This window comes from Pseudofrankia inefficax (genome assembly GCF_000166135.1).
GTDB lineage: Bacteria > Actinomycetota > Actinomycetes > Frankiales > Frankiaceae > Pseudofrankia > Pseudofrankia inefficax.
On record NC_014666.1, the window covers coordinates 2,242,907 to 2,472,811 of the forward strand.

At 72.4% G+C, this 229,905-nt stretch carries 193 protein-coding genes, 4 tRNA genes and 2 pseudogenes (2 of these 199 only partly in view); 115 read left to right on the plus strand and 84 right to left on the minus strand.

Annotated elements, in window-relative coordinates; genetic code table 11:
* The 7 genes from FRAEUI1C_RS09080 to FRAEUI1C_RS09110 all read left to right on the plus strand — a co-directional run.
* Window positions 1-398, plus strand: the 3' end of a protein-coding gene (locus FRAEUI1C_RS09080; protein WP_041259100.1) for an NAD(P)/FAD-dependent oxidoreductase. The gene continues 856 nt to the left of window position 1, outside the view; only the last 398 of its 1,254 coding nucleotides appear in the window; its start codon lies beyond the left edge, outside the window; its stop codon occupies window positions 396-398.
* A 94-nt stretch (window positions 399-492) separates the two neighbouring features.
* Window positions 493-2,025, plus strand: coding sequence for a Gfo/Idh/MocA family protein (locus FRAEUI1C_RS09085; protein ID WP_013423002.1), 1,533 nt, complete (start codon window positions 493-495; stop codon window positions 2,023-2,025).
* Between the two features lie 127 nt (window positions 2,026-2,152).
* Window positions 2,153-2,482: an Rv2175c family DNA-binding protein gene (locus FRAEUI1C_RS09090; protein WP_041259102.1), complete on the plus strand. Its 330-nt coding sequence runs from the start codon at window positions 2,153-2,155 to the stop codon at window positions 2,480-2,482.
* A 173-nt stretch (window positions 2,483-2,655) separates the two neighbouring features.
* On the plus strand, window positions 2,656-2,823 hold the full coding sequence (thiS, locus tag FRAEUI1C_RS09095) for a sulfur carrier protein ThiS (protein ID WP_232425350.1): 168 nt from the start codon (window positions 2,656-2,658) through the stop codon (window positions 2,821-2,823).
* Window positions 2,824-2,935: 112 nt separating this feature from the next.
* A complete protein-coding gene (thiE, locus tag FRAEUI1C_RS09100) occupies window positions 2,936-3,640 on the plus strand; it encodes a thiamine phosphate synthase (RefSeq protein ID WP_049807140.1) in 705 nt (234 codons plus the stop codon).
* A gap of 14 nt (window positions 3,641-3,654) precedes the next feature.
* Complete coding sequence (locus FRAEUI1C_RS09105) at window positions 3,655-4,020, plus strand: lycopene cyclase domain-containing protein (RefSeq protein ID WP_013423006.1); 366 nt, start codon at window positions 3,655-3,657, stop codon at window positions 4,018-4,020.
* The gene (locus tag FRAEUI1C_RS09110; RefSeq protein WP_013423007.1) at window positions 4,017-4,319 is read left to right on the plus strand and encodes a lycopene cyclase domain-containing protein; all 303 of its coding nucleotides are present in this window, start codon (window positions 4,017-4,019) and stop codon (window positions 4,317-4,319) included. Before FRAEUI1C_RS09105 ends, FRAEUI1C_RS09110 begins: the two co-directional genes overlap by 4 nt.
* A gap of 60 nt (window positions 4,320-4,379) precedes the next feature.
* Here the strand turns inward: FRAEUI1C_RS09110 and FRAEUI1C_RS09115 are convergent, their stop codons facing one another.
* Window positions 4,380-5,312: an SDR family oxidoreductase gene (locus FRAEUI1C_RS09115; protein WP_013423008.1), complete on the minus strand. Its 933-nt coding sequence runs from the start codon at window positions 5,310-5,312 to the stop codon at window positions 4,380-4,382.
* Between the two features lie 346 nt (window positions 5,313-5,658).
* Here FRAEUI1C_RS09115 and FRAEUI1C_RS09120 point away from each other — a divergent pair, with 346 nt between their 5' ends.
* Window positions 5,659-6,846, plus strand: a complete 1,188-nt coding sequence (locus tag FRAEUI1C_RS09120) for an acyl-CoA dehydrogenase family protein (RefSeq protein WP_013423009.1) — start codon at window positions 5,659-5,661, stop codon at window positions 6,844-6,846.
* A gap of 85 nt (window positions 6,847-6,931) precedes the next feature.
* On the opposite strand, the gene FRAEUI1C_RS09125 is transcribed toward FRAEUI1C_RS09120, so the two are convergent.
* Together FRAEUI1C_RS09125 and FRAEUI1C_RS09130 are read right to left on the minus strand one after the other, a co-directional pair.
* Complete coding sequence (locus FRAEUI1C_RS09125) at window positions 6,932-7,411, minus strand: MaoC/PaaZ C-terminal domain-containing protein (RefSeq protein WP_013423010.1); 480 nt, start codon at window positions 7,409-7,411, stop codon at window positions 6,932-6,934.
* Complete coding sequence (locus FRAEUI1C_RS09130; protein ID WP_013423011.1) at window positions 7,408-7,860, minus strand: FAS1-like dehydratase domain-containing protein; 453 nt, start codon at window positions 7,858-7,860, stop codon at window positions 7,408-7,410. Before FRAEUI1C_RS09130 ends, FRAEUI1C_RS09125 begins: the two co-directional genes overlap by 4 nt.
* A gap of 386 nt (window positions 7,861-8,246) precedes the next feature.
* Here FRAEUI1C_RS09130 and FRAEUI1C_RS09135 point away from each other — a divergent pair, with 386 nt between their 5' ends.
* The 3 genes from FRAEUI1C_RS09135 to FRAEUI1C_RS09145 all read left to right on the plus strand — a co-directional run bounded on the left by FRAEUI1C_RS09135 (window position 8,247) and on the right by FRAEUI1C_RS09145 (window position 12,081).
* Entirely contained in the window at window positions 8,247-9,452 is a 1,206-nt protein-coding gene (locus FRAEUI1C_RS09135; RefSeq protein WP_013423012.1) for a hypothetical protein, read from the plus strand.
* Window positions 9,453-10,333: 881 nt separating this feature from the next.
* Window positions 10,334-10,915, plus strand: a complete 582-nt coding sequence (locus tag FRAEUI1C_RS09140; RefSeq protein ID WP_013423013.1) for a TerD family protein — start codon at window positions 10,334-10,336, stop codon at window positions 10,913-10,915.
* A 365-nt stretch (window positions 10,916-11,280) separates the two neighbouring features.
* The gene (locus FRAEUI1C_RS09145; RefSeq protein WP_013423014.1) at window positions 11,281-12,081 is read left to right on the plus strand and encodes a DUF6585 family protein; all 801 of its coding nucleotides are present in this window, start codon (window positions 11,281-11,283) and stop codon (window positions 12,079-12,081) included.
* Between the two features lie 141 nt (window positions 12,082-12,222).
* On the opposite strand, the gene FRAEUI1C_RS09150 is transcribed toward FRAEUI1C_RS09145, so the two are convergent.
* From FRAEUI1C_RS09150 to FRAEUI1C_RS40845, 4 genes are all read right to left on the minus strand, one after another.
* On the minus strand, window positions 12,223-12,582 hold the full coding sequence (locus FRAEUI1C_RS09150) for a type II toxin-antitoxin system RelE family toxin (protein ID WP_013423015.1): 360 nt from the start codon (window positions 12,580-12,582) through the stop codon (window positions 12,223-12,225).
* A gap of 190 nt (window positions 12,583-12,772) precedes the next feature.
* A complete protein-coding gene (locus tag FRAEUI1C_RS09155) occupies window positions 12,773-13,495 on the minus strand; it encodes an HAD family hydrolase (protein ID WP_083819453.1) in 723 nt (240 codons plus the stop codon).
* A gap of 70 nt (window positions 13,496-13,565) precedes the next feature.
* On the minus strand, window positions 13,566-14,009 hold the full coding sequence (locus tag FRAEUI1C_RS09160; protein ID WP_013423017.1) for a CoA-binding protein: 444 nt from the start codon (window positions 14,007-14,009) through the stop codon (window positions 13,566-13,568).
* 66 nt (window positions 14,010-14,075) lie between these two features.
* Window positions 14,076-15,986 carry a hypothetical protein gene (locus tag FRAEUI1C_RS40845; protein ID WP_013423018.1) on the minus strand — a complete coding sequence of 637 codons (1,911 nt, stop codon included), beginning with the start codon at window positions 15,984-15,986 and terminating at the stop codon, window positions 14,076-14,078.
* A 595-nt stretch (window positions 15,987-16,581) separates the two neighbouring features.
* Between FRAEUI1C_RS40845 and FRAEUI1C_RS42280 the strand changes: the two genes are divergently transcribed.
* Entirely contained in the window at window positions 16,582-16,938 is a 357-nt protein-coding gene (locus FRAEUI1C_RS42280; RefSeq protein WP_013423019.1) for a DUF5999 family protein, read from the plus strand.
* 58 nt (window positions 16,939-16,996) lie between these two features.
* On the opposite strand, the gene FRAEUI1C_RS09175 is transcribed toward FRAEUI1C_RS42280, so the two are convergent.
* The gene (locus FRAEUI1C_RS09175; protein WP_013423020.1) at window positions 16,997-17,839 is read right to left on the minus strand and encodes a hypothetical protein; all 843 of its coding nucleotides are present in this window, start codon (window positions 17,837-17,839) and stop codon (window positions 16,997-16,999) included.
* Window positions 17,840-18,593: 754 nt separating this feature from the next.
* Window positions 18,594-21,404 carry a pyruvate dehydrogenase (acetyl-transferring), homodimeric type gene (aceE, locus tag FRAEUI1C_RS09180; protein WP_013423021.1) on the minus strand — a complete coding sequence of 937 codons (2,811 nt, stop codon included), beginning with the start codon at window positions 21,402-21,404 and terminating at the stop codon, window positions 18,594-18,596.
* A 361-nt stretch (window positions 21,405-21,765) separates the two neighbouring features.
* Here aceE and FRAEUI1C_RS09185 point away from each other — a divergent pair, with 361 nt between their 5' ends.
* Together FRAEUI1C_RS09185 and FRAEUI1C_RS09190 are read left to right on the plus strand one after the other, a co-directional pair.
* Complete coding sequence (locus tag FRAEUI1C_RS09185) at window positions 21,766-22,170, plus strand: secondary thiamine-phosphate synthase enzyme YjbQ (protein ID WP_041259107.1); 405 nt, start codon at window positions 21,766-21,768, stop codon at window positions 22,168-22,170.
* Window positions 22,171-22,552: 382 nt separating this feature from the next.
* Window positions 22,553-22,990 (plus strand): DUF3052 domain-containing protein, encoded by a 438-nt coding sequence (locus FRAEUI1C_RS09190; RefSeq protein WP_013423023.1) that lies wholly within the window; start codon window positions 22,553-22,555, stop codon window positions 22,988-22,990.
* Window positions 22,991-23,152: 162 nt separating this feature from the next.
* Here the strand turns inward: FRAEUI1C_RS09190 and FRAEUI1C_RS09195 are convergent, their stop codons facing one another.
* Window positions 23,153-23,539: a DUF4234 domain-containing protein gene (locus FRAEUI1C_RS09195; RefSeq protein ID WP_157734878.1), complete on the minus strand. Its 387-nt coding sequence runs from the start codon at window positions 23,537-23,539 to the stop codon at window positions 23,153-23,155.
* A gap of 687 nt (window positions 23,540-24,226) precedes the next feature.
* On the opposite strand from FRAEUI1C_RS09195, the gene FRAEUI1C_RS09200 reads away from it, so the two are divergent.
* The 3 genes from FRAEUI1C_RS09200 (at window position 24,227) to FRAEUI1C_RS09210 (ending at window position 25,528) form a co-directional block, all read left to right on the plus strand.
* The gene (locus FRAEUI1C_RS09200) at window positions 24,227-24,685 is read left to right on the plus strand and encodes a peroxiredoxin (RefSeq protein ID WP_013423025.1); all 459 of its coding nucleotides are present in this window, start codon (window positions 24,227-24,229) and stop codon (window positions 24,683-24,685) included.
* 269 nt (window positions 24,686-24,954) lie between these two features.
* A complete protein-coding gene (locus FRAEUI1C_RS36055; RefSeq protein ID WP_013423026.1) occupies window positions 24,955-25,398 on the plus strand; it encodes a hypothetical protein in 444 nt (147 codons plus the stop codon).
* A gap of 58 nt (window positions 25,399-25,456) precedes the next feature.
* A tRNA-Val gene (locus FRAEUI1C_RS09210) sits at window positions 25,457-25,528 on the plus strand.
* A gap of 40 nt (window positions 25,529-25,568) precedes the next feature.
* On the opposite strand, the gene FRAEUI1C_RS37475 is transcribed toward FRAEUI1C_RS09210, so the two are convergent.
* Window positions 25,569-26,819 (minus strand): ATP-binding protein, encoded by a 1,251-nt coding sequence (locus FRAEUI1C_RS37475; protein ID WP_013423027.1) that lies wholly within the window; start codon window positions 26,817-26,819, stop codon window positions 25,569-25,571.
* Window positions 26,820-27,550: 731 nt separating this feature from the next.
* Between FRAEUI1C_RS37475 and FRAEUI1C_RS09225 the strand changes: the two genes are divergently transcribed.
* Window positions 27,551-27,946, plus strand: a complete 396-nt coding sequence (locus tag FRAEUI1C_RS09225; RefSeq protein ID WP_232425352.1) for a type II toxin-antitoxin system RelE/ParE family toxin — start codon at window positions 27,551-27,553, stop codon at window positions 27,944-27,946.
* Entirely contained in the window at window positions 27,943-28,257 is a 315-nt protein-coding gene (locus FRAEUI1C_RS09230) for a transcriptional regulator (protein WP_013423029.1), read from the plus strand. The genes FRAEUI1C_RS09225 and FRAEUI1C_RS09230 overlap by 4 nt, the downstream gene beginning before the upstream one ends.
* 334 nt (window positions 28,258-28,591) lie before the next feature.
* On the opposite strand, the gene FRAEUI1C_RS42285 is transcribed toward FRAEUI1C_RS09230, so the two are convergent.
* From FRAEUI1C_RS42285 to FRAEUI1C_RS40865, 3 genes and pseudogenes are all read right to left on the minus strand, one after another.
* Window positions 28,592-29,056 (minus strand): hypothetical protein, encoded by a 465-nt coding sequence (locus tag FRAEUI1C_RS42285; RefSeq protein WP_232425353.1) that lies wholly within the window; start codon window positions 29,054-29,056, stop codon window positions 28,592-28,594.
* Window positions 29,053-29,805 (minus strand): DDE-type integrase/transposase/recombinase, encoded by a 753-nt coding sequence (locus FRAEUI1C_RS42290; protein WP_232425354.1) that lies wholly within the window; start codon window positions 29,803-29,805, stop codon window positions 29,053-29,055. Before FRAEUI1C_RS42290 ends, FRAEUI1C_RS42285 begins: the two co-directional genes overlap by 4 nt.
* Window positions 29,806-30,231: 426 nt before the next feature.
* Window positions 30,232-30,785: pseudogene (locus FRAEUI1C_RS40865) on the minus strand (malic enzyme-like NAD(P)-binding protein).
* Between FRAEUI1C_RS40865 and FRAEUI1C_RS39420 the strand changes: the two are divergent.
* Window positions 30,748-30,993 (plus strand): hypothetical protein, encoded by a 246-nt coding sequence (locus FRAEUI1C_RS39420; RefSeq protein WP_157734879.1) that lies wholly within the window; start codon window positions 30,748-30,750, stop codon window positions 30,991-30,993. The pseudogene FRAEUI1C_RS40865 and the gene FRAEUI1C_RS39420 overlap by 38 nt on opposite strands.
* A 131-nt stretch (window positions 30,994-31,124) precedes the next feature.
* On the opposite strand, the gene FRAEUI1C_RS09245 is transcribed toward FRAEUI1C_RS39420, so the two are convergent.
* The gene (locus FRAEUI1C_RS09245) at window positions 31,125-31,778 is read right to left on the minus strand and encodes a TetR/AcrR family transcriptional regulator (RefSeq protein ID WP_041260461.1); all 654 of its coding nucleotides are present in this window, start codon (window positions 31,776-31,778) and stop codon (window positions 31,125-31,127) included.
* A 266-nt stretch (window positions 31,779-32,044) separates the two neighbouring features.
* Between FRAEUI1C_RS09245 and FRAEUI1C_RS09250 the strand changes: the two genes are divergently transcribed.
* The 6 genes from FRAEUI1C_RS09250 (at window position 32,045) to FRAEUI1C_RS09275 (ending at window position 36,488) form a co-directional block, all read left to right on the plus strand.
* Window positions 32,045-32,902, plus strand: a complete 858-nt coding sequence (locus FRAEUI1C_RS09250) for an SDR family NAD(P)-dependent oxidoreductase (RefSeq protein WP_013423031.1) — start codon at window positions 32,045-32,047, stop codon at window positions 32,900-32,902.
* Window positions 32,903-33,143: 241 nt separating this feature from the next.
* Window positions 33,144-33,689 (plus strand): DUF3558 domain-containing protein, encoded by a 546-nt coding sequence (locus FRAEUI1C_RS09255; protein ID WP_232425355.1) that lies wholly within the window; start codon window positions 33,144-33,146, stop codon window positions 33,687-33,689.
* Between the two features lie 646 nt (window positions 33,690-34,335).
* Window positions 34,336-35,025: a hypothetical protein gene (locus FRAEUI1C_RS09260; protein WP_232425356.1), complete on the plus strand. Its 690-nt coding sequence runs from the start codon at window positions 34,336-34,338 to the stop codon at window positions 35,023-35,025.
* Between the two features lie 67 nt (window positions 35,026-35,092).
* On the plus strand, window positions 35,093-35,557 hold the full coding sequence (locus FRAEUI1C_RS09265; RefSeq protein WP_041259114.1) for a VOC family protein: 465 nt from the start codon (window positions 35,093-35,095) through the stop codon (window positions 35,555-35,557).
* Entirely contained in the window at window positions 35,554-35,988 is a 435-nt protein-coding gene (locus FRAEUI1C_RS09270; protein ID WP_013423035.1) for an ArsR/SmtB family transcription factor, read from the plus strand. Before FRAEUI1C_RS09265 ends, FRAEUI1C_RS09270 begins: the two co-directional genes overlap by 4 nt.
* Complete coding sequence (locus FRAEUI1C_RS09275) at window positions 35,985-36,488, plus strand: SRPBCC domain-containing protein (RefSeq protein ID WP_013423036.1); 504 nt, start codon at window positions 35,985-35,987, stop codon at window positions 36,486-36,488. The genes FRAEUI1C_RS09270 and FRAEUI1C_RS09275 overlap by 4 nt, the downstream gene beginning before the upstream one ends.
* 107 nt (window positions 36,489-36,595) lie before the next feature.
* Here FRAEUI1C_RS09275 and FRAEUI1C_RS09280 read toward each other — a convergent pair whose 3' ends face one another.
* Together FRAEUI1C_RS09280 and FRAEUI1C_RS41585 are read right to left on the minus strand one after the other, a co-directional pair.
* Window positions 36,596-37,777, minus strand: a complete 1,182-nt coding sequence (locus tag FRAEUI1C_RS09280; RefSeq protein WP_013423037.1) for a cytochrome P450 — start codon at window positions 37,775-37,777, stop codon at window positions 36,596-36,598.
* Window positions 37,778-37,863: 86 nt separating this feature from the next.
* The gene (locus FRAEUI1C_RS41585) at window positions 37,864-38,286 is read right to left on the minus strand and encodes a winged helix-turn-helix transcriptional regulator (protein WP_013423038.1); all 423 of its coding nucleotides are present in this window, start codon (window positions 38,284-38,286) and stop codon (window positions 37,864-37,866) included.
* 67 nt (window positions 38,287-38,353) lie between these two features.
* On the opposite strand from FRAEUI1C_RS41585, the gene FRAEUI1C_RS09290 reads away from it, so the two are divergent.
* Window positions 38,354-39,283 (plus strand): NADP-dependent oxidoreductase, encoded by a 930-nt coding sequence (locus tag FRAEUI1C_RS09290; RefSeq protein WP_041260467.1) that lies wholly within the window; start codon window positions 38,354-38,356, stop codon window positions 39,281-39,283.
* Window positions 39,284-39,346: 63 nt separating this feature from the next.
* On the opposite strand, the gene FRAEUI1C_RS09295 is transcribed toward FRAEUI1C_RS09290, so the two are convergent.
* The 8 genes from FRAEUI1C_RS09295 to FRAEUI1C_RS09330 form a co-directional block, all read right to left on the minus strand.
* Entirely contained in the window at window positions 39,347-40,579 is a 1,233-nt protein-coding gene (locus FRAEUI1C_RS09295) for a CopD family protein (RefSeq protein ID WP_013423040.1), read from the minus strand.
* A gap of 372 nt (window positions 40,580-40,951) precedes the next feature.
* Window positions 40,952-41,689, minus strand: a complete 738-nt coding sequence (locus FRAEUI1C_RS09300) for a CAP domain-containing protein (protein ID WP_013423041.1) — start codon at window positions 41,687-41,689, stop codon at window positions 40,952-40,954.
* 206 nt (window positions 41,690-41,895) lie between these two features.
* Window positions 41,896-42,471 (minus strand): YdeI/OmpD-associated family protein, encoded by a 576-nt coding sequence (locus FRAEUI1C_RS09305; RefSeq protein WP_013423042.1) that lies wholly within the window; start codon window positions 42,469-42,471, stop codon window positions 41,896-41,898.
* Between the two features lie 40 nt (window positions 42,472-42,511).
* Window positions 42,512-43,726, minus strand: coding sequence for a LuxR C-terminal-related transcriptional regulator (locus tag FRAEUI1C_RS40875; RefSeq protein ID WP_013423043.1), 1,215 nt, complete (start codon window positions 43,724-43,726; stop codon window positions 42,512-42,514).
* Between the two features lie 102 nt (window positions 43,727-43,828).
* A complete protein-coding gene (locus FRAEUI1C_RS09315; protein ID WP_013423044.1) occupies window positions 43,829-45,040 on the minus strand; it encodes a cytochrome P450 in 1,212 nt (403 codons plus the stop codon).
* Window positions 45,041-45,142: 102 nt separating this feature from the next.
* Entirely contained in the window at window positions 45,143-46,348 is a 1,206-nt protein-coding gene (locus FRAEUI1C_RS09320; protein WP_013423045.1) for a PP2C family protein-serine/threonine phosphatase, read from the minus strand.
* 183 nt (window positions 46,349-46,531) lie between these two features.
* Window positions 46,532-47,182, minus strand: a complete 651-nt coding sequence (locus FRAEUI1C_RS09325) for a LuxR C-terminal-related transcriptional regulator (protein WP_013423046.1) — start codon at window positions 47,180-47,182, stop codon at window positions 46,532-46,534.
* A gap of 10 nt (window positions 47,183-47,192) precedes the next feature.
* Window positions 47,193-48,368, minus strand: a complete 1,176-nt coding sequence (locus FRAEUI1C_RS09330) for an ATP-binding protein (protein ID WP_071587936.1) — start codon at window positions 48,366-48,368, stop codon at window positions 47,193-47,195.
* A 125-nt stretch (window positions 48,369-48,493) separates the two neighbouring features.
* Here FRAEUI1C_RS09330 and FRAEUI1C_RS09335 point away from each other — a divergent pair, with 125 nt between their 5' ends.
* Window positions 48,494-49,768, plus strand: a complete 1,275-nt coding sequence (locus FRAEUI1C_RS09335) for a PspC domain-containing protein (protein ID WP_013423048.1) — start codon at window positions 48,494-48,496, stop codon at window positions 49,766-49,768.
* Between the two features lie 51 nt (window positions 49,769-49,819).
* Here FRAEUI1C_RS09335 and ppc read toward each other — a convergent pair whose 3' ends face one another.
* The 5 genes and pseudogenes from ppc to FRAEUI1C_RS09360 form a co-directional block, all read right to left on the minus strand.
* Window positions 49,820-52,726, minus strand: a complete 2,907-nt coding sequence (gene ppc, locus FRAEUI1C_RS09340; protein ID WP_013423049.1) for a phosphoenolpyruvate carboxylase — start codon at window positions 52,724-52,726, stop codon at window positions 49,820-49,822.
* Between the two features lie 63 nt (window positions 52,727-52,789).
* Window positions 52,790-54,628, minus strand: a complete 1,839-nt coding sequence (locus FRAEUI1C_RS09345; protein WP_013423050.1) for a glycoside hydrolase family 2 protein — start codon at window positions 54,626-54,628, stop codon at window positions 52,790-52,792.
* 57 nt (window positions 54,629-54,685) lie between these two features.
* Window positions 54,686-55,138: pseudogene (locus tag FRAEUI1C_RS09350) on the minus strand (tRNA-specific adenosine deaminase); the annotation flags it as partial.
* Window positions 55,139-55,148: 10 nt separating this feature from the next.
* Window positions 55,149-56,969: a serine/threonine-protein kinase gene (locus FRAEUI1C_RS09355; protein WP_013423051.1), complete on the minus strand. Its 1,821-nt coding sequence runs from the start codon at window positions 56,967-56,969 to the stop codon at window positions 55,149-55,151.
* Between the two features lie 128 nt (window positions 56,970-57,097).
* A complete protein-coding gene (locus FRAEUI1C_RS09360; protein WP_013423052.1) occupies window positions 57,098-57,997 on the minus strand; it encodes an oxygenase MpaB family protein in 900 nt (299 codons plus the stop codon).
* A 106-nt stretch (window positions 57,998-58,103) separates the two neighbouring features.
* Between FRAEUI1C_RS09360 and FRAEUI1C_RS09365 the strand changes: the two genes are divergently transcribed.
* Both FRAEUI1C_RS09365 and nicT read left to right on the plus strand, forming a co-directional pair.
* Window positions 58,104-58,661 carry an NUDIX hydrolase gene (locus FRAEUI1C_RS09365; RefSeq protein ID WP_013423053.1) on the plus strand — a complete coding sequence of 186 codons (558 nt, stop codon included), beginning with the start codon at window positions 58,104-58,106 and terminating at the stop codon, window positions 58,659-58,661.
* Between the two features lie 60 nt (window positions 58,662-58,721).
* A complete protein-coding gene (nicT, locus tag FRAEUI1C_RS09370) occupies window positions 58,722-59,906 on the plus strand; it encodes a Nickel transporter NicT (RefSeq protein WP_013423054.1) in 1,185 nt (394 codons plus the stop codon).
* A gap of 24 nt (window positions 59,907-59,930) precedes the next feature.
* On the opposite strand, the gene FRAEUI1C_RS09375 is transcribed toward nicT, so the two are convergent.
* Window positions 59,931-60,995, minus strand: coding sequence for an alcohol dehydrogenase catalytic domain-containing protein (locus tag FRAEUI1C_RS09375; RefSeq protein WP_013423055.1), 1,065 nt, complete (start codon window positions 60,993-60,995; stop codon window positions 59,931-59,933).
* Window positions 60,996-61,155: 160 nt separating this feature from the next.
* Here FRAEUI1C_RS09375 and FRAEUI1C_RS09380 point away from each other — a divergent pair, with 160 nt between their 5' ends.
* Together FRAEUI1C_RS09380 and FRAEUI1C_RS09385 are read left to right on the plus strand one after the other, a co-directional pair.
* Window positions 61,156-62,379, plus strand: coding sequence for an amidohydrolase family protein (locus FRAEUI1C_RS09380; RefSeq protein ID WP_013423056.1), 1,224 nt, complete (start codon window positions 61,156-61,158; stop codon window positions 62,377-62,379).
* Window positions 62,380-62,427: 48 nt separating this feature from the next.
* The gene (locus FRAEUI1C_RS09385; RefSeq protein ID WP_013423057.1) at window positions 62,428-64,044 is read left to right on the plus strand and encodes an AMP-binding protein; all 1,617 of its coding nucleotides are present in this window, start codon (window positions 62,428-62,430) and stop codon (window positions 64,042-64,044) included.
* Window positions 64,045-64,130: 86 nt separating this feature from the next.
* On the opposite strand, the gene FRAEUI1C_RS09390 is transcribed toward FRAEUI1C_RS09385, so the two are convergent.
* Window positions 64,131-65,894 carry a S8 family peptidase gene (locus FRAEUI1C_RS09390; RefSeq protein WP_013423058.1) on the minus strand — a complete coding sequence of 588 codons (1,764 nt, stop codon included), beginning with the start codon at window positions 65,892-65,894 and terminating at the stop codon, window positions 64,131-64,133.
* A gap of 275 nt (window positions 65,895-66,169) precedes the next feature.
* Window positions 66,170-67,627: an aminotransferase-like domain-containing protein gene (locus tag FRAEUI1C_RS09395; RefSeq protein WP_013423059.1), complete on the minus strand. Its 1,458-nt coding sequence runs from the start codon at window positions 67,625-67,627 to the stop codon at window positions 66,170-66,172.
* A gap of 108 nt (window positions 67,628-67,735) precedes the next feature.
* Here FRAEUI1C_RS09395 and FRAEUI1C_RS09400 point away from each other — a divergent pair, with 108 nt between their 5' ends.
* Complete coding sequence (locus tag FRAEUI1C_RS09400) at window positions 67,736-67,888, plus strand: hypothetical protein (RefSeq protein ID WP_013423060.1); 153 nt, start codon at window positions 67,736-67,738, stop codon at window positions 67,886-67,888.
* A 149-nt stretch (window positions 67,889-68,037) separates the two neighbouring features.
* Here the strand turns inward: FRAEUI1C_RS09400 and FRAEUI1C_RS09405 are convergent, their stop codons facing one another.
* The 5 genes from FRAEUI1C_RS09405 to FRAEUI1C_RS09425 form a co-directional block, all read right to left on the minus strand.
* The gene (locus tag FRAEUI1C_RS09405) at window positions 68,038-68,916 is read right to left on the minus strand and encodes an MHYT domain-containing protein (protein ID WP_232425358.1); all 879 of its coding nucleotides are present in this window, start codon (window positions 68,914-68,916) and stop codon (window positions 68,038-68,040) included.
* A gap of 279 nt (window positions 68,917-69,195) precedes the next feature.
* Entirely contained in the window at window positions 69,196-70,122 is a 927-nt protein-coding gene (locus FRAEUI1C_RS09410; RefSeq protein WP_013423062.1) for a cyclase family protein, read from the minus strand.
* A 22-nt stretch (window positions 70,123-70,144) separates the two neighbouring features.
* Complete coding sequence (locus tag FRAEUI1C_RS09415; RefSeq protein ID WP_013423063.1) at window positions 70,145-71,299, minus strand: thiolase family protein; 1,155 nt, start codon at window positions 71,297-71,299, stop codon at window positions 70,145-70,147.
* A complete protein-coding gene (locus FRAEUI1C_RS09420) occupies window positions 71,296-72,465 on the minus strand; it encodes a thiolase family protein (protein WP_013423064.1) in 1,170 nt (389 codons plus the stop codon). Before FRAEUI1C_RS09420 ends, FRAEUI1C_RS09415 begins: the two co-directional genes overlap by 4 nt.
* A 42-nt stretch (window positions 72,466-72,507) precedes the next feature.
* Entirely contained in the window at window positions 72,508-73,539 is a 1,032-nt protein-coding gene (locus tag FRAEUI1C_RS09425; RefSeq protein ID WP_041259117.1) for a Zn-ribbon domain-containing OB-fold protein, read from the minus strand.
* 337 nt (window positions 73,540-73,876) lie between these two features.
* Between FRAEUI1C_RS09425 and FRAEUI1C_RS09430 the strand changes: the two genes are divergently transcribed.
* The 4 genes from FRAEUI1C_RS09430 to FRAEUI1C_RS09445 are packed head-to-tail and all read left to right on the plus strand — an operon-like array spanning window position 73,877 to window position 78,147.
* Window positions 73,877-76,114 carry a branched-chain amino acid ABC transporter permease gene (locus tag FRAEUI1C_RS09430; protein ID WP_013423066.1) on the plus strand — a complete coding sequence of 746 codons (2,238 nt, stop codon included), beginning with the start codon at window positions 73,877-73,879 and terminating at the stop codon, window positions 76,112-76,114.
* Window positions 76,101-76,910 (plus strand): ABC transporter ATP-binding protein, encoded by an 810-nt coding sequence (locus FRAEUI1C_RS09435; RefSeq protein ID WP_049806862.1) that lies wholly within the window; start codon window positions 76,101-76,103, stop codon window positions 76,908-76,910. The genes FRAEUI1C_RS09430 and FRAEUI1C_RS09435 overlap by 14 nt, the downstream gene beginning before the upstream one ends.
* 26 nt (window positions 76,911-76,936) lie before the next feature.
* Window positions 76,937-77,722, plus strand: a complete 786-nt coding sequence (locus FRAEUI1C_RS09440; protein ID WP_049807142.1) for an ABC transporter ATP-binding protein — start codon at window positions 76,937-76,939, stop codon at window positions 77,720-77,722.
* Window positions 77,719-78,147, plus strand: coding sequence for a hypothetical protein (locus tag FRAEUI1C_RS09445; RefSeq protein ID WP_013423069.1), 429 nt, complete (start codon window positions 77,719-77,721; stop codon window positions 78,145-78,147). Before FRAEUI1C_RS09440 ends, FRAEUI1C_RS09445 begins: the two co-directional genes overlap by 4 nt.
* 255 nt (window positions 78,148-78,402) lie before the next feature.
* Here FRAEUI1C_RS09445 and FRAEUI1C_RS39430 read toward each other — a convergent pair whose 3' ends face one another.
* Together FRAEUI1C_RS39430 and FRAEUI1C_RS09455 are read right to left on the minus strand one after the other, a co-directional pair.
* Window positions 78,403-79,581, minus strand: coding sequence for an RNA polymerase sigma factor (locus FRAEUI1C_RS39430; RefSeq protein ID WP_013423070.1), 1,179 nt, complete (start codon window positions 79,579-79,581; stop codon window positions 78,403-78,405).
* Between the two features lie 51 nt (window positions 79,582-79,632).
* Window positions 79,633-81,105, minus strand: a complete 1,473-nt coding sequence (locus tag FRAEUI1C_RS09455) for an NsdA family TPR-like regulatory protein (RefSeq protein ID WP_013423071.1) — start codon at window positions 81,103-81,105, stop codon at window positions 79,633-79,635.
* 211 nt (window positions 81,106-81,316) lie between these two features.
* Between FRAEUI1C_RS09455 and FRAEUI1C_RS09460 the strand changes: the two genes are divergently transcribed.
* A complete protein-coding gene (locus FRAEUI1C_RS09460) occupies window positions 81,317-81,742 on the plus strand; it encodes a PPOX class F420-dependent oxidoreductase (RefSeq protein WP_013423072.1) in 426 nt (141 codons plus the stop codon).
* A 31-nt stretch (window positions 81,743-81,773) separates the two neighbouring features.
* On the opposite strand, the gene FRAEUI1C_RS09465 is transcribed toward FRAEUI1C_RS09460, so the two are convergent.
* The gene (locus tag FRAEUI1C_RS09465) at window positions 81,774-82,925 is read right to left on the minus strand and encodes a M56 family metallopeptidase (protein WP_013423073.1); all 1,152 of its coding nucleotides are present in this window, start codon (window positions 82,923-82,925) and stop codon (window positions 81,774-81,776) included.
* Window positions 82,926-83,567 carry a BlaI/MecI/CopY family transcriptional regulator gene (locus FRAEUI1C_RS36075; RefSeq protein ID WP_232425359.1) on the minus strand — a complete coding sequence of 214 codons (642 nt, stop codon included), beginning with the start codon at window positions 83,565-83,567 and terminating at the stop codon, window positions 82,926-82,928.
* 204 nt (window positions 83,568-83,771) lie between these two features.
* Between FRAEUI1C_RS36075 and FRAEUI1C_RS09475 the strand changes: the two genes are divergently transcribed.
* The 3 genes from FRAEUI1C_RS09475 to FRAEUI1C_RS09485 all read left to right on the plus strand — a co-directional run bounded on the left by FRAEUI1C_RS09475 (window position 83,772) and on the right by FRAEUI1C_RS09485 (window position 86,837).
* Window positions 83,772-84,533: a TetR/AcrR family transcriptional regulator gene (locus tag FRAEUI1C_RS09475; protein WP_013423075.1), complete on the plus strand. Its 762-nt coding sequence runs from the start codon at window positions 83,772-83,774 to the stop codon at window positions 84,531-84,533.
* A gap of 323 nt (window positions 84,534-84,856) precedes the next feature.
* Window positions 84,857-86,020: an acyl-CoA dehydrogenase family protein gene (locus FRAEUI1C_RS09480; protein ID WP_041259120.1), complete on the plus strand. Its 1,164-nt coding sequence runs from the start codon at window positions 84,857-84,859 to the stop codon at window positions 86,018-86,020.
* Window positions 86,013-86,837, plus strand: a complete 825-nt coding sequence (locus FRAEUI1C_RS09485; RefSeq protein ID WP_013423077.1) for an SDR family oxidoreductase — start codon at window positions 86,013-86,015, stop codon at window positions 86,835-86,837. The genes FRAEUI1C_RS09480 and FRAEUI1C_RS09485 overlap by 8 nt, the downstream gene beginning before the upstream one ends.
* 61 nt (window positions 86,838-86,898) lie before the next feature.
* On the opposite strand, the gene FRAEUI1C_RS09490 is transcribed toward FRAEUI1C_RS09485, so the two are convergent.
* The 3 genes from FRAEUI1C_RS09490 to FRAEUI1C_RS09500 form a co-directional block, all read right to left on the minus strand.
* Window positions 86,899-87,321 (minus strand): type II toxin-antitoxin system VapC family toxin, encoded by a 423-nt coding sequence (locus FRAEUI1C_RS09490; protein ID WP_013423078.1) that lies wholly within the window; start codon window positions 87,319-87,321, stop codon window positions 86,899-86,901.
* Entirely contained in the window at window positions 87,318-87,554 is a 237-nt protein-coding gene (locus tag FRAEUI1C_RS09495; protein WP_041259122.1) for a FitA-like ribbon-helix-helix domain-containing protein, read from the minus strand. The genes FRAEUI1C_RS09490 and FRAEUI1C_RS09495 overlap by 4 nt, the downstream gene beginning before the upstream one ends.
* Window positions 87,555-87,803: 249 nt before the next feature.
* The gene (locus tag FRAEUI1C_RS09500; RefSeq protein WP_368411187.1) at window positions 87,804-88,481 is read right to left on the minus strand and encodes a TetR/AcrR family transcriptional regulator; all 678 of its coding nucleotides are present in this window, start codon (window positions 88,479-88,481) and stop codon (window positions 87,804-87,806) included.
* Window positions 88,482-88,598: 117 nt separating this feature from the next.
* Between FRAEUI1C_RS09500 and FRAEUI1C_RS09505 the strand changes: the two genes are divergently transcribed.
* Window positions 88,599-90,095, plus strand: a complete 1,497-nt coding sequence (locus FRAEUI1C_RS09505; protein ID WP_013423081.1) for an NAD(P)/FAD-dependent oxidoreductase — start codon at window positions 88,599-88,601, stop codon at window positions 90,093-90,095.
* A 363-nt stretch (window positions 90,096-90,458) separates the two neighbouring features.
* Window positions 90,459-91,277 carry a hypothetical protein gene (locus FRAEUI1C_RS09510; RefSeq protein WP_198318733.1) on the plus strand — a complete coding sequence of 273 codons (819 nt, stop codon included), beginning with the start codon at window positions 90,459-90,461 and terminating at the stop codon, window positions 91,275-91,277.
* Between the two features lie 63 nt (window positions 91,278-91,340).
* On the opposite strand, the gene FRAEUI1C_RS09515 is transcribed toward FRAEUI1C_RS09510, so the two are convergent.
* The 7 genes from FRAEUI1C_RS09515 to FRAEUI1C_RS09545 all read right to left on the minus strand — a co-directional run bounded on the left by FRAEUI1C_RS09515 (window position 91,341) and on the right by FRAEUI1C_RS09545 (window position 98,009).
* Window positions 91,341-92,567 carry a styrene monooxygenase/indole monooxygenase family protein gene (locus FRAEUI1C_RS09515; protein WP_013423083.1) on the minus strand — a complete coding sequence of 409 codons (1,227 nt, stop codon included), beginning with the start codon at window positions 92,565-92,567 and terminating at the stop codon, window positions 91,341-91,343.
* Window positions 92,560-93,198 (minus strand): GTP-binding protein, encoded by a 639-nt coding sequence (locus FRAEUI1C_RS09520; RefSeq protein WP_013423084.1) that lies wholly within the window; start codon window positions 93,196-93,198, stop codon window positions 92,560-92,562. Before FRAEUI1C_RS09520 ends, FRAEUI1C_RS09515 begins: the two co-directional genes overlap by 8 nt.
* A gap of 140 nt (window positions 93,199-93,338) precedes the next feature.
* Window positions 93,339-93,755, minus strand: a complete 417-nt coding sequence (locus tag FRAEUI1C_RS09525) for a DUF742 domain-containing protein (protein WP_013423085.1) — start codon at window positions 93,753-93,755, stop codon at window positions 93,339-93,341.
* 78 nt (window positions 93,756-93,833) lie between these two features.
* Window positions 93,834-94,277: a roadblock/LC7 domain-containing protein gene (locus tag FRAEUI1C_RS09530; protein ID WP_013423086.1), complete on the minus strand. Its 444-nt coding sequence runs from the start codon at window positions 94,275-94,277 to the stop codon at window positions 93,834-93,836.
* An 8-nt stretch (window positions 94,278-94,285) separates the two neighbouring features.
* Complete coding sequence (locus tag FRAEUI1C_RS09535; protein ID WP_013423087.1) at window positions 94,286-95,572, minus strand: sensor histidine kinase; 1,287 nt, start codon at window positions 95,570-95,572, stop codon at window positions 94,286-94,288.
* Window positions 95,573-96,058: 486 nt separating this feature from the next.
* Window positions 96,059-97,069 (minus strand): LLM class flavin-dependent oxidoreductase, encoded by a 1,011-nt coding sequence (locus tag FRAEUI1C_RS09540; protein ID WP_013423088.1) that lies wholly within the window; start codon window positions 97,067-97,069, stop codon window positions 96,059-96,061.
* Between the two features lie 31 nt (window positions 97,070-97,100).
* Complete coding sequence (locus FRAEUI1C_RS09545; RefSeq protein WP_013423089.1) at window positions 97,101-98,009, minus strand: SDR family oxidoreductase; 909 nt, start codon at window positions 98,007-98,009, stop codon at window positions 97,101-97,103.
* Window positions 98,010-98,290: 281 nt separating this feature from the next.
* Here FRAEUI1C_RS09545 and FRAEUI1C_RS09550 point away from each other — a divergent pair, with 281 nt between their 5' ends.
* The 4 genes from FRAEUI1C_RS09550 to FRAEUI1C_RS09565 are packed head-to-tail and all read left to right on the plus strand — an operon-like array spanning window position 98,291 to window position 101,560.
* The gene (locus FRAEUI1C_RS09550) at window positions 98,291-99,181 is read left to right on the plus strand and encodes a CoA transferase subunit A (protein ID WP_013423090.1); all 891 of its coding nucleotides are present in this window, start codon (window positions 98,291-98,293) and stop codon (window positions 99,179-99,181) included.
* Entirely contained in the window at window positions 99,178-99,996 is an 819-nt protein-coding gene (locus FRAEUI1C_RS09555; protein WP_013423091.1) for a CoA-transferase subunit beta, read from the plus strand. The genes FRAEUI1C_RS09550 and FRAEUI1C_RS09555 overlap by 4 nt, the downstream gene beginning before the upstream one ends.
* Window positions 99,993-101,102, plus strand: a complete 1,110-nt coding sequence (locus FRAEUI1C_RS09560) for an NAD(P)H-dependent flavin oxidoreductase (protein ID WP_013423092.1) — start codon at window positions 99,993-99,995, stop codon at window positions 101,100-101,102. The genes FRAEUI1C_RS09555 and FRAEUI1C_RS09560 overlap by 4 nt, the downstream gene beginning before the upstream one ends.
* Entirely contained in the window at window positions 101,099-101,560 is a 462-nt protein-coding gene (locus FRAEUI1C_RS09565) for a hotdog family protein (protein WP_013423093.1), read from the plus strand. The genes FRAEUI1C_RS09560 and FRAEUI1C_RS09565 overlap by 4 nt, the downstream gene beginning before the upstream one ends.
* Before the next feature lie 25 nt (window positions 101,561-101,585).
* Here the strand turns inward: FRAEUI1C_RS09565 and FRAEUI1C_RS09570 are convergent, their stop codons facing one another.
* Complete coding sequence (locus FRAEUI1C_RS09570; protein ID WP_013423094.1) at window positions 101,586-102,473, minus strand: SAM-dependent methyltransferase; 888 nt, start codon at window positions 102,471-102,473, stop codon at window positions 101,586-101,588.
* 581 nt (window positions 102,474-103,054) lie between these two features.
* On the opposite strand from FRAEUI1C_RS09570, the gene FRAEUI1C_RS09575 reads away from it, so the two are divergent.
* The 3 genes from FRAEUI1C_RS09575 to FRAEUI1C_RS09585 all read left to right on the plus strand — a co-directional run bounded on the left by FRAEUI1C_RS09575 (window position 103,055) and on the right by FRAEUI1C_RS09585 (window position 107,441).
* Window positions 103,055-103,699 carry a TetR family transcriptional regulator gene (locus FRAEUI1C_RS09575; RefSeq protein ID WP_013423095.1) on the plus strand — a complete coding sequence of 215 codons (645 nt, stop codon included), beginning with the start codon at window positions 103,055-103,057 and terminating at the stop codon, window positions 103,697-103,699.
* 431 nt (window positions 103,700-104,130) lie between these two features.
* Window positions 104,131-105,837, plus strand: a complete 1,707-nt coding sequence (locus FRAEUI1C_RS41590; RefSeq protein WP_013423096.1) for a hypothetical protein — start codon at window positions 104,131-104,133, stop codon at window positions 105,835-105,837.
* An 8-nt stretch (window positions 105,838-105,845) separates the two neighbouring features.
* Window positions 105,846-107,441, plus strand: a complete 1,596-nt coding sequence (locus tag FRAEUI1C_RS09585) for a glycoside hydrolase family 57 protein (protein WP_041259125.1) — start codon at window positions 105,846-105,848, stop codon at window positions 107,439-107,441.
* 123 nt (window positions 107,442-107,564) lie between these two features.
* Here the strand turns inward: FRAEUI1C_RS09585 and FRAEUI1C_RS09590 are convergent, their stop codons facing one another.
* Complete coding sequence (locus tag FRAEUI1C_RS09590) at window positions 107,565-108,698, minus strand: LLM class flavin-dependent oxidoreductase (RefSeq protein ID WP_013423098.1); 1,134 nt, start codon at window positions 108,696-108,698, stop codon at window positions 107,565-107,567.
* A 418-nt stretch (window positions 108,699-109,116) separates the two neighbouring features.
* On the opposite strand from FRAEUI1C_RS09590, the gene FRAEUI1C_RS09595 reads away from it, so the two are divergent.
* The 5 genes from FRAEUI1C_RS09595 (at window position 109,117) to FRAEUI1C_RS09610 (ending at window position 115,729) form a co-directional block, all read left to right on the plus strand.
* Window positions 109,117-110,610, plus strand: coding sequence for an aldehyde dehydrogenase family protein (locus tag FRAEUI1C_RS09595; protein WP_232425362.1), 1,494 nt, complete (start codon window positions 109,117-109,119; stop codon window positions 110,608-110,610).
* A gap of 86 nt (window positions 110,611-110,696) precedes the next feature.
* On the plus strand, window positions 110,697-111,779 hold the full coding sequence (locus FRAEUI1C_RS09600) for an alcohol dehydrogenase catalytic domain-containing protein (RefSeq protein WP_013423100.1): 1,083 nt from the start codon (window positions 110,697-110,699) through the stop codon (window positions 111,777-111,779).
* 440 nt (window positions 111,780-112,219) lie between these two features.
* Window positions 112,220-113,101, plus strand: coding sequence for a DUF222 domain-containing protein (locus FRAEUI1C_RS09605; protein ID WP_232425363.1), 882 nt, complete (start codon window positions 112,220-112,222; stop codon window positions 113,099-113,101).
* Between the two features lie 126 nt (window positions 113,102-113,227).
* Window positions 113,228-113,452, plus strand: a complete 225-nt coding sequence (locus FRAEUI1C_RS40885) for an HNH endonuclease (protein ID WP_232425364.1) — start codon at window positions 113,228-113,230, stop codon at window positions 113,450-113,452.
* Window positions 113,453-113,845: 393 nt separating this feature from the next.
* Window positions 113,846-115,729 (plus strand): patatin-like phospholipase domain-containing protein, encoded by a 1,884-nt coding sequence (locus FRAEUI1C_RS09610; protein WP_013423101.1) that lies wholly within the window; start codon window positions 113,846-113,848, stop codon window positions 115,727-115,729.
* Window positions 115,730-115,762: 33 nt separating this feature from the next.
* Here FRAEUI1C_RS09610 and FRAEUI1C_RS09615 read toward each other — a convergent pair whose 3' ends face one another.
* Entirely contained in the window at window positions 115,763-117,517 is a 1,755-nt protein-coding gene (locus FRAEUI1C_RS09615; RefSeq protein ID WP_013423102.1) for an N-acyl-D-amino-acid deacylase family protein, read from the minus strand.
* Window positions 117,518-117,892: 375 nt separating this feature from the next.
* Here FRAEUI1C_RS09615 and FRAEUI1C_RS09620 point away from each other — a divergent pair, with 375 nt between their 5' ends.
* From FRAEUI1C_RS09620 to FRAEUI1C_RS09635, 4 genes are all read left to right on the plus strand, one after another.
* A complete protein-coding gene (locus tag FRAEUI1C_RS09620) occupies window positions 117,893-119,314 on the plus strand; it encodes an ABC transporter substrate-binding protein (RefSeq protein ID WP_013423103.1) in 1,422 nt (473 codons plus the stop codon).
* Window positions 119,311-121,053 (plus strand): AMP-binding protein, encoded by a 1,743-nt coding sequence (locus FRAEUI1C_RS09625; protein WP_013423104.1) that lies wholly within the window; start codon window positions 119,311-119,313, stop codon window positions 121,051-121,053. Before FRAEUI1C_RS09620 ends, FRAEUI1C_RS09625 begins: the two co-directional genes overlap by 4 nt.
* The gene (locus FRAEUI1C_RS09630; protein ID WP_013423105.1) at window positions 121,050-122,672 is read left to right on the plus strand and encodes an AMP-binding protein; all 1,623 of its coding nucleotides are present in this window, start codon (window positions 121,050-121,052) and stop codon (window positions 122,670-122,672) included. The genes FRAEUI1C_RS09625 and FRAEUI1C_RS09630 overlap by 4 nt, the downstream gene beginning before the upstream one ends.
* Before the next feature lie 198 nt (window positions 122,673-122,870).
* Window positions 122,871-123,182 (plus strand): putative quinol monooxygenase, encoded by a 312-nt coding sequence (locus tag FRAEUI1C_RS09635; RefSeq protein WP_013423106.1) that lies wholly within the window; start codon window positions 122,871-122,873, stop codon window positions 123,180-123,182.
* A 31-nt stretch (window positions 123,183-123,213) separates the two neighbouring features.
* On the opposite strand, the gene FRAEUI1C_RS09640 is transcribed toward FRAEUI1C_RS09635, so the two are convergent.
* Window positions 123,214-123,738: a hypothetical protein gene (locus FRAEUI1C_RS09640; RefSeq protein WP_013423107.1), complete on the minus strand. Its 525-nt coding sequence runs from the start codon at window positions 123,736-123,738 to the stop codon at window positions 123,214-123,216.
* Window positions 123,739-123,891: 153 nt separating this feature from the next.
* Here FRAEUI1C_RS09640 and FRAEUI1C_RS09645 point away from each other — a divergent pair, with 153 nt between their 5' ends.
* Window positions 123,892-124,467: a TerD family protein gene (locus tag FRAEUI1C_RS09645; RefSeq protein WP_013423108.1), complete on the plus strand. Its 576-nt coding sequence runs from the start codon at window positions 123,892-123,894 to the stop codon at window positions 124,465-124,467.
* A 73-nt stretch (window positions 124,468-124,540) separates the two neighbouring features.
* On the opposite strand, the gene FRAEUI1C_RS09650 is transcribed toward FRAEUI1C_RS09645, so the two are convergent.
* From FRAEUI1C_RS09650 to FRAEUI1C_RS09660, 3 genes are all read right to left on the minus strand, one after another.
* Window positions 124,541-125,899 carry a VWA domain-containing protein gene (locus FRAEUI1C_RS09650; protein WP_013423109.1) on the minus strand — a complete coding sequence of 453 codons (1,359 nt, stop codon included), beginning with the start codon at window positions 125,897-125,899 and terminating at the stop codon, window positions 124,541-124,543.
* A gap of 69 nt (window positions 125,900-125,968) precedes the next feature.
* Window positions 125,969-126,889: a beta/alpha barrel domain-containing protein gene (locus FRAEUI1C_RS09655; protein ID WP_013423110.1), complete on the minus strand. Its 921-nt coding sequence runs from the start codon at window positions 126,887-126,889 to the stop codon at window positions 125,969-125,971.
* Window positions 126,890-127,052: 163 nt separating this feature from the next.
* Window positions 127,053-127,907 (minus strand): neutral zinc metallopeptidase, encoded by an 855-nt coding sequence (locus FRAEUI1C_RS09660; RefSeq protein WP_071587938.1) that lies wholly within the window; start codon window positions 127,905-127,907, stop codon window positions 127,053-127,055.
* Between the two features lie 200 nt (window positions 127,908-128,107).
* Here FRAEUI1C_RS09660 and FRAEUI1C_RS09665 point away from each other — a divergent pair, with 200 nt between their 5' ends.
* A complete protein-coding gene (locus FRAEUI1C_RS09665; protein WP_013423112.1) occupies window positions 128,108-128,311 on the plus strand; it encodes a hypothetical protein in 204 nt (67 codons plus the stop codon).
* 126 nt (window positions 128,312-128,437) lie between these two features.
* Here FRAEUI1C_RS09665 and FRAEUI1C_RS09670 read toward each other — a convergent pair whose 3' ends face one another.
* From FRAEUI1C_RS09670 to FRAEUI1C_RS09700, 7 genes are all read right to left on the minus strand, one after another.
* Window positions 128,438-129,289 (minus strand): L,D-transpeptidase, encoded by an 852-nt coding sequence (locus FRAEUI1C_RS09670; protein WP_232425366.1) that lies wholly within the window; start codon window positions 129,287-129,289, stop codon window positions 128,438-128,440.
* 315 nt (window positions 129,290-129,604) lie between these two features.
* Complete coding sequence (locus tag FRAEUI1C_RS09675) at window positions 129,605-132,238, minus strand: Tex family protein (RefSeq protein ID WP_013423114.1); 2,634 nt, start codon at window positions 132,236-132,238, stop codon at window positions 129,605-129,607.
* Between the two features lie 206 nt (window positions 132,239-132,444).
* A complete protein-coding gene (locus tag FRAEUI1C_RS09680; RefSeq protein ID WP_013423115.1) occupies window positions 132,445-132,708 on the minus strand; it encodes a metallothionein in 264 nt (87 codons plus the stop codon).
* Between the two features lie 82 nt (window positions 132,709-132,790).
* The gene (locus tag FRAEUI1C_RS09685) at window positions 132,791-134,671 is read right to left on the minus strand and encodes a class I SAM-dependent methyltransferase (RefSeq protein WP_013423116.1); all 1,881 of its coding nucleotides are present in this window, start codon (window positions 134,669-134,671) and stop codon (window positions 132,791-132,793) included.
* Window positions 134,672-134,744: 73 nt separating this feature from the next.
* Entirely contained in the window at window positions 134,745-136,646 is a 1,902-nt protein-coding gene (locus tag FRAEUI1C_RS09690; protein ID WP_013423117.1) for a class I SAM-dependent methyltransferase, read from the minus strand.
* On the minus strand, window positions 136,646-137,482 hold the full coding sequence (locus FRAEUI1C_RS09695; protein ID WP_083819464.1) for a 4'-phosphopantetheinyl transferase family protein: 837 nt from the start codon (window positions 137,480-137,482) through the stop codon (window positions 136,646-136,648). Before FRAEUI1C_RS09695 ends, FRAEUI1C_RS09690 begins: the two co-directional genes overlap by 1 nt.
* Before the next feature lie 215 nt (window positions 137,483-137,697).
* Window positions 137,698-137,771: transfer RNA gene (locus FRAEUI1C_RS09700), tRNA-Gly, on the minus strand.
* Between the two features lie 615 nt (window positions 137,772-138,386).
* Here FRAEUI1C_RS09700 and FRAEUI1C_RS09705 point away from each other — a divergent pair.
* The 5 genes from FRAEUI1C_RS09705 (at window position 138,387) to clpX (ending at window position 143,769) form a co-directional block, all read left to right on the plus strand.
* Window positions 138,387-138,459 (plus strand) — tRNA-Pro (locus FRAEUI1C_RS09705).
* 606 nt (window positions 138,460-139,065) lie between these two features.
* On the plus strand, window positions 139,066-140,484 hold the full coding sequence (tig, locus tag FRAEUI1C_RS09710; protein ID WP_013423119.1) for a trigger factor: 1,419 nt from the start codon (window positions 139,066-139,068) through the stop codon (window positions 140,482-140,484).
* Between the two features lie 355 nt (window positions 140,485-140,839).
* Window positions 140,840-141,487 carry an ATP-dependent Clp protease proteolytic subunit gene (locus FRAEUI1C_RS09715; RefSeq protein WP_013423120.1) on the plus strand — a complete coding sequence of 216 codons (648 nt, stop codon included), beginning with the start codon at window positions 140,840-140,842 and terminating at the stop codon, window positions 141,485-141,487.
* Between the two features lie 61 nt (window positions 141,488-141,548).
* The gene (locus FRAEUI1C_RS09720; protein WP_013423121.1) at window positions 141,549-142,181 is read left to right on the plus strand and encodes an ATP-dependent Clp protease proteolytic subunit; all 633 of its coding nucleotides are present in this window, start codon (window positions 141,549-141,551) and stop codon (window positions 142,179-142,181) included.
* A gap of 295 nt (window positions 142,182-142,476) precedes the next feature.
* Entirely contained in the window at window positions 142,477-143,769 is a 1,293-nt protein-coding gene (clpX, locus tag FRAEUI1C_RS09725) for an ATP-dependent Clp protease ATP-binding subunit ClpX (protein ID WP_013423122.1), read from the plus strand.
* A 403-nt stretch (window positions 143,770-144,172) separates the two neighbouring features.
* Here the strand turns inward: clpX and FRAEUI1C_RS09730 are convergent, their stop codons facing one another.
* Window positions 144,173-144,973 carry a thioesterase family protein gene (locus FRAEUI1C_RS09730; RefSeq protein ID WP_013423123.1) on the minus strand — a complete coding sequence of 267 codons (801 nt, stop codon included), beginning with the start codon at window positions 144,971-144,973 and terminating at the stop codon, window positions 144,173-144,175.
* A 133-nt stretch (window positions 144,974-145,106) separates the two neighbouring features.
* Here FRAEUI1C_RS09730 and FRAEUI1C_RS09735 point away from each other — a divergent pair, with 133 nt between their 5' ends.
* The 10 genes from FRAEUI1C_RS09735 (at window position 145,107) to FRAEUI1C_RS09780 (ending at window position 161,008) form a co-directional block, all read left to right on the plus strand.
* Window positions 145,107-146,534, plus strand: a complete 1,428-nt coding sequence (locus FRAEUI1C_RS09735) for a bifunctional folylpolyglutamate synthase/dihydrofolate synthase (protein ID WP_013423124.1) — start codon at window positions 145,107-145,109, stop codon at window positions 146,532-146,534.
* Between the two features lie 193 nt (window positions 146,535-146,727).
* On the plus strand, window positions 146,728-147,144 hold the full coding sequence (gene ndk, locus FRAEUI1C_RS09740) for a nucleoside-diphosphate kinase (protein WP_013423125.1): 417 nt from the start codon (window positions 146,728-146,730) through the stop codon (window positions 147,142-147,144).
* Window positions 147,145-147,825: 681 nt separating this feature from the next.
* Entirely contained in the window at window positions 147,826-148,857 is a 1,032-nt protein-coding gene (locus FRAEUI1C_RS09745) for a rod shape-determining protein (RefSeq protein WP_013423126.1), read from the plus strand.
* A gap of 338 nt (window positions 148,858-149,195) precedes the next feature.
* On the plus strand, window positions 149,196-150,158 hold the full coding sequence (gene mreC, locus FRAEUI1C_RS09750; protein WP_049806864.1) for a rod shape-determining protein MreC: 963 nt from the start codon (window positions 149,196-149,198) through the stop codon (window positions 150,156-150,158).
* A gap of 4 nt (window positions 150,159-150,162) precedes the next feature.
* Window positions 150,163-150,711: a rod shape-determining protein MreD gene (gene mreD, locus FRAEUI1C_RS09755; RefSeq protein ID WP_013423128.1), complete on the plus strand. Its 549-nt coding sequence runs from the start codon at window positions 150,163-150,165 to the stop codon at window positions 150,709-150,711.
* Entirely contained in the window at window positions 150,708-153,017 is a 2,310-nt protein-coding gene (mrdA, locus tag FRAEUI1C_RS09760) for a penicillin-binding protein 2 (protein WP_013423129.1), read from the plus strand. The genes mreD and mrdA overlap by 4 nt, the downstream gene beginning before the upstream one ends.
* Before the next feature lie 91 nt (window positions 153,018-153,108).
* On the plus strand, window positions 153,109-154,341 hold the full coding sequence (gene rodA / locus FRAEUI1C_RS09765; RefSeq protein ID WP_013423130.1) for a rod shape-determining protein RodA: 1,233 nt from the start codon (window positions 153,109-153,111) through the stop codon (window positions 154,339-154,341).
* 45 nt (window positions 154,342-154,386) lie between these two features.
* A complete protein-coding gene (locus tag FRAEUI1C_RS09770) occupies window positions 154,387-156,357 on the plus strand; it encodes a TIGR03960 family B12-binding radical SAM protein (protein WP_013423131.1) in 1,971 nt (656 codons plus the stop codon).
* On the plus strand, window positions 156,338-157,081 hold the full coding sequence (locus tag FRAEUI1C_RS09775) for a TIGR03936 family radical SAM-associated protein (RefSeq protein WP_013423132.1): 744 nt from the start codon (window positions 156,338-156,340) through the stop codon (window positions 157,079-157,081). The genes FRAEUI1C_RS09770 and FRAEUI1C_RS09775 overlap by 20 nt, the downstream gene beginning before the upstream one ends.
* A 234-nt stretch (window positions 157,082-157,315) precedes the next feature.
* Complete coding sequence (locus FRAEUI1C_RS09780; RefSeq protein WP_013423133.1) at window positions 157,316-161,008, plus strand: ribonuclease E/G; 3,693 nt, start codon at window positions 157,316-157,318, stop codon at window positions 161,006-161,008.
* Between the two features lie 205 nt (window positions 161,009-161,213).
* Here the strand turns inward: FRAEUI1C_RS09780 and FRAEUI1C_RS09785 are convergent, their stop codons facing one another.
* Window positions 161,214-161,729, minus strand: a complete 516-nt coding sequence (locus FRAEUI1C_RS09785) for a hypothetical protein (RefSeq protein WP_013423134.1) — start codon at window positions 161,727-161,729, stop codon at window positions 161,214-161,216.
* Between the two features lie 560 nt (window positions 161,730-162,289).
* On the opposite strand from FRAEUI1C_RS09785, the gene rplU reads away from it, so the two are divergent.
* The 4 genes from rplU to proB all read left to right on the plus strand — a co-directional run bounded on the left by rplU (window position 162,290) and on the right by proB (window position 165,892).
* Entirely contained in the window at window positions 162,290-162,607 is a 318-nt protein-coding gene (gene rplU, locus FRAEUI1C_RS09790) for a 50S ribosomal protein L21 (protein WP_013423135.1), read from the plus strand.
* Between the two features lie 5 nt (window positions 162,608-162,612).
* On the plus strand, window positions 162,613-162,876 hold the full coding sequence (rpmA, locus tag FRAEUI1C_RS09795; protein ID WP_013423136.1) for a 50S ribosomal protein L27: 264 nt from the start codon (window positions 162,613-162,615) through the stop codon (window positions 162,874-162,876).
* 141 nt (window positions 162,877-163,017) lie between these two features.
* Window positions 163,018-164,775, plus strand: coding sequence for a GTPase ObgE (obgE, locus tag FRAEUI1C_RS09800; protein WP_013423137.1), 1,758 nt, complete (start codon window positions 163,018-163,020; stop codon window positions 164,773-164,775).
* 1 nt (window position 164,776) lies between these two features.
* The gene (proB, locus tag FRAEUI1C_RS09805) at window positions 164,777-165,892 is read left to right on the plus strand and encodes a glutamate 5-kinase (RefSeq protein WP_013423138.1); all 1,116 of its coding nucleotides are present in this window, start codon (window positions 164,777-164,779) and stop codon (window positions 165,890-165,892) included.
* Between the two features lie 45 nt (window positions 165,893-165,937).
* On the opposite strand, the gene FRAEUI1C_RS09810 is transcribed toward proB, so the two are convergent.
* Together FRAEUI1C_RS09810 and FRAEUI1C_RS37500 are read right to left on the minus strand one after the other, a co-directional pair.
* Window positions 165,938-169,144, minus strand: a complete 3,207-nt coding sequence (locus tag FRAEUI1C_RS09810) for an AAA family ATPase (RefSeq protein WP_013423139.1) — start codon at window positions 169,142-169,144, stop codon at window positions 165,938-165,940.
* Window positions 169,144-170,583, minus strand: coding sequence for an exonuclease SbcCD subunit D (locus tag FRAEUI1C_RS37500; RefSeq protein WP_013423140.1), 1,440 nt, complete (start codon window positions 170,581-170,583; stop codon window positions 169,144-169,146). The genes FRAEUI1C_RS09810 and FRAEUI1C_RS37500 overlap by 1 nt, the downstream gene beginning before the upstream one ends.
* A gap of 783 nt (window positions 170,584-171,366) precedes the next feature.
* Here FRAEUI1C_RS37500 and FRAEUI1C_RS09820 point away from each other — a divergent pair.
* Complete coding sequence (locus tag FRAEUI1C_RS09820) at window positions 171,367-173,622, plus strand: MMPL family transporter (protein WP_013423141.1); 2,256 nt, start codon at window positions 171,367-171,369, stop codon at window positions 173,620-173,622.
* A gap of 185 nt (window positions 173,623-173,807) precedes the next feature.
* A complete protein-coding gene (locus FRAEUI1C_RS09825; protein ID WP_013423142.1) occupies window positions 173,808-175,064 on the plus strand; it encodes a glutamate-5-semialdehyde dehydrogenase in 1,257 nt (418 codons plus the stop codon).
* A 139-nt stretch (window positions 175,065-175,203) separates the two neighbouring features.
* On the opposite strand, the gene FRAEUI1C_RS36080 is transcribed toward FRAEUI1C_RS09825, so the two are convergent.
* Window positions 175,204-176,184 carry a glycosyltransferase family 2 protein gene (locus FRAEUI1C_RS36080; RefSeq protein WP_013423143.1) on the minus strand — a complete coding sequence of 327 codons (981 nt, stop codon included), beginning with the start codon at window positions 176,182-176,184 and terminating at the stop codon, window positions 175,204-175,206.
* 270 nt (window positions 176,185-176,454) lie between these two features.
* Between FRAEUI1C_RS36080 and aceB the strand changes: the two genes are divergently transcribed.
* From aceB to FRAEUI1C_RS09865, 7 genes are all read left to right on the plus strand, one after another.
* Complete coding sequence (gene aceB / locus FRAEUI1C_RS09835) at window positions 176,455-178,143, plus strand: malate synthase A (protein ID WP_013423144.1); 1,689 nt, start codon at window positions 176,455-176,457, stop codon at window positions 178,141-178,143.
* 247 nt (window positions 178,144-178,390) lie between these two features.
* Complete coding sequence (locus tag FRAEUI1C_RS09840; RefSeq protein ID WP_013423145.1) at window positions 178,391-179,275, plus strand: AAA family ATPase; 885 nt, start codon at window positions 178,391-178,393, stop codon at window positions 179,273-179,275.
* A 46-nt stretch (window positions 179,276-179,321) separates the two neighbouring features.
* Complete coding sequence (locus tag FRAEUI1C_RS09845; RefSeq protein ID WP_013423146.1) at window positions 179,322-180,743, plus strand: vWA domain-containing protein; 1,422 nt, start codon at window positions 179,322-179,324, stop codon at window positions 180,741-180,743.
* A 139-nt stretch (window positions 180,744-180,882) separates the two neighbouring features.
* Window positions 180,883-181,083 (plus strand): hypothetical protein, encoded by a 201-nt coding sequence (locus FRAEUI1C_RS09850; protein ID WP_013423147.1) that lies wholly within the window; start codon window positions 180,883-180,885, stop codon window positions 181,081-181,083.
* Between the two features lie 6 nt (window positions 181,084-181,089).
* Window positions 181,090-182,367, plus strand: a complete 1,278-nt coding sequence (locus FRAEUI1C_RS09855) for an FxsB family cyclophane-forming radical SAM/SPASM peptide maturase (RefSeq protein WP_157734881.1) — start codon at window positions 181,090-181,092, stop codon at window positions 182,365-182,367.
* A gap of 118 nt (window positions 182,368-182,485) precedes the next feature.
* Entirely contained in the window at window positions 182,486-184,210 is a 1,725-nt protein-coding gene (locus tag FRAEUI1C_RS09860; protein ID WP_049806865.1) for a DUF885 domain-containing protein, read from the plus strand.
* A gap of 233 nt (window positions 184,211-184,443) precedes the next feature.
* Window positions 184,444-185,691, plus strand: a complete 1,248-nt coding sequence (locus FRAEUI1C_RS09865; RefSeq protein WP_013423150.1) for a DUF4349 domain-containing protein — start codon at window positions 184,444-184,446, stop codon at window positions 185,689-185,691.
* A gap of 61 nt (window positions 185,692-185,752) precedes the next feature.
* Here the strand turns inward: FRAEUI1C_RS09865 and pgm are convergent, their stop codons facing one another.
* The gene (gene pgm / locus FRAEUI1C_RS09870; RefSeq protein WP_013423151.1) at window positions 185,753-187,429 is read right to left on the minus strand and encodes a phosphoglucomutase (alpha-D-glucose-1,6-bisphosphate-dependent); all 1,677 of its coding nucleotides are present in this window, start codon (window positions 187,427-187,429) and stop codon (window positions 185,753-185,755) included.
* Between the two features lie 782 nt (window positions 187,430-188,211).
* Between pgm and nadD the strand changes: the two genes are divergently transcribed.
* From nadD to FRAEUI1C_RS09890, 4 genes are all read left to right on the plus strand, one after another.
* On the plus strand, window positions 188,212-188,850 hold the full coding sequence (nadD, locus tag FRAEUI1C_RS09875; RefSeq protein WP_013423152.1) for a nicotinate-nucleotide adenylyltransferase: 639 nt from the start codon (window positions 188,212-188,214) through the stop codon (window positions 188,848-188,850).
* Window positions 188,851-189,005: 155 nt separating this feature from the next.
* Window positions 189,006-189,473, plus strand: a complete 468-nt coding sequence (gene rsfS, locus FRAEUI1C_RS09880; RefSeq protein WP_013423153.1) for a ribosome silencing factor — start codon at window positions 189,006-189,008, stop codon at window positions 189,471-189,473.
* Entirely contained in the window at window positions 189,470-190,240 is a 771-nt protein-coding gene (locus FRAEUI1C_RS09885) for a histidine phosphatase family protein (protein WP_013423154.1), read from the plus strand. Before rsfS ends, FRAEUI1C_RS09885 begins: the two co-directional genes overlap by 4 nt.
* Window positions 190,241-190,379: 139 nt before the next feature.
* A tRNA-Ala gene (locus FRAEUI1C_RS09890) sits at window positions 190,380-190,456 on the plus strand.
* A gap of 577 nt (window positions 190,457-191,033) precedes the next feature.
* On the opposite strand, the gene FRAEUI1C_RS09895 is transcribed toward FRAEUI1C_RS09890, so the two are convergent.
* A complete protein-coding gene (locus FRAEUI1C_RS09895; RefSeq protein ID WP_013423155.1) occupies window positions 191,034-192,758 on the minus strand; it encodes an N-acyl-D-amino-acid deacylase family protein in 1,725 nt (574 codons plus the stop codon).
* Between the two features lie 123 nt (window positions 192,759-192,881).
* On the opposite strand from FRAEUI1C_RS09895, the gene FRAEUI1C_RS09900 reads away from it, so the two are divergent.
* Window positions 192,882-193,598, plus strand: coding sequence for a TetR/AcrR family transcriptional regulator (locus tag FRAEUI1C_RS09900; RefSeq protein ID WP_013423156.1), 717 nt, complete (start codon window positions 192,882-192,884; stop codon window positions 193,596-193,598).
* 26 nt (window positions 193,599-193,624) lie between these two features.
* The gene (locus FRAEUI1C_RS09905) at window positions 193,625-194,851 is read left to right on the plus strand and encodes an amidohydrolase family protein (RefSeq protein WP_013423157.1); all 1,227 of its coding nucleotides are present in this window, start codon (window positions 193,625-193,627) and stop codon (window positions 194,849-194,851) included.
* Window positions 194,852-195,076: 225 nt separating this feature from the next.
* Here FRAEUI1C_RS09905 and FRAEUI1C_RS09910 read toward each other — a convergent pair whose 3' ends face one another.
* Entirely contained in the window at window positions 195,077-195,850 is a 774-nt protein-coding gene (locus FRAEUI1C_RS09910) for a class I SAM-dependent methyltransferase (protein WP_013423158.1), read from the minus strand.
* A gap of 342 nt (window positions 195,851-196,192) precedes the next feature.
* On the opposite strand from FRAEUI1C_RS09910, the gene FRAEUI1C_RS09915 reads away from it, so the two are divergent.
* Window positions 196,193-196,606, plus strand: a complete 414-nt coding sequence (locus FRAEUI1C_RS09915) for a nuclear transport factor 2 family protein (RefSeq protein WP_013423159.1) — start codon at window positions 196,193-196,195, stop codon at window positions 196,604-196,606.
* A 193-nt stretch (window positions 196,607-196,799) separates the two neighbouring features.
* The gene (locus FRAEUI1C_RS09920) at window positions 196,800-197,666 is read left to right on the plus strand and encodes an SDR family NAD(P)-dependent oxidoreductase (RefSeq protein WP_013423160.1); all 867 of its coding nucleotides are present in this window, start codon (window positions 196,800-196,802) and stop codon (window positions 197,664-197,666) included.
* A 42-nt stretch (window positions 197,667-197,708) separates the two neighbouring features.
* Here the strand turns inward: FRAEUI1C_RS09920 and FRAEUI1C_RS09925 are convergent, their stop codons facing one another.
* On the minus strand, window positions 197,709-198,371 hold the full coding sequence (locus tag FRAEUI1C_RS09925) for a TetR/AcrR family transcriptional regulator (protein ID WP_013423161.1): 663 nt from the start codon (window positions 198,369-198,371) through the stop codon (window positions 197,709-197,711).
* Between the two features lie 480 nt (window positions 198,372-198,851).
* Between FRAEUI1C_RS09925 and FRAEUI1C_RS09930 the strand changes: the two genes are divergently transcribed.
* The gene (locus tag FRAEUI1C_RS09930; RefSeq protein ID WP_013423162.1) at window positions 198,852-200,780 is read left to right on the plus strand and encodes a PKD domain-containing protein; all 1,929 of its coding nucleotides are present in this window, start codon (window positions 198,852-198,854) and stop codon (window positions 200,778-200,780) included.
* A 60-nt stretch (window positions 200,781-200,840) separates the two neighbouring features.
* Here FRAEUI1C_RS09930 and FRAEUI1C_RS09935 read toward each other — a convergent pair whose 3' ends face one another.
* A complete protein-coding gene (locus tag FRAEUI1C_RS09935) occupies window positions 200,841-201,662 on the minus strand; it encodes a hypothetical protein (protein WP_013423163.1) in 822 nt (273 codons plus the stop codon).
* The gene (locus tag FRAEUI1C_RS09940) at window positions 201,659-203,398 is read right to left on the minus strand and encodes a bifunctional lysylphosphatidylglycerol flippase/synthetase MprF (protein ID WP_041259137.1); all 1,740 of its coding nucleotides are present in this window, start codon (window positions 203,396-203,398) and stop codon (window positions 201,659-201,661) included. Before FRAEUI1C_RS09940 ends, FRAEUI1C_RS09935 begins: the two co-directional genes overlap by 4 nt.
* Before the next feature lie 133 nt (window positions 203,399-203,531).
* Here FRAEUI1C_RS09940 and FRAEUI1C_RS09945 point away from each other — a divergent pair, with 133 nt between their 5' ends.
* Window positions 203,532-204,281 (plus strand): hypothetical protein, encoded by a 750-nt coding sequence (locus tag FRAEUI1C_RS09945; RefSeq protein WP_013423165.1) that lies wholly within the window; start codon window positions 203,532-203,534, stop codon window positions 204,279-204,281.
* 6 nt (window positions 204,282-204,287) lie between these two features.
* Here FRAEUI1C_RS09945 and FRAEUI1C_RS09950 read toward each other — a convergent pair whose 3' ends face one another.
* The 3 genes from FRAEUI1C_RS09950 to FRAEUI1C_RS09960 are packed head-to-tail and all read right to left on the minus strand — an operon-like array spanning window position 204,288 to window position 206,032.
* The gene (locus FRAEUI1C_RS09950; RefSeq protein WP_013423166.1) at window positions 204,288-205,166 is read right to left on the minus strand and encodes a DNA-3-methyladenine glycosylase family protein; all 879 of its coding nucleotides are present in this window, start codon (window positions 205,164-205,166) and stop codon (window positions 204,288-204,290) included.
* Window positions 205,163-205,612 carry a MarR family winged helix-turn-helix transcriptional regulator gene (locus tag FRAEUI1C_RS09955; protein ID WP_013423167.1) on the minus strand — a complete coding sequence of 150 codons (450 nt, stop codon included), beginning with the start codon at window positions 205,610-205,612 and terminating at the stop codon, window positions 205,163-205,165. Before FRAEUI1C_RS09955 ends, FRAEUI1C_RS09950 begins: the two co-directional genes overlap by 4 nt.
* Window positions 205,613-205,615: 3 nt before the next feature.
* Entirely contained in the window at window positions 205,616-206,032 is a 417-nt protein-coding gene (locus tag FRAEUI1C_RS09960) for an SRPBCC family protein (protein WP_013423168.1), read from the minus strand.
* A gap of 175 nt (window positions 206,033-206,207) precedes the next feature.
* Here FRAEUI1C_RS09960 and FRAEUI1C_RS36085 point away from each other — a divergent pair, with 175 nt between their 5' ends.
* The 4 genes from FRAEUI1C_RS36085 (at window position 206,208) to FRAEUI1C_RS09985 (ending at window position 210,670) form a co-directional block, all read left to right on the plus strand.
* Entirely contained in the window at window positions 206,208-207,314 is a 1,107-nt protein-coding gene (locus FRAEUI1C_RS36085) for a SpoIIE family protein phosphatase (RefSeq protein ID WP_013423169.1), read from the plus strand.
* A gap of 460 nt (window positions 207,315-207,774) precedes the next feature.
* Window positions 207,775-209,052 carry a cytochrome P450 gene (locus FRAEUI1C_RS09975; RefSeq protein ID WP_013423171.1) on the plus strand — a complete coding sequence of 426 codons (1,278 nt, stop codon included), beginning with the start codon at window positions 207,775-207,777 and terminating at the stop codon, window positions 209,050-209,052.
* Entirely contained in the window at window positions 209,052-209,273 is a 222-nt protein-coding gene (locus FRAEUI1C_RS09980) for a ferredoxin (RefSeq protein WP_013423172.1), read from the plus strand. Before FRAEUI1C_RS09975 ends, FRAEUI1C_RS09980 begins: the two co-directional genes overlap by 1 nt.
* Window positions 209,274-209,527: 254 nt before the next feature.
* Window positions 209,528-210,670: a lipocalin-like domain-containing protein gene (locus tag FRAEUI1C_RS09985; protein WP_013423173.1), complete on the plus strand. Its 1,143-nt coding sequence runs from the start codon at window positions 209,528-209,530 to the stop codon at window positions 210,668-210,670.
* An 81-nt stretch (window positions 210,671-210,751) separates the two neighbouring features.
* Here the strand turns inward: FRAEUI1C_RS09985 and FRAEUI1C_RS09990 are convergent, their stop codons facing one another.
* Window positions 210,752-212,002, minus strand: coding sequence for a nucleotide disphospho-sugar-binding domain-containing protein (locus FRAEUI1C_RS09990; RefSeq protein WP_013423174.1), 1,251 nt, complete (start codon window positions 212,000-212,002; stop codon window positions 210,752-210,754).
* A 418-nt stretch (window positions 212,003-212,420) separates the two neighbouring features.
* On the opposite strand from FRAEUI1C_RS09990, the gene FRAEUI1C_RS09995 reads away from it, so the two are divergent.
* Window positions 212,421-213,053 (plus strand): TetR/AcrR family transcriptional regulator, encoded by a 633-nt coding sequence (locus tag FRAEUI1C_RS09995; protein ID WP_013423175.1) that lies wholly within the window; start codon window positions 212,421-212,423, stop codon window positions 213,051-213,053.
* Between the two features lie 72 nt (window positions 213,054-213,125).
* Here the strand turns inward: FRAEUI1C_RS09995 and katG are convergent, their stop codons facing one another.
* Window positions 213,126-215,360: a catalase/peroxidase HPI gene (katG, locus tag FRAEUI1C_RS10000; protein ID WP_013423176.1), complete on the minus strand. Its 2,235-nt coding sequence runs from the start codon at window positions 215,358-215,360 to the stop codon at window positions 213,126-213,128.
* A 26-nt stretch (window positions 215,361-215,386) separates the two neighbouring features.
* The gene (locus tag FRAEUI1C_RS10005; protein WP_013423177.1) at window positions 215,387-215,842 is read right to left on the minus strand and encodes a Fur family transcriptional regulator; all 456 of its coding nucleotides are present in this window, start codon (window positions 215,840-215,842) and stop codon (window positions 215,387-215,389) included.
* Window positions 215,843-216,020: 178 nt separating this feature from the next.
* On the opposite strand from FRAEUI1C_RS10005, the gene FRAEUI1C_RS10010 reads away from it, so the two are divergent.
* From FRAEUI1C_RS10010 to FRAEUI1C_RS10020, 3 genes are all read left to right on the plus strand, one after another.
* Window positions 216,021-216,800: an SDR family oxidoreductase gene (locus tag FRAEUI1C_RS10010; protein WP_013423178.1), complete on the plus strand. Its 780-nt coding sequence runs from the start codon at window positions 216,021-216,023 to the stop codon at window positions 216,798-216,800.
* 154 nt (window positions 216,801-216,954) lie between these two features.
* The gene (locus tag FRAEUI1C_RS10015; protein ID WP_013423179.1) at window positions 216,955-217,164 is read left to right on the plus strand and encodes an NfeD C-terminal domain-containing protein; all 210 of its coding nucleotides are present in this window, start codon (window positions 216,955-216,957) and stop codon (window positions 217,162-217,164) included.
* A gap of 292 nt (window positions 217,165-217,456) precedes the next feature.
* The gene (locus FRAEUI1C_RS10020) at window positions 217,457-218,953 is read left to right on the plus strand and encodes an SPFH domain-containing protein (RefSeq protein ID WP_013423180.1); all 1,497 of its coding nucleotides are present in this window, start codon (window positions 217,457-217,459) and stop codon (window positions 218,951-218,953) included.
* A 147-nt stretch (window positions 218,954-219,100) separates the two neighbouring features.
* On the opposite strand, the gene FRAEUI1C_RS10025 is transcribed toward FRAEUI1C_RS10020, so the two are convergent.
* The gene (locus FRAEUI1C_RS10025) at window positions 219,101-219,976 is read right to left on the minus strand and encodes a LysR family transcriptional regulator (RefSeq protein ID WP_013423181.1); all 876 of its coding nucleotides are present in this window, start codon (window positions 219,974-219,976) and stop codon (window positions 219,101-219,103) included.
* 555 nt (window positions 219,977-220,531) lie between these two features.
* On the opposite strand from FRAEUI1C_RS10025, the gene FRAEUI1C_RS10030 reads away from it, so the two are divergent.
* The 8 genes from FRAEUI1C_RS10030 to FRAEUI1C_RS10065 all read left to right on the plus strand — a co-directional run.
* The gene (locus FRAEUI1C_RS10030; protein ID WP_013423182.1) at window positions 220,532-221,296 is read left to right on the plus strand and encodes an alpha/beta hydrolase; all 765 of its coding nucleotides are present in this window, start codon (window positions 220,532-220,534) and stop codon (window positions 221,294-221,296) included.
* Window positions 221,289-223,154, plus strand: coding sequence for a rhodanese-like domain-containing protein (locus FRAEUI1C_RS10035; RefSeq protein WP_013423183.1), 1,866 nt, complete (start codon window positions 221,289-221,291; stop codon window positions 223,152-223,154). The genes FRAEUI1C_RS10030 and FRAEUI1C_RS10035 overlap by 8 nt, the downstream gene beginning before the upstream one ends.
* The gene (locus FRAEUI1C_RS10040; protein ID WP_013423184.1) at window positions 223,151-224,296 is read left to right on the plus strand and encodes an LLM class flavin-dependent oxidoreductase; all 1,146 of its coding nucleotides are present in this window, start codon (window positions 223,151-223,153) and stop codon (window positions 224,294-224,296) included. The genes FRAEUI1C_RS10035 and FRAEUI1C_RS10040 overlap by 4 nt, the downstream gene beginning before the upstream one ends.
* A gap of 73 nt (window positions 224,297-224,369) precedes the next feature.
* The gene (locus FRAEUI1C_RS10045; RefSeq protein WP_013423185.1) at window positions 224,370-225,587 is read left to right on the plus strand and encodes an LLM class flavin-dependent oxidoreductase; all 1,218 of its coding nucleotides are present in this window, start codon (window positions 224,370-224,372) and stop codon (window positions 225,585-225,587) included.
* Window positions 225,584-226,798: an acyl-CoA dehydrogenase family protein gene (locus FRAEUI1C_RS10050; RefSeq protein WP_013423186.1), complete on the plus strand. Its 1,215-nt coding sequence runs from the start codon at window positions 225,584-225,586 to the stop codon at window positions 226,796-226,798. The genes FRAEUI1C_RS10045 and FRAEUI1C_RS10050 overlap by 4 nt, the downstream gene beginning before the upstream one ends.
* 163 nt (window positions 226,799-226,961) lie before the next feature.
* Window positions 226,962-228,680: an ABC transporter substrate-binding protein gene (locus tag FRAEUI1C_RS10055; RefSeq protein WP_013423187.1), complete on the plus strand. Its 1,719-nt coding sequence runs from the start codon at window positions 226,962-226,964 to the stop codon at window positions 228,678-228,680.
* A gap of 102 nt (window positions 228,681-228,782) precedes the next feature.
* Entirely contained in the window at window positions 228,783-229,775 is a 993-nt protein-coding gene (locus FRAEUI1C_RS10060) for an ABC transporter permease (protein ID WP_013423188.1), read from the plus strand.
* Window positions 229,772-229,905, plus strand: partial view of an ABC transporter permease gene (locus FRAEUI1C_RS10065; protein ID WP_013423189.1) — the beginning only. Its footprint extends 859 nt past the window's final position; only the first 134 of its 993 coding nucleotides appear in the window; its start codon is at window positions 229,772-229,774; the stop codon falls past the right edge of the window. The genes FRAEUI1C_RS10060 and FRAEUI1C_RS10065 overlap by 4 nt, the downstream gene beginning before the upstream one ends.

Here is a 229,905-nt window from a genome sequence, read left to right on the forward strand (position 1 = left end):
ACTGGGACGCGGCCCAGTCCGCCCCGGCGGTGGCCGCCAGTACGCTGCTCGGCCTGGCCGCCGGTACGCCCGTCGCCGAGCTGCCGACGTACAACCCGGTGCCCTACTTCTGGTCGGAGCAGTTCGGCCGGATGGTCCAGTTCGCCGGCCTGCCGGCGCAGGGCGACGAGCTGGTGTTCCGCGGTGACCCGACCGCCCAGCGCACCCCGGAGATGAAGAAGGCCCCGGGCTGGTCGGCCGGCTGGTTCGCGGCCGACGGGACGCTTTCGGCGCTGGTGACGGTGGTCCGGCCGATCGACATGGTCGCCGGGCGCCGGCTGCTCGCCTCCGACACCAAGCCCGATCAGGCGCAGTTCGCCGACGTCAGCGTCCCGCTGAAATCCCTGCTGCCGGAGTAATCGGCCACGGACCGGCTACCTGGACGATAGGGTCGAGCCTGCCCATCGGCCCCGTTGGCGGGCGGATTTGAGCTTGTCACTAGAGTCTGGCGCTGTGCCGCGCATTCACCTGGTCTCCAACCTGCCTGGGGTGGGCGCCCTCGGTGACCACCTCCGGGCCGCTGGGCTCGGGCCCACCTCGGCCCGCTCCGCCGACGCCCTGCTGGTCCTCATCGACCGGCCACTGGACTCCGTCGAGCAGGAGCTACTCGACCGCGCGCGGCAGTCGGTCCCCGTACTGCTCGCCGGGCCCACGGTCCGCGCCCTGCCCGTCGACAGCCCGCTGGTGGAGGCCTCCGGCCTGATCCCGGGCCGCGCGGTCCCGCCGCATGTGCTGGCCCTGTCCACGGGGCCGGACGGCGGGCAGGTGGCGGCGCGGATGGGCGAGTTCCGCCCGTACGACAGCTGGGTGCTGCCCGACAAGATCGCCGACGACGTCGAGCGGCTGCTGCTCGTGCGCCACGAGATGGCCGAGTACCCGGTCTGCACCTGGCGGCCGTCCACCGGCCTCGGCATGTTCACGCTCGGGACCACGGCCTCCACGCTCGCGGACCCCGGGTATCACCGGCTGGTCGGCCGCTGGCTGCGGCACGCCCTCGGCGTCAGCGACGCGGGCCCGATCGGCGTCGGCCTGCTCGCCACCCCGACGACGTCCGCCGTTCACCAGGCGGCCCTCGACGCCACCGAGGGCCTGAACCTGGTGGCCGTCAGCGGCAGCCAGCCCGGCCCCGACGGCACCGTCCGCGGTTACGCCGAGGCCGACGACCTGGTCGCCGACCCCGACGTCCGCCTCGTCGTGGTCGGCACCCAGAACAACAGCCGGGCCCAGTGGGCGAGCCGCGCGCTGGAGGCCGGCAAGGACGTCGTCATCGCCGCCCCGTTCGCGCTGTCCACCCAGGAGGCCGACGACCTGGCGCTGCTCGCCGCGGCCCGCTCGTCGGTGGTGGTGATGTATCCGGAGCGGCGCGAGGACCCGGCCTACCAGAGCCTGCGGGCCGCGGTCCGGCGCGGCGCCATCGGCGACGTCTTCTCCGTCGAGGCGACCTACGGCGGGTTCAACCGTCCGGCCGGCGGCTGGCGCGACGACGAGCGCACCAGTGGGGGCCTGATCCACGAGCGCGGCTTCGCGCACCTCGACTGGGTGCTCGACCTGGTCGACGAGCCCGTCGAGACGGTGGTCGCGACCACCCACAAGCGCGTCTGGCACCACGTCACCAACGCCGACCACGCCCGCATCCTGCTGCGCTTCGCGGACGGCGCCGAGGCGCACCTCGTCCTGTCCGACGTGCTGCCGACGCCGACCGCCCGGCTGCGGGTGCTCGGCACCGCCGGCGCGCTGTCGGCCGACGCTCTGTCCCCCGACGGCCGGGCCGGCGCGCTGACGCTGGTCACCCACGACGGCACCACGACCCAGCTGCCGCTTCCCGCCGCGGCCGGGTCACCGTTCTACCGGGATCTCGCGGACGCCCTGCTGTCGGGCTGGCCGCTGAACCCCTACCGGGTGGAGACGGCCCGCAAGGTCGTCGCCGTCGCCGAGGCGGCCACCCGGTCCGCGGCCGCCGGCGGCGTCCAGATCGGCCCCGCCTGACGCGGGCGCCCAGGCCGCGGCCCTTTGGTTGTTGTTGCGGGACGTTGGGGGTCACGGCTGCATGAACGCGTCAATCGGAAGTACGCACGGCCTTGAGGAGACGTCCACGTCCTGTTTAATCTTGACCATGGACAACTGGTTGCCGCTGCCCGATGTCGCCGAGGCGCTGGGCGTCCCGGTCACCCGGGTGCGCCAGCTCGTGCGGGAGGGCGGCCTGCTCGCTCGTCGCCAGGACGACGGCATTCTGCGGATCCCGGCTGGCTTCATCCACGGGGACGCCGTCACGAAGGGCCTCTCCGGCACGTTGACGCTGCTGGCCGACGCCGGTTTCTCGCCGGACGAGGCCATCGACTGGCTGATGCGGGAGGACCCGAGCCTTCCCGGCACCCCGCTGCAGGCGCTGCGGGACAACCGCGGCCGGGAGGTCAAGCGCCGGGCTCAGGCGCTCGCCTTCTAGGGGCATCCCCCTTCTAGGGGCCTCCGTCTTCTAGGGGCCTCCGTCAGCCGGGCGCCCGCGGGCCCGGCGCGCGTAGGGTCCGAAGGGTGGTCGATGCGTCTGTGGCTGGAGCGCCTGGAACGAGTGGCCCTCGCGCGGTTGTCGACGTCGTCGTGAACGGTCGGGAGCGGCAGGTGCCGGACGGGCAGCCGTTGCCCGAGCTGATCGTCGAGCTCGGGCTGCGCGTCGGCTCCGTCGTCGTCGAGTACAACGGCGAGGCGCTCACGACGGCCGAGGGCCGCGCGGTGCTGCTGCGGGCCGGCGACCGGCTGGAGCTGGTCCGGGCGGTGGCCGGTGGCTGACGACCTGACCGACCTGACCGGTCTCGCCGGCGACGCCGAGCTCGACGAGCCGGCGGCGCGACAGACGGGCCCGTCCGCGCTGGACGTGATCGCCGAGCAGGCGATCGTGGACTTGGCGCTGGCCGAGGCGCCCGACGGGGCACCGCTGGCGCGGGCCGAGCGCCTGGCCCGGCTCGCCGACGCGCGGCTCTATCTGTGCACCCCGCGCCAGCCGGCCTTCGACGCGTTCCTCGACGGCGTGCTCGCGCCGGCCGGGGGGCCGGGGGTCGATCTGATCCAGCTGCGCGAGAAGGGGCTGGAATGGCGAGCCGAGGCGGCGGCACTGGGCCGGATGGTCGCCGCCGGCCGCCGTCACGGCGCCCTGGTGAGCGGTAACGACCGGGCCGATCTGGCCTCGGTGGCCGGCGTCGACATCCTGCACGTCGGCCAGGACGACATCCCGCCCGCGACGGCCCGCCGGCTGCTCGGGCCCGACGTGATCATCGGGCTGTCGACGCACGACGAGGACCAGCTCGCCGCGGCGATCGAGGACCCGGACGTCGACTACTTCTGCGTAGGCCCGGTCTGGCCCACGCCCACGAAGGAGGGCCGGCCCGGTGTCGGGCTGGGGCTGGTCGCCACGGCCGTCGCCGCCGCGCCGCCGTTCGCGCCCGGCGCCAAGCCCTGGTTCGCGATCGGCGGCATCGACGCCGAACGTCTCGACGAGGTGCTCGCGACCGGCGCCCGGCGGGCGGTCGTGGTCCGGGCCATCACCGGCGCCGCCGACCCGGCCGCGGCCGCCGCCGCGCTGGCCGGCCGGCTGCGCGCCGCCGGCTAGCCCGCGGCTGCCGCGTGCGGCACCTGACCTACCTCGCGGTGCTGGCCGTCTGCCTGCTGGGCACGGCGCCGCTGGAGATCCTGCTGCGGACCCGGGTCTACGCCCGCTGGCGGCGCCTCGTGGCCACGCTCGTGCCGGTGCTGGTGGTCTTCGCCGGCTGGGACCTCTACGCGGTCGCGCGCCGCCAGTGGACGTTCGACGCCAGGAGCATCACCGGAATCCGGCTGCCCGGCGGCCTGCCGCTGGAGGAGGTCCTGTTCTTCGTCGCCGTGCCGGTGTGCGCGGTGCTCACGCTGGAGGCCGTCCGCGCCCGCCGGCCCGGCTGGCTCGTCGGCGACGAGCCGGCCCAGGGGGACGCGCCCGGGGACGAGGCGCGGTGAGCTACACGGCGCTCGCGGTCGCCGGGGTGGTGCTGGCGGTCGCGGCGGACCTGGGGGTGTTCCGGGTGCGGCTCGTGCGCCGGAAGGCGTTCTGGACCGCCTACGCGATCATCGTCGGCTGCCAGCTGGCCGCGAACGGGGTGCTCACCGGGTTCGGCGTCGTGCGCTACGACCCGGGCACGATCCTCGGCCCGAGGCTGGTCTTCGCGCCCGTCGAGGACCTGCTCTTCGGCTTCGCCCTGGTCCTGTGGACCCTCGACTGGTGGGTCTGGTGGGGCCGGCGCGCGCTCGGGCGCTGACCTCGCGGCGTGGCCGGCGCCGGGCACTGGGCCCGGCGCCGGCCACGAGCCGGCCGCGGCCTACCGGCGGTTGCCCTGCATGTCCGCGTTGGTGGCGGCCTTGGCGACCAGGTCGGGGATGACCTCGCCGAGCTCGCCCGGCTCCCACTTGCCCTGGCGGTCCACCGACGGGCCGTTCACCCAGCCCTCGGCGACGCTGATGAAGCCGCCGGCGACCGAGAACACCCGCCCGGTGACGGCGCTCGACTGCGGCGAGCCGAGCCACACGACCAGCGGCGAGATGTTCTCCGGGCCGAGCGGGTTCCAGGCCTCGTCCTGGCTGGCCTCCCTGGCGTCCTCGTCCTGCTTCTTGACGAAGCCGAGGTCCTCGGTCATCCGGGTCAGCGCGGTCGGCGCGATCGCGTTCACGGTGACCCCGTAGCGGCTCAGCTCCATGGCGGCGATGACGGTGAACGCGGCGATGCCGGCCTTGGCCGCGCCGTAGTTCGTCTGCCCGACGTTGCCGAAGATGCCCGACGGCGACGAGGTGTTGATGATGCGGGCGTCGTTCGCCTCGCCGGCCTTGGACCGGTCCCGCCAGTAGGCGGCGGCGTGGTGCGCCGGGCCGAAGGTGCCCTTCAGGTGCACCTTGATGACCGCGTCCCACTCGGCCTCGGTCATGTTCGTCAGCATCCGGTCGCGCAGGATGCCGGCGTTGTTGACCACCACGTCCAGGCCGCCGAACGTGTCGACCGCGGTCTGGATCAGGGACAGGCTGCCGTCCCAGGTCGAGATGTCCTCGGTGTGCGCGACGGCCTCACCGCCGGCCGCCTTGATCTCCTCGGCGACGGCCTGGGCCGGGCCGGCGGAGGCACCCGTGCCGTCCCGGGAGCCACCCAGGTCGTTGACGACGACCTTCGCGCCCTCGGCGGCGAACGCGAGCGCGTGCTGGCGGCCGATGCCACCGCCCGCCCCGGTGATGACGACGATGCGCCCCTCGCAGATCCCGCTCATGCCCGGACTCCCTCAGTCACGTGTCTTCTGTTCGTCCTCGCCACATACCGATCATGCGCCCGGACGGCTGGCGGCCGAGCGCTGCGCCGGCCCGCGGACCGCTGCGCCGGGCGGTGGGCGGTCGTGTCATCGTGTCGCGCCGTGCGGTCACGGGCCAGCGAAGGGGAAGTGACCTTGGTCGTCCCGGGCCGTCCCGATGTGCGTCTGGGCGTCCGGGTGGGCAGGATGGACCGCGGCGCATCCCGTGGGGTCGCGCGGCCGGTCTGCCGGACGCGGGATCCACCGGCGCACGGGGTTCTCGCCGCGCTCCGCCCAGGCGGGGCCGGCCGAGAGCAGGTGTGCCGTGATGCTGGATCGAGACCAGATTCGGACGGGTGCCGTGCAGGAGAGTGACTTCACCGAGGTTTTGGCCTCGGTACGACGGTTCGTGCAGGAGCGGGTCGTGCCGCTCGAGCCGGAGATCGAGGAGACGGACGCGATGCCCGCCTCGCTGCGGGCCGAGGCGGCCGAGATGGGCCTGTTCGGGTTCGCGATCCCGGAGCTGTACGGCGGGCTCGGCCTGTCGATGAGCGAGGAGGTCCGGCTCGTCTACGAGCTGGGCTACACCACGCCGTCGTTCCGGTCGATGTTCGGGACCAACAACGGGATCGCGGGCCACGTCCTGCTGGAGGGCGCGACCGAGGAGCAGAAGAAGACCTGGCTGCCGAAGGTGGCCTCCGGCGAGTGGACCGCGTCGTTCGCGCTGACCGAGTCCGGCGCCGGGTCCGACCCGTCCGGCCTGACCACGACCGCCGTCCGCGACGGCGACGAGTGGGTGATCAACGGCTCGAAGCGGTTCATCACCAACGCGCCGCTCGCCGACGTCTTCATGGTCTTCGCCCGTACCGACCCGGAGGCCGCGTCCAGCCGCGGCATCAGCACGTTCATGGTCGAGAAGGGCACGCCGGGCCTGTCGGTCGGGCCGCGCGACCACAAGATGGGCCAGGCCGGCGCCTGGACCGCGGACGTGTACTTCGACAACGTGCGGGTGCCGTCGTCGGTGCTGATCGGCGGCGAGGCCGGGGTCGGCCGCGGCTACGCGACGGCGATGCGCTGCCTCGCGCACGGCCGCATCCACATCGCCGCGCTGTGCGTCGGCATGAGCCAGCGGCTGGTGGACGAGTCCGTCGCCTACGCGGCGACCCGCGAGCAGGGCGGCGGGGTGATCGGCTCCCACCAGCTGATCCAGGGGCTGATCGCGGACTCGGCGACCGACCTCTACGCCGCCCGGGCGCTGGTCTCCGACGTCGCGGCGAAGTTCGACGACGGCAGTGACAAACGGATCGGCCCGTCGTGCGCGAAGTACTTCGCGTCCGAGGCGGTCGGGCGCATCGCCGACCGCGCGGTGCAGATCCACGGCGGCTCGGGCTACATCCGGGGCGTGCCGGTCGAGCGCTTCTACCGGGACGCGCGGCTGTTCCGCATCTACGAGGGCACCAGCCAGATCCAGCAGATCGTCATCGCCCGGGGCCTGCTCGCCCAGGCCGGCGGCTGACCGCCGGTCCGTCGTCGAGCGCCGCGTCCGCGGGCCTGCCTGGCGGGGCAGGCCCGCGGCCGCGGCCGAACGCGGCCCGCCGCCCTCAGGCCGGCAGGACGAAGGTGGCCTCACCGCGCAGGTGGGTGCCTCCGGTCTGCCGGGTGACGAGCAGGGCCAGGTCGACGAACTGGCGGCCGGCCTCCTCGCGCAGCGCGGTGACGGTGGCGGTGTAGGTCAGCACGTCGCCCGGCCAGGCCTGCTCGCGGAACTGGACCGTGAAGCGGCGCAGGTTCGCCGCGCCGAGCCAGTCGGTCACGTAGGTGCCGAGGATGCCGGCCTGCAGCATGCCGACCGCGAACACCGTCGGGAAGCCGGCGGCGCGGGCGAACTCCTCGTCGTGGTGGATCGGGTTCAGGTCGCCCGAGGCGCCCTGGTAGCGGACGAAGTCGGTGCGGGTCAGCGGGCTGTCGACGAACGGCGCCGGCCCGGCTCCGACGGCGAGGTCCGCGTGCGCTAAGTCCGCGTGCGCTAAGTCGGTGTGCGCCCGGGCGTGCGGGTTCGCGGTGGCGGCGGCCGGCGTCATCGGTCGGTCTCCTGGCCGGCCAGGGCCGGCGGCTGGCCGGTGACGATGAAGGTCTTCCGCAGGTCGGCGACGGGGCGGCCGTCCGGGGTGCGGAACTCGTGGACGACCTCGATGAACCGCATCGAGCCGCCGCGCCGGCCCTCCTTGACGTAGTCGGCGGCGATCCGGGCCCGGGCGACCAGCCGGGTGCCGGCGCGCGGCGGCTCGCCGTGGAAGACGAACTCCTGGCCGCCGTCCAGCACCCGGCCGAGCTCGATGTCCTTGCCGCCGTCGACCTCGTCCCAGGGGAAGCCTGCGCCGGAGGACCAGAGGGCGGACGTCGCGAGGAAGGTGGCGGGGGAGACCGGCCGGTCGGCCGCCAGATAGTCGGGATTGCTCGACTTGGTCGCTCGGGCGAACTCGCGGATCTTGCCGAGTTCGACCTCCATCGTGTATCCGGGGCCGGGCATGCAGGGCTCCTTCCCGCGCCGCGCGGTGCCCGGCTGCCGGGTCGCGGCCAGGCCGGGTGGGGGCGCGAGGGCGATCCGACGGGCCGTGGGTGGTCGGGACCCGTCAGGTTGGTGACCGACTGGTCGGTCGGGGTCGAGTCATGCCAGGCTGCCATGGAGTCGGCCCGAATGCACCGAGATCGCCTACGTGGTCGCGAAACCACGCGTTGACGCGGTGGACATCCGCCGTTGGCCGCGGGACGTCCGGTGCCAGGCGCGGGTGGCGCGAGTCACGAAGCGTCGGACCAGGCCAGACGCCCCAACGCCCGGCCGACACGCCGAACGATGGTCACAGAAACGAGCAATCCGCCCACGGTGCGCCGGGAGCGCCCCTAGGGTTGGCGGCGATGGAGCAACGATCGGCGGGGGAGCGGCAGCGCGTCGGGGGCCTCAACCGGCGCGGCAACGCCGTCGGCGGCGACAGTCCGGCAAGCCGGACCGATCCGGGCGGAAGGTTCGGCACCGAGGGCGTCCGCGCGATGGGCGCACGGACCGGCCCGCACTCCGTGCCGCTGGCGATGCGGTCCGACTCCGGGTCGGATCCGGCGCCCGGGCGGCACCGGTCGCCCTGGGGGCGCTCGGGCCGGATCCTGCCGATCCGGTGGGGCCGGATCGTCGTCGGCTGCCTGGTGGCCCTCGGCGTCGTCGTCGGGATCCTCGGCTTCGCGCTGGTCAGCCGGGGCGGTAACGGCGGGCGCGCCGACACGGCGAGCTCCGGCTCGACGGGCCGCCAGCCGGGCGCCAGCAACCCGGTCGCCGTCGTGGCCCCGTCGCCGGCGCAGGCCGGGGCCCCGTCCGGTGAGACCAGCGGCGTCGCCAGCCCGGCTCCCGGGGTCCAGGAGGTCCTCCCGGGCCAGCTGTCGTCCGCTCCGCCGGCACCGACGTCACCGCCCAGCGCGGCCGTCAAGGTCACCCAACCGGGCCCACGGCCCGCCGGACCGGTGCTCACCCTCGGCCGGACCAGCGTCGATCTCGGGTCCGTCGACTCGACCGACAGCGTCGACCTGACGGCCACGGGCACCACGGCCGTCGACCTCCGGATCGGCGGTGGCCTTCCGTCCTGGCTCACGGCGGTCCCGCGGACCACCCACCTCGACCCCGGCTTCCGGACCGAGCTGGTGATCACCCTGGACCGGTCGGCGGCCCCGGTCGGCCAGATCAGCGTCCCGATCAACGTGACGGTCGCGACGGGAACCGGGGGCGGCACCATCCAGGTCACCGGCGCGGTCACCGCCGGCCCGAAGATCCTCTCGGTGACCCCGCCCTCGCTGCGGCCGCAGGCCTGCGCCACCGACCAGGCACCCGCCACCGGCCCGCTGACGGTGCAGGTCCAGGACGCGATCGGCATGGCCGGGGGAACCGTCACGGTCACCACCGCCGACGGCACGACGACGCTCAGCCTCCAGCTCGCGACCTCGACGGACGACCAGTCCACCTGGACCGCGTCCCTCGGCCCGGCCCCCGCCGGCACCCTGGGCTACACCATCACCGTCAAGGACCTGAACAGCCGGACCGCGTCCCAGCAGGGCTCGTTCACCGTCGCTGCCTGCTAGCCGGGCTGCCCCGGGCGAGAGTCCCCCGGTCCCGGCGATCCCTTGATCACTGCTTGGCCCTCCGGTGGGCTCTGCTTGCCCGTTCGGGCCTTGAGGCTGGGCGAGTCCTTACCTGCGCCGGGCGGTTTCCGGCGGAGAACAGTCAACCATTCAGACCGTATGTTGTGGCCCTCCGGTGCGCCGTGTGGAAACGTTGACGGGAACGTCTCCGATGGCCTGGAAAAGCCGATCGAGGCTTGTCTGATTCCGCACGAGGTGCCACTATCCAAGGAGAGTGCCGCCTGGTACCCCCCGAGCCAGGCGGCACTCTCATGCCCGGACAAGTCCCTGTCGCCCAACGCTTCTCGTGCCGTGGGCCGGCGCCGACGATGGCCGGCCGCGCCCCAGTCGGGGGCCGGTCACGACATGACGCGAACGCCGGCTGGCGCCGGATTCGGGCCTCGGAGGTTATTGCCCCGGCAACGAATTCCGGTCAATTCGAGGTTCGATTGGACCTCTTTCCCCGTGGATCGTCCGTGCCGCCCGCACGGGCGGACGACGGTCCTGTCGCGTCGGCGACGACAGCCTGCGCGTCGTCCTCGCCGGCCGTGCTGCTCCGCAGGCCGTGGTCCGCATGGCGGCCCGCTCCCGGTCGCGCGGGCCCGGTCCGAGTGATGGCACCGGTAACCAGGTGTGGCGCGAGGCGACCAGGCGCCGCGACCGCGGGACATCAACGACCCCACCCGGCCCCACCAGGTCGGCCAGCCCCTCGCCGGCCACACCGACGTCCTGTGGTGGGTGGGTTGCTGCTACTCGGGAGTGGGACAACTGCCTGGAACTACTGGCCCCGCTAGGCGGGTACCGGGGTCCGATTTGTATCCCCGGTACTAGGCTTTGTGGGCATGGCCTCCGTGTCTTTGTCCAAGGGCGGCAATGTCTCGCTGAGCAAGGCCGCACCGAACCTGACCGCAGTCACCGTCGGCCTGGGCTGGCAGGTGCGCCAGACGTCGGGGGCGGCGTATGACCTCGACGCCTCCGCGATCGTGCTGGACGACCGAGGCCGGGTGCTGTCCGACCAGTACTTCGTCTTCTTCAACAACCTGATCAGCCCGGACGGCAGTGTGCAGCATCTGGGCGACAACCTGGTCGGCGGCGGCGGGGGCGACGACGAGCAGATCACCATCGACCTGCGCACCCTGAACGCGCAGGCCGCGAAGGTCGTGTTCGCCGTGTCGATCTACGAGGCCGACGTGCGGCGCCAGACCTTCGGCCAGGTGCGGGACGCGTTCATCCGCGTCAGCGACTCCGCGTCGGGCCTGGAGATCGCCCGGTACGACCTCACCGAGGACGCGTCGACGGAGACCGCGATGCTGTTCGGCGAGTTGTACCGGTACGGCGGCGAGTGGAAGTTCCGCGCGGTCGGCCAGGGCTACGCCTCCGGCCTGCGTGGCATCGCGGTCGACTTCGGCGTCAACGTCGCCTGAGCCCGGGCGGCTCGGGCTGGCCGACGCGCGCCGCCCGGCAGCGGGCCGGCCCGCCCGGCAGCCATGGCCGCGTGACGGCCAAGCTGCCTGACGAGCGTGGGCCGTCCGACGGTCCGGGCTGCCCGAAGGCCGGCGCCGTCCGAAGAGTTCGGTCTCCCTGACGACCCCCATGTTTTGCCGGGCCGCCTGATTACCGGTTCTTTACTGTCCATTCTCTGACGGCTTCTTTGCCGAAAACGGGAAAGTCGTTCGGCGAAATCGCCGGTAGCGTCCAGTCCGACAGAAAGCCGGGTGGTCCTCGGTGGCCGCGCGGCCGGTGACGGTCCCGCTCGCACGGGGCCGGCCGGGTGGATTGGGGAGCTCCCGTGGCGGACAAGGTGGCGCCGACGGAGGTGGCGCGGGCGGCGGAGGCCCGCGGCCTCGGCCGGCTGGAGAGCTGGCACACGCCGGGCTGGTCGGCGGTCGTCCCGCCCGTCCTGGGTGCCGGCATGATCGTGTTCGGCGTCGTGCTGTGCGTCGCCGACCTGACGGTGCTGGCGACGGTGCTCGGGGTGCTGTTCGTGGGCGCCGGCGGCGTCCTGATCCATGTGGGCGTGAAGGCCGTCGAGTGGACCTACGTCCACGAGGGCGGCCTGGTCGCCCGGTCGCTGACGAGGCGCACACCCCTGGCGTTTGCCTGGTCGGACGTCGTCCATCTCGGCAGTTCCTGGACGAAGCGGTATGTGAACGGTTCCTATACCGGAATGTATGGCAACTACGTCTTTCACCTGCCGCAGGGCCGCCGGATTTCACTGACGTTCAACGCGGCCCCGCGTGACGTCGACAAGCTTCCGCGGCACATCGAGGGCAGGATCGCCCTTCAGCAGCTTCCGAGCAGGGTCGCCTGGCTGCGCGCCGGGCAGGATGTCGATTTCGGCGCCTTCACGCTGGGCCCGGCGGGGATCAGCGCCGACGGCCGGAACCTGACCTGGCCCGGCATCGCCGCCGCCGACGTCACGAAGGGCGTGCTGACCATCACCGCTCGGTCGGGCGGGACGCTGCTGGCGAGACCGGTGAAGAAGGTGCTCGACTTCCAGGTCTTCTTCTGGCTGTTCGAGCGGGTCGTCGGCCAGCCCAGCTGGCAGCACGCGCTGGCCCAGCTGGAGGCGACTCGCGAGGCGTCGTGACCAGGACCGGCCCTCGCCGCGCCCGACGAGCCGGGCCGCGGACGCGGGGCCCGGGGGTTGCCGCTCCGTGCCGACCTCCGGGTCTCGCCTACCTCCGGTGCCGCCCGGGTACCGGCCTCGTCCGGGCCGGGAACGGGCCGGTCAGCGGAAGCGGTCGACGAACGGGAGCCGGGACCCCGGCTCGGCCAGCCGGCGCACGACCCGGGGACGGTGGCCGACGACCATGACCCGGATCGTGCGGGTGTTCGCGTCGACCCGGTAGAGGATGCGCCAGTGGTGCTCGGTCGCCTCGAACATCGTCGATGACGGGGTCGCGCCCTGCTCGCCGTGGTTGCGGGCGGTCTTCGCCGTCTGCTCGCCGAGCGGCCGGCCGGCCTTGTAGGGGTCCCGGAGCAGCGCGCCGTCCAGGAACCGCCGGACGTCGACGGCGACCAGCTCGGGCAGCCGCTCAAGGTCCTTCTGCGCCGACGGCGCGAGCACGATCCGGAACTTCTCGCTCACGGCCCGGCCAGCCCGGACGGCGCCGGCGCGCGGCGCGCCTCGGCGGGGGGAACAGGCACGAGCCGATCATAGGCGAATCAGGCCCTTCCGGTCCGCGTCCTGCCCGAGAGCGCCGCCGCGGTCCCGGTCGGCCGCGACCCGGCCAGGGGCACACGGGTTCCCGCGCCGGCCCCGTGCGGTCGGCCCGCGCCTAGGCGTAGGCGGCGCGGACCGTGGCCGGCGTCAGGTCACCGATGTGCTCGACCCGGACGGCGGCGAGCGCGACCGCCTCGGCCGACGGTGGGAAGTGCGGGTTCGGGACGACGACCACCGGCATGCCTGCGGCGGCAGCGGCCCGCACGCCGTTGGTCGAGTCCTCCACGGCGACGCACCGGCCGGCCTCGATGCCGAGCCGGCGGGCGGCCTCCAGATAGACGTCCGGCGCGGGCTTGCCCCGGGCGACCTCCTCGGAGGAGACGAACGTCCGGAACGCGTCGGCGAGCCCGGCGACGCGCAGCACCCGCTCGATGATCACCCGTGGCGACGACGACGCGACGGCCAGCGGCAGCCCGGCGGCGAGCGCCCGCACGGCGTCGACCGCCCCGTCGATGAGCGGCGGCGCCTCGCCGTACCGCTCGCCGAGCCGGTGCAGCACCTCGGCGGCCACCTCGTCGGCCGTCATCCCGATGCCCAGCCCGACCAGGTAGGCGGCCCACTCCGGCGTCGACATGCCCATCATCGCCCGGGTGCTGTCGGGCAGCCAGGTCCCGCCGCGCTCGGCGACCAGCCGCCTGCGGATCTCGTCCCAGACCTGCTCGGAGTCGATCAGCACGCCGTCGAGATCGAAGATCACCGCCGTCGGGCCGTCGGCGCGGCCGCCCGTCTCGCCGTCGCCCGCCGTCACGCCGTCCGCCGTCACGCCGTCCGCCACCATGGCTCCATCGTCGCGCCTCGGCCCACCGGGCGGGCCGAGGGCCGGGCGCGCCGTGGGCCGGGTGGTCGGGCTACCAGCCGACGAGCGGGGCCTCGATCTTGGGGCAGGTGTCCATGACGACCCGCAGGCCGGCCCGCTCGGCGCGGGCCGCGGCCGCGTCGTCGCGTACGCCCAGCTGCAGCCAGACGCCCTTGGCCCCGGCGGCGATCGCGTCGTCGACCACCGGGCCGGCGAGCTCCGAGCGGACGAACACGTCCACGACGTCGACCGGGAACGGGATGTCGGTCACCGCCGCGTAGCCCTGCTCGCCGGCGATCGTCGGCTTCGACGGATGCACCGGGATCACCCGCTTGCCGTGCTCCCGCAGGTACCGCGCGATCTGGTAGGCGACCCGGCTCGTGTTGGTCGACAGCCCGACGACCGCCCAGGTGTGGGTGTCGGCCAGCATCCCGCGGACTGTCTCGTCGTCTCCGTAGCGCATGTCCGGGGCAACCGCCGCGGCGGGCCGCGTCATCCCGCCGCGCCGCGCCGTCCAGCCGCCCGGGTGGCCGCGGCCGAGCCGGGTCGGGTCGGGTCGGGGTCAGCCGAGCCGGCGGGGCGGCGGCGGGTCGGCCGGCCGGGACAGGACGAACTGGCGGATCGCCAGGGCCGCCGCGGGCGGGAAGAGGACCAGCACCGGCAGCAGGTAGCGGTAGTCGAAGCAGACCGTCGCCGACGGGACGACCAGCACCGTCACCCCCAGGGCGACCAGCAGCGCGCAGTCGGCGCTGAGCCGGCGGCGCTCGGCGACCACCGGGTCCTGGTTGGCCCGGCGGTGCCGGCGCGCGGCACGCCGTTCGGCCCGGCGGGACGGGAACGGCGGGCCTCCGCCGCGCCCCGCCGGCCCGCCGCCGCCCTCCGTCCGGGCGGCGGTCGCCGGGTCGGCAAGGAAGGGATCGCCCAGCCCGAGCGCCGCCAGGCCCTCCAGCGCGGGCCTGGGGGCGCCCCGGGGGCCCGGCCCGGGTTCCGCGTAGGCCGCGGCCGTGACGACCGCTGGCGGCCCGTCCAGCGCCCACGGCCGGCGCAGACCCCGGCCGGACAGGCGGGGGCGCGGGAGGCCGAGGCCGGTGGCGACGAGGGCGAGCACGACGAGAACCGCGAGCAGCGGACCCGGCGTGTAGCCGAACCGTTGGTAGGCGCGCAGCCAGCCGGCCGCGGGCTCGTTGATCACCCTGGCCGGGTGCCCGCCGTCGAGGTCGAGCAGCGGGACGCTGGTGTGCCAGTAGTACGGCGGGTCCGCGGTCGGGAACCGCCACGAGCCGACCGGCCAGTCGCGGTAGCCGGTGCTCCGGCCGGGCAGGAAGTAGTGCCCGACGTCGGCGGCGACCATGCGGGCGTAGTCCGCCGGCTGGCGCAGGATCACCTGGTGGGCGAAGTCGGCCAGGACCGCGTTCTTGTGCTGCTCGCTGCCCGTCAGCTGGAACCGGGGGCTGGTGTCGGCCCAGACGTAGTAGTTCGGGCCGGGCCGGGCCGCCGGCGAGTGCGGTGAGCAGAGGCCGAGCTGCTCCGTCGTCAGGTCCAGCCTGGAGCAGTCCGCGATCGGGGCGACCCGGCCGTACAGCCAGGCGGCGTCGCCCCCGGTCAGCGCGTAGCTGCCGTGGTAGCTGTGGAACCAGCCCGCGTAGGCCGCGAGCGGCGCGGCGAGGACCACCGAGAATGCCGCGAGCCGCAGCCAGCCCAGCCGCCGGACCAGCACGTAGGCGAGAGCCAGCACGCCGAGCACGACACCGAGGGTCCGTACCAGGCCGGCCCCGGCGAGCAGCCCGCCGGCCAGCCCGCACGCGAGTACCGACGGCCGCGGCGACCAGAGCAGCGCCACCAGGGCCGCGACCAGCAGCGCCAGGAACAGCGTCTCCGCCATGACGAAGTGCTCGATGTCGAGCTGGTAGGCGTCGAGCAGCACCGGAGTCGTGGCCAGCGCCGCGACCACCGGATGGGCCCGGCGGTGCACGAGCAGCGCGTACAGCGCCACGGCGATGGCCAGCCCGGCGAGGTGCTGGACGGCCGGCACGACGGCGAGGTGTCCCGCGTCGCCGAGCAGCCCCACGTCGCCGAGCAGTCGCAGCAGCACCGGGTAGCCGGCGGGCCGCATCGGGTCCGGCCGCGTCAGGTGGGCGAGCGTCAGGTAGGCGTATGAGTCCCCGGAGAACTCGAACGCCGGGCGGTAGGCGTACATCACCAGGACCCGCAGGGCCGCGCCGACGGCGAGCAGGACGGCGAACAGCCAGTGCCGGCGCGCGCCGGCCCCCAGGCGGGCCCACAACGGGCGGCGTGGACCCGCCAGCGGCCCGTCGCCCGACGGGGCCTCGGCGCTCACCGGGGCCCCGACGGGTGTCCTGGGGATGGCCGTGACGCCCAGCAGCGTGGGCTCGTCGCCGGTCGGGCCGCCGGGCGTCGCCGCCGCGCGGGCGTTGTGCCCGTCCGGGCCCGTCGCCACGGCGTCGGTGGTCATCGCGGGCCCTCCACCGTTCTCCCCGCCGAGGACCGTCGTCCCCGGGGCCGACCCCCGCGCCTCGATCACGTCCTCATGACCGCCAGTCACCAGCTGGAGCGCTCCCACCCCGGCGGCCGCCGTGACGTGCCGTAGGGCGGCAGGTCGGTAACCTACCGTCGGCGCGCGGCGCGACCAATCGGTGTGGCCCGCCTTGTGCCGGTGATGTTCTTCTGGCGGTTTGGCTAGGTTTCTCCCGGGTCCCGGCCGATCGTGCCCCGACCAGGGAAAGCGGGGGGCGACGACGGTCGTCGGCGGCGGCCCGCGCGGCGGGGCTGTCGGGTTCGCGTCACGGCGCGGGCGAGCCGGCGGCGCCGTCGCCTTCGCAGTGGTCCCGCCGTTGGCTACGCACAGTAGTCAATCGACGATCACTGTCGGGTCTACGGACACCCTCGGTGAAGGCTGGCCGAGCGTCCGGTACCCCTCTTTGGGCCAGTTTGGAACCCACCATGCAAACACGCCGAGGGCGCGGGCAGCAGGTCGTTGTGACGGCCCTAACCGGTAGGCGTAACGTCTGTTGCCTGTGCAGGTGAGTTCTTCTGAGCGGGCGGCGAGGGTGGGCGCCGCTGGCGGCGACTCCTCAGCCGCCTCCGCCTCTGCCCATCGCTCCGCCCCTACGCCCAGTGACGACGAGGCCCGACACGGCCCCGCCGGTCACCCCTGCGAGCATCAACCCGCCTGCCCGACGGCGGACGCGCTCGACCGGGATGCCGCGCGGTCCGTGCGTACCCATCCGGACCAGGGCTGGAGCCTGCTGTGCAACGGGGTGATCCTCTTCGAGGATACCGGCGAGATCCTCCCGACCGGCTGGACGGTGGAGCCCCGCCGTGGGCCGGCGCGGTCCGCCGGCTCCCGCGTGGCGCGGCCGCCGGCCCCCCGCCGTTCGACGACAGGCGTGCCCGCCGCCGTCTGAGACGGCCGCGGAGCGACGCCGACCGGACCGGCGGGTCCGAACCTCACCTCCCGCGGGGTTAGCGCACCGAGTGGTCCTGGAGCGGGATCAGCGCGGCCAGCGGGGTCGTCAGCCGGGCGCACAGCACCGGGTCGAGCAGGTCCTCGACGAGCAGCGCGCAGGCCAGGTCGGCGCACAGCTCCATGACCCGAGCCTCCGACGACGGGTCAGCGGGCAGCAGCGCCCCGCCACGGCAGTCCTGGCAGGGCCGCCAGAAGCCCTCGGCCGCGCTGCGGCGCACCAGGGTCCACACCCGGCGTCGGCCGGTCAGCACGGCCGTGCCGAACGCGGCGTCCATCGCCTCCTGGTGGTCGGACTCGTCGCGCGTCAACGCGGCGACGAGCAGGCCTTCGAAGACCTCGGAGCTGCGCGTGTCGTGGCAGCGGACCGCGAGCTTCGGCAGCGCCGCCAGCACACGTTTCACGTCCGCGGCCGACGGGCCCAGATCGGGTTCGTGCGAGCGCACCCGCGGGTACACCGCCCGCCAGGGACGCATCAGGCCGGCGTACTCCGAGCGCGACAGGATCGGGCGGGCATAGGCCGCGGCCAGCGCGTCGCGCATGGAGCGCAGCGCCGTCGCGGTGACCGTCGGGTCGACCGACACGTAGTCGGCGCCGGACAGGTCGTCGGCGTAGATCGCGGACAGCGCGTCGAACGCGGCCAGGACCTCGACGACCAGCGGCGACTCGGGGGACAGGGCACGGTCCCGGGCACCGGCGAGCGCCGACGAGTTGCGCCACTCGGCGGCGAGCCGGATCAGCTCGTCGTCGCTGGTGTGCACGAGCTGGGCCAGGATGCCCAGGATCCCACGCAGGTTCGGGTGCTCCTCGAGCCGTTCGACACGGCGGGCCCGCAGGATCACGCGGACACTCCGCTCGCCGCGCCCACCTGGACGTGGGTGGTCGGACGGTTAACCGTCACGGCAGCCTTCACGTGGTCCTCCTCGCCATAGGCGCTTCCCCGTCGAGCGCTCCCTCGCCACGGATGCGAACGATCCGCCGCCAGGCCCGGAGGCTCCGACGGCTCAGCGAGGACGCGACCAAGGACGCCGCGTCGCCGAGGCTCTCGGCTCCATGAACACCGGGCGTCCGGCCCCATGAACACTGAGCGTCAACCTCGTCAGCGTAGTGCGGCGCCGATCTCATCGCACCCAAACCGGCCGACTGTGCTGTCCGCGGACCATCCGGGCTCATCGGGCCGATGAGCCGGGACGCCTACCGCCCGACGGATACTCATAGTAGCCAATCTCGGCGCGGTGAGGCCGGAGCCGACCAGTGGCCCTGGCCATGAAGGCGGCACGTGCACGGCAAGGGACTCTGCGTCGACCAGCCCTGCGTCCTCGTGTCGATCTATGCCGTACTGGCCACCACCCGGAGCACGCGGCTCACCGCACCCCGTCACAGGGAGTCATCGACGCCCGCGGCGCGGGGGTGCCGCAACGGGCCGAGTGATACCTGGCGGCGGTCAGACGGCCGAGGGCCGCGACCATCGGGCATGACTCGACCCGGGCCTCGCGAGAACGCGGGTCCACGTGGCGGGAGGACGCGCGTCCACGCGCGGAGGAGCCGTGTGCGCAGGGTGCTCCGCGCCCGATGGCCGGGCGCGGAGCGTCTGCCCTAGCCCGAGATCGGCCGGTCGTCGGCCTCGCCCGCGGGGGTGCCGGCCACGGTGGACTCGCCGCGCAGGTCGTAGCGGGCGATGGCCTCCTCGACCACGCTGGCCTTGATCTGACCCGCGCGTACCAGCGACTCCAGGGTAGCCACGACGATCGACTCCGCGTCCACGTTGAAGTGCCGGCGCAGCGCCGCCCGGGTGTCCGACCGGCCGTAGCCGTCGGTGCCGAGCGAGGTGTAGGGCTGTGGCACCCAGCGGGCGATCTGGTCCGGAACCGCCCGCATCCAGTCGCTGACCGCGATCACCGGGCCCTGCGCGTCCGCGAGCATCCGGGTCACGTAAGGAACGCTCTCCGGCTGTTCCGGGTTGAGCAGGTTCGCCCGCTCGGAGCCGAGCGCGTCCTTGCGCAGCTCGTTCCAGGAGGTCACCGACCAGACGTCGGCCGCGACGCCGAACTCGGTGGCGAGCAGTTCCTGTGCTGTCAGCGCCCAGCGCATCGCGACGCCGCTGGCCAGCAGCTGCGCGCGGGGCGCGGCGGCCGCGCCGTCGCGGCCGGGGGTCGGCGCGATCGACGTGCCGGCGTCCTCGGCGGCTCGGAACCGGTACATGCCGGCGATGACCTGGGCCGGGTCGAGACCCGCCGGCTCGGCCGGCTGCGGGTACGGCTCGTTGTAGACCGACAGGTAGTAGAAGACGCTCTCGTCGCGCTCGCCGTACATCCGGTCCAGCGCGTCGCGGGTGATGTGCGCGATCTCGAAGCCGAACGCGGGGTCGTAGGCCACGCAGGCCGGGTTCGTCGACGCCAGCAGCAGCGAGTGGCCGTCCTGGTGCTGGAGGCCCTCACCGTTGAGCGTGGTGCGCCCCGCGGTGGCGCCGAGCAGGAAGCCACGGCCCAGCTGGTCGCCGAACGCCCACATCTGGTCGCCAGTGCGCTGGAAGCCGAACATCGAGTAGAAGACGTAGACAGGGATCATGTGCTGGGCGTGCGTCGCGTAGGACGTGCCAGCCGCGATCACCGAGCCCATCGAGCCGGCCTCGCTGATGCCCTCGTGCAGCATCTGGCCCTGCTGGGACTCCTGGTAGGACAGCAGCAGGTCCCGGTCGACGGCCTCGTACTGCTGGCCGTGCGGCGAGTAGATCTTCGCCGTCGGGAACATCGCGTCCATGCCGAACGTGCGGGCCTCGTCCGGGATGACGGGCACGAAACGGGCGCCCATCTCCTTGGTCTTCATGAGGTCCTTCAGCAGCCGCACGAACGCCATCGTCGTCGCGACCGGCTGTTTGCCGGAGCCCTTGCGCAGGATGTCGAACAGCGACGCGGGCGGCTGCGTCAGGGCCTTCGCGCGGGTCACCCGGCGCGGGAGCGAACCGCCGAGCGAGGCCCGCCGCTCCTTCATGTACTGGATCTCCTCGGAGTCCGGCCCCGGGTGGTAGTAGGGCGGCAGATCGCCCTCCAGCGCCGAGTCCGGGATCTCCAGGTAGAGCCGGTCGCGGAACTCCTTCAGCTCGGCCTTCGTGAGCTTCTTCATCTGGTGGGTGGCGTTGCGGGCCTCGAAGTCCTTGCCCAGCGTCCAGCCCTTGATGGTGTGCGCGAGGATCACCGTCGGCTGGCCCTCGTGCTCCGTCGCGGCCTTGTAGGCGGCGTAGAGCTTGCGGTAGTCGTGGCCGCCGCGGGACAGCTTGCGAAGGTCGTCGTCGGAACGGCCGGAGACCATCCGGCGCAGCCGCGCGTCCGAGCCGAAGAAGTTCTCCCGGATGTACTCGCCGGACGAGGTCGAGTAGGTCTGGAACTGGCCGTCCGGCGTTTCGTTCATCTTGTTCACGAGGGCGCCGTCGGTGTCCTGGGCCAGCAGCGGGTCCCAGTCGCGGCCCCAGACGACCTTGATGACGTTCCAGCCGGCGCCGCGGAAGAACGACTCCAGCTCCTGCATGATCTTGCCGTTGCCGCGGACCGGGCCGTCGAGGCGCTGCAGGTTGCAGTTCACCACGAAGATCAGGTTGTCGAGCTCCTCGCGGGCGGCGATGCCGAGCGCACCGAGCGACTCGGGCTCGTCCATCTCGCCGTCGCCCAGGAACGCCCAGACCTTGCTGCCGGACGTGTCCTTGATCTGCCGGTTGTGCAGGTACCGGTTGAACCGGGCCTGGTAGATCGCGTCCAGCGGGCCGAGGCCCATCGACACGGTCGGGAACTCCCAGAATTCCGGCATCAGCCGGGGGTGCGGGTACGACGAAAGGCCGCCCGGGGCGCCTTCCCGCCGGAACGCGTCCAGCTCCGACTCGGTGAGCCGGCCCTCAAGGAATGCGCGGGCGTAGATACCGGGGGAGGCGTGTCCCTGAATGAACACCTGGTCCCCCGAGCTGGAGCTGGGGGAGTAGCTCAGGTGGTCCTTGCCGCGGAAGAAATGGTTGAAGCCGACCTCGTAGAGGCTCGCGCTCGACGCGTATGTGGCGATATGCCCGCCGACGTTGTACTCGGGCCGGTTGGCGCGGCTCACCATGATGGCGGCGTTCCACCGGATGTAGGCCCGGATGCGCCGTTCGACGTGTTCGTCGCCGGGGAACCACGGCTCCTGCTCCGGCGAGATCGTGTTGATGTAGTCGGTGCTGGTCAGCGACGGGACGCCGACCGCGTTGGCCCGGGCGCGTTCCAGGAGCTTGAGCATGAGGAAACGTGCGCGGCCACGCCCCTGCTCGGCGATGACCGCGTCGAGGGACTCGAGCCATTCGCTCGTTTCCGACGGATCCACGTCAGGCAGCTGGCTTGGCAGTCCGTCGGTAATGACCGAGAACTTCCGGTTGCTCTCCTGTGCCACTTTTCCTCTGCTCCTAGCCCTCGGATGCTGGCCGGCCCGGGCAGGTCGTGCCCGGGTACGGACATGCTGACGCCATGGTGCTCCGTGCCGTCGAAGACGTCACGCACACCCCGGTTACCGCCGAGTTCCGTCGCGTCGACTGTGACGAACGTCAACGAAACTGTTCAGTGAAAACAACGTGAGCTGCTCACCACCGTATGCCCCGTCGCGCCCGGTCGGTACGGACTTGCTCCCGCCGCCTGGGCCCACGCCGGCCGAGGCGCCACTGACCGGGCTGTCGCCACTGCCCGGGGCCTCGCTGACCGCGGCCGCGGGCCGGACCGGCCCGGGGCGGTCACCGGGCACGCAGGATGATGCGGGGGTGGAGACGACGACGGTGACGGTGCGGACCGGGCGGCAGGAACGGGTCCACGACCTGACCGGCGAGGCGAGCCGGTTCGTCGCCGGCCGCGGGGACGGGCTGCTGTCAGTCTTCGTGCCGCACGCGACGGCTGGCGTCGCGATTCTCGAGCTCGGGGCCGGCAGCGACGACGACCTGCTGGCCGCGCTGGCCGACCTGCTGCCCGCCGACGGCCGGTGGCGGCACGCGCACGGGACACCGGGGCATGGGCGCTCGCACGTCATGCCGGCCATCATCCCGCCGTCGCTGACCGTCCCGGTGTTCGCCGGCCGGCTCGCCCTGGGAACCTGGCAGTCGATCGCTCTCGTTGACCTGAACGTGGACAATCCTGACCGAACCGTCCGGTTCTCGTTCCTAACGGGCTGATCGTTGGCGGCGCCGGTTCCTCGATCCGGTAACACTGTCGGAACGGTCTCCGGAGGTGTAGGCAATACGTCATGCCCACGACGTGGGATTCGCGGCTCGCAGCGACCAGCCAGGCCCGAACGGACCTGGGCCCGGCCAGCGGTCCACCGTGCCCGCTCGGCCGCGCGGGGCGGCCCGCCGGGCGCGGACTTCCCTGGTTCCCCGCGGTCAGGTCAAGCGAGATCGATGCGCCCGCCGGGCGTGGCACTTGCGCTGCCACCACATGGTCCGGTGGACTTAGGCCACGGCGGGGCGCACGGTCAGTAGGGCCGATGGGTTTGTCCGACCGGGACGCGCGGGTCTACGCTCGCCCGTCAGGAATACGAGCAGGAGGTAACGGAGGGTGAGTCCGACCGCGGCGAACGCCGAGGGTCAGCGCCGTGCTGAGCGTCTTGGCGTCGTCGCCGGAACCATGGTGCAGTCGATCAACGAGGACGACGACATCGCAGGAGACCTGCTGGAGGCGATCACCGCAGCCAGCGGAACGGAGCTCGTGCCGGAGGACTCCGACGACGTCGTCGACATCGTGTTGCTGTGGTGGCGCGACGAAGACGGTGATCTCGCCAACGCGCTCATCGATGCCCGGCGCCAGCTCTCCGACCAGGGGGTCATCTGGTTGCTGACCCCCAAGTCCGGCCGCCAAGGTCACGTCGAGCCGAGCGACATCCTGGACGCGGTACCGACCGCTGGGCTGGTCCAGACGAGCACGCTCAGCGTCGCCCAGGAATGGGCCGGCATGCGCCTGGCCGCCCCCAAGACCCAGCGGGTCCGTCACCGCTGAGCCGGCACCGTCCCGTGGGCATGGCTGCGTTGGCAGGCAGGCGTGCCCACGGGGCTGAGGTGCGCGGGCGCCGCCCGAACGGGCCATGCCGAACGCGGTGCGCCGCAGAGGCTCGACCGTGGTCGGTGGCCCTTTGGTGGCCGTCGGACTGTGACCCGCGGCTCAGGGAGCGAGCGGCACCTGCTGGCCTTCGACGGCGACGGGGTAGCGCGCCCAGATCTTGTTGATCTCCGACTGCAGGTACAGCGGGCCGAAGCCGACCAGGAACAGCAGGAACGCGACCCCGGTGCTCAGCTCGGGCACCCCCGCCGCCCGCTGCGCCTGGGCCGTGCGCGTGCCCAGCCGCCAGGCCGCGACGAACGGCGGAACGATCAGGACGACGCCGAGCGTGCACGCCAACACCGACATCACCGGGTTGACCGTGATCCGCCGGTCGTACTGGCTCAGCTCGCGGTTGGTCTTGTAGACCCACACCAGGCCGTAGATCCCGAGCGTGATCAGCGGAAGGCCGAGCCAGGCGGCGAACGGGTTGCGGCGCTTGCCCAACACACCCCAACCGGACGCCGCGGAGTCCGGAGCCGGCGGCTGAGGGCCACCCCATTGCGTGGTTGCACCCGGGTTTGTCACTGGATCTCTGCCCTCCCACGCGGCCCGGCTCGCGCCGTACCGGGCTCAGAGTAGCGCCGATGGGGTCAACTGGCCGGATTTGGACAGCGGGCCGCGCCGATCGCCCGCGCCGTTCGCGCGCCGTTCGCCCGAACGTCGTCGGTGGCTCGAACGTCGTCGGTCGCTCGAACCTCGTCAGCGGCGTGGGTGTCGTCAGTGGCCTGGGCCCGGCACGCGGACCCGTGGCTGCCGTCGCGAGAGCTGGAACCTCGGGCTTGGGCCGAGGTTGCGGCATACCTCATGGTCGCGGCTTGGGGTCTTTCCAGGCCATCGTGTAGGACTCGCCGCGTTGCCGGCCCCGGCGGGCTGGGCCTGGTGCGCTGGGCCAGCCCGGGGGCGCCGCCGTCGAGGCGCGGGACGGGAGGTGTGCCGGCCGTCCCAAGGCCATGGTCGGTCACTTCGCGGTGGCATGCTTGGCTGGGAACGCGCATCGAGCGCAGGAGCCCGTGACTGGCTCAGGCCAGCGCGGGCCCGCGCCCGGGCCATCGGCAACGGGTATGAACCCCGCCCCACGCCATCAGGTCCACAGCTGGCCCCATGCCAACCAGGCCATGACCGGAGGATGATCACGTGACCGTCGAGGTAGGCGCCGCCGCCCCCGACTTCTCGCTCAAGGACCAGAACAACGAGGTCGTCACCCTCTCGCAGTTCAAGGGGAAGCGCAACGTCGTCCTGATCTTCTACCCGCTGACCTTCACGGGCGTCTGCCAGGGCGAGCTGTGCTCCGTCCGGGACGACCTGGGCTCGTTCCAGAACGACGACGTCCAGGTGCTCGCCGTCTCCGTCGACTCGGCCTTCGCGCACAAGGTGTGGGCGACCGAGCAGGGCTACGAGTTCCCGCTGCTGGCCGACTTCTGGCCGCATGGCGAGGTCGCGAAGTCCTACGGCATCTTCGACGAGGCGAAGGGCATCGCCGTGCGCGGCACCTTCGTCATCGACAAGGAGGGCGTCGTGCGCTGGAAGGTCGTCAACGCGATCCCCGACGCCCGCGACCAGGCCGAGTACCTCAAGGCGCTCGCCGCCCTGTAGGACCCGCCACGGGCACTCGGCCCGCACGGCGGTGGCCCGCACGGCGGTCGCCCGCATGATCGCCGTTTCGGCCCTCGGATGGTTGTAGTCGAGGCTGTTCAGCAGCCACCAGAGGGCCGAAACGGCAATCTTGTCGACGGACCGGTCTCGGCGGCCGCCGCGCTCGGCGGCGTGCTTCCGCTGCCGGCCCGCCGCTGTCACCATGGCTTCGAGCGAGCCGTGGACCTCGAAGATTGATCAAGTGGTGGGACGGGCGGTCGGGGGTCAGCATGCCGTGCTATCGCTGCGACACGCGGCAGACCGACCCGGTCCGCGGCACCAGCCCGTGGGCCAGGGGGGTCGTCGGCGGCGAGCAGGTACTCGTCTGCCCCGACTGCCAACGCGACCCCGACTGGCGACGTCCTCTCGACCGGTGCGCCGGCTGCGGCTCGGCCCACCTGTCGAAAGCCCTCGGCCTGGTCGTCTGCCGCGACTGCGGCAGCCGGACCGAGCCGGCATCTCGTCCGCCCCTTTCGACCGAACGTCCGGCGACAGACCGCGCCGGCCCGCTGGGCGCGCCTCAGATCCTGGCGCCGGCCCGCGAACCCAGGCTTGCCGATCCACCCAAGGCCGTGAACGCGGCCCTGGCGGTCGACGTCGAGGCGGCGCTGGCCCGGATGTTCGGTCGAGCCACGAGCGAGGTGCCGTCCACCGACGACGTCGCCGACCGGTAAGATCACAGGTCAGTAGCAGCGCCGGGTACGCCCGGTTGCGTACTCTTGCGGAACTCCCGGGCGTGTAGCTCAGCGGGAGAGCGCTCGCCTTACAAGCGAGTGGTCGCAGGTTCGATCCCTGCCACGCCCACTTACCACCTCTGACCTGCGGCGCTGCAGCCAGCTGAAGATCAGGTTTCTGCGGATGCCCACAGGCTGGCGATGGGTACTGCCGTGATCCGGTCCGTCAGCTGGAACATGCGTGGGCCCGTATGGATGAGGAGACCGGCCGCGAGCCTGGTTTCTGTCTGTTCCTGAAGCCAGACGAGGTGGCGTGCATCGTTCAGCGAGGGTGCTGCGGATGCCTTTATCTCGATGGCGACGAGCTGGCCGTCGCGCGTTTCGACGAGGAGGTCGACTTCGTGTCGGCCTGCCGGGTCGCGGAAGTGGTAAAGATCGGCTCCTATGACGCTGAGAGCGCACTCGGCACGGAGTTGGGCGGCGACGAGGGTGTCGATGGCGCGGCCAAGGAGGTCGCCGTCACGTAGCGCTCGGCGTTGGTCGATCCGCAGGAGCGGACCGAGCAGGCCAGGGTCGATGACATATCGCTTAGGAAGCCGGGTCGCCCGCAGAGTGCGATTTCCCGCCCAAGCGGGCACACGCGAGGTAATCATGAGGGTGTCGAGGAGATTGTCATAGGCTGCGGCTGTCTCTCGGTTGATTCCCGCAGCGTCGTACAGGAGTTTATGGGTCGGCACTCCGGCAGTGTTGGCGGCGATCGCTTGGAGATAGCGTCGCATTCGGAGAGGATCCCGGGCGACTCCGAGAGCCGGCGCCTCTCGGGTCGCGAGGTGATCTACATAGCCGGTCAGCCATCGATCGCGGGACCGTCCCGTGGGAGCGTTGAGAGCTTCAGGCCAGCCGCTGGTCAATGCCTCGTCCACATAGCTGGCCAAATCCCACTCAGGAGCCGGATTGGCGAGGCTCGTGACGCCTTCGGCAACTATGCGGTCAATCAGCGGCGGAGCCGTCGGGTCGCCATGTCGCTCGCGACCGACGAGCGGATACATGGTCAGCCGGACGATCCGGCCCGTCGCGGGCCAGCCGGACGCGGTCAGATCCGCCTGCGAGGAACCAGTCAGTACAAATCGACCCGGTCGAGGATCGTCGTCCACAGCGCGCTTGACCGCGCCCAGGACCTCGGGAACCAGCTGCCACTCATCGATCAGGATGGGCTCGTCGAGCCCGCGCAGCGCGACGTCGGGGTCGGCGCGGACGACGGCGGCCTGCGCGGGCACGTCCAGGCGGAGCATCGATCGGCAGAGTCGTCGGGTGGTAGTGGTCTTGCCGCAGGCGCGGGGACCGACCACGAGGACGGCGGGATGCGTGGCGATCACATCCTGCAGCTCCTGGTCGATCAGGCGAGGAACGTACCTGCTCACGGGGCTCCCGTCGGCCGGTTCAACGAGCCTGCGATCGCAGGATAGCACGTAGATCAATCGCTATTTGGCACCTAGATCAACCGCGAAATTTGACATAGATCAACCGCGAGGAGCGGAGGTGGGGTGGGCTGCCGCCGGTGGTGGTCGCGGAGTTCGGGGGCCGTCTCAGAGCCCGCTGCCTGATTCACGCTGGCGAACTGCCGGGGTTGGGGCCACTGCCTCGGGGTGACTTCGCTGCCTCGCTGAGCGTCGTCGCCTCCAGCCGCCGCCGGTCGCGGGGGTTACTAGATGCGTCTGATCACTCAGAGTATCGGCGCGCGAAAGGGAGGCGAAGGCACGAACAGGAGCAACCGGGCTGCTCGCGAGCGGGATCGCGTTCGTTCGGCACCCGCACGCGGGCGGGAGTCGGAGGTGCGCGACGGCTTGTGCTCGCCGCTGATACCGTTCGTCGAAGGCAATTCGCCTGTTGCTCCATCGTTCGCGCACGAGGTGCGAGAAGGCTGGTCAGGACAGCGCTTGGAGGCTTCGGCCTTACAAGCGAGTGGTCGCAGGTTCGATCCCTGCCACGCCCACAAACCCATACGCCGCAGCGGTTTTTCACTCGTTGGTCGCTGCCGCACGCACGCACACCGCTGCCGAGACCTCTCGATCGCGCGCATCCTCGGCCCCTGCGGGTCCTGGCACAGTATCGCCGCGTCGAAGTGATGTTTAGCCTGAGCTATAGTGTCGGTGTGTCCGCAGGCTTGTCCCCTCGGTGGACGATCAAGACGACTCGTGAGGTGCGGGACTGGCTGCGCGCGCTGCGGCAGGCTGATCCGGTTACCTACCGATCGGTGAACGTGGCGATCGACATGCTCGCCGATGCGGGTCCGGCCCTTGGCCGGCCGGTCGTCGATACGTTGGCCGGTTCGGAGATCAAAAATCTCAAGGAGCTACGGCCGCGGTCAGGTCGCACAGTGGCGATCCGGATTCTCTTTGTCTTCGACCCGTGGTCGCAGGCTGTGTTGCTGATTGCGGGCAACAAGGCTGGTGACTGGACGGGCTGGTACGAAACTGCGATCCCGGTTGCCGAGGCGGCGTATGACGGATGGCTAGCGGCCGAGAGGAAGCGGAGGGGCGGCTCGTGACTGAGTTCTATGACTGGGACGACCTTCGCGCCGAGTTGCACGACGGCGACGATGAAGCGCTGGCTGCGGAGCGAGCCCGTACAGAGGCTTGGATCAGTGCGTTTCACCTGGCTGAGGAGCGCACACGACTCGGTCTCACACAGCGGCAGGTAGCCGAGTCCATGGGTGTGTCTCCCGGCCGGGTCAGCCAGATCGAAAACGGCGACCTCGACGCCAACGAGGTCGCCACCCTGAGCCGGTATGCGCGGGCACTTGGAGCCCGACTACGGATCATCTTCGACTACGGGAACGAACTGCACCAAATTGCCTGAGGCGGTCCCGACGCGTAGCTGGCTACTCGGCGTGACGGTGAACGGTGCGTCCCGGGCGTTGGTGGTCACGGCTGCAAGCGGGTGCTCGCGCGGAGAACTTGCTCACTCCTGCAGGCGAACGCTTGCGGGAGTGAGCGGCTCATGACGGGTAGTTGGACACCCTGCTACCGTGATCGAAGGCAATTCGCCTGTTGCGTCTTCGTTCGCGTACGAGGTGTGAAAAGGCTGGTCAGGACAGCGCTGCGGGGCTTCGGCCTTACAAGCGAGTGGTCGCAGGTTCGATCCCTGCCACGCCCACTTATGTGATGTCTCAGGACATCGGAGACAGCCGAACCTATGCGTTGTGGGTTCGGCTGTTGGTTTTTGTGGGTGTGGGTCCGGGGGGTCGGCCGGTGGGCTGGTAGTCGCGGGTGGGGTCGATGGTCAGCTCGCGCAAGAGTTCGCCGGTGGTGGCGTTCACGACGCGGACGTGTAGGTCGTGGACGAGAAGGAGGACGTGGGTTCGGGCGTGGGTTCGGCCGACGCCGATGTGGTGGAGCCGCCCGCCGACACGTAGGGTGACGACGCCGGTGGTGTCGATGGTGTCGCGTCGGACTCGGTCGTGGGTGTCTGTCGCACGGTCCGCGGTATTGGGGGCGGCTTTCGGTAGTGCGTTGTAGACGGTGGCGGGGGTCGCGCGATGTGGGAGTGAGCGGTGTGGCCGCTGCTGGTTGTAGATGGCGGTGAATGTGTCCAGCAGGGTTTGCAGCTGGCCGATGCTGGTGGGCTGTTTGAGTTGGGCGCGTAGCCAGTTTTTCATTGTCTGTTGGACGCGTTCGACTTTCCCGCAGGTGGTGGGTGGTTCGGGCGGGAGTTCTTCTGGGTGATCCCGAGGCGGCGTAGCTCGGTTTCCAGCCCGTTGCGGCCGCCTCGGCCGCCAGCGAGGCGGGTCGTGAAGACCGTGCCGTTGTCGGTCAGCGTGGCCGCTGGGGCGCCGTGGGCTGCGACGGCAGCCCGGAACGCGGCGAGGACGATCGGTCCGGTCACGCGGACGTGGGCGGTGACGGAGAGCAGATAGCGGGAGTGGTCGTCGATCCAGGACAGGATCTCGACGTCGACGCCGGGACGGCCGTTGGGGCGGGCGAGCCGGTAGTGCGTGAAATCAGCCTGCCAGCATTCGTTCGGCTGATCGGCCTGGAAGCGGATATACGACGAGCGAGGCCGCTTCGCCGGTTGCGGAACGACCGCGCCGGCACGGTTCAAAATCCGGTTGATCGTGGCCCGGGAAACCACCAGACCGTGATGCGTGCTGAGATGCCAGCCGATCGTGTCCGCGCCCGCGTCCAGGCCCGTCTCGGACAGCTCTTTGCGTAACCGCACCACCCACTCGACGATCTCGGGCGAGATGACCATCGGTGACGTGTGGGGCCGTCGTGACCGCGGCTCGAACGCCGCCTCGCCCTCAACCTGGTAGCGGGCCTGCAGCTTGTAGACCCAGCCCCGTGACACCCCATACCTGCGAGCGACCTCCGCCGGAGTCTGACCCTCGACCACCAGAGCCGTGATCACCAACCGCGCCTTCGACATCGCCGATCATCGACCCGACCAGCGCTGTCGCCGATGACCCGAGACACGTGTCGCCTATGTCTTGAGACACCTGTCTCCGATGTCCTGAGCCAGGACACCGCCACGCCCACAAACCTCTATGCCACAGCGGTTTTCCGGCCCGTGGGGCGCTGCCGTGCGCAAGCGCGCCGCTGTTGCCGAGCCGCGAAACCGTTACCGCCATGCTGCAAACGCCCGAAACGCCGTCGACGGACGCGACCTGCGCGGCCCTGCCTACCGCATGGGAATCACCTAGCCCAACCCTCGACCATGATCTCCGTTTAGGCCCTCTCGTGGTCGCGAACAGGCAACGGATACAACCACCAGGGGGCGCAAACGGCGATCATCGCGGGATGTTCCTGACCGCCCGGGCGCGCCTCGAGTTCTCGCTCATGACGGGACCGTCGCGTCGTCGGACGGCGTCTCGTCGGGGTAGGCCGGCCACCACATGGCCTCGTGGACCGCCTGGATCAGGTTGTCGTGGGACTTGGTGGCCACCCCGTCCGCGGCGGCGGCTCGGGCCACCGCGACGGCGACCGTGGCCGAGGGCGCCCGGAGATTCACGACCGGCGGAAGCAGGGAGGCGCCGGGCTTCGACATGTCGACCTGGCCCGCGACCGCCTCGGCGGCCGCGAGCAGCATGTTGTCGGTCACGTGCCGGGCGCCGGAGACGATGTGCCGAGGCCGAGGCCCGGATAGAGAAGCGCGTTGTTGGCCTGGCCGATCGTGTACGTCACGTCGTCGTACTCGACCGGCTCCACAGGGATGCCGACGGCGATCAGCGCGCGCCCGTCAGACCAGGGCACCGCGTCGGAGGGCATCACCTCGATGCGGCTGGTCGGGTTCGACAGAGGCAGGAGAATCGGGCGCTCGACCCCCTCGGAGGGCGCCCTGACGATTTCCTCGGTGAAGGCTCCCGCGGCCGTCGAGGTGCCGATGAGGATGGTCGGCGCCCCAGACGAGCGTCGCGTTGATCACCGGGTCGACGTCGTAGAGGCGGTATTTGAGAATAGCGTCGCCCTCGTCATCGGTTTCAGGGCTCTGGCCGTGTGGCCAGCGATCGCACCGCCGGTAGAAGGGCCGGTTCCATCCTTGACGGCGGAAAACCCGCGCGAGGCCCGCGTCGTCGCGAGCGGAGGACCGGCGCTCTGACGGCGTCGACAGTGGTGATCGCCGTTTTGGCCCTTTGGCGGTCGTGAATCCGATCCGATCGTGACCGCCAGAGGGCCAAAACGGCGATCATGCTCTGGGATGCGGCGCGGGCGGACCTTGACGGGGTGGCGCTATACGTCGTGCTTGTGGCTGATGCCGTGCAGGATGACCTCCACGCGGTCGCGCAGTGTGCGGCTCAGCCAGGAGGCGGAGTGGTCGCCCGCTCCCCAGCGGATGATCGCCTCCATCGTCACGGCGGTCATCATGGCGGCGCCCTCTTCGACGTCGAGCTCGGCGTTCAGGTCGCCGTGTTCTTTGCCGTAGCGAAGGAGCGCGTCAAAGGCGACGCTCAGCCGAGGACTCGCCAGGTTCCCCTCGTCGCCCCGCACGGCGAAGCCGAGGCCGCCCGCCCGCAATGCGGCCGCCCTGGGAGCCCGGACGATACGTCGCGCCATTGAGGCCATGACCTGCTCGCTCAACGCGCGAAGCGGGAGGCCTCGCGCGGCACCCGCCTCGACCTGGTCGATCATCGCCTGGATGGTCGCCGAACTCATCTCGAGGAGGATCGCCTCTTTGTTGGCGAAATGGAAATAGAACGTTCCCTTGCTGACCCCGGCGGCCTGCGCGATATCGGCCGCGGTGCTCGCCTGGTACGCCTCGTCGAAGTCGCCCTCGCTCCACAGGCGAAGGGCGGCACGGGTGAGGGCCTGCCGAGTCTCCCGTGACCGCGTGTTGACGAGCGTCGCCCGCTGGCGCGGCGGGGTGCGCGTTCGGCCGGGTTCCATCGCGGAAATCATACGCAGCGGCCTCAAGCTCGACTTCGATCTCGGGCCCGCCGAGTCCGCCGAGTCCGCCGGGCCCGCCGGGTCCCCGGGTTGGCGGGCCTGCTCGCGGCCTACCTCGGCCGGCCAGCCGGTGGGCCTGCGTGGGCCTGGCCGGCCGGACTCCGCCTGCTGGGCGTGGGCGACCGCTTCGGCGGGGGTGCCTGTGGGCTGGGCTGTGTTACGTTCCCATTTGAACACTGGTCAAATGGAGGCGGAGGTCGCATCACATGCAGCGACAGGCTGAGCTGGACCTGACCGGCAAGGTTGTGATCATCACGGGGGCCAGTCGGGGGGTCGGGCGGCAGGCCGCCCAGTCGTTCGCCCGCCGGGGCGCGAACGTGGTCCTGGCCGCGCGCACGGTCGAGCCGGACAGAAGCCTTCCCGGCACCCTGAACGAGACCCTGACCGAAATCGAGAACCTCGGCGGCAGCGCGATCGCCGTGCAGACCGATCTGGCCAGCGAGGCGGATCTCAAGCACCTCGTCGACGCGGCCGTCGACCGGTTCGGCGGTGTCGACGTTCTCATCAACAACGCGGCGGCCACGACCGGCGACATCTGGTCCAAGCGATTCCTGGAGCTGACGCGCGAGGACTGGCTGTACCAGTTCGACGTCAACCTGCACGCGCCCTTCACGCTCATGCAGTTGGTGACCCCGATCATGGAGAGCCGGGGCGGCGGGCGAATCCTGAACCTCAGCACCGGCAGCGGCGAGGTGTTCCGCCAGCCGGAGGAGCTTCCCAAGCTGGAGAGCATCGGCGAGTTCAGCCTCGCCGTGCCCGGCTATTACTCCAGCAAGCGGGCGCTCGACCGGCTCGGCAATGTGCTCGCACCCGAGCTGTCGCGCAAGAACATCGCCGTGATCGGCCTGCACCCGGGCCTGGTCGCCACCGAGCTCGTCGCGATCCGGGTCAGGGATGCCGGCCTCGACGACACCGTGGCCGTGCCGATGGAGGTCCCTGCCCGCATGCTGGCGTATTTCGCCGCGTGCGCCGATCCCATGGAGTACACCGGCCGGCTGTTCTGGGCCGAACGTGAGCTGAAGGAGTTCGGGCTCGACCTGGACGAGCGTCCCGTGACCGCCTGACCGACGGCTCCTCGGCGTACCTCCTCGGTCGCGTGGGCGCCGGCCCAGGCACCGGCGCCCACGCGCCCACCCCTGCGGGTGAAGCGTGGTCCTGTTCTGGACAGGTCCATAACCCCTGGTCAGGCTCGGCGTAGTCTGGCCCGGTCCCACCTGGATGTAGAGGTTTCCGGCGGTGGGCGTCGAGACGTGGGGGACTCGGATGGATCGTCCTGTGGTGATTCGGGCTCGGGTTGCCGCCCGGGTGGCATCGCCCGCGGTCGCGGTCGTCGTGGCGCTCGGCCTGGCCGGCTGCGGCAGCTCGAACGGGGATTCGGCGTCGCCGGCGCCCTCGTCGGTGGCCGCCACCTCATCGACCGCGGGCGGCCAGAACGGCTCATCGTCCGGCGGGACCACGGCCAGCGCGACGCCGGCCTCCGCCCATCAGGCCACCGATCCCTGCGCGCTCGTGTCGCGGCAGGAAGCCGAGCAGCTTGCCGGCACGTCGCTCAACAACGCCGTGGCGCAGCCGGGAGCGTGCACCTATACCGCTCCGCCCAGCGGGCCGACCGCGCAGGTCGAGGTCTTCACCGGCGAGACCGCCAAGAGCTATCTCGCCGCCGAGCGCGGTATCGGCCACCAGCTGCAGCCACTGCCCGGCATCGGTGACGAGGCCTATGTCGAGGACTACGCGGTCTTCGTGAACAAGCACGACGTCTGGGTATCGATCGACCTGACCCGGAGCAACGACCCGGCCGCGAACCGTGGACCCCTCGAGAGCCTGGCGCGCACGGTGGCCAGCCGCCTCTGACCGTCCGCCTACCAGCTCAGGGCCGATCGGGGTGCCCGGAGCGGGCCAGGTCCGTCATGGAACACCGCGCCGCCACGGCGTCCCCAGTCGTGATCCATTGATCGCGCGGTGTCGAACCCCAGTACCTCGGAACCGGTACCAATGAGCGCCGCGCTGTGCGTCAGCCTCGGAAAACACTCCCTCAGCAACGGCGCAACGGCCTCTCGATAGAACAGCCCGGCCAGCCGCACTGCTGGGAGAAATTTGGTTTCCACGGCGGCATCCTGCCTACAGGCTCGCTATACGGCGAACCCATTTCGACGCGGGGGGCAACCCGCCTGAGCCCCTTGGGTCATCGCTGGCGAGTATGGGTGTCCAGGAGTCGTTATTCCCTGGGCACTGCGGACGGGGGCGACTACGGTTGGGTTGTGATCGGTGTCGGCCGGTCACCTTGACGTGGTGCGTGGGAGACGCGATGCGGGGACGAAACATCGCGCGCCCGGCCGGACGGTTCGGGCTCGGTGGTCGCGGGACGGCGGCCGCGGTTTCGGTGCGGGTGGCGTTCGTGGCGGCGGCCGCCTGTTGTGCGTTGACCTGGGCACCCGTGAGTTCCGCGGGGAACGCCGCCAGGGCCGCGGGGGCGCCTCCGGCGGGCCACCCCGCGAGCGTGCCGGCCGCACCGGTCGAGGCCCGTCCGGTTCGGTTGGCGAGCGACCGGGTCGACCTGGCGTTGCGCGGGCTGAAGGCCATGACCGTCCCGCTGCCCGCCGCGCCGGCTGGCGACGGGGTTGGTGCGCCGGCCGCCGCGCCGGCTGGTGGCGGGGGCAGCCCGGCCGCCGACGCCAGCCCGACTGCCGCCGCGCCGGTCGGTGGTAGTGCGAGCCCGGCGGCTACGGCGTTGACGGCCGTCGCGCCGACCGATGATGGCGACGGCCCGGCCGCGACCACGTTGAGCGGCGACTACGCCGCCTACGTCACCGCGATCGACCCGGTGCACGCGACCGTGACCTTCGATGTCGTCGAATGGTTCACCGGTACCGCCGCCCAGCAGGCCTGCACCGAGGACGGCAACCCGGGGCCGTGGCCCGCCGAACAGTGCAATGACTACTACGTTCGAGACAAGAACGTCGTGCTGCGCACCCTCTCCGTCGCCCCATCCGCGAAGGTGCGGTACGTGGACGACAACGGTCCTGCCGCCGGGGTCAGCCTTGAGGACCCGAGTGGGGGAGACGTGCCGGGCACGCTGACCGAACTGGCGGGGAAGCGGGCGCAGCTTGGTCCGGATGGCCGCCTCAAGTGCTTCATCACGGTCGCGTCGGGCGCGCTGACCTCGATCGCCGAGATCTTCACCCCGTAGCCCGGTCCGACAGGCCTGTTGCTGGCGGATCCTTGACATGGTTTCCAGAATCGGAAACTATCGGGTCATGGACGAACAGGTGTTCACGTCGAGCGTGCACTACAGGGACCCGAAGGCGGCGCTTGCCTGGCTGGAGCGGGTGTTCGGGTTCGAGGTCACGATGGCCATCGACGGCCCGCCCGAGGCGCCCGAGATGTGCCACTACGAGATGAGCTGCGCCGGCGCGGGGCGGATCATGGTCGGTGCCGAGTGGGCCGAGTGGATCCGCAGCCCGGCCGGCCGCGGCGGGTCCAACAGCCAGGTGGTGCACGTGATGCTGCCGGGCGGCCTCGACGAGCACTGCGAGCGGGCCCGGGCGGCCGGCGCGGAGATCGCCGCCGAGCCGACGGACCAGTTCTACGGGGACCGGGTCTACCGGGCCGTCGATCTCGAGGGGCATCGCTGGACCTTCTCGGCCCACGTCCGCGACGTCACCCGCTCCGAGGCCGAGGCCGCTCTCGGGCAGCCGATCATGGCGACTGACTGGCAGTGAGCGAGCCCGCGGCCGCCGGCGGTCTCGACGGGACGCTGTCCGCGCTGGCCGACCCGGTCCGGCGCCGGGCCGTCGAGCTGCTCGCGGCGGGACCACGCCGGGCTGGCGAGCTCGCGGCGGCGCTCGACACCACGCCGTCGACGATGAGCAAGCATCTGCGGGTACTGCGCCAGTGCGGTCTGGTCGCCGAGACGCACCCCGAATTTGACGCCCGGGTCCGGATCTACACGCTTCGCTCGGCCCCAATGACCGAGCTGCGCCGCTGGATCGACACCGCCGAGCAGGCCTGGGCGGGACAGCTCACGGCCTTCGCCGCGCATCTTGAACGCGACCTGCGCGCGGAGACCGACCTGCCGGCCGACCGCGATCTGCGTGCCGAGAGCGACCAGCCAGCCGGCCGTGACCGGCCCTCCGAGGGGCGGGCGGGGTGACGGAGGGGTCGCGGGTTCTGGTGGCGTTGCGGGTGCCGGTCACCGCGGCGCGGGCCTTCGACGCGTTCACGGCGGAGATCGGCCAGTGGTGGCAGCCCAACGGCCTGTTCCAGTTCACCGCGGGCCGCACCGGAACGCTCGCGTTCGAGCCCGGCCCCGCCGGCCGGCTCGTCGAGACCTATCCCGACGGCAGCGTGTTCGTCATCGGCCACATCCGCGACTGGGACCCACCCCACCGCCTGGTGCTCAGCTGGCGTCATGCCAGTTTCTCCGCCGACCAGGAGACCGAGCTGCACGTGCGGTTCGACGAGATCCGCGACGGCCGCGCCGGTGGAGTGACCCAGACCCGTGTCACCGTCGAGCACTTCGGCTGGGACCGGATCCCGCCCGAGCATGCCGCGCGGCACGGTTTCCCGCTCGCGACCTTCCAGCAGCGCTTCGCGCAGTGGTGGCAGACGCTGCTGCGCTCGCTCGGTGGTGTCGCCGGCGGGGGTCTCTGACCCGTAGCGATCGCCGGCGACACCGCCGAAGGCGTCCACTCGACAGCGCGCGGCGGACCGCTACCCGGCCATCGGAGAAGCCGGCCGGGTGCGTCGCCGCCGTGCGATCAGCGGCCGGCCGGCTGCAGTAGCCCGCGCTCGGGCCCGCGCACGAAGAACGACGGGCCGAACTCCAGGTCACGGAGGCGGAACTCGGGCGCGAGACGCAGCAGGCCCTGAAGGGCGACCCTGGCCTCCAGCCGCGCGAGCGGCGCGCCCAGGCACAGATGGGGCCCGTAGCCGAATCCGAAGTGGGTCCGGCGCTCGCGGCGGACGTCGAAACGGTCCGGGTCGTTCCACCGCGCGGGGTCGCGGTTGGCGGCCGCGGTCACCGCGTAGACGACGTCGCCGGCGCCGAGCCGGGTACCGGCGAGCTCCGTGTCCTGGACGGCGCGACGGGGGATCGCCTGCACCGTGCTCCGCCAGCGCAGGATCTCCTCGATGGCCGCCGGCATCAGGTCGGGATCGGCGGCGACCAGCGCGCGCTGGTCAGGGTTCGCCTCGAAGGCGACGAGCGCGTTCGACAGCAGCTTGGCGGTCGTGTCATAGCCCGCGATCAGGAGCAGGACGGCCGCGGCGCGTACCTCGTCGCCGTCCATCGCGCCCTGGTCCGAGGCGTCGATCATGGTTGTGAGCAGGTCATCGGGCCGGTCTCGGCGATGCCGTTCGATCTCCGTGCGCAGGTACGCGTTCAGCTCGGACGACGCCTTGCGCAGCAGTTCACGGGCGGAGGCGTCCTCGTGGCCGTAGGCCAGGTTGGACACGATGGTGTTCGACCAGTCCTGGAAGTCGCCGTGGCGTTCCTCCGGAACGCCGAGCATCTCGGCGACGATGATGGTCGGCACCATGGTGAAGTCGGCGATGAGGTCGTAGGTGTCGCTGCCCGCCGCGACCGGCGCCAACAGGTGCTCGACGACGGCGTCGACCCGGGACTGCCAGCGCTGGACCGCTCCCCGGGTGAACAGCGGGGAGACGCAGGCTCGTAATCGGCGGTGCGTCGCGCCGTCCACCGAGATCATGGTCGGCGCCTCGAACCACGGCAGCATCTCCGGGTCGCCGTTCACGACGGCGAACTGGTCGCCGTTGTCATTCAGGACCGTCGAGCAGTCCTCGAAGCCGGTGACCATCCAGCCGCCCAGGATGTCGTTCCACACCACCGGCCCGGCGGCGCGCACCTGCTCGAAGAGCGGGTACGGATTGTCGATCGCGGCTCGATCGAAGAAGTTGATGTCCAGTCGCGCGCTGGCCATTCGGGACCTCCGCCTGCTACGGGATCGCGGGGACAATCCAGCACCCTGCCCCATCGTCTTAAGGATTGCAAGGTTGCCGCTGGCGGCTAGATCATCGTCACCGGGACCGGCGGCTGGCTGGCGCGGCCGTCGTAGCGCGCGCGGGCGGCGATGATCTCCGGGGCGTGGGTCACCGCCCACTCGCCGACGGCGTGGGTGAGCCTGCCGACGTCGACACCGAGCTCGGTCAGCGCGTACTCGACGCGGGGCGGGACCGTCGGGTAGACGGTGCGTGCCACGAGCCCGTCGCGTTCGAGGTTCTTCAGCGTCTGGGTGAGCATCTTCTGCGTGATGTCGCCGAGCAGCCGGCGGAGCTCGTTGAACCGCATCGGCCCGTCGGCCCGCCGCAGGGCGGACAGCACGTAGAGCGCCCACTTGTTGGCCAGTACCTCCAGCACGGTCCGGGAGGGACAGCCATTGCGGAAACGGGCCCGCCACTGCTCGGTGTCCTGGTCAAAAGCAGTACCCATGAGGTACCTGGATATCAGAGAGGTGCCTACTTTACGAGAGGTACCGACAGGCGGAATCGTGGTCACCATGAGAGCGATCAGCCAGACCACCTTCGGTGGTCCAGAGGTTCTCCAGATCGTCGAGGTCGACCGTCCGGCCGCCGGCCGGGGCGAGGTGCAGCTCAAGGTCAGCGCGGCCGGAGTCAACCCGGCCGACTGGAAGGCGCGAGCCGGGCTCCTGACGGCCTCCGTGCCCGAGCCGTTCATCCTCGGCCTCGACGTGGCCGGAGTCGTCACCGCCGTCGGGCCTGACGTCACCCGGTTCGCGGTCGGCGACGAGGTGCACGGGTTCACCTTCCCGCCGCGCGGCGCCCACGCCGACTACACCGTCGCCCCGCAGGAGGCGCTGGCGCCGGCCGCCGGCCTGGATCCGCTGGTCGCCGCCGCCTTGCCGATCGCCGGGCTCACGGCCTGGCAGGCGCTGGTCCGGGTCGCCGACGTGCGGCCCGGGCAGCGGGTGCTGGTGCACGCGGCGGCCGGCGGCGTCGGGCATCTCGCCGTCCAGATCGCGAAGTCGCTCGGCGCGTACGTGATCGGCACGGCCCGGCCGGCCAAGCACGAGTACCTGCGCGAGCTGGGGGCCGACGAGCTGGTCGACTACACCAGCGTCGACTTCGCCGAGGTGCTGCGCGAGATCGACGTGGTGATCGACCCGATGGCCGAGGACTACGGCGTCCGTTCGCTGGAGGTCCTGGCGGCCGGGGGAGTGCTCATTGACGTGCGTGGCACGGGGCCTGACCGCGACGAGGTCCGCGCGCTCGCCGCGAGGCGTGGACCGAGGTTCGTGCAGTTCAGGGTCGAGCGCTCCGGCGACGACCTGCGCCGTCTCGACGAGTTGGTGACCTGCGAGGCCCTGCGGGTGGACGTGGGCCAGACGCTGCCTCTCACCGAGGCCGCCAAGGCGCACGAGCTCATCGAGACCGGCCGTACCCGAGGCAAGATCGTGCTGCTCCCGTAGCGCCGCTACGCCGCCGCCCCGCGTCCCGCGCCCGCCGCGGAGGTGGGCGCGGGACACGTGAGGTCAGGCGCCGACGAGGCCGCCGGGGCCGCCGGCGCCTGGGGGTGTCGTCGCGACGGCCGGGGTGCGGGCGCGGGCGAGGCGTCCGGACACCTGGTAGCCGGCGGCCATGACGCCGATCACGAGGACGGTCTCGCCGGTGCCCCAGACCCAGGTCGACGCGCTGACCTCCTTGGCGGCGATCTTGGGGAGCTTCGCGTCGGCGGTCGCGGCCTGCTGGGCCGCCTTGGCCTGGAAGGCCTGGTTGCGGGCCGAGCCGTGCAGGAACGGGGCGACGAACAGCACCGTCAGGACGAGCAGCAGCTCGACGGCGACCACGGCCGGGAACTGGCGGGTCAGGATGGTCCGCAGCGGCCGCTCGTCGCCGGCCGCCCGGAGCGCCTCGACCCGCGGGTGCAGCCAGAACTGGTTGACGACGCCGAGCACCAGCAGCGTGCCGAAGATGAGGATCTTCACGCCGAGCACCCGCCCGTACATGGTGGTGAACAGCTGGGACGGGCCGTCGACGTGCTCCCAGTACAGGAAGAGCCCGGAGAGCGCGATCGCGGCCACGCAGCTCATCGCGACGGCGGAGAAGCGCCGGATGGCGGCCGACCAGAACGCGCCGCGCTCGCCGGCCTGGACGCCGCCCGGCAGCGCGAGCAGGAGCAGCCCGGCGAGGCCGCCGGCCCAGACCGCCCCGCCGAGCAGGTGCAGCATCCACATCACCGTCTCGAAGCTGGTCCGGCTCCAGTCGCCGGGCACCTCGGCCGGGAACTTCGTCGTCCCCAGGGCGACCGCGCCGGCCAGCAGGCCCACCGCGAGCAGCCAGACCCTCGCCCGGCCGCCCGCCACGCGCCGCAGCACCAGCGGCGCGACCGCTACCGCGCCGACCAGACTGAGGGTGACCTCCAGCCCGGACAGCCGGCCGGCGTTGCTGCCGTCATAGAGCGAGTCCCAGGCCGCGGCGTAGTCGAAGCCGCCGGACTCCGAGGCGTCGTGCGCGAGGTCGGACAGCACCGCCGGTACGGCCAGCACCCCGAGCGGCACCGCGGCCGAGGCCAGCCGGGCCGTCACCCGGGCCACCGCGTCGGGGCCGATCCGGCGGGCCGCCGGGCCGGTGGCGAGCAGGGCCAGCGCGGTCAGCCCGACGAAGCCCATCAGCGTGATCCAGGTCGTCCAGGCCACCGCCGAGTCCGCGAACGGGCCCAGCGGGGTCGACGGTGGCGGCGCCGCCACGACGGTTGTGAGCTGCATGATTAGGTCCACCCTGAGGTCGGCATCACCGGGAGAAGTGGCTTAGGTTAGCCACACCTAACCTGTCTGCGTCAAAGCAGACGACGCTCTAGCCGTCGGGCGGAGAGTAAGTCCGTGACTACTTAGGTGGATGGTCGAGGGCCTGGCGGAGCTGCTCGAAAGCGCATGGCTTCGAGATCGAGCCAGGGCGCCTGCCGTGACCACAGGTCGCGCGGGCCCAGTTGCCTTGGGCTACGGGTCCGTCGTCTGCCCTTTACTTGTTCCTTGCAGGCCTTTACCGGTTCCTTGCCGCTCATCCGGGCAGGCGGCGCGCCGAGGCCGGGCCTCGACTGTTTCGAGGCCCGGCCGCGGCGACGAGTGGGTGGCCTGGTGTCAGAGGCGGCCGAAGTCCTGCGTCCAGTAGTAGCGGTAGGAGCCGCCTTCGGCGTAGCCGACGCCGATCCGGGTGTAGGAGCAGTTCAGGATGTTCGCCCGGTGGCCCGGGCTGTTCATCCACATGTCCATGGTCTGGGCGGCGGTCGTCCCACCCGCGGCGATGTTCTCCCCGACGGCGGTCAACGGGAACCCGGTCGCCCGGATGCGGTCGACCATGGTCCGGCCGTCCAGGCTGGTGTGGCTGAAGTAGTTGTTCTGCGCCATGTCGGCGGTGTGTGCCTGCGCCGAGGCGGCCAGGCGCGCGTCGACCGTGAGGGCGCCGCAGCCAGCCTTCGCCCGTTCGACGTTGGTGAGCCGGACGACCTCGTCGGTCTTCGAGGCGGCGGGCGGGGCCGTCGTGGCGGGTGGCCGCGTCGTCACGGGTGGCCGCGTTGTCATGGGCGGAGCCGGCCGGACGGGCGGTTGGGCTGGCGGTTGGGCCGCCGTGGACGGTGGCGCGGCCACGGTCGTGGGCGACGCCGGCGGCGGGATCGGGTCCGCCGACAGCGAGAAGGTCAACGATGTCGCGGCGGTCGGCGACGAAGTGGCCACTGTCGCGGTCGGCTGCGCGGACTCGCCGCCGCCGGGCGGCGACGAGGCGAGAATGGGCTTGCAGGCGGCCAGAACCGTCACGAGGACGGCGGCCGAACCGAGCGCGGCCAGCGCGCCGGTGACGGTCCTACGGGCAAGAGGCATGACGACTCCTCGGTTGCCCCCCCTAGGAACGGCCGGAAGCGTACCAAACCGGACGGGGCCGCCGAGCCTCGCGGTCAGGCGGCCCGCCGGGCCGGTCCGCGGGGCCGGTCCGCGGGGCCGCTCGCCGCGAGGCCGGGCCCTCGACGTCGCGGGTGGCGGCCGGACGCCGCTGGCCCGGCCGGCGCCGTCGGCGCCCCGCGTCCGACTCAGGGGTAGATCTTCTGGCTCTGCGCGAGCATGGCCACGTACTTCTCGATCCGGCGCGCTCGGGTCTCGGCCTTCTTGACGTCCTGGATCCGGTACAGGATCGCGTACCGGTTCTGCCGGTCCAGCGTCTCGAAGAAGGCCGCGGCCGGCGGGCTGGCCGCGAGGGCGGCGGCGAGGTCGTCGGGGACTCGCGCCGTGCTGGAGCCGTCGTAGGCCGCTTCCCACCGGCCGTCGCTTCTGGCGCGCTCGACCTCGGCGAGCCCCGCCGGCCGCATCCGTCCCTGCTCGATCAACGCGGCGACCCGCGCACAGTTGATCTTCGACCATCTGCTGCCCTGCTTGCGCGGGGTGAACCGCTGCAGCCACCACTCGTCGTCGAGTTTGTTCTTCTGCCCGTCGATCCAGCCGAAACAGAGCGCCACCTCGACGGCCTGCGCGTAGTCCAGGGCGCTGACGCCGGGGCTCTTCTTCCGCAGCTTCAGCCAGATGCCCGGGCAGGTCTCGTGCCGCTCGCCGAGCCAGACCTCGAACGCCTCGGCCGACTCGAACGCGACGGTCTCCAGATCCGCGGACATTCCTGCAGTGAATCACGGCCGCGACCGGCGCCCGACCTGGTCAGGTCGTCTGGTGGTCGCCGTGGAGCGCCTCGCCGAGCCGCTCCCGGCCGACGCCGAGCTTGCGGTAGACGAGCCGCAGATGGTTCTCGACCGTGCGGACGGACAGCGCCAGTTCGCCGGCGATGCGCCGGTTGGCCAGGCCGGCCGCCGCGAGGCCGGCGACCTGACGCTCGCGCGCGGTCAGCGCCGTGCCGGCGGCCGCCGGGCGGTCCGGGGAGAGCGGCGTGCGCCTGGGGTCCGCCTCGGGGGCCCGTGGCCGGGGCACCTGGCTCGGCGAGGGACGCGGGAGACCGCGCGGCGGAAGCAGGCCGAGATGATGGGCACGCAGGACGGCCGTGAGCCGGTCGGGGGCGTCCAGCTTGCGGTACAGGCTGGTCAGGTGGTTGCCGACGGTGCGTACCGAGATGTTCAGCCGCCGGGCGATGCCGGCCGCCGTCAGCCCGTCGGCGAGCGCCACCAGCACGGTGATCTCGCGAGGCGTGATCTCCAGCGTGGCCGCGACCTGCTCCGCCTCGCGTGGCTGCCCCGCGTGGTCCGCCGCGCGGCCCGAGCTGGCGCGGCCCAAGCCGGCCCCGCCCAAGCCGGCCCCGCCCAAGCCGGCCCCGCCCGAGCCGGCCCCGCCCGAGCCGACGCGGCCCGAGCCGGCTGGCTCGGACGCGAGCCCGGCGCGCCACCGTTCCAGCTGCCGGGCATGCCCGTCGAACGCGGTCAGCAGCGGCTGGATGCGCTGGCCCAGCGCCACGTCGCGATCGCCGAAGTCGGCCGCGCCCCGCAACACCCCGAGAGCGCGGAATGGCTTGTCCCGCAACGGGACCGCCAGCGCGTGGCCGGTCCCGAACAGCTCGCTGATCATCCGGTAGCCGGCGGTACCCCGAAAGACCAGTGGCGAGGCCAGGTCACTCACGCGCAGCACCGCCGTGCTGCCGGCGCCGTGGCCGTAGTGCCAGGAGAACGGGTGGTCGCTGAGCAGCTCGTCGGGCAGGCTCGCTCCGGGCTCCACCCCGGTCGAGCTCACCGCGGACATCGTCTCCACCCACCGGCCGTCCAGGATGTCGTAGTCGACGTCGGCGAACAGGAACACCTCGGCCCGGAAGAGCGAGTGCAGGAGCTCCCGGCCGACGACCCGCCACGGGGTGGCGGTCTCGAACGAGCCGAGGACTGAGGTGACGACATCCAGGACATGGTCGTAGTCACGGACGCTCAGCGAAGACATGAGGCCTCTCAGATGTCCCGTTCGGACGTCCTTGAGAATAGCGGCCGGTGGAATCGGGCGGAGCGGTATGCGGGCGGCGGCGGCGGGCTGGGTGCCCGGGCCTCAGGAGAGCTCCAGGACCAGCTCGGACGGCGCTCGTACAAAAGCCCCTGTGTCCTGGGGGGTGAATCCCGGAGCGTACCGCGGGCTACCCACCGCCAACAGCTTGCGCACACTTACGCCTACCTCGGCGCGGGCCAGGTGCGCCCCGACACAGAAATGCCGCCCGAGGCCGAACGCGGTGTGGCTCGCCGCGGCGGTGAAGCCTCGTTCACCGTCGATTTCCGGACGGTGCAGGTCGAATTCGTCCGGGCGCTCGAACCGGGACTCGTCACGGTTCGCCGAGGCGAGCAGGCAGATGACGGTGCTGTTCGCCGGAACCGTGCCCCCGGTCATCTCGATGTCCACGGACGGCTGGCGCATCACCATCTGGACGACCGGCGAGAACCGCAGCGTCTCGACCAGCGCGCGGTCGATGAGCGACGGGTCAGCGCCGACCGCGGCCAGCTGGTCCGGGTGGTCGAGCAGGTTGCGGACCACGACGGTGATGGCCTTGTCGGTCGTCTCCCCGCCCGCGGTCAGCAGCAGGCTGGCGAACGCCTTGATCTCCTCGTCGGTCATGGCGACGCCGTCCACCTCGGCGGCGCACAACGTCGAGATCAGGTCGTCGCCCGGCGACTCGCGCCGTGCGGCGACCACCGGCAGCAGATAGGCGGCCAGCTCCTCCTTGGCGCGCACGCCGGCCGCCGTGACGGCCGGGTCGCCGACCAGGTTGCTGACGAACGCCACGATCGCGGAGTACCAGCCGTGGAAGAGGTCGTGGTCGCGCTGCGGCAGGCCCAGGATGTCCACGATGACATTGATCGGGAGCCTCGTCGCGAACGTGTCCACCAGGTCGAACGGGCCGGCGGCCGGGATTCGCTCCATCAGCTCGTCAGCGTTGCGCTCGATGACGGGCAGGAAACGTTCGAAGAGCTCCCGGCCACGAAACGACGGCGACACCAGCGCCCGCTTGGTGGAATGCTCGCGACCATCCATCTGGATGATGGTGCGGCCGTGTACGGGTTCCGCCTGCCATTCATAGTTCCGGTTGGTGAAAGCCGGGTCCTTGAGCGCGCGCTCCACGTCCTCGAAACGGCTCAGCAGGTAGCTGTTCGTCGGCTCGTTCCAGGCCAGTGGGAATTCGGCCCGAAGAACCGCGTACGCCCCGTAGGGATCGGCCATGAACTGGGCTGAGGTGACGTCCGGCGCCGGCCGGTTCCCGCCAAACACCATCGACTGCTCCCCGTGCGTCCGTGATGACCGGCGTGACCGGGCCGGTGAGAACGACGCTAGGGCCAGCCGCGCGGGTGGCGACATGGAGAGAACTACCTACCGCTACCCAGACTGGCCGTCCCGTGGCCCGCGCAGGAGCAGCAGCGCGACGTCGTCGGTGAGTGGGCCGCCGTTGCGTCGTTCGATCCGGTCGATGAGGACGTCGGGGAGGTTGTCGTCGCCGGGTGGTGGGTTGATGGTGGCGATCTCGGTGAGGACGCCGTTCCAGCCGAGGCGTTCGCCGGTGGGGCCGTCGCGGCCTTCGAGGAGGCCGTCGGTGGCCAGGAGCAGTTCCCAGCCTTCCGGGAGCGGGACGGTGACTGCCTCACTGGACAGGTCATCGAGCATTCCGAGCGCCGGGCTGATGACGGTGTCCGGGAGGGCGGCCGCCCGCGGGTGGATCAGCGCGGGTGGTGGGTGGCCGGCGAGGCGCATGGTGAGCGTGGTGCGGTCGGGGGCGATGGCGAGGGTGCAGACGGTGGCGAACAGCTCCTCGTTGGTGCGTTCGCTGACCAGGACGTCCTGGAGGTACGCGAGCCGTTCGGGTTCTGGAATCCCTGCTAGGACCAGAGTGCGCCAGCCGATGCGCAGGCTGGCGCCGAGTGCGGCCTCGTCTGGTCCGTGGCCGCAGACGTCGCCGAGCAGGACGTGGACGACGTGGTCGGGGGTTTCGACGATGTCGTAGAAGTCGCCGCCGAGGAGGGCTTGGCGGCGTCCGGGTCGGTAGCGGGTGGTGGGGCGTAGGCGGGTGTCGCGTAGTAGTGGGGTGGGGAGCAGGCCGCGTTCGAGGCGGGAGTTCTCCTCGGCGCGTAGTTGTGATTCGTGCAGGTCGCGGGCGGCCTGCTCGGCCGCGCGTCGTTCGAGGGCGTAGCGCACGGCGCGGACCAGGGTCCTGCCGCTGATCTCGCCCTTGACCAGGTAGTCCTGGGCACCGGCGGCCAGGGCCGCGACACCGCGGTGCTCGTCGTCCAGACCGGTCAGGACGACGATCGCGGCCGCTGGCGCGATCCGGCGCAGCGTCTCCAGGGCGGACAGGCCGTGGCTGTCGGGCAGCCCGAGGTCGAGCAGGATGCAGCGGGCCCCGGCCACCTTGGCCCGGGCCTCGGCGATGCTGGCGGCGCGCAGCAGCCGGATCGGGGCCGTGGTCTCCTGGAGCAGTTCCTCGACGAGGAAGGCGTCGCCGTCGTCGTCCTCGACGAGCAGCACCGGCCAGGAGGTCTCGGGGGAGTCGGCCGCGACCTGTGCCGGCAGCTCGGCCACGCTCTGCATGGGAGTTCGGGAACGCCTTCCGGGTGAAGGTCCGCGACCCCCCCAAGGTCAGCGGCGGCGCCGTCGGCCATCGCACACTTAACCCGACCCGAGGGGGTACCGCTACACCCCTAGGGGTGGCCCGCCCGCCGGTCGGCCGGCGCGGGCCTCGAGCCGCGCCGGCTGTGGCCCCGCGTCATCGCGTCAGGTGATCCGGCGGTCGGCGGCCCAGCGGGTGAGCTGATGGCGGCTGGACAGCCGCAGCTTGCGCAGGACGTTGGACGCGTGGGTCTCGACGGTCTTGACCGAGATGAACAGCTCGGCGGCGATCTCCTTGTACGCGTAGCCGCGGGCCAGCAGCCGCAGCACCTCCCGCTCGCGCGGGGTGAGCTGGTCGAAGTCCGCGTCGGGCGCCGCCGCGGCGGCGGGTGGCGCGTTCGACGCGTCCCGGAACGCGTCCAGCACGAAGCCCGCGAGGCGCGGGCTGAACACGACGTCCCCGCCCGCCACCCGTTCGACGGCGTCGGCCAGCTCGTCCGCGGAGATCGTCTTGGTGACGTAGCCCCGGGCGCCCGCGCGGATCAGTGCGATGACGTCCTCGGCGGCGTCCGAGACGGACAGCACCAGGAAGCGCGTGTCCGGCAGGCGTTCGCCCACCTGCCGCAGGACGGCCAGGCCGCCGCCGTCCGGCATGTGCACGTCGAGCAGCACGACCTGCGGCCGGCTCGCGGCGATGCCGGCGACGGCCTCGGCCGGCGTCGCGGCCTCGCCGACGACCTCGACCCGGCCGCCCAGCTCGGCGCGGACGCCGGCCCGGAACATCGCGTGGTCGTCGACCAGGTAGACCGTCGTCATCGCCGCCTCCTCATCGCCGCATCCTGATCGCCACCTCGGTTCCGCCGCCTGGACTGCTGCGGATCGAGACAGTGCCGCCGTTGCGCTCGACCCGGCCGATGATCGAGCCGCGCACGCCCTGACGGTCCTCGGCGACCGCCCCGGGCTCGAAGCCGACCCCTCGGTCCCGGACGAAGACGCTGACCGCGTCGGCCTCGACCTCGGCGTAGAGCGAGATGTCGGTGGCCCCGGAATGCCGGGCCGCGTTGACCATCGCCTCGCGGGCGGCGGCGCAGGCCGCGGCGAGCGCGTCGTCGAGGGCGAGGTCGCCGACCACGACGATGTCGATCTTGACGGCGTAGGCGTCCTCGACCTCGGCGGCGGCCGTGCGCAGCTCCGTGTCGAGCTGGCCGCCGGCCGCGCGCGTCCCGTAGAGCAGGCCGCGAAGCTCGCGTTCCTGGCCGCGGGCGAGCCGGGTCACCTCGCGCGGCGAGTCGGCGTTGCGCTGGATCAGGGCGAGCGTCTGCAGGACGGAGTCGTGCAGGTGGGCGGCGAGGTCGGCCCGTTCCTGGCCGCGGATCCGTTCGGCGCGTTCGGCGCCGAGCTGGGACGTCAGCCGGATCCACCACGGCCCGCCGAGCAGGGCCAGGCCGACCGCGGTCACCCCGGTCGCCCACAGCCCATCCCGCAGCGTGTTCACGTTCGCCCGGTGCAGCACGAGGACACCCCCGGCGACCACCAGGGCCGCCCCGAGGAGCAGGCGCAGCCGTCCCATCCGGTCGGTGGTCGGCGCGCCGAACGTGCTGCGTGACGCCCGCAGCCAGCGTTCGCGGTCCGGTCCGGCCGCCTGGCGCCAGATCGTCGCGCCGCCGAGGCAGGCCAGCAGGGTCGGCACGAACAGCGAGCCGCCCGCGATCCGGCTGGCGAGCAGCGCGATGGCCCCCAGGACGACGACCCCGAGCAGCACGGCCTCGACGGGCCGCGGCAGCCGCGACCGTCGGGCACCCTCCGGCGTGGGCAGCACGATCCAGTAGGTCGCGTAGAGCGCCACGCCGAGGCCTCCGCTGGCGGCCAGGACGAGGAACAGCAGCGTGACCGTGCGTCGCCGCAGACCCGTGTGCAGCGCGATCCCCGTGATGACCCCGCCGGCCAGCCCCACGTCCGGACGCCTGTAGAGGACGCGGCTCGGGGGCTGGCTCGGGGTCACACAGCCATGATTCCGGCTCCGGGGGCGCTCGGGTATCGGGAGTCGCCCCGAGCCACGCCCTCAGGGTCGAAATCAGGGGTTCACCGGATGCGCTGACCCTGCCACGCCGGCAACCTGTACCCACTATGAGCACAGATCCCGAACCTCCGGCGGCCCCTCCCGCCGCCCCGCCCACTGCCTCGCGTCGCCAGCTCCGTCGCAGCTCCACCGACCGCGTCCTCGCCGGTGTCGCCAGCGGGCTCGGCGAGTACACCAGTGTCGACCCGGTCCTGTTCCGGGTCCTGTTCGCCGTGGCCGCCATCTTCGGCGGGGCCGGCGCCCTCGCCTACCTGATCGCGTGGGCGGTCATCCCGGTCGAGGGCACCGGTTACACCCCGCTCGACGGCTGGGTCGAGCGCCTGCGCCGCCACCACATCCCGCCGTGGCTGGTGGCGGTCGTCTGCGGGCTGCTGCTGTGGAGCCTCGCCTTCAGCTGGTGGTCGCCGCACCCGCCGTGGCCGCTGCTGGTCCTCGTCCTCGTGCCGCTGCTGCTGGTCGGGACGCGGGACGGCGGCTGGCGCCGTCCGGCCCGGCCCGCGCCGCGCGCCACCGGCACGCCGCCGGCCTCAGGGGACGGGCCGGGTTCGGGAGGGGCCGTGACCTCGGAGGACCTGTGGACCTCGGTCGACGCGCCGGCCGTGCGCCTCGACAAGGGGCCGGCCTCGCCGGCCTGGGCCACCGAGGCGCGGGCCTGGCTCGGTGAGGCCCGGCAGGCGTCCCGGGAACGGCACCGGCGGTCGTGGCCGCTGCGGGTGGCCGCGCTCACGACGCTGGTGGCGGCGCTGACCGTCCTCGGGGTGACCGACGCGCTGGTCGGGATCTGGCTGCCGGTCTACTTCTGGGTCATCGGCGGGATCGCCCTGGTCGCGTTGCTGGTCGGCGGGGTGCTGCGGCGCCTGCCGTGGTCGCTGCTCCCGCTGCTGCTCGTCGGCGCGCTCGGCACCGCCGCGTTCGGCGGCACCCACGCGAGCCTGCACGACGGGATCGGCCAGCAGGTCTGGACGCCGGCCACGGCCGCCGACGTGCGCGGCGACTACCGTCTCGCGTTCGGCCAGGGTGTGCTGGACCTGCGCCGCGTCACGCCGACGTCGGCCCACGACATCCACGTCACGCTCGGCGCGGGGCAGGTCCGGGTGCTGCTGCCCACGGGGATGAACGCGACCGTCCGGGCCGACGTGCGCTTCGGCGACGTCACCGTCGACGGCCTCAACTCGTTCGCGAGCGTCAGCCACGGCTGGGGGGAGCGGCACCGTGGCGTCGGGACGAACGAGACCGTCCTGCCGCCGTACGGCACCAAGGGCGCCCCGGTGACGATCTACGTCAAGGTCGCCGACGGCAACGTGTCGGTCGCCCACGGCTGACCCGCCGCCGCCGGCGGGTGCTCGGGGAGTCCGAGCACCCGCCGACGCCGGTCACCCGGTGTTGCGCAGGCCGGCGGCGATGCCGTTGATGGTCAGCAGCAGGGCCCGGCGCAGGCGGGGGTCGATCTCGCCCCCGGGGTCGGTCTGGGCGGCGGCGCGGGAGCGGGCGAGCAGTGAGACCTGCAGCGCGTGCAGCGGCGCGAGGTAGAGGTCGCGCACCTCCAGCGTCTGGCGCAGCACCGGTGCGTGCTCGAGCAGCGTCGCGGACCCGGTGACGGCCAGCACCTCGGCGACGGTCCGCTCGTGCTCGGCGCGGATCACCTCGAACGGGCCGGCCTTCTCGGCGGGAACCAGCGTCGTGACGTAGTCCGAGGCGATCCGCAGGTCGGTCTTCGCCAGCGTCATCGACACGTTGCTCAGGAACGTGCGGAAGAAGTGCCACGACCGGTACATCTCGGCCAGCGTGTCGCCCGCTCCGGCCGCCCTGGCCGCCGCGAGCCCGGTCCCGAGGCCGAACCAGCCGGGCAGGATGATCCTCGACTGGGTCCAGCCGAACACCCACGGGATCGCGCGCAGGTCCTCCAGCCCGCCGACCCCGCCCGGCCGCCGCGACGGCCGGGAGCCGATGTTGAGGTGGCCCAGCTCGTCGACGGGCGTCGCCGCGAGGAAGAACGGCACCAGCGCCGGGTCGGTCGTCAGCGCCCGGTAGGCGGTGCGGGCCGAGTCGGCGACCGCCTCCATCGTCTGGTCCCACTCGGCCAGCACGTCCAGCGGCTGGCGGGACTCCCGGTGCAGGATCGACGCCTCCAGCACGGCGGCCAGCGCGATCTCCAGGTTGTGCCGGGCGAGCTGGGGGAGCGTGTACTTGTCCGAGATCACCTCGCCCTGCTCGGTGACCTTGATCGGGCCGTCGAGGGTGCCGAACGGCTGGGCGAGGATCGCCTCGCCGGTGGGGCCGCCGCCCCGGCCGACCGAGCCGCCGCGGCCGTGGAACAGCCGCAGCACGACGCCGTGCCGGCGGGCCACGTCACGCAGCTCGCGCTGGGCTCGGTGGATCTCCCACTGGGACGCGGTGATGCCGGCGTCCTTCGAGGAGTCCGAGTAGCCGAGCATGATCTCCTGGAGGTCGCCGCGGGCGGCGACGACCGCCCGGTAGGACGGGTCGGCGAGCATGCCGTCGAGCAGCCGCCCGGCGGCGCGCAGCTCGGCGACGGTCTCGAACAGCGGCACGAACCCGATTCGCGCCCGCGCACCGGCGCCGGGGGTGATCTCGAGCAGGCCGGCCTCCCTGGCGAGCACGACGACCGCGAGGATGTCGTCCACGTCCCGGGTCATCGACACGATGTAGCTCTCGATGACGTCCTCGCCGAACCGGTCGAGCGCGACCCGGATCGTGGCGAACAGCTCCAGCACGGCCGCGGCGGTCGGGTCGGCCGGGGCGGGCGCCGCCGCTCCGGACAGCGGCCGGCGTCCCGCCAGCTCCCGGGACAGCAGCGCGATCCGCTCGTGCCGGTCGAGGTCCGCGTACGGGCGGGGCAGCTCGTCGAGCCGGTCGTAGAGCGCGCCGAGCGCCGCGTGATGGCGCTCGCCGTGCTCGCGGATGTCGAGCGTCGCGAGCGACATCCCGACCGCCGCGGCGACCCTGATCGTGCGTCGCAGCGGCCCGTCGGCCACCAGCTGGCCCCGGTTGTCCATCAGCGACCGGTGCATGACGGTCAGGTCGGCGAGCAGGCCGCGCAGGCTCAGGTAGTCGCGGCCGGGCACGTGCGCGGTGCCGGCGGCCAGCCGGTCGCGGGTGGCGGCCAGCCGAGCGCGCAGGTAGCTGGCCTTCAGCCGGTACGGCTCGGCGGCGTTGAGGCGGATGAACCGGTCGTACACCTCGGGATGGGCCGCCCGGTCGGCGTCGAGGCTCGCCACCAGCTCGTCGCTGACCTCGACGACCCGCGTGGAGGCCGTCAGATCCTTGATCAGGCCGTCGACAGCGCCGAGCAGCACCCGGATGCCGAACTCGTGCTGCAGCGTGAGCACGTCGAGGGTCACGGTGGGGGTGACGTTCGGGTTGCCGTCCCGGTCGCCGCCGGCCCACGTGCCGAACCGCAGCGGCCGGGCGGTGATCGGCAGCCCGGCCCCGACCTGCGCGAGCGCGCCGTCGAGTTCCTCCAGCAGGCCGGGCAGCACGTCGGTGGCGATCGAGGTCAGGTAGTAGGCGGCCGAGCGGGCCTCGTCGGTGGGCTTCGGGCGCTCGACCCGCAGCTCGTCGGTCTGCCACAGCACGTCGACGGCCTCGGCGAGCCGGCGGTCGACCACGGCCCGCCGCGACGGCTGCGCCCGCGGGTCGTCGGCCGCGTCGAGCAGCTCGGCGATCCCGCGCAGCACATCGAGCACCGACCGGCGGCTCGCCTCCGTCGGGTGCGCGGTGAACACCGGGCGAAGCTCCAGGCGGCTCACCACCTGGGCGGGCAGCTCCGGGTCGAGCTGGCCGGCGGCCACCGCTGCCGCGATCCGGCCGCCCGTCTCCTCGATCGCGCCCCGCGGGCGGTCGGCCAGCTCGCGGGCCCGGTGCAGCTGCTCGGTGATGTTGGCGAGCTGGAAGTACGCGGTGAACGCCCGGGCCAGCACGATCGCGGTCGGGTGGTCGACGTCCGCGAGCACCCGGTGCAGGTCGGCGCGGTCGCCGCTGTCGCGGGCCAGCGCGCGCACCCGCTCGACGAGCTCCAGCAACTGGGCGCCCTCGTGCCGGGTCAGCGACTCGCCGAGCAGCTGGCCGAGCCGGCGCACCCCGGCCCGCACCCCGGCGTGCCGCACATCCGAGGCGACCCCGCCGGCGAACGTCCCGGCGTCCAGGCTCTGCTCGGAGTTCGGGCCGTGCTCGGAGTTCAGGCCCTGCTCGGTGCCCGGCCCGGGATCGCTCCCGGCGCCGCTCGTCCGTGCCTCGCCGCGGTGGTCCATCGCCGTCACGCCGCCTCCGGTGGTCTCGTGTGCGCGCTGGCCATGCTCGCGCCTTCAGGTGTCCGGCCTGTTTCAGGACAGCGGGTCCTCGCCCTGAAGGTGGGGCAGCGCGCGGGACTCCTCAAACAGCCGCTGGTGGGCGGCGCGGACCCGGTCGGGGTCGACCTTCAGGACGGTCCGGTCGTAGGTCAGCAGGCCGTTGCGCTCGCCCTCGACGTCCGTCGCCTGGGTGTAGACGGCGATGCTGAGGCCCTCGTCGCGAGCCAGCGCGCGCAGCTGGTCGACCATCCCGAGGTAGCGGTCGGTGAGCCCGTCCGGCGAGGCTGCCCACTCGTAGCTGAACCCGGTCGCCCCGCCCCAGTCGTGGCCGGCCAGGGCCAGCCCGAGGCCGCCGAACTCGCCGAGCGCCCGGCAGCGGCCGGCCGAGGCCGGGACGGCGGCCGGGCCGGGATAGGCGTGCAGGTCGGCGACGTGGCCGGCGCCCCCGTCGACCCAGTCGTTCCCCGGGTCCGCGCTGCCGCTGTTCTCGCTGACCAGGCGGGTCGGGTCGAGGTCACGGACCGTCCGGGCGATCCGCGCGACGTCGTACTGCCCCCAGCCCTCGTTGAACGGGACCCAGCCGATGACGGACGGGAAGGCGCGGCACTGCTCGATGACCGCTCGCAGCTCGGCCTCGAACTGGCGGCGGGCGGCCTCGTCCGGCTCCCGGTCGTGCGGCATGGACGGCATGTCCTGCCAGACGAGCAGGCCGAGCCGGTCGGCCCAGTGGTACCAGCGGGCCGGTTCGACCTTCGCGTGCTTGCGGACGCAGGTGAAGCCGAGCTCCTTCGCCACCTCCAGGTCGCGCCGAAGATCGTCGTCGGTCGGGGCCGTGTACACCCCGTCGGGCCAGTAGCCCTGGTCCAGCAGCCCGAGCTGGAAGACGAACCGGCCGTTGAGCAGGGGCCGTGGCTCGCCGGCCACCTCGGCCACCTCGATGGACCGCATGCCGACGTACGCGTCGACCCGGTCGGGCGCGCCGGGCTGATCGGGCTGGCTGTCGGCGAGTGTGACGGTCACGCCGTAGAGGAAGGGGTCGTCGGGCGACCAGAGCCGGACGTTGGGGATCGCCACGGTGAACGGCCGCCCGCTGGTGCCGGACCCGGTCGCCACCGTCTCGGCGTCGGCCGCCAGGCCGGCGCGCACCTCGACCCGGACCGGGACGCCGACGTCGGGCCCTGGCCGGATCGTCCCTGGATCCGCGGGCGCCTCGGCCGCGTGCACCTCGACCTCGACGGCCCCGGCGGCCAGGTCCGGGGTCAGCGCGAGCCGGGTGATGTGGCGGGCCGGGGTCGGCTCCAGCCAGACGGTCTGCCAGATCCCCGAGGCGGCGGTGTAGAAGATTCCGCCCGGATTGCGGCGCTGCTTGCCCAGCGGCTGCCCGCCACCGTCCGTCGGGTCCAGGACGTGGACCAGCACCTCGTCCTCGCCCCAGGTCAGGGCCGGCGTGACGTCGAAGCTGAAGGCGTCGTAGCCGCCCCGGTGCGCGCCCACCTCGACGCCGTTGACCCACACGCGGCATTCCCAGTCCACCGCGCCGAAATGCAGGTGAACCCGGCCGGCGGCCCACTCTGGCGGAACCCGGAACGTGCGGCGGTACCACATCCGCTCATAGCCGGTCCCGACGCCGGACAGCCTCGACTCGACCGGGAACGGGACCACGACCCGGCGCGGCAGCCGCCGCCCGACCGGCGGCCCGCCGGACTCGTCGAGCTCGCCCGGCTCGCGGCCGCCCCAGAACTCCCAGTGGCCGTTCAGCGAGAGCCAGGACGCGCGAACCAAATGCGGACGCGGGTACTCCGGCAACGGCGGCCGCCCGGCTGTCACGCGCGACCAGGCGGCCGCCAGCTTCCTGCCGGGCACGCTTCGCATGCTAGAAGGTCGCGCCCGCGGGCCGGCCTCGTCGGCGGTTTTCCGGCCAGCCGGGTCTCAGTACGGGTGACGGTCGGGCTTGCCGCTCCAGGTCGCGTACGCCTGCCCGCCCAACTCGGGGCTGAGCTGCTCGACATGGATCGAGCGCTCGTCCAGCGGGCGGCCGAAGTCCTCGTACTGGAAGGCGTCGTCGAAACCGATCGTCCGGGTCGCGTCGAGGTCGCTGCTGTAGTAGACGTCGTCGATCCGGGACCAGTAGATCGCGCTCATGCACATCGGGCCCGGGATGCCGGCGGTGTAGAGCGAATAGCCCAGCAGCATCCGGGCCCGCTCGGGTACCCGGTCCGGGGAGCCGGGCGGCCGGGGGACCGGCTTCAGCGTCGTGTTGTTCTGGTCGTCCGCGCTGATCGTCGGCCCGTCCGGGTTCAGCACCTGGATCGCCTTGCGGATGCACTCGACCTCGGCGTGCGCGGTGGGATCCCCGGTCAGCAGGACGCGGTTCTGGCCGCGGCCCGGCCGGTTACTGCTGGCGGCGCAGCGTGCCGGACGGCCGGCCGCCGGGCACGTCCTCGGACGTGTAGGTCAGCTGGCCGTCGGAACCGAGCAGCAGCCGGGTGGTCCCGCCCTCGGTACAGGCGGGCAGGCCGAGCAGGGTCACGTTCTTCCCGGAGCCCGCGATGTCGCCCACGACGACCTCGTTGCCGGACGGGCCGCCGAACCCGACGAGCCGGAGGTCTCCGGTGCAGTCGATCGGGTCGACCGGCAGGCCCAGGACAGTGGTCACCTTCATGTCGGCGTGGCCGACGGTCTGGCCGGTGTCGCCGGCGCGCAGGGTGATCACCGCCTGATAGACGATCGCGCCGTCCTGGGTGGTGACGGTGCCCTGCCAGGTGCCGACGTACCCGGCGGGCAGGGGGCCGGGCCGCAGCGTACTGGCCGGGGCCGGCGTCGCGGAGCCGTCGGGAGTGGACCGGCCGGGGGAGGTGACCGGGCCCGACGTGTCCAGGGAGATCGCGGGACCGGTGGTCCGCGTGCCGATGTCCCCGTCGTGGCCGGTCGGCGAGCCGTGGGAGTGCCTGACCAGGAGGACGACGAGCAGGACGACGACCGCCAGGCCGAGCGCGCCCGCCGCCGCGACCGCGATCAGCGCGCGTCGTTGCGACCCGCCGGCCGGCGGTCCGGGTGCCGCTGGGCTCGCCCCCGGCGGACCGGGCGGGATGGGTACCGGACCGGGGTAGTGCCCCGGCGTCGCGACCGTCACGAGTCCCGAGGGGGCTTCTCCAGCCGGCGTGAGGTACCCGGCCGGCGCCGCGTATCCAGGCGGTGGCAGGGATCCACCTGGGGGGACTGTTCCGGCCGGAGGGACGGATCCGCCTGGAGGGACGGTTCCAGCCGGCGGGATCGATCCGGTTGGTGGGACGCGGGCGTAGGGCGGGCCGGGCTCGCTGGGTGTGTCCAGGTCGAGCAGGGCGACGGCCTGGCGGCTCAGGTTCGTGACCAGGTCCGCCGGCAGCCAGCCCGCCGCCATCAGAGCGGCGGCGCCGTCGGGCGCGAGCGCGGACACCAGCGCGCGCGGGGTGGGCCGCGCCGCCGGGTCCTTGTGCAGGCAGGCCCGGACCAGTTCGCGCAGCTCGGCCGGCAGCCCGTCGAGGTCGGGCTCGCGGGTGAGCACCCGGTGCAGCACGGACGCCATGCCGGAGCCGTCGAACGGCCCGGCGCCCGTCGCGGCGAACACCAGCACGGAGCCCAGCGAGAACACGTCGCTTGCCGGGCCGATCTCGGCGCCGTGGACCTGTTCCGGGGCCATGAACGCGGGGGAGCCGACCACCGCGCCGCTGGTGGTCAGTACCGAGGCGTCGACCGCCCGGGAGATCCCGAAGTCGATGACGCGCGGCCCGTCGGGGCTGAGGATGACGTTCGACGGCTTGAGGTCACGGTGGACCAGCCCGGCGCTGTGCACGGCGATCAGCGCCTCGGCGAGGCCGGCGCCGAGCGCGCGCACGCTCGCCGCCGGCAGCGGGCCGTGGTCCGCTACCGCCCGCCCCAGGGACGGCCCCGGGATGTACGCGGTGACGAGGTAGGGATGCTCGGAGTCGGGATCGGCGTCGATCAGCGGGGCGGTCCAGGGACCGCCGACCCGCCGGGCCGCGTCGACCTCCCGGCGAAACCGGGTCCGGAACGCCGCCTCGTCCGCGTACTCGGGGCGGATCACCTTGACCGCGACGGTCCTGCCGCCCTGGTTGCGGGCCAGGTAGACCCGGCCCATCCCACCGGCGCCGAGGGTGCCGAGCAGCCGGTAGCCACCGACGGCGACAGGGTCCCCGACACGAAGCGGTCTCACGCGCGGCCGTCCTCCTCCTCGACGCGGGGGTCAGCGGCAGCTGCAACATCCTCAGTTCCCCGAAGAGGTTAGCGATGAGCGTGCGGACGTGTCGCGGCCGGCCGCCGGCGACCGGTCCCGATCGGCGGTCAGCGGTCGGACTCGGCCGACTGCCCGGCTGTCTTGGCGGCGCTCGTCGCCCACCGGATCCCGGAGACCGCGCCCCAGCCGGCCAGCCGGCCGACGGTGCCCTCGAGGACGGGCAGGTAGGGCAGCCGCAGTGGGCGCCGCGTCCACACCGGCATCAGGCCGACGGCCGCGGCCGCGAGCGCGCTGTACGGAGCCCGGGCCGCGAGCGGGAGCGGCGCGCTGACCAGCAGATACCGGGCGGCCTGGCGGGCCTGCGGCGTGCCGGCCAGCTCCGGGCGGTAGGCCGCGAGCTGCTCGGCCAGCGCGGCCACGGTGCGCGGCGGGTCGTCGATGCCGAGCTTCTCGGCCACCAGACCGGTGTCCAGCACGTAGCCGTCCTGCTCGGCCGGGGTCAGCGGATCGGTGCCGTATCGCTGGTAGGCGGCGAGGAAGCTGTCGATCTCCGCGAGATGCACCCAGCGGAGCAGGTGCGGGTCGGAGGCCGCGTACTGCCGGCCGTCGGGCGCCGTCCCGCGGACCCGGCGGTGCACGCCCCGCACCCGGGCGATCGCCCGTTCCGCCTCGTCCTCGGGACCGAACGTCGTCGCCGCGAGGAAGAAGCTGGTCCGCTGCAGGCGGCCCCACGGGTCGGCGCGGAAGTCCGAGTGCGTGGCCACGCCGGCCATCGCCAGCGGGTGCAGCGACTGCAGCAGCAGCGCGCGCAGGCCGCCGACGAACATCGCCGTGTCGCCGTGCACCCGCCGGATCGGCCGGTCCTCCGCGAACCACCGCTTGCCGGGGGCATCGAAGATCTGCTCACGCCGGCGCGCGCCGTCCGGCCCGGAAACCCGGGCGAAGACCTCGCCGCCCACCCGGGCGCGGATCTCGGCCGCGTCGACGGGCAGCCTCGGCAGCACCATCACCCCATCATGCGCGCCGCCGCGTTGACCCGTTGGATCCGCACAATGATCGTGAGGACGGACACGCGGGCTGGCCGGGCCGGCCACGGCACTAGGATTTGATCGCATGGAATGCCCCTCCGGCGACGTCCAGCACCTGCTGTCCAGGTATCAGCCGGCGGACGGCGGCGAGGCGGCGGACGTGGCCAGGACGCTGGCCATGGTCGAGAGCACGCCCGACCCCTGGTCCCGCGGCGTGTCGCCGCATCTCACCGCGTCGGCGGTGGTCGTCCACCCGGAGACCGGTCGGGTGCTGCTGCGCTGGCACGAGCGGATGGAGAGTTGGCTGCAGATCGGTGGCCATGGCGACCCGGGCGAGGCTGACCCGCTGGCCATCGCCCTGCGGGAGGGCCGCGAGGAGACGGGCCTGGCCGATCTGCGGCCCTGGCCGACCGCCGCGCTGCGGCACGTGGTGGTGGTCTCGGTGCCCGGCAACGCCCGGGAGCCCGCGCACGAGCACGCGGACCTGCGCTTCGTGCTGGCGACCGCGACCCCCGACGAGGCCCGGCCGGAGAAGCCGACGGCGCCGCTGCGCTGGCTCAGCGTGCCCGACGCGCTGGACCTCGTCGCCGAGGACAACCTGCGCGAGACCCTCCTGCGTACCCGGAGTCTCCTTGGTGTGTGAGCCGGTACCGTCGCCTCGCTAGTTGCGAGGGTCTCGCAATAACGAGATAGTGGCATCGTGATGACCACCTCGACCGCCAGGGAGGTGTCCTTCGCGACGCGGCTGGCGCGGTTTCGCGACAGCCTCGGCAGCGCGGACAAGCGCTCGCTCGCCGGGATGGCCGCCGTCATCGTCGTGCTCCACGTGGCCGGCTTCGTCGTCCTGCTGACCCTGGTGGCCCCGCACGGCTACCAGCTCGGTGGCGACCACCCGGTCTTCACCGCCGGGGTGGGCGTGCTCGCCTACACGTTCGGGCTGCGGCACGCGTTCGACGCCGACCACATCGCGGCCGTCGACAACGCCACCCGCAAGCTGATCGCCGACAACGTCGCCGCCGAGGCCGCCGGGCGGGGCCGAGGGCGCAGGCCGCTCTCGGTCGGGTTCTGGTTCTCCCTCGGCCACTCGACCATCGTGTTCGTGCTGGCCTTCCTACTCTCCGTCGGCGTCAAGTCCCTGGTCGGCCCGGTCGCGAACGACAGCTCCAGGCTCCACACCATCACCGGGGTCATCGGTCCGTCGGTGTCCGGCGTCTTCCTCTGGATTCTCGGACTCCTCAACCTCGCGGCCCTGGTCGGCATCCTGAAGATCTTCCGCGAGATGCGCCACGGCACCTATGACGAGCAGGAGCTGGAACGGCGCCTCGACTCCCGTGGCTTCATGAACCGCTTCCTCGGCCGGCTCACGAAGACCGTCACGAGGCCGCTGAACATCTATCCCGTCGGGGTCCTGTTCGGCCTCGGTTTCGACACCGCGACCGAGGTCGGCCTGCTCGTCCTCGCCGGTGGCGCCGCGGCGTTCAACCTGCCGTTCTACTCGGTGCTGGTGCTCCCGATCCTGTTCGCCGCCGGCATGTGCCTGATGGACACCATCGACGGCGTCTTCATGAACGTCGCCTACGGCTGGGCGTTCGCGCGCCCGGTCCGCAAGGTGTTCTACAACCTCACCATCACGACCATCTCGGTCGTCGTCGCGCTGGTCATCGGCAGCATCGAGCTCATCGGCGTCCTGGCCGACCGGTTCACGATCCGGTCCGGGCCGGTCGCCTGGATCGCCAACATCAACCTCGACTACGCCGGCTACGGCATCGTCGGGCTCTTCTTCGTCTCGTGGGCCATCGCGCTGGCGGTCTGGTACTTCGGCCGCGTCGAGGAACGCTGGTCGAGCAACCTGGCCTACGAGCCCGCCCAGTCCACCGAGCCCGCCTGAACACGTTCCCGGTGTGGGGCGCGGTCAGGGGGTGACGACCGCGCGGCCGCGCAGGGTGGCCTCGTCGAGGGCGCGGTAGGCGTCGGCGACCTGGTCGAGCGTGAAGACCTCGACCAGGCTGCGGATGCGGCCGGCGGCGGCCAGCGCGACCACGGCGTGCGCGTCGGCGATCGTCGAGCCCTGGAAGGTGAAGACCTCCGCCTCGCGGGGCAGGCCGCCGTACCAGCCGGCCCGCAGCCTCCCGCCGGCCGAGCCGACCAGGCCGAACGCGCCGCACGGTCGGACGGCGCCGATGCCCGCCGTGATCGTCGTGTCGGTGCCGACGAAGTCGAGCACGGCGGCCGCGCCGTCGCCGCCGGTCAGCTCCCTGAGCGCGCCGGTGGTCGCGCCCGGGTCGTCGCCGACGCCTGGCAGGGTCTCGTCCGCGCCCAGCTCCGCCGCCGTGGCGAGCCGGGCGGGGGAGACGTCGACGGCGACGACGCGGGCCGGGGAGCAGGCCTTCAGATGCTGGATCGCGAAGCCGCCGAGCCCACCCGCGCCCAGCACGACCGCGGTGCTGCCCGGCTCCAGCACCGGCAGCACACGGCGGACCGCGTGGTAGGACGTGGCGCCGGCGTCGGTCAGCGGCGCGGCGGCTACCGGGTCGAGCCCGTTCAGCGGGATCAGCGCACGGACCGGCGCGACCACGTACGGCGCGAGCCCGCCGTCGCGGCCGTAGCCCCGGCCGGCGAGGCCGTTCGGGCAGGCGCTGTCCCGGCCGGCCAGGCAGTAGGCGCACCGGCCGCAGGACGTCGGCGAGACCAGCGCGACGGCGGTGCCGACGGCGGGTGCGTCCGCGGCGTCCGGCCCGGCCTCGACGATGGTGCCGGCGATCTCGTGGCCGAGGGTGAACGGCACCCGCCAGCCGATCAGGTCGCCGATCTCGCCGGGAATCTGGCTCATCGTCAGGTCCGAGTGGCACAGCCCGTTGGCCGCCACGGCGACCAGCACCTCGCCAGGACCCGGCATCGGCACCGGCGCCTCGACCAGGTGTGGCGGCCGCAGCCAGGCGGTGATCCGGTAGGCCGGCATGCCGCCGGAGCTGGTCATGGAACCTCCTGCGAGGGAGACGACCTGACGGTCCATCAGATCTGATGTTAGCGTCGGGGCGCGTCGAGCGGACCGGCCGCGCCGCGCGTCCGTCGGCGGTGGCCGGCACGGACTGACCAGGCGATCACGCAGGGACCTGGCGATTCGGAAGGACCTGGCGATGACGACGGACGGCGGGCACTCGTTCGGCGAGCTGCCGAGGATCATCAGCGTGGACGACCACGTCGTGGAGCCCGCGCACCTGTGGCGGACCTGGCTGCCGGCCCGGTTCCGCGATGCCGGCCCGCGGGTGGAACGGCGCGGCATCGGGACGCTCGCGCACGTCGGCGGCGGCAGCTACCGGCAGACCTTCGACCCCGACGGCCCGCCGGCCGACTGCTGGGTCTACCAGGACCTCGTCTACATCAACAAGCGGCACGTCGCGGCGGTCGGCTTCGACCGCGACGAGATGACGATGACGCCGATCACCTACGACGAGATGCGCCCCGGCTGTTACGAGCCGGCCGCCCGGCTGGCCGACATGGACCTCAACCACGTCGAGGCGTCGCTGTGCTTCCCGACCTTCCCGCGGTTCTGCGGCCAGACGTTCGCCGAGGCCGCCGACCGTGACCTCGCCGCCGCCTGCGTCGCCGCCTACAACGACTGGATGGTCGAGGAGTGGTGCGGCGACTCGGGCGGCCGCCTGATCCCGCTGTGCCTGATCCCGCTGTGGGACGTGGACCTCGCGGCGGCCGAGGTCCGCCGCAACGCGGCCCGAGGCGTGCGGGCCGTCTGCTTCAGCGAGATCCCGCCGAAGCTCGGCCTGCCGAGCATCCACAGCGGCTACTGGGACCCGTTCGCCGCCGCCTGCCAGGAGACCGGGACGGTGGTCTGCATGCACATCGGCTCGTCGTCCTCGATGCCGGCGACCTCGGCCGACGCGCCGGTCGCGGTCGCGGCGACGCTGTCGTTCAACAACGCGATGGCCTCGCTCGCGGACTGGCTGTTCTCCGGCCTGCTGGTCCGCTTCCCGGCCCTGAGGCTCGCCTACTCCGAGGGCCAGATCGGCTGGCTGCCCTACGCGCTGGAGCGGGCGGACGACGTCTGGCGGGAGCACCGGGCCTGGGGCGGGGTGCGCGACCTGGTGCCGCAGCCGCCGTCGACCTACTTCCGCCGGCAGGTCTACGGGTGCTTCTTCCGCGACCGGCACGGCCTCGCCTCGCTGGCGGAGATCGGCGTCGACAACGTCACCTTCGAGACCGATTACCCGCACACCGACTCGACCTGGCCAGAGACCAAGCGGGTCGCCGAGCGGCTGATGGCGGGCCTCGACGCCGAGACGGTCCACAAGGTCGTGCGCGGCAACGCGATCCGGATGCTCGGTCTCGACCTGGCCAGTGGATAGAACAGGTTCTATATTGCTGGCCGGGAGCGACGACTGGAGGGCACGCGGATGGCGAGCACCCCGACGCAGGCACCGGCCACGGGCCCGGCCGAGGCAGCAGGCCTGATCACCGGCGCCGACGTCACGACGCTGTGGGGCCTGCTCGCCCGCCGCGCGGCACTCACCCCGGACGCTCCACTCCTGCTCGCCGACGGTGCCGACGGGCCGATCCGGATCACCTGCGCCGAGCTGGCCGCCCGGGCCGAGCGGGTCGCGGCCGGGCTGCTCGACGAGTACGCCGTCGGGCCGGGCGCCCGGGTCTGCTGGCAGCTCCCGACCCGGGTCGAGACGGTCGTGCTGTCGATGGCGCTCGCCCGCCTCGGGGCCGTGCAGGTGCCGATCATCCACATCTACCGGGAGCGCGAGGTCGCCGTCGCGCTGCGCCAGACCGGCGCGCGGCTGTTCTGCGTCCCCGGGACCTGGCGCGGCACCGACTACGTCGAGCTGGCCGCGGCGGCCAGCGGGGAGCTGGTCTACCGGCCGCGGGTGCTGGTGGTCGGCACCGGCCCGGACGCCCTCCCGGAGGGCGACCCCGCCCTGCTGCCGCCGCCACCCACCGACGGCGAGAAGGTCCGCTGGATCTACTACACCTCCGGCACGACCTCGCAGCCCAAGGGCGTGCGGCACCGGGACGCCTCGTTGATCGCCGCCGGCGTCGGCCTCGCGCTGGCGTTGGGCGCCCGCCCGGACGACGTCGGCTCGATCGCCTTCCCGGTGGCGCACATCGGCGGGCCGGACTACCTGGCGATGATGCTGTCCGTCGGGTTCCCAGCGCTGCTGCTGGAGGCGTTCGTCCCGGCCGACGCGGTCGCCGCCTTCCGCCGCCACGGGGTCACCCTCGCCGGCGGTTCGACCGCCTTCTACACCGCGCTGCTCACCGCGAGCCGGCAGTCGCCGACGCCCGGCCAGCCGCTGGTCCCGACGCTGCGCCTGCTCGCCGGCGGCGGGGCGCCCAAGCCGCCGGAGCTGTTCACCGAGGTGCGGCGGGAGCTCGGCGTCCCGGTCGCGCACGGCTACGGGATGACCGAGATTCCGATGATCACCCAGGGATCACCGGCGGACAGCGACGACGCGCTGATGTACTCCGAGGGCGCCCCACTGCCCGGGGTCGAGGTGCGGGTCGTCGGCTCCGACGGCGCGGTCGCGCCCGCCGGGGCCGAGGGGGAGATCCGGGTGCGCGGCGCCACGGTCTGCGCCGGCTACACCGACGCCGAGGCGACCGCCGCCGCGTTCGACGAGGACGGCTGGTTCCGGACCGGGGACCTCGGCGTCATCCGCCCGGACGGGCACGTCACCCTGACCGGCCGGCTCAAGGACGTGATCATTCGTAAGGGCGAGAACGTCTCGGCCCGGGAGGTCGAGGACCTGCTTTACCAGCACCCGAAGGTCGGCGCCGTCGCGGTCGTCGGGCTGCCGGACGCCGAGCGCGGCGAGCTGGTCTGCGCGGTCGTCGAACCCGCGGCCGGCGAGCCACCGCCCACGCTGGCCGAGCTGGTCGCATTCCTGCGCGCCGCCGGGCTGATGACGCAGAAGATTCCGGAACGCCTGGAGATCCTCGACGCGCTGCCCAGAAATGCCACGCTGAAGATTCTCAAGCACGAGCTGCGGGCCCGCTACGCGCCCTGAACCGTTCCGGCGGCAGAAACAGAACGGGCCCGGACGGCAATCGCTGTCCGGGCCCGCTCCCTGTCGCGGTCAGGCCATCACCGTGCTCAGCGCAGCTTGGCCACGTTCGCGGCGCTGATGATGCCGTACCCGTAGAAGCCGTTGTCCTTGACCGTGCCCTGGCAGACCGGCGCGTAGCCGGCGTTCTGGGGCTCGGGGTACTGGTTGGCGGCCGGGCAGGCCGTCGGCGTGGCCGTCTGTTCGAGCGCCCGCGTGACCGTCTTCGGGTCGAGCGTCAGCCCGCCGTGGGCCCGGTCGGGGCGCCCGAGCTGGCTGACGATGAGCGCCGCGACCCCGACCGCGTGCGGGGAGGCCATCGACGTTCCCTGCAGGTACTGGTAGTACGACGTGACGCCCTTGCTGTCGTCGCGGATGACGAACGGGGTCGTCGGGTTGCCCGCGCTGTCGATGTCGCCGACCGCGCTCGCGACGTTCTTCGGGTAGGCGGCCAGGATCAGGTTCCCCGGGGTGCGGAACGTCGCCGAGCCGTACTGGTCGTCGTAGTCACCGCCGGGTGCCGCCACCGTCGTGTGGGTCAGGCCGTAGTTGCTGAAGTACGACAGCCGCTTGGACGGGCCGACCGCGTTGACGGACAGGACGCCCTTGGCCTCCGACGGCATCGACAGGCACGAGTTGTCGATGACGCGCGAGTGCGCGGCCGTCCCGCTCTGCGGGTACGGGTAGTCCGGGCTGGTGTCGTCCGACGAGAGGTGGTCGAGGTCGGTCGACTCGTTGCCGGAGGCCGCGATCAGCGTGACGTTGTGGGCCGTCGCGTAGCCGACCGCGCGCTGGGTGGCCGTGATGATCGTGCGCTGTTCGGCCTGCTGCTGCGGGGTGTCGGCCGGGTTCGCCGTGCAGTTGAACAGCCACGGGTCGGTGTAGAACGACATGTTGACCACGTCGACGCCGATGTCGCCGGCGTACGTGATCGCGTCGATCGTGGGCTTCAGGAAGAAGAAGCCCGCGTCCTGGCCGGCGCGGATGTTGACCAGCTGCACGTTCGGCGCGACGCCCGCGATGCCGAGGCCGTTGAGCGGCGAGGCGATGGTGGACGCGACGTGGGTTCCGTGGCCGTCGTCGTCCTCGTTCACCGGGTCGACGCAGGACGGGTGCTCACACGGCCCGTCCATCTCCTCCCCGGAGACCGGGTCGGTCGGGATGTCCGTGACGAAGTTGCGGGACAGCTTCGCGTTGAAGTTCGGCGCGATGTCCGGGTGGGTGCCGTCGATGCCGGTGTCGATGACGCCGACCAGCACGCCCCTGTTGCCCGGCTGCGACTTGTACGAGCCGGTCGTCGTGGCGCCGATCATCTGCATGTCCCACTGCGCGCCCGCGAGCGGCTCGGCGGCCGGCGTGGGCTTGCCGGGCGGGCCCCAGTGGCTGGGCGCGCCGCCCGCCCGGGAGGAGTCGCGCTCCTTCTGGGTGAAGGAGTCGCCGGGGTCGGTCGAGCCCGTGCCGGCCGCGTCCGGGACCGCGTAGCCGATCGGGGAGTTCGGGGCGGCACCGACGAGCGCCGCGTTCCGGTCGGCCTTCGCCTCGAACGCGGGGTCGGTCGAGGTGATGGTCGCGAGGCCCACCTTGGCGTTCTCGGACACCACGGTCCCGCCGAGCGTGGCGATCGCCGCGCGGGCGGACTGGGCCGAGCCGGCGTAGACGACGACGTAGGTCCTGGCCGCGGCGGCGTTGGCCGGGCCCGGCAGCGCGACGGCGGCCGGGACGGCGAGGAGGGCCGCGACGAGGGCTGCCTGCCTGGTCCGGCGCCCTCGGCCGGTACGGCGGTCCTGGGGAGGGGATGTGGGGGAGCTGCGCATGAACACGGTCACCTTTATGGGGGCGGAATGCGCTTGATCCGACGGATCCGCGTTCGACACCGTAGTAGAAGCATCGTGATAGGGCCACCAGATGTGGCCGGTTTTGAGGATCCGTCGTCCGTATGCCACGGGGGGCGCACCGCCAGCACGCCCCACAGGGTCAGGGTAGTTGCGCCGATGTTTCCGCGGTTTCCCGGAGGCTGATTTCCCCCTCGAACGGTGGGCCGATTGGAATTGCGCGATTTCCCGTCGACGGCCCGTCGGCGAGCGGTACGTCAGCCCACCAGCGCCCCGGTCTCGATCGAGCCGGCGCTGGCGTGGACCGCCTCGGCCAGCAGGGCGACCGCGGTCGGGATGTCCTGCTCGCCGATCCCGGCCACGCACAGCCGCAGGTGGCTGGAGTCCTGCTCGCCGACGACGAAGTACCGGCCCGGGATCACCGACACCCCGAGGCGCGCGGCCCGGGTCGCGACCACCTGGTCGTCGGTGCCCCGCGGCAGCCGCAGCCACAGGCTGATCCCACCGTGCGGGTTCTCGAACGAGCAGTCCGGCAGCTCGGCGGCGAGCGCCGCCGTCAGCGCCGCCATCCGCACCCGCAGCGCCGTCGAGACGGCCCGCACCTGGGCCGCCCAGCCGGGGCCGGTCACCATCTCGATGGCGGTGTGCTGCAACGGCGTCGGCACGAAGAAGTCGTCGACCTGGCGCATCGCGGCCAGCCGGTTCATCACCGGCCCCCGCGCCACCAGCGCGCCGACCCGCAGGCTCGGCGCCAGGATCTTCGTCAGTGAGCAGATGGTGATGACGTGCCCCGCGTCGTCGTCGCGCCACAGCGGTGGCGGCGCGAGCTGGCCGTGACCGAGCCACCGGGAGAAGTCGTCCTCGACGATGAAGGCGCCGGCCTTCTCGCAGATGTCGAGGACGGCGCGGCGCCGGTCATGCGCGAGCACCGCGCCGGTCGGGTTGGCGTACGTGGGCTGCAGGAACAGCAGCCGGGCCGAGGTGGCCGCGAACGCCCGCTCCAGCAGCTCCGGGCGCACCCCGTCCGCGTCGGTCGGCACCGGCACGGGGACGAGGCCCGCGCTGCGCGCGACGGCGAGCGCGCCGTGGTAGGTCGGGACCGCGAACAGCAGCGGGCTGCCCGCCGGCAGGAGCGCGCGGAACGCGGCCGACAGCGCGCCCTGGGCGGCCGGGGTGATCAGCACCTCGCTGGGGTCGGCGCCGACCTGCCGGCCGAACCAGCTCCGCAGCTCGGCGACCCCCATCGCCGGGGGAGCGGCCCAGGCGTCCGGGCGCCGCACCGCGCGGGTCGCCGCGGCCGCGAGCCTGCTGTCGGCCCGCAGCGACGCGTCCAGGTAGCCCGCACCCAGCTCGAACCCGTGGACGCTCGCGCGGCCCAGGACCAGCTCGACCCCGCCGGACCCGGCGACGGGGCTCGCGCCCAGCGCCACCTGCTGCCAGTCGGTGTCCCCGACGCGGGGAGTGCGGCGGGCCGCGACGAACGTGCCGGCGCCGGGCCGGGTCACCAGAGCCCCTTCGGTCACCAGCCGGGCGAGCGCGCGCTGCACGGTCACCGGCCCGACGCCGAGGCGCTGCTGCAGCTCGCGGGTGCTGGGCAGCCGCGCCCCCACGGCGCGGGCGTCCGCCAGCGCGCGCAGCTCGTCGGCGACCTTCTCGACACTGCCGGTGTCGGTACGGCCAGCGGTGCCGGTACGGCCAGTGCTACTATATTTCATGAGAAGACAAGATAGCGCTATCGGCCTGATCCCGTCATCCGCTTTCCGGCGACAGGCCTGGACGCTGTCCAGCCGGCCCGCGACGGGCCGCGCCGCCGGCGGCGCGCGGTGACCGCCGCGCTGACCGCCGCCGTGGTCGTCGGTCTGCTCGTGGCGGGCGGTCTCCTGTCCTGGCTGCTCGGGCCTGACACCAGGGATGCCGACTACGGGCTGCGTACGCCCAGCCCCCGTGACGATTCCATCGGATCCCGGTTTCCGTGACCCGGCGCCGCCGCGCGCGCTGCCCGTGCCGGGCCCGGAGAACGACTGAAGGGCCGGAGGCGATAGCGCTTCCGGCCCTTCAGCCCAGCTGTGCTACTGCGCCGGACCGCGCCGCTGGGCGCGGCGGAGGCCCGATCGTCCGTCCGGGGTCACCGCCGCCCGGCGAACAGGTCCGGACTGCCCGGGTCGGCGCCGCGCGCGGCCGCCTGCTCGGCCGGCCGGCCGGTGGGAATGGGCACGGGCCCGGTCGCATGCCGGCCGCCCGCCCGGCCCAGGGCGAGGTCCGCGTGGTTCTCGTTGATCGTGTTGAACGCCGCGAAGATCACCAGGATGAGCACGGTGAAGGCGATCACGCAGACCAGGAAGGTGAGCGAGATCGGGTCCGCCCCTGAGTCCTGCCGCGGGGTCCTGGTGACCGCGATGGTGGTGGCCGCCATCGCGGTGTAGTGCATCCCGCAGACCGCGGCCGCCATGACGGCGCTCGCCGCGATGACGTGCTGGACGGTCCTGACCCGGAAGGCGATCCAGAGGGCGGCCAGCGCGGCCACCACGGCGATCGCGAGCGACGCGGCCACCAGCTTCGGGTCGTACCTGACGGAGCTGCCGACCCGCATGGCGGCCATGCCGGTGTAGTGCATCGCGCCGACGCCGGCTCCGGTGAGGATGCCGGCGAACAGCAGCCGGGCCTTGTTCCGTGGATTGGCGCCGACGATGGCGAGACCAATCGCCGAAACGACGATGGCGATAAGCAGCGAAAGCGCGGTCAGGGGCAGGTCGTAGACGATCTCGCGGTCGTCGACGTGGTAACCGAGCATTCCAATGAAGTGCATGGACCAAATGGCCCCACCGCCCAGCGAGATCGCCGAGGCCACGATCCAGCGGAACCGCGCCGCGCCGTGCGCCGACGGGATCCGGACGGCGCTGACCAGCGCCGCGAACGAGCCGACCAGCGCGAAGACGACGGAAGTGATCACGAAAACGATGTCGTCACTGCCATGCTCGTGCGCCAGCTGAGCAGCTACGGTCACTTTCTTCCCCCCAAGGGTGCAATACGTCTGACTCGTTGCTAGCACACACCGGGTGAGGGGGTCGTTCGGCGCCGAACGCGGCATCTTGACTTGCCGCTCTGCGCGGTCGTCCGTGTGACGAACGTAGCTGTTTGATCGTGCAACCACCGGCCGGATATGCCTGGGTGTAGAACCCCGTTGCAATCCGTGCCAGACCTGTCTGCCCGATGGTGGGGCCAAGAAGACGGCGCCGCGAACCAGCGTTGGGCGGGCGCTCAGCGCCTGTTCCGGCCAACCGCCTTATTTGATCGCGACCGGTGCCACCATTCCGCCGAGTCCGTTGGCCAACGGTTCCGGGGTCGCCGACAGGAAGAAGGTGTAGATCCCGTCATCGGCGCAGTCGGCCGCGAGTGCCTCCAGGTCGAAGTTCTGTCCCTGGGTCAGGCCCATCTCGACCAGGTGCAGCAGGTGCACCGGCAGCGGCGCGTCGTCCCGCTCCCAGGGGAAGACCTCGAAGACGACCGTGTCGGTGGCGGCCGCGGCGACATCGTGCTCGCGCATCCACTCGACGGAGCGCAGCGACAGCCCGGCCACCGGCGCCAGGTAGCCCATCTTGTCGCCGGCGTGCAGCAGCCGCATCTGGCCGGTGCGCACGAGCACCAGGTCGCCGGGCTCGACGGCGACCCCGGCGAGGTCGGCCGCGGCGGACAGGTCGTCGCTGCTGATCGCGTAGCCCGAGTCCAGCCGCTCGACGCCCAGGGCCCGGGCGACGTCGAGCAGCACGCCGCGCCCGAGGATCGGCCCGGCCTTGTCGATGCCACACCGGGCGGCCCCGGCCGCGGTGACCGTAGCCGCGCCGAAGCCGTTGTAGATCCGCCCGTCGTAGGACGCGTGCGCCAGCGCGTCCCAGTGCGTCGCCGCCTGCACCCCCATGACGACCATGTCGTCGGAGAAGCAGACCTGCGACGCGTCGCCGGTCAGCGGCTCGTTCAACGAGATCATCGTGCGGATCGGGTTGATCCGGCCGGGGATGAACCCGAGCTGGGGGCCGTTCTGGGACAGCGGGAGCGCGAGCGAGAAGCGCTTCCCGGTCCGCGCGGCGGCCACCCCCCGGCGGACCGCCTCGTCGGTCAGCAGGTTCAGCGTGCCGCGCTCGTCCTCGGTACCCCAGCGGCCCCAGTTGTTGACCTTCCTCGCGAGCGCGTGGAACTCCTCGGGCAACGGCACCGGCGATCTCCTCGGTTCGGGGTCACAACGAGGATCGGACGATCCACATCGCGAAGTACTGGGCGCCGCCGCCGTAGGCGTGGCCCAGCGCGGTGCGGGCGCCGTCCACCTGGTGCTCCCCGGCCCGGCCGCGCACCTGCAGCGCGGCCTCGGCGAACCGCAGCATCCCGGACGCGCCGATCGGGTTCGACGACAGGACACCGCCGGACGGGTTGACCGGGAACGACCCGCCGATCTCCGTCTCGCCCGCCTCGATCAGCTTCCACCCGTCGCCCAGGCCGGTGATGTCGTGCCCCTCCAGCCACATCGGCTCGTACCAGCTGAACGGGACGTAGAGCTCGGCGACGTCGATCTCGTCGATCGGGTTGGTGATCCCGGCGGCCCGGTACAGGTCGTGGGCGCAGTCGACCCCCGCCTGCGGGCGGACCGGGTCGCGGCTCGGGAACGAGGTCGGCTCGCTGCGCATCGCGGTCGCCGCGACCCAGGCCGGCGGGTTCCCGCGGGCCGCGGCGTCGCGGCCGCCGGCCTCGTCGGTCAGCACCAGCGCGCAGGCGCCGTCGGAGGACGGGCAGGACTCCAGGAAGTGCAGCGGGTCCCACAGCACGAACGAGTCGCGGACCTTCTCCATCGAGATGTCGGCGATCTTGAGATGCGCGTACGGGTTCTTCAGCGCGTTGCGCCGGTCCTTGACCGCGACCTGCCAGCCGATGTGCTCCGGCGCGCCGGAACGGCGGATGTAGGAGCGGATCCAGGGCGCGAAGATGCCGCCCGCGCCCATCGAGCCCGACTTCCCGCCGGACAGCCCCCACTGGGCGTTGCCCTCGGACTGCTTCTCGAACGCGACCGCGAGCACCCTGCGGTGCCGGCGGGCGTGGATCAGGTGGGACGCGACGATGGCCGTCGAGCCGCCGACGCTGCCGGCCGTGTGCACCCGCATGATCGACTTCCCGGCCGCGCCCAGCGCGTCGGCCAGATACAGCTCGGGCATCATGACGCCCTCGAACGCGTCCGGCGCCTTGCCGATCACGACGGCGTCGATGTCGGGCCAGTCGAGCCCGGCGTCCTCAAGGGCCCGGCTCGCCGCCTCCCGGACCAGGCCCGCGAGCGAGACGTCGAGGCGCTTGCTCTTGTGGTGTGTCTGGCCGATCCCGATGATCGCGCACGGCTCGCCGCTCATCGCGTCTCTCCTTGCGGCTCGCGCTCACCCGGTTCGCGGTTGAGCAGACAGACGAGGTTCTGCTGCAGGCACGGACCGGAGGTGGCGTGCGCCAACGCTCGGCCGTGGCCCTGCTCGCGGATCGACCGGGCGGCCTCGACGACCCGGACGAGCCCGGTCGCCATCACCGGGTTCGCGGCCAGCGCCCCACCCGACGGATTGACGACGCAGTCCGCCGGCAGGCCGAGCGCGTCCCGCAGGATGATCTCTTCGTGGCTGTAGGTCGCGGACAGCTCGGCGACCTCCACCGGCCCGCCCGTGCCGAGGCCGGCGGCCTGCGCGGCCTTCCGGGTCGACACCGAGTCGGTCAGGTCCCGCATGCCGGGCTGGTGCGGCTCGACGAAGTGCTCCAGGCCGGTGATCCACACCGGGCTGATCCCGTGCTCGGCGGCCAGCCGGTGCGCCACGGACGCCGTGGCCAGCACGAGCGCGCACGCCCCGTCCGTCACCGGCGATGCGTCGTGCTCCCGCAGCGGGGAGCGGACGTACTCGCCGGCCAGCAGCGCGTCGATCTCGGCGTCCGACGGCTCGCCGGGGCTCGCGGTCAGACCCTGGCCGGCCGCCGCGACCGCCGGGACCGCGTGGGGGTTGGCCGCCGCGGCCTGCCGGGCCCGCGCGGCGACGGCGGCCAGGTCACGCTCGGTCGCCTTCCCGGTGTCCAGCAGCGCCCGTGCCTGCAACGCCGCCAGCGACAGCGGGTCGACCCCGAGCGGCGCCAGGTAGTAGGGGTCGGTCTGCAGATTCAGCACCCGGGTGAGGTCGCCGGTCGAGGACTTACCCGAGCCGAAGACCAGCGCCGTGCGCTCGTCGCCGATCAGCAGCCGTACCCAGGCCTCGTGCAGCGCCCAGGCGCCGTCCATCTCGACGTGCGACTCGCGGATCGGTGGCCAGGCGCCGACCGCGTCGAGGTTCGCGACGAAGGTGAAGGTGCCACCGGACAGGTAGTCGGCGCTGCCGGAGCAGGTGAAGTCGATCTCTTTGCGGTCCAGCCCGGCGTTGACGAGGGCCCGGGTGACGACGTCCAGGCACAGCTGCACCTCGGTCGTCTCGGCGAACTCGCTCATCGGCGACAGGGCGTAGCCGACGATCGCGACCGGCTCGCCGAACACGCTCTCGTTGTCTGTCATGCACGCACCTCTGCGTTCACAGGTTTCGACGTCCCTGGCGAGCTAGAAGACCCGGTCCTGGTAGCTGTCGACGGGCATGTCCGGTTCGCCGGTCGGGCGCCAGCCGGAGATCGCGCCGGTGGTGGCGCCCCAGCCCCGGTTGCCGAACTCCTCGGCGCTGCGTTCGGCCTCGGGCAGCCAGACCGCCTCGACCCGCATGCCCGGCCGGACGTCGGCGTTGGCGACGTCGACGACGGGCTGCAGGCCCAGCAGCGCCTCGACCTCGTCGAGCAGCACCGAGACCCGCACGAACGGCTCGGTCTCCTTCTGGCCCGGGTACGCCACCGGGGTGACGATCGTGAAGTTCGTGACGACGCCCCGGTCGGGCAGCACCAGGTCCTGGCTCTCGTCGAGCGGGATCCCGTCGATCGGGCAGAAGTCGCGGGGCGGCGCGTAGACCTTCGCGCAGGTCGGGCAGCGCTGGCCGATCAGCTTGCCGCCCATCATCGAGCGGGCGTACCGCTCGCCGGCCGGGGCGAGCGCCTCCTTGTAGGTCAGCGACGACCAGAACTCCATCGTGGCCACCGGCTCGGCCGGTTCGGCCCCGGCCCGGGCCGCCGCGGTGGCGGCGTCGACGATCCCGGGGACGGCGTCGGTCGAACCGGCGGCCTCCTCCGGGATGAAGTACGCGAGGTCGTCCGGGCGGCCCTTCGGCTCGGCCCGGAACCGGGCGAGCACCCGCAGCCCGGTTCGCAGCGTGCCCTCGGGGGCGTCGACGACGTGCATCAGGCTGGTGTCGGCCCCGTCGAGCTGGATCAGCGCGAAGGCGAACGGCCGGTCCAGCGGGTGGCGCGCGTCCGGCACCGGCACCCAGGTCCAGGACCGGACGGTGCCGGCCGGGCCGACGTCGACCAGCTCGCCCGAGGTGGCCGCGCCGGTGTCCGGGTCGTACTCCAGCGGCGGGCAGAGCACCCGGGCGCCGCTGCGGACACCGGTGATCCGGCCGGCGGCGAGCGCGGTGAAGTACCCGCCGACCACCGGGCCGAGGCTGCGGCGGTAGGGGAACTCGACGGTGTTGGTGACGATCCTGGGCACGGTCGCTGCCCCGGGGGTCGCAGGGCTTTCGACCTCGGATGCCCCAGCTGACACGGGCAAGGCTGCCTCCTGGCATCGCGTCCGCCCGGGGCACGCGCCGGCCGGGCGGGGGAGCGACGGATGAACGTGTCGACGGACGAGTCGCGACGAGAACGTGTTCTGTTTCTACCGCAGAACAGGAACAGGTTCTAGTCGACCGCCCGGAAATCGTTGCATGATCGATTGAGAACGTGTTCTATGTCTTCACGCGAGGCTGTGGCGTGGGCCACAATGATCGCCGTGGGGGCCGTCCGAGCGGGCCGCGGCCTGGTCGACAGGGGAGACGGGAGGTCGGCGCGTGCACGAGTTCCTGGTCTTCACGATCAGTGGCCTGACGACGGCCGGGATCTACGCGATCAGCGCGTCCGGGCTGACCCTCACCTACGTCACCACCGGTGTGTTCAACATCGCCCACGGCGCGACCGGCATGCTCGCGGCCTTCGCCTACTGGCAGCTGCGCTACGGGTGGGGCTGGCCGACCCCGGTGGCGCTGGTGCTGTGCGTGTTCGTCGCCGCCCCCCTGTTCGGGCTGCTGCTGGAACGGGTGGTGATGCGCCGGCTCGCCGGCGCCCCCGAGACGACCAGGCTGGTCGTCACCGTGGCGGTGCTCGTCGTCCTCGTCTCGGTCGACCAGTGGATCTGGGACCCGAGCGAGTTCCGCAGCTCGCGGGAGCTGTTCGCCGGCAAGGGCGTCCATTTCGGCGGCATCCAGGTGCCCTACAACGACCTGGTCGTCCTGCTGGTCGCGGCCGCCGTCGCCGGCGCGCTGTGGCTGCTGTTGCACCGCAGCCGCGCCGGCATCGCGATGCGGGCCCGGGTCGACGACCCGGCCCTCGCGACGCTCAACGGCGCCAGGCCGCGGTCGTCGGCGCGGCTCGCCTGGATGATCGGCACCGCGCTCGCGGCTCTCGCCGGCATCCTGATCGCGCCCAAGCTGACCATGTCGGCCATCCCGCTCACCCTGCTCATCGTCAACGCCTACGCGGCCGCCGTCATCGGCCGGCTGCGCAGCCTGCCGATGACGTTCGCCGGCGCGCTCGTCGTCGGGCTGCTGTCCGACTACGCCGTCGGCTACGTGCCGAAGATCAGCTACGGCCAGCAGTACCTGCGGGGCGTGCTGCCGGTGGTGCCGGTGCTGGTCCTGCTGGTCGCGCTGCTGGTGCTGCGGGCGTCGCGGCTGCGCGGCCGGCCGTCGCTCGCCGTCCGGGAGATCACCCCGACGCCGACCTGGACCGGCGGGCTGTGGTTCTGCACCGCGGTCCTGTTCGCCGCGCTGATCGCCGCGACGACGATGCGCCCGGCGGACCTGTTCGCCTCCACCTCGATGTGGGGGCTCGCGATCGTCGGCCTGTCGATGGTGCCGCTGGTCGGCTACGCGGGCCGCATCTCGCTGTGCCAGCTGAGCTTCGCCGGGATCGGCGGCGCGGTCGTCGCGCACGCCGGTCACGGCGGCAACCCGGCGGCCCTGCTGCTGGCCGCCGTCGTCGCGGCCGTCGTCGGGGCGGTCGTGTCGCTGCCGGCCCTGCGCCTGTCCGGGATCTACCTGGCGCTGCTGACCGGCGCGTTCGCCGTCACGCTGGACAACTGGATCTTCCAGCTGCCGGCGTTCACCGTCGCCGGGCACCACTTCGACGTGTTCGAGGGCGGCACGCTGTCCGCGGACCGGCTGCGGCTCGGCGCGCTGCACACCGACTCCTCGAAGGCGTTCTTCTTCGCCGGCGCGGTGCTGTTCGTCGTCGCGGCCCTCGTCGTCATCGCGGTGCGGCGCAGCGAGCTCGGCCAGCGGCTGATCGCGGTCAAGGAGAGCCCGGCGGCGTCGGCCACGCTGGGGATGAACGTGCGGCTGACGACGCTGGTCGTGTTCACCGTCTCGGCCGCGATCGCCGGGCTCGGTGGCGGGGTCTACGCCTCGGCGGTGCGCTCGACCACCGCGGACGCGTTCAGCTTCTTCACCGGCCTGACGCTGCTGCTGCTCGTCGTGGTCGGCGGGGTGAGCTCGATCGGCAGCGGCCTGGCCGCCGGCGTGCTGCTCGGCAGCGCCGCCGTCAGCAGCGCCGCGGGGGACTCGGCCGGGAGGGTCACCGCGACCGTCACCGGCCTGGCCGCGCTCGCGCTGGCCGCCAACCCGAACGGACTGATCCCTTCGGTGCTGCGGCCGGCGTACGAGCCGGTGCGCCGGGCACCCGTCGTGCTCGGTGGGGCCGTCGGCGTCGTCGCGCTGTGCTGGGCACTGGAGCTGGCCGACGCCATCACCGGGGGGCTGTTCCTCGCGGTCGTCGTGGTGGTCGCCGTCGCGGCGCCACTGGCCGCCCGGGCCGTCGTCGGTGCCGCCGCCGTCCCGGCGGACCGGGCACCGGCCGCCGCCGGAGCCCTGGCGTCGGTCGAAGGGCCGGACGCCGGGCTGTCGGGCCCGCTGGAATGGCTCGGCTTCGACGCGCCGGTCAGCCGGGCCGACCTCGAGGTGCTCGACGCCCGGCTCGCGCTGGACACCGTCGACCCCGGTCCGCCACGGGAGGTCCGCGTTGGTGTTGCTTGAGATCCGCGACGTGACGGTCCGTTACGGCGGGCACGTGGCGCTGAACGGGGTGAGCCTCGGCGTCGAGGCCGGCCGGGTGACCGGGCTGATCGGCCCGAACGGCGCGGGGAAGACCACGCTGTTCAACGTCCTGACCGGTCTGCTCGCCCCCAGCTCCGGGCAGGTGCTGCTCGACGGCGAGGACGTCACGCGCCTGGCCCCCTATCGGCGGGCTCGGCGGGGCATGGCCAGGACCTTCCAGATCCTGGAGCTGTTCGGCCAGCTCACGGTGCTGGAGAACGTGCAGCTCGCCGCCCGGCTGCGCCGCCGCTCGCCGGGCCGCCACTCGCGGGCCGGCACCGCGTGGCCGGGGGGTCCGGACTCCCTCGACCCGCGAGCCCTGCTCGACCGGGTCGGCCTGGGCGCGGTGGCCGACCGGCGGGCCGACACGCTGCCGACCGGTCAGGGCCGGCGTCTCGAGCTCGCCCGGGCGCTGGCCGTCCGGCCCCGGGTACTGCTGCTCGACGAGCCGGCGAGCGGCCAGGACGAGGCGGAGACGGCCGCGTTCGGCGACCTGCTCGGCGAGCTCGCCGGCGAGGGCCTGGCGATCCTGCTCGTCGAGCACGACATGACGCTGGTCATGGGAGTGTGCGCGCACCTGTACGTCCTGGACTTCGGCAGCCTGATGGCCGAGGGCGGCCCGGCCAGCGTGCGGGCCGACCCGCGGGTGCGCGAGGCCTACCTCGGCACCGTTCCCGGGCAGGACGACCCACCCGAGGCGTTGGCCCCCGCCGGGCACATCGTGGAGCAGCGGTGATCGCGGGGCTGCGCCAGCGGCGGCCCGTGGCCACGTCGCCCGACCGGACGCCGGCCGCGACCCCCGAGGCGCCGTTGGTCGACGTCCGCGGGCTGCGGGCCGGCTACGGCCGGGTCGAGGTGCTGCACGGCGTGGACCTGTCCGTCGCGGCCGGGCAGGTGTTGGCGGTCCTCGGGCCCAACGGGGCCGGCAAGTCGACGCTGTTGCGGGTGCTGGCCGGCCTGCATCCGGCGGGCGGGGGCGAGGTCGTGCTCGGCGGGCGGCGGGTCACGGGGGCGGACCCGGTCGACCTCGCCCGCCGCGGGCTGTGCCTGATCCCGGAGGGGCGGGGCGTGTTCCCGAGCCTCACCGTCCGGGAGAACCTGCGGATGATGACCCACCGGCGCGCTGGGATGTCCGTCGCCGACGTGGAGGAGCGCGCGATCGCGCGGTTCCCGCGGCTCGGCCAGCGGCTGCACCAGCCGGCCGGCACGATGAGCGGCGGCGAGCAGCAGATGCTCGCCCTGGCCCGGGCGATCGTGGCCGAGCCGGCGGTGCTGCTGCTCGACGAGCTGTCGATGGGCCTCGCGCCCCGCGTCGTCGCCGAGCTGTACGCGACCGTGCGGGCGATCGCCGAGGAGAACGTGACGATCATCGTCGTCGAGCAGTTCGCCGCGACGGTCCTGGCCGTCGCCGACACCGCCGCGGTGCTGGTCGAGGGACGGATCGCGGCGGCCGGGCCGCCCGACGAGATCGCGGGCCGCCTGTCCGGCGCCTACCTGGGCGGCCAGCTCCCGCCCGACGCCACGACGATCGACGAGGTGAGATCGTGACGATCGAGACCACCAGCACCCCGACCGCCGTGGCCGGCGCGCCCGGCGACGGGGGCGAGGCCGCCCAGGCCGGCGGCACCGGTCCGGCCGGCGGTGCCGGCTCGGGGCCGGCCAGCCGTGCCGACGCGTTCCGCGCGGAGATGGCGACACTGCGCATCCGGGACCCGCGCGGCCGCCTCGACGGCCTGTTGCTGCGCGCCGGCGCCCTGCTGCTCGTGCTCGGGCCCGTGCTCGGGATCATCGCCTACTTCCTGTCGCACTCGACGACGAACCCGCTGCAGCAACGGGACGCGATCGTCCTCGGCACGGTCGGCATCTCGGTGACCGTGGTCGGCGCCGCGCTGTTCGTGCGGTACTCGCTGGCCGCGTTCCTGCGCTTCTGGCTCGCCCGCATCCTGTTCGACCGGGAGCACCCGCCGGCCTGAGCGTGCCGTCGGCCGGGCGGCCCCGCGGCCGGGAATAGCTGTCCTCATCGCGTGCGGGAAGACTCACGTGGGCGACGGCCCCGATGGTCGGGGTGCGCCGGCGGCCTGGCAGCCGGTGAGCCGCTCGACGCCGTCGAGTCGCGGCTGGGCCGGCGCGGCGGCGAGCGGCCGCGCCGGGCCGCGTCACCGGCCCGGACCGCCCATCCGGTCACCATGATCGTTGCCGCCGGCGCCGTTCGGCGCGTCGGGGACTGGTCAAGCCGGGGGGTGGTGCCGCCCGCCGGCCGGTTGGGGGTACCGCGCCGGTTCGGAGAATCCAGTCGGGATGGCGTTCGCTGGGGTTGCACCTGGCGTGGCGGTGGCTAGGGTACCGCCGTCGCCCTTGCCATTTCGGCCGTTCCCGTTGGCGCTCTGGCTGCCCTGACTGTTCCCGTTCCCCTGAGCGTTTTGGCTGTTGCTGTTGCTGTTTTGGCCGGTGGCAGTGGCGTTTTGACCGTTCCCGTTCCCGTTGCCGCTCTGGCTGCCGTTCCCGTTCCCGTTGGCGTTTTGGCTGGTGGCAGTGGTGTTTTGGCCGTTGCCGTTGCCGTTGCCGTTGCCGTTGCCGTTGCCCTGGCCGTTTCCGTTTCCGTTTCCGTTGGCGTTGCCGTTCTGGCTGCCCTGGCTGTTGCCGTTGCCGTTCTGCCTGGCCGGGTACGCCGGGGCAGCCGTCGGCGTCGCGGTGGCGGGCGGCGTGCCACAGTCCGTGGCCGTCGTGCCCGGGTCGCCGGTGATCAACCGGGGTGAATCGAGGCCGTCCATCGGCTTGCCGGGCTTCGGGGGCTTCTTGCTCGAGGAGGAGGCACAGAGAGGATCATGCGCGGCTGGCGCGGGTTCCGGAGTGGCCGGACCGATCGACTGTGGCCAAAGCCGCGTACCGGCGGTGGTCATGAGGTCAGCCCCGTAGCTCGACGGGGTGCTGGCGCGGTGGGATGGGGAGCCGCTGAACGGGACGGGAAGGGAGTCGGTGGCCATGGCGACCCCGCCGGCACCGGCCACCGCGGCCGCGGTGACGGCGGCCGCCAGAGCCCGCGTCGCCCGGCGCCTGGTCGCCAGCGCCGTGCCGGCCAGGGCGGTACCGGTCGACGTGATCCTGGGTAACGGGTGGACGGACGCTACGGCTGACCGCCGATATGCGGCTACCGCGGCCTCCTCGCCGGCGAGATCTTTCCCTTGTGCCGCCTCGGCCGTGACCGCGAGCAGATCCACGCGAAACTCATCGAGGGAACCGGCGATCCGTGGCCACAGCCGGGCCGCTGCCTGTGCCACCTCGGTCTCGTCATCCTCGTCGCCGCTGAGTTGCTGCAGGGAATGGATCAATCGCGGCTGGACGGCGCGGTAAAGATGCCGAAACGCCTCCTCGTCGCCGCGCCGTGCCGCCGCGATGGTATGCCGCAAATCGCTCGCGTCGCCATCCGTGCTTCTCGCTGGTCGCCTGCGAATGTCCGGTCACCACCTTCGGGATTTCTGGTCGTCCAGACTTCTCGGCTGGGCGACACTTCTGTCAACGCCGTCCGGCCGAACCGCGGCTGTTCGTCGCCATTTCTGGACCGCCACGGTGGGGTATTCGGCGAACTCCCGGTCAAGCTCCCGGAGCTTCTCGGTGACACGGAGGGAGGAGAGCCCCGCCCCCAGCCTGATCGCTGCGTAGGCGGCCTCCAGCGCGCCGTCCAACTCGGCGACCGGCCGTTGGAGGTAGGACAGCGCCAGATCGGCCTCCGCGAAACTGCGGCTACGGACGCGACCGCTGTCCTGCAGGGTCCTGGACTCGACCAACTGGCGTTCAGCCGGCAGGGCACGTCCGAGCAGCCGCAGACAGTGACCCGTACACTCCGCGACGTCGCCGGCGTTATAGTGACCGGCCCAGGCCGGGCCCTCCTCAGGCTCGGCGCGGCTTACGGCCTGCTCCAACGCCCTGAGCGCGGACGTGCAGCCGGCTTCGTCGCTGGAGCCTGCCAGTGCCCACGCCTGCCGGTCGTGCAGCATCGCCCGCACCAACGGTGCCGCCCCGTGCCCGGCACGGTCGAGCGCCGCTCCCGCCAGCGCGAGGCTCTGTCGACGATGGCCGAGCCGGATCATCTGTTCGCTCATCGCGGAGAGCACCCGCGCCGCGAGCATGGCGTCGCAGGCATGCTCGGCGAGGCCGAGTGCCTGAATGTAGTAACGCTGGGCCAGTGCCTGCCTCCCGCATTCCTGCGCCAACCAGCCCGCGAACTGGGCGAGTTCCGCGAGCGCGCTACAGAGTTCGGTGTCCGCCGTGCCAGCGGACGCCACCCGAAGCTGGTCGTGCAGGAGGGCCACGGCCTGGTGGCGGATGTCCCGAGCTCCGAACCGGGCATCCAGCCTGCGCAGCGCCGCCACCGTGTCTCTGATCATGGTCGCGCTGGCCCCGTCGACCGGGGCGTCGTGACCTCTCGCGACCGCGCGGCCCCGCGTGGGGGACGGTCTTCGGCCTGCGGCGCGGGGGATGATGCCCGTGAGGCTGGCCAGTGCCGGCTCGGCGAACGCGTTCGTCCTGAAGACGGTCCCGTCGGGTGCCGCGTCGACGCGTCGCACGTCCCGCGACGACAGTCCGGTGAGTGTGCCGATCGTCGCTTCCGGTGAGTTGGCGATGACCAGACCGAGATCCCGAACCGAGTCGTGGGTGCCTCGCCAGCCAAAGTCGGCCGGAGTGACCGGGTAGCCCACGGCGGCCGAGATCTCTGCCGCGGCCAGGTCCGCGACCAGGGGATCACGCGGGCGCATCCCCCGCCGCCAGTGCCCGACCGTGGTTCGCGCCAGCCCGAGTTCCATGTGGTGCTCGCGACGGGCACGCAGGTTGACCTGACGGGCGAACCGGGTGTCAGAGATGCCCGTCTCGGTCAGCAGCCGGGCGAACAGGCCGGACCCGAACGTGCTCTCCCTTGACGCCGAACTGGACATGCGACCCCCGCGGCGGGTGCTGCTCCGAAGTGGTGACAGGCGGGCATTTCGATCTCCCCGCGGACGCGAAGAGTAGTGGTCCAGTCGCGGACACGGAAGTAGGTGTGCACTGCCCTGGCTGACTGCGCGACCCCGGTTCATCACCTCGACCAGGGGTCCGGCGGCACCGTCGTGTGGTCGGCTGGCGACGTGCCCGTGGCAAGGTGGGGGCATGGTGGCGATGGGCGCGGGGGAGTGGCAGGCGTTCGCGGCGGCAGGGACGCGGACCGGGAAGCTCGCGACGGTGCGGGCGGACGGGCGGCCGCACCTGGCCCCGATCTGGTTCGTCCTCGACGGGGACGACATTCTGTTCAACACCGGCGCCGAGACGGTCAAGGGGCGCAACCTGCGCCGGGACGGCCGCGCGAGCCTGTGCGTGGACGACGAGACGCCGCCCTACTCGTTCGTGATCGTCAACGGCACCGTGACGGTGTCGGAGGATCTCGCCGAGGTGCGCCGGTGGGCGGCGGCGATCGGCGGCCGCTACATGGGCGCTGACCGGGCCGAGGAGTTCGGCCGCCGCAACGGCGTGCCCGGCGAGCTCCTGGTACGCCTCACCCCGACCAGCGTCCTGGCCGAACGGGCCGTCGCCGACTGACCGTCCGGTTCGGGCCGGAACCCGGTGCCGCTCAGGGCCCGAACTGGTCCTCGACGGTCAGAGCGACCCGCAACGGGGTGTGGACGTCGTAGACGATGTTGCCGGCCCACAGGCAGGAGCTCAGCGACAGGATCGCGGGGATCGTGACCAGCATCCGGTGGCTGCTGCTGGGCAGCGGCCGCAGCAGGGCGCTGACGCGGCGGGGGACCGGGCCTGGCTGGGCGGCCGGGCGCAGTCGGGCGTAGGGGGTCCGCCACCTGCTGGGGTAGCGCCTCGGGCGTTCGGTCAGCCAGGCGGGCGAGGTGATCCGCAGGGCGTGCGGTTCGACCGGGTGATGGCCGGACTGGTGGGCCGGGCACCTCGGGGTACCGGGCGTGGCCGCGGCGGCCCTGGCCGGCAGCCGCCGGGTCCGGTTCGGCTTCCCCGAGGACCGTGCCCCCGACGACCGCGCCCCGGACGTCGACCGGGCCGGGCCCGCGGCGGCGGTGGCCAGCGCGACGGCCCCGATGGTCCGCGCGACCAGCGCCCGGTCGCCGATCTCGAGCGCGGCCCGCTCGTCGGCCCAGCGTTCGACGCCGTACTCGACCAGCCGGGCGACCGGGCGCAGCAGCGGCTGGCCGGCGGCGGCGAGCCGGGCCGCGTCGACGTAGCGGTGATGGTGGCAGTCGAGGTGCGCCCGTTCGTGGGCCAGCACGACGCTGAGCTCGTCCGCGCTCAACGCGTCACGCAGCGCCTCGGTGACCACGATCCGGCCACGCGAGCCGGGCAGCGTGAACGCGTCAGGCTGCGTGCCGGGCACCATGACGACGAGGTCCTCACCGGGCAGCGCCGCGGCCTCGTCGCCGGCGGCCCGCACGGCCGCCCGCTGCCGGTGGAAGGCCCGGATCGCCGACACCGCGGCCACGATCGCGACGATCGCGAACGGGCCGGACAGCCACGCGTCCCGGCCGGCGTCGGCCCAGGCCTCGGTGGTCCAGCCACGCTTGCCGGTCTTCACGATCGCCGTCGTCGTGTGGATGCCGCTGGCGAACAGCACCAGCGCCGTGGCGACCGCCAGCAGGCAGGCCGAGACGGTGAACGCCACGACGGCGACCCCGGCGGCCACCCGGTCGGCGAGCAGCCGCATCACGAGCGTGCCCAGCAGCGGCGCGACGAGCGCGCACAGGACCAGCTCGCGGACCATTTAGCGTCCGGCCGGTATGCCGCCGGAGCCAGAGCCGTGCCCGCGCCGCCCGTCTCGGGCGTCAGGGGGCTGGGCCGACCCGTCCCAGCCGCGTTCCGCGCCGCCACCGTGCCCGGCGGAGCCCTCGGCGAGGAGCTGACGGATCAGCGCCTCGTCGCCGGGGGAGAGCGCGGCGACGAAGTGGGTCAGCGCCGGGCGGTGGTCGGCCTGCTCGTCGAGCAGCCGGTTCATCCGCCAGGCGACGAGGCTCGCGGCGTCGGACTGCGCCACGTAGAGGAACGCGCGGCCCGCGCGCCGGCGGGTCACGACGCCCTTGCCGTGCAGGCGGGTCAGCGTCGTCACGACAGCGCTGTAGGACAGGGCGGGGCCGCCGTTGAGCCGCTCCCGTACCTGGGCGGGCGAGAGCTCGCGGCGCGCGGTGTGCAGCACCGTGAGGATCTCCGCCTCCAGGGACCCCGGTGACCGGCGCCGGCCGCGCCCGGCCCCGACGGCCAGTTCCAATCCGGTCAACGCGCCGGCATGGTCTTCGAGGTCGTCAGCGCCGTAGGCGCCGGCCTCGGTGCGGCTCTCGTCCAGCAGGCCGGCCCCACCCAGGCGGTCGTCACCGGCATCGTCCGCGTTTGCGTCGGCATCGGATACCACGCCCACGACCATACGGACCGGGGCGACCTCTATGCGAGGGGTGGGGTCGTTACGGCGCGTCGAGTCGTGACTGCTCCGGGGTGTGGCGAACGCCGCGCACCTGCTCGGCCACGCTTCGCGCTCTCCGGTCCCTACGCTGGGTCCAGGGGCGTAGCTCGGTCAGCCGCCCGACCAAGCGCTTGGTTGACGGGCGATACTTTGCGGGTGGACACCTCATCGACCCGTGGCGGCGCCGCCAGCCGAACCGCTGACGGCGCGGGCGCCGTTCAGCCACCAGACGCCGTCGCTGGGACGGGGTCCGCCGCGGCGGCGCCGGCCGGGGGCGGCGCGCGGGCCGCCGGGCCGGGCCGGGCCGGTCGTTCCGGGCGGGCGGCCGCCGCCGGGGAGTCGGAGCGGCGCGCGGCCATCGTCGAGATCGCCGCCGGGCTGTTCGCGCAGCGCGGGTACCGGGCCACGACGGTCCGCGAGATCGCCGACGCCGCCGGCCTGCTCTCCGGCAGCCTCTACCACCATTTCGACTCCAAGGAGTCGATCATCGACGAGCTGCTGTCGAGCTTCCTCACCGAGCTGCAGGCCGAGTACGCCGCGATCGCGGCCGTTCCCGCGCGGCCGACCGACACGATCGCCGCCCTGGTCCGGTCGGCGTTCGCGGCGATCGCGCGGCACCGGGCCGCCGTCACCGTCTTCCAGAACGAGCGTGGCTACCTCGCGACGCTGCCGCGGTTCGGCTACCTGCGCACCTCCGAGGAAGCCAGCCAGCGGCTGTGGCTGGACGCGCTGCGGGCCGGCATCGCCGCCGGCGAGCTGCGCGCCGACCTCGACCCGAAGCTGACCCACCGGTTCCTGCGGGACGCGATCTGGGTGTCGGTGCACTGGTACCGCCCCGACGGGCGGCTGGCCCCGGACGAGCTGGCCGAGCACTTCCTCGCGACGGTCTTCGACGGCATCCGCGCCCGCCCCGCGTAGCCGCCGTCCGGCGGCCCGGCGCGCCATCGGGCCTTGATCGCTGCTTCAGCCCTCAAGTGGTTGTAATTCGAGCCGATTCACGACCGCCGGAGGGCGAAAACGGCGATCTTTGGTCGCGCGGCGCCGGATACGGACGTCCTGGGCTGACCGGGAGAAGGTAAACCAAGCGCTAGCTTGGGTGAGGCGCTAGCCTGACCCTCGTGGTGTCGACGGCGCGGCCCGCGGCCGCCAGGACAACTGCCGGCCGGGATGAGGCTGTGGCCCCGGGTGAGGCTGTGGACCCCGGTGAGGCTGTGGCCCCGGATGAAACCGGCAGTCGGGGCGTGGCCGGCGAGTCGGCTGGGTTCCGGGCCGAGGTGCGCGGCTGGCTCGCCGAGGCGCTGGCCGGCGAGTTCGGGGCGGCCCGCGGGCTGGGCGGGCCGGGGCGCGAGCACGAGGCGTTCGAGCTGCGGGCCGCCTGGGAGCGCCACCTCGCCGCGGCCGGCTGGACCTGTCTGAGCTGGCCGGAGGCCTACGGCGGTCGAGCGCTGTCGCTGGCCGACCAGGTGGTCTTTCACGAGGAGTACGCCCGCGCCGACGCGCCGGCCCGGGTCGGGCTGATCGGTGACGGCATGGTGGGCCCGACGCTCATCGCGTTCGGCACCGAGGACCAGCGCCGCCGCTTCCTGCCGCCGATCCGCGCCGGTGCGGCCCTGTGGTGCCAGCTCTACTCCGAGCCCGGCGCGGGCTCCGACCTCGCGGCCCTCACGACCCGCGCCCACCGCGACGGCGACGACTTCGTGATCAACGGCCAGAAGGTCTGGTCGTCGCTGGCCCACCAGTCCGACTGGGGCTTCGCGCTGGTCCGCACCGAGCCGGGCTCGCGGCGGCACAAGGGCCTGTCCTACCTGCTCGTGCCGATGCGCCAGCCCGGCATCGACATCCGCCCGATCGTCTCGATGACGGGGACCTCGGAGTTCAACGAGGTCTTCTTCGACGACGCCCGCACCCCGACCGCGAACCTGGTCGGGGCCGAGGGGGACGGCTGGAAGATCGGGATGGCCACCCTCGGCTTCGAGCGCGGCACCTTCACCGTCGGCCAGCAGATCGGCTTCAAACGCGAGCTGGAGCGGGTCATCGCCCTGGCGAAGCGCAACGGCGGCTGGGACCGGCCCGACCTGCGCGACCGGCTGGTCCGGGCCTGGATCGGGGTCGAGATCATGCGCTTCACCGCGCTGCGCACCCTGGCCGACTCCGCCGCGGACACCCCGCCCGGCCCGGCGTCGTCGATTGGCAAGCTGTACTGGTCCACCTGGCACCAGCGGCTCGGCGAGCTGGCGATGGACGTGCTCGGCGCGGACGGCCTGCTCGTCGAGGGCGAGCCCTACGAGCTGCGGCCCGAGCAGTCGCTCTTCCTGTTCAGCCGCGCCGACACGATCTACGCCGGGTCGAGTGAGATCCAGCGCAACATCATCGCCGAGCGAACGCTGGGGCTGCCACGTGCCTGACCCGAAGCTGACCACGAGCCCTGGTACGCCGCCGGCCTCGCTGGCCGCCCCCGAGCCGCCGCCCGGGCGGGACCTGTTGCGCGGCAAGGTCGTGCTGGTCACGGCCGCCGCCGGCACCGGCATCGGGTTCGCCACCGCCTGGCGCGCCGCGCTGGAGGGGGCGACGGTCGTCGTCTCCGACCATCACGTCCGACGCCTCGGCGAGGCAGCCGCCAGGCTCGAGGAGATCGCCGGCGAGGAGCCGCTCGCGGTCGCGTGCGACGTGCGCAGCGAGGAGCAGATCGGCGCGTTGTTCGAGGCCGTCTACGCGGCCCATGGCCGGCTCGACGTCCTGGTCAACAACGCGGGCCTCGGCGGCGACGTGCGGCTCACCGACATGACGGACGACCAGTGGGCGACCGTCCTGGACGTGACGCTGACCGGCACCATGCGGGCGACGCGGGCCGCGCTGCGCCGGATGCTGCCGGCCGGCGCCGGTGTGATCGTCAACAACGCCTCCGTCGTCGGCTGGCGGGCGCAGGCCGGCCAGGCCCACTACGCGGCCGCCAAGGCCGGCGTGATGGCACTGACCCGCTGTGCCGCGATGGAGGCCGCGCCGCACGGGGTCCGGGTCAACGCCGTGGCGCCGAGCCTGGCCATGCACCCCTTCCTGGCGAAGGTCAGCGACGCGGACTTCCTCGCCGAGCTCGCCAGCCGCGAGGCGTTCGGCCGCCCCGCCGAGCCCTGGGAGGTAGCGACCGTCATCGCCTTCCTGGCCAGCGACTACTCGACCTACCTGACCGGCGAGGTCATCTCCGTCAGCAGCCAGCACCCGTAGCCGCCGGGCAGCGGCGGTCCCTGGCGTGGCGCGGTGGGGCGTCCGTCGTGAGGCCGCCTGGTCAGGCCACCTCGGGACAGACGAGCACCTCACACCGGGGGCCCGACGCACGGCCGAGCCGGGCGTCGAGCGTGACCAGCGGTGCTGGTAGCGCCTCGGCGAGCGCGACGTACGCGGCGTCGTAAGCGGTGAGATTGGCGCGTAGGTCCCAGGCGCGATCAGCAAGACTCGCATACGCGAGTCGCCTGACGGGCATCGCGAGAAGGTCCGCGTGTGCGAGCGTGGCTTCGCTGGGGTCGAGGATTCCGGCGAGGAGGTGGCGACGCAGGATGTTCGCGGCCTCGAAGGGCATCAGCTCCGGGGCGAACAGCGCCGCACCATCGACCACCTTCGCCACCCAGGTGCCTGCCGGTCCGGCGTCGGTCAGCAGCGCCACAGCCGCCGAGGCGTCCAGCACCACCGGGGACGAGAGCTGCGCCGTCATCGGCGGTCCGCGTCGCGATCAGTGATGATCCGTTCGGGATCGAGCCGGGTCCCGGTGGCCTGCACGCGTGACCTCGCGCGGGCGATGACGTCCTCAGCCGTCGGCTGGGACGCGAGGTCGATGAGCTGGCGGAGCACGTACTCCTGCAGAGAGCGGCCGCTGCGAGCCGCGCGCGCGGCGAGCTCGTCGCGGATCTCCTCGGGGACGTTGCGGATGGTGAGTGCCACGACCATGACTGCATTCTGCCAGCGAGGCCAGCGAAACGTCATCCGATTGGCGCGGCGCCACTGAACGACTGGTGTGCTCCCTGTCATCCGGTGTCTCCCATGCGAACGTTGATATCTGATGGCTATGACAGTTAATTCTCAGACACTGATGGCTACGTCACTACCGTAGTGCACCTCGCCGCGCCGGACAAAGGGGGGCGGAGCGGCAGGTGGTCACCGCGAGAGCAAGCGCCGCGGCGTTGGCTCCGGGTGCGGCTAACCGGCTGGGGCGTAGGCGCGGACGAAGAGGCTGACGTTGGCGTGGAGCGCCGATTCGAGTTCTGGGGAGCCGAAGAGTGGGGGAGCGGCCAGGGCGAAGGTGCCGAGCTCGGTCATCTGCCACGAGGCGCCGGTGACCAGGGTGACGAACTGGCCGGCCGCGCGGGCCGGGTCGTCGATGGACAGCGCGCCGGCGTGGGCGAGGCGGGCCAGGCAGCCGATGAGCGCGGGCCAGACGGGCGTCGCCACGCGCTTCTGCCAGAGCGCCAGCAGCTTCGGATGGCGGGGGGCCTCGGTCTGGACGAGCAGCCGTAGCGACGCGGTGTCAGGGCTCGCGTAGACGTCGGTGATCCGGCGGGCCACCTCGTTGAGGTAGCGGGCAGCGTCGTCCACGCCGCCGACCCGGTCAGGGAAGGCGTGCGTCGTGCCGCGCAGCGCCTCGAGGTTCGCCGAGATCCGCTCGTCCACGACGGCGAGGAAGAGGGTCTCCTTGTCGCCGAAGTGGTTGTAGACGGTCTGGCGGGAGACGGGGGTGGCCGAGGCGATGTCGTCGAGGCTGGTCGCCGCGTAACCCTGCCCCGCGAAGACCTCGAACGCGGCCCTCATGATCGCGTCGCGTTTCGCCTGTCGGCCGCGGCTCGGCGTCGTGACGGCACCCGCCGCGTCCGTGGCCACCGGCACAGGCTACTCTCCTGGACTCATGCGCCCAGAAATTTGGACATCAGTGTCTAGATTCATGGACGAGAGTGTCTCGTCTGGGCGTTCCAGGTAGTCGACCAAGGAGAGGGAGACGTGACTTCCCCGCAGGTTCCGCACACGGTGGTCATCGGCGCCGGGCCCGCCGGCCTGACCGCCGCCTTCCAGCTGGCCGCCCGCGACGCTGCCGTCACGGTGTTCGAGGCCGACGACGTGGTCGGTGGCATCAGCCGGACCGTCGAGCGTGACGGTTGGCGGTTCGACATCGGAGGGCACCGGTTCTTCACAAAGGTCACCGCCGTCGACGCGCTGTGGCACGAGATCCTGCCCGCCGAGGATTTCCTGCTCCGGCCCCGGATGAGCCGGATCTATTACCAGGGAAAGCTCTACGACTACCCGCTGCGGGCGATGAACGCGCTGCGCAATCTCGGGCCCGGGCAGGCGGCGCTCGCCATCGGCTCCTACGCTCGCGCCAGGCTGCACCCGCCCCGGGACCAGAGCAACTATGAGGCCTGGCTGGTCGCGCGTTTCGGGTGGCGGCTCTATCGCACGTTCTTCAAGACGTATACGGAGAAGCTCTGGGGAATGCCGGTCAGCGAGATGCCGGCGGACTGGGCGGCGCAGCGGGTGAAGAACCTCTCGCTGTCGTCCGCGATCGTCAACGCCGTGTTGCCGAGACGCAACCAGAAGGACATCACCAGCCTGATCGAGGAGTTCCACTATCCGAAGTACGGCCCCGGCATGATGTGGGAGACGTGCCGCGACAAGGTCGAGGAGATGGGCGGCACCGTCACGCTGAACACCGCCGTCACCGCGGTCCACCACGCGGACGGACGGGCCGTGGCCGTCACCGTCCGCTCGGGTGCCGGCGCGCCGACCCGCGTGCCGGCCGACCATGTCATCTCCTCGACGCCGCTGTCGGCGCTGGTGCTGGGCATGGACCCACCGGCGCCGCCGGAGGTCGTCGCGGCGGCGAAGGACCTGCGTTACCGCGACTACCTGACCGTCGCCCTCGTCGTGCCCGCCGAGTTCAGCTTCCCGGACAACTGGATCTACATCCACGACCCGGGCGTGAAGGTCGGCCGCATTCAGAACTACGGCTCCTGGTCGCCCTACCTGGTCAAGGAGGGACGGACCTGCCTCGGCCTGGAGTTCTTCGTCTTCGAGGGGGACGACATGTGGTCGAAGCCGGATGACGACCTGATCGCGCTCGCCACGGATGAGTTGGAACGGCTTGGCCTCGTGCGCCCTGGGGCGGTCGAACGGGGTTACGTCGTGCGGGTGCCGAAGGCGTACCCGACCTACGACCAGTTCTACCGGCGCAACGTCGAGGTCATGCGTGAATGGCTCGCCGAGAACGTCCCCAACGTTCACCCCGTCGGCCGTAACGGCATGCACCGTTACAACAACGCCGACCATTCGATGCTGACCGCGATGCTGACCGTGGAGAACATCCTCGACGGCACCCGTCACGACGTCTGGACCGTCAACGTCGAGGAGGAGTACCACGAGCAGAAGAAATCCGGTGGCGGGCCGGGCGGCACCGGCCGTGACGCGCCGGTCCTTCCCCGCCGGGACCCTCGCCCGCGGTGACGACGCCGGGGTGGGGCCGCCTGAGTCCTGGTACCCGACCTGACGGGAGCGTGGGCGCGTCTGCCGGCCGGGATGGTCCGCGGGCGCGCCACGCCGGAGTGTGGTAGCGGAGCCAGCCGACGTGGTACCGCTAGCCTGCCCTCGATGGTTACCGTGGGTAGTCGCCGTGGCCGGCTTGGGGTCATCCGTTCCCTCGCGGTGACGCTGGTCGCCGCCGGAGGCGTCGGGGTGGCCGGATTCGTCGGCCCGCCCGCGTCGGCGTCAACCCCGGCGGTGACGCTGCCATCCGGGGTGACGCTGCCGTCCGGGGTGACGCTGCCATCTGGGCTAATGCTGCCAGTCGGGGTGGGGGTGCCGGTGCCGGTGGCATCGGACGCGGGGCGGCTGCCGCCGTTCGGTCCGATCGGGCTGGAACGGGAGACCATCCCGCTCGGGACGCTCGACGTTCCCGGCTTCCTGACCACCGGGCCGCTCGTCGCCGCGCTCGACCAGGTGCCCGCCGGACCGGGCGAGCTCTACACGGTCGGCCGGCTGCAGGCGTACGGAATCCACACCCTCGACGGCAAGGTGAACATCAGGACCGCGATCGCCGAGATCGCCCACGTCGGGCCGACGAACGAGCTGGCGCCCTACCTGCCCGGCGTCGGGCATCTGGTCGTGGGCGACGGCTCCTGGGAGGCCATCCCTCCGGGCACCCCGGGCCTGCTGTACTCCCGGCCGCAGTACCGGATCGCGGTCTTCCCGTGGTTCGGCGCCGTGGAGGTGACCGCGCACGTCCCGGCCGCGCTGGCCCCACGCACCGCCGTGCGCGGCCTCTTCACGGGCCTGAGCGCGGCCCAGCTCGCGCTGATCATCCATGCGATGTGGCCGAACGTGCTGCCGCCGCTGGTCACCTACGCGGCGAACGACCCGTGGCTCGGCCTGCTCGACCCGGGAGCGGCCGAGTGGCCCGGCGCGGACGTCGGGGTCAGCCTGCTCGACGTCGTCAAGCCGGCGCTCGGCCCGATCTTCCAGCCGATGCTGGCCTCGATGGCCGGCTCGGCTCCGGGTGGTCCGTCGCTCGACGCGCTCGGCCCGGCGCTGCTGTCCAAGCTCGCGCCGCTGTCGAGCACGCTCGGGCCGCTGCTGGGAAAGATCGGGCCGCTGTTGGCGCCGCGGGCCGCGTCGCCGGTCGCGAAGTGACTTCGGGAGGGCGTGCCGACGGCCCCGTGCCTGAGGCGCGGGGCCGTCGGGCTGGCGAGCGGGCTAGACGCCGGCCAGGTAGGTGGCGGTCTTCGCCGGGTCCATGAACCACTCGAAGTAGTCCGGCGGGTTGTCGAAGCCGTTGACGAACCGGCGGGCGACCGCGTCCTTGGCCTGCGCGGTGCCCAGGATCTGCAGGACGTGCTCCGGCGGCGGCCCGAGCAGCGCGTTGGTCCACGTGGTGACGAACTGGGCGTAGGACCAGTAGGTCTCGAACGCCGTGGTCATCCACTCGCGGTCGAACGGCTTGTCGCCCTGGGCCAGGATGCTGTCCAGGTACGAGACGGCGCACTTGGCCGCGTTGTTCGAGCCCTGGCCGGTGATCGGGTCGTTGGCGACGACGACGTCGGCCATGCCGAGCACGAGGCCGCCCGACGGCAGCTCGCCGACCGGCTGGCGTACCACCGGGGTGTACCCGCCGGCCAGGGTCGCCCGCGCATCGGTGAGCTCCACGTCAGCGCAGCGCTCGTACTCCCACGGGACGTACGTCTTCACCAGGTCCAGCAGCCGGCGCAGGTGCTCGTCGGGGCCGGGCTGGTCGGCGAACACGTCCAGCGGCCCGCCGGGGACGCCTTCGAAGAACAGGATGTCGCAGTTCCCGCTCAGCGTGTACGACGGGATCACGAACAGCTCGCCGGCGCCGGGGGCGATGTTGAACCGGACCCCCGGGCTGTCCGGGTGCTCCGGGCGCGGCGCGAGGCCGTGCACGTACGCCAGCGACAGCGCGCGCTGCGGGGCGGTGAACGGCGAGCGCTCCGGGTCCCGGTCGAACAGGCCGACCAGCTCGCCCTTGCCCGCCGCGACGACGACGAGGTCGTAGTGCGCGGTCAGCGAGTCCAGGTCGCCGGTGGTGACGCCGTGGATGATGAGCTTCCCGCCGCGCTGCTCGAACAGCTCGATCCAGCCGGCCATCTTCACCCGCTGGTCGATGGACTGGGCGTAGTGGTCGAGCTGGCCGAACCAGTCGAGCGCCCGGCTGCCGTCCGGGGCCAGCACGGAGACGCCGAGGCCGTCGATGTGGACGGCTTCGGCCTCCCAGAGGTTCAGCCCGTGGTCGCGCTCGCCCTGCAGCGAGGTGTGGAACATCGCCTGCGTCGACATGACCCGCCCGCCGCGGATCTCCTCCGGGGTCCGGGCCGACATCACGGTGACGTCGTACTCGTTCTCCTGGAGCATCAGGGCGAGTTGCAGCCCGGACTGGCCAGCCCCGACGACCAGCACTTTACGCATGTGTTCGTGCCTTTCTTAGCTCCGGCGTCTCGGTCAGCGACAACGTGTACAGCACGAGCTCACGCAGGGTTTGCACAGTGGACGCCGGATCGCGGGCGTCACAGGTGACCAGCGGTGTTCCCGGCCTGAGGGCCAGCGCGTCGCGCACCTCATCCAGGTCGTGCCAGAGCTCGCCGTCGAATCGGTTCACGGCGACGATGAAGGGCACGTCGGCGTCGTTCTCGAAATAGTTGATCGCGGCGAACGACTGGTCGATCCGACGGGTGTCCACCAGGACGATGGCCCCCAGCGCGCCACGCGACAGGTCGTCCCACATGAACCAGAACCGCGCCTGCCCCGGTGTGCCGAACAGGTAGAGGACGAGGTCGGAGTACAGCGTGATCCGGCCGAAGTCCATCGCGACCGTGGTCGTCAGCTTCCCGTTCGGCGGCAGGTCGTCGACCCGCTCGCTCGCCTCGGTCATCCACGCCTCGGTGTTGATCGGCGGGACCTCGGACACAGAGCCGACGAAGGTGGTCTTCCCGACCCCGAAGCCGCCCGCGACGACGATCTTCGCCGAGATGGTGAGCGTGCCGGAAGAACCGCCGTCGCCCGGTAGGCCACCCTGATACGACCCGTTCAGCTGGCTCATCTCGGCAGGGCTCACGTCCGTGTTCCTAGTTTCATGGCGCCTGATTTCCTGGCGTGGGTCTGGAAGTGGCTCTCGCGCGGTGGCCGGACCGGCCCGGGAGATTCCATGAGACGGTACTCCGGTGATCCGCCCGACGCTTCTCAGACGGGAAGTTCCCGCAGGCCCCTGAGGATTCGCTCCAGCACGTTGCGGTCATCCCGGAACGCGTGTGCCGTCGGATGGATGAGCACGGCGCCCTGTGTCGCCAGGTCGCTGATCAGCACACGGACCACCCCTAGCGGAATGGAAAGCAGCGCGGACAGCTCGGCGATCGACATCTGCCCGCGGGCGCGCTCGTAGAGCGCCTTCGACTCCGGCATGAGCGCCTCGCTCAGCATCGGGTCATAGCGCGGGACGGACACGAGGGTCTCCACCAGCAGGTGATAGCGCGACCGGGTGCGCCCGCCCGTCAGCGCGTAGGGGCGGACCCGCTTGCTGCGAGCCGTGTGCGCCGGCTTGGCCCGCGGCTCCTCCCCCTTCACCTGCGGCTCCTGTCCCTTGATCACCTGGGGCACCATCACGATCCTCTGGTCGTCTCGACGCGAGCGGCCTGGCGGGGCTGTGTCACCGGGACGGCGTCGGTCACTGGGACGGGGTCAGCCACTGGGACGGCGCCCGACCAGCACCCGCCGCAGGTCCGCGCGCAGCTCGGGGGTGAGGGCGTGCCCGGCGTGCATCACGAACTGGGTCATCTCGTAGGCGACGACCTTCATGTCGCAGTCGGGGCTGGTGAGCACGGCCAGGCCCGCGCCGGCGTCGATCCCCATGAACAGGAAGTAGCCCTGGGAGAGCCGCACGATGATCTGTTCGCAGGTGCCCTTGCCGAACAGGGCCGCGCTGTTGCGGGCCAGGCTGAGCATCCCGCTGGCGATCGCGGCGAGCCGCTCGGCCTCCTCGGTGGTCATCTCCTGGGACGAGGTCAGCGAGAGCCCGTCCGACGACATGATCAACGCGTGGGTGACGCCGTGCACCTTGCGGACGAAGTCGTCGATCAGCCAGGTGAAGTCGGTTTCGGGGTGGCCGGTGTGCTCCTGGGTCACGTGGGTCCTCAGTCCGCTCGCCGCTCGTCGCGGGCGGCGCGCTCGCCCTCGGAGAACGCGCCCAGATCCGCCAGTAGTTGCTTGTGGCCGACCGTCGGATCGACGGCCTCGGCCGCGCCCTCGGGTGCGCCCGTTCCCGCGCGCGCCGCGGTGCGCGCGCCGATGGCGTCCCCGTAGGTGTCCCGCAGGCTGTGCGACACCCGCCGCGGCAGGCCGCTCGCGGTGGTGCCGGCCGACGCCGCCGCCGGCGGCGGGCTCGCCGGCGCCGGCTCGGCGCGCCGGGCGGGCAGCCGCCCCGCCCCCCGCGTGCCGGCGGCGGGCCGTGAGCCATTCCCGTTCAGCGCGGCGCTCACCATTCGATCCTCGACGTCCCCCGACTGCCTGGGGCCGTCGGCGCCCGCCGGAACCGAGACGGTCTGCAGCCCCGACCAGCCGGCGTCCGGCAGCTCGCAGACCAGCGGCGCGGGCAGCAGCACCGAGCCGGTGGTGCCGTGCGGATGCCGATGGTCCAGCCACACCTTGATGCCGTGCCGGGTGGCGAGGCGGCGGACCACGGCGAGCCCCATGTGCCGGACCGCGTCGTCGTCGAGCACGGGGTCGGCCGTGAGCCGCTGGTTGATCTGGCGCAGCCGCTCGGCCGGCAGCCCGATGCCCTCGTCCTCGATCCGCAGCAGCGCGCTGCCGGTCTCGGTGAGGTGGGCACCGACCCGCACCGGCGAGTGCGGGGGCGACGACTTCGTCGCGTTGTCGAGCAGCTCCGCGAGCAGGCGGCTGACGTCCTCGGCGGCGAACCCGACGACCCCGAGGTTGACCACCCGCCCGACGGTGACCCGCTGATAGTGGTCGATCGACGACATCGCGCCGCGGATCACGTCGACCAGCGAGGAGGTCTGCGACCCCTGCTCGCCCGCGTCCCGGCCGGCGAGCACCCGCAGGTTCTCGGCGTTGCGGCGCAGCCGGGCGGCGAGATGGTCGAGCCGGTAGAGCTCGGCCAGCCGGTCGGCGTCCTCCTCGCGCGACTCCATCTCCTCCAGCTGCGCGAGCAGCGTGTCGACCAGGTTGAGATCCCGCAGCGCGAGGTCGGCGCAGATCGCCGACAGGGCCTCCTCCGCCGGGCTGGGCGTCGCCGCCGCGCGGACGCCTGGCACCCGCGAGCCCGCGGGCGGCTGTGTCCGGACGGATCGCGCGGGCGTCGAGCGGGTCGGCGGTGGCGCGAGCAGCTGCGCGGCCGCCTCGCGCGAGCCGCCCAGCAGCGCACGTGACCGGTTCAGGAGTTCCCGAGCGCGCGTCGTCATACCAGCCTGGATGCTCCTCGTCGTGCGGGGCTTTTTTCCACGCGGACCGGTGGGCGGCCGGTGTGGCACAAGCGGACGCGTCACACCGGGGAGTCGCCTCCCGGCCCGGTCGCTCGCTGGCCTCGCCGACTTTCCGCCGGTGTTGACGATCCGGAGATTCGCGGTCCGCGGGGGCGTTCAGGGCCGCTATCTGGGGATTGCCGTCCAACATGGGGTGGTTTGAGCGTACCGTCCCGGCCGCACCGCGTATCGCGGGCAGCCGGAGGACCACGCGAGGCAACACTCGCTGTAATCAGCCGCGGCTCGCGGGCCGGGTCGGCTCCGAACAGTCAACCCGCGCTGGCTGACAACTCCAGCACGACGAGCAGCCCCCGGCGTGACTTTCGGGCCAAAAGCGAGAGGAGAAGGTCCCGAGCCTGGGCGTGGAAAAGCTCACCGCTCGAGCTTCGGCCCAAAGGCGCCTCTACAGCCGGTAGCCGGCCTCGGTCAGCCGGTGGGAGCGGCCTCGGCGGCGACGCGGGGAAGCACCTTCTCGACGAACAGGCGCAGGCTTTCCCAGCCGCGCTCGGGCGGCATTCCGCCGCACAGCGGGTGCAGCACGGTCACCGGGCCCAGCTCGCCTGGCCCGGCGGACAGGCCGCGTCGTACACATTCGTCCGGCGTCAGAATCCGGTAACGGCCCTCGGCGCGCAGCTCGTCGACGGTCGTCGCGTGCGAATGCGCGGCCGAGGTCTGTCCCTCCGGCTGCCAGGACGAATACAGCGTCGCCTCCGCCAGGAAGTGCTCGCCGAGTTCCGCCCACGCCTTGTCGGGGTCCTCGGCGACGTGCACGAACGCCGTTTCCGCCGGCGGCATCACGACGAAACCGGAGGTGCCCTGCTGGGTGCACTGCTCGTAGTAATAGGCCTCCAGCTCGGGCAGGTTGTTCGCCGGGCACAGCGGCAGCCCGAGCCGGGCCGCGCGGCGCGCCGAGACCTTCGCGGAGCCACCGACCCAGAGCAGCTGGGCCGGTGGGCTCGCCGGTGGCGGCGTCACCCGGACCGTCCGGCCGCGGTACTCGAACGGCTCGCCGGTCCACGCGGCCAGCATCGCGGTCAGCGACTCGTCCATCAGGGCCCCGCGCCTCGACCAGTCCAGGCCGGCGTCCGCGTACTCCACCGGTCGATAGCCGAGGCCGGCGACCGCGGTGATCCGACCGCGGCCGGCCAGGTCGAGCACCGCGAGCTGCTCGGCCAGCCGCAGGGGGTCGCTCAGTGGCACCAGCAGCGCCTGGACGATGACGTGCACCCGCTTCGTCGCGCCGAGGATCAGGCCCGCGTTGACCAGCGGCGCCGGGCTCCAGCCGTTGTCGGCGCCGTGGTGCTCCTCCAACGACACCATCGGGATGCCGGCCTCGTCGGCGTAGCTGGCCATCTCGATGCCGGCCTGGTACGCCGCTGCGAGCGCGCCCCGGTCGAGGCCGGGCACCGCGAAGTTGAACCGCAGCACAGAAAGCATGGCTGATCTCCCATTCCCTGGCGGCGGCGCGTCAGGCTCCGTAGACCGGTTCGGCCGGGGGAGCGGCCGCGAGCAGCTTGTCGACGGCGACCCCGACCTGGGCCGTCTCCCAGCGGGCGCCGCGGTCGATCGGCACCCCGTGCCGCCAGCCGCTCGCGACGGCGAGCTTCCCGCCCTCGACCTCGAAGACCTGGCCGGTCACGTGCGCCGAGCGCTCGCTGCCCAGCCACACCACCAGCGGCGCGATGTTCGCCGGGTCCATCGCGTCGAAGCCGGACTCGACCGGCGCCATCGTGTCGAAGACGCCCTCGGTCATCCGGGTCCGCGCCGACGGGGCGATGGCGTTCGCCGTCACCCCGTAGCGGGCCAGCTCGGTCGCGGCGATCAGTGTCAGCGCGGCGATCCCGGCCTTCGCGGCGCCATAGTTGCCCTGCCCGACGCTGCCCTGCAGGCCGGCGCCGGAGCTGGTGTTGATGATCCGGGCGTCCGGGCGCCGGCCGGCCTTGGCCTCGTCGCGCCAGTAGCCGGCGGCGTGCCGCAGCGGCGCCGCGTGCCCCTTGAGGTGGACGCGCACCACCGCGTCCCACTCCTGCTCGGTCATCGAGACGAGCATCCGGTCGCGCACGAAGCCAGCGTTGTTGACCAGCACGTCGAGCCGGCCGAACGTGTCCACGGCGGTGCGCACGAGCGCCTCGGCCCCGGACCAGTCGGCGACGTCGTCGGTGCTCACGACCGCCTCGCCGCCGAGCGCCCTGATCTCCTCGACGACGCCGCTCGCGACGGGCTCCCCGGCGGCGGCGCCGTCCAGCGCCACCCCGACGTCGTTGACGACGACCCGGGCGCCCTGGCGGGCGAACTCCAGCGCGTGTGCCCGGCCGATGCCCCGTCCCGCGCCGGTGACGATCACGACCCGGCCGGCACAGACCCCGCCCTCGCCCACAACGTCCCGGGTTCGCTCCCGGGGTTCCTGCCGGATCGGCGGAGCCGATCTGGTAGGTCCGGCTTCGCTTGCAGCGTCTCTGGTTCGCTCCGTCGCTTCACTCGCTACGCGGCCGTCCTCGTACCTCGGACGTCCACTACGCTCGCTCACTCCTTCGCTCACGCGTCATCTCCTCGCGGTGGCCGTCGACGGCTGGTAACTTACCCGACCAAGCAAGCGCTTGTGTAGATGTACGCCGTGGGGTCCGGACACCGGCCGCACGCTCTGCTGAGGGGCGGTTGATGGGCGCGAAGCTGACCACGGTCGGTGCCGCCGTCGCGGCGGTCGAGAGCGGGATGACCATCGGGATCGGCGGCTGGGGCTCGCGCCGCAAGCCGATGGCCCTGGTCCGGGCGCTCGCCCGCGGGCCGGCCACCGACCTGACCGTCGTCACCTATGGCGGCCCCGACGTCGGCCTGCTCGCCGCGGCCGGGAAGATCCGCGTGCTGGTCAGCGGGTTCGTCTCGCTGGACTCGATCGCGCTGGAGCCGCATTTCCGGGCCGCCCGCCAGCGCGGCGAGATCGAGTTCCGCGAGCTGGACGAGGGCATGCTGCAGTGGGGCCTGCTAGCCGCCGCGCACCGGCTGCCGTTCCTGCCGATCCGGGCCGGCCTCGGCTCGGACGTCCCGGCGACCTTCCCCGGCCTGCGGACCGTCAGGTCGCCCTACCCGGACGGCGAGGAGCTCGTCGCCATGCCGGCGCTGCCCCTCGACGTCGCGTTCGTGCACGCGAACCGGGCCGACGCCGCCGGGAACGCGGCCTTCCTCGGCCCCGACCCGTACTTCGACGACCTGTTCTGCCTCGCCGCCCGCCACCGGGTGCTGTCCTGCGAGCGGGTGGTCGAGACCGCCCAGCTGACGAAGGAAGCCCCGGTCCAGGCACTGCGGATCAACCGGATGATGGTCGACGCGGTCGTTGAGACGCCGAACGGCGCCCATTTCACCAGCTGCGTCCCCGACTACGACCGCGACGAGACGTTCCAGCGTGCCTACGTGGCGGCGGCCGCGGCGGGTGGGGGCTCGCAGGACTGGGCCGCCTTCCACGAGCGGTACCTGGCCGGCGACGAGGCCGGCTACCAGGCCGCGGTCCGGGCCCAGCAGTCGCTTCGGGGCGAGAAGGAGACCGGTCGATGACGCAGCCCGAGGCGGCCCCGGCCCGGCCGATGCCAGCGGTCGGCGGGCCGGTCGCCCGCCGGGCAGACGTCTGCGCGCTGGCGTGCGCCGAGGCCTTCCGCGGCGCCGGTGAGATCCTCGCCAGCGCCTTCGGGACCGCGCCCGCGCTCGGCGCCCGGCTCGCCCGCCTGCTGTTCGCCCCCGACCTGGTGCTCTCCGACGGCGAGGCCATGCTGCTGGCCAACACCCCGCCGCTGGGCGCGCCCCCGTCGGAGGCGGTCGTGGAGGGCTGGCTGCCGTTCCGGTCCGTGTTCGACGTCGTGGCCGCCGGCCGCCGTCACGTGATCATGATCCCATCGCAGCTCGACGCCTTCGGCAACATGAACATCTCCGCGGTCGGCCCGCACGCCCGCCCGAAGGCCCAGCTCATCGGCACCCGCGGCGCCCCGGGAAACACCGTCAACCACGCCACCAGCTACTGGGTGCCCAGGCACGGGCCGCGGGTGTTCGTCGAGCGCGTCGACGTCGTCTGCGGCGTCGGCTACGACCGAGCCCGCGCGGCCGGCCCGTCCGCCACCCGCTTCCACGGCCTGGGCCGGGTGGTCACGGACCTCGCCGTCCTCGACTTCGCGAGCCCCGACAACCGGCTGCGGCTCGCCTCCGTGCACCCGGGCGTGACCGTCGACGAGGTCCTCGCCGCGACTGGCTTCCCCCTCGTCCTGCCGGCCGCCGGGTCGGACGCCGTACCGGTGACGCCGGAGCCGTCGGCCGCCGAGCTGGACCTGCTCGACGTGCTGGACCCCAAGGGACTGCGCTACCGCGAGGTGGCCGCGTGAGTGGCGACCCGCGGCTGGAGACGGCGTTCACCCGCCTCACCGGGGCGCGCTACCCGATCGTCCAGACCGGGATGGGATGGGTGTCCGGCGCCCGGCTGACCGCGGCGACCTCGGCCGCCGGCGGGCTGGGCATCCTCGGTTCGGCGACGATGACGCTCGACCAGCTGGCCGGTGCGGTCCGCGCGGTGAAGGAGCGCACCGACGCGCCGTTCGGCGTCAACCTGCGGTCCGACGCCGAGGACGTCGAGGACCGGGTCGCGCTCATGGTCCGCGAAGGGGTGCGGGTCGCGTCGTTCGCGCTCGCGCCGCGCAAGGACCTGTTCGCCCGGCTGCGCGACGCCGGGATCGTCACGATGCCGTCGGTCGGGGCCCGCCGGCACGCCGAGAAGGTCGCCTCCTGGGGCGCCGACGCGGTGCTCGTCCAGGGTGGGGAGGGCGGCGGGCACACCGGCGCCGTCCCGACGTCGCTACTCGTGCCGCAGGTGGTCGACGCCGTCGACATCCCGGTGGTCGCCGCGGGCGGCTACTTCGACGGCCGCGGCCTCGTCGCCGCGCTCGCCTACGGCGCCGCCGGCATCGGGATGGGCACCCGGTTCCTGCTCACGGCCGACAGCACCGTCGCCGACAACGTCAAGGCGCACTACCTGGCCGCCGGCGTCGACGGCACTGTCGTCACCACCCGGGTCGACGGCGTGCCGCACCGGGTGCTGCGGACTCCGCTGGTCGACGGGCTGACCTCGGCCGGCCCGCTCACCCGGTTCCCGCGCGCCATCCGCAACGCGGCCGCGTTCCGCCGGGCCTCGGGCGCGACCTGGCGCGGGCTGCTGCGTGAGGGCCGGGCGCTGCGCTCGCACGGCGGGCTGACCTGGAGCCAGGTGCTGATGAGCGCCAACACCCCGATGCTGCTGCGCGCGTCGATGGTCGAGGGCCGTGACGACCTCGGGCTGATGACGTCCGGCCAGGTGGCGGGTCTGATCGACGACGTGCCGACGGTCGAGGAGCTGGTCGGCCGGATCGTCGCGGAGGCGGCCGCCGTGCTCGACCGGCTCGCGGCCTCCGGCGCCGCCGCGCCGCGACCGGTCGCCGTGGCCCCGGAGCCCGGATGAGCAGGCCGGCGGCGGCACCGCTCGTGCTGACCGGTGTGGACGCCGTGCGCGCGGCGGTCGGCCGTGAGCTCGGGCCGGCCGGGCCGGTGCTCGTCGGCCCCGAGCGGGTCGCGGCGTTCGAAACCGCCACTGGTTGGCCGGCCGGGCCGCCTTCGACGTGTGCCGGGCCGACGTCCGGCCGGGCGGTGCCGAAGCTGCTGCTGCTGTCGCTCGTGAACGACGTGTTGCCGCGGCTCGTCGATGTTCGAGGCTTCGCGATGGGTGTCAACTACGGCACCGGCCCGGTACGATTTCCGGCCGGGCTGCCGGTCGGTGGCGCCGTCCTGGGCAGCCTGATGATCACCGAGGTGGCGGACGTTCCCGGCGGCGTCCAGGTCACCTTCCGGGTCACCCTGACCGCCGGCGACACCGACCACCAGGTCTGCGTCGCCGACAGTCTCGCGCGTTACCTGGACTAGGCCAGGGCCGCCTGGGGCGGGGGCGTCAGGCCGGCTTGTGGCCGACGCCGGCCCAGACGATGGTCTGCTCCGGCTCGTCCGCGCGCCACTTGGTCGCGAGCACGACGCCCGGGTCGAGCAGGTCCCAGCCGTCGAAGAACGGGACGACCTGCTCCTGGCTGCGGAACGTGATCGTCGCGCCCGCCGACGCCGATCGCAGCAGGGCCGCGGCCGCGAGCGCGTCGGCGCTCGGGGTGCTCGTCTGTGCCCCGGCGCTCGCGATGCCCGGATGGGACAGGACGAGGTAACTGCCCGCCGGCAGCGCCTCGGCGAGAGTGCGCACGACGTCGTACGGAGACTCGTCGTCACTCACGCAGTGCATGATCGCGACCAGCATGAGCGCGACGGGCTGGCTGAAGTCGAGGAGTTCCGCGGCCTTGGCGAGCAGGGCGCCCGGCTCGCGGACGTCTCCCTGGACGTACGCGGTCGCCCCGTCGGTGGTGCTGGTCAGCAGAGCCTGCGCGTGGGCCAGCACGATCGGGTCGTTGTCGGCGTAGACGACCCGGGCGTCCGGCGCGGCGCGCTGGGCGACCTCGTGGGTGTTGTCGGCGGAGGGCACGCCCGTGCCGATGTCGAGGAACTGGCGGATGCCGCGCTCGGCGGCGAGCAGGTGCACCGCGCGCCGCAGGAAGGACCGGTTCGCCCGGACGCTCTGGGTGGTCGACGGCATCGCGGCGAGGACCTTCTCGGCGACCTCCCGGTCAGCCGGGTAGTTGGTCTTGCCGCCGAGCCAGTAGTCGTAGATCCGGGCGACGTGCGCGACGTCGGTACGGAGGTCGACGGGCTCGCCGTCCGGCCCGGGGGTGACCTCGTCGGCGGCTATCGCCGACTGGAAGTCCCACGACCGGCCCTCGTCGGTGCCGCTGTCTGCCACCAGGCTTCCTTTCCCAGATGTCGCGTGCGTCCGACGCTCGCGGGCGGTTGAACCGGCGGGGACGGTGGCGACCAGCCAGGCCGGTGCCACCTATTCGACCTGCTCTGCGTCGGATAGTAGCCCCGCGTCCGGTATCTCGGCGCCGAGCCACGGATACGGTGCGCGGCACGCGGCCGGTCGCCGCGGCGGGCCCCGCGGCGACGGCTGTCGGCGCCGGCCGTGCGCGGTCGGGGTTGCGTTCTGTCACCGCTGGCGTGACGTTCCCCCGCCCGGGGGCACCGGACAGCTGAGCCGCCCGGACCGCTCCTGACGGGCGACCTGCCTGCCCGCGGGCTCGGGGCCGATCGCACCGGAGCGACTTAGGCAACAGATTCGTCCGATATGCCCGTCACTCTGCGAAGCTGGACGAGCCGGCGGGCGCGCTCCAGGGCATCCGGGACCGGCCACCGGCGATCGGGGGAGCCGCCGGCTGGGGCGCGACACGGTGCCTGAGCCTGTGGAGCCGTCCGCGTGGGCCTAGAGTAGAACAGGATCTAGTTTTGGTGGCGGCGGTTGCGTCGAGCGCCAGTGAGGAGGCCCCGGTGAGCGAAACGGTGGCCGCGGCGGCCACGTCGCCGGCGAAGGGCGTGCCGGCCACGACGGCGACCCCCTCCCAGCAGGCGCGCCGGGAACGCATGCTTTCCGCTGCGCTCGCCCTGGCCAGCCAGGGTGGCTACGACGAGGTGCAGATGCGCGAGGTGGCCGAGCAGGCCGGGGTCGCGCTGGGCACCCTCTACCGCTACTTCCCGTCCAAGGTGCACCTGCTCGCCTCGGCGCTGGCCCGTCATCTGTCCGGGCTGCGCGAGGCCGTGCTCGACCCACTGCCCGGCTCCGCCGACCCGCCGACCCGCGTCATGGCGATGATGAACCGCCTGGTCGACGAGCTCAGCCGGGACCGGCTGGTCGCCGAGGCCCTCATCCAGGCGATGACGCTCGCGTCGGCGACCGTCGGCACCGAGATCGACGACGTCGACGAGGCGATGATCGGCCTGATCGGCGTCGCCGCGTTCGGGCCCGACCACGTCGTCGACGAGCGGGACAAGCTGATCACCAACATCATCGGCAAGGTCTTCCTCAGCGACCTGCGCTACTGGCTCGGAGACCGGATGACCCTCGAGGGCGTCCGGGCCTCCCTGGGCGACACCGTCGCCGTCGTCCTCGCCGGGCAGCAGGCACTCGTCCGCTAGAACGCCTTCCGTGGCTCCCGTGTAGCCGGTCTCCGTACCTGTCTTCAAGGACGCTGACCCTCGTGCCGTGACCGCCACGGTCCGCCGGAACGGGTGAACCGTGCCGGAAGCGGCTCTAGCGCTGGTCGGTGGGGCGTCCGTTCTCGATAGGTGAGTGTTGCCGGCGACGCACGGCGAATTCGAGTAGCACGGCTGCGAGCAGCTCGCCTGGTGGCTTTCGCCGCGGCGGGGTAGAACCCGGCGATCCTCGGCGCGCCGAAGGCCTGCGAAGACCCTCAGCGCGAGACATACTGTGACTAGCGAAACAGGCCGGCGTCCGCCTTGCGGTTCCGCGAGGTCAGGCAGTCCTTGAAGCGTCTACGGCAAACGTCCGCCCGCGAGGGCCCTCCTGGTTGGCCTGACCAATGACGACGAATGATCATGCTAGCGGGATGCCGGTTTTCGAGGGTGTGTTGCTGCTTGCCCGCGCGCCGGAGTCCGCCTATGTGGTGTGGAATGTCAAAGGTGACGCCGTCCTGCCGGGAACGCTCCGCCTGGTCGATTTAGACAGCGGGGTCACGGTCGCCTCTCATCGTGTTACTGAATGGCACGGAACCCAGGAACTGTCGCTGCCGGCGCCGGGACGAAGGTACGTCGCCGAGGCCTGGTCCGGGTCGGCCGACCCGGACCAGGCTGTCGTGCTGGCTCGATCGAACGAGATCGCCGCTCCGCCCAATGCGCCCCGGCCGGCGCGCCAGCCGACGTTCGCGACAGCACAAGATTTGCGCCGCGCGGTCGCGAGTGGGAAGCAGGTGCGGCCCACCGCCGGGGTTTCCGTCAGCGCGACCGCCCTGGCCAGTGGCTTCGCGCGCGCCGTCGGGGGGCGACGCCCGGCCGTCTGGATGGTGTGGCCGGGCGCGGCCGGCTCCGAGGCACGCTTGTTCGGCTTCGGTTCGGAAATGCGGCTGGCCGTCGGCACCAGCGGCGGCAGCCTACGCACCGAGGTGCTGCCACTGCGCTTCCTCACGGCTTCGACGGTCAGGACGCCGCGCGCGCTTATGACAGCGGCTAACGCGCTTGCGCGTGCGCTGTGGTTCGGCGGCACGACCGAGCAGGCGCATGCGGCCGCCCGTGCCCTTGTCGCCGCCATGGCGGCAGTGGGAACCCCGGACGGGATCGCGATCGTGGTCGGCCCGTCGAGGCCAACGGCGGCGGCACCCCTCGCCATCCGCTCCTTTCGGGCGGCCGACGGAGGAACGGCCGTCAATGGAGCAGCCGTCAATGGAGCAGCCGGCGATGGGGCAGCCGCGGGCGGGACATCCGACGGAGGGACGGCCGACGGCGGGGTTTCGACCCAGACGGCCCTGGTGACGAGTCCGTCCGGAGTCGCAGGGGTCGGCTCGGCGTTGACCGGGTTCACGGCGGCAGCTACCGGAGCGCTCGCTCGGGCGGCCGGAGAGGACGCGATAGCCACGATCCTGGGTTTCACCTCGGATCTCGCGTGGACCATGTCAGCTGGTTTTGGCCTCCTGTCGGTGCTCATTCCATCTCCGATCGGGCCGGAACCGTCTTTTCCGCCGGTGACTGCCTCCGTCGCGAACGAAGACGGCTCCACGACCTTCGTATTGGCGGATGGCAAGGCGGTGACCCTCGGGCCGCCGACGTTCGACGACGGGACCACCACCACGGCGAACGCGGACGGATCCCTGACGGTCACCGGGCCGGATGGGACGACCGTGACCGTCGGGCCGCCGACGTTCGACGACGGGACCAGCACGACTACGAACCCGGACGGTTCCGTGACGGTCACCGGTCCCGATGGCAGCACGGTCACGCTCGGGCCGCCCGAGATGGGCGGAGACTCCAGCGACGGTGCGGCCGGCGGATCTGGCAGCGGAGGCTACGAAGGCGGCGGAACTGGCGGCGGTTATCCCGGTGGCGGCTATGAGGGCGGCGGCGGGTACGAGGGCGGCGGAGCCTACGAGGGCGGCGGCTACGAGGGTGGCGGCTACGAAGGTGGCGGCTACGAGGGCGGCGGCTATGAAGGCGGCGGTGGGTACGAAGGCGGCGGCTATGAGGGTGGCGGGTATGAAGGCGGCGGCTATGGCGGAGAGGGTGGGGGCGGCGGCGAATACGGGGGAGGGGGCGGCTACGCGTGAATGACCCGGTGACTGGCCAGGTGGTGCTGGCCCTGCACGCCCACCTGCCGTTCGTGCGCCACGTCGACGACCCGAATGCGTTGGAGGAGGACTGGCTTTTCGATGCTCTTACCGACTGCTATCTGCCGTTGCTAGGAGTGCTCGAAGGCTGGGCCGCGGACGGGGTCACGGCGACGATGACGGTGTCGTTGTCGCCGACACTGTTGGCGATGCTGTCCGACGATCTCCTGCGAGACAGATACTCGCTCCGGCTTACCAGGCTGCTGAGCTTCCTCGACGGCGAGCGGAGGCGCTTCCGGACGGACGAGACGATGCGTGCGCTCGTCGACTTCTACGCGGAACGTTTGAGTTCGACCTACGACCGGTTCCACGGGCGTTACTCGCGTGATGTCGTAGGGGCGTTCGTCGCGATGGAGAAGGCGGGTGTCGCCCGGCTCATCACGACGAGCGCGACGCACACCTACCTGCCGGCCTTTGACCAGGCGTATCAGCGGGCGCAGCTCCGCCTCGGCATCCGGGCGTTCACCGAGCGCGTCGGTCACCGGCCCGAGGGCCTGTGGTTGCCCGAGTGCGGCTTCACGCCAGGACTCGACACGCTGCTGGCGGCGGAGGGCATGCGCTACTTCTTCGTGGAGTCACATGCCGTCGAGTACGCCGACCCTCGGCCTGTGTTTGGCACGAACGCCCCCATCGCCTGCCCGAGCGGGGTGGTCGCGTTCCCCCGGAACCAGGAGTCCACGGTCATGGTCTGGAACGCCGACGCCGGTTACCCGGGGGACGGCCGGTACCGGGAGTTCTACCGGGACGCCGGGCATGACCGGGCCGCGGCCGACCTTGAGGGCTTGGTCCTCGATGACGGAAAGCGACGCAACACCGGCATCAAGTACCACCGGGTAACTGACCGTACTCTCGGCCTGGGCGACAAGCACCTGTATGACCGGGAGGCGGGGCTCGCGGCCGCAGCCACTCACGCGCGGCATTTCGTGGCGGCGCGCGCGCATGAAGCGAGCACAGTGTCGGCCCTGACCGGCCAGCCGGCCGTCATGGCAGCCCCCTTTGATGCCGAGTTGTTCGGCCACTGGTGGTTCGAAGGCCCGGAATTCCTCGACGTTGTCGGCAGAGCCTGCGCGGCCCGGACAGACATAGGACTGGCCGATCCGATGGATGTGATCGCGGGCACGGCCGGGTTGCAGGTCGCCATGCCAGCCGCGTCGTCCTGGGGCTGGGGTGGGTACAGCGAGACCTGGATCAACGAGCAGAACCTGTGGATGTGGCCGCACCTGCGGGCCGCGGCCGCCCGGATGGCGGGCGTCGCGTCGGCCGCTGGGCGTCCGACGGCCCTCCAACGCCGAGTGCTGAACCAGCTGGCACGTGAGCTCGTTCTCGCCACGGCGAGTGACTGGCCGTTCATGGTGACGGCGGGAACGATGGGCCCGTACGGGGAACGACGCGTCCGCACGCATCTGACCCGTTTTCAGGCTCTGCTTGACCAGTTCGAGACCTCGGCGGTCGACCAACTGTTTCTCGCCAGGCTCGAAGCGGACGACAACATCTTCGGTTCGCTCGACTACCAGGACTTCGCGGCGGCGAGCGGCATCTCCTAGCCGGTTGTGGCGCCTCCACTGACCACCCGGGCCATGCCTGAGAAGCAGGTGGAAACGGGCCCCGCGCCATCACGGCGCGGGGCTTCGCGCGTTCCATCAGGCCCCGGCCCGGCCGGGGGAGGTTCAGGCCTTCGCGGCGAGCTGGGCCTCGCGCTGGCGGGTGGTGCTGTGGACCGGGTCCTTGTCGAACTTCGGCAGGACGTGGCGCCCGAATGTGTCCACGGCCTCGACGGCTACCTCGATCGGCATCGTGGTCGAGAGCATGCCGAAGACGAGCTGGTCGGCCCCTATGTTGACGTAGCTCTGGACCGCGCGCTCGACCTCGTCCGGGTCGCCGATGCAGATCGTGCCGGCCCGGACGCCGAGTTCCAGGATCTCGACGGTCGGCTCCGGCAGGGTCGCGGGCCAGTCGGGCACCCAGTTCGGCTTCGGGAACGTGTCCAGGTAGCGGTAGACCTGGCTGTGCTGGTAGCTCATGGTGATGTCGGTGGCGATCTGCCGGGCCCGGTCGCCGTCCTGGAGGCACAGCATCTGGCTGGTCACCATGATGTTGTTGTTGATGTAGCCGCCGATGGGCTCGGCCTTCTCGATGTTCTTCTTGTAGGTCTCGATGAGCGGCGCGAGCTCCTCCGGTGAGCTGTTGGCGAAGCACAGCACGCCCAGGCCCATCTTGGCCGCTTTCTCGAACGTCCCCGGGTTGCCGGCGGCGACCCACAGCGGCGGGTGCGGCCGGGTGTAGGGCTTCGGCAGGACGTTGCGCTCGGGCATGCTGAAGAACTGGCCGTCGTGGGCATACGGCTGGTCCTTCCACATCTTCGGCAGCTCGGCGACGACCTCGTCGAACATCAGCTTGGTGAGCGCCGGGTCCTCGATGCCGAAGCCCTTCTGCTCCGTGCTCGACGAGCCCCGTCCCATGCCCAACTCGAACCGGCCGCCGGACAGGTGGTCAAGCATCGCGGCCCGTTCGGCGATCCGGGCCGGGTGGTTCACCGGCGGCGTGATGTTGAAGATGCCGCTGCCGATGTGGATGTTGCTGGTGGTTCCGGCGACGTAGGCGAGGAAGACCTCGTTCGCCGACAGGTGTGAGTACTCGTCGAGGAAATGGTGCTCCGTCGCCCACGTGTACTTGAATCCGGCGCGGTCAGCGGCCTGTGTCCAGGCGACCTCGTCCATCAGCCGGCTGTGTTCCGCGCCGATCGGGTCGCGGTCTGACAGCCGCTTGGGCAGGTAGAGCGAGTTGAAGATCCCGAACTCCATGAACGAGGCCACCCTTCGCCTGCTGTCTGGTGGTTGCTGGTACGCCGGCGGCGGCGACACGCATGCGCGCCAAGGCCCCGCGGGCGTGTGTGCCCGCCGTGCGTCTGGCCGCCGGCCCCCGCCCCGGCCCGCGCCGGAGCTACCCGCCCGACGAGCCCTCTCTCTCGTCCCGCGGGCTGAGCGTCACCTCAGCCGCTGACCGTGCGAGGGGGAAGTTCACTGTCGGCTTCGAGGTAGAACCTGTTCTACACTCTAGCCGCGACAGGCCGCCACACAAGGGGCCTGATGCTCCGTCAGAAACCGTCGCCCTCGGCGGTCCTTCGCGCCGGACGGCCGAAGGAGCCCGAGGACGCCGGCCCGGGGGAGTGCGAGGAACCACGGCCTTCGGTCGCGTGACCCGGCGACGGGTGCGCCGCCTGTGGCCACTCCAGCGGACGAGGGGGTACACGCCATGGGCGTCCCGAGCAGCCGGATCTACCTGGCCGGCGAGTGGGTGGAGCCGGCCGGCGGTCACTACGACGTCGTCAACCCGGCCACCGAGGAGGTCGTCGGCACGGCACCGGAGGCGAGCGCGCAGCAGGCGGAACAGGCCGCGACGGCCGCGAAGGCGGCGTTCGAGGGCTGGGCTTCCGCGAGCCCGGCGCACCGGTCGGAGGTGCTCGGCCGGGTCGCCGACCTGCTGACGAAGTACAACGACGACCTGGTCCCGCTGGTGCAGGCCGAGACCGGCGCGACGATGCGGGTCGCGTCCACCATGCAGGTGCCGGTGGCCGTCGAGCGGTTCAGCCGCTACGCGCGGCACGCGCTGGAGTCGTCGCTGGTCGCGCTGCCGCCGCAGGCGATCGACGCGACCCCGCTGGCCCCGGGTGGGCTAGTCGGCGCTGTCGCCCGCCGGGCTCCGGTCGGCGTGGTCGCCTGCATCACCCCGTACAACTTCCCGCTGGTGAACCTGGCCGGCAAGGTCGCGCCGGCGCTGGCGATGGGGAACACCGTCGTCATCAAGCCGGCCCCGCAGGACCCGCTGCAGGTGCTGCGGTTCGCCGAGATCGTCCACGAGGCCGGGGTGCCGGCCGGGGTGGTCAACGTCGTCACCGGGTCCGGGGTGGACACCGGCGCCGCGCTGGTGGCCTCGCCCGACGTCGACATGATCAGCTTCACCGGGAGCACCGCCGTCGGCCGCAGGATCGGCGAGGCCGCCGGCCGGGACATGAAGCGCCAGCTCATGGAGCTCGGCGGCAAGGGCGCCGCGATCGTGTTCGAGGACGCCGACCTCGACCGGGCAGCCTCCGGCATAGGCAGCACCTGGGCCTTCCACTCCGGCCAGATCTGCACCGCCCCGACCCGGGCCCTGGTCCACCGCTCGGTCCACGACCAGCTGGTCGAGAAGCTCGTCGGCTACGCCGGGTTCTGCCCGGTCGGTGACCCGCTGCTGGCCTCGACGGTCGTCGGCCCGCTCATCTCGGCCAGCCAGCGCGACCGGGTCGAGGCACTCGTCGCCGAGGGCGTCGGGGCTGGCGCGACCGTCGCCGTCGGGGGTCAGCGCCCCGAGCTGGACCGTGGCTTCTACGCGGCGCCGACGCTGCTGACCGGCGTCACGCCGGACATGTCCGTCGCCCAGGAGGAGTTCTTCGGCCCGGTCGTGGTCGTGCTCGCCTTCGACGACGAGGACGAGGCGGTCCAGATCGCCAACGGCACCCCGTTCGGCCTCTACGACTACGTCTTCTCCGGGGACACCGCGCGCGCCTACCGCGTCGCCACCCGGCTGCGCAGCGGCAACGTCGGGATCAACACCGTCGCCCGCAACCACGAGACGCCGTTCGGCGGCTTCAAGCACAGCGGGGTCGGCCGCGACTGCGGCGCCTTCGCGCTGCAGGCGTACAGCGAGCTGCAGAGCATCGTCTGGCCCGGCTGAGCGCCACGACCTGACAGACAGCCACAGCCTGACAGGCAGTCACGACCCGACAGGCACGCCACGACCACGGAGACAAAGGGGAGATCATGCGTGGTGTTGTGTTCGACGGCCAGAAGGCCGAACTGGTCGACGACCTGACCGTCCGTGACCCGGGGCCGGGCGAGGCGCTGGTGCGCATCGCCGCCGCCGGCTTATGCCACAGCGACGTCTCGGTGATCAACGGGACGATCCCGTTCCCGACGCCGGTCGTCCTGGGCCACGAGGGCGCGGGCGTCGTCGCGGCGGTCGGCGACGCCGTCGGCAACGTCAAGGTCGGCGACCACGTGGTGCTCTCCACACTGGGCAACTGCGGCGCCTGCCAGCACTGCGACGCGGGCCGCCCGACGATGTGCCGCTCGACGTTCGGCGCCCGGCCGCAGCCGTTCACCTGGCGGGGCGAGCCGGCCTACAACTTCGCGAACCTCTCCTGCTTCGCCGAGGAGATCGTCGTGAAGGCCAACCAGTGCGTGCCGATTCCCCAGGACGTGGCGCTCACGTCGGCGGCGCTCGTCGGCTGTGGCGTGGTCACCGGCGTCGGCGCGGTCCTGCAGCGGGCGAAGGTCCACCCGGGCTCGACCGTGGCGGTGCTCGGTGTCGGCGGCGTCGGGCTCAACGTGCTCCAGGGAGCCCGGATCGCGGGGGCGGCACGGATCGTCGCCGTCGACGTGAACCCGGCCAAGGAGGCGCTCGCCCGGCTGTTCGGCGCCACCGACTTCGTAGACCCCACCGGTGTCGACACGGCCACCGTCCTCAAGGAGACGATCCAGGACACCGAACCGACCGGCTACGACTACATCTTCGAGTGCGTCGGCCATCCCGCCCTCATCCGGGCCGCGATCGACGCGCTCGCCTGGTCCGGCTCGGCGGTGCTGCTCGGGGTGCCGGCGGCGACGACGGAGGCGTCGTTCAACGTCGCGGGCATGTTCCTGGACAAGTCGATCCTCGGCTGCCGGTACGGCTCGTCGCAGCCACAGCGCGACATCCGCCGCTACGTCGACCTGTACCGGGGCCGCCGGCTGCTGCTCGACGAGCTGGTCACCCGCACCTACCCGCTCGCCGACTTCCACCGCGCGGTCGAGGACCTGGAACACGGCGACCTCGCCCGCGGCGTCCTCACCCTGAACCCGTAGCGGGCCGACGCACGCCGCCGACGGACCCGAATGGACGACGATCCGGAAGGACCGCCAACATTGCCGTGTCGGACGTCGAACCTCGGATAGGTGGGCAAGGCTACCGTTTAATCCAGGACTCCGTCTAATCCAGGATTCCGCGACGGGAAATGTCTCCAGCTGTCTTGGGCCGTATTGTTGGCGGTCTCATTCTGGCCGGTTGCCGATTTCCGAAAAACGGATAACATGAACACATGTTCGATACCCTGGACGGCCGTGACCCGCCGTTCGATATCTCGTGCTCAGGTCGACAGTCTTCCGATGATGACTGGAGGGCGCGGCAGGCGCAGAACGGCACGGTAGCCGCCGGTCCGGCGGCCGAAGACGGCCTTACTGATTTCCTGGCCACCGAAATCTTTCCCGCGCCCGGGGGCGGCCCGGTCGACGATCTGCTCGGGCGTTTGGGGCTCGTTGACGGGGTGTTCGACGGGGTGCTGGCCGGGCTGGCCTCGTGTGATGCGTCGGCGACGTTGGCGGTGGCGGGCCGGTTGGCGCGCCTGACCGCGAGGTTGGAAGGTCTGACGATCCACACCCAGGTACACCTCGCGCGCCAACGCCCGGCCAACTCGGCGGTCGGCGACGGCGAGCCGGGTGACTCCTACTCGCCGTTCGCCGCTGACGAGCTCGCGGCCGAGCTGGGGCAGTCGCCGCGCACGATGTCCGGCCGGCTGGCGACGGCCTGGGAGATCGCCGGCCAGCTGCCTGCCGCGCTGGCCGATCTGACCTCGGGCCTGCTCGATCACACACGCCTGTTCGCGCTTCATCAGCTCACCGCCTGTCTGACCGGCGATCAGCGCGCGGTCGTGGAGGCGGCGATGCTCGCTGGCAGCCGGCTGGCGTCTCCGCCCCAGTGGTGTCGCAAGATCCACCGACTCGTCGCGCGCCTCGACCCGCAGGCCGCCGCGAAACGCCGCCGCGACGCTCATACCGAACGCAGGATCGGCATCCAGTCTCTCGATGACGGCATGGCCCTGCTCACCGCCGTACTCGCCGCGGAGGACGCCCAGGCGATCTACGACCGGATCAACCAGATCGCGCGAGCCGACACCCGCATCGAAGGTGATACCCGCACCGACCCGGACTCCCGGCCGATCGACGCCCGGCGTGCTGACGTCCTGACCGCGCTGCTCCTGGGTAACCGCCGAGAGCATGTCAGCGTCGAGCTCCAGGTCATCGCGCCCGTTGGCACTCTCGCCGGCCTCGACGACGACCCGGCGGAACTGGTCGGCTACGGCCCGATCCCCGCGAACGTCGGGCGCGCGCTCGCCGCCGATGCCCGCTGACGCCGCGTCCTGACCGACCCGGCGACCGGCACTGTCCTGGACCTCGGCCACCGCAGAGTTCCCACCCCGGCACTCGCTCGACTCGTCCGCCATCAACAGACCCGCTGCCTGTTCCCCGGCTGCGGCATGCCGGCGACTCACACCGACCTCGACCACACCGTCGCCCATGCTCGCGGCGGCAGCACGGCCCTCGACAATCTAGGCGTCCTTTGCCGCCACCATCACCGTGCGAAGCATCGCGGTGGCTGGACGCTAGACCAACCACAACCCGGGGTATTCGTCTGGACCAGCCCGGCCCGCCGCACATTCACTACGAATACGACCGCCAACGAGGAAGAAGCCAACCTCTAGACCGCCACACGTATGAGCGCCCGCGTTGTTCCGAGGCCGACCCCGCCCGCAATCCCCGTACAGCGGACTGTCGCCGGCATCCGGTGCCCATTTTGACGCCCCTCGCGACAGCAGTAGCCGCCATGAGCCTCATAGATGAGCCCGTCCATCCGCGCGAACCGGCAGCAGCGCCGGGTGGTCGAGCGGGAAATACGAGGGGGGCGGGTAGCCCTCACAACGCTTGGCGCGTGCGGCTTGACTGAATCTGGGTGAACGCCGTCGTCGGCCGCCTGGGTCTGTCGGTCTGTCGGGTGTGCGTCGTCAGTCGGTGCCCGGAGGCGGTTCCACTACTCTTGGTGGCTGATCGTCGGTCTTCGACCAGCCTCCTGGGTCGCTGGCGGTCGCGGAGGCCCCGTGAGCGCACCCAGAACCCGTGCCGGTGACCAGCCCGACGCCGTCCCAGCCCAGGCGCCCGAGGGCGCGGCCTCGACGCCGCGCGAGCAGTGTGACCTGATCATGCAGGGTGGCATCACCAGCGGCATCGTCTATCCGGCCGCCGTCGCCGAGCTGCATGAACGCTACGACTTCCGGTCCATCGGTGGCGCGTCCGCCGGCGCGATCGGGGCCGCGCTCACGGCCGCGGCCCAGTACGGCGACTACGCCCGGCGCCGTGACCCGGCCAGGCCGGGCGGGTTCGGGCCGTTGAGCGAGGCGGCCCAGCAGGTCGCGGCGCCGGGCCTGCTCGTCGGGCTGTTCCAGCCGACCAGGGCGACCGCGTGGGCGTTCGGGCTGCTGTTCGGCCTGCAGCGCGCGGGGTCGTCCTGGCTGGGGCGGCTGTGGGTGGCGGCCGGCTGGGTTTCCCGGTACTTCGCCGCGCAGATGCTGATCGCCGGGGGGATCTCGTTCGGCGCGCTGGTCGGCGTCCTCTACGGCTTCGGCGGCAGTCTGGACCGGCAGCGCTGGTATGGGTGGCTGCTGATCGCGGTGGTCCTGCTCGTCACGTCGTTGCTCGGACTGCTCGCGGCCGTCCTGGTGCGCGCCCTGCGGACCGTTCGCGGGCTGCCAGGCGACTTCTTCGGAGCCTGTTCCGGTATGCCGGTCGGGCGCGGGGGGCAGGCCGCGCTGACGCCGTGGCTGCACGGCCAGATCCAGCGCTGCGCCGGCCGCGAGGGGGCAGTGCCGTTGACGTTCGCCGATCTCGCGGGCGGCCGGCGGGCCGACGAGAAGATCGCGCTGGAGATGATGACGACGGACCTCAGCGCCGCGCAGCCGCTGAGCCTGCCGTTCGCCGAGGGGCAGTTCCTCTACTCACCCGGCGAGTTCGGCCGGCTCTTCCCGGACGACGTGCTGGCCCACCTGGAGCAGGTCAGCACCCCGGTGCCGACGCCGGAGGGTGTGCTGGGCCCGACCGACCTGCGGACATTCCCCGGGCCCGACCTGCCGGTCATCGTGGCGACCCGGATGAGCCTGAGCTTCCCGGGCCTGATCTGCGCGGTGCCGTTGTGGGTCCAGGGGCTTGGCCGCGGCGGGCCGGTCCGGCACTGGTTCTCCGACGGCGGGATCTCCAGCAACTTCCCGATGCACTTCTTCGACACCTGGCTGCCCACCCGGCCCACGTTCGGCCTCGACCTCGTTCCCACCCCGCGGGCCAAGGGCAAGCGCGAGCCGGTCCGCGAGCCCGGCGACCCCGCCATGACGGCGACGGTCGCGCCGCCCTCGCCGGGCGGCGGCGCGCCCGTGCGCAGGGTGGCCCAGATCAACAATCTGTTCGGTTTCCTCGCCCAGATCCTCGACACGACGCTGAACTGGCGGGACACCCTGCTCGCCGAGCTGCCCGGCTTCTCGGACCGCATCCGGTCGATCCGCCTGCCCGACGGCACCGGCGGCATCCACCTGACGATGACGCCGGCCCAGATCAACGACCTGGCCGCCAGCGGCGCGGTCGCCGGCCAGAGCCTGCTCACCACGTTCGACTGGGACGACCACCTGTTCGCCCGCTACACCCTGCTGATGCGCCAGCTCCAACAGAACCTCGTCGGCGGCGGCCACGCGGACCCGGGCACGGTGACGAAGGCGTTCACCCCCGAGTTCCAGCGGCTGCTCGCGAGCCTCGGCGAGGCGGCCGTGCCCGGCGACGGCGCGACGACCTACGACGCGCAGTGGGGCGTGTCCGCCCGCGACCGGACCCTCGCGCTGCTCGGGCTCGCGACCGGCTGGGCCGCGGCCCAGCCGCTCAGCTTCATCCAGGGCGAGGATCCGACCCCGCCCCCGGTGATGCGCCTGCGCCCGAAGGTCTGAACGCTCCCGCCGCGTGGCGGCGGGGGCGTGGCTCTATCGGGTCGAGACCGTTCTGGTGTCCCGGCCGGAGCGCAGCAGCGTGCCTGGGGTGGCGCCGGTCGCCCGGCCGCCGGTGACGATGCGGGTGCCGTTGACGAAGACCGCCTCGACGCCCACCGACCCGGCGGTCAGCCGGGCGGCCCCGGACGGCAGGTCGGCCACCAGCCGGGCCGGTTCGCTGTCGATGGTCGCCGGGTCGAAGACCACCAGGTCGGCGGCGTTGCCGGTGGCGACCACCCCGCGCCCGCGCAGGCCGAACGCGGCCGCGGGCTCGCCGGTCATCATCGCCACGGCCCGTTCCAGCCCGACGAGCCTGCGGCCGCGCAGGCAGTCGCCGAGAAACCGGGTCGGGTAGGGGGCGCCGGCCATCCGGTCGAGATGGGCGCCCGCGTCCGAGCCGCCGAGCAGCACGTCCTCGTGCTGCCAGGTGCGCGCGCGCAGGGCCCAGGACTCGGGGTTGTTGTCCGTCGGCATCGGCCACAGGACGGTACGCAGGTCGTCGGCCGCGGCGATCTCCACGAGGACCGCGAAGGGCTCCCGGCCGCGCTCGGCCGCGATGTCCGCGACGACCCGGCCGGACAGGCCGTCGTTCGCGGGGGAGTAGGTGTCGCCGATGACGTAACGGCCGAAGTCCGTCAGCCGCAGCAGCACCCCGGCCGCCGGGTCGTGGGCCGCGGCCAGCAGCCGTGCCTGGACCGCCTCGTCGCGCAGCGCGTCGACCCGCGCGGCGATCGGCAGCCGCATGACCTCGCCCCAGCCGGGGATCAGGTGCAGGGCGCAGAAGGTGCCCAGGCTCATGTTCATCGGGACGAGCGTCGGCATCGTCAGCGCGATCACCCGGCCGCCCAGCTCGCGGGCCCGCCGGGACGCCTCCAGCTGGCGGGGCACTCGCAGCGGCGCCGCCGAGTCGATCGTGAGCACGTTCCAGTTCAGCGGCCGGCCGGCGGCGGCGGACAGCTCGGCGAGCAGCTCGATCTCGTCGTCGCTGAACATGTCCAGGCAGCCGGGGACGATGCCCTCCAGGAAGGTCCCCTCGTGCTCGCCGACGGCCCGCGCGAGCGCCAGCAGCTCGTCGCGCTCGGCCCAGCGGGACGCGACCGGCTGGCCGTCGCCGTCGCTGTGGGTCCCGGACAGGGTGGTGGACAGGCCCAGCGCGCCGGCCTCGAGCGCGGCGTGCAGGCCCGCGGCCATCGCGGCGACGGCGTCCCCGTCCGCGGCCGAGCCGATCGCCGCCGGGCCCATGACGTAGCGGCGCAGCGCGCAGTGCCCGAGCAGGAAACCCGCGTTGACGGCGGTCCGCCCGTCGAGCCCGTCGAGGTACTCGGCGAACGACTCCCAGCCCCAGGCGACGCCCGACTCCAGCGCCTGCAGCGGCATCCCCTCGACCCTGGCCATCATCCGGCGCAGGTAGTCGGCCTCGGCGGGGTCCGGGCGCCCGTCGCGCGGGCGCAGCGGGGCGAGCGTGAAGCCGCAGTTGCCGCCGAGCACTGTCGTCACGCCGTGCTGGCTGGACGGGCTGGCGCTCGGGTCCCACCACAGCTGGGCGTCGTAGTGGGTGTGCACGTCGATGAAGCCTGGGCAGACCACCTTGCCTGCGGCGTCGACGGTCTGGGCCGCGTCGCCGGCCGGCACCGAGCCGGGCGGGCCGACCGTCACGATCCGGCCGTCCCGCACGCCCACGTCGGCGGCGCGGGGCGGCGCCCCCGTTCCGTCGACGAGCTGTCCGCCGTGTACGACCAGGTCGAGCATGGTCGCCTCCTCCCACTCGCGATCCGACAGTAGTCCGGAACCTGACGGGCCGTCAGGTCCTTCGGGAGCGCCTGCCGCGACTGCCGCCCGGGCGATCGGGGACGGCGCCCCGTCGTGTGCTGACGAACGGTCAGGACTTCGCCGGATTTACTTTCGCCAAAGATGCAACCTGTTCTAGTCTGTGGCGGCGCTCACGTCACTACGGCGCCTGTCGTGACCGCCGGCGGCCCCGCGCGTCGGCACCGCTCACGGCTGCGCACGGCGGATTGTCAACCGGACGGCGCACGCCCCGGCCGCCGCGCGACCGGTCACAGGCCGACCGGTCACAGACCGACCGCAGGACTGACCACGGACGACGACCCACGGAGAGGTCCGATGGCCCGCAGAAGCTCCCGCCCGTGTCCCGAGAGGCCACACCCGCGCCGCGCCCGCCGTGGCCTGGCCGGGCTGCCGGTGCTCGCGGCAGCCAGCGCGCTGTTGCTCGTCATCGCTGGCTGCACCAGGTCCACGAACGAGACCGAGACCGGCGGTGGCGACGCCGGCGGGTCACCCACCTCGGCGGCGCCCGCCGCGGCCGCGGCCGGCGACTTCGGCACCGAGAAGGGGATCTGCGGCCCGGGCTCCGCCCGCACCGCGACCGGCCGTGGCGTGACCGCGTCCTCGATCACCATCGGCACCATGGGTGACCCCGGCAGCACCGTCACCCCGGGGCTCGGGCAGGAGTTCTTCGACGTCGCCGACGCGTTCGCCGCCTGGTGCAACAAGGCCGGCGGCATCAACGGGCGCAAGATCGTCGTCAACAAGCACGACGCCAAGCTCACCGATGTCGCGGCCCGCACCCTGGACGCCTGCCAGACCGACTTCATGTTGGTCGGCGGCGGCAACGTCCTGGACGCCCCAGGGGTCCAGCCGAGGATCGACTGCAAGCTCGGCGCGATCCCGGCCTATGGCGTCTCCCCGCAGTCGCTGAACGCCCCGCTCCAGCTGCGCGCGGCGCCGAACACCGCGAACCGTTACCCGGTCGCCGGGTTCCTCGCGATGGCCCGGATGTTCCCGGACGCGATGAACGCGATCGGCATCAGCGGCAGCTCGCTCGCGGACATCCGCCCGCAGGGCCTGCGGCTTCAGGAGGCGCTCACCCAGCTCGGCTACAAGGTGGCCGACTACCAGGAGCCGCCCGCGCTGGTGACGAACTGGCGCCCGTACGTCGAGGAGCTCAAGGGCAAGGGAGTCCAGGGCTACGAGGCGATCGGCGTCCAGGACCTGACCCCGGTGGTCACGGCGATGAACGACGTCGGCCTGAACCTCAAGTACATGATCATTGAGAACCAGCTCTACGACCCCAAGACCATCGCGGGAGCGAAGAGCACGAAGTTCCCGCCGACGTGGCTGGTCATGGACCACCTGCCGTTCGAGCTGGCCGCGCAGAGCCCGGTCACCCAGGAGGCCGTCGACCTCGTCCACGCCACGGTCCCGAACGCGAAGCTCACCGCCTTCACCGCGCTCGCGCTGAGCTCCTGGGTGCTGTGGGCCAAGTCGGCGACGGCGTGTGGCGACACCCTGACCGTCGACTGCGTCCTCGCGAAGGCGGGCACGCAGACCGCCTGGACCGCCGGCGGCCTCTACCCGAAGATCGACCTCAAGCCGGGTGAGCAGGAGGTCTCGCACTGCTACCTGCTGATGAAGGTCACGGCGGACGGCTTCGTCTACGACAAGACCGCGACGGCGCCCAACCAGGGCTTCTTCAACTGCTCGGACAAGAACGTCGTCACACTCACCAACCCGTTCACGGCATGACGGCGGGAGCGTTACCCGGGAGTGGACCTCGGCCGGTCAACTTCGCGGACATGCTGGAGCTGGTCGCGGGCGCCGTGCCCGACCGGCCCGCGCTGGTCGCGGGCGCGGTCCGGCTCACGTTCGGTGAGCTCGACGCGCGGGTCGACCGGGCGGCGCGGCTGCTGCGCGGCGCCGGGGTCCGGCCGGGCGACCACGTCGGGCTCTACGCGACGAACCGGGCCGAGTGGGTCGAGTCGATGTTCGCCTGCATGAAGCTGCGGGCGACCTCGATAAACATCAACTTCCGGTACGTCGTCGCGGAGCTGCGCTACCTGGTCGACAACGCAGACCTGGTGGCGCTCGTGGTCGAGCGGCGCTACCTGCCGACGGTCGCGGGCGTGCTCGCGGACGCCCCGGCGCTGCGGCTGGTCGTCGTGCTGGAGGACGGGACCGACCCGGCCGACGACGGCGGTCTCGCGGCCCTCACGGGCCCGGGCGGCGCGCTCGCCGACCGCGGGATCCGGCTGGCCGGCTACGAGGACACGCCGGCCGTAAACACCCCGGCCGACGACAGCCCGGTCCGGGTCCCGCGCAGCGGCGACGACCGGTTCATCCTCTACACGGGCGGTACCACCGGGATGCCCAAGGGCGTCATCTGGCGGCACGAGGACCTGTTCCACGCGGCCATCGGCCGTCCCCTCCCGGACGGCTCGGCGCCGCGGGAACTGGCCGACATCCTGGTGCACACGGCCAGCCCGCCGCTGCACTACCTGGTGATGGCCCCGCTGATGCACGGCGCCGCCGAGCTGTCGGTGCTGATCAGCATCGGCACCGCGGGGACGATCCTGCTCTGGTGCGGCCGGCACTTCGACCCCCACGACGTGCTGCGGCTGGCCGCCGACGAGCGGGCCAGCACGATGACCGTCGTCGGGGACGCGATGGCACGCCCGCTCGCCGACGCGCTCGCGGAAGCCCCCGGCCGCTACGACCTGTCGGGGCTGCTCGCGTTCTCGAACACCGGCGCGCCGATGTCCCCGCGGGTCCGGGCGGATCTCGCCGCCGCGCTGCCGAACGTCTTCCTGCTGGACTCCTACGGCGCCTCCGAGTTCGGCCACAACGGCTCCGCCGAGGCCGGCGGGAAGCGCCTGTTCCAGCTGACCCCGGACACGCTGGTCCTCGACGAGAGGCTGGAGCCGGTGGCACCGGGCTCGCCGGAGCCCGGCCGCATCGCCCGGCGCGGCAACATCCCGCTCGGCTACTACAAGGACGAGGCCAAGACCGCTTCGACCTTCCTGCGCGACGCCCGCGGGGTCCGCTGGGTGGTCCCCGGCGACCTCGCCCTCGTCCGCGCGGACGGCACCGTCGAGCTGCTCGGCCGGGGGAGCGCGGTGGTGAACACCGGCGGCGAGAAGGTCTTCCCGGACGAGGTCGAGGACGCGCTGAAGTCGCACGGTGCCGTGTTCGACACGGCGGTCGTCGGCGTCCCGGACGAGCGGTACGGCGAGCGGGTCGTCGCGCTGGTCGCCCTGCGGGAGGCCTCGCCCGGCGGCCCGCCGACGGTCGCCGACCTGATCGCGCACACCCGCCAGCGGGTGGCCGGCTACAAGGTGCCCAAGGAGATCCATCTCGTGGACGTGATCGCCCGTAACCCGGCCGGCAAGCCGGACACCGTCTGGGCCAGGACGACGGCACTGCGGCTCTCCCTCGCCGCGGCCGAAGCGCCGGCCGCCGCGCCGGCCCCAGCGGAGGTGAGCGCATGACCACCACGGCCGACCCGACCGTCACGCCCGCGCGGGCGCCGCAGGTCGGTGACCTCTACCGCCCGTCGTTCCTGCCGGACCTGCTGATCGCCGCGCTCGGGCGCAACCCGGACCGGCCGGCGGTCTACATCGGCGACGTCGCGCTCACCGCATCCGAGGTCGCCGCCGAGATCAGCCGGTACGCGCAGGCCTACGCGTCGGTCGGCCTGCGGGTCGGCAGCCGGACCGCGATGCTGTCGCCGAACCGGCCCGAGGTGCTGTTCGCGATGGGCGCGAACATGATCACCGGCTGCCGCTCGACGTCGCTGCACCCGCTCGGCTCGCTTGACGACCACGTCTACGTCCTCACCGACGCCGAGGTCGAGACGCTCGTCGTGGACGAGAAGTTCGCCGAGCGGGCGGCCGAGTACGTCCGCCGGGTGCCGACCCTGCGCCAGGTGGTCACCTTCGGGCCGACCGATCTCGGCCCCAACCTGCTGGAGCTCGCCGCCGGCTTCGAGCCGAAGCCGCTGAAGGCGCCGGACGTCGGCCCCGACGACGTCGGCGGCCTCACCTACACCGGCGGCACGACCGGCAAGCCCAAGGGCGTCATGGGCACCTACCGCGGCGCCGCCGCCATGACGAACATCCAGCTCACCGAGTGGCAGTGGCCCGACGAGCCACGGTTCCTGATGTGCACCCCGCTCAGCCACGCGGGGGCCGCCTTCTTCATCCCGGTGCTGCTGCGCGGCGGCTGCCTGGTGGTGCTGCCCGGCTTCGAGCCCGGCCTGGTGATCGAGGCCATCGAGAAGTACAAGATCAACTCGACCATGCTGGTCCCGACGATGATCTACGTCCTGCTCGACCACCCGAAGCTCGCCACCACGGACGTCTCCAGCCTGAAGACGATCTACTACGGTGCCGCCGCGATGTCGCCGACCCGGCTCGTCGAGGCGATCGGCCGGTTCGGCCCGATCTTCTTCCAGTACTACGGCCAGTCCGAGTCGCCGATGACGATCACTGTGCTGCGCAAGGAGGAGCACGACCTGTCCCGGCCCGAGCGGCTGGCCAGCTGCGGCCGGCCGGTGCCGTGGGTGCGGGTCGCACTGCTGGACGAGGACGGCAACGAGGTCCCGGACGGCGAGCCGGGGGAGATCTGCGTGCGGGGCCCGCTGAACTGCGGCGGCTACTGGAAGCTGCCCGAGCAGACGGCCGAGCTGTTCCGGCACGGCTGGCTGCACACCGGCGACATCGCCCGCCGCGACGCCGAAGGCTTCCTCTACATCGTCGACCGCAAGAAGGACATGGTCATCTCCGGCGGGTTCAACATCTTCCCGCGGGAGGTCGAGGACGTGCTCGCCACGCACCCGGCGGTGGCCGCGGCGGCCGTCATCGGTGTGCCGGACGAGAAGTGGGGCGAGGCCGTGAAGGCCGTCGTCGTGCGCCGCCCCGGCGTCACCACCCCCGAGGACGAGCTCACCGGCGAGCTGACCGCCCTGGTCCGGGACCGCAAGGGCTCCCACCACGCGCCGAAGACCATCGACTACGCCGACTCGATCCCGGTCAGCCCGCTGGGCAAGCCCGACAAGAAGGCCCTACGCGCCCGGTACTGGTCCGACACCACCCGCCAGGTGAACTGACCCGGTCCCACCGTTGAACTGACCCAGCCCCCGTGATGGTCACGGGCGGCTGGGCCCCTCGGCGCGGCCAAAGGGCGTGCGCGGCAACGCGGCCCACGGAAGGATCTGGGAAACGGGCGCCGCGCGCGGTCCGGACGTCCGCCCGGTCCATCCACCAAGCTGACCAGCGGTTCCGCGGAACCGCGGTGAGGAGTAGCCATGCCCGTCATCGTCGCGACCATGATCCCGAAGGCGGACCAGGTCGACGAGGTCCGCGCGATCCTGGTGGAGCTCATCCCCGAGGTGCACCAGGAGCCGGGCTGCAAGCTCTACTCGTTGCACGAGGCCCCCGGCAAGTTCGTCTTCGTCGAGGAATGGGCCGACGACGCCGCGATGGCCGCGCACGGCGCCGGTCCCGCGATCGGCAAGATGTTCAGCGCGTTGGACGGGCGCCTCGACGGCCCGCCCGATCTCGTCTTCCTCACCCCGGTCCCCGCCGGCGACCCGGCCCTGGGCCAGCTGCGCGCCTGAGCGACTTCGGCGGTCTCCGCGCGCTCGCCCCTCACCGCTCGTGGCGGCGAAGCGGCGCGCGGAGCCGGCGAATCCCGTAGGTCCTGGCGTATCGCGGGTAGTCGGCGAACCGCCGCAGGGGCCAGAGCGCATTGGTCCCTTCGGTCGAGCTCGCGTGCAGCAGCAGGAAGTCGTCGCCGACCCGGTCGCCGGTGTGAATGGCCACGTGGTTGACCGCGAAGTCGCGGAAGTTCAGCAGCTCGCCGTCCCGGTACCGCGGCACGAACTCCTCCGGCGGCACCGGCGGGTCGGCGACCCCGAACCAGACGAGGTCGCCGGCCCTGGGCCTTGCCTGGGCGGGCACCGGCTCGAAATGCGCCCGGTCGCGGAACATCTCCAGCGAGCGCAGCGAGGCGGGCAGCCGATGGCCGAAGAGGTCCTGGAGCACGAGGTGCGCGAGCGCCACGCAGTTCAGCCCGCCCCGCAGGGCCTCGGCGCGGCTCGCGACCCTCGCCGGTCCCCGCGACCACTCGTACCGGAAGGCCGGGTCGAGGTAGGTCCGGAAGACGTCGTCCATGGTCGGCCACCTCCCGGCCGAGCCTAGCGAGCTCCGGGTCAGCGGACCCGCGCTCGCGCCCCATCGAGTTGCTGGTCCTGTCCCGGGCGCGGCCCGGGTGTGGTTGGCTTGTCTGACCGGTTTCCCTGTTCCGAGGCCACAGGAGGCAACGTCGTGACCGTCGACGTGACGAAGGGTCGTAGCGTCGCGCTCGGCAAGGATGGCGGCCTCCTCAGGGTGACCGTCGGCCTCGGCTGGGATCCGGCGCCCCGGGGCGCCGAGGACGACTTCGACCTGGACGCGAGCGCGCTCGCGCTGGGCGCGGATGATCTGATCATCTCGCCGCAGTACTTCGTCTTCTTCAACAACCTGGCCAGCCCCCGCAACGAGATCGTCCATCTGGGCGACAACCTGACCGGCGAGGGCAGCGGCGACGACGAGCAGATAGAAGTGCACCTGGACGGCCTGTCGACGTCGGTGGTCCGGGTCGTCTTCGCCGTCACGATTCACAACGCCGACTACCGGCACCAGAGCTTCGGCGACGTGCGTAACGCCTTCATCCGGGTCGTCGACTCCGGCCACGGCCTTGAGCTGGCCCGTTACAACCTGTCGACCGACGCGGCCACCGAGACCTCGATGCTGTTCGGCGAGCTCTTCCGGGCGAACGGCGGCTGGGGGTTCCGGGCGCTCGGCCAGGGCAGGACGGACGGGCTCGCCGGCATCGCCCGGCAGTTCGGCTTCGCCGTCTGAACGGCGCGGCCGGGGCGAGCCCGGCCGCGTGCGCCCAGGTGAGTCCGTCGCCCGTGACCTGGGGGAGGACGCGTCAGACTGGGATGCCGGCCGCGCGCGCGGCCTGGAGCCAGACCGGGAACTCCGACAGCAGCCGCTGGTAGAGCGCCGCGTCGTCGATCTCGTCCAGGTCGTCCACGGCGAAGAACCCCGCGTTGTCGACCACGCGCCCCGACAGCGTGTCGAGCTTCTCCAGGATCCCGTACTGCGCCTTGCCGACGCCGACGAACTGCCAGAAGATCGGCAGCTTCGACGCCTGCCGCAGCAGGTCCGCGATCATCCGGTCCCGGTAGAGCCCGCCGTCGGTGAGCACCAGCACCAGGGCGGGCGGCGGCGACGGAGCCCGGCCGAAGTGGTCGATGATGGCCGCGATGACCTTCTGCTCCTCGTTCTGGCCGCCGATGCCGTCCCAGTTCGGGATCGGCCAGCCGGCCGCCCGGGCCGCCTCCTCACGAGCGAGCGTCGCCTCCGCGCCGCCCTGGCCGGTCGTGGCCTTCCGCTGCCGGACGTACAGCGGAATCCAGTCGGCCAGGTAGTCGACCCGCAGCGGTGGCAGTGCCAGCGTCTCGGTCGCGTACGACCAGACGTCCAGGGTGCCGTCGTCGTCCATGGTCGCGGCGACGGCCGCGATCCGCTCGACGACGCGGCCCACGGTGCCGCGCTTGTACAGCGGCCGCATCGAGCCGGACGCGTCGAGGGCGAGCCCCACCCGCGCCTGCTTGCCGGTCAGGCCCTGCTTGGACAGCACGACCTTCACCGCCTGCTTGCGCAGGTCCAGACGTTTGCGCATGTCGATCTTCGCGTCGCCGGTCGACGGCAGGTCGAGCGCCTTCGCGGGTGGCGAGACATCCTCGTCGCCGCCGACGTCCACGCCGTAGTCGGTGGCCAGGCCGGCGAGGCCCGAGGCGTAGCCCTGGCCGACAGCCCTGACCTTCCACGAGCCGGCGCGCCGGTAGAGCTCGACGACGACCAGCGCCTTCTCCGGCCCCAGCGGCGGCGGGGTGAAGGTGGCGACCTCCTGGCCGGTGGACAGGTCCTTCACCGCGGCCCACACGTCGAGGCCGCCGAAGGTCAGCTCCGGGGTGACGACGTCGATCGTCGCTGTCACCACGATCGCCTCGACGTCCGCGGGCTGCCGGGCCGGATCGATCGTCACGACCTCGGCCTGGCCACCGGGGGAGCGCCCGATGTGGCGGACCGTGCCGTCCGGGCTGCTCGGCGCGTTGAAAAAGACCATGTCCGCGTCCTCGCGGACCTTCCCGGTCGCCCCGAGCCGCAGCGCGCAGACGTCGAGTGACGTCCGGGATCCGGCGGCGCCGGCGGTCCGCCAGCCCACGGTGATCTCGACGGGCCGATCCGGAAGCGCGGTGTTCGCGCCTTTTGTCAGTTCCACGCGCGTAGTATTGCGCGCCGCGCCGCCCCGCCCCGCCCCGTTCTCAGGCGTCGTTCTCAGGTGCCGGCCTCAGGCGTCGGCCAACGCCTCGGCCCACTCGGCGGCGATGACGCCGAACACGGCCGGGTCGCCGTCGCGGTTCCAGTACGCGGTGGCGACCTGGACGGCGTTCGCGCCCGCCCGCAGGAAGTCGGCCACGTCGCGGCCGGTCGTCACCCCGCCGGCACCGACGATCTCCACCGACGCGGGCAGCAGCCGGCGCAGCTGACGGACCTGGCCGAGCGCGACCGGGCGTAGCGCGGGCCCGGCGAGGCCGGCCAGCTCGACCCCGATGACCGGCCGGCCGGCGTCGTCGAACGCGAGACCGTTCGGGAACGTGTTGCTCGCGCAGACGTAGCGCGGGCCACCGCCCGCCGCGACCGCCGAGGCGAGCACCGCGGCGAGACCGGCGAGCGCCTCCGGATCCGAGAACGGCGAGATCTTCACGCCGTACGGGACGCGCGTCGGGGCGTCCCGCAGGACCGCGTCGACGGCGGCGAGGACCGCCGCGGTCTGGCCCTCGTCGAAGCAGGCGATCCGCTTCTGGGTGCCGCCGTCCCAGACGTTCGGGCAGGCGAGGTTGAGCTCCAGCAGATCGACGCCGGTCGGGGCGGCCGCCGCGGCGGACCGCGCGTAGTCGTCCACGCTGAAGCCGGCCACGCTCAGGATCAGCGGCTTGCCGGCGTCGTGCGCCGCGCGGGCCATCGCCGGCAGCTGCTCGACGTAGTACGCGAGGCCGCGGTTGGGCAGCCCGAGCGCGTTCAGCGAGAAGCCGTCGCCGGCGTGGTAGGTCGCGCCGGAGTTCCCGGTACGCGCGGCCACGGTGATCGAGCCGACGACGATCGCCGCCGCCGCCGACCGGGCCAGGTCCTGGACGTCGTCGAGCGACTTGCAGGTCCCGGCGGCGTTCATGACCGGATGCTCGAGGTCGATCCCACACAGCAGCGGCATGCCGTCCCCTTCCCCGCGGGCCCCTGCGGCCGACCTCGCGGTCGGCGGCGCCCTCCATCTTGCCTGGAAAGCGCCACGGGCCGGCGGCGCGGCTGGGCGACCGCGCCGCCGGCCCGTGCGGCCGGACAGGCAAAGAGGTACGACGAAACGGGTGGAGCGTGGGTCAGCCGAGCACGCCGGTCAGCGGCACGGAGCCGCTCGCGGACTGCCCGATCGCGAAGCACTTGGCGGTGTCGTGCCGGTACCCGGTGAGGAAGGCGGCCGCCCGCTGGTCCGGTGTGCCGTGGGCGTCCGGGTCGGACGGCGACTCCTTGTGGAACCAGCTGTCACCCAGGCTGAAGAAGAGCACCGAGCCCTTGGCGACGTCGACCCCGGGCAGCCGCTTCGCGTCGTGCGAGAACTTCGCCTCCGTGCCGGCCAGGCAGTCGGCCTGGTTCTCCTCCGACCGCGACACCACGCCGACCCGGTTGGTCAGCCGCGAGACCCGGTGGCCGAGCTCGTGCATGAGCACGAACATCGGGAAGGACGGGCCGCCCTGCTGGTAGAGGCGGGCCATGAAGTCCTGGCTGTACGCGACGGTGTCGTCGAGCCGGCAGTAGAACGCGTTGCCCTTGAAGTCGTCCGCGTTCCGGTCCTGCGCGCCGCACTGGTCGTCGGGAATCTGGCCGTCGCGGTAGACGACGAACCGAGGCGTGGTCCAGACGCTGCCCAGCTGCTGTGCCCAGTACGTGTTCACCCCGCCCGGGCAGCCGATCGGCCCGGTGATCACCTTCAGCGCGTCGGCCTCCGTGGTCGCGGCGCCACCGCAGTCGGAGCCGGCCGCGGGCTGGCCGGTCGCCGACGCCGGCGAGGTGGTCGAGGCGGTGGTGGTCGAGTCGACCGGGTTGCAGCCGCTGAGCATTCCCACGGACAACGCCACCGAAACAGAGATAGCGGCGAATGCCGCCCATTTCGTTCGCACGCCGCGACCGTACCGGGTACCCGACCGAGCGCCGTTGCCCCGTCGGGACGGCGACAGTCATCCGCGGTGTCGCCAGTGTCGCGGGGCTGACTGGGTGCTATCCGGGCGACGCGGTCGCGCCACCGACCTCGGGCGGGACGGCCAGGGCTGGGACAGCGCCAGATGCCGGACTCATGTGGGATCGGGAGTGTAGACCGGTCGATTGTGGGTAATTTCCGGTCCGGGACATCCCCCAGACATTCATAACGGGAGAAACAGTGGCCGACACGCGGGTCTACACCAGGACGAGTCTCGGAACGATCATCTACCTCGTCATTGGTCTGATCATCACGATTAGCCAGGGCTACTGGCACATCGACCGGTGGGACGGCCATTTCACGGGCAGCCTGCTCACCGCGATCGCCGCCACCCTTCTCTGGCCGATCTCGCTCTTCTACACCTTCATTCTCACCCACCGGTGACCTTGCGTTCCGCGTGGTCAGTCACCCGGATCGGCCGGCCGATGGGCCGGCCGATCCGCTGTAGGTAACGAGTTCAGCCCGAGATGTGTCGCGCCGCCCAGGGCGCCCTCCTGGCGGACCGTCCGGTCAGGTAATCGTGACCGGCGTCCCCACCGGCAACAGGGCGGCGAGTGCGGTGATGTCGGAGTTACGCAGGCGAATACAACCCATGCTGACGTCGGTGCCCACGCGGTCCGGCTGGTTCGTGCCGTGCAGGCCGATGATGCCGTTGCCGCCGTCGAAGTTCGTGATGACGTCAGAAAATCCGGAAAGCCCGAACGCGTATGGGCCCCAGGGTCCGGCCGGGTTCGCCGGTTTCAGGAGCTCGGCCAGGTAGAAATGGCCGAGTGGCGTCGGCGTCGTCCCGGTGCCGATGCCGACCGGATAGACGCCCGAGGGCTTGCCGTCCTTGAAGACGGTGAGTTCGTGGCGGGTTTTGTCGACGGTGAGCGCGAACGGGGTCGCCGTCAGCCGGGTGTCCTTGGTCCGGATCCAGCCGGTCGACCCGTTCGGGCGCACCGGCAGCGACACCTGCAGCCAGTCCGGCTGGTAGTGCTTGACCAGGAGTACCAACGGCGCGCCCTCGGCGTTCGGGTTGGCGAGCGTGCTGGTCGGCTGCTCGGCGGACCGGCCAACCGGCGCGACGGCCGGCGCCTGCGTGGCCGGCGGCTGCCGGGCCGGCGGCTCCGAGGTCGACGGCTGCGAGGTCGGTGCGTCGGCGTTCGTCACCGGCGCTGACTGGCCGAAGACCGGGATGGTGCCGGCTGCCGGCCACGCGACCAGGCTCCACCCCGCCGGAAGATGGGCCGGGTCGAGGCCGGCCGCGCGCGGTTTGGCCACCGGCCGGGTCGGGCTGGCCGAGACGCTCGGCTTCGGCCCCGCCACCGGCGAATGGCCGCCACCGCAGCCGGCCAGCGCGAGCCCGGCCGCGACCGTCACCGCGATGGTCCTAACCGATGCCCGGGCAGCCTTACGGGCCGGCTTCGGCTCGTCCTGTCGACTCGCCGTCGTTCGGTCGCGCCTGCGCACTGCCCGGCCTCCGTCCGTCGTCCGTCGCAGGCGGCAGGTTACTTGCTGTAGTTGCCGGGAGACGGGCGCGGCGGGGTTCGGGCGGGAACCGAGCGGACACGGCCGCCCGTCCGCCTCGCGCCGGTATGGAGGCTCGCGCGGGCGCGCCGGGTATGAGTCGATCGCTCGACGTCTGAGGACCGGCCCAGGTAGATCCTGACCCGGGCCGGTCCCCAGCGAGTGGGCCTACTTGCCGGTGCGGGGCCTGCCGTTCTCGTCGACCAGGCCGGCCCGACGCAGCGCGTCGGCGATCGCGCCGTTCGGCGGGGCAGCGGGCCGTCCGCCGCGCTGGCCGTTCCCGCGGCTCGTGCCGCCGCGCTGGCCGCCGCCGCCACGTCCGTCGGCGGGGGCGCCGCGGGTGCCGGCGTCCCGCCGTGGGCCGCGGTTGTCCGCGCCGCGAGCATCTCGTCCGCCGTCCCGGCCCCCTGCCTGGCCGGCGCCGCCGCCGTTCTGGCTACCGCCGGACTGGCTGCCTGGCCGCCCGCCGCCCGGTTGGCCGCCGGCCGCCTGGCCGCCGCCGCGTGGGCCCGACCGTTGCGCACGTCCCTCACGGCCGCCACCGCCGCCACCGCCGCCACCGGTGGCCGCGTCGTCGTCGAGGCGCAGGGTCAGCGAGATGCGCTTGCGGGGCACGTCGACGTCGAGGACCTTGACCTTGACGATGTCGCCCGGCTTGGCCACCTCGCGCGGGTCGCGCACGAAGGTCTTGGACATCGCCGACACGTGCACCAGGCCGTCCTGGTGGACGCCGACGTCGACGAAGGCGCCGAACGCGGCCACGTTGGTGACCACGCCCTCCAGCACCATGCCGGCCACCAGGTCGGAGATCTCGTCGACGCCGTCGGCGAAGGTGGCGGTCTTGAACGCCGGCCGCGGGTCGCGGCCCGGCTTCTCCAGCTCGGCGAGGATGTCGGTCACCGTCGGCAGACCGAAGGTCTCGTCCACGAAGTCGGTCGCCTTCACCGCCCGCAGCGCCGTCGAGTTCCCGATCAGCCCGCGGATGTCGCCGTTCGTGGCGGTCAGGATGCGGCGCACCACCGGGTAGGACTCGGGGTGCACGGACGAGGCGTCCAGCGGGTCGTCGCCGTCGGGGATGCGCAGGAAGCCCGCGCACTGCTCGAACGCCTTCGGGCCCAGGCGTGGCACCTCGCGCAGGGCGGTCCTGGTCCGGAACGGCCCCTTCGCGTCCCGGTGGGCGACGATGTTCTCGGCGAGGGTCGCCCCGATCCCGGAGACCCGGGTGAGCAGCGGCGTCGACGCGGTGTTCACGTCGACCCCGACGGCGTTCACGGCGTCCTCGACCACGGCGTCCAGCGACCGGGACAGCTTCAGCTCGCTGAGGTCGTGCTGGTACTGGCCGACCCCGATCGACTTCGGGTCGATCTTCACGAGTTCGGCCAGCGGGTCCTGCAGCCGGCGCGCGATCGAGACGGCGCCGCGCAGCGACACGTCCATCCCGGGCAGCTCCTTCGAGGCGAAGGCGCTGGCCGAGTACACCGAGGCCCCGGCCTCGGAGACGACGATCTTGGTGAGCTTCAGCTCGCTCGCCGCGCGGACCAGCTCCTCGGCGAGCTTGTCGGTCTCCCGGGAGGCGGTGCCGTTGCCGATCGCGATCAGCTCCACCTGGTGCGCGGCGCACAGCTTGTGCAGCTTGACCAGGGCCTCGTCCCACCGGCGGGCCGGCACGTGCGGGTAGATCGTGTCGGTCGCGACGCACTTGCCGGTGGCGTCGACGACGGCGACCTTGACACCGGTCCGGTAGCCAGGGTCGAGGCCCATCGTCGCCCGAGTGCCGGCGGGGGCGGCCAGCAGCAGATCGCGCAGGTTCGTGGCGAAGACCCGGACGGCCTCGTCCTCGGCGGCCTGGAACAGGCGCAGCCGCAGGTCGATGCCGAGGTGGACCAGGACGCGCGTCCGCCACGCCCAGCGGACCGTGTCGCCCAGCCAGCGGTCGGCCGGGCGGCCCGCGTCGGTGACACCGAACCGGGCCGCGATCGCCGTCTCGTAGCCCGACGGCACCACCGGGGCGGTCGGGTCCGCGTCCTCGGGCTCCGGGTCGAGATCCAGGTCGAGGATCTCCTCCTTCTCGCCGCGCAGCAGCGCGAGCACCCGGTGCGACGGCAGCGAGGTGAACGGCTCGTCGAAGGCGAAGTAGTCCGAGAACTTGGCGCCGGCCTCCTCCTTGCCCTCACGGACCTTGGAGACCACCCGGCCGCGGCCCCACATCCGTTCGCGCAGCTCGCCGATCAGGTCGGCGTCCTCGGCGAACCGCTCGACCAGGATCGCGCGGGCTCCGTCGAGCGCGGCCGCCGCGTCCGCGACGCCCTTCTCCGCGTCGGCGTAGCCGGCGGCGGTCGTCGTCGGGTCCAGCGTCGGGTCGCCCAGCAGCGCGTCGGCCAGCGGCTCCAGACCTGCCTCGCGGGCGATCTGGGCCTTCGTACGGCGCTTCGGCTTGTAGGGGAGGTAGATGTCCTCCAGCCGGGCCTTCGAGTCGGCGGCGTTGATCTGCGCCTCGAGCGCGTCGTCGAGCTTGCCCTGGGAGCGGATCGACTCCAGGATCGCCGCCCGGCGCTCCTCCAGCTCCCGCAGGTAGCGCAGCCGCTCCTCGAGCGTGCGCAGCTGCGTGTCGTCGAGGGTGCCGGTCACCTCCTTGCGGTAGCGCGCGATGAACGGCACGGTCGAGCCGCCGTCGAGCAGCCCGACGGCCGCCACGACCTGGTTCTCGCGCACCCCGAGCTCGTCGGCGATCCGGCCCTCGATGGACCTCCTGGCAGCCTCTGTTGGCACAGCGGCGACCTGCACGGTGGACGTCGTCGTCACAGATGATCTCCTCCGGTCCCCACTGATTATGGCGGTCGGGCGGAACCGGGCGCGGAGCGCCCGTCGCCCGACCCGCCTGGTTCGGGCGCTGAGCGCCCTCTCCTGCGTGGTTCGGGGGGAGGGGAGGAGTACGGAGGCGAGTGCTTGTCCAGGGCCGGTTTCTGGGGCGCGTTTCGCCTGGGAATCGGTCGTGTCCCGGCTACCCGTCAGGCCTGGGCGAGGCGGCCGGTGTCGGCGTGGTCGCGGATGAGGCTGCTGTCGACGCCCTCGCCGCGGGCGCAGTGGGCGCAGCAGTAGAAGCGGCCGTCGGCCTCGACGCCGTGGCCGCTGATCTTCACACCGCAGTGTTCGCAGACCGGGCTCATCGCATGGATCGCGCACTCGAAGCTGTCGAAGACGTGCACGGCGCCCTGGGCGTGCACCTCGAAGCTCATCGCGTAGTCGTTGCCGCAGACCTCGCACACGGACACCGCCGCGCCTCCTTCGCCGGGCCGGCCCGTCACCTGACGGGGGGCTGTGGCTACGGACGGTAGCGGCCCGGCTGGGGGCGGGCTACCCGATGGCCGACGTGGCGGCGCCGGGATCGGCGAGCCGGGCGAGGATGCGGTACGCGTTCGCGCGGTTGCCTCGGGTCAGGAACGGCCGGCTCGCCGCCTCGGCGACCGCGGCCACCGGCATCAGCGGCGCGAGGGCCGCGAACGCCGCCGCCCGCCGGGCATAGCCGAGCAGCGGGCGGCGCACGTCCCGCCAGGGCAGGTCGGGCGACGGGCCCAGCAGCTGGAACACCCCCCACCAGGCCAGCGGGGCGTCGCCGGAGATGTGAACCTGCCCGAACTCCACGTGCTCGATGACGAAGCCGCGCGCGGTCAGCGCGTCGACGAGGTTGTCCGCCGGCAGCAGGTTCAGGTGCTGGGGGATCAGCATCCCGGAGGCCAGCGGCCCATAGGCCCGGAAGGTCACGCTGTCCGGGTTCGGCACCTCGATGAGCAGATGGCCGCCCGGGCGCAGCGCGAGCGCGGCGGCGTCGAGCTCGGCCCGCGGGTCGCCGGTGTGCTCCAGGTAGTGGAACATGCTGACCACGTCGTAGCGGCCGGCCAGCGACGGGGCGAGGTCGGGGAACTGGCCCAGGTAGGCGTTCTCGACCCAGCCGCGCCGGCCGGCCTCCTCGATGCCGTCGCCCAGGTCCAGGCCGTCGAAGACGGTGCTCGGCCAGACATCCCGCGCCAGCAGGCAGAAATGCCCGTGGCCCGCGCCGACGTCGAGCCAGGTCCGCGGCGTCGGCGGCACCGAGCGGGCCCGCGCCGGGTGCGAGCCCGGTCCGAAGCCCAGTACCTGCTCCATCGAGTCCCGGCCGAGCCCGCCGTAGAAGTCGCGGTAGTAGAAGTCGAGGCCCTCCGGCGTCAGCCGCGGGTTCTGGAAGACGTGCCGGCAGTCGGCGCACCGGTCGTAGCGGAACCGGCCCGGCTTGACCTGCATGGTGTCGACGCCGACGGTCATCCGGCGCAGCCGGGGACCGCCGCACCACGGGCAGGTGGTCCGGGGCTCCTCCAGGAACCGCTCGACGCCGGCCGCGAGATCGGCCCGGTAGGCCGCGCGGGCCGCTTCGAGACCGGCCTCGTCGTCGGCGGCGTAGGCCGGAGGTAACGACACCCGCCAGCGGCCGAGCCGCTCGGTGGCCCGGGTTGGGGCCAGGTCGGCGACCAGCTCGGCGGCGCCGCGGCGCCGAACCAGCGGCGCGGCGAGCAGGTCGGCCCGGTCGATCCGCACCGGCCCGCCGGCGGCGACGGCGGCCGGCTGCAGCCAGCTGAGCGCGGCCGCGGCGAGCGTCCAGCCGGGCGCCGCCCGCGCCCCGGTGGCGAGCAGCGCGTCGCGGACCGCCGGGGCGACCAGGCTCGGCGGCTGCCACGCGTAGGCGGCGCGCTGGACGGCGAACCGCTCGGCCCCGGTCCTGGGCAGTGCCCGCAGCCCCGGCAGCACGGCGAGGGCCGTGGTCGTCGGCGCGTGCCGCTTGAGCACGGCGGTGATCGCGACCAGGTCGGTCTCGCCGAGGTCCTTCGGGTCCAGTGCGCTGCGGGCGAGGATCTCCCGGTCGACCAGCAAGGCCTGGTAGGCGCCCCGGCCCGGGGTGAGCCGGTTGGCCTGGTAGCTGGTGGTGTCGACGAGCCGGGCCAGGTCGAGCAGGCGGTCCGGGGTCAGCTGCTCGGGCACCAGGTCGAGCACGTCCAGGCCGTGGCGGCGGGCGTGGGCGCTGGCCGCGCGCCGCTGGGCCTCGTCGAGGCGGACCCCGCCGACGGTGAGGAAGACGTGCGCGTGGTGCACCGGCTCGTCGGACGGCCCGATGACCGGCAGCGCGGACAGCCGGCGCCGCAGCCGGGCGGTGTTGAGGCCGACACCGGCGGCCACGGCCGCCGAGATCCAGGTCCGACGGTTCACGGAACCTCCAGCGGGCGGGAGCGACTCACTGCGGCCCGGGCCGGCCGGCCACGGGATCCGACGTCGGGAAGCATCACGGCAGCCGGGCCAGAACCCGGTAGGCGTTCGACCGGCGCCCGCCCGTCAGGTACGGCCGGGCGGCCGCGTCGGCGACGACCATGGCCGGGAACAGCGGCCCGAGCGCGGCCAGCGTCGCCAGCCGCCGGGCCTGCCCACCCGGCGACCCGGGCTGGGCCCGCCAGGGCAGGTCCAGCGACGGGGCGAGCCGTTGGCACAGCGCCCACCAGGCGTACATCCCGTCGCCGTCGAGGTGGGCCCGGCCGAACTCGACGTGCTCGACCCGCAGGCCGCGCGCCGTCAGCGCGTCGACCAGGTTGTCCGCGGGGATCAGGTGCAGATGCTGCGGCGCGAGCCAGCCCGACCACAGCGGTCCGTAGACGCGGGCGGAGAGGCTCTCGGGGTTGGGCACCTCGATCAGCAGGTGGCCGCCCGGGCTCAGCGCGGTGATCGCGGCGTCCAGGTCCGCGCGCGGGTCCCGAGTGTGCTCCAGGTAGTGGAACATGCTGACCACGTCGTAGCGCCCGGCCAGCGACGGGGCCAGGTCGGGCAGCTGGCCGGAGTAGGTGTGGTCGATCCAGCCCCGCCGGGCCCCCTCCGCCAGGGCCTCGCCCTGGTCCAGGCCGTCGAAGACCGTGGTCGGCCACACGTCGCGGGCCATCAGGCAGAAGTGGCCCATGCCGGTGCCCACGTCCAGCCAGGTGCGCGGCGTCGGGGGTACCGACCGGGCGCGGGCGAGGTAGCCCGCCCGGCCGGCGTCGCCGATGACCTCCATGATCGGTGCGCCCAGGCCGTCGTAGAAGTCGCGGTAGTAGAAGTCCAGGCCCTCGTCGGTGGGGGACGGGTTCTGGAAGACGTGCCGGCAGTCGGCGCAGCGGTCATAGCGGAACCGGCCTGGCTTGGCCAGCGTCGCGTCGAAGCCATCGGTGACCTTGGTCAGCCGGGCGCCGCCGCACCACGGGCAGGTGGGCCGCGCCGCGGCGAGAAAGCGCTCGACGCCGCCGGCCAGGTCGGCCTGGTAGATCGCGCGCAGCTCGGCGGCGTGCTCCGCGTCGTCGGCGGGGAACGCGTGTGGGCGGGCGAAGCCCCAACGTGCCAGGCCGCCCGAGTCCGCGCCGCCAGGTTCGCCCGGGGTGCGCACCTGGGCGCTGCGGGCCGCCGCGGCACCGAGGGCGGACGCGTCGGCGACGAACTCGGCCGCGGCCCGCCGCCGTTGCAGCGGCGCGGTGAGGGCCTCGGCCGGGCGCAGCCGGACCGGCCCGCCCGACGCGGCGGCGACGGGCTGCAGCCAGCTGGCCGCCGCCGCCGCGAGCGTCCAGCGGGGGGCGCGGGCCAGCCCACGGGCCAGCGCCAGGTCCCGGACCATCGGGCCGAGCGGGCGTGCCGGGTCCCAGCGGGACGTCGCCTGCCGGACGGCCAGCCGTTGCTGGCCCGTCCGGGGCGCGGCCCGCAGCCCGGGCAGCACGGCGAGACCGGTGGTCAGCGGCGCGTACCGCTTGAGCGTCGCGGTGACGGCGACCAGGCCGACCTCGGTGACCTCCTTGGGGTGCAGCCCCGCGCGGGCCAGCACGTCCCGGTCGATCAGCAGCGCCTGGTAGGCGCCGCGGCCCGGCGCCAGCCGGTCGGTCCGGTACCGGGCCGGGTCGACCAGCCGGGCCAGGTCGAGCAGCCGGTCGGGGCTCAGCTCGTCGGGCACGAGGTCCAGGACGTCGAGGCCGTGGCGGCGCGCGTACGCGCTCGCGGCCCGCTGCTGGGCGTCATCGAGCCGGACGCCGTCGGCCGCCAGGAAGACGTGAGTGTGGTGGACCCGGTCGTCCGAGGGCTCGATCACCGGCAACGCGGCCAGCCGACGGCGCAGCCGAGCCGTATTGATCACGATCCCGGCGGTCAGGGCCGCTGGCAGCACAGCTCGGTTCATCAGGCACTGTCTCCGTCCACCCGGTCCTCCGGGCTGATCGCGACCACGGCGAGGATCAGGCCCTGAGTGACCAGGTACCGGCCGCGCATCGACGTGAGTCGTCGCCCGCCCGGCAGGACCGGGCCCGTCACCAGCAGCTTCGCGGTGAAGGTGCCGGTCCGTCGTGTCGCGGCGCCGGTGCGTTCCACGTCGCCTGTCGGCCCGCTGTCGTCCGGACCGCTTCCGCCTGGCCCGTGTGCCGCCGGCCCTTGTGCGGCCGGGCTGGCATCGGCCGGGCGGCCGTCGAGGGTGATCAGCGCGTCCTCGAAGCCCAGCCAGCTCCCGGCCAGCGGGAACCAGGCCTTGTAGACGGACTCCTTGGCGCAGAACAGCAGCCGGTCCCAGTGCACCTCGGGCTCGGCCCGGGCCACGGCCCGTACCCAGGAGCTCTCCGCCGGCAGCGCGATCCGCTCGAAGACCCCGTCCGGCGTCGGACCGTTCGGCTCGGCGTCGATCCCGATGGACAGCACGTCCCCGGCCCGCGCGACGACGGCGGCCCGGTATCCCTCGCAGTGGGTGATGCTGCCGACCAGCCCGGCCGGCCACAGCGGCTCCCGGTTCGGCCCGGCCAGCAGGGGCGCGGGCGCGACCCCGAGGCGCGCCATCGCCCGCCGCGCGCACACCCGGCCGGCGGTGAACTCCCGGCGGCGCTTCGGCACGGCCCGGGCGAGCAGCGCCTCCTCGGCGGGGAACAGCTCCGACGGCGACTCGTCCACGAGCGTCTCCGCCGCGACGGCCTTCGCCGGCACAAGGTCGGCCAGCAGGCTCGCGGCTGCCCCCACTCCTACTTCCGGCATACCGCCAGCTTCGCACCGCCCGCGACAAGCCTCCGGACCCGGTCGCGCCGCTGGGTGCCGGCACCGGGCCTTGAGCGGGTCCTGTCGGCCTCCGCACGGCCGCGGGCGTGACGGAGGCCACGGTCGGCGAGGAGGCGGGCGGTGAGAACCGAACAGGCACCCACATGGTTCGGGCCCCGACCGTGGCCGGGGCGTGGAAGCCCTGAAGCCGCAGGTGGAGCGGGTGACCGGGATCGAACCGGCATGACCAGCTTGGAAGGCTGGGGCTCTACCATTGAGCTACACCCGCATGGTGATCGCGTTGAAGCTTATCGCAGGGCGAGGCTCGGCGACGATCTGGCGGTCGTCCCTCTTCTGGCCCGACGTTGTGTTCACAGATCGGGGCGAACCGGACCCATCGTGTAGGGGCGGGCACCCCCTGGTGACCGTAGACGGCGCCCCGGTGGGGTGACCGTGGTGGCCTGCGGGTGAGGTCGGCCCGCCGGCACCGTCCCGGCCGCTCCGAGGCGCCGCCTCGCCTGCGCGGATGCCGATCATGGGGCGGGCTTGCCGGACTGCTTCACCTTGATCGAGAACTGCGCAGGAAAAAATTGGACAAATTGGGGCGTGGAGCGCCGTTTTGGCTGCGCGACGGGCGATCAAGGCCTTCCAGCGGGTTGGGAGGCCAGCCTTGATCATTGGTTGCGCAGGGGATTCTGGCCAGTCGGGGGACTGGTGGAGGTGGGGGCTGGGGTCGGGCTGGTCGGCGCCGGAGGAGTGGCGGGACCGGGGCGGGCTCCGAGCGCCGGCGCGATCGAGCCGACGCGGCCTGGTGCCGCGGGTTGCTGGTGCCGCGGGTTGACAGTGGTGAGGCCCGGGCCGCGATCGAGGAGCCACCAGCCCGTAGGATGGAGGCGCAACGCCTCGGGGCGTAGCGTAGTGGCTAGCGCGCCTGCTTTGGGTGCAGGAGATCGGGAGTTCGAGTCTCCCCGCCCCGACGTGCTGGCTCACCGTGTTTGCTGACTTCGTCAGCTGCCCGGGGGCCGCGATATTGCTCCGGGGGGCGACCCCCGGACCCCCGGTGTCGAGCTTCGCTCGACTGGGGGGTCGAGGTTGCTTCGCTTCTCGACGGTCGGCTTGTTCGGCTGGGGTGGGGTGGGCTGGCCTGTGGCCCGCCGGTGTCGAGCTTCGCTCGATCGGGGGGTCGAGGTTGCTTCGCTTCTCGATGGTCGGCTTGTTCGGCCGGGGTGGTGGGGGGCTTCTGGCCCGTTGGTGTCGAGTTCTGCTCGGCTGAGGGGTTGGGGGCGCCGCGCTTCCTGGTGCGGGTCTGCCTGGCTGGGGTGGTGGGGTGGCCTTTGGCCCGCTGGTGTCGAGTTCGGCTCGACTGGGGGGTTGAGGTGGCTTCGCGTTCCGGGGTCGGGCTTGCTCGACTGGGATGCCGGAGTGGCCTTGGCTCGCCGGTGTCGAGCTTCGCTTGACCGAGGGGCTGTCCGGGGTTGCCGTTTGCTGCACCTACCGGGGGCCGTGAAGCGGTCCGGGGTCACCGCGTGGCGGTAATCTCGGCGCGTCCCCCGTCCGACGTCGTACCAGGAGACATCCGCGCCGTGAAGGCCACCAAGGAGTCACTCAGCCCGACCAGGGTCAAACTCACCGTCGAGGTGCCCTTCGACGACCTGAAGCCCTCCCTGGACGCCACCTACAAGAAGCTGTCCAGGCAGATCCGGGTGTCCGGGTTCCGCCCGGGCAAGGTGCCGCCGCGGATTCTGGACCAGCGCCTCGGGCGCTCGACCATCCTCGACGAGGCCCTTCAGGAGGCGCTGCCCCAGTTCTACTCGGAGGCGGTCGAGGCCGAGGACGTCGACGTGCTGTCGCGGCCGGAGGTGGACGTCACCGAGTTCGCCGAGGGCAGCCCGATCGTGTTCACCGCCGAGGTGGACGTCCGCCCGCAGCTCGCGCTGCCGGAGGCGGACAGCGTCAAGATCACGGTTGACAAGATCGAGGTCACCGACGAGCAGATCGACACCCAGCTCGGCTCGATGCGCGAGCGGTTCGCCGTGCTCACCCCGGTCGAGCGGCCGGTCGCCACCGGTGACTACGTGTCGCTCGACCTGTCGGCCACGGTCGACGGCGAGCCCGTGGAGGACGCCACCGCGACCGGGATGTCCTACGAGGTCGGCAGCGGCAACCTGATCGAGGGCATCGACGAGGCGCTCATCGGCGCGAGCGAGGGCGACAGCCGCACGTTCGACACCGAGCTGCTCGCCGGCGACCGGCAGGGCCAGACCGCCCAGGTCACCGCGGTCGTGCGCGGCGTCAAGGAGAAGGAGCTCCCGGCGCTCGACGACGACTTCGCGACGACCGCCAGCGAGTTCGACACCCTCGACGAGCTGAAGGCGGACCTGCGCCAGCGCCTGGAGCAGACCCGCAAGTACGAGCAGGTCAACCAGGCGCGGGAGAAGCTGCTGGAGCAGCTGATCGAGTCCGTCGACGTTCCCGTCCCCGACTCGGTGCTGGAGTCGGAGATCGAGGCCAGGGAGCACCGCCTCGGCCACGACCTGGAGCGTTACGGCGTCGACCGCGAGACCTACCTGAAGACCCTTGAGCAGGAGCCCGAGGAGTTCGACGCGCAGGTCCGCGAGTCGGCCACGAAGGCGATCAAGTCGCAGTTCATCCTGGACACCGTGGTGCGCGCCGAGTCGGTCGGGATCGACCAGGGCGAGCTGATGGAGCAGATCGTCATGCTCGCGCAGCGTTCCGGCGTCGCGCCCGAGCAGTACGCCCAGCAGCTCGCCGGCGGCAACGGCGCCGGGCTGACCGCGCTGATGTCCGACATCATGCGCAACAAGGCGCTGCTGCACCTGCTGCGCCAGGCGACCGTCGTGGACGACGACGACAACGCGGTGACCCTGGAGCTGCCCGAGCGGCCGGACCCGGCGGACCTCGAGGCCTTCGAGGACGACGGTCACGACCATGACCACGATCACGACCACGAGGGTCATGACCACGAGGGCCACGACCACTAGGACGTGACCTTGGCTCCAGGGCTCGCCCTGGACGTGCCTGCCTGTCGGGTTCGACCCGGCAGGACCGTCGGCCCCCGCGGCATCCGCGCGGGGGCCGAGCTGTTGGTGAGGCGCAGCCCGTCGGCTCGGCCAGTGCGCGCGGGATCGCGTGGCCCTCTGCCTAGCGCGAACATCGAGCCAGATGGGCCGGAACTGGCGCGGGTCACAGATAGTGTCGAGCCGGTCAAGCTGTCGTCGCTCGTGGGCACCGTCCCGGCACGCAACCATCAAGGGGGCGTTCGCGGGTACCGGAACTTCGCGAGTACGGAAGCCAGGTCAGTGAAGCCAGCAGGTCAGTGAAGCCGAGGAGTCGAACGTGAGTGAGTTCGCAGTGCCGAGTCTGGCCGCGCCGGGTGGCCCCAGCCTCCGGTCGGCGGGCCAGAGCGGCCCAGGTTTCGACGAGCAGGTCTACAACCGGCTGCTGCGGGAGCGCATCATCTTCCTCGGCACCGTCGTCGAGGACAGCATCGCGAACGCGATCTGTGCGCAGCTGCTGCTGCTGAACGCCGAGGACCCGAACCGGGACATCTGGCTGTACATCAACTCGCCGGGTGGTTCGGTCAGCGCCGGCATGGCGATCTACGACACGATGCAGTTCGTCGAGAACGACGTCGCGACCGTCTCGCTGGGCCTCGCCGCGTCGATGGGCCAGTTCCTGCTGTGCGCCGGCGCCGCTGGCAAGCGGTACTCGCTGCCGCACGCGCGGATCATGATGCACCAGCCGTCCGGCGGCATCGGTGGTACGGCCTCCGACATCGCGATCCAGGCCGAGCAGATGCTCTACACCAAGCGGATGATGCAGGAGCGCATCGCCTTCCACACCGGTCAGCCGATCGACCAGATCGAGCGGGACTCCGACCGCGACCGTTGGTTCACCGCCGAAGAGGCGAAGGACTACGGCTTCGTTGACCATGTCGTCCAGCGGGTGCGCCAGGTGCCCGGTGGCACCCCGTCCGGCCAGTGATCTCGTCGGCGCTCCCACCCTCGTCGGCCCCGTACCACCGCACCTCCCGGAGGGCATGAACATGTCCCGTTACGAGCAGACCGGCCGCTACGTGCTGCCGAACATCATCGAGAAGACGTCCCGTGGCGAGTACGGCATGGACCCGTACTCGAAGCTCCTCAAGGAGCGGATCGTCTTCCTTGGCGTCCAGATCGACGACGTGTCGGCCAACGACGTCATGGCGCAGCTGCTGTTCCTCGAGTCCGAGGACCCGGACCGCGACATCTCGATCTACATCAACTCGCCTGGCGGGTCGTTCACGTCGCTGACCGCGATCTACGACACGATGCAGTTCGTCCGCCCGGACATCCAGACCATCTGCATGGGCCAGGCGGCGTCCGCCGCCGCCGTGCTGCTGGCCGCCGGGACCCCGGGCAAGCGGTTCGCGCTGCAGAACAGCCGCATCCTGATCCACCAGCCGTCCGGTTCCGGTGAGGGCCAGTCGAGCGACATCGAGATCCAGGCCCGTGAGATCCTCCGGATGCGTTCGCTATTGGAGAAAATGCTCGCGGACCACACCGGCAAGGCCGAAGAGGACATCCGCCGGGACATCGAGCGGGACAAGATTCTCTCTGCCGATGAGGCCAAGGAGTACGGCCTGATCGACGAGGTGATCAAGACCCGTAAGTCGTCCCGCCTGTCGGCTGCCCGCTGACAGGACAGGCGACCGTAGGCTGACCTGTATGAGCCGCGCGATAGGGCTCTCACCGGGCGGCCGGGCGGGGTACCGTCCCCCGAAGGGGCGGTACGAGGCAGGACAGGCCAGGCACGGGAGGGCGACCTCCCGGCCCCGCCTGAGTGGCGCCCGAGCTGGAGCGCCGGCCCTGGGGCCGGCCGCGGTGGGCACCTGGCAAGGCCAGTGACAGTCTCGGCACGCGACGACCGGGCGGTGCGAGCCGCCCCCGACTTGCAGGCGACCCCATCGTCTGGACGAAGGGACTGAGTCCTCGGTGGCACGCATCGGTGATGGCGGCGACCTGCTGAAGTGTTCGTTCTGCGGGAAGTCGCAGAAGCAGGTGAAAAAGCTCATCGCCGGTCCCGGCGTCTACATCTGCGACGAGTGCATCGATCTCTGCAACGAGATCATCGAGGAGGAGCTCTCCGAGAGCTCCGAGCTCAAATGGGACGAGCTGCCCAAGCCCCGGGAGATCTACGAGTTCCTGGACGGCTACGTGGTGGGCCAGGAGACCGCGAAGAAGACCCTGTCGGTCGCGGTCTACAACCATTACAAGCGGATCCAGGCGGGCGGCTCGGCCCCGAGCGACAGCGCCAAGGCCGACGTCGAACTGGCGAAGAGCAACATCCTGCTGCTCGGGCCGACCGGCTGCGGCAAGACCCTGCTCGCCCAGACGCTGGCCCGGATGCTCAACGTCCCGTTCGCGATCGCCGACGCGACGGCGCTCACCGAGGCCGGCTACGTCGGCGAGGACGTCGAGAACATCCTGCTCAAGCTGATCCAGGCGGCCGACTACGACGTCAAGAAGGCCGAAACCGGGATCATCTACATCGACGAGGTCGACAAGATCGCCCGGAAGTCGGAGAACCCCAGCATCACCCGGGACGTCTCCGGCGAAGGTGTGCAGCAGGCGCTGCTGAAGATCCTGGAGGGCACGACCGCGAGCGTGCCGCCGCAGGGCGGCCGCAAGCACCCGCACCAGGAGTTCATCCAGATCGACACCACGAACGTGCTGTTCATCGTGGGCGGCGCGTTCGCCGGGCTCGACCGGATCATCGAGTCGCGGATCGGCAAGAAGTCGCTCGGCTTCCGCGCCGTGCTGCACGGCAAGGACGACCCGGACGCGGCCGACGTGTTCGGCGACGTCATGCCGGAGGACCTGCTCAAGTACGGGATGATCCCCGAGTTCATCGGCCGCCTCCCGGTCCTCACCAGTGTGCAGAACCTCGACCGGGAGGCGCTGATCCGCATCCTGACCGAGCCGAAGAACGCGCTGGTCCGGCAGTACAAGCGGCTGTTCGAGCTGGACAACGTCGACCTCGACTTCACCTCCGACGCCCTCGAGGCGATCGCCGACCAGGCGATCCTGCGCGGCACCGGCGCCCGCGGCCTGCGGGCGATCATGGAGGAGGTGCTGATGTCGGTCATGTACGACATCCCCAGCCGCAAGGACGTCGCCCGCGTCGTCGTCACCCGCGAGGTCGTTCTGGAGCACGTCAACCCCACCCTCGTGCCCCGCGACATCAGCGCGGCCAAGCGCAACACCCGCCAGGAGAAGTCTGCGTAACGGCCCGAACGGGCGCTGAGCGCCCGCGGGCCGTTCCGCTGGGTCGGGCGCTGAGCGCCCTCCCCAACGTGGTTCTGCGTCGGGGAGAAGTCTGTGGTGGGCGCTTGTCCAGGGTCGGGATTTGGGCCGGGTGCCGCTTCGCCTGGCGAAAGGCCACCACTTCCGGGCTAAGATCGCTGTTTTGGCCCTCTAGTGGTTGTGTTGGGGCCTGGCTCGCGACCACTGGAGGGCCGAAACGGCGATCATCGGTCCGCGCGCGGCGCCGACCGGGCGCTGGCGCGGACCCGGTTGGCCGCCACCGCCACCGCCCGCTGCGTCCGCCGGTCGGCGTCGGCGCGTGCCGGGTTCGACGCGCGATGCCCGCGGCGCGATCGCCCAGGCCCGGGGGACGGGAGTCGGCCCGTCAGGGCTTGGGGGCTCGGTAGCCGGCTAGTTGGCGGGCCTGGGCTACCAGGCGGTCGGCGGAGTCCCAGACCTCCACGTCCTCGTCCAGCCAGCCGTCGTCGATCAGCTGGGAGCGCTGGACGACGCGCAGCCAGCCCGGCGCGGGGGTGCCGCGCAGCAGCGCGGTCAGCTCGACGGTCGGCACCCAGCCGAACAGGCCGAAGTCGAACGTCGTCGGTGGCAGCGCGTCCGCGGCGAGCAGCAGGAACAGCGCGTCGGGCTCGGATCCGTCCCGCGGCCGCACCCAGCCCCGGATCTCGGCGGCACCGCGCGGCTGGCCGTACGCCCAGCCGACCGTCGCCGGGTCGAGCCGCACGTCGACCTTGTCGTGCAGGTTCTGCCGGAACGGGTTGTCCGGGCTGGCGACGTCGACGCAGTCCTCGGGCGCCGGCAGCGTCGGGGCACTCTCCCGTTGGAAGACGGGCACCGACTCGGCGGGTGCCCGACCGGTGGTCGTGAGCGTCGCCATGATCGGCTGGTCAGCCTGGCAGAGGTCGACGGCGGCGACCGCCGTAGACCGACCGGCGCGCAGCATCGTCGGCGTCGCGGTGACCGGGGCGTTCGCGGGGGAGCGCAGGAAATGCGCGGTGATCGACAGCGGATGATCCCGACCGGTCACGCCCAGCGCGATCCGCGCCGCGAGTGCCAGCAGGTAGCCGCCATGCGGATGACCACCGATGTCCCACCCCGGCGCGACCTCGGCGGTCCATCGGCCGGATTCGTCGACCGTCGCCGCCGTGGCCTTCTCGAAGTCACCCACGGCTGCCCACGCTAGCCCGGACCCGCCGGAAACGGACCCGACGTGGCAGCCCTCACCCCGGAGGATCCCCCCGGCCTGGGCCGCCTGGCTCGCGTCGGGCGGTGGCCGGTTGGCCGGCGGATAATCTTCGGGAGTGACGGACAACGGACGAGACGGCTGGCGGCCGGCGAACGAGGACTCGGCCGACGAGGCTGACTTGGCTGACGAGGCCGACGAGGCCCGGGAGGCCGACGAGGCCCGGGATACCGGTGCCGAGCTGGCGCGGGTCGAGAAGGCGCTGGCCGGACGCTTTCCGCACAAGATGATCCCCGACCTGGACAGGATTCGGGACCTGGTCGACCTGCTGGGCCATCCCGAGCGGGCCTTTCCGGTGATCCACCTGACCGGCACCAACGGCAAGACGTCGACCGCCCGCATGATCGACTCGTTGCTCGGCGGCTTCGGCCTTCGCTCGGGCCGGTACACGTCGCCGCACCTGGAGAGCGTCACCGAGCGGATCAGCATCGATGGTCGGCCGGTGGGCGCGGAGGTGTTCGCCCGCGCCTACGACGATGTCGCGCCGTACGTCGAGCTGGTCGACGGCCGGCACGCCGAGCGGGTCACGTTCTTCGAGCTGCTGACCGCGATGGCCTTCTCGGCGTTCGCGGACGCGCCTGTCGACGTCGGGGTGATCGAGGTCGGCCTCGGCGGGACCTGGGACGCCACCAACGTCGTCGACAGCCTCGTCCAGGTCGTCACGCCGATCTCGCTGGACCACCGGGAGCTCGGTTCGACCGTCGAGGAGATCGCGACCGAGAAGGCCGGCATCCTGCGTCCCGAGGCCGTGGCCGTCCTGGGCCAGCAGCCGCTCGGCGCGGCCAGGGTGCTCGCCGCGCGGGCCGAGGAGCTGGGCACGACGCTGGTGCGCGAGGGCCTGGAGTTCGGGGTGGCGCGCCGGAAGGTCGCCGTGGGCGGCCAGCTGCTGACGCTGCGCGGCCTCGCCGGCGACTACGACGAGATCTTCCTGCCGCTGCACGGTGAGCACCAGGCGCACAACGCGGCCTGCGCACTGGTCGCGGTCGAGGCGTTCCTGGGCGGTGGGGCGAATCCGCTGGACCTGGAGCTGGTCCGGGCCGGGTTCGCGTCCGCGTCGTCGCCGGGGCGGCTCGAGGTGGTCCGCCGGTCGCCGACGATCGTGCTCGACGGCGCGCACAACGTCGCCGGCACGCAGGCGCTGGTCGCGGCGCTGGCCGACGGGTTCCAGTTCGACACGTTGGTCGGCGTGGTCGGGGTGCTCGCCGACAAGGACGCCCACGCGATGCTCAGCGTGCTGGAGCCGGCGTTCGACTCGATCGTCCTCACGCAGAGCTCCTCGCCGCGGGCGCGATCGGCCGACGAGCTGGGGGCCGTCGCGGTCGAGGTGTTCGGCGCCGACCGGGTCGAGGTCGCGCCCCGGCTGGACGACGCGATCGACGCGGCGGTGCGGCTGGTCGAGGAGGGCGCCGAGCTGGGAGGCGGCGGCGTCGTCGTGACGGGCTCGCTCACCATCGTCGGCGAGGCCCGCCACCTGCTGGCCCACTGACGGCCGGTGGCGGCAGATCGGCGGCAAGAGTGGACAGGGTAAGTTGGCGCCAAGCACCGTGGGTTATGTCGACCCTGTCCGCGCTGGCGGCGGGCGGCACCTGCCACCCATGAGGCGGCACCCGCCACTCAGGACCGTTCACCCACGAACAGTCCAAGACACGAACAGTCCAAGACACGAACAAAGGAGTCCAGTGTCCGCTGAGCGCACCCTCGTCCTGGTCAAGCCCGACGGCGTCAGCCGCGGCCTTGTCGGGGAGGTCATCAGCCGGCTCGAGCGCAAGGGCCTGACCCTGGTCGCCGCCGAGCTGCGCACGCTGGAGAAGGCGACCGCCGAGACCCACTACGGCGAGCACGCCAGCAAGCCGTTCTTCGGCGAGCTCGTCGAGTTCATCACCTCCGGCCCGCTGGTCGCGCTGGTCGTCGAGGGGCCGCGCGCGATCGAGGGCACCCGGGGCCTGATGGGCGTCACCGACCCGGTGAAGGCCGTGCCCGGCTCGATCCGCGGCGACTACGCCCTGGAGATCGGCCAGAACCTGGTCCACGGCTCGGACTCGCCCGAGTCGGCCGCGCGGGAGATCGACCTGTTCTTCCCCGGCCTGAAGGGCTGACCGAGCCCGCAGCCTGGACGCCCGCCCGGACTCTCCGGGCGGGCGTTTCACATTCCGGGGGTGAGCGCCCGGCCGCGTCGGCGTGGCCGCTGGCGCCGCCGGCCGGACGGTTCGGCGGGGTACGCGCGGCCTGCTGGCCAGGGGGCGCGGCGAGGTGTGCCGGCCGGGCCGGGCCGGTCCCGGTCTGGGCCGGATGGGTGCCTCGGGTGGCGCCGGGCGGGATGCACCGTCGGCACCATGGGTGACACGGTCCCGGCGGGCCTGCGGCCTGTCGGTGGGGCGGTCTAGGCTTTCGCTGTCACCGCCGAGAGCGGGCCGGTCATCCCGGTCACTCGAAGAACTGGTGGCTTGCTCACCCCGGTCACTCGTCATCCCGGTCGGCCGGACCGCCAGGTCCGCCAATGCCGGGCCGTCGAGAAAACCGGGCAATCGGGTTACCAGCACGCTGGTGGTGGAAACTCGCCGCAGTCCTCGCACGTTGCTCGTGAAACCCTGCAATCTGTTAGTCGTCGCGATTCCGTCGCGCCGGGCGCATCCGGCGTGGATCGCGGCCCGTGAACACCCCTGAGCCTGAAGAACCCTGATCGTGTTCGAGGTCGCGGGGCCGGTTCAGGCGGGCCCGGCATGCCCGGACCCGGCGCACGGCACCCAGACCGCATCTCCGGGAAGGTCGGCCCGACGATGTCCAGTTCCCTGTCCTTCCTCGGCCGTGACATGGCGGTCGATCTCGGCACCGCCAACACGCTCGTCTACGTGCGCGGCCGGGGCATCGTGCTCAACGAGCCGAGCGTCGTGGCGATCAACACCACCACCACGGGCATCCTCGCCGTCGGGACCGACGCCAAGCGCATGATTGGCAGGACGCCGGGCAACGTCGTCGCGGTCCGCCCGCTCAAGGACGGCGTGATCGCCGACTTCGAGACCACCGAGCGGATGCTGCGCTACTTCATCCAGAAGGTGCACCGCCGCCGGCACTTCGCCAAACCCCGGCTGGTGGTCTGCGTGCCGAGTGGCATCACCGGCGTCGAACAGCGCGCCGTGAAGGACGCCGGCTACGAGGCCGGCGCCCGTCGCGTCTACATCATCGAGGAACCGATGGCCGCGGCCATCGGCGCTGGCCTGCCGGTTCATGAGCCGACCGGCAACATGGTCGTCGACATCGGTGGCGGCACCACCGAGGTCGCGGTGATCTCGCTCGGCGGCATCGTGACCAGCCAGTCGATCAGGATCGCCGGCGACGAGCTGGACACCGCGATCATCTCCTACGTCAAGAAGGAGTACTCGCTGATGCTCGGCGAGCGCACCTCCGAGGAGATCAAGATGGCGATCGGCTCGGCGTACAAGCTGCCCGACGAGCCGAGCGCGGAGATCCGCGGCCGTGATCTCGTCACCGGGCTGCCGAAGACCATCGTCGTGACGGCCGAGGAGATCCGCAAGGCGATCGAGGAGCCGGTCAACTCGATCATCGACGCGGTCAAGGTGACCCTCGACCGTTGCCCCCCGGAGCTCGCCGGCGACGTCATGGACCGCGGGATCGTGCTCACCGGCGGCGGCGCGCTGCTGCGCGGCCTGGACGAACGGCTGCGCAACGAGACCGGCATGCCGATCCACATCGCGGACAATCCGCTGCACTCCGTAGCCATGGGCTCGGGCAAATGCGTCGAGGAGTTCGAGGCTCTTCAGCAGGTCCTCATCTCCGAGCCCCGGCGTTAGTAGTCCGCGAGCAGGGTTCGCCGCGTCGCCGTTGGGCCCGGCCGGATTTCGTGGGCATTTCGGCGCCGACCGGACAACGGTTCCTCGAAATCGGTGGGGACCGGGAACGCTCGCGGGGTGTGGTTCGTCCGTGCCGGCGAACGCTTGCCGCGATCGTCGGGAGCCTTGCGTCCGAAAGGCGTGCGGCGGCGGCGATTCGTCACGGGGGATGGCCGGGCTGGGGGGTGCCCGGGGCTCGCGGCCGCCCGGCGGCCGTGAGTTCGGCGGCCGTGACTTCGGCGGCCGCGGGTAGGGCGCCGTCCCGGCAGCGCGTCGGGTGAGGGGAGTGAGGGGTCGTCGTGGGTCGTGACCTCAGGCGGTCCCGGGTGGTCGTCGCGGTGCTGCTCGTCCTCACCTTCCTGCTGATCACGATCGACTATCGGACCGGGGAGAGCAGCGGCGGGCCGCGCGGGTTCCTGCACGGCGTCGTCGGCGGGGTCGAGGGTGGCGTGACCGCGGTGACGCGGCCGGTCGGGCGGACCCTGTCGTCGCTCGCGCACCCGAACCGGTACCACGACCGCGCCGACCGGCTGGAGCAGCAGAACGCCGCCCTGCGCCGCCAGCTCGCCGACCAGGGCGCGGTCACCCAGCTGGCCGGGCAGCTCTCGGCGTTGCGGCTGCTCGCCGACAAGGGCCAGTACACGATCGTGCCGGCCCGGGTGGTCGCGATCGGCGACGTCAGCGGCACCGACTGGACCGTGACCGTCAACGCGGGCCGGGCCGACGGTCTGGCCGTCGACAAGATCGTCATCAACTCCAGCGGCCTGGTCGGCACCGTCGTCTCGATGACCGAGCACACCGCCGTCGTCCGGCTGTTCTGCGACCCGCGCAGCCGGATCGGCGCCCGGCTGGAGGGCACCCAGCTGCTCGGCGCCGTCGCCGGGGGCTCCGGCCCGGACAAGCTGGTCTTCACGCTCTACGACGCCTCGTACCAGGTGAAGCCGGGCCAGCGGCTGGTCACGTTCGGCAGCCTGGACTATGTCGCCGGGGTGCCGATCGGCGAGGTCACCAAGGTGACCGAGGTCAGCGGCCTGTCCCGCACGGCCGAGGTGAAGCCGTTCGTCTCGGTGGGCTCCCTCGACCTGGTCGGCATCGTGGTCGGCAAGCCGGCGACCGACCCCGGCGACCGCGTGCTGCCGCCGCGGGCGGTCCCGGCGACGCAGGCGCCCGCCGCGCCGCAGGCCGCCGGGCCGCCGAACGGCGCTCCCACCGCGAACCCGTCCGCCCCCAGCGCGGCCGGCACGCCGGCCGGGGCGCGGTGATGCCATGACCGTCCAGCTGTGGGAGCCGGAGAGCGACGCGGACACGATCCACCCGCCGACCTTCGCGGCGGTGACGTTCGTGCTGCTGGTGGCCGTGATCGCCCAGGTCAGCGTGATCGCCCGGCTGCCGCTGCCCGGCGGGGGCCCGGATCTGGTGCTGATGCTGCTCGCCACCGCCGCGCTCGTCCTCGGGCCGGTCAACGGCGCGGTCCTCGGCTTCGTCACCGGCCTGTTCGGTGACCTGCTGTCCACCCATGTGCTCGGCCAGACGACGCTGGTGTTCCTGCTGGTGGGCTACCTCGTCGGGCTGGTCGCCGACGCGACCGAGCGGTCCGCCGTCATCGCGCTGGCCGCGGTCTCCGGCGCCGTGGCCGTCGGGATCGTCGCGGATGTCGCGGTGGCGGCGCTGCTGGGCGCCGACGGGTTGTCGAGCCCCGGCCACACGGTCGTGCGGGCGCTGGCGGCCGCGCTGTACGCCGCGCTGCTCACTCCGTTCCTGTTCCCCGTCTTCACCGCCGGGGTACGCAGGACCAAGCGGGTGGGGCGCCGATGAACGACGGGGTCCGCCTGCGCCTGGTGATCCTGCGCGTCCTCGCCGTCTCCCTGCTGGTGACGCTGGGCGCCCGGCTGTGGGTGCTGCAGGTGCTCGACGGGGCGCACTACCGGCGGGTCGCCGAGGACAACCGGGTGCGCGAGGTGGTGACGCCCGCGCCGCGCGGGATGATCCTCGACGACCAGGGCGCGGCCCTGGTCCGCAACCGCACCTCGCTGGTCATCTCGGTGAACCGCTCGACCACCGACCGCCAGCGTGACGGTGGCAAGGCGGTGTTCGAGCAGCTGTCCTCGGTCATCGGCATGTCCGTCGCCGACATCGAGAAGAAGATCCGGTTCTGCGGGCCGAAGGTGCCGCAGCCGTGCTGGACCGGCTCGCCGTACCAGCCGGTCCCGATCGCGAAGGACGCCACTCCGCAACAGGCGCTCGCGATCATCGAGCATCCGGACCGCTTCCCCGGCATCACCGCCGACCTGGAGGCCGTCCGCGAGTACCCGTTCGGCCCGCTCGCCGCGCACGAGCTCGGCTACCTGGCCCCGGTCAGCCAGAGCCAGCTCGACCAGCAGACCGCGCAGCTGAAGAAGGACGGCAAGCCCAGCTCCGACGGGACCTACCACCTCAACAGCCTGGTCGGGGTCGCCGGCCTGGAGTCGGTCTACGACACGGCCCTGCGCGGCGTCGACGGCGTCCAGGACCTGGAGGTCGACCGGTTCGGCCGGGTCTCGGGCACCGCGTCGAACACGGCGCCGATAGCGGGCGACAACGTGGTCCTCAACCTCGACCAGGGAGTCCAGGCGGCTGCGGAGCAGGCTCTGCGGGCCACGCTGGACAAGCTGCCGGGTGACGCGAAGGCCCGGACGGCCTCGGCGGTGGTGCTCAACGTGAAGACCGGCGGCGTGATCGCCCTGGCCAGCCTGCCGTCCTACGACCCGTCGGTGTTCGTCGGGGGCATCTCCCAGCAGGACTACCAGTCGCTGTCCGACCCGGCGAACGGCATCCCGCTGCTGTCCCGGGCCTACCAGGGCACCGGCCCGGCCGGCTCGACGTTCAAGATCGTCTCGACCGCCACCGCGATGGGCCTGCTGGGCGCCAAGCCGGACCAGAAGTTCCCGTGCTCGCCGACGCTGCAGATCGGCAGCCAGACCTTCCACAACTTCGAGGGCGAGTCGGCCGGGCCGATCACGCTGCACCAGGCGCTGGTCATCTCCTGTGACGTGATCTTCGACGGGTTCGCCTACGACGAGTGGCTGCGCGACGGCGGCCTGCGCAACGGCAAGGGCCCCTACCCGCCGGCCGCCGAGAACTTCGTCAAGATGGCCAGGGAGATGGGCTTCGGGTCGAAGTCCGGCATCGACCTGCCCGGGGAGAGCGCCGGCGCCGTCGTCGACCGGGCGCAGGCTCAGCAGATCTGGAGCGAGCTGAAGGACTCCTACTGCCGCCGGGCCAAGAACGGCTACCCGGAGGAGAAGGATCCGGCGACGGCCAAGCGCTACCAGCAGTACGCCGCCGAGGCCTGCGTCGACGGCTACCTGTACAACGCCGGCGCGGCGGCCCAGTTCGCCATCGGGCAGGGCCAGTACCTCTCGGTGAGCCCGTTGCAGCTGGCCGTCGCCTACGCCTCCGTGGCCAACGGCGGGACGGTCTACGAGCCGCAGCTGGCCAAGGCGATCGTCGCGCCGGACGGCACGGTCGTGAAGCGGTTCGCCCCGGTCGTCAAGAGCAAGGTCGACGTGCCGCCGGATGTGCTCGGCTACATCCGCGAGGCCTTGCACGGCGTCACGACCGAACCCGGCGGCACCGGCACCGGCGTGTTCGCCGACTGGCCCAGCAACATCATCCCGATCGGTGGCAAGACTGGCACCGCCGAGGTGGAGGGACACCAGGACACCTCCTGGTTCGCCTCGTTCGCCCCGGTGAACGACCCGCAGTACGCCGTCGTGGTCTCCGTTCCCGACTCCGGCCAGGGCGCGATGTACGCCGCCCCGGTGGTGAAGTCGATCTACCAGGCGATCTTCGGCGTGGGCCGGCCGGCGGCGCTGCCGGGTGGGCTGCCGCCCGCCAGCCTGCCGTCGGTGGTCCATGACGCCGGGGCGATCGCGGCCCCGCAGGCGAACGGTCCGGCCGGTGCCGTCCCGCCGGTGGCGGCGGGCGCCCTGCCGGACGCCGCGGCGCCAGGCGCCGCCGGGGGAGCGGTGCTGCCGGCGGCCCTGCGCGCGGGGCCCGCGGCCACCGGCGGGCAGCCGGCCCAGGTGGGCGTCACGTCGGCCGGCGGCCCGCGCGCGCCGCCGTCCAGCGGCGCCGGGTAGCCGGCGCGGCGCACCGGCCGCGTCGGCCGCCGGGCGCGGCCAGACGCACGCCAGCCAAGGCGATCTGCTCGGGCGGAACGGAGGAACGGCCATGGACGAGCTGGGTTCGACGGCGCTGCGGTCGTCTCCGGTGGCGCTGCGCGGCAAGATCGGCCAGTTGCGGGACCGGGCCTCCGGGCGGCACTCGCCGCTGCGCCGGCTCGACTGGCTGCTGCTGGGCGCCGTGCTGGCGCTCGCCGTCATCGGCGCGCTGCTGGTCTGGTCGGCGACCAGCGAGCGGCTCTCCGTCGCGGGCGGCGACCCGAAGTCGTTCCTCAAGCGTGACCTGCTGAACCTGGCACTCGGCCTGGTGCTCGCCACCGGCGCGATGCTGCTCGACTACCGGCTGCTGCGGGCCTACGCGCCGTTCGTCTACCTGGGTTCGCTGGTCGGGCTGATCGCCGTCCTCGTCGTCGGCAGCACGATCAACGGCGCCCACTCCTGGATCGTGCTGCCCGGCGGGTTCGAGCTCCAGCCGTCCGAGTTCGCCAAGGTCGCGCTGATCGTCGGCATCGCGATGATCCTCGGAGAGAAGCGCGACAGCCGGGACGGGGTGCGCGCCGCCCGCCCGGGTGACGTCGACGTCCTCGTCGTGCTCGGCCTCGCCCTGGTCCCGGTCGGCCTGATCATGCTCCAGCCCGACTTCGGCACCGTGATGGTGCTGGTCTTCGTGATCCTCGGGATGCTGGCCGTCGCCGGCGCGCCCCGCCGGTGGGTGCTGGGCCTGTTCGTGGGCGGGGTGCTGCTCGGCGCGGCGATCATCGGCTTCCACCTGCTCAAGCCGTACCAGGAGGCGCGGCTGACCTCGTTCGTGTCCGCGAACGCCGCGACGGACTCGACCACCGGGTACAACGTCGACCAGGCCAAGACGGCGATCGCCAACGGCGGCTTCTTCGGCCGGGGCCTGTTCCACGGCCAGCAGACCCAGGGCCAGTTCGTCCCCGAGCAGCAGACCGACTTCGTCTTCACCGTCGCGGGCGAGGAGCTCGGCTTCGTCGGGGCCGGCGGGGTGCTGCTGGCGTTGGGCGTCGTGCTGTGGCGGGCGCTGTCGATCGCCCGGGACTCCGATGACACGTTCGGTGCCCTGATCGGCACCGGGGTCGTGTGCTGGTTCTCCTTCCAGACCTTCATCAACGTCGGGATGACGTTGGGGATCATGCCCGTGACCGGTCTGCCGCTGCCGTTCGTCTCCTACGGCGGCTCGTCGATGTTCGCCCAGATGATGGCCATCGGCCTCCTGCAGAACGTCCGGCTTCGGTCCCGTACCGACCCCTATGCCCTGTGAGCGCGGCGATCGTGGGGAACCGGCGGCCCGGCTAAGCTGGGACGCATGTCTGGACAGTCGCTGTTCCCGCGTCTGGAGCCGCTGCTGCCCAGGGTGCGCAAGCCCGTGCAGTACGTCGGTGGCGAAGGCAACTCCACGGTCAAGCCCTGGGAGCCGGCCGCCGTCCGCTGGGCCCTGATGTACCCGGACGCCTACGAGGTCGGTCTGCCCAACCAGGGCATCCAGATCCTGTACGAGATCCTCAACGAGCAGCCGGACGTGCTGGCCGAGCGGACCTACGCCGTGCTGCCCGACCTGGAGGCGCTGCTGCGCGAGCACGCGGTCCCGCAGTTCACCGTGGACGCGCACCGCCCGGTCGGGGACTTCGACATCCTCGGCGTCAGCTTCAGCACCGAGCTCGGCTACACCAACCTGCTCACGGCCCTCGACCTCGCCGGCATCCCGCTGCTGGCCGCCGACCGGACCGACGAGCACCCGCTGGTGATCGCCGGTGGGCACGCGGCCTTCAACCCCGAACCGATCGCGGACTTCCTCGACGCGGCCGTGCTCGGCGACGGTGAGCAGGCGGCCCTCGACATCACCGACGTGGTCCGCGCGTTCAAGGCGGCCGGCTCGCCCGGCGGGCGCCACGAGCTGCTGGCCAGGCTGGCCCGGCGCCGGCTGGTCTACGTCCCGGCGTTCTTCGACGTCAGCTACGGCGCCGACGGCGCGATCGGCGCGGTCACCGCGAACCGGGACGACGTGCCCGCCCGCCCGGCCAAGCACACACTCGGCGACCTGGACTCCTGGCCGTACCCGAAGGCCCCGCTCGTGCCGCTCGCGGAGACCGTCCACGAGCGGATGAGCGTCGAGATCTTCCGGGGCTGCACCCGGGGCTGCCGGTTCTGCCAGGCCGGAATGATCACCAGGCCGGTGCGGGAACGTTCCCTCGACACCATCGGCGCGATGATCGACACCGGGCTGACGGCGTCCGGCTTCTCCGAGGTCGGCCTGCTGTCGCTGTCCAGCGCCGACCACAGCGAGATCGGCGAGCTCGCCAAGCAGCTCGCCGACCGCTACGAGGGCACCCAGACCTCGCTGTCGCTGCCGTCCACCCGGGTCGACGCCTTCAACGTCACCCTGGCCAACGAGTTCTCCCGCAACGGCCGGCGCAGTGGCCTGACCTTCGCGCCGGAGGGCGGGTCGGAGCGTCTTCGCAAGGTCATCAACAAGATGGTCAGCGAGGAGGACCTGATCCGCACCGTCAGCACCGCGTACGCGCAGGGCTGGCGGCAGGTGAAGCTCTACTTCATGTGCGGGCTGCCGACCGAGACCGACGAGGACATCCTCGGCATCGCGGATCTAGCCCGCGAGGTCATCCGGGCCGGCCGCAAGGCGAGTGGCCACCGCGACATTCGCTGCACGGTGTCCATCGGCGGGTTCGTCCCCAAGTCGCACACCCCGTTCCAGTGGGCGGGCCAGGCCTCGTGGGAGGTCACCGACCAGCGGCTCAAGCTGTTGCGGGACACGGTCCGCGCCGACCGGGAGATCGCCCGCGCCGTCGGGTTCCGCTACCACGACGGCCGGCCGGGGATCATCGAAGGCCTGCTGGCCCGCGGTGACCGCCGGGTCGGCCGGGTGATCGAGCGGGTCTGGCGCGAGGGTGGCCGGTTCGACGGCTGGAGCGAGCACTTCTCGTTCGAGCGCTGGGAGGCCGCCGCCGCCGCCGAGCTGGAGCCGCTGGGCGTCTCGCTGGACTGGTTCACCACACGTGAGCGCACGGAGCGGGAGGTGCTCCCGTGGGACCACCTGGACTCCGGGCTGGACCGCGACTGGCTCTGGTCGGACTGGCAGGACGCCCTGCGCGAGTCCGAGCTCGACGACTGCCGCTGGACCCCCTGCTACGACTGCGGGGTCTGCCCGACGATGGGTTCCCAGATCGAGATCGGCCCCACCCAGCGCAAGCTGCTGCCGATCAGCCCGGTTCCCCCGCTGCCGGAGAGGAAGGTCGAGGCCGGTGCCGGCTCGGCGTCCTGAGGGCCCGCCACCGCCCCCGGCGGTGGTCCGGCTGCGCCTGCGGTTCACCAAGCGTGGCCGGGCCCGGTTCCTCTCTCAGCTGGACATCGCCAGGACCTTCGAGCGCGGGCTGCGCCGGGCCCGGGTGCCGATGGCCTACTCGGCCGGCTTCTCCCCACACCCAAAGGTGTCGTGGTGCGGTGGCACCCAGACCGGGATCGCGAGCGAGGCCGAGTACGTCGAGCTCGCGCTGACCGCGGACGTCGACCTGGAGGCCCTGCGGGCCGCCCTCGACGCGGCGCTGCCGCCCGGCCTGGACGTGACGGGCTGCGCCGTCGCCGCAGGTGGGCCGCTCGCCAGCCGGATCGAGGCGTCCCGGTGGCGGATCCGTTTCCCGGGCGTGCCCGTGGCCGACCTCACGGCCGCCGTGACCGCGCTGCTGGCCCGCGAACGGGTCGAGGTCGAGCGCACGACGAAGGACGGCCGGCGGACGATCGACGTGCGTGGGGCGGTGATCTGCGCCGTTTGCCGTGCGGAGAGCCACGACTGTGCGATACTGGAGATGGTTGTGCGGCACACGACGCCCGCTGTACGACCAGACGACGTGTTGACCGCCCTCGGCGTGGTCGCCGTTTCACCGCTGACGTTTCCGGTCCCGCCGGAGCCAACCAGGCTCGAGCAGGGACTGATCCGGGCGGACGGAACGCTGGCCGACCCGCTGCTGGCGGCCCTTGCTGAAAGCTGACCTCCGGTCAGCCTCGGCGGGCCGTGATGTCTGCCTGGGGGGACGAGAACCTCTGGGCCCCCCGAAGGGGGCGCGGACTACAGCGATCAGGGCCGGTTGTCGCGTCGACTCACGGCTTGATGCAGGGCGTCGCAGGATTACGGCGGGCTTACCCGCCGGACGAGACAGCGGCTTCTGTGCGGTCGCGACTGCCCAACTGGCGGCGCGCCCGGGAGCCCGGAGGCTTTATATCCCGTGCCCGACGACACTTTGACTCCCGGCGACGACAACCTGACAGCGGCCGCGGCGGAGGAATCCACCGCTGCGCCCCGGCGCCGCCGCGCGGCTGGCCGGCCCGCCGGCCCACCGGCCGAGCTGTCCCCTGACGTCGCGACCACCGCCGTCCCAGCCGTGACCGACGAGGCGGACGAGGCTCCGGTGACCGCCACGGCGGCCCCGGAGCCGGCGCCCGCCGAGCTCGCGTCCACCGAGACGGCCCCCACCGACACCGCGTCCACCGACACCGCGTCCACCGAGGACGGGTCCACCGAGACGGTGTCCGACGAGGACGCGCCCGACGAGGACGTGACCGGGCAGGGCGAGGTCGACCAGCCGGCCAGCCCGGCCGTGACCGAGGCCGACCAGCCGGCTGCGCCGGTCGCGGGCGGGTCGGTCGAAACCGCCCCGGCCGCCGAGCCGGAGCGCAGGCCCCGCACCCGTCGAGCCGTTCGCGCGGTTCTCACGCCGACCGTCCCGCTGGAGCCGGCCGCCGCGCGGCCTGGCGATGGCGCCGAGCCCGCGGCTGTTCAGCCGAGTGCGACGGCTTCGGCCGACGTGGCCGCCTCGACCGACGGGGCCGGCGAGCCGGCCGAGCCGGCGGCGCCGCCCGCCCGGCGGCGGGCACGCGCCGGCCGCCGCGTCGCGTCCGCCCCTCCGGAGTCACCGGAGACTCCGGCTGCCGGGGAGCCCCAGGAAGCCGCGGTGGCCGCCGCGACCGAGGCCGCCGTTTCCGACACCGCCGTTCCCGACACCGCTGAGGCGCAGCCCGCGGCCGACGCCGAGAGCGCGCCGCCGGCCGAGGCCGAGCCGGCCGCCGCCCCACGTACGCGGCGCCGACGGGCCCGTGCCGCCGAGCCGGCAGCCGTGGCCGAGCCGGCTGAGTCCACTGAGTCCGCCGAGCCCGGCGAGGACGCGGGCTCCGCCGAGCCTGCGGCGCAGGCCGCCGAGCCAGCCGCCGAGCCCGCCGCGGAGACGTCCACCAGGCGGTCGCGGTCGGTGGCTCCGCAGTGGAGCGCGCAGGCGCAGCCGTTCCTGACCGGGTTCGACGCCGAGCCGGCCGCCCCCCGGATGACCCGGCGGCCGATCACCGCCGTGACCTTCCAGGCCCCCGACCTGGCTGCCCGCGAGCCGGCCGCCCCGCGTGGGCGTGACCGCGAGGCGGAGCGGCGTCCCGGCCGGCCCGTCCGGGAGGCCGAGGTCGAGGAGACCGAGGAGCCGACCGCCGTCGTCCCCGCGGAGGAGGAGACCAGCCAGGCCGAGGAGCCCGAGGCGGTCGACGCCGCCGACGCGTCGCTGGACGACGCCGACCTGGCCGGCACCAGGCGCCGGCGCCGTGGCCGCCGTGGCCGCGGCCGGGCGCGCGGCGAGGACGAGCTCGACGCCTCCGAGGCCGAGGACACCCCCGAGGCCGCCGCTGACACCGACGACGCCCGCGCCCAGTCCGACGACGAGGGCGACGAACCGCTCGCGCTGGACACGGACGAAGAGGACGAGGACGAGGACGATCGCGCCGGCTCGCGTCGCCGTCGCCGTCGCCGCAGGCGGGCCACGACGGGCGAGGACGCCTCCGGGGCGCCGGACGACCCGCCGAACACCGTCGTGCACGTCCGCGAGACCCGGCGCGACGACGACCTGGTCCGCGGCGTCAGCGGCTCGACCCGGCTGGAGGCCAAGCGCCAGCGCCGGAGGGAGGGCCGGGACAGCGGCCGGCGCCGCCCGCCGATCGTCACCGAGGCGGAGTTCCTGGCCCGCCGCGAGTCGGTCGAGCGCCGGATGCTGGTCCGCCACGCCGGTGACCGCACCCAGATCGCGGTCCTCGAGGACGGCGTGCTCGTCGAGCACTTCGTCACCCGGGCCAGCTCCGCGTCCTACGCGGGCAACGTCTACCTCGGCCGGGTCCAGAACGTGCTGGCCAGCATGGAGGCGGCGTTCGTCGACGTCGGCAAGGGCCGCAACGCGGTCCTCTACGCCGGCGAGGTCAACTACGACGCCTCCGGCCTGGAGGGCAGGCCGCGCAAGATCGAGCAGGTGCTCAAGCCGGGCCAGTCCGTGCTCGTCCAGGTCTCCAAGGATCCGATCGGCCACAAGGGCGCCCGGCTGACCAGCCAGATCAGCCTGCCGGGCCGCTACCTCGTCTACGTGCCGGACGGCCAGAACGCCGGGATCAGCCGCAAGCTGCCCGATGTCGAGCGCTCCCGGCTCAAGAGCATCCTGAAGAAGATCACCCCCGAGGACGGTGGCGTGATCGTGCGGACCGCCGCCGAGGGCGCGAGCGAACAGGAGCTCGAGCGCGACATCGAACGCCTGGCCGCGCAGTGGGAGGACATCTCCCGCAAGGCGCAGAAGGCCTCCGCGCCGGCCCTGCTCTACGGCGAGCCGGACCTCGTCGTCCGAGTGATCCGGGACATCTTCAACGAGGACTTCACCGAGCTGCTCGTGCAGGGCTCGGGCGAGGCCGAGCAGATCGAGAGCTACGTCGACCTGGTCGCTCCGGACCTTCGCAACCGGGTCCGCCGGCACGTCGGGACGACCGACCTGTTCACCGAGTACCGCGTCGACGAGCAGCTCGCCAAGGCGCTCGACCGCAAGGTCTGGCTGCCCTCGGGTGGCTCGCTGGTGATCGACCGGACCGAGGCCATGACGGTCGTCGACGTCAACACCGGCAAGTTCACCGGCAAGGGCGGCAACCTCGAGGAGACCGTCACCAAGAACAACCTCGAGGCGGCCGAGGAGATCGTCCGCCAGCTGCGGCTGCGCGACATCGGCGGCATCATCGTCATCGACTTCATCGACATGGTCCTGGAGAGCAACCGGGAGCTGGTGCTGCGTCGGCTCACCGAGTGTCTCGGCCGGGACAGGACCCGCCATCAGGTCGCCGAGGTGACCAGCCTCGGGCTCGTCCAGATGACCCGCAAGCGGGTCGGCCAGGGCCTGCTGGAGGCCTACAGCGAGCCGTGCGCGCACTGCAACGGGCGCGGGGTGCTCATCCACCTGGACGGTCACCACGCCCAGGCGCCTGTCCCGCCGATCCCGGCACCGCCGCTGCGCCGCGCCGGCCGGCGCGGCTCGGCCGGCGCCGCACCGGCGGCCGAGCTGGACGAGTCGATTCTCGGCGAACCCGAGGGCGTCGACGAGCGGACCGCGAGCCTCGCGTCCGAGGACGAGGCCGCGGGCGACCGTGACGGCGGCCGCGCCGCCGTGGAGACCGGCGAGGCCGGCACGGCGCGGGAGGGCCGGCGCACCCGCCGGGCCCGCCGGGCCGCGACGAGTCCCGTCATCGCCGTGGCGGACACGGTCAGCGTCGAGGCGGCCGGGCCCGACGGCACAGCAGCGCAGGCCGGGGCGCCGGTCACCGAGTCCCACGCCACGGGCTGGCCGGGCGGCATCGCCGGGGCTGGCCAGCACGAGGCGGCCAGCGGCGAGCCCGCTGGTCTCGGCTGGCCGGTCGCCAACGGGTCTGTCGTGCCGGTGGAGAGTGACCACAAAGCGGGCGTGAACGGCGCGAGCGCCGACGACGCGGGGCCGACCGTGTTCGCGAACTCCGCCGATCCGGACAGCGCCGCGGTCGGCTCGGAGTCGGGCGGTGGCCGTGGCCGCCGGCCGCGCCGGGCCTCGCGCCCGGTCGCGAAGCCGGCCGAGTCGGTCGAGGCGACCGCCTCCGCCGAGTAACGACTGCCCCGCGAGTCACCGCGCAAGTAGCGGCGGAGCGCGGAGCACTGATGCCCTTGCCCGAGCCGGGGCCAGCCGAGTCAGGCTGGTCCCGGCAGAGGCGCGCGTGAGCGAGGACTGTTGATCGCGATTTTGGCCCTCTGGTGGTTGTTGGTTGGGCCGTAACGCGACCCTGGGAGGGCCGAAACGGCGATCGTGGCTCGTCTCAGGCGACGTGGCGTCCGATTCGTGGGCCCGGCGCGGCTGCCGGGCGTTCGCGGCGCAGCGGCCCGCGCCGGCCCAGGCCCAGGCCCAGGCCCAGATGGTGAAGCCGGCCGGCCGCGGAAGTGGTTCCGGAGGCCGGTGGCGCGGCGTCGGCCCTGGGCGAGGGGTGCCCGGCGGTGTCGCGGCGGGACAGGGCATCGTGGCCGGCCTCGGCGAGCATCCGGTCGAGGATCGCGCGGGACTGGTGCAGCGCGCCGTCCACCGCCGCCCGGGCACGATCCTGATCGCCGAGCTGGAGCGCGTAGGTGGCGACGACGAGCGTCTGCACCAGGTCGTCCTGGTCGCCCAGGTGAGCGGCCGCGTCGCCCTGCCTGGTCGCGCTGATCGCGGCCGAGAGCCGGGCCGCGATCACCGGCCCGTGCAGCATGAGCCAGCAGGCCAGCGGAACCGCCAGAAGGGCGACGAGCGCGACTGTGCCGGCGACCCAGGCCACCGTCTCCCACGCCGCCTCGGTCATCGCCCTGCCGCCGTGTTCATGTCCGTCCTCCCCGGCCCGCCGGACACCTCCGTCGTAGTCTCCATGGTTCCCCGGCGCGTAGATCGTGGCCATGACACGTCTGGATCACCCGGGTGTGATCCGCCGCTAGGCCCGGAGTCACCCGGCTGGACCCGCCGATGTACCCATCTGGACTGGCTATCAACGCAAAGTAACCAGGAAAGTGGGCAGCTTCCGCGACGTGTGGAGTTCCGTCATCGAGAGGCTGCGACCCGCGCGGAAGGTCGACACCGGCGGGAGTCGATCGAGCGGTGGCGGTGCGCACCAACGGTCCAGCGACCTGTAAGGTGGAGCGACACGGGGTAGGTTTGGTGCCCACTCCGAACGGGCGTGTGCCCGCTACCAGCGTGATGTCAGGTTCAGGCGCCGTCAGGTCGAGGTGCCGACCGGTTGAGGTGTTACCGACCGGGCGAGCGTCTGGAGCGAGGCCGCCGCGCACGGGTCGTGGGGCGCCCTGAGGAGATCAGCTCGCGCGACGGTCGGTTGATGTGGCGCGCGGGCCACAGGAGCAGGGAGAACTGGTGTACGCGGTCGTTGCCAGCGGTGGCAAGCAGCACAGGATCGCCGTCGGCGATGTGGTCGATGTCGAGCTTCTGCCGGGTGAGCCGGGCGCGGCCGTGAACCTGAAGCCAGTGCTTCTGGTCGACGGGGAGTCGGTCACCACCGACCTGGCCGCCTTGGCCGCGGCCGAGGTGACGGCCGAGGTCGTCGGCATCGTCAAGGGTCCGAAGATCCGGATCCACAAGTTCAAGAACAAGACCGGCTACCACAAGCGGCAGGGTCACCGTCAGAAGTTCACCCGGTTGAAGGTCACCGGCATCGAGACCAAGAAGGCCTGAGCGAGATGGCGCACAAGAAGGGCGCGAGCTCCTCGCGCAACGGTCGTGACTCCAACGCCCAGCGGCTGGGCGTCAAGCGGTTCGGTGGCCAGTACGTGAAGGCGGGCGAGATCCTGGTCCGCCAGCGCGGCACGCACTTCCACCCGGGCGCGCTGGTCGGGCGCGGCAAGGACGACACGCTGTTCGCCCTGGCCGAGGGCCACGTTCAGTTCGGCACCCGCGGTGGTCGCCGGGTCATCAACGTGCTCGCGCTCGAGCCCGCGGCCTAGTTTTCGTTCGCGCCGAAGCCGCGCTGGGCACGGGGACCGTTGCCTGGCGCGGCTTCAGTCATGTCCGGGCTCCCGCGCGCGAGACCGCGGACGCAACCGTAGTACCGGCCGCAGGGCTGGCAGACCAGGAGAGGCCAGGCAGTGCCGACGTTCGTCGACCGGGTGGTTCTGCACGCCGCCGCCGGTGACGGCGGGCACGGGTGTGCGTCCATCCACCGGGAGAAGTTCAAGCCGCTGGGCGGCCCTGACGGTGGCAACGGTGGCCGCGGTGGCGACATCCGCCTCGTGGTCGACCCGGGCGTGACCACCCTGCTGGACTTCCACTTCCATCCGCACCGGCGGGCCACCAGCGGCCGGCCGGGCCAGGGCTCCAACAAGAGCGGCGCCGACGGCGAGGACATGGTCCTCCCGGTGCCCGACGGCACGGTCGTGCTCACGCCGGACGGCGACGAGATCATCGACCTCGTCGGGCTGGGCAGCACGTTCGTGCTCGCTCAGGGCGGCCGCGGCGGCCGGGGGAACGCGGCACTGGCGTCGTCCAGGCGCAAGGCGCCCGGGTTCGCCGAGCTGGGCGAGCCGGGGGAGAGCCTCGACGCCGTCCTCGAGCTCAAGTCGGTCGCCGACGTGGCGCTGGTCGGCTACCCGAGCGCCGGCAAGTCGTCGCTGGTCTCGGTGCTGTCGGCGGCCAAGCCCAAGATCGCCGAATACCCGTTCACCACACTGGTGCCGAACCTGGGCGTGGCCCAGGCCGGCGACCTGCCGCCCTACACCGTCGCCGACGTGCCCGGCCTCATCCCGGGCGCGAGCCAGGGCCGCGGCCTGGGGCTGGAGTTCCTCCGCCACATCGAGCGCTGCTCGGTGATCGTCCATGTGCTCGACTGCGCCACCCTGGACCCGGGCCGGGACCCACTGTCCGATCTGGACACCATCGAGCACGAGCTGGCGGCGTACTCGGCCGATCTCGCCGGCAGGCCGCGTCTCGTCGTCCTCAACAAGATCGACGTCCCCGACGCCCGTGAGCTCGCGGAGATGGTCACCGCCGACCTGCGGTCCCGGGGCCTCGAGGTCTTCTCGATCAGCTCGGCGACCCGGGAGGGCGTGCGGCAGCTGTCGCTGTACCTCGCCGGGATGGTCGCCGAGCACCGGCGCTCGACGCCGGTCCAGGCGGCGACCCGGATCGTGCTGCGCCCGAAGGCCGTCAACGAGGTCGAGTTCGCGGTCCGCGCCCTCGACGGCGGGTACGTCGTCACCGGCGCGAAGCCGTTGCGCTGGGTCCGTCAGACCGACTTCACCAACGACGAGGCGATCGGCTTCCTCGCCGACCGGCTCGCCCGGCTCGGCGTCGAGGCAGAGCTCGCGAAGCTCGGCGCCGAGGCAGGCGCCGAGGTCACGATCGGCGACGTCACGTTCGACTGGGAGCCGACGCTGTCCGGCCGCGGGGCCCTCGCCCAGTACGCGACCAGCCGGGCCGAAGCCGAGACCGCCGGGGTCGCCACCGTCGGCGGCAGCGGCGCCCGGCGCGCCACCGAGCCCGTCATGGGCCCGCGCGGCACCGACGACCGGCTGCGTACCTCCGTCCGGCTGACCCGCGCCGAGCGGCTGGCCCGCCGGGCCGGGGTGGCCGTCGACGAGGACGAGGCGGATGCCGCGTTCGCGTCCGCCGCCGAGGGCGACGAGGTCTTCGTCGACGAGGACGGTGTCGTCACCCGAGCCGTCCCGCGGGACGCCGGCTGGGACGACGCCGTCTGGAACGAGGACGACGACGAAGACGAGGACGACGCGGACTGGGACGACGACGCCACGGGTGACGACGGCCCGACGGTGGTCTGGGTCGGCGACGACGGCCAGGAGACGCCCGGCGCTCCCGCCACAGCCGCCCGGGACGAGGACGAGAGCTGACGTGCGTTCGTTCGTCCAGAGCGCGCAACGGGTCGTCGTCAAGGTCGGGTCGTCGTCGCTGACCAGCGCCGCCGGCGGGCTGGACGCCGAGCGGCTCGGCGCGCTGGTCCGAGCCGTCCGCCCGCTGGCCGGCGGTCGGCTGGTCCTGGTGTCCTCCGGCGCGATCGCCGCCGGTCTCGCCCCGTTGGGCCTGTCGCGCCGGCCGCGTGACCTCGCGACGCTGCAGGCGGCCGCGAGCGTCGGGCAGAGCGCGTTGGTGCACCAGTACGCGGAGGCGTTCGGCCAGTCCAGCCACCAGGTCGGCCAGGTGCTGCTGACCGCGACCGACGTGGTCCGGCGGGCCCACTACCGCAACGCCCGCACCGCGCTCGACCGCCTGCTGGAGCTCGGCATCGTCCCGATCATCAACGAGAACGACGCGGTCGCCACCCAGGAGATCCGGTTCGGCGACAACGACCGGCTCGCCGCGATCGTCGCCCACCTGGTCTCCGCGGACCTGCTGGTGCTGCTGTCCGACGTGGACGGCGTCTACGACGCGAACCCCCGGCTCGGGCCGGCGAACCTGGTGCGCGAGGTCCGCTCGGACGCCGACCTCGACGGCCTGTCCGCCAAGGGGACCGGCACGGCCGGCGTCGGCACCGGCGGGATGGCGACGAAGATCGATGCCGCCCGGATGGCGGCGTCCGGCGGGGTCACCACCATCGTGACGTCGACGGCGAGGGCGGCCGAGGCGCTGACCGGCGCCGAGGTCGGCACGGTCTTCTACCCGACCGGCCCGCGCCGTGCCGCCCGGCTGCTCTGGCTGGCGCACGCCACCGCGCCGATGGGCCGGCTGCACCTGGACGCCGGCGCGGTCGCCGCGGTGGTGGGGCGCAGCGCGTCCCTGCTCCCCGCGGGCGTGACCTCGGTGGACGGTGACTTCTCCGCCGGGGACCCGGTCGAGCTGGTCGACCCGACCGGGCGGGCCGTCGCCCGCGGGCTGGTCGCCTTCGACGCGGACGAGCTGCCCGGCATGCTCGGGCGCGGCACCGCCGAGCTGGCCGCCGACCTGGGCCCCGGCTACGACCGCGAGGTCGTCCACCGCGACGACCTCGTCCTCCTGCTGCCCTCCCGCTGAGAGCGACGGCCAGGGCCGACCGAGGAGGGACGGCACCCGCCCCGGTCAGGCCGTGGTCTCGACGGTGCTGCCGCTGGGTCCCTTGCGGACCTGGATCTGGGTCGGGATGCGTAGGCGCAGGTCGGCGACGTGGCTGACGACGCCGACGAGACGGCCGCCGGCACGCAGCTCGTCGAGAACGTTCATGACCTCGTCCAGGCTGTCCGGGTCGAGCGTGCCGAAGCCCTCGTCGACGAACAACGCGTCGATCGCGTGGCCGCCCGCCTCGGCGCTCACGACGTCGGCGAGGCCGAGGGCGAGCGACAGCGCGGCCTGGAAGGTCTCGCCGCCCGACAGGGTCGCGGTCGGGCGCGACCGGCCCGTCCAGGCATCCAGCACGAGCAGCCCGAGGCCGGCCTTGCGGCGCCGGTCGCGGCGTTCGCCGGTGTCGTGGACGAGGGTGTAACGCCCCCCGCTCATCGCCGCCAGCCGGCGGCTCGCCGCGTGCGCGACCTCCTCCAGCCGGGCCGCCAGCACGTAGCTCGACAGTGGCATCCCGTGCTGGTTGGCCGGGGCCCGGCCGATCGCGAGGTCGGCCAGCTGGCGTAGCTGTGCCGCCGCGGCCCGGCGTGGGGAGAGGGCCGCGTGCGCGCCGGCGTACTCCTCCACCAGGGCCTCGAGCCGGCGGGCGCGCTGCGCCGCGGTCGCCGCCGTCGCCCAGGCCTCCTCGTGGGCCGCCTTCGCCGCCGCGGCCGCGCGCTCGTGCTCGTCGAGGCGGGCCGACGGGTCGTCGGCGGCCGCCGCCAGCTCGGGGGCCGCGAGCCGGGACCGGGCCTGGATCCGCTCGTCGCGGTGCCCCTGGATGCGCGTCTGCGCGTCGGCCAGCCAGTCCGGTTCGCGGACCGCGGCGAGCGCCGCGCCCGGATCCGCGAACCCCGCCTCCGTCGCCGCCTCCGCCGCGTCCGCGTCGGCCCGGCGGAGCTCGTCACGGGCCTGGGCCGCGGCCCGCACGGCCTGCTCGGCGTGCGCGCAGGCCCGGGCGAAGCGCGCGACCGCGTCGACCCGGCTCGCCAGGAGGGCCGGGTCGCGCAACGCGGACGGCACCGTCGCCAGTGCCCGAGCGGCCCGGTCCCGCGCCGCCGCGGCCCGCAGGCCGGCCGCCCGCTCCTCGGCCCGGTGGGTGGCGAGGTCCGCGTGTGCCCTGGTCTGAGCCTCGACGAGCGCGGCGAGGCCGGCCTGCGCGCCGGTGAGGTCAGCGGCGCTCGACGCGGCCTGGCCCGCCGCCGCGCCGAACGCCCGCGCGACCGCGTCGATCTCGGCGGCGGTCCGGTCCGGGCCGGCCGCCCCGAGATCGTCCTCGTCGGTGAGCAGCACCGCCTCGTCGAGCAACGTGCCGCGCAGGTCGGCCAGCATCCCGGCAACCGTCGCCGCGGCGTCGTCGCCGGAGCTGTCCGCGCCGGCTACCGCCGCGTCGGAGGCGCCGCCGCCTGGGCGCGGGCCATCGGCGAGCGCGGCGGGGGAGCGCAGCAGGGCCGCCAGCAGCGTCCTGACCTGGCCGGTCAGCCCGGCGACCTGGTCTCGCGCCGTGCCGGCGGCCGCCTCGCGCCGGGTGGCCGCCGCGTCGGCGTCCCGCTCGGCGTCCTTGCTCACGTGGTCGGCGCGGACCTCGGCCGGGTCGGGATGGTCGAGCGCGCCACAGACGGGGCACGGGGTGTCGTCTGCCAACGCGGCGGCCAGCTCGGCGGTGATCGCGTCGAAGCGCTGCTGGCGCAGCTCGACCGCGCGGGCCCTGGCCCGGGTGGCGCTCGCGGCCGCCTCGGTCGACTCGGCGAGTGCCCGCCTTCGCTCGCGGACCGCGTCCGCGAGGTCGGCCAGCTGCTCGGACCGCTCGGTCAGCGCCGGGGCGAGGTGGCCGGCCCGGCGGGCGGCGTCGGCCTGTTCCTGGGCCGCCTGGCGCCGCGCCGGCAGCGTCGTGGTGATCTCGGCTTCCCGGACGGCGGCGGCCTGGGCGTGCTCAAGGGCCTCGCGGTCGGCCAGGTCGGCCAGCGCCGCGTCCTCATGGGCGGCGACGAGGACAAGCGCGAGTGGCTCGAGGCGTCCCGACTCGGCGTGCGCGTCCGCGGCGAGCGCCGCCAGCTCGTCGGCCGTGGCGTCAGCCGTCTCCCGTGGTGGGTCGCCCGCGTCGGGGAGCGCCGCCGCGGCGACAGCGGCCCGGGCCGCGGCCTGCGCGGTCTCAGCCTGGGCGGCCTGCGCTGCCCTGCGCTGGGTCTCCGCGATGGCGCGGCTGACGGCGCCGGCCCGGGTCGCGGCGGCCAGCTCCGCGGCGAGCTCCTCGACCTGGGGCGCCTGTTCGTCCAGCTCCGCGAGGCGGCGGAGCAGCTGGGCGCGTTCCTCGGCCCGCCGGACTGCCTCGCGGGTCATGGCGAGCCCGCGTTCGGCCAGGTCCCGGACCTGCTGCGTCTCGTCTCGGCGGCGGTCGGCCGCCTGGGCAGCCTCGGCGGCGCCGGCGGCGAGCGCGCGGGCCCAGTCAGGGGCGGGAGGCTCGTCGGTGGCCGTCGCGCTCTCGGTGCCGGCGGGCACGGCGGCCTCGGTGTCGCCGGCTTCCGGCGGGCCCGCCGCCTCGGTGACCTTGGCGTGGACGCGGTCGAGGTCCTGGCGGGCGAGCCCGTGGTCGTCGGCGGCGCGCTTGGCCCGGTCGGCGAGCCACTGCTCGACCCGCTCGAACCGGCCGACGCTGAACAGCTGCTTGAGCAGCGCCTCGCGGGCGTCGTTGTCGGCGTGCAGGAAGTCGGCGAACCGGCCCTGGGGGAGCATCACCACCTGGAAGAACTGCTCCGGCCGCATGCCGAGATGCCCGTTGACCTCGTGGCCGACGTCCTCGTTGCGGGTGGCCTCGGCCGCCCAGCCCGAGCCGGTCCACCGTTCCAGCAGCGCGGTCGGGTGCTGGCGCTGGGTGCCGTCGCCGCGCCGCCTCGGCCGGTCCCAGCCGGGCGTGCGGGTGACGCGGAAGCGGCCGGCGGGCACCGAGTACTCCAGCCGCACCCGTGGGGCGACGTCCGGCGCGGCGTGATGGGAGCGCAGGTCGCGCACGCCACGCAGGCCGGGGACGGTGCCGTAGAGCGCGAAGCCGACGGCGTCGAGCAGGGTCGTCTTGCCGCCGCCGGTCTCGCCGCACAGCAGCACCAGTCCGCCGGCGCCCAGCCGGTCGAGGTCCAGCTCGACCTCGCCGGGGAAGGCGCCGAACGCGACGAGCTCCAGCCGGTGCGGGCGCATCAGGCCTCCCCGCGGGCGTCGGGCCAGGCGGCCGTGAGCCGGGCGGCGGTCAGCGCGTCGGCGAGCAGGGAGCGTTCGTCCTCGTCGGCCGGCGTGCCCCGCGCGAAGTCGACGAAGTCGGCGGCCACGTCGAGGTCGTCGCGGCCCCGGGTGCGCTGGGTGAACGTCCGGCCGTCGTCGGCGGGCGCGTGCTCGGGCTCGTGGCGCAGCACCAGGGTGTGCGGGAAGCGGGCGCGCAGCCGGCTCATCGCGTCGACGGGGCGGGCGTCGTCGGTCAGTACCGCGGCCACCAGGTCCTCGGTGTGCTCGCCGTACTCCAGCCGGGTGAGCAGCTGCTCCAGCGGGCCGCGCAGGATCGTCATCCGCCGGTGCACCGGCACCGGGACAGGTTCGACGCGGGCGAGCCCGGCCGGTCCGAGCTCGACGAGCAGCGACGCCTTCGCGTCCTGCGTCTCGGAGAAGGAATAGGCCAGCGGCGAGCCGCTGTAGCGCAGGTCGGCCCGGCCGAGGACCCGCTGTGGCCGGTGCAGATGGCCGAGCGCCGCGTAGGTGATCCCGTCGAACAGGGCGGCGGGCACGTGCGCGGCGCCGCCGACGCTGATGTCGCGCTCGCTGTCGCTGCCGGCCGCCCCGGTGACCCAGGCGTGCGCGACGACGACCGACCGGGCGCCGGGGTGGTCGGCCAGGTCGGCCCGCACGGCGGCCATCGCCCGGCGCATCGTCCCGGCGTGCGTGAGCGCCGCCGCGCGGCGGGCCCGGCGACGTCCGTCGTGGAACGCGGGAGGGCGGGGCGCGGCGGGCACCAGGCTCGGGGCGAGCTCGTCCTCGTCGAACAGCGAGACCATGCCCGGGAAGGGCGGCTCGACCGGCCCCTCGGCCAGGGCCGGGGACGGCGGCCCGGATGCGGGGTCGGTGGCGTCGCCGGGGCCAGTCCCGACCGGCCCCTCGGCGCCCACGCCCGGGGCCGGGTCGTCGGTGGGGTCGGTTTCCAGCTCGTCGGCGGGGTCGTCCACCACGGGAAGCACGTCGGCGACCGCGGCCGGCTCCAGATAGGGGACCGGGTAGACCCGGACCGGGCCGAACCGGTCCTCGACGACCACGGCGGACGCGAGCCGAGCCGGGTCGGTGCGGATGGCGACGCGGGGGTCGAGCAGCCCGGCCTTGTCGCCGAGGCGTGCCGCGGCGTCGTGGTTGCCGCTGATGACCACCACCCGGGCTCCCGTGTCGCGCAGCCGGGACAGCGCCTCGTCGAACAGCCGCAGCGCGCCCACCGGCGGGATCGCCCGGTCGTGCACGTCGCCCGCGACCACGACCAGGTCGACCCGCTCGGCGCGGGTCACCTGGACGAGATGGTCGACGTACGCGGCCTGCGCGGTGGCGAGGTCGAAGCCGTGCAGGCGACGTCCGAGATGCCAGTCGGACGTGTGCAGGACGAGCATGCGCGCCTCTCCCCAGTCGAGCCTCGTTCGGGCGTCCCGCTCCGGTCACGTCGCTACGCCGCGCTGCGCCCATGATCATATGGCCCGGGCCGCGGCGACCCGCGACGCGTGGCACCACCGGGTGGGCGCGCCGCCGCCCACCCGCCCCGCCCGGCCCGGGGCGGTCACCGTCCGGGCCCGCCGTCGCGGGTGCCCCTCGGGTACGCGGGTCTGCGTACCCGGAGTGTCGCCTGTGGGCGGACGACGCGGGCCCGGGGGTCGAGCATGCTCGCCTCATGACGCGTTCCGGGCGGCGTGGGCCGGTCGCGGCCGGGGCGACGCGCCCGGACCGAGTCGTGGCGCCCTTCGTGTGGTCTAACTCACTTTCGATGGCTGGACGGTCAGATCGGCCGGCGCGCGGCGGTCAGACCTGCGAAGTCGTTCGCCATGCCGGCCAGCCTTCGTGCGCAGGTGCGACCGATGTCTGAGTAAAGACTTGTTGAGCGAGTAAGACAATGAGATAGTGACGCCAACCGGAGGAGGGCGGCGTCCACCGCCTGATCAGCCGAAAACCTGATGGCGTCAGAGCGGGACGGCGCCATCATCGAAGGCGCGGAGCCTGGCCACGAACGTGTCACACCCGGCCAGTACGGTCCGTGCCAGCCAGCGGCGCCGCCCCGGTGGTCGTGCCGCCCGCCCGCGGGCGCCGCGTCAGCCAGATCAGCACCTGCCCCCGACGGGCCACTGGCCGGACCGCGCCCGTCGTCGCCGAGCCGAGACCGAAAGTCGACCGGGAGAGACACGATGACCAGTGACCTGGCCGCGGAGGAACGCTCCGGGACCGCGCCGCCGCCCCCGCCCGCCGCACCCAGCTCCGGACGCCGCCGGCCGTGGTTCGTCTACGCCTTCGGCCTCGCCGCGCTCGTCGTCTTCCTGATCGGCGGCGGCGGCTTCCAGTTCCAGGGCAAGCTCAGCCAGGTCCAGAAGAACGACAACGCGTCGTACCTGCCTGGCTCGGCCGAGTCGACGAAGGTCGACAAGGAGTCGCAGAAGTTCCAGAACATCGCGACGATCCCCGGCTTCATCATCTATCAGCGGGCCGGCGGCCTGACCGGGCCCGACAAGGCGAAGATCGCCGCTGACCGGGTCAAGTTCGGCAAGGTCCAGGGGGTGGCGGCCGATCAGGTCGGGCAGCCGCAGTTCTCCAAGAACGACTCGGTGGCTTCGACCTCGGTGCCGCTGATCGGCAAGAACGGCGACACCGAGGTCAACGGTGACGACCTCAGCAAGACCGAGAAGGCCGTCATCGACGTCGCGAAGGCTGACCTGCCGGCAGGCCTCGTGGTGCACAGCGCCGGGCCGGGCGGCCTGCTGGTCGCCTTCATCGACGCGTTCGGCGGTCTCGACGGCCAGCTGCTGCTCGCCGCCGGTCTGGTCGTCATCATCATCCTGCTCGTCGTCTACCGCAGCCCGGTGCTCTGGTTCTTCCCGCTGTTCAGCGCGGCGCTCGCGCTCGGCGTGTCCTCGCTGGTCATCTACCCGCTGGCCAAGCACGGCGCGCTCACCCTCACCGGCCAGAGCCAGGGCATCCTGTCCGTCGTCGTGATCGGCGCCGGGACGGACTACGCACTCCTGCTCGTCAGCCGTTATCGCGAGGAACTGCACAACTATCGCGGTCGGATCGACGCGATGATGGCCGCCTGGCGCGGGGCCGCCCCGGCGATCGCCGCCTCCGGCCTGACCGTCATCCTCGGCCTGCTCTGCCTCAGCCTCGGCGAGCTGAACTCGAACAAGAGCCTCGGGCCGGTCTGCGCGATCGGCGTCGCCTGCACCGTCGTGATGATGCTGGTCTTCCTGCCGGTGTTCCTCGTCGTCGTCGGCCGGTGGGTGTTCTGGCCGCGGATCCCCCGGTTCGACAACCACGCCGACGTCGCCACCCACGGCGTCTGGTCACGGTTCGCCACGAGGCTCGAGAAGCGCTCCCGGCTCGGCTGGATCGGCACCGCGGTGCTGCTGCTGATCTGCGTGGCGTTCCTGCCGACCCTGAAGACCGGCGGCCTGTCGACGCTGGACACCTTCACCACCCAGCCGGACGCGATCGTCGGCCAGAAGATCTACGACGCCAACTTCGACGCCGGCGCCGGCGCCCCGGCCGTGATCACCGCGAAGGCCGACAAGGCTGCCGCAGTGATCGCCGCGGTCTCGAAGATCCCGGGCGTCGACACCAAGCCGGGTTCGGTGTGCATCGAGGCCGACTACGCCAAGATCGGTGAGCTGGTCCGGTCCGGGGCCGTCACCCCGGCCCAGCTCGCGTCCAGCGCGAGCTGCCCGCCAGCCTCCCTCCAGGTCAGGCCGTCGCCCGACGGCCGGATCGTGATCGACGCGGCGATCATCTACCGGTACGACACCAAGCAGGCCGAGACCACCGTCCTGAACATCCGGACCGCGGCGCACGCGGTCCCGGGCGCGGAGGCCCTGGTGGGCGGCTCGACGGCCGTCAACCATGACGTCAACGCGGCCTCCCGCCATGACCGCGACCTGGTGATCCCGATCGTGCTGCTCGTGATCCTGATCGTCCTCGGACTGCTGCTGCGGGCGCTCGTCGCGCCGCTGCTGCTGATCGTCACCGTGGTGCTGTCGTTCGCGGCGGCGCTCGGCGTCTCGGCGGTGGTGTTCAACCACGTGCTCGACTTCGCCAACGCGGATCCGGCCTATCCACTGTTCTCGTTCGTGTTCCTGGTGGCACTGGGCATCGACTACAACATCTTCCTGATGACCCGGGTGCGAGAGGAGACGCTCACCCACGGCACCAGGGCCGGCATCACCCGTGGCCTGGCCGTCACCGGTGGTGTGATCACCTCGGCGGGCGTCGTGCTGGCCGCGACGTTCGCGGTGCTGGCGGTGCTGCCGCTGGTCACCCTGGCCGAGATCGGCTTCACGGTCGCGTTCGGGGTCCTGCTGGACACGATCATCGTCCGGTCGATCCTGGTCCCGTCGCTGTCCCACGAGATCGGCAAGCGGATCTGGTGGCCGTCGAAGCTCGCCAGGGCCGCCGACTGACGGTGACACCCGCGGGCGGCTGACGGCCGTCCGCACCCGGCCCGAAGGCCGCGTGGTCAGCCGACCACGCGGCCTTCTCCGTCCGGTCCGGCGCGGGAGAATCCGGGCAGGTAGCCTCGTTGGATGGCGCGCGGCGCCGGCCCCGAGCCGGGTTGCCCTGTTCGCCGCCGAGAAGGGAACGGGTCATGCAGGTCTCCGCGGACGATGTCCGAGCGAGCGCGGTACGCGCGAAGCAGGCCGCGGCGGTCCTCGCCCCACTGACACGCGCGGCCAAGGACACCGCCCTGCTGGGCATGGCCGACGCGCTGCTGGCCCGCGCCGACGAGCTGATCCGCGCCAACGCCGAGGACGTCGCCGCGGCGCGGGCGGCCGGCACCTCGCCCGCGCTGGTCGACCGGCTCACCCTCACCGAGGCCCGGCTGACCGCGATGGCCGACGGCCTGCGCCAGGTGGCCGCGCTCGACGACCCGGTGGGCGAGGTCCTGCGCGGTCGGGTGCTGCCCAACGGCATCGAGCTGCGCCAGGTCCGCGTCCCGCTCGGCGTGGTCGGGATCATCTACGAGGCCCGGCCGAACGTCACGGTCGACGCGGCCGGGCTGTGCCTGAAGAGCGGCAACGCGGCGCTGCTGCGCGGCAGTGCCTCGGCCCAGCGGTCCAACGTCGCGCTCGTCGGCGTGCTGCGCGACGCCGCGGTCGCCGCCGGCCTGCCGGCCGATGCCGTGCAGCTCGTCCCCGGGGTCGACCACGAGTCGGTCAAGCACCTCATGCGCCTGCGCGGCCTCGTCGACGTGCTGATCCCGCGCGGCGGTGCCGGCCTGATCCGCGCCGTCGTCGAGGAGTCGACGGTGCCGGTGATCGAGACCGGGATCGGCATCTGCCACGTCTACGTGGACAAGGACGCCGACCTCGACATGGCGGTGGAGATCGCGGTCAACTCCAAGACCCAGCGGGTCTCGGTCTGCAACTCGGCCGAGACGCTGCTCGTGCACGCCGACGTCGCCGCGGAGTTCCTGCCGAAGGTGCTCGGCGCGCTCACCGCGGCGGGCGTCACGATCCACGGCGACGAGGCGGTGCGCGCCGCGGACCCGACCGCGCTGGCGGCGACGGAGGACGACTGGGCGGCCGAGTACCTCTCGCTCGACCTCGCCGTGAAGGTCGTTCCGTCGCTCGACGCGGCCGTCGAGCACATCCGTCGCTACGGCAGCGGGCACACCGAGTCGATCGTCACCAGTTCGCTCGCCGCCTCCCGGCGGTTCATCGCCACCTGCGACAGCGCCGCGATCATGGTGAACGTCTCGACCCGGTTCACCGACGGCGAGCGGTTCGGCATGGGTGCCGAGATCGGCATCTCCACCCAGAAGCTGCACGCGCGTGGCCCGATGGGCCTGCCCGAGCTGACGTCGACCACCTGGATCGGCATCGGCGACGGTCACCTCGTCTGACCGGTTCAGCGTCTCTGACCCGGCTCCGACCGGCTCGGCGTCTCTGACCGGCTCGGCGTCTGACCGGCTCGGCGAGGCCCACCCCGGGCCGGTTCGCGGTCGCTCAGCAGCCGAGAACCGACCCCGGGCCCGCCGCTGGTCAGCCGAGGCGGCGGCGGGTCTCGACGAGCACCGCGCGAAAGCCGCCACCGCCAGCCCGGGCGGAGGCGTGCACGAGATGGTCTTTCACCAACTCGCCGAAAGAGACCGGGTGGCGGGCGACCATGACGACGGCCTTGCCGGCCGCGGCGGGAATGGCCTGACGGGTCTTCGCCGCCAACATCAGTTCCTGCCCCGCCGCCTTGAGGCCCAGCACCGCCCGCCAGAACGCCAGCCCGGACCGGCGGGCCCGCTCCAGCTCAATGCTGCTCTGTGTGTGGACGCGTTCGCGGCGCAGCACGAACGTGATGCCGTCGAGCATCTTCTGGGCGTCGCTTGACGTGTTCGCGCCGTGCATCCGGTACTCCGCGTAGCACTCCTCGGTATCCAGCACCGGGTACTGGCGCGCGAGCCGGAGGTATAGCTCGTAGTCGTCGGCGCCCTTCAGCCTGCGGTCCTCCGACCAGCCGCCGGCCGTCGTCAGCAGGGAACGGCGGAACAGCACGGTCGAGGGCGGAACGATCCAGGACTGATAGAGCAGCTCCCGGTAGTGATCCCGCCGGACCGCCGGCCGCAGGTCCGCCGCGCCGGACTCCCACGGCGCGCCGTCGGCCCTGATCATGCGGTTGCGCCCGGAGACGAACGCGGCGTCCGGTTCCGTGTCCAGGAGTTTGGTCGCGTGTGCCAGCGCGCTGGGCACCAGGCGGTCGTCCTGGTCGAGGAACACGACGTAGTCGGTGTCCGCCCGCCGCAGGCCGGCATTACGCGCCGCTCCGACGCCCTGGTTCTGCTGCTTGATCACTTCGACCGTGGGGAACTCGGCCAGGACAGCGTCCGGGTCGTCGGTGGAGCCGTCGTCCACCACAATCACCCGCGCCGGCGGTGGTTCTTGTGTCAACGCGCTGGTCAACGCGTCACCGAGAAGTGCCGCACCGTTGTAGATCGGCACAATGACGGTGATCGGCAGTGGCTCTGCCGGCATTCCAGCCTCCTTCTCCGAGGGACACGAGAAGAGTATTCCGTATTTCTCCTTCATTCACGTAGGAGGTCTCGGGAGTCATGTTTCATAATTTACTTCCGTGTGGAAGATAGGGTCGACATTAACGTGAGTGTTAGGCCGTCTCGACGTGACGTCAGGCAGACCGGATCAGCGGGGAAGTACACCGCGCGCCCGGATATATCTGCCCAGGTGGCGCCCGTTGGCCCCGGCGGCGGCCAGACTGGGACCTGGCCGGCGAGGGATGGAGGCGCGATGGGTGCGACAGGCGAGTCAGCGGGCGCGACGGACGGCGTCGAGGTCGAGCGGGAGGTGGCCGGGCTCGACGCCTCGGACGCGGCCTCGCTCGCCGCGGACGTGCTCACCGACGACGCGGTGGCGTTCGTCGCCGGGCTGCAGCGCGCGTTCGGCGCGCGGCGCTCCGAACTGCTGGCCAACCGGGCCCGGCGGCGGGCCGCGATCGCCGCGGGCGGATCGCTGGACTTCCTGCCCGAGACGGCCGAGGTCCGCGCCGGCGCCTGGACGGTCGCCCCACCCGCCCCGGATCTGGCCGACCGCCGCTGCGAGATCACCGGCCCGACGGACGCGAAGATGGTCATCAACGCCCTCAACAGCGGCGCCCGGCTGTTCATGGCGGACTTCGAGGACGCCAACGTCCCCACCTGGGCGAACTTGCTCGACGGCCAGCGCAACCTCACCGCGGCGATCGCGGGCACGCTGTCCTTCACCAACCCGGACGGCCGCGTCTACCGGCTCGTCGACCGGCCCGCGACCCTGGTCGTCCGGCCGCGCGGCTGGCATCTGCCCGAGCGGCACGTCATGGTCGACGGCGCCGCCGTGTCCGGCTCGCTGTTCGACGCCGGGCTCTACCTGTTCCGCAACGCGCGGACCCTCGCGGCGGCCGGCCGGACCCCGGCGTTCTACCTGCCGAAGATGGAGAGCCACCTCGAGGCCCGGCTGTGGAACGACGTGTTCGGCTTCGCCGAGGACGCCCTGAGGCTCGCCCAGGGCACCATCCGGGCCACCGTGCTGATCGAGACGCTCCCGGCCGCGTTCGAGATGGACGAGATCCTCTACGAGCTGCGCGAGCACTCCGCCGGGCTCAACGCGGGCCGCTGGGACTACCTGTTCTCCACGATCAAGACGTTCGCCGCCCGGCCCGGCGAGTTCCTCCTGCCCGACCGCAACGCCGTGACGATGACCGCGCCGTTCCTACGGGCGTATACCGAACTGCTCGTCTCGACCTGCCATCGGCGCGGCGCGCACGCGATCGGTGGCATGGCGGCGTTCATCCCGTCGCGGCGCGACCCCGCGGTGAACGCGGCCGCCCTGGCGAAGGTCCGGGCCGACAAGGTCCGCGAGTCCGGGGACGGGTTCGACGGCAGCTGGGTCGCGCATCCCGACCTCGTCCCCGTCTGCACCGAGGTCTTCGACGGCGTCCTGGGCGCCGCGCCCAACCAGCTCAGCCGGCAGCGCCCCGACGTCCACGTCACCGCCGACGCGCTCCTCGACGTCGCCGCGACCCCTGGCGAGATCACCGAGCAGGGGGTGCGGATCAACATCAGCGTCGGGCTGCGCTACCTGGAGACCTGGTTGCGCGGCTCCGGCGCGGTCGGCATCGACAACCTGATGGAGGACGCGGCCACCGCGGAGATCTCGCGCAGCCAGCTCTACCAGTGGGTCGCCGCCGGCGCGAAGCTCGCCGACGGCCGGGTCGTCACCGCCGAGCTGGTCCGCCAGATCCTCGCCGAGGAGGTCGCTCGGCTGAGCCCGTCGGGCCCGGTCCCGGACGCGGAAGCGGGCTCTCTGCCGGGCGCCGGCGAATCGGCCGAGGCCGGAAAGGCCGGCGGGCGATGGGCGGACGCCCTCGAGCTTTTCGAGCAGACCGCGCTCGGTGAACCCTTCGCCGAGTTCCTCACACTGCCCGCCTACGACCGGATCTGACCGGTCACGAACGGTGCCCCACGTGGGCCTGACCAGGAAAGTTATCCACGCGAAACATAACCCTCCGCGTCCATCACATCCCGGACTCGTAGCAGTACGCGATTCTGGCCCGTTCCACTGGCACTATGGGACGGACGGATAACGGATCCAAGGGGATCAGTGCGACGTGTTGGCCATGCGCGCCGACTCGCCGCCGGGTCGCGCGCACCGTGCGCGGCGATGAGACGGACGTAGGGCGGGGAAGTCCATGTCGTTGCAGGAACACGCCTTCGCTGATGTCGCGGACGTCCGCGGCCGGTTGCGGGAGACGGGCTACCTCGCCGACGAGGCGATCGCCACCACCATCTTCCTCGCGGACCGGCTGCGCAAGCCGCTGCTGGTCGAGGGACCGGCGGGCACCGGCAAGACGGAGCTCGCCAAGGCGCTGGCCGGGTCCACCGGGGCCGAGCTGATCCGCCTGCAGTGCTACGAGGGCCTGGACGAGGCGCGCGCGCTCTACGAGTGGAACTACAAGAAGCAGCTGCTGCGCATCCAGTCCGCGTCCGGCGACGGCGGTGGTGACTGGCGCTCGACGCACGACGACATCTTCAGCGAGGAGTTCCTGCTCGCCCGGCCGCTGCTGTCCGCGATCCGCCGGGACGGGCCGACCGTGCTGCTCATCGACGAGACCGACAAGGCCGACGTCGAGGTCGAGGGCCTGCTGCTGGAGGTGCTCTCCGACTTCCAGGTGACCATCCCGGAGCTCGGCACGATCGCCGCGACCCGCCGGCCGTTCGTCGTCCTGACCTCGAACGCGACCCGTGAGCTGTCGGAGGCGCTCAAGCGCCGCTGCCTCTACCTGAACCTGGACTACCCGTCGGCGGCCCGGGAGAAGGAGATCCTGCTCGCCCGGGTCCCCGAGCTGCCGGAACAGCTGGCCGAGGCGCTGGTCCGCACGGTCCGCGCGCTGCGCGCGATGGAGCTGAAGAAGGCCCCGTCGATCGCGGAGACCATCGACTGGGGCCAGACCGTGCTCGCGCTCGGTTTCGACTCGCTGGACGAGGAAGAAGTGAAGAGCACCCTGGGTGTGGTGCTCAAGCACGCGAGCGACCAGGCCCGCGCGATCAGCCAGCTCAAGCTCGGCGCCAACTGACCCGACCCGGTCGGCAGGGGTCCGGTCGGATGAACAGGGGTTTCGGATGAACCTGGTGGACCGCACGGTCGAGTTCACGGCCGCGCTACGGCGGGCCGGCGTGCCGGTGAGCACGGCCGAGACCGTCGACGCCGCCCGTGCCGTCGGCGCGATCGGCTGGCTGGACCGGGAGGCCGTCCGGGCCGCCTTCGCGACCACGATGTGCAAGCGGCCGCTCTACCGCAACGCCTTCGACACCCTGTTCGACCTGTACTTCCCGCCCCGGATCGGCGACGGCGTGGCCATCGGCGGCGACGGCGTCCCGGGCCTCGGTGACGGCGAGCCCAGCGGCGAGGAGCGCGAGCCGACCCGCGAGGAGCTGGACGCGCTGAAGAAGGCGCTGCGCGAGCAGCTCCAGCAGGCCCTGCTCGACGGCGACGACGAGTCGCTGCGCGACCTCGCCCGCCAGGCCGTCGCCGCGTTCGGCTCCGCCCCCGGCGGCGGGCAGAACGGCCGCTCGTGGTTCGTCTTCCGGGTGCTGCGCGCGATGTCCCCGGACACCCTGATCGCCGCCCTGCTCGCCGCGATGCTCGGCCCACAGGAACGCGGCGGGCTCGCCGAGCGGATCGCCCGGCAGACCATCACCGACCGGATCCGCTCCTTCGAGGAGATGATCCAGTCCGAGATCCGCCGCCGGATGGCCGAGGAACGCGGCCTTCAGGCCACCGAGCGCACGGCGGTCAAGCCGCTCACCGACCAGGTCGAGTTCCTGCGGGCCTCCCACCAGGACCTCGTCGAGCTGCGCCGCCAGGTCTACCCGCTGGCCCGACGGCTCGCGACCCGGCTGACCGCCAAGCGCCGGTCCGGCCGCACCGGCCGGCTGGACTTCCGCCGCACCGTCCGCGCGTCGCTGGCCACGGGCGGCGTGCCGCTGGAGACCAAGCACCGCCCGCACAAGCCGCACAAGCCCGAGCTGGTCGTGCTGTGCGACGTCTCCGGCTCGGTCGCGTCGTTCGCGCACTTCACCCTGATGCTCACGCACGCCCTGCGCGAGCAGTTCTCGAAGGTGCGGGCGTTCGGCTTCATCGACACGACCGACGAGGTCACCCGGTTCCTGCGCGGCGTCGACCTCGGCGACATGATGGGCCGGATCGCCAGCGAGGCGGACCTGGTCTGGTTCGACGGCCACAGCGACTACGGCCACGCCATCGAGGTGTTCGCCGAGCGCTATCCGGACGCCGTCGGCCCCAAGACGTCCCTGCTCGTCCTCGGCGACGCCCGCAACAACTACCGCGCGACCGAGTCGACCATTTTCAAGCGGCTGTGCTCCCAGGCCCGGCACGCCTACTGGCTGAACCCGGAGCCGAAGTCCTACTGGGGCTCCGGCGACTCGGCGACCAAGGCCTACGGCGACATCGTCGACGAGATGGTCGAGTGCCGCAACGTCGAACAGCTGGAAGCCTTCATCGAGCGGCTCCTGCCGACCTGATTTCCCCGATCCGTTGGCTGTTACGCGATTCGGCGGAATCCTGTCGACCTTGCTGGGACAATTCTCCTGCGGGGCCGTGACAGCGACCGATCCTCCAGGACGCGATGGCGCCGCCCAGGTGTGCAACAGGGGGCCCATCATGGACCAGTCCGCGTTCGCCGCGAGCACCAGTGACCTCGATTCCGGGATGTCCGCGCTTGACCACGCCCTCGCCCGGCGGGCGTCCGCCGACGGAGACCTGGTGAGCGGCGCCTACGTGCACAACTCAGGCCCGTGCCTGTTCCGCCCACGTCATTCCTCGTCCACGTCGGCCTCCCGGCTGACGGACACCAAGAACTGACGGGTGGTGCCCGCCGCATTGCCGTGGCCGGTACCGGTTCGCGGGCCGGCCAACGCGGGCTTCATCCCCGCGGCGGATCGAGCGGCAGCGGCCTGGAACGCGCCGCTACCGCCCGGGTGGACGCCCACGCCGTTCCGTGAGTTCGTTCTCAAGGTCGCCTCGCGCTGCAACCTCGACTGCGACTACTGCTACGTCTATCACCTGGCCGACCAGTCGTGGCGAGCTCAGCCGCGGTTCATGACCGACGAGACAGCGGCCGCGACGGCGGACCGGGTCGCCGAGCACGTGCGAACCCACGAACTGGAGTTCGTGAACTTCCGGCTTCACGGCGGGGAGCCGCTGCTCGCGGGCCAGGATCGGCTGCGCCGGATCGTCCGCATCCTCCGTGAGCGTCTCACCCCGCTGACGGAGGTCACCGTCACGGTGCAGACGAACGGCGTGCTGCTCGACGAGCCGATGGCGGCATTCCTCCTCAAGGAGGACATCGGCGTCGGCATCAGCCTGGACGGCGACCGATATGCCAACGACCTGCATCGCACCTACGCCGACGGCCGGTCCAGCTATGACGAGGTGGTCGCGGCTATTCGCATGATGCAGCGGCCCGAGTTCCGCTCGCATTTCCTCGGACTGCTGTGCACAATTCAACTGGAGGCGGACCCGGCCCAGGTCTGGGGCGAATTGCTCAGGCTGGGCGTCGAGGGCGCGGATTTCCTGCTCCCGCACGGCACCTGGGAAAACCCACCACCGGGCCTCACCCCGGGCGATGGTCGCACCCCTTACGCCGACTGGCTCATCCCGCTGTTCGACAGCTGGTTCGACGCGCCGATCAGGCAGCTCTCGGTGCGCACCTTCGAGTCGCTGGTGCATCTGTTGCTCGGGGGAGTAGGCGCCCACGAGTCGTTCGGGCTCGCCCCGGTCGCGCTGGTCGTCGTCGAGTCGGACGGTTCCTATGAGCAGGTGGACACGCTGAAGGCCGTCGGGCAGGGCGCCGCCGCCAGCGGTCGGACCGTGTTCACGGACCCGCTCGACGCGCTGTTCGACGTTCCGGCCTTCGTGCAGCGCCAACTCGGGCTGCATGGCCTTTCCGCCGAGTGCCACCGCTGCGAGGTCGTGGCGACCTGCGGAGCTGGGCTGTTCCCGCACCGCTACCGGCCCGGGGGCGGATTCACCAACCCGACGGTCTTCTGCGCGGACCAGTACGCGCTGATCGTCCACATACAGCGGCGCGTCGAGGAGGCTCTCGAGCGCCGGGGCACCACTCTGGCGGCCGTCCGCGCCGGTTGACCGGGCGTCGGCCCGTGTGGCTTGGACCTGCGGGCCTACGGCGACGTCGTTGACAGGGCGGTCGAGCGCCGCGACGTCGGACACCTGGAAGCCGCATCGACTGCCTAACGTTGAGGCCATGAGGAGCTCCCCTGCGCCGTCGGATCTCGCGGCGGTGGCCGACGGAATTCTGGACGACTTGTTCGCGCGCCGGCCCGAGTGGGCGACCGAGCTCGGCGACCACAGGTTCGACGACCGGCTCACCGACTACGGCCGGGGCGCGCACGCCGACCTCGTCCGGGCGCTGGCCCGGCACCGGGCGGCGCTCGACCGGGTCGACGTCGCGGGGCTTGACCCCGAGGCGGCGGTGGACCGGTCGATGCTCTCAGACCTGCTCGCGGCCCAGGAGTTCGAAGCCACCGCGCTGCGTGAGCACGAGTGGAACCCACTCGTCCACCTGCCCGGCCACGCGCTGCACCGTCTGCTCGCCCGGCCGTTCGCGCCAGCCCCCGATCGGCTGCGGCTGCTTGCCGGCCGGCTCGGGGCCCTGCCGGACGCGCTGGCGACCGCCAGGCGAGTCCTCGGCCCGATGCCCCGGGTGCACGTCGAGACCGCCGTCGGGCAGGCCGGTGGACTGGCCGGCCTCATCGGTGCGGACGTAGGCGCGATGCTGGCGGGGGAGCCGTCGCTGCGCTCGCTGGTCGAGCCAGCCCAGGCGGCGGCGCTGCGAGCCGTCGAGGAGTTCGCCGACTGGCTGCGTGACCGGTTGCCCGGCGCGGCGGCCGGTTCGGGCGCTGGCGCGGATACCGAGGCCGACCGAGGGGCGGGGGACGACGGGCGTCTCGACGCCGACCCACGCGGCCCACGGCTTGGCGAACGGCTGTGGGCGGGCCGGCTCGGGCATGCGCTGGCCAGCGACCTGACCTCGGCCGAGATCGTTTCCGCGGCCCGCGAACGGCTCGACTGGCTCTCTGAGGAGATCGCCGCCGTCGCCGCCGAGTTCCTGGGCGAACCGGCTGGCCCCGGCGTCGTGCGTCGGGCCCTCGACCGGGTGGCCGCCGACGCGCCGACCGACGCGACGGTCGTCGCCGACATCCGCGCGGCGCTCGCGGAGGTCAACGCCTTCCTCGCGGCGACGGAGCTGGTCGGCCCGACCGATGCCCCGCTGGAGGTCGTCGTGATGCCAGAGTTCGCGCGGGGCGTCTCGGTCGCCTACTGCGACCCGCCCGGACCGCTGGAGACCGCGCCTCTAACTACCTTCTACGCGATCGCCCCGACGCTCGCCGGCTGGCCTGAGGAACGCCGGCGGTCGTTCTACCGCGAGTACAACCGGGCCTCTCTGCGTAACCTGACCGTCCACGAGGCGATCCCGGGCCATCATCTGCAGCTTGCCGCGTCCACTCGGTTCCGCGGCCCGACGCGGGTCCGGGCCGCCGCCTGGTCCGGGACATTCACCGAGGGCTGGGCGGTCTACGCCGAGCAGCTCATGGCTGAGGCCGGCTTCGGCGGGCTGCCCGTGCGGCTGCAGCAGCTGAAGGTACAGCTGAGGATGACGATCAATGCTTTGCTCGACCACGGCGTGCATTGCGAAGGGATGTCCCGCGCGGAGGCGATGTCCCTGATGAGGGATCGCGGGCTACAGGAGGAGGGCGAGGCCTTCGGCAAGTGGCGCCGGGCGCTGCTGACCTCCGGACAGCTGTCCACCTATTTCGTGGGCTGGAAGGAGCTGACCGAACTCCGCCAGTCGCTGAGCCCGGCGCCTTCGGCCCTGCGCGCCTTCCACGACGAGCTCCTCGCGCACGGCTCACCCCCGCCCCGCCACCTGCGCGCATTGCTGCGCACCTCGGCCTTCATCACCGCCTGACCAGCCATCCAACGCCGGGGGTCCGGTACGCCAGTTCAGTCCTGCGCGATCGTCGCGGTCTCGCTCCGCTCAACAACCACGGCGTAGCGCGGCGGGTCGGCGGCCGGGACTGTCGGTGCGCCGCGCCGGCTCTCCGCCATTTCCGGGTGATGTGAACCAGTCTGCGGCCGGGCGCGTCCAACGTCATCGTGGTGCCTCAGAGCGCACCGCGCAGACCGAGGAGGAACGCGGCGATGGCGGTGGACGAACTTCTGGACACCCGGGTCGAGCCCGTGGCCGATGGGCGGGACGACAGTCCCGGTGTGGGAGCAGGCCGCTGGCCGGCTGGCTCGCGGGGGATTCGCTTCTCCCGCCGAGGCGTGATCGTCGCGGCGGTCGTGCTGGTCGGCATCGTGGTGCTGGTAGCGGTGCTAGGCAGCGTCGTCGGCTCACGTGGCGGCAATGGAGGCGACAGCTCCAGCGGCAGCGCGAGGTCGGTCCCGGCCGCCGCTCCGGCGGGTGGTTTCGGCGTCAACAGTGCGGACAGCTCGGCCGGCGGGACCGAGATCGCGCCCGACTCCGCCGCCGCACCGGCGGCCGGCGCCGCCTCGTCCGTCGCGGGCTCCGGGGTGGCGCCGGCTCCGACGGGCGCCGACTCGGGCGCCGGGCGGCCGGCCGGGGTCCAGCCGCGCATCGTGTGGACCGGGTCGATGAACGTCCAGGTGGCGGCCGGCGCCGTCGATCCGACGATCCACAAGATCTCCGCCGCCGCGCAGGGACTGGGCGGCTACCTGTCGGCCAACCAGGTGACCGGTACGGCGACCACCACCGACGACGTCCCGCAGAGCGCCACGATCACCGTCCGGGTGCCCGCGGCCTCGTTCGGCAAGCTGCAGGACGCCGTCACCGGCGTCGGCACCGTCCAGTCGTCCACGACGTCCTCCCAGGACGTCACCGCCCAGTACGTCGACCTGCAGGCCCGTGAGGACGCGCTGACGACGTCGCGGGGCACCTACCTGACGTTGCTGTCGAAGGCGACGACGGTCGGCGACATCCTTGCCGTCCAGCAGCAGATCGACGGGGTCCAGACGCAGATCGAGCAGATCGAGGGACAGCGCAAGGTCCTCGCCGACCAGAGCGACCTGGGCACCCTGACCGTCGACCTGAGCGAGAAGGGCGCCCAGGTGCACGAGCCGGGCAAGGAGAACGGCTTCGTGCACGCGTTCCGCGTCGCGGGCCGCAGCTTCCTGCGCGGCCTGGAGGGCATCATCTCCGCGCTCGGCGTGGTCGCGCTCATCGCGCTGGTGGTCGCCGTCCTTTACCTGCTCTACCGCCTGGTCGGCCGGATTCGCCGTGGTACCGGTGGCACCCCGGCCAGCCGGGTAGCTGTCCCGGCACCTGCCGCCAGGAAGGCCAGGCCCACCGAGGCGACCGCCGTCGCGGACGACGAGCCCGGCACCGAGACGACCGGCGGCGTCGAGACCACGGGCGGCGGGGGCTGATCCGGGTGGGCCTGGCCGTCGGCTGACAGCCAGGCCCGCCTTCCCGGGCCCGCGGCCGCGGTCAGCCCCTGGCGAGCGCCGCGTCGACCATGGCCTGGGCCTCGGCGAGCACCGACTCCAGATGGTCGGGGCCGCGGAAGCTCTCGGCGTAGATCTTGTAGACGTCCTCGGTGCCGGACGGGCGGGCCGCGAACCAGGCGTCGTCGGCGACGACCTTGATCCCGCCGACCGGCGCCTCGTTGCCGGGGGCGTGGGTGAGCGTGGCGACGATGGGCTGGCCGCCGAGCGTCGTCGCGCCGAGCGCCTTCGGGGTGAGCTTCTTCAGGACGTCCTTCTGCGCGGTGCTCGCCGGGGCGTCGACCCGGCGGTAGGCCGGGGCGCCGTACTTCTCGGTCAGCTCCTGGTAGAGAACGCCCGGGTCCCTGCCGGTCACGGCGGTGATCTCGGCGGCCAGCAGGCAGGCGATCAGGCCGTCCTTGTCGGTCGTCCACACCGTGCCGTCGGCCCGCAGGAAGGACGCGCCGGCGCTCTCCTCGCCGCCGAACCCCAGGCTGCCGTCGGTCAGCCCCGGCACGAACCACTTGAACCCGACCGGCACCTCGACGAGATCCCGGCCCAGGCCCGCCGCGACCCGGTCGATCATGCTGGAGCTGACCAGGGTCTTGCCGATCGCCGTCGTCGGGGCCCAGTCGGTCCGGTGCGCGAACAGGTAGGAGATCGCCACGGCCAGATAGTGGTTCGGGTTCAGCAAACCGGCGCCGGGCGTGACGATGCCGTGCCGGTCGGCGTCCGCGTCGTTGGCGACCGCGACGTCGAAACCCAGCCGGCCGTCCGCCGGCGTCGCGCCGGTCAGCCGCAGCAGCGACGCCATGGCGTAGGGCGAGGACGGATCCATCCGGATCTTGCCGTCCCAGTCGCGCGTCATGAAGCCGAACGTCGGGTCGACCGTGTCGTTGACGACGGTCAGGTCCAGCTCGTAGCGCTCCGCGATCGCCTGCCAGTACCGCAGGCTCGCGCCGCCCAGCGGGTCGACGCCGATCCGGACGCCGGAGCCGCGGATGGCGCCCAGGTCGACGACCTCGACGAGATCGTCGACGTAGGCGGTCACGTAGTCGTGCACCGTCGCGGCGGCCCGGGCCTTCTCGTACGGCAGCCGGCTCATCCCGGCCAGGCCGGAGCGCAGCAGCTCGTTCGCCCGGTTCTGGATCGCGCCGGTGACCTCGGTGTCCGCGGGGCCGCCGTGCGGCGGGTTGTACTTGAACCCGCCGTCGGCCGGCGGGTTGTGCGACGGGGTGACGACTATGCCGTCGGCCACCCCCGACCGGCCGGACCGGTTGTGGGTGAGGATCGCGTGCGAGATCACCGGGGTGGGGGTCGCCTCCCCGTCCGGGGCGATCCGGACGTCGACCCCGTGCGCGGCGAGCACCTCCAACGCGCTGGCCAGCGCGGGGCCGGACAGCGCGTGCGTGTCGATGCCGACGAACAGCGGGCCGTCGAAGCCGGCCGCCGACCGGTACTCGCAGATCGCCTGCGTGGTCGCCAGGATGTGGTCGGCGTTGAACGAGCCGTTCAGCGACGAGCCACGATGACCGGACGTCCCGAACGCGACCTGCTGCGCCGGGTCCGCGGCATCCGGATGGACGTCGTGGTAGGCGGCGATCAGGGCGTCCACGTCGACCAGCTCAGCCGGATCCGCCGGCTTGCCGGCGAACGGGCTGACGCCTGGGCTTACCGCCACGGTCGGATCCGGCGGTGCGCGAGCGGACGGCCGGGCGTGCCCGAGCCGGGTGGCGCGGGCCGGGGCGGCGCCGAGTCGGGCCGCGCGGCCGACAGCGGCCGGCTTGAGCCGCCGGGACGCGCCGGGCCAGGCCGAGTCGCATGGCGCCCGCTGGGGCGCGAGCCGGGTACCGGCATGGTCGGCCTCCAATACCGCCAGGGCGGCCGCCCGTTGGCGCCGTGCGCCTGGGCGGGCCAGGTGTTGACTGGTGGAGCGGGTGTTGACCTGTACAGCGGGTGTTGACCTGTACAGCGGGCCCTGCGTCCGCTCTACCGACGTGGACACGTCGAACCGGGCGGTACAGGTCGCCGCCGTGGGCGCGAGCCGTTGTGACCAGTGCCTCCGTCGGCGCCCCCGAGCCTAGCCGCCAGGACACGACTCGGTGGGGCTCTTTGGAGTCGACGGGGTTACCAGCCGGTGACTCGTCGCCGAAGCGCGCGATGACGCCGTCAACCCCCTCTCCACCGCCACCTGTCGCTCAGCACTCCGCGTCGGCCCGGCATGGCCCACGCCGGCCGGCTCCGGCGACTCAAGGGTCAACGGTATGGCGCGGGTCACTCCGTCGGGCTCCATCCCGTCTCGGCGGGGCGCGTCGTCCGCGTACGGCGTTACTGTCCGACGGTGTCGAACAAGGGCCTTCGCGACCGCGGGGGAGTAGCGGCGCCGCTGTGGCCCCGGCTGGCGGTCCGCTGCCGCATCCCCGACGATGCGGCGCGGCCGCCCGCGCCGGACCGGTGGTGTCGATGAGTGGCGGCGCCCCGGCGCCCGAGGTGCGACGGCTCGGCGTCATGGGCGGAACCTTCGATCCCGTCCACAACGGGCACCTCGTCGCGGCCAGCGAGGTCGCCGCGCTGTTCGCGCTCGATGCCGTGGTCTTCGTTCCCAGCGGCCAGCCCTGGCAGAAGGTCGACCGCGAGGTCTCCCCGGCCGAGGACCGCTACCTCATGACGTTCCTCGCGACCGCCGGCAACCCGCAGTTCACCGTCAGCCGCATCGACATCGACCGCGGCGGCCTGACGTACACCATCGACACACTGCGCGAGCTGCACGAGCAGTACCCGGACGCCGAGCTGTTCTTCATCACCGGCGCCGACGCGCTGGCCCAGATCCTCACCTGGCGCGACGTCCACGAGCTGTTCCCGCTCGCGCACTTCGTCGGCGTGACCAGGCCCGGCTACCAGCTGACCTTCGACGCGAGCCTGCCGGCGCAGTCGCTGAGCCTGCTGGAGGTGCCGGCGCTGGCGATCTCGTCGTCCGACATCCGCGACCGCGTCGGGCGCGGCGCGCCGATCTGGTACCTGACGCCCGACGCGGTCGTCCGCTACATCGTGAAGCGCGGCCTCTACCACCCCCACCCGGACGGGCCGCCGCCCGGCCGCTGAGGTGACGCTGATCACGGGCCAGGCGAACCGGGGCGATACCGCCGTGACCTCCCGTGCGTCGGCGGCTACCGTGTCCTGGTTGGCGTCGTGTGCCCGCGGACGCGACGGCGCCCCGTTCCGCCACACCGCGACCAACCTCTTGGAGACCCCGCAGCGTGACCGCTTCCCCCCGGGCCGTCGAGCTCGCCCTCATCGCGGCCCAGGCCGCCGCCGACAAACTCGCGAAGGACATCACCGTCCTGGACGTCAGCGACCGGCTGGCCCTCACGGACTGCTTCGTGCTCGCCTCCGCCGACAACGAGCGGCAGGTCAAGGCCGTCGTCGACGAGGTCGAGGAGAAGCTCCGCCTGATCGGGGTCAAGCCGCTGCGCCGCGAGGGCGAGCGCGAGGGCCGGTGGGTGCTGCTCGACTTCGTCGAGATCGTCGTGCACGTCCAGCGCGTCGAGGAGCGCGAGTTCTACGACCTCGAACGGCTCTGGAAGGACTGCCCGCAGATCGAGTTCGTCGACCGGGACGCGGCCGCGAGGACGGCCGTCCCCGTCGGTGGCGGCTCCGAGCCCGGGGTCGGCAGCGCCGCGGGAGGCGTCCTCGGTGACCCGAGCGGACGGGCCGGCTCCTGGTGAGGCTGCTGCTCCTGCGGCACGGCCGGACGGAATGGAACAACGACGGGCGCTTCCAGGGCCAGGCCGATCCGCCGCTGGACGAGGTCGGCCAGGCCCAGGCTGAGCGGGTGGGGCCGGTCATCGCCGCGATGCGCCCCGACCTGATCGTCTCCTCGGACCTCCAGCGCTGCCGCGCGACCGCGGACCAGATCGGGCCGCTGTACCGGTCCGACGCCCGGCTGCGTGAGATCGACCTCGGTGGCTGGTCCGGCCTGACCTCTGAGCAGGCTGGCCGGCTGTACCCCGCGGAGGACGCCGCCTGGCGCCGTGGCGAGGACATCCCGCGCGGGGGCGGCGAGACCTACCGCGACGTGGCGGCCCGCGCCGGCGCACTGTTCGACGAGCTCGTCACGGCGGGCCTACCGGGCGATCCGGACAGCCTGGTGGTGTTCGTGCTGCACGGAGGCACCGCCCGGTCGCTCATCGGCCACCTGCTCGGCCTGCCCCCGGACACCTGGTGGCACTTCGGGCCGCTGCGCAACTGTCACTGGGCCCTGCTGAGCAGCGAGCACGGACGCTTCCGCATCCTCGAGCACAATGCCGGGGTCCCGTGGGCTGGTAAGGTTGACACCGGTCCGCAGCAAGGGACCGCCTCGGTGGTGCTCCCCAGCCAGACGACCCTGAGTCAGACGACCCTGAGTCAGACGGCGGTGGTCGGAGACGCCACCGCGTCGGCCCCGGACACGGATCCGATAGACTCGCCGACACGGCCGCAGCCGGCCCGCTGACCCTCGGTCAGCGGCACGGGAAGCCGGCCGGCGGGTCGCCTGAACCAGGCGGAACGGTAGTAAAGTACGTGCACGGCCGGTCAATCCCGGCCAGCGGAACCTGTAGTACAGTAAGGCCCCGGTAGGGAAAAACGAATATGGGGCTGTGGCGCAGCCTGGTAGCGCATCACACTGGCAGTGTGAGGGTCAGGGGTTCGAATCCCCTCAGCTCCACCAGAGTTGCCAAGTTCGAACCATGATCTTGGCTTTTTTGGTCCCCTGGAGATAGGACGCCGTTCGGGTAAATCCCGAGCGGCGTTTTGCTGTGCCCGTTAATACGCCGACCTCGGTCCAGGGGGCTCCCTCAGGCGGGAAGCAAGGGCACTCAAGCTCCGACCCTGTTCCGCGAAGCTGAAAGCCTCGTACCCGAACCATCCACGACCGCCCGCTCGTCCGCGAAACCGCCAACGCCATGGCCGCGGGTGGCCTGATCGTCCGCTGGCACGACCGCCCGGCGATGCACCGGCTGACTCCGGACCTCCTGGCCTACGTCGATCGCGCTGCCGGGACTACCGCTCCCAGGGTTGGTCCGGATGCGCGCTCGTGGACGTCGTTGTGAGTGCTGACAGTTCCTTGTGACTGACCCAGCAGTCTGTCTGACCCATCAGATATGGTCGCCGTATGCCGACAAACGAACACGAGACGCCACTGGACCTGGTCCGTCTCGATCCGTCCCTATGACCTCCGCGTGTGAACCGCAGGGTTGGGCCGGCGCGTCGTTCATCACGACGCGCCGGCCCTGTCTGTTTCCGGTTCAGTCCGTGCCGTGGCGCAGGAGCTTGCCCGGGGTGGCCTGGGTGCATTCGCCGTTGATGAAGGTGGTGCGGCCGTTGACGATGATGCGGTCGTAGCCGATGGCCTTCTGGATGAGGCGCCATTCGCCGGCGGGGTAGTCCCAGACTCGTTCCTGGGGGCCGCTGTCGATGGTGTCGGGGTTGTAGACGACGACGTCGGCGGGGGCGCCTTCGGCGAGGAATCCGCGGCCCTTGAGCCCGGCGGCGATGGCGGGGTAGTACGACAGCCGCCAGTGGGCCTCTTCGAGCGACATGATCTCGTGCTCGCGGATCCAGTAGCCGAGCAGTTCGGTGGGGTAGCGGGCGGTGGTGACGAACTTGGTGTGCGCGCCGCCGTCGCTGACGCCGGGCAGCGCGACGGAAGAGGTCGCGATCTCCTTCATCGACTGCGGTGGCGTCATCAGCATCGGAGTGGCGAACCCGACCCGCAGCTGGCCGGCGACCGCGACGTCGAGGAAGGCGTCGATCTCGTGCTTGTTCTCGCGTGCGGCGACCTCGCCGACGAAGAAGCCCTCGTAGCGTTCCTTGAGCTCCTGGGCGTTGGGGACGTCGCTGGAGATCCAGTGGATCTTGATGTCAGTCAGGTCGTAGCCCGCTCCGAACAGGCCGCCGCGCTCCTCGTGAACCTCCTTCATCGCGGCCCGACGGACGGGATCGGCGAACTTGACCATCTTCTCGTCGATCGTTCCCATGCAGGCTTCTTTCCAGCAGGGAATGGCGTCGGCGAGGTTGTAGTCCTCGAGGGTGAACTCGGAGACGAAGTTGGTGGTCAGCGCCTGGGCGAAGACCCGCAGGCCTTCCTGCTCGTTGTAGTACTCGAGCTGCTTGATGGCGTCGCGGTGGCTGTACTTGGCGCCGCCGTGCTGGTTGAGCGCGCCGTCGGCGAGCAGCGCGTTCCAGATGATGGCGCGGCCGCTCTCGCGGGCCATCAGCGCGGCGGCCTCTAACGTTCCGGTGAGCTGGGCGACGCCGCGCCCGAGGGATCCCATGGCCCGGGAGAACCCGATGACCTCCCGGTCGGTCATCAGGTCGGTGACCATCGGGGTGCCGTCGAAGTCGAGCTGGACGTTGCCGATCTCGCCGTTGATCTGGGCGCTGAAGCCGCAGGCGCCGGCCTCCATGCCCTCCACCAGCAGCCGGCACATCGTGTCGAGCTGGTCGTCGGTGACGCGGTAGGCCTTCGCGTTGTCGACGCCGGCCACGTAGGCGTAGAGCGGGGCCAACGGGACGAAGGCCATCACGTTGACGCCCTTGGCGGTGCGCTCGACGCTGTCGAGGAACTCCGGGAAGGTCTCCCAGTCCCAGGGCATGCCGGCCCGCATCGTCTTGAGTGGGACCGCCTCGTTGCGCGAGAGGCTCAGCATCGTGCGGTCGCGGTCCTCGGGCTTGCAGGGCGCGAAACCGAAGCCGCAGTTGCCGATGACGACGCTGGTGACGCCGTGCCAGCCGGACATCGTGCACCAGGGGTCCCAGAACAGCTGGCTGTCGTAATGGGTGTGCAGGTCGACGAAGCCGGGCGCCACGATCCTTCCGGAGGCATCGACGACCTCGGTCGCGTCGGAGGCGTCGATTCGTCCGATGGCCACGACGCGGCCGTTGGCGATCCCCACGTCGGCCTTGTAACGCGGGGTGCGAAGGCCGTCGATCACGGTTCCGCCCTTGATGACGATGTCCAGCTTCGACATTGCGTCCCCTTCCCTTGGCTGCGACGGCCCTGGACCGGCGAGCCCGAGTGGGCGGGACGGCGCGGAGCCTGCCGGGAAGGTAACTTACTTGTTGGGTGCCCAGCAAGCGGGTAGGGTCGGTTCATGCCATCGCAGAGCCCTCGTCGCAGCCAGGTCGAGCGGCGCACGCGCTCGGAGGACGCGCTGTTGGACGCGGCCGCCGAGATGATCGCCGACCGCGGGGTGGACCGCGCGTCACTGGCCAGCATCGGCGACCGGGCCGGGGTGAGCCGCGGGCTGCCCACCCACCTCTTCGGCTCGAAGGACACGCTGGTGGCCCGGCTGGCCGCGCGCGCTCAGGAACGCATCGCGGCGCACTCGCTCGCCACCCTCGACAGGCAGTCGCGCCGGGCCGAGGAGCTGTCCGGGCTGGAGATGGTGCTGCTGACGGTCGACTGCTACCTCGACCTGTTCGAGAAGCCGGGTTTCGACGAACGGGCCTTCCTGGTGATGTGGGGGTCGCTGTTCCCCGCCTCGTCGTCCGTGCAGGGAATGGCCGAGGCGGAACGGCACAGCTACGACTCGCTGTCGGACGTGATCACCTCGGGCCAGCGGGACGGGTCGATCAGGGCGGACGTCGATCCGATCACGTCAGCGGTGCTGGTCCTCGGCCTGATGCGGGGAGTCGCGGGACTTCAGCTGGCCGGCACGGCGGTCGTCGACATGGCCCGCGTTCGCGACACCTGCGCCGGCTGGATCGTCTCGTCTCTGGCCACCGGCCAAGGCGCGGCAGCTACGGGACACGATCGCGCCCCGACCTCGACCTTTCCGTCTCTTGGTGTGGTGCCCGACTCCCACTGACGCCCTCGCAGAGCGAAGGAATCGCCATGACGCAATCCGCCGAGCAGATCACCGTGTTCGACGTCGACAACCACTACTGGGAGACGAGCGACGCCTTCACCCGGCATCGCAACCCCAAGTACGCCGACCGCGGCGTGCAGGTCAAAGAGGTCGACGGGCGGATGCGTTACGTCGTCCGCGGCGAGCTGCACCCCTGGATCCCCGGTCCCGGCGATGTCAACCCGAGGCCTCGGCCCGGCGCGCTGTTCGACTACTTCGCCGGCAAGGGCACCAAGGCCGACGTCGCCGGCTCGCTGACCAGCGAGGACCCCGCGGACCACCCGGAGTGGTACGACCACGACGCCCGGATCAAGGTCATGGACCAGCAGGGCGTCGAAGCGCTCTGGCTGTTCCCCTCCCAGGGCGTCTGCATGGAAGGCCCGATGCAGCCGGACATCGAAGCGTCGGTCGACATCTTCCGCGCCTTCAACCGCTGGATCGACGACGACTGGGGGTTCGCCTACCAGGACCGGATCTTCGCCGTGCCCTACCTGACGCTCTCGGACCTGCCCAGCGCGATCGCCGAACTCGAATGGGCCCTAGGCAAGGGGGCGCGGGTCGCTGCCCTGCGACCAGGGCCGGTGTTCACCGCCGATGGCTTCAAGTCGCCCGCTGACCCGCTCTTCGACCAGTTCTGGGCGCGCGTGGCCGAGGCTGGTCTCGTCATGACGGCCCACGCCGGTTTCGACGACGGCTACCGCGACGTCGAGGACGCGGTCGCCCGCGCCTGGGGCTACCAGAGCCGCCGTCGCCAGGGCTCGGTGTCCTCGCTGGCGTTCTACGAGCCCTTCGTCGACGCGATCATGCACCACCGCCTGGTCCACGACTTCCTCGCCGCCGTCCTCACGCACGGCCTCTTCGAGAGGCATCCCACCCTCCGGCTGGCCAGCATCGAGAACGGCGCCACCTGGGTACCCGAACTGGTCAGGGTGCTGCGCCGGCTGCACAGCCAGAACCCGGGCATGTTCGCCAGGAACCCGGTCGACCAATTCCACGAGAACGTCTGGATCGCGCCCTTCGTCGAGGACGACGTCCTCGAGCTCGCGCGGCACATTCCGGTCGAGCGCATCCTGTTCGGCTCCGACTGGCCGCACGCCGAAGGCGTTGCCAATCCCCGCGACTTCTTCGGGCACCTGACGGGATTCTCTGCCGCGGACCAGATCAAGATCATGCGCGACAACGCCCGCGAGCTGGTTCCCACCAGCCGCCGGTGACCGCGAAGGCCCGCCGGCCGTCTTGATCGCCGTTTGGCCCTCTGGTGGACCCCGTCAGTTTCATGATCGCCGATTGGGCTCTGGGGTGGTTGTAAAAACGTCCTCGTCACGACCACCTGAGGGCCCAAACGACGATCAAGGCAACGCGAGCGCCCGACGGCGACCTTGCCGCCGCGACCGCGTCTTTCCGCCAGTCGAGCAGCGCCTAGCGCCCGCCGCGCCTCTTTACAGCCGGTGGGTGCGCAGGACGCCGGTCAGCATCGGGAGGGTGAACTCGCCCTGGGCCGTGGCCGGTGTGCTGGCGAGGAAAGCGCGGATTCGGTCGAACGTGGCCTGTTGTTCCTGCGCCGGCATGACCAGCAATCCCGCGTGTGTCGCGATTTTCGCGACGAGGGATTCGGCGGTGCGGCGCTGGCCGTGTGGGAACTCGGCCTGCTCCGGCGAGCCGAACCGGGCGGCCACGCCAGTGCGCGGCAGGTGGAGGCTCCCGGTCGCGGCGCGCCAGGTGCTGAGCCTGTCACGCCGGCCGAGAGCCGCGCTCCCGCCGACCCGCGCGAGGCCGGCGACCCAGTCGACCCGGTCGTCGGTGACGTTCCACAGGCCGGCCAGGATGCCGCCGGGCGCGAGGACCCTGGCTATCTCGGGTCCCGCGACGGTCATGTCGAACCAGTGCAGGGAGTGGCCGGCCAGCACGGCGTCGACGGACCCGTCGGGCAGGGGGATCGCCTCGGCGCTGCCCGGCAGGGCGCGGGCGGCCGGCAGCGCGCGGCGTAGCTCGGTCAGCATCGCCGGGTCGGGCTCGACCGCGACGACGTCGGCGCCCAGCGCGACCAGCGCGGCGGTCAGCTTGCCGGTCCCGGCGCCGAGGTCGAGCACCCGGGGGCCGGGCGCTGGCGCGAGCGCCCAGCGCACCGCGTCGTGCGCGTAGTCCGGGCGGTGCTCGGCGTACGCGGTCGCGGCCGGGCCGAAGGACGAGGCGAGCCGGGTGTCCTGGTCCACGAGGTCATCCTATTTGCGCCGGGTGTACCTCCGCGACCAGAACGCCGGCCGCGGGTCGGGCGGGGATCTTCGGGCGTTCCCAGGATGGCGGTGCTGACGTCCGCCTCGCTCGGCGTGCCTGCGCCGAAGCCCGCTGGCTTTGACTTCCCTGTCACCTGGCAGGTAAGTTGAACCCGCGTGATCAACATTACGACGGGCGTGGCTGGCCTTGGCCTGTGCCACGCCCGCCGGTGAGATCGCCGTCCCGCTCCCGGGGTGGCGTGGAAGGGCTTCGGCAACGACTGACGGCGCAGGCGGCGATCAGGCGTGTCGGCTTCGACGAGAACGGCGGAGTGATTACCTGTGGATGACATCGAGGCGATCAAGCAGCTCAAGGCCAGGTACTGCCGATTACTCGACACGAAGGACTGGGCGGGTTATCGCCAGGTCCTCACGGATGACGTCGTCATGGACACCACGGATTCCGGCGGCGACGTCATCGCCGGCGGGGATCCCTTTCTCGACTTCCTTCAGGTCGCGCTCGCGGGCACTGTGACGGTTCACCAGTGCCACACCCCGGAGATCACCGTGACCTCGCCGTCGTCGGCCGACGGAATCTGGGCGATGGAGGATCGCGTTCGTTTCCCGGACGGGTCCGACCTGAACGGCTTCGGTCATTACCACGAGACGTATGAGAAGTCCGACGGCGCCTGGCGGATCAAATCCTCCAGGCTGACCCGGCTGCGGATGGACTTCAGCAAGCCGGAGAGCGGCTGATCCTCGCGCGCCGCCCGCGAATCGTCGTCCCGATTCTTCGACCGCGCCCAGCCGAGCGCCGCGAGGGCCTCGACCGGGCGGCGCGCGCCCTTTTCTCACCATGGCTGTCCTCACGACCTCGGCCGTCGCCTGCCCGCGACCAGGCGGCGGCCGGCATCCGACTCAGCCCGCATCCGACAGCAGGGAGAACGAGATGGAATCCGAGCGGCCGGCCGCGCAGGTAGCGGTTGTCACGGGTGGAGCGTCGGGGTTCGGCCGGGCGCTGGGCGGGCGCTGCGCCGCGCGTGGCCTGCGGGTCGCGCTGCTCGACCGGGACGGGGAGCGTGCCGAGTCCGAGGCCGCGGCGATCACCGCGGAGCACGGGGTGGAGGCGTTCGGCCTCGGGGTCGACGTCGCGAGCGGCGAGGCGGTGCGCGCGGCGGCGGGCGCCGTCGCCGACCGGTTCGGCCGGGCGGACGTCGTCGTGTCGAACGTCGGTGTCCAGCTGTTCGGCGCGGTCGAGCGGCTCACGGATGACGAGTGGCGCTGGGTCCTGGACGTGAACGTGCTCGGCGCGGCCCGCACCGCCCAGGCGTTCCTGCCCCTTCTCCGGGCCGCCCCGCACGGCCGGCTGGCGTTCACGACCTCGTCGTCGGTCCTGTCGCCGGCCGCCCGGCTGGGCGCGTACCAGGCCAGCAAGTTCGCCGTCTGGGGGCTGGCGGAGACGCTGCGGCTGGAGCTCGCGCCCGACGGGATCGCGGTGTCCGTCGTCTTCCCGTCCGGGATGGCCTCACGGCACCTGGAGACCAGCGCCGAGGCCCAGCCCGACCACCTGCGTCGGGCGATCGGGGAGCAGGACGACTTCGTCGCCATGGTCGCCAGCAATCCCGAGATGGTGCAGAACCCGGTCTCGCCGGACGAGGCCGCGGGCAACGTCATCGAGGCGCTGCTCGCCGGGGAGCGGTACATCGTCACGCACGGAGACCTCGTCGACCCGGTCAGGGCGCGCGGCATAGACCTCGACCGGGCGGCCGCGGCCGCCCTCGGTCAGCGACCGGCGCCGGACGCCGCCCCTGCCTGACCGGGTGGGCGGGCGCTCTCCGAGAACGCCGGGGAGCGCCGGTCAGATGCCGTTCGGGGGCTCGATCACGGCGCGCGCCGCCTCCATCCAGTTCTGCCCGGAGAGCCGGCGGAACGCCTGGACGACCATCGTGCCCAGGTCGAAGTCGGGGGACAGCAGCCACTGGGTCGCGAGGCCGTCCCAGGTGGCCACGAACTGCCGCGCGACCGCCACCGGATCCAGGCTCGGGTGTGCCTGGCCGGTCTTCTGGCGCTCGGCGACGAGGCGGCCGTAGGTCTCGACGTTGGTTCGGTACTGCCGGGTGAAATAGTCCTCGGCCGGGTGTCCGGGCGTCGCGGCGAGGCCGGTCAGGGCGACCCGAAGCCGCAGCAGCGGTTCCCGCCGGGTGGCGGAGCGCGCGGCGTCGGCCAGGGCGTCGATGTCGAGGCCGGCCAGCCCGTCGGCCGGGCGCACCCCGTCCCGCTCCGCGTGGCGGACGGCCAGCTCCTGGTCCCGTTCGAGGGCGGCGAGCAGGAGATGGTCCTTGCTCGGGTAGTGGTACAGGACCGTCGCCTCGCTGGTGGCGGCCCGTCGCGCGACCTCGGCCGTGGTGACGTTCGGGTGCCCCTGCTCGAGGACCAGGTCGAGGACCGCCTGGGCGATCTCACCGCGGCGGATGGCCGTCCGGGCGTAGTGACCGCGCGGGCCGCGGGCCGTGGAAGCCATGGACCGACCCTACCGATCCCAAATCCGAGTGTCTTTCGGTGATCGCCAGTGTTCGCCCTTGGCTTCCCCCTGTCCTGCAGCAACATCCTCTCCGAGGTGGGTCGAATCTAGAAGTTGACTCAGGTTTGGGGTGGGACCAGTATCGCCTGCGGGTCGACGGAGGGGTCCGCGGGGGCGCCTCCCGGCGATCACGCACCAGGTCAGGCGAACGCGGGAGGAAATGTGAGACGAGGACCGGCGGCATCGACTGGAAGACACGGGGGTCGCCGAGGCCGGCCCGTTCTCGCCGTTCCGGCGGCCGCGGCGGTCATCGGGATCGCCGCGGTGACGGCCTGCTCGTCGGGTGCCGACGCCGCTTCCAGCTCGCCGACGACGTCCCCCACCCAGGCGTTGAAGAGCGACGTCGGACGCCCGTTACGCATCAGCGCCGAGCCGACCGCCGGGGAGCCCTGCGCGACGGGGAGCAACGGAGGCCCCCTGGTGACCGCGTCGTGCGTCGACCCGGCGCTGGACAAGCCCTATGTGGACCTAGACGAACGCCGGACCATCACCGACCCGGCGACCAAGGTCACGGTGAAGGTGCGGTACGTGCACGGCGGATTCACCGGGACGAAGGGAAAGTTCTCGTTCTACTTCCCGGACAGGTACGCCGGCCGGTTCTTCGAGTCCACCTACCCCTTGGTGACCAAGGAGGACGCCGACCCGGAGACGGTCGTCTTCGCCATCTCGACCAACTCCTACGTCGTGTCGGACAACAACGCAGGCGGACTGCCCGGCGGCGGCGCGATCGCGGGCTACGAGCTGAACGCGGCGTCCGCGAAGTTCTCCAGGCTGGTCGCGGCGCAGGTCTACGACGACACCGCCCGGCCGCGCGGCTACCTCTACGGGGCCAGCGGTGGTGCCTACCAGACCCTGGCCGCGATGGAGAACACCGACGGTGTCTATGACGGCGCCGTGCCGATGGTCCCGGGCACCTCGAACTCGCTCCCGAGCAACCTGACCGTCGAGTCGCTGGGGCTGCGGGTGCTGAAGGACAAGCTGCCCCAGATCGACGACGCGATGGAGCCGGGCGGCAGCGGCAACCCCTATGCCGGCCTCAACCCGGAACAGCAGGCGGTCCTGCGCGAGACGGCGCGGCTCGGCTTCCCACTGGGCGGCTGGTGGGACTACGCGCACATGAGCCGCAACGAGGTCGCCGCCATCGGCGCCGGGGTCCGGATCATCGACCCGACCTACGTGGATGACTTCTGGACGAAGCAGGGGTACGCGGGCACCGACCCGGCGTCGTCGGTCGCGGCCGCCCGCGTCCAGGCCACCGCCACCGTGACCGGCGTCGTCGGCTCGCCGCCGACCGGCCTGGAGCTCTCCGGGCTGCCGACCGGCGACCTGACCGGGGCCGACATCGACCTCACGAGCGGCGCGGCCGCGGGCAAGTCGGTCGCGCTCGGCACCGCGAGCGGCAGCACCGTCACCTTCGCCCCCGACGCGGACGCCACGGTGACCAGCGCGATCAAGGCCGGCGACCAGGTGCGTCTCGACAACTCCTGGTACCTCGCCCTGCAGTACTACGAGCGCTACCAGGTCCCCCCGGCCGACCGGGGCCTGTCCGCCTGGAACCAGTACGTCGACGCCAGTGGGAAGCCGCTCTACCCGCAGCGGGCGAGCCTGACCGGGCCGATCTTCGCCCAGCAGGGCAGCGGCGGTGTGCCCACCGGGAAGTTCCACGGAAAGATGATCATGTTGGCGTCGACCCTCGACGTGCTGGCCTTCCCCTGGTCCGCCGACTGGTACCGCCAGCAGGTCAAGGCCTTCCTCGGCTCGAACGCGGATGGCAGCTACCGCCTGTGGTACATGGACAACGCCGCGCACACCCCGCCGGAGACGAAGGCTGCCGGCGCGCACATCGTCAGCTACGACGGTGAGCTCCAGCAGGCGCTGCTCGACCTCGACGCCTGGGTCACGCGGGGGACCGCGCCCCCTGCGACGACCGGCTACACGATCGACAAGGACACCCAGATCCACGTCGCGGCCACCGCCGCCGAGCGCGGGGGCGTCCAGCCCGTCGTCAGCCTGGCCGTCACCAAGGTCGGGAAGAACGAGGTCAAGCCGGCCGTCCGCGTGGACGCCAAGGCCGGGGAGGCCGTCACGCTCACCGTGGCCGCGCAGGAACCACCGGGCGGTGGGAAGATCACCAGGGTCGAGTGGGACTTCGCGGGCACCGGCGACTTCGCCGACAGCTCTCGGCTGGACAAGGCCGACAGCACCGTGCGGCTGACCACCAGCCACACCTTCACCAAGCCCGGGACCTACTTCGCCGTCGTCCGGGTCACCTCGCAGCAGCAGGGCGACGCCACGGCGGCCTACACACTGGTCCAGAACCTCGGCCGCGTCCGCGTCGTCGTCAGGTAGCGCCTGGGCCGCGGCCATCCTCGATCCCGCCGCCGGGCCGGGGGTGGCCGACCGGCCGTGCTACGGGGTGACGCTCAGCGGAGCGTCGACGGTGTCCGCTCTGGCCAGCAACAGGGTCGCGCTGAGCACCGCGAGCAGCGCCAGCACCAGGGCGGGCCACCAGCCTGGGCGCACGGTGTCGCCCAGCACGGACAGGCCGACGACGGCGGGGACGACGACCTCGACCGACCAGAGTGTCGCGGTGACGGCGGTGACCTCGCCGCGCTCCAGCGCCTGGGCGTACGCGTAGGTCCCCGCCACGCCGTACAGCAGGACGGCGTAGGCCAGCGGCTGTTCCAGCAACTGGGGGAGTCCCGTCGCGTGGCCCTGCAGGGCGCGGGCGCCGAGGGCCGCGCCGGAGTACGCCAGCCCGGCCAGGAGCGCCAGGCCCACGGGTCTGGCGCTCCTGGCCAGGACCGCCAGCACCAGCAGCGCCACCGCGGCGACGAGCAGGCCCAGCCGGACCGCGGCGCTGGTCGTCGGCGCCGGCTGGTGGCCACCGCAGCAGGCCAGCACGACCAGCGCCACGACCAGCACCCCGACCGAGACGGCGGCCGAGCGCCGCAGCGGCACCCGCAGCACGACGTGGCCCAGCACGGCGGTGACGGCGAGGGAGCCGGCGAGGACCGACTGGACGACGAACAGCGGCAGGTGCCGCAACGCCAGCAACGACAGCAGCCAGGCGATGCCGTCGAAGGCCAGCCCGACGAGGTAGGCCGGGCGGCGCAGCAGATCGGTGACCGCCGCGCCGCGGCCGGCCGCCTGGGCCTGGAGCACGCTGCTGGTGCCGTAGAGGACGGCCGCCGCGCAGGCGGCGGCCAGCGACCAGACGAATCCGATCACGGACCGCTGCCGCCGGACAGGAAACGGCCGATGACGGGAATCTCGTCGACTCCTTCGGCTTCGGCGATGGTCAGGCCCTGGATGGCAGAATGCTCCACCGCGTCGAGCAGGACGTAACGGGGTCGCCATTCGGGCCGGTACTTCTCGTTGAAGTGCCAGAGTGACTCGATCTGGGCGTGTTCGGAGAGCCGGTGCAGCGCGTTCTGCAGCAGGGCCGTGCCCCGCCCCGGGCTCTCGTCGGCCAGGATGGCCCGCAGGATCGCGAAGTTGAGCCCGAGGCCGTGCTCGCCCCGCTCACGCAGGTGGATCGCCGTGGCGATCACCATGAAGTCGGTGACGCCGTTCGGGGTGTCGGGGTCCGCGCAGCGGCGCATCACGTCCAGCGACCAGCCGTCGATGTCGCTCGACGGCACCCACTGGATGAATCCCAGCGCGGCGCCCGCCGGGTCGTGCGCGACGGTCAGCAGCAGCCCGGTGTCGAGCGGGTCGAACAGCCGCGACAGGGTCATCGAGAAGCCGCGTTCGGCGTCGCCGTGCCGGGTGTCGCCGGCGAGCTTGGTCAGCGCCGCGGCGAGGTCCGGGTCGAGCCGCGCGGGGTCGTGGAAGCTGACCGTGCAGCCGGCCTTCGTGAGCCGGTTGTGCGCGCCGCGCAGGCTCTTCATCGTCCGGCCTTCGAGGGTGAACGCCTCGCAGTCCAGGATCGCCTCGTCACCCAGGTAGACCGGCCGCAGGCCGATCTCCTCGTACCGGGGCAGCCAGTCCCGGGAGGCGCCGACGACCGCCAGCGACCAGCCGTTCCGCTCGGCGTAGTCGCTGAAGTCCGCCCAGACCTGCTCCCGGTCCGCGACCGGGCCAATCGGGTCGGGCGAGACCAGGCAGACCCCGTTGCGCACCGCGAACGCGACCACGCTGCCGCCACTGAACATCCACTGCTTGTCGTCCCGCAGCGCAAAATACGCCAGGGTGTCGCCCCCGTAGGCGGCGACGACCGCCCGGGCCCGCTCCCGGTCGGCAAGGTGCGCGGACTGGCTGCGCGGTACCGGCAGCCGGGGGGACAGGACCAGCCAGCCGACGAGGATCAGAATCGCCAGCCCGGCGCTGGTGAGCGCCGGGGTTACGAACGTGCCGGCCGGCAGCGGCGCGTGGTCGTCGCCGGCCAGCCGCTCGACGACCCCGCGCGCCGACTCACCCGGGTGCTGATGGCCACCGACCGCCCACACGAAGCCGAGGGCGGCGACCATGGTCACGACCGCGCCGGAGCCGGCCAGCACCAGGGCCCGGCGCACCGTCGCGGCGTTGGGCCGGACCGGGAAGGCCGCCCGTTGCCACCACAGCAGGCCCGCGACCAGCAGGTTCACGACGGCCACCTCGACCTGGAGGCCGCGCAGCAGGTGCAGCGCCGCCGACCCCACCAGGGCGGCCTCCGTACCGAGGAGCGCGAGGCGCTGCCCACGGCGCAGACCGCGCCCGAGCAGGCACAGCGCGGCCGCGACCAGGACCAGCGCCGCGCCGGCGGTCTGCGGCAGCTCGACGGGGACCACGTCGACGAGGGCGACGAGCCGGCCCCGGGGCGCGGGCAGCAGCGCGGTCGCGACGTCCAGCGCGGCGACCGCCACGGCCCCCAGCGCGGCCAGCCGCCGGACCCGCTCGCGCTGCCGGCGTCCGGCGGCCAGGGTGCGGCCACCCTGGATCCGGGGCAGTGTCGCGCCTGGAAGCTGCGCGTCGACGTCGACCACTCCGTCCGCCCCCCACCTTTCGAAAGAGGCCTTGGACCGGGTCCCTGGAGTCACATGAATATCGACCATCCGTCCTGATCGCAACCGCGCCCGAGGGTGAACCGAAAAACTCCGCGCCTGGCAGAATCCGTGTATGGACTGGTCCTGGCTCGCCGGCTCCTATCATGACCAGATAATCAGAACCGGGCGCCAGCCGTTGTTGCTGCTGCTCGTCGGCCTGGTCGGCGGATTCCTGTTCATCAGGACATCGGCCCGGCTTATCCGGGCGAATGTCCGATGGTGGCCCGGAAACGTCTCGGCCGGTGGCGTACATGTGCACCATGAGTTCTTCGGCGTGCTCATCATGCTGGTGGCCGGCACGGTCGGTTTCGGGACGAGTGGGGCCGGCCCCTGGCGGGACGTCCTGGCGCTCGTCTTCGGGATCGGCGCCGGTCTCGTTCTCGACGAGTTCGCGCTGCTGCTGCACCTGCAGGACGTCTACTGGACCAGGGAGGGCCGGTCCTCCGTCGACGCGGTCATCGTCGCCACGGCGCTGACCGGGCTCTTCCTGGTCCGCGCGGCGCCCTTCGGCCTGGCCGACATCAGTGGCGACGAGCGCTCAGCCCGCTGGACGCTGGTCGGGCTCGTGCTGTTCAACCTGTCCCTCACCGTGCTGACCGCGATCAAGGGGAAACCCTGGACGGCGATGTTCAGCGTCTTCGTGACCGTGCTGGGGATCTGGGGTGCCACCCGACTCGCCGCCCCGCGCAGCCCGTGGGCGCGGCGTCGCTACGACCCGCCGAAGCTGGCCCGGGCCACCCGGCGGGCCGAACGCTGGGACAGCCGGCGGGAGCGCGCCTTCTCCCTCATCGCCGGCGCCGAAGGCCCCGATGCTCCCTCATAGCGGCGATCAGGCGAATGCGGCGGTGGCGTGCGCGCGCAACAGCAGGGTGACCCAGCTGCGGAACGGCGCCCACCGCTGGGCCAGCCGGCTGAGCTGGCCGAGCTCCGGGCTGTCGAGGTGGTAGGCCTTCGCCATCGCCTGGTGCAGCCGGCGCTCGTGGCCGGGGAAGACGTCGGGATGGCCGGCGCCGCGGATGAGGATCAGCTCGGCGGAGAAGGGGCCGATCCCGGGCAGCGCCTGCAGGTGCCGCAGCGCCTCCTCGGTCGGCAGCGCGCGCAGCGTGGCCGCGTCGAGCTCACCGTCGAGGGCGGCCTGCGCGACGGCGCGCAGCCGGCCCATCTTCAGCTCGGACAGGCCGGGCAGATCGTCGACGGTCCGCAGCGTCGAGGGGGTGGGGAAGGCCGCGGTCGGCTGACCGGCGACGGTGATCGTCTCGCCGTGCTCGCGGGCGATGGTCGCCTTGAGCCGAGCGGCCTGGGTCAGCCGGATCCGGTGGCCGATGATCGTCCAGCAGGCCGCCTCGTAGGGCGACGGGAAGCAGACCGGGCGCAGCCCGAGATGACGGGCGGCCAGGCCGGCGGCCACCGCGTCGGCGGCCACGCAGTCGGGAAAGGCGGCGCCGTCGACGTCCAGGGACAGGATGCGGGCCACCTGCGCCCGGACGGCGGCCGGGTCCGCGCCGCCGGTGAGGTCGGCGTGGACGGTGCCGTCCGGTGCCTGGCGGATCGCGGCCCCGGCGCTGGTGTGGCCGTCGTCGGTGGGGAAGGCCAGCCGCAGCACGTCGTCGGGCGCCGCGTCGTAGCTGGCGGGCGTGAAGCCCTCCAGGAACCGGGTACCGGCCGCCAGCGAGAACGGCCCCCGGGGGGTGATCGTGATCGTGGTCATCGCGTCGTCTCTCCTCGGTCGTCGCGGCGGGCGAGCTGGTGCAGCGTCGTGAGCAGCCCGGCGGGGTCGGGCACGGCCCGGAAGAACTCGGCGTCGACCTGCTCCACGGCGGCGATCGCCCGCTGGGCCAGGTCGGCGCCGCGCTCGGTGACCCGCAGCCTCCGGGCCCGGGTGTCGGTCGGGTCGACCTCGCGCACCAGCAGGGCCTTGGCTTCGAGCTTGCGCAGCACCTGTGAGGTCATCTTCACGTCGGTGCCGGCCTGGACCGCCACGCTGAGCTGGTTCGGCTCCCCGCCGCGGGAGTTCAGCCACCAGGTCGTCGCGAGCAGCACGAACTGCACGTGGGTGAGGTCCAGCGGAGCCAGCGCGGCGGCGATGTCACGCTGCCAGCGCAGCGTGACGTGCCACAGCAGGAATCCGGGGCTGTCGTCGGGATTCGCCGGCACGGCCTAGCGCTCCGCGCGGGCCACCAGGGCGGCGACCACCTCGGGGAAGTCGGCCGTGATCGCCGGGCCGAGCTGCGGGCCCACCTGCTCGGCGGCAGCACCCGTGATCTCGGTCCGGTAGACCACCCGGGTCCGGCCGCCGTCGACTCGCTCCAGCCGGTGCTCGGTACGCACGACGAAGTCGCCGGCGTCCATCTCGTCGGTGAACAGCTCGCCTGGCGTGATCTCGACGAGGCGCATCTCGATGGGGTCGTCACCGGGCGGGGTCATGGTGAAGCGCGTGCCGACGGCGAACGGGCCACCGACCTCGATCTTCTCGATGCCGTCGTTCCACTCCGGCCACGCCGCCATGTCGGACCAGTGACGCCAGAGCGCCTCCGGCGTGGCGGTGGTCTCGACGCTGTGCTCGTACTCCCACATGGCGCTTCCCCTTCCGATCGGATGCTCTGCGAGAAGATTATCTGCGCGAAGACTATCTGGCAAGGGCTGACTTTCGGGCAGCTGGCTGGTAGCTGACGGTCGAGAACTGGGCACCTTTGGTTACGCCCAGCTGCGCCGCACGACCTAGGCTGTGGCGCGGAGGGAGGCGGGGGCGATGGCGAACCGGTTCGAGGCGATGGGGCCGGGGACCGGCTGGGAGCTGGCGCAGGCCGGTGACCTCGCGCGCGACGACGCCGAGGTCGGGATCTGGGACCGCGACGTGCTCGGCGGGCGGCTGACCTGGGACAGGCGCACAGCCGAGCTGCACGGCGTCCGGCTGGAGGACTTCGGCGGGACGATGGACGACTTCTACGCGACCATCCACCCCGACGATCTCCCGAAGGTCCAGGAAGCCGTGGAGACGGCGATCGCGGAGCACGGCTCGTACCTGTCGGAGTACCGGGTGGTGCGCCCGGACGGGTCCCAGGCGTGGATCCAGGGGATCGGGCGGATCGTGGCGAACACGGGCGGCCGGTCCGCCCGGGTGATCGGCCTCGTCGTCGACGTGACCTGGCGGCGCGCGATGGTCGACATCCTGCAGCGCGCGATCCTGCCGCAGACCCTGCCGCAGGTGTTCGGCATCGACCTGGCCGCCCACTACCTGCCAGCCGTCCGCGATGCCGGGATCGGCGGCGACTGGTACGACGCCAACGTCCTCCCGGACGGCGCGGTCCTGCTGGTGGTCGGCGACGTCGCCGGCCACGGCCTCCCCGCGGTCGCCGCGATGGCCGAGCTACGCCACGCCGCCCGTGCCTACGCGCTGGCGGGCTACTCGCCGGCGGGCATCACCACCCAGCTGTCGGCGAACCTCGCGCCCGACCCGGACGCCACCACGGCGACCGCGGTCGTCACCCACCTGGACCCGGCCACCCGCCGGCTCACCTGGTCCTGCGCCGGGCACCCGCCGCCGCTGCTGGTGACCGGCTCGGACGTCCACTACCTCGACGACGTCCACGGCCCCCTGCTCGGCGTCGACCCGACGCTCTCCTACGGGCAGACCGCGCTGAGCGTGCCGCCCGGCGCCCGACTCCTGCTCTACACCGACGGGCTGGTCGAGCGACGGGATGCCTCCCTCACCGACAGGCTGGACCTCCTCGCCGACGTCGCCGCCGACCACTCTCGGCTGGGCCTCGGCGATCTCTGTGACGGCATCCTGGCCGAGGTCGCCGGCGACGCGGACCGGGAGGACGACGTCTGTCTCCTCGCCGTCCAGGCGCCCTGAAGGCGACCGAGATCACGCAATGTGGTCGATCTGTTACTAGAGCGTCGTCGGCCGCGCGGCCGCGATGGTAGGCCGGCCGGCGGCCGGGGCCGCCGCGACCGTCGGTACCGCCGGCCGCCCCGGCCCGGAGCGGGTCACGGTGCCGCTGCCGGCCGGCCTCGCCGCCTTCCCGGTCGACCCGCCGGCCCGCGCGACCGTGGTCTGCGGCCCGGTGCCGCCGAGGTCTCTCCGGATCCCCGTCAGGTCTTGAAACCTGAGGACATCCTCATCTATCGTCCCTGGCGGGGAGGAGGCGCTGTCTACAGGGAACAGTCGGGGCTGTTCGCCGGGCAGCCACCCATCCTGCGAGAACCCGGTTCTCGCATCTGCAAGGTGGCTGAGGGCCGCGGGTTGGCGTGCCGCCAGCGACCGTCCGCCTCGGGGCCGAGCGCGATACCAAACGACTTCCAGGGGGAAGAGCATGACTCCCGCCACCGTCGCCGGCCGGGTCGAGATCGACCTGTCGGTGTACAACCCGTTCGACGTCGAGTCGGTCAGGGACCCCTACCCGTCCGTCGAGCGGCTCCTGACGGACTATCCGGTCGCCTTCCACAAGGACCTCAACGCCTGGCTGGTGTCGCCGCACGACCTCGTGGCCGAGATCCTGCGCGACCCCCGTTACAGCACCCGGTTCGCCGACTGGAAGGACGCCCCGGCGCCCAAGGCCGAGGCGGAGTGGAACCTCTACGACAAGCTGCAGTCGCTGGCGCTGCCGGTGGTCGCGCCGGCCGAGCACATGCGGCTGCGCCGGCTGACAGCGCCGGCCTTCTCCCGGCGCGTGATGGACCGGATCGAGGCGAGGATCCGCGACGCCGTCATCGGGATCTTCGATGAGATCGAGAACCCGGCCGAGTTCAACGTCGCCACCGAGATCGCGGCGAAGGTGCCGATCCGCGCGATCGCCCGGATGGTCGGGGTGCCGCCGGAGGCCGAGACGCTCTTCGAGCACGGGCTCGGCTGGAACCTGGTCCGTGCCCAGAACCCGATGTACGCGGCGCAGGACCGCCAGCGGTACATCGAGGGGACGCTGCCCGGCCTGCGGTACCTGCTGGACATCGTCGCCGAGCGCCGCGCGGCCGCCACGACGGGGGCCGAGGACGACGCCGACGCCGACTTCATCGGCACCCTGCTCGCGACCGAGATCGACGGCGAGCGGCTGACCGACTGGGAGATCGTCACCCTGATCACCGCGTTGGTGACGGCCGGCGCCGACACCGCCGTCGACCTGCACACGACCGTGATCCGGGCCCTGCTCCTGCACCCGGACCAGCGCGCGATCCTGCGGGCCCGCCCCGAGCTGACGGAGGGCGCGATCCTGGAGGTGCTGCGCTGGTCCGGGCACGGGAAGTTCGGTGGCTTCCCCCGTTTCCCCCTGGAGGACATCGAGGTCGGCGGACAGCTGCTCGAAAAGGGCTCGTTCGTGATGCCCATGTTCGCCCCCGCCTGGCTGGACCCGGCGAAATGGCCCGAGCCGCGCCGGTTCGACGTGACCCGCAACCACGCCGGAAACATCATCTTCGGCGCCGGCCCGCACCTGTGCATCGGCCTGAACCTGGTGAAGGCCCAGGGCCGGCTGGTGATCGAGGAGTTCGAGCGCCGTTTCGGCGACCAGGCCGAGATCGTCGGGGACGTCGAGTACGACCCGACCCATTTCAACGCCCGCCGGATGACCAACCTGACGGTCCGGACGGCCGCGTGATGTCCGGCTCGCGCGACGCCACCCGGGAATGGCGGGTCGAGGTGGACCGCAACCGGTGCCTGGGCACCGGAGCGTGCGTCTACGCGGCGCCGTCGATCTTCGACCTGGTCGACGGTGTCGCGACGGTGATCGGGCCGGTCGACGGTACCGACGAGGCCCTGGCCGACATCGTCGCCGAATGCCCGACCGAGGCGCTGCGGCTCGTCCGGAGTGGCGACTGACGCCACGGGCGGCCGGTTCAACCAATGCGTAGCGCGGTGACCTGCTTTGTGGGTGAAGGCAGCCTGGCCGCGACATAACAGGTTTCCGTGACGTCGACCTGGGCGGCGCGGACAAGCCGGCCGACGCCGGTTCCGAGGAGAACGCCGTCGTTCGGCGCCCCCGGCGGTTCCGGTCGTTCAGCCGGTCCTTCTCAGGCTGCGAGCGCGCGTCATGCCTCGTGGTCTCGGCCCCACTGTTGCTAGGAGGCAGCACCATGCAACTGATCCGCCGTTCACACCTCGACAGGCGTCGGCACAGACGACTCGCGACGTTCTTAGGCGCGTTGTGCGTCCCGTTCCTGCTCGTCTTGGCGTCGCCGGGGGCCTCGGCGGCCGCGCCGGTGTCGCTGCCGGCCGACGAGGTGCCCCATCCGTCGTCACCCATGGAGTGGTGGTATTTCACCGGCCACCTCCAGGGCACTGACGCCTTCGGAGGGCACCACGAGTACGGGTTCGAAGAGACGATCATTCGCCTGGACGCGCTGGGCACCGCGCCGACGGCCACCGCCTACGACGGCCAGCTCGCGATCAGCGACATCACTCGGGGCACCTTCAAGCAGAACATGTCCATGTTCTCGCTCCAGCCCGACGTCATCCCGTCCGGCGGCGGCTTCAACAACACGGTCGGCACGATCCACATGGACGGCAAGAACGGGGTCAACCACCTCTCCGGTGGCTTCGCCGATCTCAGCTACTCGTCCATCAACCTCACGCTGAGCCAGTCCACGCCGACCGCCCTGCACGGCAATGCCGGCATCATCCCGTACGGTCCCTTCGGGCAGTCCGCCTACTATTCGCAGACGAACCTCAAGGCCAAGGGCACGCTGTTCGACCACGGCCTGCTGGTCAACGTGACCGGTATCGCCTGGCAGGACCACCAGTGGGGCCAGTTCGCCCCCGGCACCGGCGGCTGGGACTGGTACAGCATTCAGCTGTCGAACAACACGCAGTACATGCTCTACTTCATCAAGGACGCGAACCAGCAGATCGTCCAGACGGTCGGCACCCTGGTCCATGCTGACGGCAGCACGACCAACCTCGACCCGACGGCGATCAGCGAGACGCCGCTTGGTACCTGGACCAGCCCGCACACCGGGCACGTGTTCGACCAGAAATGGAAGGTCAACCTGCCCGGTGGCTCGTTGACGATCACTCCGCAGCTCGCTGACCAGGAGCTCTACGTGCCAGTCGTGGCGAACTCGACGACCGGCTCGTACTGGGAAGGCTCCTCCAGCGTCACCGGCACCATTGACGGGCAGGCCGTGACCGGGCAGTCGTACGTCGAGCTCACGCCGACGTTCGCCATGTTCACGAAGGGCTTCATCTTCGACGCGATCAAGCAGGCGCTCGGACTGTAGCCCCCGGCCGAAAGACGGCGGCGCGGCGGCCCAGCCCCGGCCCCCGCGCCGCCGGTACCACTCAGCCGGTCGGCACGCGCCTCAGCCGGCGACCAGGTCGAAGATGCGCGTCGCGATCTCGGCCGGGGTCGGCATGGCGCGGATCTCGGCCTGGACCTCGCGGGCACCCGCGCGCAGGTGCTCGTCGCGCACCAGCGCGTCCAGGAGGCCGGCCGGCAGGTCGGGCTCGGCCACCAGGTCCAGCGCCATGCCGGCGCCGCGCTTCACGACGACGTCCGCGGTGTGCTGGTGGTCGAACAGGTGCGGCACGACGAGCTGCGGGATGCCGGCGTCCAGCGCGCCCATGCTCGTGCCGGCGCCCCCGTGGTGGATGACCGCGGAGCAGGTCGGCATCAGCTGGGTCAGCGGCATGTAGCCGACGGCCCGGACGTTCGACGGGAGCCCGCCGAGGCCGGTCGGGTCCACGGCGCCCAGCGCCAGCACGAACTCGGCGTCGACCGTGGCCGCCTGCTGGAGGATCCGCCCGACCAGGTTGTGCCCGCTCGACCCGGACAGCTGGGGGATGAGGTTGCCCAGCGTGACGAGCACCCGCGGCCGGGCCGGCTGCTCGTTCAGCCAGTCGGGCACCACCGCGCCGCCGTTGTAGGGGACGTACCGCATCGACCAGCCCTGCGGCTCGCTCTCCAGCATGCTCGGCGGCGCCACGTCGATGCCGTACCGCTGGGTCGGCAGGTCCACGCCATGACGGTCGAACACCTCGCCGGCCAGGGCGCGCAGCAGCGGGTCGAGGCCCGCGGTGCGCAGGAAGCCGAAGCCGTGCTCGACGGCGGGGATGTCCAGCTTGGCCGCAGCGGCCAGCGCGCCGACCGTCATCGGGCCGTAGACGATCACGTCGGGCCGCCACCGCTCGGCGACCTCGACGAAGCCGTGCATCATCTCCATGAGCTCGGCGACGTCCGCCTCGGGCAGGATCTCGCTCACGTGCGGCAGGAAGCCCGCGTACTCCGGCGCCTCGCTCAGCGCCTCCGACACCGACGGCTGCGCGGGCGCGGTGGGCGCGGTGGGCGCGGTGGGCTCAGCCTGGGCGGACGGGCTCTCGGCCGGGGCGTCGCCCGACGTGGACAGCGCGGCCACGTCGAACGCGTTGAGGAACTGGGCGATGCCCCGGCCGGGCAGCAGGTCCACCACCGGCAGGCCGGCCCCCGCGATCTTGACCACGTCGCCGCCGCTCGCGACGAGCACCTCGGCGCCGGCCGCCCGCAGCGCCCAGCACACCGGCACCGTCGGCAGGGCGTGGCTCAGCTCGGGGAGTGTCGCCAACAGCACTCGCATGGTCTGCCTACCACCCATTCAGTGTCAGTTATGGCCGTCGAAGGCCGTACAGTCCGCGGCCACGAGTGCCGGTTCGTGCCACTTCCTGCACCGACCCTACGAGCGGTCACCTGATCTCCCGCACAGACCCCCACCGATGACGCGAAAAGCGGGAGACGGCCACGGAGACGTATCCGCGCTGGTCCCAGGCCTGGCCGCCGTCCCGGGACCGGGCGGGCTTCGTGGCTCGAAGAGAGGCCCGGGGAGGACGGCTGTCGGAAGGCCGTCAACGTCACGGCGGACGCCCACCCGAGTGGGCGTGGAGCGCGACGGTGAGTGAAGGAATGCGAACGCGTCGTAACTACGTGTTACACTTGGCGACACTTTCGGGTTCGTCCGCGCGGCGCCCGAACGAGCGAGAGGGTGGTTCGCCACACCTATGGCGAGCGGTACGGTCCGCGACGAGGAGCCACGCAGCCGCCGGATCCGGCGAGACTTCCTGGCCAGCCGGCGCGATCTGCTGGAGGCCGCCGAGCGGCTGCTCGCGAAGCAGGGCGGCCGGTTCAGCCTGACCGACCTGGCCGCCGAGGCCGGGGTGTCGACGGCCACCGCCTACCGGCACTTCCCGGACGTCCCCACGGCCCTCGACGCCTACTACACGCAGCTCGTCGAGCTCCTCGTCACGCGCATGGAGGCGGTGCCGCCCGGCCCGGACGCGCTGCGCCGGTTCGTCGCGGTGTGTGAGGTCTGGGTCCGGGAGGCCGTCGGCTGGGGCCCGGCCGTCGTACACGTCCGGTCCTCGCGGGGCTTCCTGCAGCGGCTGCGCGCCGAGGACCCGGTGATCGGGCGGCTGTTCGACGCGCTCGCGCCGATGCTGGCCAAGCTGGCCGACGCGGGCTTCATCCCGCCCACACCGGCCGACTACGGCGTGCTTCTCTGGGTCACGGTGTTCGACGAGCGGGTGGTCGTCGACCTGCACGACAGCCTGGGCTGGCCGGCGGCGCGGATCGCGACCGAGCTCACCGGCAGCATCCTGCGCGCCCTCGGCCGGCCCGCCGGTGCGACCGGCTGACGGCGCGGCCGCCGGTCGGACCGGGGTGCCGCGGCCGGCCAGGTCCGACCGTCCGCGACACCCCGACCACGATCAGCCGAGGTCGTACCGGCCGAGGTTCATGACCTTGGACCAGGCCGCGACGAAGTCGTGGACGAACTTCTCCTTCGCGTCGTCGCTCGCGTAGACCTCGGCGATCGCCCGCAGCTCGGAGTTCGCGCCGAAGACGAGGTCCACGCGGCTGCCGGTCCAGCGGACCCGGCCGCCCTCGTCGTGGCTCTCGAAGACGGTCGCGTCCTGCGCCGTCGGCGTCCAGGTCGTGCCCAGGTCGAGCAGGTTGACGAAGAAGTCGTTCGTCAGCGCTCCCGGGGTCGCGGTGAAGGCGCCCAGCGGCGACTGGTGGTAGTTCGCGCCGAGGACGCGCAGGCCACCGACGAGGACCGTCATCTCCGGAGCGGAGAGCGTCAGCAGGTTCGCCCGGTCGACCAGCAGGAACTCCGCCGGCAGGCGCTGGCCCTTGCCCACGTAGTTGCGGAACCCGTCAGCGCTCGGCTCCAGCGCGGCGAACGACTCGACGTCGGTCTGCTCCTGCGACGCGTCGGTACGCCCCGGAACGAACGGGATCTCGACCTCGACGCCGGCGTTCTTCGCGGCCCACTCGACGGCGGCGTCGCCGGCGAGCACGACCAGGTCGGCCAGCGAGACCTGCTTGCCACCGGACTGGGCGCCGTTGAACGCCTCCTGGATCCCGGTCAGGGTGCGCAGGACGGTCGCGAGCTGGTCGGGCTCGTTGACCTCCCAGTCACGCTGCGGCTCCAGGCGGATGCGCCCGCCGTTGGTCCCGCCCCGCTTGTCGCTGCCGCGGAACGTCGAGGCGGCGGCCCAGGCGGCCGAGACCAGGTGCGGGACCGACAGGCCCGACGCCAGTACCTGGGCCTTGAGCGTGGCCACGTCCGCCGCGTCGACGAGCGCGCCGGTCACCGGGGGAACCGGGTCCTGCCAGAGCAGCTCCTCGGTCGGTACCTCGGGCCCGAGGTACCGCGCGACCGGCCCCATGTCGCGGTGGGTCAGCTTGAACCAGGCCCGCGCGAACGCGTCCGCGAAGGCGTCCGGGTTGTCCTTGAAACGCCGCGAGATGGGCTCGTAGATCGGGTCGAACCGCAGCGCGAGGTCCGTCGTGAGCATCGTCGGGGCGTGGCGCTTCGCCGGGTCGTGCGCGTCGGGGACGGCGTCCGCTCCGGCGCCTTCCTTCGGGCGCCACTGGTGCGCGCCCGCGGGGCTGTCGAACAGCTCCCACTCGTAGCCGAACAGGGTCTCGAAGAAGCTGTTGTCCCACATGGTCGGCGTGGGGGTCCAGGTGCCCTCGAGGCCACTGGTGATCGCGTCGCCGCCCTTGCCGGTGCCGTACGCGTTCTTCCAGCCGAGGCCCTGCTGCTCGATCGGCGCGCCCTCGGGCTCGGGGCCGACGTTGTCCGCCGGGCCGGCGCCGTGGGTCTTGCCGAAGGTGTGGCCGCCGGCGATCAGCGCGACGGTCTCCTCGTCGTCCATCGCCATCCGGCGGAACGTCTCGCGGATGTCGCGCGCCGAGGCGAGCGGGTCGGGGGTGCCGTTCGGGCCCTCCGGGTTGACGTAGATCAGGCCCATCTGGACGGCGCCGAGCGGGTTCTCCAGCTCCCGGTCGCCGGTGTAGCGCTCGTCGCCGAGCCAGGTCGTCTCGGGGCCCCAGTACACGTCCTCCTCGGGCTCCCAGACGTCCGGGCGCCCGCCGCCGAAGCCGAAGGTCTGGAAGCCCATCGACTCCAGGGCGACGTTGCCGGCGAGGACCATCAGGTCGGCCCAGGAGATCTTCTGGCCGTACTTCTTCTTGACGGGCCAGAGCAGCCGGCGGGCCTTGTCGAGGTTGCCGTTGTCCGGCCAGCTGTTCAGCGGCGCGAACCGCTGCTGGCCGGCGCCGGCGCCGCCACGGCCGTCGCTGATCCGGTACGTGCCGGCACTGTGCCAGGCCATCCGGATCATGAGCGGGCCGTAGTTGGCGAAGTCCGCGGGCCACCAGTCCTGCGAGGTCACCAGGACCGCGGTGATGTCCTGCTTCACGGCGGCCAGGTCGAGGGTCTGGAACGCGGCGGCGTAGTCGAACTCCTCGCCGAGCGGGTTGGCGACCGCCGGGTTCTTGGCGAGGATCTTCAGGTTGAGCTGGTTGGGCCACCAGCCGCGGTTCCCACCGCCCTGGGTGGGGTGCGGGGCGCGCGTGTGCACGACCGGGCAGCCTTCTGCGTTGTTCGTGGCGTCGTTCATGTCACCAACGACGGCATCGTGGTTCTCGGACACTGGACTTCCCTCCGAGCGTCGGCGGATCAGAGTCGGTCCGGACTCCTGGCGGCGGAACAGTCGGGGCACAGGCCCCAGTAGGTGACCTCCGCCTCGTCGACCGCGTAGCCACGGTCGTCGGACGCGGTCAGGCACGGCGCGTCGCCGACGGCGCAGTCGACGTCCGCGATGGCACCGCAGGACCGGCACACCACGTGGTGATGGTTGTCCCCGACCCGCGACTCGTAACGGGCCACCGACCCCGACGGCTGGATGCGCCGGACCAGGCCCGCGGACGTCAGCGCGCGCAGCGCGTCGTACACGGTCTGGTGGGACACCTCGGGGAGGTCTCTGCGCGCGGCCCCGATGATCGAGTCCGTGTCGGCGTGCGGATGCGCGAACACCGCGCCGAGCACAGCCACCCGAGGGCGGGTGACCCGCAGGGCGGCCCCGCGCAACATCCGCTCCCAGTCCGAGCGCTCCCAGTCCGAGGTCGTGACCACGCCTAGTACCGTGGCCCCTTTTCTGGAATCTGTCAAGAAAGCGCGATGGGTCGGCCGGGCGGCGCAATGGTAACGGATCGTGTTCGTCTGCTCGCGGAAATGGGATACGCGTAGCGAAGATCGCAACCTACACTGACCTGCGCCCGGCGGGGCCGGGCCCAACGGAGAGGGCGCCGACGTGTTGCTACGTGACAAGACCATCGTCATCACCGGAGTCGGGAGCGGCCTGGGCCGGGAGATGGCCGTGTCCATGCTCGCGGCCGGCGCGAACGTGGTTATCGCCGCCCGGTCCGCGGACGGATTACGCGAGACCGCCAAGGAACTCGACCCGGCGGGGGAGCGGGTGCTGGCGCACCCGGCGGACATCAACGACGAGGAAAGCTGCCGCTCGCTGGTCTCCGCGGCCGTCGACCGTTTCGGCTCGGTCGACGCGGTCGTGCAGGTCGCCGCGTTCGAGGACGCGTTCGGCGGGCTGTTCGACGCCGACCTCGACAAGTGGGCCCGGGCCTTCGACACGAACGTCCTCGGCAGCCTCCGGCTGCTGCGGGCCGTCGTGCCGGCGATGAAGGAGCGCGGCGGTGGTTCGGTCGTTCTGGTCGGTAGTCAGTCCGCGTTCAAGGTCGCGCTTCCCCAGGGCGGTTACGCGGCCTCGAAGGGAGCGCTTCTTTCTGCGATGTACTACCTGGCCGATGAGCTCGGCCCGGACGGAATCCGGGTCAACACGGTCGTGCCCAGCTGGATGTGGGGGCCGAACGTGGAAATGTACGTCGACTTCCGCGCCCAGTCCGAGGGGAGGACGACCGAGGAGATCCTCGACGAGATCACCAGGGGGTTCCCGCTGCGGCGCATGACGCAGGACCGTGAGGTGGCCGACGCCGCGGTGTTCTTCTGCTCGGACCTGTCCCGGGCCGTCACCGGCCAGTACCTGCTGGTCAACAGCGGCGAGCTGATGCGCTAGTCCGGCCCGGCCCGCCACGCGGGACCTGGCACGGTGGGGTCGAAAGCACGGCGGGGTCGAAAGCACGGTGGGGTCGAAGGCACGGTGGGGTCGAAGGCACGGTGGGACCAAAGCACGGTGGGGACCAGGGACTGGCTGTCACGCGGAGGGGCACATGGCCGACCAGACAGTGATCGGCAAATCGGGCCGGGTGACCGGGAAGATCGCTCCCGGCCTGGTCGGCGAGGTCATGCTGGCGGTCCGCGGCGGGTCAGAGGCGTTCCACGCCTATGCCGAGGACGGCGAGGCGACGATCATGGTCGGCTCCCGGGTGCTCGTCGTCGAGTACTACCCGCCGAGGTCGGTGGTGGTGGTCCGGGTGTGAGCGGCCGGGCCAGGTCGGCGGGCGCCCGGAGGCTCGTGCCCAGGCGGCGCCTGGCACCGCGTCACGGGGTGGTCCGGACTGCCCCTACAAGATCTCCTGGAGAGTCGCCAAGCTGACACGCACGGCGTCGGCCGAGTGCCAGAATTCCGCCCTGGAAGCGACTTCTCTGCTCCTGGGCGGAAAATCACGGCTCCCGTCCACCTGTCCCAGAAGCCACTTTCGCGCTATCCCGAGCACCGTCCGGGTAGGTGCGAGCCGGCGGTCCGGGTTCGGTTGGCCAACTGGAGGGGTCGTGCTCTACGTAATCATCGGTGCGGCGGTTGTCGGCGTACTGGTGGCGGTCGGGCTGTTCAGAATGATGTGGCGGGTCGCCGAGCCGAACGAGGCCCTGCTCATCTCCGGTCTGCGGGCCCGCCGGGGCCAGCATGACGCCGTGGCCGAAAGCCTCGGTTTCAAGATCGTCACGGGCAAGGGTGTGCTCGTCACCCCGGCCGTGCAGAAGGTCAGGCGCATGTCGCTGGATCTGCGGGCCGCGCAGCTCGGCATCGACTGCGTCACCCAGCAGGGCATTCCGGTGGGCATTCGGGGCGTCGTCATTTTCAAGGTGGGGGACGACTTCGCCTCGATCGCGAACGCGGCCCGCCGTTTCCTCGACCAGCAGGACGCGATGGAGACGCGTGTCCACAACGTGTTCGCCGGCCACCTGCGGGCCATCGTCGGCCAGCTCACCGTCGAGGACCTCATCCGGGACCGGGAGAAGCTGACGCAGCTCACCCGGGCCAGCTCCGGCACCGAGATGGAGAAGCTGGGGCTGATCGTCGACTCGCTGCAGATCCAGGAGATCGACGACCCGACCGGCTACATCGCCAACCTCGGCCGCCCACACGTCGCGGCCGTCGCGGCCCAGGCCAGGATCGCCGAGGCGGAGGCCGACCGGCAGGCCGCCGAACAGGAACAGATCTCCCTGGCGCTCAAGTCCGAGGCGAGTCGCAACAGCTCGATCAAGCGGTCCGGATTCCAGGCCGAGGTCGACGAGGCGGCCGCGCGGGCGACCCAGTCGGGGCCGCTGGCCGAGGCGGTCGCCCACCAGCAGGTCGTGGTCGAACAGACCAAGGTCGCCGAGCTGGAGGCGAACCGGGAGGAGCAGCGGTTGCAGGCCGCCGTCCGCAAGCCCGCCGACGCCCGCGCGTACGAGCAGACCACGCTCGCCCGCGCCCTGCGCGACGCGAACATCAGCTCCGCCGAGGCGGACGCCCGGCAGATGGAGCTGGCCGCGCAGGCCAACGCGGTCCGGGTCCGCGCGGAGGCCGACGCTCGGGCAAGGCAGATCGAGGTGCTCGCCACGGCCGAAGCGGAGTCGACCCGCAAGACCGGTGACGCGAACGCCCACGCCAAGCGGTCCGTCGGCACGGCCGAGGCGGAGGCGATGCGGGCCAAGGGCCTGGCCGAGGCCGAGGCCATCAAGGCGAGGGCCGAGGCCTTGGCCGCCAACCAGGACGCCGTGATCGGCCAGCAGCTCGCGGAACAGTGGCCAGCCATCGTCGAGGCCGCGGCCAAGCCCTTCGGCGCGATCGACCAGCTGATCGTGCTGAATGGCGCGGCCGGCCTGGGTGACGCGCTGGCCCAGGCACTGTCTCAGGGAGCGAGCGCCCTACAGCTGGCCCGCAACATGATCGGCGGGCTCGGCGGCGCGAGCGGCACCGGGGGCGTCGGCGGATCGAGCCTGGCCAAGGGGGCGTCGGCGAACGGCACGGCGCGGACAGCGGAAGGCGGCAGGTCGACCACCTGAGCCGAGAGCCACCTAGTGAGACCCGGGCCGCTGGCGGAACTCGCCGGCGGCCCGGCGCCGTTCCGGCCCGCCCGCCGGCTGGTGATCACTGTTCCGACCCTCGGCTGGTCGTCCCGGCGGCAGTCTCACGACCGTCCGAGGTCCAAATCAGCGATCACGACCTACCGGCGCCGGTGCGTAGAGCAGGCCGGACGCGGCTTCGGCGACGGCGGTCACCAGTGCCGCGGGTGCCCCGCGACGGCCCCGGACGTGCAGGGGCTCGGGCTCGACCGGGGGGAGGTCGTGCCGCTGTTCCAGGCCCTCCGGCGCGGTGCCGAGGTGGGCGAGCAGCGCGACCCCGAGGCCCGCGCGGGCGGCGTGCAGCACCCCGGCCAGATGGCCGGCCTCGCAGACGACGGAACCGGCCTGGCCGCTGTCGCCGAGAACCTTCAGGGCTCTGCGGCGAATCGTGCAGGGCTCGTCGATCGCGACCAGCGGGATGTCGCCGCGGCCCTCCGGCAGGTGCCACCCCGGCGCGGCGTACCAGGCGAGCGGCAGCGCGCCGGCCGGGCTGACGTCGCGGCCCCGGACGTCGCCCATGAACAGGGAGGCGTCGAGGGCGCCCTCGTCGAGGCGGTCGTTGAGCTGTTTGCCGCGGTCGATGCGGAACCGGACCGAGCAGTCCGGGAAGCTCGTCCGCAGCCGCGCCGTGATCGAGGGAAGCAGCAGGTCGGCCGCGTGCTCGGTCGCGCCGATCACCAGCGTGCGCCCGGAGTCGGCCGCCTGCAGCCGGCCGAGGGCGTCGTCGTGGGCGGCGAGGATCTTGCGGGCCTCGGCGACGAGCAGCTCGCCCTCGGGGGTGAACTGCGCGCGGTTGCCGCCCCGGCGCACCAGCGGACGGCCGCACACCTGCTCGAGGCGCCGGATGTGCTGGCTGACGGCGGACTGGGACAGGTGCAGGCTGTCGGCCGCCCGACGGAAGCCGCCGGAGTCGGCGATCGACGTCAGGCTGCGGAGTGCGACTATGTCCAGCACGCCCGCCATGTTCGACAGGGTAGCTGGGCTTTTGTGGCCCGATCGGCGGATGCGTCGATTCGTCCGGCCCGGCCGCGGGCCGCACCGGCCGTGGTCGCCGGGCGCACGGGTGCCAGGTCGCCGGGCCGCGCGGGTGATAAGCAGGCGCGATCGGCCCGATCGCGAATCGTCGTTGGCCAGGGGCGGACGAATCCACTATCTTCACTGACATGGTCGAGATTGGTCCCGAGGACCGCGCCCCGCGGTCGGTCGCCGGACGCTCGGCTGTCCCCCCGCGCCTGTCCGGCCGACACCTCACCCGGCGACGCGTGATCGACTTCATGCGTCGCGGCGTCACCTGCTGTCGCTGACCAGCTGACGCCGTAAGTCCCGCCGCGCCGGCGCGCGGCACCTCCACTCTCTGTCGCTCGACCGCCTGGTCCGTCGCCTGGCCACCTGGCCCGGGCGGCCTGCGCCTGCGCCCAGGCCGCCGGCCCGCCGCCGGCGGTCGTCTCCTGCCCTGCCCGAGGCCGCCCGGCGCGGCGCGCTCACGCCTGCCCTCGGCATCCCGACGAAAGGTCGGTCATGACTCTCGCCCATGAGGCCACCGTTCTGAGCTGGCCCGAGCCCGCCGGCCCCGCGCTGCGCGGCACCCTCGTCGTGCTGCCCGGCCGGGGCGAGTCCCCGCAGGTGTACGAGCGCTTCGGCCGCCGGCTGGCCACCGACGCCTACCGGGTGCACGCCGTGACGGCGCCCACCGACGATCCCGGCCGCGCCCGCGACGAGCTGTCCGCCGTGCTGGCCTCGGCCGACCCGGGCGTGCCGCGGATCGTGGTCGGCTCGGACGCGGGCGCGGCGTTCGCCGCCTACCTGGCCGCGAACGGCGAGCTGCCCACGGCCTCGGCGCTCGTACTGGCCGGACTGCCGACCAGCGCTCCCGTCGCGCCGGCCAGGGAGTGGGACGAGGAGCTCGGCATCCGCACCGCCTGCCCGACCCACCAGGCCCGGATCAGCGCGGGTGGCGTGCGCCGGGCGGCGCTGTTCGCCGAGCTGCCGGACGCCTGGCTCGACCCGGCCATCCCCGGCCGGCTGGACTTGCCGATGCTGGGAGTCCACGGCCGCGACGACGCGGTCAGCCCGCTCGACCCGGCCCGCCGCTGGTATGCCGCCGCGCCGCGCGCCGAGCTGGTCACGATCGCCGGCGGCCGCCACGACGCCCTGAACGACCAGACACACCGCACGGTCGCCGCGGCCGTCGTGCAGTTCCTCGAACGGCTGCGCGCCGGCGCCGAGCTCGCCCCGATCGCGGTGACCGAGCCGCTGCGCGCCCCGGTGGGCACCGATGCCTAGGTATGTGATCGTCGGCGCCGGGGCGGTCGGGGTGACCCTGGCCGCCGAGCTGCGCCGCGCCGGCCGGGAGGTCGTGCTGGTCGGGCGCGGCCGGCAGCTGGAGCTGCTGCGCGCCGGCGAGGTCCGCTACTTCAACCCCGACGAGTCCTGGGCCCTCGACGTGCCCGCGGCCGGCGGCCCGGACGAGGTCGGCCTGGATCTCGACGACGTGCTGGTGCTGGCGACCAAGACTCAGCAGGCCGAGGAGGCGCTCGCCGTCTGGGCGCGCCAGCCGGTCGCCGGCGGCCGGTGGCGGGCCGGCGAGGTGCTGCCGGTCCTCACCGTGCAGAACGGGCTGGAGGTGGAGCGCGCCGCGCTGCGCCGGTTCGCCACCGTCGTCGGCTCGGTCGTGTGGGTGCCGTCGACCTACGTCGCGGACGGCGAGGTCGCCAACCCGGCCGGCCCGGCGCGCGGGGTGTTCTGGCTCGGCACGTATCCGGACGGCCCCGCGTCGCCGGCCGCGCGGACGATCACCGACGACCTGGTCGCCGCTGGTTTCGAGGCGCAGCTGGTCACCGACCTGTCCCGCTGGAAGGCCTCGAAGCTCCTCGGCAGCGCGACCTTCGCGCTCGACGCCCTCTACGCCCCTGGCCCGGACCGGGACCGGGCCGCCAGGCTCGTGGCGGCCGAGGCCCGCGCGGTGCTGACCGCCGCCGGCTACGACCCGGCGGACGCCCGGGCGGAGAGCACGGTCCGGCTGGACCGGTTCGGGCTCCAGCCGATCGACGGGCACGAGCGCGGCGGCAGCTCCACCTGGCAGAGCCTGGCGCGCGCCCGCGACGCCGAGACCGACTTCCTCAACGGCGAGATCGCGCTGCTCGCCCGGCTGGCCGGCCGGCGCGCGCCGGTCAACGCGGCCCTGGCCGCCCGGGTGCAGCGCGCGGTGACCGAACAGACGCCGCCGGGCTCCCTGCCGGCCGACGACCTGGCCGGGCTGCTCGCCGCGGCGACCGTCCTCGTCGACGCCGAGACCCTGCGGGCCGAGCTCGCCGGCTCGGTGGCGCCCGCGTTGCTCGACGTCCGCTGGGCGCTCGGCGACGCCGACGGCGAGAAGCACTACCTGGACGGGCATCTGCCCGGCGCGGTCTACGTCGACCTGGAGACGGAGCTCGCCGCGCCCGCCTCCGCCGCGGGCGGGCGCCACCCGTTGCCGGCCCTCGCGGACCTGGAGCGGTCGGCCCGTCGCTGGGGGCTGCGCGACGGCCAGCCGGTCGTCGTCTACGACGACAACGGCGGGCAGAGCGCCGCGCGCGCCTGGTGGCTGCTGCGCTGGGCCGGCGTGGCCGACGTGCGGCTCCTCGACGGCGGCCTCGGCGCCTGGACCGCCGCCGGCGCGCCGGTCGTGCCCGGGGCGCAGCGGCCCGAGCCGGGCGACATCTCGCTGAGCGAGGGGCACCTGCCGGTCCTCGACGCCGACGCGGCCGCGGCGCTCACGGACAGCGGGGTGCCGGGCGGCGCGGTTCTGGTCGACGCCCGCGCCGCGCAGCGGTACCGCGGCGAGGTCGAGCCGGTCGACTCCCAGGCCGGCCACATCCCCGGCGCCGTCAGCCTGCCGACCGCGGACAACGTCGGCGCGGACGGCCGGTTCCTGCCGGTGGCGGCGCTGCGGGCGCGGTTCGCGGGCCTGACGACGGCCGGGACCGGGCCCGAGGTCGGCGTCTACTGCGGCTCCGGCGTGACCGCGGCCCACGAGATCGCCGCGCTGGCCGTGGCGGGCATCGACGCCGCGCTCTACCCGGGCTCGTGGTCCGCCTGGTCGGCCGACCCCGCCCGCCCGGTCGCCACCGGCCCCGACCCGAAAGAGCGGAAGCCAGCATGACCGTCGAGTTCATCAGCGCCGTCAACATCAACTCCAGCAACGAGCTGAACCGGCTCGGCCAGCCCGGCGTCGACGTGGCGTTCTTCACCCGGTACGTCAACGCGCTGGAGGACGCCGGCTTCGACCACACCCTGTGCGCCTACGCGTCCCCGTTCCAGGACCCGTTCGCGATCGCCAACCAGATCGTGGCCCGCAGCGAGCGCGTCACCCCGATCGTCGCGCTGCGGCCGAACACGGTCTATCCGACCGTCGCGGCCAAGGCCCTCGCGACCCTCGACCAGTTCGGTGCCGGCCGGGCGATCGTGCACTTCATCTCCGGCGGCAGCGACGCCGAGCAGGCCAGGGAGGGCGACTACCTCCCGAAGGAGAAGCGCTACGCCCGCACGGCCGAGTACATCGAGATCTGCCGCAGGGTCTGGACCTCGACGGAGCCGTTCAGCCACGAGGGCGAGTTCTACAAGTTCGACGGCTTCTTCAGCACCGTGTGCCCGACGAACGGCACCATCCCGGTGTCGGTCGGCGGCTCGTCGGCCGACGCCTACCGGGTCGGCGGCGCGCTGGGCGACATCTTCGGCCTGTGGGGTGAGCCGCTCAAGGACACCCGGGACCAGATCGACGCCGTCAACGCCGAGGCCGCGAAGGCCGGGCGCACCGACCGGCCGCGGATCTGGGTGACCTTCCGGCCGATCATCGCGCGGACCGAGGAGCTGGCCTGGGAGAAGGCGCACCGGATCCTCTCGGTGCTCGCCGGCACCCACGCTGAGCAGAGCGCGTTCCGCAGGATCCTCGGTGGCGACGCCCCGCAGAACGTCGGCTCCCAGCGCCTGCTGGAGATCGCCGCCCGCCAGGACGTGCACGACCGGGCGCTGTGGACGCCGACCGCCAGCGCCACCGGCGCGGCGGGCGCCTCGACCGCGCTGGTCGGCACACCCGAGACCGTCGCCGCCGCGATCCTCGACTACGTCGATCTCGGCGCCGACCTGGTCTCCATCCGCGGCTACGACAACCTCAACGACCTCATCGACTACGGCCGCTACATCCTGCCGCTGGTCCGCCAGGAACTCGCCCACCGGGAGGCCACCGGGCAGCGCGGCACCCTCCAGGACGACCACCCCGGCGCCCTCGCGACGGCCGCCCGCTGATCCCGTCGCCGACCCAAGCCGCTACCGCCCTGGCCCGCCACTGCTCAGCGCCTGCCGCCGAGAGGAGCCCCGCGTGACCACCGAGCCCGTGTTCGACGCCGCCATCCCCGAGACCGCCGCGCCCGAGGTCGAGTTCATCAGCCTCTCGCACCTGAACCCGTCGACCGAGCTGAACCCGGTTCCCAGCCGTGGCATCGACCTGAAGTACTTCCGCCGCTACGTCCGCTCGCTGGAGGAGGGCGGCTACGACTACACGCTGCTGCCCTACGGCTCGAACAGCGCCGACTCGTTCGTCGTGGCCAGCGCCGTCGGCCAGCTCACCGAGCGGCTGCGCCCGATCGTCGCGCTGCGGCCGAACACCACGTTCCCGACGGTGGGGGCGCAGAAGCTGGCGACCCTCGACCAGCTGACCGAGGGCCGCGCGGTCGTCCACCTCATCTCCGGCGGCTCCGACGCGGAGCAGGCCCGGCAGGGCGACTACCTGCCCAAGGAGAAGCGCTACGCGCGGACGTCGGAGTACATCGACGTCCTGCGCCGCTCCTGGACCGAGGCCGCGCCGTTCAGCCACGACGGTGAGTTCTACAAGTTCGACGACTTCGGCCCCGGCTTCGCGCCCTATGCCGCGCCGGTCCCCATCTCGATCGGCGGCCAGTCCGACGAGGCGTTCCAGGTCGGCGGCGAGAAGGCCGACATCTTCTCCTTCTGGGGCGAGCCCCTGGACGACCTGCGCTCCGAGATCGAGCGGGTCAACGGGATCGCCCGCGCCGCCGGCCGGACCACGCTGCCGCGGATCTGGGTGACCTTCCGCCCGATCATCGCGCAGACCGACCAGCTCGCCTGGGAGAAGGCGCACGAGTACGTCGCCAAGGTCGCCGCCACCTTCGCGGCGGCCGGCTCGGCCGCGCGGCGCTTCGTCGGCAACGCCCCGCAGAACGTCGGCTCCCAGCGGGCGCTCGCGTTCGCGAACCGCTCCGAGCTCTACGACCGGGCGCTGTGGACGAAGACCGCCGCCGTCACCAACGCCGCCGGCGCGTCGACCGCGCTGGTCGGCTCGCCGGAGACGGTCGCCGCGGCGATCCTCGACTACGTCGACCGCGGCGCGTCGCTGGTGTCGATCCGCGGCTACGACACGCTCGCCGACGCGGTCGACTACGGCCGCTACGTGCTGCCGCTGGTCCGCCAGGAGATCGCGCACCGCAAGGCCACCGGCCGGCGCGGCACCCTGCAGGCCGAACACCTCGGCAACTACGCGCCCGAGTACGGCCAGTACGCGACGGCGGGCCAGCCGTGACCCCTTCCCTCGAGACGACGGCGCTCGACACGACCCGCGCGACGTACTCGTTCCCGGTCCCGGATCTCTCGGACGAGGCCCTCGCGGCCGTCACCACCGAGATCGCCGCGACGGCGGCCGAGTACGACCGGACCGGCGAGACCCCGTGGGAAGGGCTCTGGGCGGCGCACCGCGCCGGCCTGCTCACCGCCTCGGTCGGCAAGCAGTTCGGCGGGCCCGGGGTCAGCCAGCGCGAGCTGGTCCGCATCCTGGTCGCGATCGGTGAGGGCGACGCCTCCGTCGGCCTGCTCGCGTCCAACCTGCTGATGACCCAGGCGGGCCAGGCGGCGCACCCGCACTGGCCGGCCGGCTACTACGACGACCTGCTGCGCCGCTCGCTCGACGGCCCGGCGCTGGTCAACGCGATCCGGGCCGAGCCCGAGCTGGGCGCGCCGGCCCGCGGCGGCATCCCGAAGACGACGGCGACCCGGACCGCCGACGGCTGGCTGCTCAACGGTCACAAGGCCTACGGCAGCGGCGGCCCGGCGCTGGCGTACCACACCGTGTGGGTGGTCGCCGACGAGCCGGGCGGGGACCCGGGCCAGCCCAGGGTCGGGCATCTCATCGTCCCCGGCGACCTGCCCGGGATCCGCTGGGTGTCGACCTGGGACCACCTCGGCCTGCGGGCCACCCACACCGACGACGTGATCTACGAGAACGTCGAGCTGCCCGCCGACGCGTTCGTCGAGATCCCGCGCGGCCCGGACGGGGTCTACCGGGACCCGGCGGCGATGGCTGGGCCGGGAGGCTGGGGCCATCCCGCGCTCTACGTCGGCGTCGCCCGCGCGGCCCGGTCGGCGTTCGCCGAGTTCGCCCGCTCCCGGGTGCCGTCGGCGCTGGGCAGGCCGATCGCCCAGACCGAGCGCATCCAGTCCGTCGCCGGCGAGATCGACCTGCAGATCACCCAGGCCGAGACGCTGCTCTACGGCGCGCTGCTGCGGATCGAGGCCGGCGACACCGCGGTCCTGCCACAGCTGTCCAACGTGAAGGTGGCCATCGCCCGCGCGGTGATCGCCGCGACCCAGACCGCGGTCGCGGCGCTGGGCAACCCCGGCCTGTCCCGCCACCAGCCGCTCGAGCGGCATCTGCGCGACGCGCTGTGTATCCGGGTCCACCCGCCGCAGGAGGACACCGTCCTGCTCGCGAGCGGCCGGCGCGTCCTCGGGGCCTGACCCCGCCACGCCCGTCCCGACCGGCGGCCGGATCCCCGCCGCCGATCATCCCGCGCCGACTGGCCGACCGCACCTGCCGTCGTCGGCCGATCCCACCGTGCGACCAGCCAAGACCTGGCGTCCGGCCAACTCCGCAAGTCCTCTGTCCTGAAAGGGCACCCGCATGTCCATCGTCCGACGCCTCGCGTCGTTGAACTCCGGGCCGAAACCTGGCCTCAGACGCGGGCGCCGTCCCGCCGTCGCGGCCGCGGCCACAGCCGGGCTGCTCGCCCTGGCCGCCTGCGGCGGCGCGAACAACCAGACCGCCACCGCGGCGGACACGGGCGCACCCAAGGCCGGCGGCACGCTGAAGGTCTCGTTCTTCCCGGACAACCCGTCGCTGTCCTGCATCGACCCGTTCCAGGTCTACTGGATCGAGCACCGCACGATCATCCGCAACTTCGCCGACTCGCTGACCGACCAGGACCCGGCGACCGGCAAGATCGTGCCCTGGCTCGCCAAGAGCTGGGACATCAGCTCCGACGGCCTGAACTACACGTTCCACCTGCGTGACGGCGTCACGTTCTCCAACGGGAAGAAGGTCGACGCCCAGGCCGTCGCCGACGACGCGGCTGGCTGGATCGCGACCGTGAAGGCGACCAACGGCGCCACCTACGGCGCGTCCTACATCCAGGGCCTCTCCGGCGCGACCGTGGTCGACCCGCTGACCGTCAAGCTCACGCTGTCCCAGCCGAACTCGTCGTTCCTGCAGGCGACGTCGACGACGAACCTGGCGATCACCGACCCGGCCGAGTACACCGAGACGCCGACCCAGCGCTGCACCGGCCAGGGCGTCATCGGCTCGGGCGCGTTCGTGCTCGACCACTACACGCCGAAGGTCGAGACGGTCCTCACCAAGCGGCCGACGCCGTACAGCTGGGCGTCGAGCCTGGAGAAGAACCAGGGCAGCGCCTACCTCGACAAGGTGATCTTCAACTACGTCGCCGAGGACAGCGTCCGCACCGGCAACCTGGTCTCCGGCGCGATCGACATCGCCTGGCCGCGCAACCCGTTCACCGTCCAGGACGCGAAGCTGATCACGGCCTCGGGCGACACCGTCGAGAAGCGGTCGTTGCCCGGCGTCGCCTACACCCAGTTCGCCAACACGGCGCCCGGCCGCGTCCTGAGCGACCCGGAGGTCCGCAAGGCGCTGTACAAGGCAACCGACATCAAGACCTACGCGGCCACCGTCTTCGGGCCGGACTACCCGGTCGTCCAGGGCGTCTTCAACTCGACCACGCCGGGCTTCAAGTCCGAGGCGTCGAAGCTCGCCTACGACCCGGCCGGCGCCGCGAAGATCCTCGACGCCGACGGCTGGACCCTGGGCTCGGACGGGTTCCGGCACAAGGACGGCAAGGAGCTGACGATCGAGTACCCGGTCAGCCAGTTCTCCGCCGGGGCGGAGCTGCTCCAGTCGCAGCTGAAGAAGGTCGGCATCAACCTCAACCTGCGCACGCTCACCCCGGCGGAGCTCGCGACCTATCTGCCGAACGGTGACTACGACCTGACGCAGACCTACTTCACCCGGGCCAGCATCGGCGCCCTGCAGTACATCCTCAACCCGGACGTCGCGAACTCGAAGGCGCTGGCGAACCGCTCCGCCTCGCCGGACGTCACCGCCCACATCAAGGACCTGTTCGCCCAGGCGCTGCAGACCACCGACGCGAGCCAGACCTCGAAGGCCTACGCCGACCTGCAGGACTACCTGATCGACCAGGGCGTCTCGTTCCCGCTGTTCGAGCGGGTGCAGGAGGCCGGCGTGTCCAGCCACATCCACGGGTTCGCCTTCACGTCGGAGAGCTTCCTGAAGCTCAACGACGTCTGGAAGGACAACGGCTCCTAAAGGACGACGGCTCCTGACGAAGCCCGACCGCTAGTCGGCAGCGCCGCCCGCCCGTGGCCCGGGCGGGCGGCGCCCCGCCACCTCCGTGAGAAAGCCAGGCCCATGACTCGATACATCGTGGGACGCGTGCTCCAGGCGATCGTCGTGCTCTGGGCCGCGTTCACGCTGACCTTCGCGATCCTCTATCTGCTGCCCAGCGACCCGATGCAGCTGCAGCTCGGCGCCGCCGGCATCGAGGAGGACAGCCTCACCCCGGCCCAGCTGGCCGCCGAGAAGCACAAGTTCGGCCTCGACCAGTCGATCTGGGCGCAGTACTGGCATCACCTGTCCGGCGCGGTCCACGGCGACTTCGGCCAGTCGATCGCCCAGGGCGTCCCGGTCACGCACATCCTCGGGCAGCGGATCGGCCAGACCCTGCTGCTGTCGGTGGCCGCCGCCGTCGTGTCGCTCGTCGTCGGGGCGGCCCTCGCCTATGTCGCGACGTTCGTGCGGTGGAACCCGTTGCGGGTGTTCCTCTCCCGCCTCCCCGCGCTCGGCGCGTCGTTCCCGCAGTTCTTCGTCGCGCTGCTGCTCATCGACTTCTTCTCGTTCCAGCTCGGCTGGTTCCCGGCCACCGGGACGCAGGGGGTCGGCTCCCTGGTGATGCCGGTCGTGACGATCTCGGTCCTCACGTCGTCGGTGCTCGCCCAGGTGCTGATCAAGAGCTTCGAGGAGACGCTGCGCCAGCCGTACATCGTCACCGCCCGCGCGAAGGGGCTGTCCCGCTCGGCCGTCCACCTCAAGCACGCGTTCCGCAACGCCGCGCTGCCGGCGGTCACCATCCTCGGCGTCCTCGTCGGCCTCACCGTGACCAGCTCGATCGTCGTCGAGTCGGTGTTCACCCGGGAGGGCGTCGGCCGGCTCGCCCAGGAGTCGGTGCTGTCGCAGGACGTGCCCGTCGTCCTGGCCGTGGTCACCGTCGCCGCGGCCATGTTCGTCTTCGTCAACCTCGTCGTCGACCTGCTCTACCCGCTGCTCGACCCGCGGATCGCGCGGTCGGGCGGCCGGAAGGTGACGGCGCCGAGCACACCCGTGGTGGAGGTCAGCGGACTATGACCGAGCATGTCCTACTGGCCCCCGGCCAGCCGGCCCCTAAGGCCCCGGCGGCACCGAGCGAGGCCCCCGCCACGACCACGGCTGAGCATGCTGCCGTGACCACGGCCGAGCACCGACCCGCGTCGCCGGC

Excerpts from the sequence above, each read along its gene's own strand:
- FRAEUI1C_RS09980 (WP_013423172.1), top strand. The coding sequence starts at position 209,052 with ATGTCCGGCTCGCGCGACGCCACCCGGGAATGGCGGGTCGAGGTGGAC.
- FRAEUI1C_RS09840 (WP_013423145.1), top strand. The coding sequence starts at position 178,391 with ATGTCGTTGCAGGAACACGCCTTCGCTGATGTCGCGGACGTCCGCGGC.
- FRAEUI1C_RS09460 (WP_013423072.1), top strand. The coding sequence starts at position 81,317 with ATGGTGGCGATGGGCGCGGGGGAGTGGCAGGCGTTCGCGGCGGCAGGG.
- FRAEUI1C_RS10025 (WP_013423181.1), bottom strand. The coding sequence starts at position 219,976 with ATGGCGGGCGTGCTGGACATAGTCGCACTCCGCAGCCTGACGTCGATC.
- mreD (WP_013423128.1), top strand. The coding sequence starts at position 150,163 with ATGACCGTCCAGCTGTGGGAGCCGGAGAGCGACGCGGACACGATCCAC.
- FRAEUI1C_RS09360 (WP_013423052.1), bottom strand. The coding sequence starts at position 57,997 with ATGGTGCTGCCGAGGCTGCCCGTCGACGCGGCCGAGATCCGCGCCCGG.
- FRAEUI1C_RS09265 (WP_041259114.1), top strand. The coding sequence starts at position 35,093 with ATGGACGAACAGGTGTTCACGTCGAGCGTGCACTACAGGGACCCGAAG.
- FRAEUI1C_RS09280 (WP_013423037.1), bottom strand. The coding sequence starts at position 37,777 with ATGGCCAGCGCGCGACTGGACATCAACTTCTTCGATCGAGCCGCGATC.
- FRAEUI1C_RS09925 (WP_013423161.1), bottom strand. The coding sequence starts at position 198,371 with ATGGCTTCCACGGCCCGCGGCCCGCGCGGTCACTACGCCCGGACGGCC.
- FRAEUI1C_RS09690 (WP_013423117.1), bottom strand. The coding sequence starts at position 136,646 with ATGAACCGAGCTGTGCTGCCAGCGGCCCTGACCGCCGGGATCGTGATC.
- FRAEUI1C_RS09850 (WP_013423147.1), top strand. The coding sequence starts at position 180,883 with ATGGACCAGTCCGCGTTCGCCGCGAGCACCAGTGACCTCGATTCCGGG.
- FRAEUI1C_RS09245 (WP_041260461.1), bottom strand. The coding sequence starts at position 31,778 with ATGGAACCCGGCCGAACGCGCACCCCGCCGCGCCAGCGGGCGACGCTC.
- FRAEUI1C_RS36085 (WP_013423169.1), top strand. The coding sequence starts at position 206,208 with ATGGCGAACCGGTTCGAGGCGATGGGGCCGGGGACCGGCTGGGAGCTG.
- FRAEUI1C_RS36080 (WP_013423143.1), bottom strand. The coding sequence starts at position 176,184 with ATGCCGGCAGAGCCACTGCCGATCACCGTCATTGTGCCGATCTACAAC.
- FRAEUI1C_RS09155 (WP_083819453.1), bottom strand. The coding sequence starts at position 13,495 with ATGGTGGCGGACGGCGTGACGGCGGACGGCGTGACGGCGGGCGACGGC.
- FRAEUI1C_RS09300 (WP_013423041.1), bottom strand. The coding sequence starts at position 41,689 with ATGCCTCTTGCCCGTAGGACCGTCACCGGCGCGCTGGCCGCGCTCGGT.
- FRAEUI1C_RS09120 (WP_013423009.1), top strand. The coding sequence starts at position 5,659 with ATGCTGGATCGAGACCAGATTCGGACGGGTGCCGTGCAGGAGAGTGAC.
- FRAEUI1C_RS09125 (WP_013423010.1), bottom strand. The coding sequence starts at position 7,411 with ATGACGCCGGCCGCCGCCACCGCGAACCCGCACGCCCGGGCGCACACC.
- FRAEUI1C_RS10035 (WP_013423183.1), top strand. The coding sequence starts at position 221,289 with ATGCCTAGGTATGTGATCGTCGGCGCCGGGGCGGTCGGGGTGACCCTG.
- FRAEUI1C_RS09825 (WP_013423142.1), top strand. The coding sequence starts at position 173,808 with ATGCAGGTCTCCGCGGACGATGTCCGAGCGAGCGCGGTACGCGCGAAG.
- FRAEUI1C_RS09615 (WP_013423102.1), bottom strand. The coding sequence starts at position 117,517 with ATGCTCGACCTGGTCGTACACGGCGGACAGCTCGTCGACGGAACGGGG.
- FRAEUI1C_RS09130 (WP_013423011.1), bottom strand. The coding sequence starts at position 7,860 with ATGCCCGGCCCCGGATACACGATGGAGGTCGAACTCGGCAAGATCCGC.
- FRAEUI1C_RS09590 (WP_013423098.1), bottom strand. The coding sequence starts at position 108,698 with ATGGAGTTCGGGATCTTCAACTCGCTCTACCTGCCCAAGCGGCTGTCA.
- FRAEUI1C_RS09995 (WP_013423175.1), top strand. The coding sequence starts at position 212,421 with ATGGCGAGCGGTACGGTCCGCGACGAGGAGCCACGCAGCCGCCGGATC.
- FRAEUI1C_RS09525 (WP_013423085.1), bottom strand. The coding sequence starts at position 93,755 with ATGGTGCCCCAGGTGATCAAGGGACAGGAGCCGCAGGTGAAGGGGGAG.
- FRAEUI1C_RS09640 (WP_013423107.1), bottom strand. The coding sequence starts at position 123,738 with ATGGACGACGTCTTCCGGACCTACCTCGACCCGGCCTTCCGGTACGAG.
- FRAEUI1C_RS09555 (WP_013423091.1), top strand. The coding sequence starts at position 99,178 with ATGACGCAGCCCGAGGCGGCCCCGGCCCGGCCGATGCCAGCGGTCGGC.
- FRAEUI1C_RS10040 (WP_013423184.1), top strand. The coding sequence starts at position 223,151 with ATGACCGTCGAGTTCATCAGCGCCGTCAACATCAACTCCAGCAACGAG.
- FRAEUI1C_RS09630 (WP_013423105.1), top strand. The coding sequence starts at position 121,050 with ATGACCACCACGGCCGACCCGACCGTCACGCCCGCGCGGGCGCCGCAG.
- FRAEUI1C_RS09635 (WP_013423106.1), top strand. The coding sequence starts at position 122,871 with ATGCCCGTCATCGTCGCGACCATGATCCCGAAGGCGGACCAGGTCGAC.
- FRAEUI1C_RS09620 (WP_013423103.1), top strand. The coding sequence starts at position 117,893 with ATGGCCCGCAGAAGCTCCCGCCCGTGTCCCGAGAGGCCACACCCGCGC.
- FRAEUI1C_RS09160 (WP_013423017.1), bottom strand. The coding sequence starts at position 14,009 with ATGACGCGGCCCGCCGCGGCGGTTGCCCCGGACATGCGCTACGGAGAC.
- FRAEUI1C_RS09540 (WP_013423088.1), bottom strand. The coding sequence starts at position 97,069 with ATGCTTTCTGTGCTGCGGTTCAACTTCGCGGTGCCCGGCCTCGACCGG.
- FRAEUI1C_RS09865 (WP_013423150.1), top strand. The coding sequence starts at position 184,444 with ATGGCGGTGGACGAACTTCTGGACACCCGGGTCGAGCCCGTGGCCGAT.
- FRAEUI1C_RS09315 (WP_013423044.1), bottom strand. The coding sequence starts at position 45,040 with ATGGTGTTTGGCGGGAACCGGCCGGCGCCGGACGTCACCTCAGCCCAG.
- FRAEUI1C_RS09905 (WP_013423157.1), top strand. The coding sequence starts at position 193,625 with ATGACGCAATCCGCCGAGCAGATCACCGTGTTCGACGTCGACAACCAC.
- FRAEUI1C_RS09420 (WP_013423064.1), bottom strand. The coding sequence starts at position 72,465 with ATGACAGACAACGAGAGCGTGTTCGGCGAGCCGGTCGCGATCGTCGGC.
- FRAEUI1C_RS10055 (WP_013423187.1), top strand. The coding sequence starts at position 226,962 with ATGTCCATCGTCCGACGCCTCGCGTCGTTGAACTCCGGGCCGAAACCT.
- FRAEUI1C_RS09600 (WP_013423100.1), top strand. The coding sequence starts at position 110,697 with ATGCGTGGTGTTGTGTTCGACGGCCAGAAGGCCGAACTGGTCGACGAC.
- FRAEUI1C_RS09250 (WP_013423031.1), top strand. The coding sequence starts at position 32,045 with ATGCAGCGACAGGCTGAGCTGGACCTGACCGGCAAGGTTGTGATCATC.
- FRAEUI1C_RS09290 (WP_041260467.1), top strand. The coding sequence starts at position 38,354 with ATGAGAGCGATCAGCCAGACCACCTTCGGTGGTCCAGAGGTTCTCCAG.
- FRAEUI1C_RS09090 (WP_041259102.1), top strand. The coding sequence starts at position 2,153 with ATGGACAACTGGTTGCCGCTGCCCGATGTCGCCGAGGCGCTGGGCGTC.
- FRAEUI1C_RS09375 (WP_013423055.1), bottom strand. The coding sequence starts at position 60,995 with ATGACCAGCTCCGGCGGCATGCCGGCCTACCGGATCACCGCCTGGCTG.
- FRAEUI1C_RS09895 (WP_013423155.1), bottom strand. The coding sequence starts at position 192,758 with ATGTCGAAGCTGGACATCGTCATCAAGGGCGGAACCGTGATCGACGGC.
- rpmA (WP_013423136.1), top strand. The coding sequence starts at position 162,613 with ATGGCGCACAAGAAGGGCGCGAGCTCCTCGCGCAACGGTCGTGACTCC.
- FRAEUI1C_RS09950 (WP_013423166.1), bottom strand. The coding sequence starts at position 205,166 with ATGACCACGATCACGATCACCCCCCGGGGGCCGTTCTCGCTGGCGGCC.
- FRAEUI1C_RS37500 (WP_013423140.1), bottom strand. The coding sequence starts at position 170,583 with ATGCTCGTCCTGCACACGTCCGACTGGCATCTCGGACGTCGCCTGCAC.
- FRAEUI1C_RS41585 (WP_013423038.1), bottom strand. The coding sequence starts at position 38,286 with ATGGGTACTGCTTTTGACCAGGACACCGAGCAGTGGCGGGCCCGTTTC.
- FRAEUI1C_RS10015 (WP_013423179.1), top strand. The coding sequence starts at position 216,955 with ATGGCCGACCAGACAGTGATCGGCAAATCGGGCCGGGTGACCGGGAAG.
- FRAEUI1C_RS09335 (WP_013423048.1), top strand. The coding sequence starts at position 48,494 with ATGAGCACAGATCCCGAACCTCCGGCGGCCCCTCCCGCCGCCCCGCCC.
- FRAEUI1C_RS09745 (WP_013423126.1), top strand. The coding sequence starts at position 147,826 with ATGTCCAGTTCCCTGTCCTTCCTCGGCCGTGACATGGCGGTCGATCTC.
- FRAEUI1C_RS09695 (WP_083819464.1), bottom strand. The coding sequence starts at position 137,482 with ATGCCGGAAGTAGGAGTGGGGGCAGCCGCGAGCCTGCTGGCCGACCTT.
- rodA (WP_013423130.1), top strand. The coding sequence starts at position 153,109 with ATGGACGAGCTGGGTTCGACGGCGCTGCGGTCGTCTCCGGTGGCGCTG.
- FRAEUI1C_RS09495 (WP_041259122.1), bottom strand. The coding sequence starts at position 87,554 with ATGGTCGTGGCACTCACCATCCGCAACGTCCCCGAGGAGATCCGCGAC.
- FRAEUI1C_RS09655 (WP_013423110.1), bottom strand. The coding sequence starts at position 126,889 with ATGCCGCTGCTGTGTGGGATCGACCTCGAGCATCCGGTCATGAACGCC.
- FRAEUI1C_RS36055 (WP_013423026.1), top strand. The coding sequence starts at position 24,955 with ATGCCGTGCTATCGCTGCGACACGCGGCAGACCGACCCGGTCCGCGGC.
- FRAEUI1C_RS40845 (WP_013423018.1), bottom strand. The coding sequence starts at position 15,986 with ATGACCACCGACGCCGTGGCGACGGGCCCGGACGGGCACAACGCCCGC.
- FRAEUI1C_RS09820 (WP_013423141.1), top strand. The coding sequence starts at position 171,367 with ATGACCAGTGACCTGGCCGCGGAGGAACGCTCCGGGACCGCGCCGCCG.
- FRAEUI1C_RS09520 (WP_013423084.1), bottom strand. The coding sequence starts at position 93,198 with ATGAGCCAGCTGAACGGGTCGTATCAGGGTGGCCTACCGGGCGACGGC.
- mrdA (WP_013423129.1), top strand. The coding sequence starts at position 150,708 with ATGAACGACGGGGTCCGCCTGCGCCTGGTGATCCTGCGCGTCCTCGCC.
- FRAEUI1C_RS09860 (WP_049806865.1), top strand. The coding sequence starts at position 182,486 with ATGAGGAGCTCCCCTGCGCCGTCGGATCTCGCGGCGGTGGCCGACGGA.
- FRAEUI1C_RS09320 (WP_013423045.1), bottom strand. The coding sequence starts at position 46,348 with ATGCAGAGCGTGGCCGAGCTGCCGGCACAGGTCGCGGCCGACTCCCCC.
- FRAEUI1C_RS09385 (WP_013423057.1), top strand. The coding sequence starts at position 62,428 with ATGGCGAGCACCCCGACGCAGGCACCGGCCACGGGCCCGGCCGAGGCA.
- FRAEUI1C_RS09990 (WP_013423174.1), bottom strand. The coding sequence starts at position 212,002 with ATGCGAGTGCTGTTGGCGACACTCCCCGAGCTGAGCCACGCCCTGCCG.
- FRAEUI1C_RS09975 (WP_013423171.1), top strand. The coding sequence starts at position 207,775 with ATGACTCCCGCCACCGTCGCCGGCCGGGTCGAGATCGACCTGTCGGTG.
- FRAEUI1C_RS09515 (WP_013423083.1), bottom strand. The coding sequence starts at position 92,567 with ATGCGTAAAGTGCTGGTCGTCGGGGCTGGCCAGTCCGGGCTGCAACTC.
- FRAEUI1C_RS10060 (WP_013423188.1), top strand. The coding sequence starts at position 228,783 with ATGACTCGATACATCGTGGGACGCGTGCTCCAGGCGATCGTCGTGCTC.
- FRAEUI1C_RS09135 (WP_013423012.1), top strand. The coding sequence starts at position 8,247 with ATGGAGCAACGATCGGCGGGGGAGCGGCAGCGCGTCGGGGGCCTCAAC.
- FRAEUI1C_RS09945 (WP_013423165.1), top strand. The coding sequence starts at position 203,532 with ATGGACTGGTCCTGGCTCGCCGGCTCCTATCATGACCAGATAATCAGA.
- FRAEUI1C_RS09810 (WP_013423139.1), bottom strand. The coding sequence starts at position 169,144 with ATGCGCCCGCACCGGCTGGAGCTCGTCGCGTTCGGCGCCTTCCCCGGC.
- FRAEUI1C_RS41590 (WP_013423096.1), top strand. The coding sequence starts at position 104,131 with ATGCCGGTTTTCGAGGGTGTGTTGCTGCTTGCCCGCGCGCCGGAGTCC.
- FRAEUI1C_RS09785 (WP_013423134.1), bottom strand. The coding sequence starts at position 161,729 with ATGACCGAGGCGGCGTGGGAGACGGTGGCCTGGGTCGCCGGCACAGTC.
- FRAEUI1C_RS09565 (WP_013423093.1), top strand. The coding sequence starts at position 101,099 with ATGAGCAGGCCGGCGGCGGCACCGCTCGTGCTGACCGGTGTGGACGCC.
- FRAEUI1C_RS09345 (WP_013423050.1), bottom strand. The coding sequence starts at position 54,628 with ATGCGAAGCGTGCCCGGCAGGAAGCTGGCGGCCGCCTGGTCGCGCGTG.
- FRAEUI1C_RS09550 (WP_013423090.1), top strand. The coding sequence starts at position 98,291 with ATGGGCGCGAAGCTGACCACGGTCGGTGCCGCCGTCGCGGCGGTCGAG.
- FRAEUI1C_RS09845 (WP_013423146.1), top strand. The coding sequence starts at position 179,322 with ATGAACCTGGTGGACCGCACGGTCGAGTTCACGGCCGCGCTACGGCGG.
- FRAEUI1C_RS09490 (WP_013423078.1), bottom strand. The coding sequence starts at position 87,321 with ATGACGGCGCAGCTCTCGTCCCCGGTGGTGCTGGACGCCTCGGCGGCT.
- FRAEUI1C_RS09365 (WP_013423053.1), top strand. The coding sequence starts at position 58,104 with ATGGAATGCCCCTCCGGCGACGTCCAGCACCTGCTGTCCAGGTATCAG.
- FRAEUI1C_RS09900 (WP_013423156.1), top strand. The coding sequence starts at position 192,882 with ATGCCATCGCAGAGCCCTCGTCGCAGCCAGGTCGAGCGGCGCACGCGC.
- FRAEUI1C_RS09395 (WP_013423059.1), bottom strand. The coding sequence starts at position 67,627 with ATGAAATATAGTAGCACTGGCCGTACCGGCACCGCTGGCCGTACCGAC.
- nicT (WP_013423054.1), top strand. The coding sequence starts at position 58,722 with ATGACCACCTCGACCGCCAGGGAGGTGTCCTTCGCGACGCGGCTGGCG.
- FRAEUI1C_RS09115 (WP_013423008.1), bottom strand. The coding sequence starts at position 5,312 with ATGAGCGGGATCTGCGAGGGGCGCATCGTCGTCATCACCGGGGCGGGC.
- FRAEUI1C_RS40885 (WP_232425364.1), top strand. The coding sequence starts at position 113,228 with ATGCCGGCGACTCACACCGACCTCGACCACACCGTCGCCCATGCTCGC.
- FRAEUI1C_RS09535 (WP_013423087.1), bottom strand. The coding sequence starts at position 95,572 with ATGACGACGCGCGCTCGGGAACTCCTGAACCGGTCACGTGCGCTGCTG.
- FRAEUI1C_RS09960 (WP_013423168.1), bottom strand. The coding sequence starts at position 206,032 with ATGTGGGAGTACGAGCACAGCGTCGAGACCACCGCCACGCCGGAGGCG.
- FRAEUI1C_RS09390 (WP_013423058.1), bottom strand. The coding sequence starts at position 65,894 with ATGCGCAGCTCCCCCACATCCCCTCCCCAGGACCGCCGTACCGGCCGA.
- FRAEUI1C_RS09140 (WP_013423013.1), top strand. The coding sequence starts at position 10,334 with ATGGCCTCCGTGTCTTTGTCCAAGGGCGGCAATGTCTCGCTGAGCAAG.
- nadD (WP_013423152.1), top strand. The coding sequence starts at position 188,212 with ATGAGTGGCGGCGCCCCGGCGCCCGAGGTGCGACGGCTCGGCGTCATG.
- FRAEUI1C_RS42285 (WP_232425353.1), bottom strand. The coding sequence starts at position 29,056 with ATGAAAAACTGGCTACGCGCCCAACTCAAACAGCCCACCAGCATCGGC.
- FRAEUI1C_RS09305 (WP_013423042.1), bottom strand. The coding sequence starts at position 42,471 with ATGTCCGCGGATCTGGAGACCGTCGCGTTCGAGTCGGCCGAGGCGTTC.
- FRAEUI1C_RS09455 (WP_013423071.1), bottom strand. The coding sequence starts at position 81,105 with ATGTCCAGTTCGGCGTCAAGGGAGAGCACGTTCGGGTCCGGCCTGTTC.
- FRAEUI1C_RS09625 (WP_013423104.1), top strand. The coding sequence starts at position 119,311 with ATGACGGCGGGAGCGTTACCCGGGAGTGGACCTCGGCCGGTCAACTTC.
- FRAEUI1C_RS09770 (WP_013423131.1), top strand. The coding sequence starts at position 154,387 with ATGTCTGGACAGTCGCTGTTCCCGCGTCTGGAGCCGCTGCTGCCCAGG.
- FRAEUI1C_RS09325 (WP_013423046.1), bottom strand. The coding sequence starts at position 47,182 with ATGACGACGGTCTACCTGGTCGACGACCACGCGATGTTCCGGGCCGGC.
- FRAEUI1C_RS09380 (WP_013423056.1), top strand. The coding sequence starts at position 61,156 with ATGACGACGGACGGCGGGCACTCGTTCGGCGAGCTGCCGAGGATCATC.
- FRAEUI1C_RS10030 (WP_013423182.1), top strand. The coding sequence starts at position 220,532 with ATGACTCTCGCCCATGAGGCCACCGTTCTGAGCTGGCCCGAGCCCGCC.
- FRAEUI1C_RS09720 (WP_013423121.1), top strand. The coding sequence starts at position 141,549 with ATGTCCCGTTACGAGCAGACCGGCCGCTACGTGCTGCCGAACATCATC.
- aceB (WP_013423144.1), top strand. The coding sequence starts at position 176,455 with ATGGGTGCGACAGGCGAGTCAGCGGGCGCGACGGACGGCGTCGAGGTC.
- FRAEUI1C_RS09920 (WP_013423160.1), top strand. The coding sequence starts at position 196,800 with ATGGAATCCGAGCGGCCGGCCGCGCAGGTAGCGGTTGTCACGGGTGGA.
- FRAEUI1C_RS09415 (WP_013423063.1), bottom strand. The coding sequence starts at position 71,299 with ATGAGCGGCGAGCCGTGCGCGATCATCGGGATCGGCCAGACACACCAC.
- FRAEUI1C_RS09985 (WP_013423173.1), top strand. The coding sequence starts at position 209,528 with ATGCAACTGATCCGCCGTTCACACCTCGACAGGCGTCGGCACAGACGA.
- FRAEUI1C_RS40875 (WP_013423043.1), bottom strand. The coding sequence starts at position 43,726 with ATGTCTTCGCTGAGCGTCCGTGACTACGACCATGTCCTGGATGTCGTC.
- FRAEUI1C_RS09465 (WP_013423073.1), bottom strand. The coding sequence starts at position 82,925 with ATGGTCCGCGAGCTGGTCCTGTGCGCGCTCGTCGCGCCGCTGCTGGGC.
- FRAEUI1C_RS09295 (WP_013423040.1), bottom strand. The coding sequence starts at position 40,579 with ATGCAGCTCACAACCGTCGTGGCGGCGCCGCCACCGTCGACCCCGCTG.